The organism is Pseudomonas sp. ANT_H4 (genome assembly GCF_008369295.1).
In the GTDB taxonomy this organism is placed as follows: domain Bacteria; phylum Pseudomonadota; class Gammaproteobacteria; order Pseudomonadales; family Pseudomonadaceae; genus Aquipseudomonas.
The window spans coordinates 1-225,623 of sequence record NZ_VOBG01000002.1; the positions used below are offsets into that span (position 1 = coordinate 1).

The 225,623-nt window shown below is 59.1% G+C and carries 216 protein-coding genes, 5 tRNA genes, 1 pseudogene and 1 riboswitch; of the genes and pseudogenes, 130 read left to right on the plus strand and 92 right to left on the minus strand.

Annotated elements, in window-relative coordinates:
- A pseudogene (locus FQ182_RS02580) lies at positions 1-985 on the minus strand (hypothetical protein); the annotation flags it as partial.
- 237 nt (positions 986-1,222) lie between these two features.
- Here FQ182_RS02580 and FQ182_RS02585 point away from each other — a divergent pair.
- Positions 1,223-1,771, plus strand: coding sequence for an antitoxin Xre/MbcA/ParS toxin-binding domain-containing protein (locus tag FQ182_RS02585; protein WP_017849609.1), 549 nt, complete (start codon positions 1,223-1,225; stop codon positions 1,769-1,771).
- 652 nt (positions 1,772-2,423) lie between these two features.
- On the opposite strand, the gene FQ182_RS02590 is transcribed toward FQ182_RS02585, so the two are convergent.
- Both FQ182_RS02590 and FQ182_RS02595 read right to left on the minus strand, forming a co-directional pair.
- Entirely contained in the window at positions 2,424-3,512 is a 1,089-nt protein-coding gene (locus FQ182_RS02590) for an endonuclease/exonuclease/phosphatase family protein (protein ID WP_149410746.1), read from the minus strand.
- Between the two features lie 73 nt (positions 3,513-3,585).
- The gene (locus tag FQ182_RS02595; protein WP_149410747.1) at positions 3,586-4,248 is read right to left on the minus strand and encodes a YciC family protein; all 663 of its coding nucleotides are present in this window, start codon (positions 4,246-4,248) and stop codon (positions 3,586-3,588) included.
- Between the two features lie 168 nt (positions 4,249-4,416).
- Between FQ182_RS02595 and FQ182_RS02600 the strand changes: the two genes are divergently transcribed.
- From FQ182_RS02600 to FQ182_RS02610, 3 genes are all read left to right on the plus strand, one after another.
- Positions 4,417-5,163 (plus strand): DUF2076 domain-containing protein, encoded by a 747-nt coding sequence (locus FQ182_RS02600; RefSeq protein WP_149410748.1) that lies wholly within the window; start codon positions 4,417-4,419, stop codon positions 5,161-5,163.
- A 129-nt stretch (positions 5,164-5,292) separates the two neighbouring features.
- Positions 5,293-5,769: an NYN domain-containing protein gene (locus FQ182_RS02605; protein WP_017476223.1), complete on the plus strand. Its 477-nt coding sequence runs from the start codon at positions 5,293-5,295 to the stop codon at positions 5,767-5,769.
- Positions 5,770-5,803: 34 nt separating this feature from the next.
- Positions 5,804-6,415 carry a PolC-type DNA polymerase III gene (locus tag FQ182_RS02610; protein WP_149410749.1) on the plus strand — a complete coding sequence of 204 codons (612 nt, stop codon included), beginning with the start codon at positions 5,804-5,806 and terminating at the stop codon, positions 6,413-6,415.
- Positions 6,416-6,515: 100 nt separating this feature from the next.
- On the opposite strand, the gene FQ182_RS02615 is transcribed toward FQ182_RS02610, so the two are convergent.
- Entirely contained in the window at positions 6,516-6,977 is a 462-nt protein-coding gene (locus tag FQ182_RS02615; protein ID WP_133100033.1) for an Lrp/AsnC family transcriptional regulator, read from the minus strand.
- A gap of 160 nt (positions 6,978-7,137) precedes the next feature.
- Between FQ182_RS02615 and yedA the strand changes: the two genes are divergently transcribed.
- Together yedA and FQ182_RS02625 are read left to right on the plus strand one after the other, a co-directional pair.
- Positions 7,138-8,034 (plus strand): drug/metabolite exporter YedA, encoded by an 897-nt coding sequence (yedA, locus tag FQ182_RS02620; RefSeq protein WP_149410750.1) that lies wholly within the window; start codon positions 7,138-7,140, stop codon positions 8,032-8,034.
- Positions 8,035-8,082: 48 nt separating this feature from the next.
- Positions 8,083-9,414 (plus strand): DEAD/DEAH box helicase, encoded by a 1,332-nt coding sequence (locus FQ182_RS02625; protein ID WP_149410751.1) that lies wholly within the window; start codon positions 8,083-8,085, stop codon positions 9,412-9,414.
- 126 nt (positions 9,415-9,540) lie between these two features.
- Here the strand turns inward: FQ182_RS02625 and FQ182_RS02630 are convergent, their stop codons facing one another.
- Positions 9,541-10,776: a TIGR03862 family flavoprotein gene (locus tag FQ182_RS02630; protein WP_149410752.1), complete on the minus strand. Its 1,236-nt coding sequence runs from the start codon at positions 10,774-10,776 to the stop codon at positions 9,541-9,543.
- Positions 10,777-10,948: 172 nt separating this feature from the next.
- Positions 10,949-11,869: a histone deacetylase gene (locus FQ182_RS02635; RefSeq protein ID WP_149410753.1), complete on the minus strand. Its 921-nt coding sequence runs from the start codon at positions 11,867-11,869 to the stop codon at positions 10,949-10,951.
- 75 nt (positions 11,870-11,944) lie between these two features.
- Between FQ182_RS02635 and FQ182_RS02640 the strand changes: the two genes are divergently transcribed.
- The 3 genes from FQ182_RS02640 (at position 11,945) to FQ182_RS02650 (ending at position 14,052) form a co-directional block, all read left to right on the plus strand.
- Positions 11,945-12,514 carry a GNAT family N-acetyltransferase gene (locus FQ182_RS02640; protein ID WP_149410754.1) on the plus strand — a complete coding sequence of 190 codons (570 nt, stop codon included), beginning with the start codon at positions 11,945-11,947 and terminating at the stop codon, positions 12,512-12,514.
- 78 nt (positions 12,515-12,592) lie between these two features.
- Positions 12,593-13,462, plus strand: a complete 870-nt coding sequence (gene tesB, locus FQ182_RS02645) for an acyl-CoA thioesterase II (protein WP_133100027.1) — start codon at positions 12,593-12,595, stop codon at positions 13,460-13,462.
- A complete protein-coding gene (locus FQ182_RS02650) occupies positions 13,459-14,052 on the plus strand; it encodes an HAD family hydrolase (protein WP_149410755.1) in 594 nt (197 codons plus the stop codon). The genes tesB and FQ182_RS02650 overlap by 4 nt, the downstream gene beginning before the upstream one ends.
- A gap of 6 nt (positions 14,053-14,058) precedes the next feature.
- Here FQ182_RS02650 and FQ182_RS02655 read toward each other — a convergent pair whose 3' ends face one another.
- From FQ182_RS02655 to FQ182_RS02665, 3 genes are all read right to left on the minus strand, one after another.
- Positions 14,059-15,033, minus strand: coding sequence for an alpha/beta hydrolase (locus FQ182_RS02655; protein WP_149410756.1), 975 nt, complete (start codon positions 15,031-15,033; stop codon positions 14,059-14,061).
- Positions 15,034-15,918 (minus strand): neutral zinc metallopeptidase, encoded by an 885-nt coding sequence (locus tag FQ182_RS02660; RefSeq protein WP_149410757.1) that lies wholly within the window; start codon positions 15,916-15,918, stop codon positions 15,034-15,036.
- 94 nt (positions 15,919-16,012) lie between these two features.
- Entirely contained in the window at positions 16,013-16,438 is a 426-nt protein-coding gene (locus FQ182_RS02665; protein ID WP_149410758.1) for a hypothetical protein, read from the minus strand.
- Positions 16,439-16,632: 194 nt separating this feature from the next.
- On the opposite strand from FQ182_RS02665, the gene FQ182_RS02670 reads away from it, so the two are divergent.
- On the plus strand, positions 16,633-17,511 hold the full coding sequence (locus FQ182_RS02670) for a DMT family transporter (protein WP_149410759.1): 879 nt from the start codon (positions 16,633-16,635) through the stop codon (positions 17,509-17,511).
- A 6-nt stretch (positions 17,512-17,517) separates the two neighbouring features.
- Here FQ182_RS02670 and FQ182_RS02675 read toward each other — a convergent pair whose 3' ends face one another.
- Positions 17,518-18,858, minus strand: a complete 1,341-nt coding sequence (locus FQ182_RS02675; protein ID WP_149410760.1) for an MFS transporter — start codon at positions 18,856-18,858, stop codon at positions 17,518-17,520.
- Positions 18,859-19,112: 254 nt separating this feature from the next.
- Here FQ182_RS02675 and quiC point away from each other — a divergent pair, with 254 nt between their 5' ends.
- Both quiC and FQ182_RS02685 read left to right on the plus strand, forming a co-directional pair.
- Positions 19,113-21,017, plus strand: a complete 1,905-nt coding sequence (gene quiC, locus FQ182_RS02680; protein ID WP_149410761.1) for a 3-dehydroshikimate dehydratase QuiC — start codon at positions 19,113-19,115, stop codon at positions 21,015-21,017.
- A 71-nt stretch (positions 21,018-21,088) separates the two neighbouring features.
- Complete coding sequence (locus FQ182_RS02685) at positions 21,089-21,784, plus strand: TetR/AcrR family transcriptional regulator (RefSeq protein ID WP_149410762.1); 696 nt, start codon at positions 21,089-21,091, stop codon at positions 21,782-21,784.
- A 35-nt stretch (positions 21,785-21,819) separates the two neighbouring features.
- On the opposite strand, the gene FQ182_RS02690 is transcribed toward FQ182_RS02685, so the two are convergent.
- The 4 genes from FQ182_RS02690 to FQ182_RS02705 form a co-directional block, all read right to left on the minus strand.
- Positions 21,820-22,671, minus strand: a complete 852-nt coding sequence (locus FQ182_RS02690) for a shikimate dehydrogenase (RefSeq protein WP_149410763.1) — start codon at positions 22,669-22,671, stop codon at positions 21,820-21,822.
- A gap of 5 nt (positions 22,672-22,676) precedes the next feature.
- Positions 22,677-23,117 (minus strand): type II 3-dehydroquinate dehydratase, encoded by a 441-nt coding sequence (gene aroQ, locus FQ182_RS02695; protein ID WP_149410764.1) that lies wholly within the window; start codon positions 23,115-23,117, stop codon positions 22,677-22,679.
- Positions 23,118-23,411: 294 nt separating this feature from the next.
- Positions 23,412-24,491 (minus strand): tRNA (uridine(54)-C5)-methyltransferase TrmA, encoded by a 1,080-nt coding sequence (gene trmA / locus FQ182_RS02700; RefSeq protein ID WP_149410765.1) that lies wholly within the window; start codon positions 24,489-24,491, stop codon positions 23,412-23,414.
- Entirely contained in the window at positions 24,488-25,783 is a 1,296-nt protein-coding gene (locus FQ182_RS02705) for an NCS2 family permease (RefSeq protein WP_149410766.1), read from the minus strand. Before FQ182_RS02705 ends, trmA begins: the two co-directional genes overlap by 4 nt.
- 210 nt (positions 25,784-25,993) lie before the next feature.
- Between FQ182_RS02705 and FQ182_RS02710 the strand changes: the two genes are divergently transcribed.
- The 4 genes from FQ182_RS02710 to FQ182_RS02725 all read left to right on the plus strand — a co-directional run bounded on the left by FQ182_RS02710 (position 25,994) and on the right by FQ182_RS02725 (position 30,234).
- Positions 25,994-26,440, plus strand: coding sequence for a DUF4879 domain-containing protein (locus FQ182_RS02710; RefSeq protein WP_149410767.1), 447 nt, complete (start codon positions 25,994-25,996; stop codon positions 26,438-26,440).
- A 103-nt stretch (positions 26,441-26,543) separates the two neighbouring features.
- The gene (locus tag FQ182_RS02715) at positions 26,544-27,068 is read left to right on the plus strand and encodes a (2Fe-2S)-binding protein (RefSeq protein WP_149410768.1); all 525 of its coding nucleotides are present in this window, start codon (positions 26,544-26,546) and stop codon (positions 27,066-27,068) included.
- Positions 27,065-28,054 (plus strand): xanthine dehydrogenase family protein subunit M, encoded by a 990-nt coding sequence (locus tag FQ182_RS02720; RefSeq protein WP_149410769.1) that lies wholly within the window; start codon positions 27,065-27,067, stop codon positions 28,052-28,054. The genes FQ182_RS02715 and FQ182_RS02720 overlap by 4 nt, the downstream gene beginning before the upstream one ends.
- A complete protein-coding gene (locus FQ182_RS02725; protein WP_149410770.1) occupies positions 28,051-30,234 on the plus strand; it encodes a xanthine dehydrogenase family protein molybdopterin-binding subunit in 2,184 nt (727 codons plus the stop codon). Before FQ182_RS02720 ends, FQ182_RS02725 begins: the two co-directional genes overlap by 4 nt.
- On the opposite strand, the gene FQ182_RS02730 is transcribed toward FQ182_RS02725, so the two are convergent.
- A complete protein-coding gene (locus FQ182_RS02730) occupies positions 30,231-31,475 on the minus strand; it encodes an MFS transporter (protein WP_149410771.1) in 1,245 nt (414 codons plus the stop codon). The genes FQ182_RS02725 and FQ182_RS02730 overlap by 4 nt on opposite strands.
- Positions 31,476-31,818: 343 nt before the next feature.
- Between FQ182_RS02730 and FQ182_RS02735 the strand changes: the two genes are divergently transcribed.
- The 3 genes from FQ182_RS02735 to FQ182_RS02745 are packed head-to-tail and all read left to right on the plus strand — an operon-like array spanning position 31,819 to position 34,461.
- On the plus strand, positions 31,819-33,270 hold the full coding sequence (locus FQ182_RS02735) for a cytochrome ubiquinol oxidase subunit I (RefSeq protein WP_149410772.1): 1,452 nt from the start codon (positions 31,819-31,821) through the stop codon (positions 33,268-33,270).
- A gap of 3 nt (positions 33,271-33,273) precedes the next feature.
- Positions 33,274-34,281, plus strand: coding sequence for a cytochrome d ubiquinol oxidase subunit II (gene cydB / locus FQ182_RS02740; RefSeq protein ID WP_149410773.1), 1,008 nt, complete (start codon positions 33,274-33,276; stop codon positions 34,279-34,281).
- Positions 34,282-34,293: 12 nt separating this feature from the next.
- Positions 34,294-34,461, plus strand: coding sequence for a DUF2474 domain-containing protein (locus tag FQ182_RS02745; protein ID WP_003215809.1), 168 nt, complete (start codon positions 34,294-34,296; stop codon positions 34,459-34,461).
- Between the two features lie 60 nt (positions 34,462-34,521).
- On the opposite strand, the gene FQ182_RS02750 is transcribed toward FQ182_RS02745, so the two are convergent.
- Together FQ182_RS02750 and FQ182_RS02755 are read right to left on the minus strand one after the other, a co-directional pair.
- Entirely contained in the window at positions 34,522-35,646 is a 1,125-nt protein-coding gene (locus FQ182_RS02750; RefSeq protein WP_149410774.1) for a methyltransferase, read from the minus strand.
- Between the two features lie 208 nt (positions 35,647-35,854).
- On the minus strand, positions 35,855-36,565 hold the full coding sequence (locus FQ182_RS02755; RefSeq protein ID WP_149410775.1) for a LuxR family transcriptional regulator: 711 nt from the start codon (positions 36,563-36,565) through the stop codon (positions 35,855-35,857).
- Positions 36,566-37,000: 435 nt separating this feature from the next.
- On the opposite strand from FQ182_RS02755, the gene FQ182_RS02760 reads away from it, so the two are divergent.
- A complete protein-coding gene (locus tag FQ182_RS02760; RefSeq protein ID WP_149410776.1) occupies positions 37,001-37,777 on the plus strand; it encodes a ferredoxin--NADP reductase in 777 nt (258 codons plus the stop codon).
- A 42-nt stretch (positions 37,778-37,819) separates the two neighbouring features.
- Here the strand turns inward: FQ182_RS02760 and mscL are convergent, their stop codons facing one another.
- Positions 37,820-38,236 (minus strand): large-conductance mechanosensitive channel protein MscL, encoded by a 417-nt coding sequence (gene mscL / locus FQ182_RS02765; protein ID WP_149410777.1) that lies wholly within the window; start codon positions 38,234-38,236, stop codon positions 37,820-37,822.
- 286 nt (positions 38,237-38,522) lie between these two features.
- Here mscL and katB point away from each other — a divergent pair, with 286 nt between their 5' ends.
- The 3 genes from katB (at position 38,523) to radA (ending at position 42,084) form a co-directional block, all read left to right on the plus strand.
- A complete protein-coding gene (gene katB, locus FQ182_RS02770) occupies positions 38,523-40,064 on the plus strand; it encodes a catalase KatB (RefSeq protein WP_149410778.1) in 1,542 nt (513 codons plus the stop codon).
- A 77-nt stretch (positions 40,065-40,141) separates the two neighbouring features.
- Complete coding sequence (locus tag FQ182_RS02775) at positions 40,142-40,681, plus strand: ankyrin repeat domain-containing protein (protein WP_149410779.1); 540 nt, start codon at positions 40,142-40,144, stop codon at positions 40,679-40,681.
- Between the two features lie 35 nt (positions 40,682-40,716).
- On the plus strand, positions 40,717-42,084 hold the full coding sequence (gene radA / locus FQ182_RS02780; protein WP_149410780.1) for a DNA repair protein RadA: 1,368 nt from the start codon (positions 40,717-40,719) through the stop codon (positions 42,082-42,084).
- 26 nt (positions 42,085-42,110) lie between these two features.
- On the opposite strand, the gene FQ182_RS02785 is transcribed toward radA, so the two are convergent.
- The gene (locus FQ182_RS02785; protein ID WP_149410781.1) at positions 42,111-42,482 is read right to left on the minus strand and encodes a PilZ domain-containing protein; all 372 of its coding nucleotides are present in this window, start codon (positions 42,480-42,482) and stop codon (positions 42,111-42,113) included.
- A 174-nt stretch (positions 42,483-42,656) separates the two neighbouring features.
- On the opposite strand from FQ182_RS02785, the gene FQ182_RS02790 reads away from it, so the two are divergent.
- Genes FQ182_RS02790 through yjiA form a run of 3 tightly spaced genes read left to right on the plus strand, consistent with a single transcriptional unit; the run spans position 42,657 to position 45,974 of the window.
- Positions 42,657-44,723: a carbon starvation CstA family protein gene (locus FQ182_RS02790; RefSeq protein ID WP_149410782.1), complete on the plus strand. Its 2,067-nt coding sequence runs from the start codon at positions 42,657-42,659 to the stop codon at positions 44,721-44,723.
- Between the two features lie 15 nt (positions 44,724-44,738).
- Positions 44,739-44,936, plus strand: coding sequence for a YbdD/YjiX family protein (locus FQ182_RS02795; protein ID WP_003182142.1), 198 nt, complete (start codon positions 44,739-44,741; stop codon positions 44,934-44,936).
- Positions 44,937-44,969: 33 nt separating this feature from the next.
- Positions 44,970-45,974: a GTPase gene (gene yjiA / locus FQ182_RS02800; protein ID WP_178114378.1), complete on the plus strand. Its 1,005-nt coding sequence runs from the start codon at positions 44,970-44,972 to the stop codon at positions 45,972-45,974.
- A gap of 138 nt (positions 45,975-46,112) precedes the next feature.
- Here yjiA and glyA read toward each other — a convergent pair whose 3' ends face one another.
- Both glyA and FQ182_RS02810 read right to left on the minus strand, forming a co-directional pair.
- Positions 46,113-47,366, minus strand: a complete 1,254-nt coding sequence (glyA, locus tag FQ182_RS02805) for a serine hydroxymethyltransferase (protein WP_149410784.1) — start codon at positions 47,364-47,366, stop codon at positions 46,113-46,115.
- A gap of 148 nt (positions 47,367-47,514) precedes the next feature.
- A complete protein-coding gene (locus FQ182_RS02810; RefSeq protein ID WP_149410785.1) occupies positions 47,515-51,366 on the minus strand; it encodes a bifunctional diguanylate cyclase/phosphodiesterase in 3,852 nt (1,283 codons plus the stop codon).
- Positions 51,367-51,651: 285 nt separating this feature from the next.
- Here FQ182_RS02810 and ettA point away from each other — a divergent pair, with 285 nt between their 5' ends.
- Complete coding sequence (ettA, locus tag FQ182_RS02815; RefSeq protein ID WP_133099999.1) at positions 51,652-53,316, plus strand: energy-dependent translational throttle protein EttA; 1,665 nt, start codon at positions 51,652-51,654, stop codon at positions 53,314-53,316.
- A 256-nt stretch (positions 53,317-53,572) separates the two neighbouring features.
- Positions 53,573-54,910, plus strand: a complete 1,338-nt coding sequence (gene gdhA, locus FQ182_RS02820) for an NADP-specific glutamate dehydrogenase (RefSeq protein ID WP_149410786.1) — start codon at positions 53,573-53,575, stop codon at positions 54,908-54,910.
- Here the strand turns inward: gdhA and FQ182_RS02825 are convergent.
- The 6 genes from FQ182_RS02825 to FQ182_RS02850 all read right to left on the minus strand — a co-directional run bounded on the left by FQ182_RS02825 (position 54,907) and on the right by FQ182_RS02850 (position 60,172).
- The gene (locus tag FQ182_RS02825; RefSeq protein WP_149410787.1) at positions 54,907-55,404 is read right to left on the minus strand and encodes a GreA/GreB family elongation factor; all 498 of its coding nucleotides are present in this window, start codon (positions 55,402-55,404) and stop codon (positions 54,907-54,909) included. The two genes, gdhA and FQ182_RS02825, sit on opposite strands and share 4 nt — an antisense overlap.
- A gap of 70 nt (positions 55,405-55,474) precedes the next feature.
- Complete coding sequence (locus tag FQ182_RS02830) at positions 55,475-55,831, minus strand: hypothetical protein (protein ID WP_149410788.1); 357 nt, start codon at positions 55,829-55,831, stop codon at positions 55,475-55,477.
- A 240-nt stretch (positions 55,832-56,071) separates the two neighbouring features.
- On the minus strand, positions 56,072-57,157 hold the full coding sequence (locus FQ182_RS02835; protein ID WP_149410789.1) for a type I restriction endonuclease: 1,086 nt from the start codon (positions 57,155-57,157) through the stop codon (positions 56,072-56,074).
- A gap of 242 nt (positions 57,158-57,399) precedes the next feature.
- Positions 57,400-57,705 carry a chorismate mutase gene (locus FQ182_RS02840; protein ID WP_149410790.1) on the minus strand — a complete coding sequence of 102 codons (306 nt, stop codon included), beginning with the start codon at positions 57,703-57,705 and terminating at the stop codon, positions 57,400-57,402.
- A gap of 31 nt (positions 57,706-57,736) precedes the next feature.
- Positions 57,737-59,590: a DUF4105 domain-containing protein gene (locus FQ182_RS02845; protein ID WP_149410791.1), complete on the minus strand. Its 1,854-nt coding sequence runs from the start codon at positions 59,588-59,590 to the stop codon at positions 57,737-57,739.
- A 93-nt stretch (positions 59,591-59,683) separates the two neighbouring features.
- Positions 59,684-60,172, minus strand: coding sequence for a DUF3015 domain-containing protein (locus FQ182_RS02850; protein WP_133099993.1), 489 nt, complete (start codon positions 60,170-60,172; stop codon positions 59,684-59,686).
- Between the two features lie 267 nt (positions 60,173-60,439).
- On the opposite strand from FQ182_RS02850, the gene FQ182_RS02855 reads away from it, so the two are divergent.
- Both FQ182_RS02855 and FQ182_RS02860 read left to right on the plus strand, forming a co-directional pair.
- Positions 60,440-62,878: a Lon protease family protein gene (locus FQ182_RS02855; RefSeq protein ID WP_149410792.1), complete on the plus strand. Its 2,439-nt coding sequence runs from the start codon at positions 60,440-60,442 to the stop codon at positions 62,876-62,878.
- A gap of 201 nt (positions 62,879-63,079) precedes the next feature.
- A complete protein-coding gene (locus FQ182_RS02860; protein WP_133099991.1) occupies positions 63,080-63,421 on the plus strand; it encodes a hypothetical protein in 342 nt (113 codons plus the stop codon).
- A 9-nt stretch (positions 63,422-63,430) separates the two neighbouring features.
- Here the strand turns inward: FQ182_RS02860 and FQ182_RS02865 are convergent, their stop codons facing one another.
- Positions 63,431-65,266 carry a hypothetical protein gene (locus FQ182_RS02865; RefSeq protein ID WP_149410793.1) on the minus strand — a complete coding sequence of 612 codons (1,836 nt, stop codon included), beginning with the start codon at positions 65,264-65,266 and terminating at the stop codon, positions 63,431-63,433.
- Between the two features lie 166 nt (positions 65,267-65,432).
- Here FQ182_RS02865 and FQ182_RS02870 point away from each other — a divergent pair, with 166 nt between their 5' ends.
- On the plus strand, positions 65,433-65,921 hold the full coding sequence (locus tag FQ182_RS02870; protein WP_133099989.1) for a TIGR00645 family protein: 489 nt from the start codon (positions 65,433-65,435) through the stop codon (positions 65,919-65,921).
- A 156-nt stretch (positions 65,922-66,077) separates the two neighbouring features.
- A complete protein-coding gene (locus tag FQ182_RS02875) occupies positions 66,078-66,695 on the plus strand; it encodes an FKBP-type peptidyl-prolyl cis-trans isomerase (RefSeq protein ID WP_149410794.1) in 618 nt (205 codons plus the stop codon).
- A gap of 151 nt (positions 66,696-66,846) precedes the next feature.
- Here FQ182_RS02875 and FQ182_RS02880 read toward each other — a convergent pair whose 3' ends face one another.
- The 3 genes from FQ182_RS02880 to FQ182_RS02890 all read right to left on the minus strand — a co-directional run bounded on the left by FQ182_RS02880 (position 66,847) and on the right by FQ182_RS02890 (position 68,726).
- Positions 66,847-67,104 carry a hypothetical protein gene (locus FQ182_RS02880; protein ID WP_003194088.1) on the minus strand — a complete coding sequence of 86 codons (258 nt, stop codon included), beginning with the start codon at positions 67,102-67,104 and terminating at the stop codon, positions 66,847-66,849.
- Between the two features lie 197 nt (positions 67,105-67,301).
- Positions 67,302-67,643 (minus strand): zinc ribbon domain-containing protein YjdM, encoded by a 342-nt coding sequence (locus FQ182_RS02885; protein ID WP_149410795.1) that lies wholly within the window; start codon positions 67,641-67,643, stop codon positions 67,302-67,304.
- 114 nt (positions 67,644-67,757) lie between these two features.
- Positions 67,758-68,726: a polyprenyl synthetase family protein gene (locus FQ182_RS02890; protein WP_133099986.1), complete on the minus strand. Its 969-nt coding sequence runs from the start codon at positions 68,724-68,726 to the stop codon at positions 67,758-67,760.
- A 240-nt stretch (positions 68,727-68,966) separates the two neighbouring features.
- Between FQ182_RS02890 and rplU the strand changes: the two genes are divergently transcribed.
- From rplU to FQ182_RS02915, 5 genes are all read left to right on the plus strand, one after another.
- On the plus strand, positions 68,967-69,281 hold the full coding sequence (rplU, locus tag FQ182_RS02895; protein ID WP_133099985.1) for a 50S ribosomal protein L21: 315 nt from the start codon (positions 68,967-68,969) through the stop codon (positions 69,279-69,281).
- Between the two features lie 34 nt (positions 69,282-69,315).
- Positions 69,316-69,591 (plus strand): 50S ribosomal protein L27, encoded by a 276-nt coding sequence (rpmA, locus tag FQ182_RS02900; protein ID WP_133099984.1) that lies wholly within the window; start codon positions 69,316-69,318, stop codon positions 69,589-69,591.
- A gap of 192 nt (positions 69,592-69,783) precedes the next feature.
- Complete coding sequence (cgtA, locus tag FQ182_RS02905) at positions 69,784-71,007, plus strand: Obg family GTPase CgtA (RefSeq protein WP_149410796.1); 1,224 nt, start codon at positions 69,784-69,786, stop codon at positions 71,005-71,007.
- Positions 71,008-71,130: 123 nt separating this feature from the next.
- A complete protein-coding gene (gene proB, locus FQ182_RS02910) occupies positions 71,131-72,249 on the plus strand; it encodes a glutamate 5-kinase (RefSeq protein WP_149411056.1) in 1,119 nt (372 codons plus the stop codon).
- Positions 72,250-72,264: 15 nt separating this feature from the next.
- A complete protein-coding gene (locus tag FQ182_RS02915; RefSeq protein WP_149410797.1) occupies positions 72,265-72,729 on the plus strand; it encodes a CreA family protein in 465 nt (154 codons plus the stop codon).
- Between the two features lie 204 nt (positions 72,730-72,933).
- Here the strand turns inward: FQ182_RS02915 and rpsT are convergent, their stop codons facing one another.
- Positions 72,934-73,212: a 30S ribosomal protein S20 gene (gene rpsT, locus FQ182_RS02920; RefSeq protein ID WP_065836169.1), complete on the minus strand. Its 279-nt coding sequence runs from the start codon at positions 73,210-73,212 to the stop codon at positions 72,934-72,936.
- A gap of 254 nt (positions 73,213-73,466) precedes the next feature.
- Here rpsT and murJ point away from each other — a divergent pair, with 254 nt between their 5' ends.
- From murJ to ispH, 6 genes are all read left to right on the plus strand, one after another.
- Positions 73,467-75,005 carry a murein biosynthesis integral membrane protein MurJ gene (gene murJ / locus FQ182_RS02925; protein WP_149410798.1) on the plus strand — a complete coding sequence of 513 codons (1,539 nt, stop codon included), beginning with the start codon at positions 73,467-73,469 and terminating at the stop codon, positions 75,003-75,005.
- A gap of 118 nt (positions 75,006-75,123) precedes the next feature.
- On the plus strand, positions 75,124-76,062 hold the full coding sequence (ribF, locus tag FQ182_RS02930; protein ID WP_178114379.1) for a bifunctional riboflavin kinase/FAD synthetase: 939 nt from the start codon (positions 75,124-75,126) through the stop codon (positions 76,060-76,062).
- 13 nt (positions 76,063-76,075) lie between these two features.
- Entirely contained in the window at positions 76,076-78,907 is a 2,832-nt protein-coding gene (gene ileS, locus FQ182_RS02935) for an isoleucine--tRNA ligase (RefSeq protein ID WP_149410800.1), read from the plus strand.
- Positions 78,900-79,427 carry a signal peptidase II gene (lspA, locus tag FQ182_RS02940; RefSeq protein WP_149410801.1) on the plus strand — a complete coding sequence of 176 codons (528 nt, stop codon included), beginning with the start codon at positions 78,900-78,902 and terminating at the stop codon, positions 79,425-79,427. The genes ileS and lspA overlap by 8 nt, the downstream gene beginning before the upstream one ends.
- Positions 79,428-79,434: 7 nt before the next feature.
- Positions 79,435-79,872, plus strand: a complete 438-nt coding sequence (fkpB, locus tag FQ182_RS02945; RefSeq protein ID WP_178114384.1) for an FKBP-type peptidyl-prolyl cis-trans isomerase — start codon at positions 79,435-79,437, stop codon at positions 79,870-79,872.
- 69 nt (positions 79,873-79,941) lie between these two features.
- Positions 79,942-80,889 (plus strand): 4-hydroxy-3-methylbut-2-enyl diphosphate reductase, encoded by a 948-nt coding sequence (gene ispH / locus FQ182_RS02950; RefSeq protein WP_149410803.1) that lies wholly within the window; start codon positions 79,942-79,944, stop codon positions 80,887-80,889.
- On the opposite strand, the gene FQ182_RS02955 is transcribed toward ispH, so the two are convergent.
- On the minus strand, positions 80,843-81,427 hold the full coding sequence (locus tag FQ182_RS02955) for a GspH/FimT family pseudopilin (protein WP_149410804.1): 585 nt from the start codon (positions 81,425-81,427) through the stop codon (positions 80,843-80,845). The two genes, ispH and FQ182_RS02955, sit on opposite strands and share 47 nt — an antisense overlap.
- A gap of 250 nt (positions 81,428-81,677) precedes the next feature.
- Between FQ182_RS02955 and pilV the strand changes: the two genes are divergently transcribed.
- Genes pilV through thiO form a run of 5 tightly spaced genes read left to right on the plus strand, consistent with a single transcriptional unit; the run spans position 81,678 to position 84,962 of the window.
- Positions 81,678-82,163, plus strand: a complete 486-nt coding sequence (gene pilV / locus FQ182_RS02960) for a type IV pilus modification protein PilV (RefSeq protein ID WP_149410805.1) — start codon at positions 81,678-81,680, stop codon at positions 82,161-82,163.
- A complete protein-coding gene (locus FQ182_RS02965; protein WP_149410806.1) occupies positions 82,160-82,867 on the plus strand; it encodes a prepilin-type N-terminal cleavage/methylation domain-containing protein in 708 nt (235 codons plus the stop codon). The genes pilV and FQ182_RS02965 overlap by 4 nt, the downstream gene beginning before the upstream one ends.
- 25 nt (positions 82,868-82,892) lie before the next feature.
- Entirely contained in the window at positions 82,893-83,390 is a 498-nt protein-coding gene (locus FQ182_RS02970) for a PilX N-terminal domain-containing pilus assembly protein (RefSeq protein WP_256666100.1), read from the plus strand.
- Positions 83,391-83,402: 12 nt separating this feature from the next.
- Positions 83,403-83,804: a type IV pilin protein gene (locus FQ182_RS02975; RefSeq protein WP_149410808.1), complete on the plus strand. Its 402-nt coding sequence runs from the start codon at positions 83,403-83,405 to the stop codon at positions 83,802-83,804.
- 57 nt (positions 83,805-83,861) lie between these two features.
- A complete protein-coding gene (gene thiO, locus FQ182_RS02980; RefSeq protein ID WP_149410809.1) occupies positions 83,862-84,962 on the plus strand; it encodes a glycine oxidase ThiO in 1,101 nt (366 codons plus the stop codon).
- A gap of 48 nt (positions 84,963-85,010) precedes the next feature.
- Here the strand turns inward: thiO and FQ182_RS02985 are convergent, their stop codons facing one another.
- Positions 85,011-85,244 (minus strand): PP0621 family protein, encoded by a 234-nt coding sequence (locus tag FQ182_RS02985; protein WP_133099969.1) that lies wholly within the window; start codon positions 85,242-85,244, stop codon positions 85,011-85,013.
- Between the two features lie 123 nt (positions 85,245-85,367).
- Entirely contained in the window at positions 85,368-86,393 is a 1,026-nt protein-coding gene (locus FQ182_RS02990) for an outer membrane protein assembly factor BamD (RefSeq protein WP_149410810.1), read from the minus strand.
- Between the two features lie 149 nt (positions 86,394-86,542).
- Here FQ182_RS02990 and rluD point away from each other — a divergent pair, with 149 nt between their 5' ends.
- The 7 genes from rluD to FQ182_RS03025 all read left to right on the plus strand — a co-directional run bounded on the left by rluD (position 86,543) and on the right by FQ182_RS03025 (position 91,638).
- On the plus strand, positions 86,543-87,505 hold the full coding sequence (rluD, locus tag FQ182_RS02995) for a 23S rRNA pseudouridine(1911/1915/1917) synthase RluD (protein ID WP_149410811.1): 963 nt from the start codon (positions 86,543-86,545) through the stop codon (positions 87,503-87,505).
- Positions 87,502-88,227, plus strand: coding sequence for a peptidoglycan editing factor PgeF (gene pgeF, locus FQ182_RS03000; RefSeq protein ID WP_149410812.1), 726 nt, complete (start codon positions 87,502-87,504; stop codon positions 88,225-88,227). Before rluD ends, pgeF begins: the two co-directional genes overlap by 4 nt.
- Positions 88,228-88,358: 131 nt before the next feature.
- Positions 88,359-90,923 (plus strand): ATP-dependent chaperone ClpB, encoded by a 2,565-nt coding sequence (gene clpB / locus FQ182_RS03005; protein ID WP_149410813.1) that lies wholly within the window; start codon positions 88,359-88,361, stop codon positions 90,921-90,923.
- A 300-nt stretch (positions 90,924-91,223) separates the two neighbouring features.
- A tRNA-Asn gene (locus FQ182_RS03010) sits at positions 91,224-91,299 on the plus strand.
- A gap of 9 nt (positions 91,300-91,308) precedes the next feature.
- A tRNA-Pro gene (locus tag FQ182_RS03015) sits at positions 91,309-91,385 on the plus strand.
- A gap of 5 nt (positions 91,386-91,390) precedes the next feature.
- Positions 91,391-91,466, plus strand: a tRNA-Lys gene (locus FQ182_RS03020).
- A 95-nt stretch (positions 91,467-91,561) separates the two neighbouring features.
- A tRNA-Pro gene (locus tag FQ182_RS03025) sits at positions 91,562-91,638 on the plus strand.
- A gap of 195 nt (positions 91,639-91,833) precedes the next feature.
- Here FQ182_RS03025 and FQ182_RS03030 read toward each other — a convergent pair.
- The 3 genes from FQ182_RS03030 to FQ182_RS03040 all read right to left on the minus strand — a co-directional run bounded on the left by FQ182_RS03030 (position 91,834) and on the right by FQ182_RS03040 (position 94,085).
- On the minus strand, positions 91,834-93,132 hold the full coding sequence (locus FQ182_RS03030; RefSeq protein WP_149410814.1) for an NAD(P)/FAD-dependent oxidoreductase: 1,299 nt from the start codon (positions 93,130-93,132) through the stop codon (positions 91,834-91,836).
- 60 nt (positions 93,133-93,192) lie between these two features.
- Positions 93,193-93,366, minus strand: a complete 174-nt coding sequence (locus tag FQ182_RS03035; protein ID WP_149410815.1) for a DUF3094 family protein — start codon at positions 93,364-93,366, stop codon at positions 93,193-93,195.
- 89 nt (positions 93,367-93,455) lie between these two features.
- The gene (locus FQ182_RS03040) at positions 93,456-94,085 is read right to left on the minus strand and encodes a DUF1780 domain-containing protein (protein ID WP_149410816.1); all 630 of its coding nucleotides are present in this window, start codon (positions 94,083-94,085) and stop codon (positions 93,456-93,458) included.
- 102 nt (positions 94,086-94,187) lie between these two features.
- Here FQ182_RS03040 and FQ182_RS03045 point away from each other — a divergent pair, with 102 nt between their 5' ends.
- The 3 genes from FQ182_RS03045 (at position 94,188) to FQ182_RS03055 (ending at position 95,620) form a co-directional block, all read left to right on the plus strand.
- Positions 94,188-94,655, plus strand: a complete 468-nt coding sequence (locus FQ182_RS03045; protein WP_149410817.1) for an FAD/FMN-containing dehydrogenase — start codon at positions 94,188-94,190, stop codon at positions 94,653-94,655.
- Positions 94,652-95,341 carry an energy-coupling factor ABC transporter permease gene (locus FQ182_RS03050; protein ID WP_133099960.1) on the plus strand — a complete coding sequence of 230 codons (690 nt, stop codon included), beginning with the start codon at positions 94,652-94,654 and terminating at the stop codon, positions 95,339-95,341. Before FQ182_RS03045 ends, FQ182_RS03050 begins: the two co-directional genes overlap by 4 nt.
- 63 nt (positions 95,342-95,404) lie before the next feature.
- Positions 95,405-95,620, plus strand: a complete 216-nt coding sequence (locus FQ182_RS03055) for a hypothetical protein (RefSeq protein ID WP_149410818.1) — start codon at positions 95,405-95,407, stop codon at positions 95,618-95,620.
- Here the strand turns inward: FQ182_RS03055 and yacG are convergent.
- From yacG to FQ182_RS03075, 4 genes are read right to left on the minus strand one after another with little or no spacing between them, the layout of a single operon-like run.
- Positions 95,617-95,817: a DNA gyrase inhibitor YacG gene (gene yacG / locus FQ182_RS03060; RefSeq protein WP_149410819.1), complete on the minus strand. Its 201-nt coding sequence runs from the start codon at positions 95,815-95,817 to the stop codon at positions 95,617-95,619. The two genes, FQ182_RS03055 and yacG, sit on opposite strands and share 4 nt — an antisense overlap.
- Complete coding sequence (gene coaE / locus FQ182_RS03065; RefSeq protein ID WP_133099958.1) at positions 95,814-96,437, minus strand: dephospho-CoA kinase; 624 nt, start codon at positions 96,435-96,437, stop codon at positions 95,814-95,816. Before coaE ends, yacG begins: the two co-directional genes overlap by 4 nt.
- Positions 96,434-97,306, minus strand: a complete 873-nt coding sequence (locus tag FQ182_RS03070; RefSeq protein ID WP_149410820.1) for an A24 family peptidase — start codon at positions 97,304-97,306, stop codon at positions 96,434-96,436. The genes coaE and FQ182_RS03070 overlap by 4 nt, the downstream gene beginning before the upstream one ends.
- 2 nt (positions 97,307-97,308) lie before the next feature.
- Entirely contained in the window at positions 97,309-98,517 is a 1,209-nt protein-coding gene (locus FQ182_RS03075) for a type II secretion system F family protein (protein WP_149410821.1), read from the minus strand.
- Positions 98,518-98,732: 215 nt separating this feature from the next.
- Between FQ182_RS03075 and FQ182_RS03080 the strand changes: the two genes are divergently transcribed.
- The 4 genes from FQ182_RS03080 (at position 98,733) to FQ182_RS03095 (ending at position 101,208) form a co-directional block, all read left to right on the plus strand.
- Positions 98,733-99,146 carry a pilin gene (locus FQ182_RS03080; RefSeq protein ID WP_149411057.1) on the plus strand — a complete coding sequence of 138 codons (414 nt, stop codon included), beginning with the start codon at positions 98,733-98,735 and terminating at the stop codon, positions 99,144-99,146.
- Positions 99,147-99,235: 89 nt separating this feature from the next.
- Positions 99,236-100,654, plus strand: a complete 1,419-nt coding sequence (locus tag FQ182_RS03085) for an O-antigen ligase (RefSeq protein ID WP_149410822.1) — start codon at positions 99,236-99,238, stop codon at positions 100,652-100,654.
- Between the two features lie 39 nt (positions 100,655-100,693).
- Positions 100,694-100,766 (plus strand) — tRNA-Thr (locus FQ182_RS03090).
- Between the two features lie 136 nt (positions 100,767-100,902).
- On the plus strand, positions 100,903-101,208 hold the full coding sequence (locus FQ182_RS03095) for a DUF6388 family protein (protein ID WP_149410823.1): 306 nt from the start codon (positions 100,903-100,905) through the stop codon (positions 101,206-101,208).
- 120 nt (positions 101,209-101,328) lie between these two features.
- Here FQ182_RS03095 and nadC read toward each other — a convergent pair whose 3' ends face one another.
- Positions 101,329-102,177: a carboxylating nicotinate-nucleotide diphosphorylase gene (gene nadC, locus FQ182_RS03100; RefSeq protein ID WP_149410824.1), complete on the minus strand. Its 849-nt coding sequence runs from the start codon at positions 102,175-102,177 to the stop codon at positions 101,329-101,331.
- A gap of 283 nt (positions 102,178-102,460) precedes the next feature.
- On the opposite strand from nadC, the gene FQ182_RS03105 reads away from it, so the two are divergent.
- The 4 genes from FQ182_RS03105 (at position 102,461) to FQ182_RS03120 (ending at position 108,305) form a co-directional block, all read left to right on the plus strand.
- On the plus strand, positions 102,461-104,644 hold the full coding sequence (locus tag FQ182_RS03105) for a DUF1631 domain-containing protein (protein WP_149410825.1): 2,184 nt from the start codon (positions 102,461-102,463) through the stop codon (positions 104,642-104,644).
- A 61-nt stretch (positions 104,645-104,705) separates the two neighbouring features.
- On the plus strand, positions 104,706-105,269 hold the full coding sequence (gene ampD / locus FQ182_RS03110) for a 1,6-anhydro-N-acetylmuramyl-L-alanine amidase AmpD (RefSeq protein WP_133099951.1): 564 nt from the start codon (positions 104,706-104,708) through the stop codon (positions 105,267-105,269).
- Positions 105,266-106,102, plus strand: coding sequence for a regulatory signaling modulator protein AmpE (gene ampE / locus FQ182_RS03115; protein ID WP_149410826.1), 837 nt, complete (start codon positions 105,266-105,268; stop codon positions 106,100-106,102). Before ampD ends, ampE begins: the two co-directional genes overlap by 4 nt.
- 172 nt (positions 106,103-106,274) lie before the next feature.
- The gene (locus tag FQ182_RS03120) at positions 106,275-108,305 is read left to right on the plus strand and encodes a methyl-accepting chemotaxis protein (protein ID WP_149410827.1); all 2,031 of its coding nucleotides are present in this window, start codon (positions 106,275-106,277) and stop codon (positions 108,303-108,305) included.
- Positions 108,306-108,414: 109 nt separating this feature from the next.
- On the opposite strand, the gene FQ182_RS03125 is transcribed toward FQ182_RS03120, so the two are convergent.
- On the minus strand, positions 108,415-109,191 hold the full coding sequence (locus tag FQ182_RS03125) for a TatD family hydrolase (RefSeq protein ID WP_149410828.1): 777 nt from the start codon (positions 109,189-109,191) through the stop codon (positions 108,415-108,417).
- Positions 109,192-109,193: 2 nt separating this feature from the next.
- Positions 109,194-110,189: a catabolite repressor/activator gene (cra, locus tag FQ182_RS03130; protein ID WP_149410829.1), complete on the minus strand. Its 996-nt coding sequence runs from the start codon at positions 110,187-110,189 to the stop codon at positions 109,194-109,196.
- A 293-nt stretch (positions 110,190-110,482) separates the two neighbouring features.
- Here cra and ptsP point away from each other — a divergent pair, with 293 nt between their 5' ends.
- The 4 genes from ptsP (at position 110,483) to FQ182_RS03150 (ending at position 117,634) form a co-directional block, all read left to right on the plus strand.
- Positions 110,483-113,341: a phosphoenolpyruvate--protein phosphotransferase gene (gene ptsP, locus FQ182_RS03135; RefSeq protein WP_149410830.1), complete on the plus strand. Its 2,859-nt coding sequence runs from the start codon at positions 110,483-110,485 to the stop codon at positions 113,339-113,341.
- Entirely contained in the window at positions 113,342-114,283 is a 942-nt protein-coding gene (gene pfkB, locus FQ182_RS03140) for a 1-phosphofructokinase (RefSeq protein WP_149410831.1), read from the plus strand.
- 11 nt (positions 114,284-114,294) lie between these two features.
- Complete coding sequence (locus FQ182_RS03145) at positions 114,295-116,013, plus strand: PTS fructose-like transporter subunit IIB (protein WP_149410832.1); 1,719 nt, start codon at positions 114,295-114,297, stop codon at positions 116,011-116,013.
- A gap of 79 nt (positions 116,014-116,092) precedes the next feature.
- The gene (locus FQ182_RS03150) at positions 116,093-117,634 is read left to right on the plus strand and encodes an alkaline phosphatase (protein ID WP_149410833.1); all 1,542 of its coding nucleotides are present in this window, start codon (positions 116,093-116,095) and stop codon (positions 117,632-117,634) included.
- A 36-nt stretch (positions 117,635-117,670) separates the two neighbouring features.
- Here FQ182_RS03150 and FQ182_RS03155 read toward each other — a convergent pair whose 3' ends face one another.
- Together FQ182_RS03155 and FQ182_RS03160 are read right to left on the minus strand one after the other, a co-directional pair.
- Positions 117,671-120,196, minus strand: coding sequence for a sulfite reductase flavoprotein subunit alpha (locus FQ182_RS03155; protein ID WP_149410834.1), 2,526 nt, complete (start codon positions 120,194-120,196; stop codon positions 117,671-117,673).
- A 136-nt stretch (positions 120,197-120,332) separates the two neighbouring features.
- The gene (locus tag FQ182_RS03160; RefSeq protein ID WP_149410835.1) at positions 120,333-122,633 is read right to left on the minus strand and encodes a TonB-dependent siderophore receptor; all 2,301 of its coding nucleotides are present in this window, start codon (positions 122,631-122,633) and stop codon (positions 120,333-120,335) included.
- Positions 122,634-122,850: 217 nt separating this feature from the next.
- On the opposite strand from FQ182_RS03160, the gene FQ182_RS03165 reads away from it, so the two are divergent.
- Positions 122,851-123,531 carry a Fe2+-dependent dioxygenase gene (locus FQ182_RS03165; RefSeq protein WP_149410836.1) on the plus strand — a complete coding sequence of 227 codons (681 nt, stop codon included), beginning with the start codon at positions 122,851-122,853 and terminating at the stop codon, positions 123,529-123,531.
- 2 nt (positions 123,532-123,533) lie between these two features.
- Positions 123,534-124,283: a tetratricopeptide repeat protein gene (locus tag FQ182_RS03170; RefSeq protein WP_149411058.1), complete on the plus strand. Its 750-nt coding sequence runs from the start codon at positions 123,534-123,536 to the stop codon at positions 124,281-124,283.
- Between the two features lie 66 nt (positions 124,284-124,349).
- On the opposite strand, the gene FQ182_RS03175 is transcribed toward FQ182_RS03170, so the two are convergent.
- The 5 genes from FQ182_RS03175 to FQ182_RS03195 form a co-directional block, all read right to left on the minus strand.
- Positions 124,350-125,513 carry a type III PLP-dependent enzyme gene (locus tag FQ182_RS03175; protein ID WP_149410837.1) on the minus strand — a complete coding sequence of 388 codons (1,164 nt, stop codon included), beginning with the start codon at positions 125,511-125,513 and terminating at the stop codon, positions 124,350-124,352.
- Positions 125,514-125,941: 428 nt separating this feature from the next.
- The gene (locus FQ182_RS03180) at positions 125,942-127,099 is read right to left on the minus strand and encodes a betaine/proline/choline family ABC transporter ATP-binding protein (protein WP_133099937.1); all 1,158 of its coding nucleotides are present in this window, start codon (positions 127,097-127,099) and stop codon (positions 125,942-125,944) included.
- Entirely contained in the window at positions 127,096-127,749 is a 654-nt protein-coding gene (locus FQ182_RS03185; protein WP_133099936.1) for an ABC transporter permease, read from the minus strand. Before FQ182_RS03185 ends, FQ182_RS03180 begins: the two co-directional genes overlap by 4 nt.
- 9 nt (positions 127,750-127,758) lie before the next feature.
- A complete protein-coding gene (locus FQ182_RS03190; RefSeq protein WP_149410838.1) occupies positions 127,759-128,652 on the minus strand; it encodes a glycine betaine ABC transporter substrate-binding protein in 894 nt (297 codons plus the stop codon).
- 20 nt (positions 128,653-128,672) lie between these two features.
- Complete coding sequence (locus FQ182_RS03195) at positions 128,673-129,389, minus strand: ABC transporter permease (protein WP_149410839.1); 717 nt, start codon at positions 129,387-129,389, stop codon at positions 128,673-128,675.
- 339 nt (positions 129,390-129,728) lie between these two features.
- Between FQ182_RS03195 and FQ182_RS03200 the strand changes: the two genes are divergently transcribed.
- Together FQ182_RS03200 and FQ182_RS03205 are read left to right on the plus strand one after the other, a co-directional pair.
- Positions 129,729-131,312, plus strand: a complete 1,584-nt coding sequence (locus tag FQ182_RS03200; RefSeq protein WP_149410840.1) for a peptide chain release factor 3 — start codon at positions 129,729-129,731, stop codon at positions 131,310-131,312.
- A gap of 169 nt (positions 131,313-131,481) precedes the next feature.
- Positions 131,482-131,748: a hypothetical protein gene (locus FQ182_RS03205; RefSeq protein ID WP_149410841.1), complete on the plus strand. Its 267-nt coding sequence runs from the start codon at positions 131,482-131,484 to the stop codon at positions 131,746-131,748.
- A 144-nt stretch (positions 131,749-131,892) separates the two neighbouring features.
- Here the strand turns inward: FQ182_RS03205 and FQ182_RS03210 are convergent, their stop codons facing one another.
- From FQ182_RS03210 to FQ182_RS03255, 10 genes are all read right to left on the minus strand, one after another.
- Positions 131,893-132,864, minus strand: a complete 972-nt coding sequence (locus tag FQ182_RS03210) for a peptide ABC transporter ATP-binding protein (RefSeq protein WP_149410842.1) — start codon at positions 132,862-132,864, stop codon at positions 131,893-131,895.
- Positions 132,864-133,832, minus strand: a complete 969-nt coding sequence (locus tag FQ182_RS03215; RefSeq protein ID WP_149410843.1) for an ABC transporter ATP-binding protein — start codon at positions 133,830-133,832, stop codon at positions 132,864-132,866. The genes FQ182_RS03210 and FQ182_RS03215 overlap by 1 nt, the downstream gene beginning before the upstream one ends.
- A gap of 10 nt (positions 133,833-133,842) precedes the next feature.
- Positions 133,843-134,754, minus strand: coding sequence for an ABC transporter permease subunit (locus tag FQ182_RS03220; protein WP_133099929.1), 912 nt, complete (start codon positions 134,752-134,754; stop codon positions 133,843-133,845).
- Between the two features lie 10 nt (positions 134,755-134,764).
- On the minus strand, positions 134,765-135,775 hold the full coding sequence (locus FQ182_RS03225; protein ID WP_149410844.1) for an ABC transporter permease subunit: 1,011 nt from the start codon (positions 135,773-135,775) through the stop codon (positions 134,765-134,767).
- A 76-nt stretch (positions 135,776-135,851) separates the two neighbouring features.
- On the minus strand, positions 135,852-137,459 hold the full coding sequence (locus FQ182_RS03230; RefSeq protein WP_149410845.1) for an ABC transporter substrate-binding protein: 1,608 nt from the start codon (positions 137,457-137,459) through the stop codon (positions 135,852-135,854).
- An 81-nt stretch (positions 137,460-137,540) separates the two neighbouring features.
- Complete coding sequence (locus FQ182_RS03235) at positions 137,541-138,935, minus strand: OprD family outer membrane porin (RefSeq protein ID WP_149410846.1); 1,395 nt, start codon at positions 138,933-138,935, stop codon at positions 137,541-137,543.
- Between the two features lie 171 nt (positions 138,936-139,106).
- Positions 139,107-140,711 carry an ABC transporter substrate-binding protein gene (locus FQ182_RS03240; RefSeq protein WP_149410847.1) on the minus strand — a complete coding sequence of 535 codons (1,605 nt, stop codon included), beginning with the start codon at positions 140,709-140,711 and terminating at the stop codon, positions 139,107-139,109.
- Positions 140,712-141,016: 305 nt separating this feature from the next.
- Positions 141,017-142,642 carry an ABC transporter substrate-binding protein gene (locus FQ182_RS03245; protein WP_149410848.1) on the minus strand — a complete coding sequence of 542 codons (1,626 nt, stop codon included), beginning with the start codon at positions 142,640-142,642 and terminating at the stop codon, positions 141,017-141,019.
- Between the two features lie 258 nt (positions 142,643-142,900).
- Positions 142,901-144,502, minus strand: a complete 1,602-nt coding sequence (locus FQ182_RS03250; RefSeq protein ID WP_149410849.1) for an ABC transporter substrate-binding protein — start codon at positions 144,500-144,502, stop codon at positions 142,901-142,903.
- An 87-nt stretch (positions 144,503-144,589) separates the two neighbouring features.
- Positions 144,590-145,303, minus strand: coding sequence for an SIMPL domain-containing protein (locus FQ182_RS03255; protein WP_149410850.1), 714 nt, complete (start codon positions 145,301-145,303; stop codon positions 144,590-144,592).
- 225 nt (positions 145,304-145,528) lie between these two features.
- Here FQ182_RS03255 and FQ182_RS03260 point away from each other — a divergent pair, with 225 nt between their 5' ends.
- From FQ182_RS03260 to FQ182_RS03270, 3 genes are all read left to right on the plus strand, one after another.
- Entirely contained in the window at positions 145,529-146,791 is a 1,263-nt protein-coding gene (locus tag FQ182_RS03260) for an ATP-binding protein (RefSeq protein ID WP_149410851.1), read from the plus strand.
- The gene (locus FQ182_RS03265; RefSeq protein ID WP_133099920.1) at positions 146,784-147,344 is read left to right on the plus strand and encodes a response regulator transcription factor; all 561 of its coding nucleotides are present in this window, start codon (positions 146,784-146,786) and stop codon (positions 147,342-147,344) included. Before FQ182_RS03260 ends, FQ182_RS03265 begins: the two co-directional genes overlap by 8 nt.
- A 99-nt stretch (positions 147,345-147,443) precedes the next feature.
- Positions 147,444-149,165, plus strand: coding sequence for an ABC transporter ATP-binding protein/permease (locus tag FQ182_RS03270; protein WP_149410852.1), 1,722 nt, complete (start codon positions 147,444-147,446; stop codon positions 149,163-149,165).
- 65 nt (positions 149,166-149,230) lie between these two features.
- On the opposite strand, the gene FQ182_RS03275 is transcribed toward FQ182_RS03270, so the two are convergent.
- On the minus strand, positions 149,231-149,668 hold the full coding sequence (locus tag FQ182_RS03275) for a YhcB family protein (protein ID WP_133099918.1): 438 nt from the start codon (positions 149,666-149,668) through the stop codon (positions 149,231-149,233).
- 147 nt (positions 149,669-149,815) lie between these two features.
- Here FQ182_RS03275 and FQ182_RS03280 point away from each other — a divergent pair, with 147 nt between their 5' ends.
- The 3 genes from FQ182_RS03280 (at position 149,816) to zapE (ending at position 152,995) form a co-directional block, all read left to right on the plus strand.
- The gene (locus FQ182_RS03280) at positions 149,816-150,445 is read left to right on the plus strand and encodes an alpha/beta hydrolase (RefSeq protein WP_149411059.1); all 630 of its coding nucleotides are present in this window, start codon (positions 149,816-149,818) and stop codon (positions 150,443-150,445) included.
- Positions 150,446-150,469: 24 nt separating this feature from the next.
- Positions 150,470-151,822: a tryptophan--tRNA ligase gene (locus FQ182_RS03285; RefSeq protein ID WP_149410853.1), complete on the plus strand. Its 1,353-nt coding sequence runs from the start codon at positions 150,470-150,472 to the stop codon at positions 151,820-151,822.
- 78 nt (positions 151,823-151,900) lie between these two features.
- Complete coding sequence (gene zapE / locus FQ182_RS03290) at positions 151,901-152,995, plus strand: cell division protein ZapE (RefSeq protein WP_149410854.1); 1,095 nt, start codon at positions 151,901-151,903, stop codon at positions 152,993-152,995.
- A 99-nt stretch (positions 152,996-153,094) separates the two neighbouring features.
- Here the strand turns inward: zapE and FQ182_RS03295 are convergent, their stop codons facing one another.
- Positions 153,095-154,015, minus strand: coding sequence for a GlxA family transcriptional regulator (locus FQ182_RS03295; protein ID WP_178114385.1), 921 nt, complete (start codon positions 154,013-154,015; stop codon positions 153,095-153,097).
- 220 nt (positions 154,016-154,235) lie between these two features.
- Between FQ182_RS03295 and FQ182_RS03300 the strand changes: the two genes are divergently transcribed.
- Positions 154,236-155,372, plus strand: a complete 1,137-nt coding sequence (locus FQ182_RS03300; protein WP_149410856.1) for an acyl-CoA dehydrogenase family protein — start codon at positions 154,236-154,238, stop codon at positions 155,370-155,372.
- A gap of 61 nt (positions 155,373-155,433) precedes the next feature.
- Here the strand turns inward: FQ182_RS03300 and FQ182_RS03305 are convergent, their stop codons facing one another.
- Positions 155,434-156,474: an NADP(H)-dependent aldo-keto reductase gene (locus tag FQ182_RS03305; RefSeq protein WP_149410857.1), complete on the minus strand. Its 1,041-nt coding sequence runs from the start codon at positions 156,472-156,474 to the stop codon at positions 155,434-155,436.
- 248 nt (positions 156,475-156,722) lie between these two features.
- Here FQ182_RS03305 and rplM point away from each other — a divergent pair, with 248 nt between their 5' ends.
- The 8 genes from rplM (at position 156,723) to FQ182_RS03345 (ending at position 162,532) form a co-directional block, all read left to right on the plus strand.
- A complete protein-coding gene (gene rplM, locus FQ182_RS03310; RefSeq protein WP_133099911.1) occupies positions 156,723-157,151 on the plus strand; it encodes a 50S ribosomal protein L13 in 429 nt (142 codons plus the stop codon).
- 14 nt (positions 157,152-157,165) lie between these two features.
- A complete protein-coding gene (gene rpsI / locus FQ182_RS03315; RefSeq protein WP_133099910.1) occupies positions 157,166-157,558 on the plus strand; it encodes a 30S ribosomal protein S9 in 393 nt (130 codons plus the stop codon).
- Positions 157,559-157,824: 266 nt separating this feature from the next.
- A complete protein-coding gene (gene petA, locus FQ182_RS03320; protein ID WP_149410858.1) occupies positions 157,825-158,418 on the plus strand; it encodes a ubiquinol-cytochrome c reductase iron-sulfur subunit in 594 nt (197 codons plus the stop codon).
- On the plus strand, positions 158,418-159,629 hold the full coding sequence (locus FQ182_RS03325; protein WP_133099908.1) for a cytochrome bc complex cytochrome b subunit: 1,212 nt from the start codon (positions 158,418-158,420) through the stop codon (positions 159,627-159,629). Before petA ends, FQ182_RS03325 begins: the two co-directional genes overlap by 1 nt.
- On the plus strand, positions 159,629-160,408 hold the full coding sequence (locus FQ182_RS03330) for a cytochrome c1 (RefSeq protein WP_149410859.1): 780 nt from the start codon (positions 159,629-159,631) through the stop codon (positions 160,406-160,408). Before FQ182_RS03325 ends, FQ182_RS03330 begins: the two co-directional genes overlap by 1 nt.
- 148 nt (positions 160,409-160,556) lie before the next feature.
- Positions 160,557-161,174, plus strand: coding sequence for a glutathione S-transferase N-terminal domain-containing protein (locus FQ182_RS03335; protein WP_133099906.1), 618 nt, complete (start codon positions 160,557-160,559; stop codon positions 161,172-161,174).
- 17 nt (positions 161,175-161,191) lie between these two features.
- Complete coding sequence (locus tag FQ182_RS03340) at positions 161,192-161,611, plus strand: ClpXP protease specificity-enhancing factor (RefSeq protein ID WP_133099905.1); 420 nt, start codon at positions 161,192-161,194, stop codon at positions 161,609-161,611.
- A gap of 171 nt (positions 161,612-161,782) precedes the next feature.
- The gene (locus FQ182_RS03345) at positions 161,783-162,532 is read left to right on the plus strand and encodes a FadR/GntR family transcriptional regulator (RefSeq protein ID WP_149410860.1); all 750 of its coding nucleotides are present in this window, start codon (positions 161,783-161,785) and stop codon (positions 162,530-162,532) included.
- A 140-nt stretch (positions 162,533-162,672) separates the two neighbouring features.
- On the opposite strand, the gene FQ182_RS03350 is transcribed toward FQ182_RS03345, so the two are convergent.
- On the minus strand, positions 162,673-163,830 hold the full coding sequence (locus FQ182_RS03350; RefSeq protein ID WP_149410861.1) for a phospholipase: 1,158 nt from the start codon (positions 163,828-163,830) through the stop codon (positions 162,673-162,675).
- A 236-nt stretch (positions 163,831-164,066) separates the two neighbouring features.
- On the opposite strand from FQ182_RS03350, the gene kdgD reads away from it, so the two are divergent.
- From kdgD to FQ182_RS03375, 5 genes are all read left to right on the plus strand, one after another.
- A complete protein-coding gene (gene kdgD, locus FQ182_RS03355; RefSeq protein ID WP_149410862.1) occupies positions 164,067-164,978 on the plus strand; it encodes a 5-dehydro-4-deoxyglucarate dehydratase in 912 nt (303 codons plus the stop codon).
- 54 nt (positions 164,979-165,032) lie between these two features.
- Complete coding sequence (locus FQ182_RS03360) at positions 165,033-166,478, plus strand: aldehyde dehydrogenase family protein (RefSeq protein WP_149410863.1); 1,446 nt, start codon at positions 165,033-165,035, stop codon at positions 166,476-166,478.
- A gap of 98 nt (positions 166,479-166,576) precedes the next feature.
- Entirely contained in the window at positions 166,577-167,941 is a 1,365-nt protein-coding gene (locus FQ182_RS03365) for an MFS transporter (protein ID WP_149410864.1), read from the plus strand.
- Positions 167,942-167,954: 13 nt separating this feature from the next.
- Positions 167,955-169,508 carry a galactarate dehydratase gene (gene garD, locus FQ182_RS03370; RefSeq protein ID WP_149410865.1) on the plus strand — a complete coding sequence of 518 codons (1,554 nt, stop codon included), beginning with the start codon at positions 167,955-167,957 and terminating at the stop codon, positions 169,506-169,508.
- Between the two features lie 90 nt (positions 169,509-169,598).
- Positions 169,599-170,540 (plus strand): AEC family transporter, encoded by a 942-nt coding sequence (locus FQ182_RS03375; RefSeq protein ID WP_149410866.1) that lies wholly within the window; start codon positions 169,599-169,601, stop codon positions 170,538-170,540.
- Between the two features lie 18 nt (positions 170,541-170,558).
- Here the strand turns inward: FQ182_RS03375 and FQ182_RS03380 are convergent, their stop codons facing one another.
- From FQ182_RS03380 to gatC, 6 genes are all read right to left on the minus strand, one after another.
- Positions 170,559-170,942 (minus strand): carboxymuconolactone decarboxylase family protein, encoded by a 384-nt coding sequence (locus tag FQ182_RS03380; RefSeq protein WP_149410867.1) that lies wholly within the window; start codon positions 170,940-170,942, stop codon positions 170,559-170,561.
- A complete protein-coding gene (locus FQ182_RS03385) occupies positions 170,942-171,994 on the minus strand; it encodes a calcium/sodium antiporter (RefSeq protein ID WP_149410868.1) in 1,053 nt (350 codons plus the stop codon). The genes FQ182_RS03380 and FQ182_RS03385 overlap by 1 nt, the downstream gene beginning before the upstream one ends.
- 50 nt (positions 171,995-172,044) lie before the next feature.
- The gene (locus FQ182_RS03390; protein ID WP_149410869.1) at positions 172,045-172,416 is read right to left on the minus strand and encodes a septal ring lytic transglycosylase RlpA family protein; all 372 of its coding nucleotides are present in this window, start codon (positions 172,414-172,416) and stop codon (positions 172,045-172,047) included.
- Positions 172,417-172,571: 155 nt separating this feature from the next.
- A complete protein-coding gene (gatB, locus tag FQ182_RS03395) occupies positions 172,572-174,017 on the minus strand; it encodes an Asp-tRNA(Asn)/Glu-tRNA(Gln) amidotransferase subunit GatB (protein WP_149410870.1) in 1,446 nt (481 codons plus the stop codon).
- A 10-nt stretch (positions 174,018-174,027) separates the two neighbouring features.
- A complete protein-coding gene (gene gatA, locus FQ182_RS03400) occupies positions 174,028-175,479 on the minus strand; it encodes an Asp-tRNA(Asn)/Glu-tRNA(Gln) amidotransferase subunit GatA (RefSeq protein WP_149410871.1) in 1,452 nt (483 codons plus the stop codon).
- Between the two features lie 16 nt (positions 175,480-175,495).
- The gene (gene gatC / locus FQ182_RS03405) at positions 175,496-175,783 is read right to left on the minus strand and encodes an Asp-tRNA(Asn)/Glu-tRNA(Gln) amidotransferase subunit GatC (protein WP_133099893.1); all 288 of its coding nucleotides are present in this window, start codon (positions 175,781-175,783) and stop codon (positions 175,496-175,498) included.
- 210 nt (positions 175,784-175,993) lie between these two features.
- Here gatC and mreB point away from each other — a divergent pair, with 210 nt between their 5' ends.
- The 8 genes from mreB (at position 175,994) to tldD (ending at position 187,180) form a co-directional block, all read left to right on the plus strand.
- Positions 175,994-177,031 (plus strand): rod shape-determining protein MreB, encoded by a 1,038-nt coding sequence (gene mreB, locus FQ182_RS03410; RefSeq protein ID WP_002555108.1) that lies wholly within the window; start codon positions 175,994-175,996, stop codon positions 177,029-177,031.
- 139 nt (positions 177,032-177,170) lie between these two features.
- Positions 177,171-178,256: a rod shape-determining protein MreC gene (gene mreC / locus FQ182_RS03415; protein WP_149410872.1), complete on the plus strand. Its 1,086-nt coding sequence runs from the start codon at positions 177,171-177,173 to the stop codon at positions 178,254-178,256.
- Positions 178,256-178,744, plus strand: coding sequence for a rod shape-determining protein MreD (gene mreD, locus FQ182_RS03420; RefSeq protein ID WP_149410873.1), 489 nt, complete (start codon positions 178,256-178,258; stop codon positions 178,742-178,744). Before mreC ends, mreD begins: the two co-directional genes overlap by 1 nt.
- 51 nt (positions 178,745-178,795) lie before the next feature.
- Entirely contained in the window at positions 178,796-179,392 is a 597-nt protein-coding gene (locus FQ182_RS03425) for a nucleoside triphosphate pyrophosphatase (RefSeq protein ID WP_149410874.1), read from the plus strand.
- A 68-nt stretch (positions 179,393-179,460) separates the two neighbouring features.
- Positions 179,461-180,918, plus strand: a complete 1,458-nt coding sequence (gene rng / locus FQ182_RS03430) for a ribonuclease G (protein WP_133099889.1) — start codon at positions 179,461-179,463, stop codon at positions 180,916-180,918.
- 90 nt (positions 180,919-181,008) lie between these two features.
- Positions 181,009-184,824, plus strand: a complete 3,816-nt coding sequence (locus FQ182_RS03435; protein ID WP_149410875.1) for a YhdP family protein — start codon at positions 181,009-181,011, stop codon at positions 184,822-184,824.
- 48 nt (positions 184,825-184,872) lie between these two features.
- Positions 184,873-185,721, plus strand: coding sequence for a carbon-nitrogen hydrolase family protein (locus FQ182_RS03440; RefSeq protein WP_149410876.1), 849 nt, complete (start codon positions 184,873-184,875; stop codon positions 185,719-185,721).
- Positions 185,722-185,737: 16 nt separating this feature from the next.
- On the plus strand, positions 185,738-187,180 hold the full coding sequence (gene tldD, locus FQ182_RS03445; RefSeq protein ID WP_149410877.1) for a metalloprotease TldD: 1,443 nt from the start codon (positions 185,738-185,740) through the stop codon (positions 187,178-187,180).
- A 44-nt stretch (positions 187,181-187,224) separates the two neighbouring features.
- Here tldD and yjgA read toward each other — a convergent pair whose 3' ends face one another.
- Positions 187,225-187,746: a ribosome biogenesis factor YjgA gene (gene yjgA, locus FQ182_RS03450; RefSeq protein ID WP_149410878.1), complete on the minus strand. Its 522-nt coding sequence runs from the start codon at positions 187,744-187,746 to the stop codon at positions 187,225-187,227.
- 108 nt (positions 187,747-187,854) lie between these two features.
- Here yjgA and pmbA point away from each other — a divergent pair, with 108 nt between their 5' ends.
- The 6 genes from pmbA (at position 187,855) to FQ182_RS03480 (ending at position 193,124) form a co-directional block, all read left to right on the plus strand.
- Positions 187,855-189,201, plus strand: coding sequence for a metalloprotease PmbA (pmbA, locus tag FQ182_RS03455; RefSeq protein ID WP_149410879.1), 1,347 nt, complete (start codon positions 187,855-187,857; stop codon positions 189,199-189,201).
- A 142-nt stretch (positions 189,202-189,343) separates the two neighbouring features.
- Positions 189,344-189,739 (plus strand): FagA protein, encoded by a 396-nt coding sequence (locus FQ182_RS03460; RefSeq protein ID WP_149410880.1) that lies wholly within the window; start codon positions 189,344-189,346, stop codon positions 189,737-189,739.
- Entirely contained in the window at positions 189,732-191,108 is a 1,377-nt protein-coding gene (locus tag FQ182_RS03465) for an aspartate ammonia-lyase (RefSeq protein ID WP_149410881.1), read from the plus strand. The genes FQ182_RS03460 and FQ182_RS03465 overlap by 8 nt, the downstream gene beginning before the upstream one ends.
- 27 nt (positions 191,109-191,135) lie before the next feature.
- On the plus strand, positions 191,136-191,579 hold the full coding sequence (locus FQ182_RS03470) for a hypothetical protein (protein WP_149410882.1): 444 nt from the start codon (positions 191,136-191,138) through the stop codon (positions 191,577-191,579).
- A 1-nt stretch (position 191,580) separates the two neighbouring features.
- Positions 191,581-192,192 (plus strand): superoxide dismutase, encoded by a 612-nt coding sequence (locus FQ182_RS03475; protein ID WP_149410883.1) that lies wholly within the window; start codon positions 191,581-191,583, stop codon positions 192,190-192,192.
- Between the two features lie 38 nt (positions 192,193-192,230).
- Positions 192,231-193,124, plus strand: coding sequence for a ZIP family metal transporter (locus tag FQ182_RS03480; RefSeq protein WP_149410884.1), 894 nt, complete (start codon positions 192,231-192,233; stop codon positions 193,122-193,124).
- A 45-nt stretch (positions 193,125-193,169) separates the two neighbouring features.
- On the opposite strand, the gene FQ182_RS03485 is transcribed toward FQ182_RS03480, so the two are convergent.
- The 10 genes from FQ182_RS03485 to FQ182_RS03530 all read right to left on the minus strand — a co-directional run bounded on the left by FQ182_RS03485 (position 193,170) and on the right by FQ182_RS03530 (position 200,183).
- Positions 193,170-193,442: an HPr family phosphocarrier protein gene (locus tag FQ182_RS03485; RefSeq protein WP_133099878.1), complete on the minus strand. Its 273-nt coding sequence runs from the start codon at positions 193,440-193,442 to the stop codon at positions 193,170-193,172.
- A gap of 16 nt (positions 193,443-193,458) precedes the next feature.
- A complete protein-coding gene (rapZ, locus tag FQ182_RS03490) occupies positions 193,459-194,316 on the minus strand; it encodes an RNase adapter RapZ (RefSeq protein ID WP_149410885.1) in 858 nt (285 codons plus the stop codon).
- A 2-nt stretch (positions 194,317-194,318) separates the two neighbouring features.
- Positions 194,319-194,783, minus strand: coding sequence for a PTS IIA-like nitrogen regulatory protein PtsN (gene ptsN, locus FQ182_RS03495; protein ID WP_149410886.1), 465 nt, complete (start codon positions 194,781-194,783; stop codon positions 194,319-194,321).
- Positions 194,784-194,795: 12 nt separating this feature from the next.
- Positions 194,796-195,104, minus strand: coding sequence for a ribosome hibernation-promoting factor, HPF/YfiA family (gene hpf, locus FQ182_RS03500; RefSeq protein WP_133099875.1), 309 nt, complete (start codon positions 195,102-195,104; stop codon positions 194,796-194,798).
- Positions 195,105-195,179: 75 nt separating this feature from the next.
- The gene (locus tag FQ182_RS03505) at positions 195,180-196,673 is read right to left on the minus strand and encodes an RNA polymerase factor sigma-54 (RefSeq protein ID WP_149410887.1); all 1,494 of its coding nucleotides are present in this window, start codon (positions 196,671-196,673) and stop codon (positions 195,180-195,182) included.
- A 184-nt stretch (positions 196,674-196,857) separates the two neighbouring features.
- A complete protein-coding gene (gene lptB / locus FQ182_RS03510; RefSeq protein WP_149410888.1) occupies positions 196,858-197,583 on the minus strand; it encodes an LPS export ABC transporter ATP-binding protein in 726 nt (241 codons plus the stop codon).
- On the minus strand, positions 197,583-198,116 hold the full coding sequence (gene lptA, locus FQ182_RS03515; protein WP_133099872.1) for a lipopolysaccharide transport periplasmic protein LptA: 534 nt from the start codon (positions 198,114-198,116) through the stop codon (positions 197,583-197,585). Before lptA ends, lptB begins: the two co-directional genes overlap by 1 nt.
- On the minus strand, positions 198,103-198,675 hold the full coding sequence (gene lptC, locus FQ182_RS03520; protein WP_149410889.1) for an LPS export ABC transporter periplasmic protein LptC: 573 nt from the start codon (positions 198,673-198,675) through the stop codon (positions 198,103-198,105). Before lptC ends, lptA begins: the two co-directional genes overlap by 14 nt.
- A gap of 8 nt (positions 198,676-198,683) precedes the next feature.
- A complete protein-coding gene (locus FQ182_RS03525; protein ID WP_149410890.1) occupies positions 198,684-199,208 on the minus strand; it encodes an HAD family hydrolase in 525 nt (174 codons plus the stop codon).
- Positions 199,209-200,183 carry a KpsF/GutQ family sugar-phosphate isomerase gene (locus tag FQ182_RS03530; RefSeq protein ID WP_149410891.1) on the minus strand — a complete coding sequence of 325 codons (975 nt, stop codon included), beginning with the start codon at positions 200,181-200,183 and terminating at the stop codon, positions 199,209-199,211.
- 288 nt (positions 200,184-200,471) lie between these two features.
- Here FQ182_RS03530 and FQ182_RS03535 point away from each other — a divergent pair, with 288 nt between their 5' ends.
- The 10 genes from FQ182_RS03535 to hisC all read left to right on the plus strand — a co-directional run bounded on the left by FQ182_RS03535 (position 200,472) and on the right by hisC (position 208,430).
- Positions 200,472-201,281, plus strand: a complete 810-nt coding sequence (locus FQ182_RS03535) for an ATP-binding cassette domain-containing protein (RefSeq protein WP_149410892.1) — start codon at positions 200,472-200,474, stop codon at positions 201,279-201,281.
- Positions 201,281-202,078, plus strand: a complete 798-nt coding sequence (gene mlaE, locus FQ182_RS03540) for a lipid asymmetry maintenance ABC transporter permease subunit MlaE (protein WP_149410893.1) — start codon at positions 201,281-201,283, stop codon at positions 202,076-202,078. The genes FQ182_RS03535 and mlaE overlap by 1 nt, the downstream gene beginning before the upstream one ends.
- On the plus strand, positions 202,078-202,545 hold the full coding sequence (gene mlaD, locus FQ182_RS03545) for an outer membrane lipid asymmetry maintenance protein MlaD (RefSeq protein WP_133099866.1): 468 nt from the start codon (positions 202,078-202,080) through the stop codon (positions 202,543-202,545). Before mlaE ends, mlaD begins: the two co-directional genes overlap by 1 nt.
- Positions 202,546-202,556: 11 nt before the next feature.
- Entirely contained in the window at positions 202,557-203,213 is a 657-nt protein-coding gene (locus FQ182_RS03550; RefSeq protein ID WP_149410894.1) for a phospholipid-binding protein MlaC, read from the plus strand.
- Positions 203,210-203,515 (plus strand): lipid asymmetry maintenance protein MlaB, encoded by a 306-nt coding sequence (locus FQ182_RS03555; RefSeq protein ID WP_149410895.1) that lies wholly within the window; start codon positions 203,210-203,212, stop codon positions 203,513-203,515. The genes FQ182_RS03550 and FQ182_RS03555 overlap by 4 nt, the downstream gene beginning before the upstream one ends.
- A 115-nt stretch (positions 203,516-203,630) precedes the next feature.
- Positions 203,631-203,870 (plus strand): BolA family protein, encoded by a 240-nt coding sequence (locus FQ182_RS03560; RefSeq protein ID WP_133099863.1) that lies wholly within the window; start codon positions 203,631-203,633, stop codon positions 203,868-203,870.
- 22 nt (positions 203,871-203,892) lie between these two features.
- Positions 203,893-205,158: a UDP-N-acetylglucosamine 1-carboxyvinyltransferase gene (gene murA / locus FQ182_RS03565; protein ID WP_149410896.1), complete on the plus strand. Its 1,266-nt coding sequence runs from the start codon at positions 203,893-203,895 to the stop codon at positions 205,156-205,158.
- 126 nt (positions 205,159-205,284) lie between these two features.
- Positions 205,285-205,920 carry an ATP phosphoribosyltransferase gene (gene hisG / locus FQ182_RS03570; protein ID WP_149410897.1) on the plus strand — a complete coding sequence of 212 codons (636 nt, stop codon included), beginning with the start codon at positions 205,285-205,287 and terminating at the stop codon, positions 205,918-205,920.
- Between the two features lie 128 nt (positions 205,921-206,048).
- Entirely contained in the window at positions 206,049-207,374 is a 1,326-nt protein-coding gene (hisD, locus tag FQ182_RS03575; RefSeq protein WP_149410898.1) for a histidinol dehydrogenase, read from the plus strand.
- A 3-nt stretch (positions 207,375-207,377) separates the two neighbouring features.
- Positions 207,378-208,430, plus strand: a complete 1,053-nt coding sequence (gene hisC / locus FQ182_RS03580; RefSeq protein ID WP_149410899.1) for a histidinol-phosphate transaminase — start codon at positions 207,378-207,380, stop codon at positions 208,428-208,430.
- A gap of 71 nt (positions 208,431-208,501) precedes the next feature.
- Here the strand turns inward: hisC and FQ182_RS03585 are convergent, their stop codons facing one another.
- The gene (locus FQ182_RS03585) at positions 208,502-209,776 is read right to left on the minus strand and encodes a uracil-xanthine permease family protein (protein ID WP_149410900.1); all 1,275 of its coding nucleotides are present in this window, start codon (positions 209,774-209,776) and stop codon (positions 208,502-208,504) included.
- 2 nt (positions 209,777-209,778) lie between these two features.
- Positions 209,779-210,417, minus strand: coding sequence for a uracil phosphoribosyltransferase (gene upp, locus FQ182_RS03590; RefSeq protein ID WP_133099858.1), 639 nt, complete (start codon positions 210,415-210,417; stop codon positions 209,779-209,781).
- Between the two features lie 163 nt (positions 210,418-210,580).
- On the opposite strand from upp, the gene FQ182_RS03595 reads away from it, so the two are divergent.
- The 4 genes from FQ182_RS03595 to FQ182_RS03610 are packed head-to-tail and all read left to right on the plus strand — an operon-like array spanning position 210,581 to position 212,471.
- Positions 210,581-211,138, plus strand: a complete 558-nt coding sequence (locus FQ182_RS03595; protein WP_149410901.1) for a hypoxanthine-guanine phosphoribosyltransferase — start codon at positions 210,581-210,583, stop codon at positions 211,136-211,138.
- A 3-nt stretch (positions 211,139-211,141) separates the two neighbouring features.
- Positions 211,142-211,609 carry a WbuC family cupin fold metalloprotein gene (locus FQ182_RS03600; RefSeq protein ID WP_149410902.1) on the plus strand — a complete coding sequence of 156 codons (468 nt, stop codon included), beginning with the start codon at positions 211,142-211,144 and terminating at the stop codon, positions 211,607-211,609.
- A gap of 35 nt (positions 211,610-211,644) precedes the next feature.
- On the plus strand, positions 211,645-212,130 hold the full coding sequence (locus FQ182_RS03605) for a hypothetical protein (RefSeq protein ID WP_149410903.1): 486 nt from the start codon (positions 211,645-211,647) through the stop codon (positions 212,128-212,130).
- Between the two features lie 53 nt (positions 212,131-212,183).
- Positions 212,184-212,471, plus strand: coding sequence for a PA4642 family protein (locus tag FQ182_RS03610; RefSeq protein WP_149410904.1), 288 nt, complete (start codon positions 212,184-212,186; stop codon positions 212,469-212,471).
- Between the two features lie 68 nt (positions 212,472-212,539).
- Here the strand turns inward: FQ182_RS03610 and mqo are convergent, their stop codons facing one another.
- On the minus strand, positions 212,540-214,048 hold the full coding sequence (gene mqo / locus FQ182_RS03615) for a malate dehydrogenase (quinone) (protein ID WP_149410905.1): 1,509 nt from the start codon (positions 214,046-214,048) through the stop codon (positions 212,540-212,542).
- A 739-nt stretch (positions 214,049-214,787) separates the two neighbouring features.
- On the minus strand, positions 214,788-215,021 hold the full coding sequence (locus FQ182_RS03620) for a hypothetical protein (protein ID WP_149410906.1): 234 nt from the start codon (positions 215,019-215,021) through the stop codon (positions 214,788-214,790).
- A gap of 194 nt (positions 215,022-215,215) precedes the next feature.
- Between FQ182_RS03620 and FQ182_RS03625 the strand changes: the two genes are divergently transcribed.
- Positions 215,216-215,803: a YajG family lipoprotein gene (locus tag FQ182_RS03625; protein ID WP_133099851.1), complete on the plus strand. Its 588-nt coding sequence runs from the start codon at positions 215,216-215,218 to the stop codon at positions 215,801-215,803.
- Positions 215,804-215,860: 57 nt separating this feature from the next.
- Here the strand turns inward: FQ182_RS03625 and FQ182_RS03630 are convergent, their stop codons facing one another.
- Positions 215,861-216,070, minus strand: a complete 210-nt coding sequence (locus tag FQ182_RS03630) for a hypothetical protein (RefSeq protein WP_149410907.1) — start codon at positions 216,068-216,070, stop codon at positions 215,861-215,863.
- A gap of 182 nt (positions 216,071-216,252) precedes the next feature.
- On the opposite strand from FQ182_RS03630, the gene FQ182_RS03635 reads away from it, so the two are divergent.
- A complete protein-coding gene (locus tag FQ182_RS03635; protein ID WP_149410908.1) occupies positions 216,253-216,510 on the plus strand; it encodes a hypothetical protein in 258 nt (85 codons plus the stop codon).
- Between the two features lie 119 nt (positions 216,511-216,629).
- Here FQ182_RS03635 and FQ182_RS03640 read toward each other — a convergent pair whose 3' ends face one another.
- The gene (locus FQ182_RS03640) at positions 216,630-217,793 is read right to left on the minus strand and encodes a 1-acyl-sn-glycerol-3-phosphate acyltransferase (protein ID WP_178114380.1); all 1,164 of its coding nucleotides are present in this window, start codon (positions 217,791-217,793) and stop codon (positions 216,630-216,632) included.
- Positions 217,794-217,937: 144 nt separating this feature from the next.
- On the opposite strand from FQ182_RS03640, the gene FQ182_RS03645 reads away from it, so the two are divergent.
- The 4 genes from FQ182_RS03645 to FQ182_RS03660 all read left to right on the plus strand — a co-directional run bounded on the left by FQ182_RS03645 (position 217,938) and on the right by FQ182_RS03660 (position 220,114).
- The gene (locus FQ182_RS03645; RefSeq protein WP_149410910.1) at positions 217,938-218,120 is read left to right on the plus strand and encodes a CPXCG motif-containing cysteine-rich protein; all 183 of its coding nucleotides are present in this window, start codon (positions 217,938-217,940) and stop codon (positions 218,118-218,120) included.
- Positions 218,121-218,151: 31 nt separating this feature from the next.
- Positions 218,152-218,412, plus strand: a complete 261-nt coding sequence (locus FQ182_RS03650; RefSeq protein WP_149410911.1) for a putative signal transducing protein — start codon at positions 218,152-218,154, stop codon at positions 218,410-218,412.
- Between the two features lie 36 nt (positions 218,413-218,448).
- Positions 218,449-219,069, plus strand: coding sequence for an SOS response-associated peptidase (locus tag FQ182_RS03655; RefSeq protein WP_149410912.1), 621 nt, complete (start codon positions 218,449-218,451; stop codon positions 219,067-219,069).
- 235 nt (positions 219,070-219,304) lie between these two features.
- Positions 219,305-220,114 (plus strand): M48 family metallopeptidase, encoded by an 810-nt coding sequence (locus tag FQ182_RS03660; protein WP_149410913.1) that lies wholly within the window; start codon positions 219,305-219,307, stop codon positions 220,112-220,114.
- A 43-nt stretch (positions 220,115-220,157) separates the two neighbouring features.
- On the opposite strand, the gene FQ182_RS03665 is transcribed toward FQ182_RS03660, so the two are convergent.
- The 3 genes from FQ182_RS03665 to FQ182_RS03675 all read right to left on the minus strand — a co-directional run bounded on the left by FQ182_RS03665 (position 220,158) and on the right by FQ182_RS03675 (position 222,997).
- A complete protein-coding gene (locus tag FQ182_RS03665) occupies positions 220,158-220,742 on the minus strand; it encodes a TMEM165/GDT1 family protein (protein WP_149410914.1) in 585 nt (194 codons plus the stop codon).
- Positions 220,743-220,831: 89 nt separating this feature from the next.
- Positions 220,832-220,951: riboswitch (yybP-ykoY riboswitch) on the minus strand.
- Between the two features lie 51 nt (positions 220,952-221,002).
- Positions 221,003-222,001 carry a class I SAM-dependent methyltransferase gene (locus FQ182_RS03670; RefSeq protein ID WP_149410915.1) on the minus strand — a complete coding sequence of 333 codons (999 nt, stop codon included), beginning with the start codon at positions 221,999-222,001 and terminating at the stop codon, positions 221,003-221,005.
- Between the two features lie 27 nt (positions 222,002-222,028).
- Positions 222,029-222,997 carry a 2-hydroxyacid dehydrogenase gene (locus FQ182_RS03675; protein WP_149410916.1) on the minus strand — a complete coding sequence of 323 codons (969 nt, stop codon included), beginning with the start codon at positions 222,995-222,997 and terminating at the stop codon, positions 222,029-222,031.
- 84 nt (positions 222,998-223,081) lie between these two features.
- On the opposite strand from FQ182_RS03675, the gene FQ182_RS03680 reads away from it, so the two are divergent.
- Together FQ182_RS03680 and FQ182_RS03685 are read left to right on the plus strand one after the other, a co-directional pair.
- On the plus strand, positions 223,082-223,714 hold the full coding sequence (locus tag FQ182_RS03680; RefSeq protein WP_149410917.1) for a LysE family translocator: 633 nt from the start codon (positions 223,082-223,084) through the stop codon (positions 223,712-223,714).
- Between the two features lie 131 nt (positions 223,715-223,845).
- Complete coding sequence (locus FQ182_RS03685) at positions 223,846-225,528, plus strand: fatty acid--CoA ligase (protein WP_149410918.1); 1,683 nt, start codon at positions 223,846-223,848, stop codon at positions 225,526-225,528.
- The last annotated feature ends 95 nt before the right edge of the window (positions 225,529-225,623 follow it).

Here is a 225,623-nt window from a genome sequence, read left to right on the forward strand (position 1 = left end):
TGTTCGAAAAGAGAGACGCGATCAGCATTCCAATCAACGCGTAGAACACTGTGATGAGAGTGAGCTTGGCAACAATAACTAGGGTGATACTCAGAGCTCCCTGGTTTGTCCGGAAGGTCGCGAATACGGCATATGCAATGGCCAAGATAATCCCGGTACCCAACGCTATCCCTGAGACCAAGCCAGGCATTTCAAGCCAGCGAAGGATCAGAGCCGCAACCGCTCCGATCGCGGGCAGCGCATTCGTGATCGCAGCATCGGTGTAGTCGGTGTAGATCGTGGCAGCCTCTGTGTGGTGTCTCCAGATCGCCAGGCAGGTGATCAAAGATCCTATCAAGAGCGTGTATTTCCATGCCGGGCCTGCCCAGAAGGCCTGCCACATGCGTAGCACTGCTGGTTTCCCAGCTACAGGCTGAGCAGGGCGCACTTGCTGTGCCGAAAACACATTGGCTGGGCTCTGAGAGGAGGGCGCCGGTTGCACACTTTGTGATTGTGTTTGAGCCACCTGGTGCGGCTGAGCAGATTGCTGTTTTTGTTGACGGAATTGTTCCTGAGCGATCCGGTACTGCTGATCTCTTTGTGAGTTGGCAAGATCCTCTGCCTGGCGCTGAGCTTCATACTCATCCTTGCGCAGCTTCTCTTCTGCAGCGTATGCCTTACTTTTTTCAACGCGTGAGTAACTATCCAGAAAGGTGACACGAGCTCCCAAGGTTTGATCGAGACACTTCTGGGTGGTGCACTGGTCTCGCACCGATAGCCATTCGCGTTGTGATTGCCGTAGCTCATCCGGGTGTTCCGTTTCAGCGAGGGCTTTTTGATAGGAGCGCGCCAGAATGCTGTCGACGCCACTCAGATAGCCGTCATTACAGATGCTGGATTCCGCAAAATTTGCGGCCTTAGAACAATCAAAGCTTGCTGCTATTGAGTTACAGGCCACTAATGCCAGCGTAAATGCGAGAGCGTTGCGAAACATCATCCGGTTCATCCCTAATTCCGTTATCCAGTGCCCAGCAGGGCATAGTGGTTATCGGCCGGGCATGTGAATACGTGAGGAGAACCTGCATGCTCGTGTGGACGCGTCAGTTGAAGTCTTGAGCAGCAACATTTCCTTCCCGGGGAATTTTTGTTGTCAGATGCCGACGTTGACAGGGCTGTACTACCAGCCCATATTTCCTAGAAGAACGTCACCCGTCGTGGAACATGGCCGGTCAAGAGGCGACCTATGTTGGCTGAATTGCTGCCTAAACCGGTGTACCGTCACTACCGACGTCATCTTGGAGTTTCACTTCAAATTGGCGTAGGGGCATCAGAGCAAGAGAACCACGAGATTATCGCGGCAGGATTCGCAGCCGAGAGATTCAAATTGCTTAGCGAATCTGGCGTGTACGACGCAGTCGCCCTTGAAAAGATTATGCCGGTTGGGACCCTTAACGCCCGATTGGCTCGCCGACAACGCTTAAATCTGGACGAGAGTGATCGGTTGTTCCGACTTGCACATGTGACAGCAATGGCAGAGGCGCTGTTCGGAGACGTCAAAAAAGCCCAGCGCTGGCTGAGCAAGCCTAAGCAACGTTTTGCCAAGGAACAGCCCCTCGCACTGTTATCCACTACCCAGGGCACTCGGATGGTCGAGAAACTGCTGATTCAGGTTTGCCGAGGGGATGGTCTTATAACGGGTGCACTGATCTTTGGTGGCAAGTCGATGAGCCACGCTACATCGGTTTTACAGAAACCAACTCTACAAGGCGGTAATTCTTCCTGGCCGCTTTGATCGCTTTCTGTTCTGCGAGACGCGTACTGAGCGTATCCTCCTCATGGACCATTGTGTGCTTCCTACCCTCAAACTCATTACCGACCCGCAGCGTGACCCTTAACACGGGGGTGAACGCTTTCACCGATCTTCTTTTTCTCCGCAGCCTTCACTGGCTGGATGTTCGAGTTATCCGAAAGATTGTCATGTTCATGTAAGGCATGAGTCTGCGCAAGTGGCTGCACCGCCAAACAGCGCTCGGCGCATATCTGCTTCAGTGAGGTCGTGATTTTTGTATATAGCCTCGGCGTAGGTTTGAACTCGCCGCTAGTGCTTGGCTCGGCCGCAAATTGTCGTAATTCTCATCGGCTTCGGCACTGCCTTTTCAAAGGCACGTTTGCATTCACCCAAATAAAACTGTCAATGTTTGGAGGCGTTAAGAATCTGAGGCCGGATGCCTCTGTCAATCCTCCACTTTTGGCGTTCCTGATGCGTCAATATCAGGCGCAAACATTGACTGTCAATGAGCAGTTCACTGACTCAGTGGTAAAGCCCAATCTTGCAGGCCTACTGCTGTGTCAATGGTTAGAGACGTAGCTGATACGGGTGATTATTGGCCGGATGACCCGCTGGTGGCGCAGGCGACGGCGCGGATCAAACCGAGAAAGTAATGTTACTGCGCCGCCGGCAACAGAAATCGCCCGATCACCGGCAGATGATTGGAGATGCGTAACGTATCGTCCTGCCGCACATGGGCATTTACCCGTTTAATTCGCGAGCTGTAGAACAGATAGTCGAGCGTGCGATCCGGCCCATCCACGCTTGGGTCATTGGGAACGTGGGTCAGCCACTTGGCGCGATCAATGCCACTGGATTCGCTGTTGCTGGGGATCATTGGGTACTTTTCCCACAACAGATGCAGCTCACTGTCCGGTGAGTATTGCCCACGTTTACCCGCATCCAGACGCAGGAATTGCCCCAGGGGCAGTAAATTGAAGTCGCCGCCAATCAACCACGACGTGCCGCGGCTTTCGAGTTTATCCAGCAGTTTGACCGTTACCTGCACTTGATCCTGCACGACGCGGTGCCCAGGGGCGGTGCTGTCCAGCCGAGTATTGAGCACTGCCAACTGGCCACCGTCGTTCAACGGCAGATAGCTCAACAACAGTGCCGGCTTGGGCTGGAATTGACGGCTGATCAGGTTGGCTGATGCCACGGGTAATTGCAGGCGTTCGGCGTGTTCGATCTGGTAGCGACTGAGGGTCACCAGTTTGCGGCCAACGCTGCCGAAAATATGCAGGTCCGGGACAAAGTCGGCCTTCCAGTCGAAGGCCTGGACGCTGCAGGGATAGAGGTCGACGAGGCGTTCCTGGAGCAGGGTCAACTGGTCTTGATAGTGAGAGGGCTTGGCGCCTTCGTCCAGCTCCTGCAACAGCAAGATGTCCGGTTGTTCGTCACGGATCACCCGTGCCACTTCGTCGAGGCTGAACGCCATGTCTTCGACGGTGGGGCGGTCGTCCGGGCCGCTGCCGTCTGGAGTGTCATACCAGAATACATAGCGCTTGCCGGCCAGGTATTGCACGTTCCAGGTCATTACCTTGATTGCCTGGCCCGGTAGCAGCGTCGGCGCGCGGGGTGCGACGCAGCGAACGGGCAATGTTTCCTTGTCGCCGGGGCGCCAGGTTAGGCTGTAAATCAAGGCTGTCAGCAGGCCCGCCAGGATCAGCAGGCCCAGCAGGGTGATACGCAGTAAACGGGTCATCGGCTCGGCTTATGGCGTTCCAGGACAGGCACGGAGCATAACCGAGAGCTGCACGAGAGCCCAAGGGCTCATGTCATTGCGCGTCGGCGTCGCCACCGATCAACATAAACAAGCGAAACAGCACCACGCTGGTAAACAACTGCAGGAAGCTGTGGGCGCTGTCGATCAGCACCGCCAGCATCGGGTTTTGCGGGTCTGGGTAGACCGCCACGCTGGCGCCCTTGAGCAGCCACAGCGGGGTCATCACACACAGCAGGCAGACCAGAATGAGCAGGAAATGCCCACGGGTCAGGCGAAAGCTTTCCTTCATCGCCGCCAGCGCCGGCATCCCGCGCAGCACCAGCAAATATTCGGCGAAGGCCAGGGTGACCATCAGCCACAACCCCGGCAGGAAGTACATGGACAGGCCCAGCAGAATCAGCAGCGTACTCAAGGCCGTCAACAGCGCAAAGCGCGGCCATAGGGACAGGGCCATGGCCAGCACGTCCAGGGTTCGCGGCGATTCGCCACGGCTGCGGGCGTCGAGGAACAAAATCAGTGCCGCCGTGTACAGCGGGTACACCAGCAACCCGACCACCACGCTGTAGCCGGGGAATGCGTCAGGCCCCAGCGAGTGATCGAGCACCTGTTGCAGCAGGGCCTCCAGAATCACCAGCGGTAGGCACAACTGAACGATGGCGCCCAGGTTACGCTGGAAAAAAAAGAAAGAGTCACGCAGCACGTTTAACGGATTCATCAGGGTCATCACAGGCCGAAAAAGCAGGGGGACACTTTAACCGATCACCGGCAAACGTAAACCTTGAGTAAAGACCATTGAAACCTTCCCAGGCCGCTCCATTACTAGGTAGTGCCATGCCCCATCGGGTAGGGCGAAGATTTCTACCGGCAATCTAACGAGGACGTCATGAACAGCGAAGAGCAAACCCTGATTGATGGACTGTTTTCACGGTTGCAGCAAGCCGAAACGGACTCAGCCCCCCGCGACGCCCAGGCAGAAGCGCGGATCAAGGAGCACATCACTCGCCAACCCGCCGCCGGGTATTTCATGACCCAGGCGATTCTGGTGCAAGAGGCTGCCATCAAGAGCCTCCACGCGCAGAACAAGCAGCAGGCGCAACAGGTCCAGCAATTGCAGGAGGAACTGCAACGGGCCAAGGCCCAGACGGCGCCGACGGCACAGAGCAGCGGCGGCTTCCTGTCGAGCATCTTCGGTGGCGGTTCCCGTGACCCGCAACCGGCACAGAGTGCTCCGGCATCTTCGGGCGGCGGCTGGCGTGAACCGACGCGCCCGGGATTTAATAGCCAACCGGCGCCACAACAGAACTTCGCCACCGCGCAGCAGAACTATCAACAGCCCCAGCAAGCGGCGCCCATGGGCGGTGGCTTTCTCGGCGGCGCACTGAAAACCGCCGCCGGCGTGGCCGGTGGTGTGATGCTGGCCCAAGGCATCAGCAGCCTGTTCAGCCATAACCAGCAACCGCAGGTGGTGGAAGAAATTGTTCGTGAAGAGCCCGCGCCCGCGAGCGACAGCGGCAATGATGAACAGCGCTTCGCTGGCAACGACAGCGATGGCAACGATTCGGATGGTTTCGCCGACAGCGGTTATTCCGACGATTCCTCCTCCTTTGGCGACGACGATTCTTTCGTCTGACGCACACTAATGCGGGGCGCTTCGTCGCCTCGGACTGATTTTTCTCGGAAACTGCCTGCTGACTGGCATACTGACCGCCTTTCCGGGCCTTTGAGTCTGGGGTCCATGTTGGTGTCATGAGGATTTTCGGTGAAAAAAATTGCAGTGTTCGCCGATGTGCAAAACCTCTATTACACCGTGCGCCAAGCGTACGGCTGTCACTTCAACTACGCCGCCCTGTGGGCTGACATCAGCCAGCGCGGCCAGATCGTCGAGGCGTACGCCTATGCCATCGACCGTGGCGACAGCAAGCAGCAGCAATTTCAGCAGATCCTGCGCAACCTCGGTTTCACCGTGAAGCTCAAGCCCTACATCCAACGCAGCGATGGCTCGGCCAAAGGCGATTGGGATGTGGGCATCACCATCGATATTATGGACGCCGCCGCCCATGTCGACGAAGTGGTGCTGGCCTCCGGCGATGGCGATTTCGATATGCTGCTGGACCGCATCATCAACAAGCACGGCGTCGAAGCCGTGGCCTACGGCGTGCCGGGGCTGACGGCCAACTCATTGATACGCGCCGCCAGCCGCTACGTGCCGATTGAAGGCGCGTTGTTGCTCAAATAGCTGAAACTGATTTTTTGACGGAGTTGGAACAGGTTTGGAACGTATAGCGGTCATCGACTTTGAAACCACCGGCATTACCCCAAGCAGCTACTGCCGGGCCACGGAAATTGCCGTGGTCATCCTGGAACGGGGCCAGATCGTGGACCGCTACCAGAGCCTGATGAACGCCGGCGTGCGCGTGCCAGGCTTTATCGAGCAACTGACCGGCATCAGCAACGCCATGCTACGCACTGCGCCATCGGCCGAGCAGGTGATGAACGAGGTCAATGAGTTCGTCGGTATCACGCCGTTGCTGGCTCACAACGCCTCGTTCGACAAACGATTCTGGGACTACGAACTGGGCTTGATCAAACGCACTCGCCTGCAAAACTTCGCCTGCTCCCTGCTGTTGGCCCGCCGCCTGATGCCAGCGGCGCCGAACCATAAGCTCGGCACCTTGACCTCCTTCGCCCAATTGCCCCACACCGGCAAGGCTCACCGGGCCATGGCCGATGCGGAAATGGCGGCGAACCTCACCACTTACCTGGCCGAGGAACTGCGCGGCAAGCACGGGTTGCGGGAGCTGTCCCATGATCTGCTGTGCAGCCTGCAGAAAGTACCAGCGGCGAAGATGGGTGAGCATTTGAAGAAGCATCGCGGGTTTTAAACACTGCGGTGAGGTTACTGGCCACCTTCGAGGGCAGGAGTTGGTCGCAGTTGTCGAGCCTTGGCGAAGCTACGTAGGCCGCACTGGCGATCTTTACTGCTCAGCCCCCATTCTTCCCATTTCCTTCCAACTGCCCCAACGGTACCCGCCGCTCTATCGCGCTGGACAGGATGATCGACGTCTTGCTGAAGCCGAATTGGGCGATGCGGTTGATCAGGTTTTCCAGCTCTGGCATCGAGCCCACCGCCGCTTGCATGATCACGCACGGGTCGCCGGTGACGCGGTGGCATTCGGTCAGTTCGGGGATTTTGCCCAGGGCGTCGTAGACCTTTTGGCTGCCGTGGTTGGTCAAGCGCAGTTCGATCACACATTGGATCGGCAGGCCCACCTTGGACAGGTCGACCTTGGCCTGGTAGCCGGTGATCACGCCACTGGCTTCCAGCTTGGCCACGCGCTCGGCGACGGCGGGGGCGGAGAGGTTTACGGTGCGGGCCAGTTGCGCGTAGGTGGCGCGGCCATCCTCCAGCAGGGCGCTGAGGAGCATGCGGTCGTATCTGTCCATGATAAGGCTCTGGTAAGGCGTGGCTTTCGAAAGCATGGTTTATAGCGCTGATAACCATGCTTTGAAAAGTGTATGGGCGCTTTAAACAGGTTTTGTAACTTATGTTTAATGCCCGGCTTTTTTAGAATAAACCTCCCTTGCCCTGCCTTAGAGCTGCCCCATGCCTGGCCCACGTCGCTTTCCCTTACCGTTGATTGCCGCTTTTTTTGCGTTGTATGTGATCTGGGGTTCTACCTACCTGGTGATTCGTATCGGTGTTGAGTACTGGCCGCCGCTGTTGCTGGCCGGGATTCGTTTCGTCACGGCGGGCGCCTTGATGTATGGCTTTTTGCGCTGGCGTGGGGTGCCAGCACCGACCTGGGTACAGTGGAAGGCTGCCGGCAAGATCGGCATCTTGCTGCTGACCTTCGGCAACGGCGCGGTCAGTGTCGCCGAGCACTCGGGCGTGACCTCCGGGGTCGCGGCGCTGGCGGTGGCGACGGTGCCTTTGTTTACTCTGCTCTGCGGTTATTTCTGGGGCGCGCGTAATACCCGTCTGGAGTGGGCCGGGGTGGCGCTGGGGATTATTGGCATCGCCATGCTCAACATGGGCTCGAACCTGCAATCGAGTCCGAGCGGCGCCGCCTTGTTGATTTTCGCTGCGGCCGCTTGGGCTTTCGGTTCGGTGTGGAGCAAGCACTTGCCGCTGCCCCAAGGCGGCATGGCCAGCGCGGCCGAAATGCTGATCGCCGGGGTGGTGCTGTTGATCGGTAGCGCGCTCAAGGGCGAACACCTGGAAGCGATACCGCCGGTGGAAGGTTGGCTGGCCCTGGCTTACTTGACCGTGTTCGGCTCGATCATCGCCTTCAACGCCTATATGTACCTGTTGAAAAACGTGCGTCCGGCTGCCGCCACCAGCTATGCCTACGTCAACCCTGCGGTAGCGGTGTTGCTGGGGATTGTGTTTGTCGGCGAGACCATCGGTATGGAAGAGGCTTTGGCAATGTTAGTGATCATCAGCGCCGTGCTGCTGATCAGCCTGCCACAGTGGCGTAGGCCCAAACTGGATTTAGGGTAAACTGCGGCGCATTGCGACCTTGCTCTGACTTTTTCCTACGGTACTTCCATGACTTTCGCCACCCTTGGCCTGATCGAACCCTTGCTGCGCGCCCTTGAGACGCTTGGCTACCAGACCCCGACCCCGGTGCAGGCGCAAGCCATTCCGGCGGTGCTGGCCGGACGCGACCTGATGGCCGCAGCCCAGACCGGCACCGGTAAGACTGCCGGTTTCGCGGTGCCGCTGTTGCAGTTGCTGGCGATGGAAGGACCAAAAGTCAGCGCCAACTCGGTGCGCGCTCTGATCCTGGTGCCAACCCGCGAGCTGGCCGAGCAGGTTCATGCAAGCGTTGCACAGTACGCAGAAAACCTGCCGCTGAGCACTTACGCGGTGTACGGCGGCGTCAGCATCAACCCGCAAATGATGAAGCTGCGCAAAGGTGTCGACGTGCTGGTGGCCACGCCGGGCCGCTTGCTGGACTTGTTCCGCCAGAAAGCGCTGAAGTTCAGCCAGTTGCAAACCCTGGTGCTGGATGAAGCCGACCGCATGCTCGACCTGGGCTTCTCCGAAGAACTGTCGAACATCTACCGCGTGCTGCCGAAAAAGCGCCAGACCCTGCTGTTTTCCGCGACCTTCTCCGATGATATCCGCCTGCTGGCTGGGCAGATGCTCAACGACCCGCTGAGCATCGAAGTCAGCCCGCGCAACGTCGCCGCCAACACTGTCAAGCAATGGGTGGTGCCGGTGGACAAGAAGCGCAAGGCTGAGTTGTTCGTGCATTTGATGCGCAAGGGCAAGTGGAAGCAGGTGCTGGTGTTCGCCAAAACCCGCAAAGGCGTGGACGAGTTGGTGGAAAAACTCCAGGGCCTGGGCATCAACGCCGACGGTATCCATGGCGACAAGCCTCAGGCAACCCGCCAGCGTGCGCTGGACCGCTTCAAGGCCAGCGAAGTGCAGATCCTGGTGGCCACCGACGTGGCGGCCCGGGGCCTGGACATTGAAGACTTGCCGATGGTGGTCAACTTTGACCTGCCAATCGTTGCCGAGGATTACATCCACCGCATCGGCCGTACCGGTCGTGCGGGCAACACCGGTGAGGCGATTTCCCTGGTGTGTGCCGATGAAGTGAACATGCTGTCGGCCATCGAGATGTTGACTCGCCAGACCCTGACTCGCCACATGGAGCAAGACTTCGAGCCAGAGCACCGCGTGCCGGATACCGATGCCAGTGGCCAAGTGGTGAAGAAACCGAAAAAGCCGAAGAAACCCAAGACGTCCGGTGGCAGCAAACGCAACCTGGGCAAGTGGGTGGAGAGTGGGGAAGTGTCGGTGGCGCCGCCTTCGCTCAAGCCGGTGCGCAAGGTGCCTGCGTTTAATACCGGGCCGCGTAAGAAGAAGTAAGGTCCTGTGACGAGGGGGCTTGCCCCCGTTGGGCTGCGCAGCAGCCCTAAAAAATGCTCCGGGATTTATCTGACACGCGGCGGTGAGCTTAATGGGGCTGCTTCGCAGCCCAACGGGGGCAAGTAATCAGCTAGCCTTCAACCACTCCAAAATACCCCGCCCAGCCGCCCGCCCACTGGCAAAACACCCCGTCAGCAGATAGCCGCCCGTCGGCGCTTCCCAGTCCAGCATTTCCCCTGCGCAAAATACTCCTGGCAGTTGCTTGAGCATCAGCCGTTCATCCAGCACTTCAAACGGCACACCGCCAGCGGTGCTGATGGCTTCGTCTATGGGCCGGGTTTTCACCAGTGTCAGGGGCAGCGCCTTGATGGCGAGCGCCAGCTGCGCTGGATCGGCAAACTGCTCGGCGGCTGCCAGCTCGCGTAATAGCGCGGCTTTCACCCCGTCCAGCCCGAGTTGGCTGTGCAAGTGCTTGCTCATCGACCGTGACCCACGAGGCTTGGCCAGTGCCGCCTGGACCTTGTCCAACGGCTTGCTCGGCAGCAGATCGATATGCACCGAGGCTGAGCCATCGTGATTGATCGCCTCACGAATTGGTGCCGACAGCGCGTAGATCAGGCTGCCTTCGATACCTGTGGCGGTGATCACGCATTCCCCAAGGCGAGGCTTGTCATCCGCCAGCCCGATGGCGACGTTTTTCAACGGCGCACCAGCGAATTTGCTGACCATCAACTCGCTCCAGGCGGACACCTCGAAACCGCAGTTGCTCGGTTGCAAGGGTGTGTAGGGGATGCCTTTATCTTCCAGCAGCTTGAGCCACGCACCGTCAGAGCCCAGCCGCGACCAGCTGCCGCCGCCCAGAGCCAGCAGCACCGCGTCACTGCGCAGGTTTTGGTCGCCCTCGGGGCTGTGGATAAGCAGGCTGCCGTCGGGATTCCAGCCCAGCCAGCGATGGCGGGTGTGGATAACTACCCCGTTGTCGCGCAAACGCTTGAGCCAGGCCCGCAGCAGCGGGGCGGCTTTCATGTCGGTAGGAAATACCCGGCCAGAACTGCCGACAAAGGTTTGAATGCCCAACCCATGAATCCATTCACACAAGGCCTCGGCACCGAACTGACGCAGCAATGGCGCCATATGCGGTGCCCGTTCGGCATAGCGGGACAAAAATGCCGGGTAGGCCTCGGAATGGGTGATGTTCATGCCGCCCACGCCCGCCAGCAGGAACTTGCGGCCCACCGACGGCATACCGTCATATAGATCGACCTTGACCCCGGCCTGGCTCAGCACTTCGGCAGCCATCAGCCCGGCAGGGCCGCCGCCGATGATGATGACGTGTGGAGACTGGGTTTGGGTCTGAGGCATGGGAGTGACTGCGGTTCGGCGAAGTAAGCCGAGCATTCTACCCGAGGACAGCAATACTGCCTGATCAAAAAACGTACAGTTTCCTGCAGGCTATGGGTTTTCTCGCTTACAGACGCTTTCACTCAGGTTATCCACAGGCAGTTCCACAGGCATTGTGGGTAACGCGCACATCTCAATGACAGCCTGATGACGTCCACACCCGCTGGGCACTGTGGTGCAAAATGCCGTGGCGGCGGGCCAGGGCAGGGCGATCCTTGCTGTAGCCTCCGCCAATTACGCCGACCACCGGGATGTCGCGGCCAAGGCAATGGCGCATCACGCTTTCATCGCGGGCAGCTACGCCTTGGTCTGTCAGCTTGAGGTAACCGAGGGCGTCGTCCTTGTGCACATCGACGCCGGCGTCGTACAGAACAAGGTCGGGTTGGTAGAGGGGCAGCAGATAGTTGAGGGCATCGTCGACCACTTTGAGGTAGTCGCTATCGCCCATTCCCATGGGCAGCGGGATATCCCAATCGCTATGGGCCTTGCGCGCCGGGAAGTTTTTTTCACAGTGCAGGGACACGGTGATCGCGTCTGGAGTGTCGTGCAGGATACGGGCGGTGCCGTCGCCCTGGTGCACGTCGCAGTCGAAGATCAATACTCGGCTCACTCGGCCACTTTCCAGCAGGTAACGGCTGATCACCGCCAGGTCATTGAAGATGCAAAAGCCTGCCGGGTAATCGTAATGGGCGTGGTGAGTGCCACCCGCCAGATGACAGGCCAGCCCGTGTTCCAGGGCTTGTTCGGTGGCCAGCAGCGAGCCGCCCACCGCGCGCACGGTACGCCGGGCGAGGGCTTCGCTCCAGGGTAGGCCGAGGCGTCGTTGGTCTTCGCGGGACAACTCGCCGCTCATGTAACGTTCGATATACCCAGGTTCATGGGCCAGGGCGAGGATCTCGGGAGGGCACAGTTCGGGGCGCAGCAATTGGCTGTCCAGGGTCAGGCCGCTGTCCACCAAGTGATCGCGCAGCAGGCGGAATTTATCCATGGGAAAGCGGTGGTCCGCCGGGAACTCTGGGCTGTAGTCGTCGTGGTAGATCAGTGGCAAAGGCATGGCATTTTCTGACGGGAACCAGCGACGGATCTTACCAGCGCGTTACACTTACGCACATGGCAAGGGAGGGGAGCGATGGAGCCGATACTGGAGTTGGAAAGTGCACGTCTGGTGTTGCGCCAATGGAGCGACGCCGATTTGCCGGAGTTTGCGCGCATGTGCGCCGACCCGCAGGTGATGCGCTATTTTCCGGCTACCTTGAGCCGCCTGGAAAGCGCCGCGCTGATCGGGCGCATTCGTGGCCATTTTGCCGAGTACGGCTTTGGCCTGTGGGCGTTGCAGCGCAAGGACAGTGGCGAATTTATCGGCCTTACCGGGTTGTTGAATGTCGGCTTTGACGCCAACTTCACCCCAGCAGTGGAGATCGGCTGGCGCCTGGCCCGCGAACATTGGGGCCTGGGCTATGCCAGCGAAGCGGCCTGGACGGCGTTGCGCTGTGGTTTCGACCGGCTGAAGCTCGATGAGATTGTCGCTTTCACCACCCAGGCCAATTTGCCGTCACAGAAAGTCATGCAAGCCATCGGCATGCAGTACGATCGCTCGGCGGATTTTGAGCACCCCAAGGTCGCAGCCGATGATCTGCTGCGTCATCATGTGTTGTACCGCATCACCCGCACCCAATGGTTGGATACGCTGCATGGATAAGCAGGCCGCCCGATGCTGAATGTTATCGACCGCCGCAGCCAAGACTGCGCGGAATTGCTCTGTGTGAGGAGAGTTTGAATGAGCCAAGTGTTGGAAGATCTGGTCGACTTGCTGACCCTGGAACAGATCGAGGAGAACCTCTTTCGCGGCCGCAGCCAGGACCTGGGCTTTCGCCAGCTGTTCGGCGGCCAAGTGCTGGGCCAATCGCTGTCGGCCGCCAGCCAGACTGTTGAAGAAGCGCGGCATGTGCATTCCCTGCACGGCTATTTCCTGCGTCCTGGAGATGCGTCGTTACCGGTGGTCTACCAGGTCGACCGGGTGCGTGATGGTGGCAGCTTCAGTACGCGCCGGGTGACGGCGATCCAGAAGGGCAACCCGATCTTCACTGCCAGCGCCTCGTTCCAGTACGACGAAGAAGGCTTCGAGCACCAGACGTCGATGCCCGTGGTGGTTGGCCCGGAAAATTTGCCCTCGGAGCTGGAGTTGACCCAGCAGCGCGCGCACCTGATCCCCGAACACATGCGCGAGAAGTTGCTGTGCCCCAAGCCCATCGAAGTGCGGCCGGTGACCGAGAAAGATCCCTATAACCCGCAGCCCTGCGACCCGATCAAGTACGTGTGGTTTCGCGCCGACGGCGCCCTGGCCGATTCGCCGGCGCTGCACAAATACCTGCTGGCCTATGCCTCGGACTTTGGCCTGCTGACCACTTCGTTGCTGCCCCACGGTAAAACGGTGTGGCAGAAAGACATGCAAGTCGCCAGTCTCGACCATGCGCTGTGGTTCCACGCCGACCTGCGTGCTGATGACTGGTTGCTTTACGCCATGGATAGCCCGTGGGCCGGCAATTCTCGAGGCTTCTCCCGTGGCAGCGTGTACAACCGTGCCGGCCAGTTGGTGGCGTCGGTGACACAGGAAGGTCTGATTCGTCATCGCAAGGATTGGGCATGAGCCTGGCTGAGGTTAAGCATTGGGTGTTCGACATGGACGGCACCCTTACGGTCGCGGTGCATGACTTTGCGGCGATCCGTGTGGCGTTGGGTATTCCTGCGACCGAAGACATCCTTACTCACCTGGCGGCGTTGCCGGCTGATATCGCGGCCGCCAAGCACGCCTGGTTGCTGGAGCACGAGCGGGAGTTGGCGCTCGGTTCGGTGGCGGCCGAGGGTGCAGTGGAGCTGGTACGGGAATTGGCTGAACGGGGTTGTCGTCTGGGCATCCTGACTCGCAATGCCCGTGAGTTGGCCCATGTGACGTTGCAAGCCATCGGCTTGGCGGACTGCTTTGCCGTGGAAGATGTGCTGGGCCGTGATGATGCACCGCCCAAGCCCGATCCAGGCGGCTTGTTGAAACTGGCCGAGGCCTGGGACGTATCTCCCGGCGAGATGGTGATGGTGGGCGATTACCGCTTCGACCTGGATTGCGGTCGTGCGGCAGGGACCAGGACCGTGCTGGTCAACCTGCCGGATAACCCGTGGCCAGAATTGGCGGATTGGCATGCCGAGGATTGTGGAGTTTTGCGCCGGATGATTAAGGCCTGACTGCTCCTACCTGAACAACACCGCCTGCCCCTCAGGCGACGTAAACATCCCATCCCCGTTATGCCCCACCCCAGGCACTTCAATCAGCGTGTGACCCAACTGTGGGTGGCGCTGCTTGAGGTAGTCGAAATAATTGTGCCCGCGAATCAGGCGGTACGCGCCCTGGGTCTCGGCGGCGCAGCTCTTGTCCAGCGCCGGGTGGTTGGGGTCGGTATCGTTCTGGCCCAACAGATAGGTGATGTTGCGTTTCACGTAAGTCTGTTCCAACTGCTTGGCACGTTGCCTTTTGGCGTAGGCCGGCAGGTTGTGCATGCCGTATTTCCAGTCATTGAAACCGGGGCAACTGGCCGGGTCGAACTTCACTGGGCGTTGCGCCGTGAAGTAGGCGTAGGACGCTGGGTTGGCGATCACATAACGCAGGCTGATTCCGGCGCTTTGCAGGGCCGGATGATCGTGACCGGTCAAGGCAAAACGCTGCACTACCTGGCCGCCGCCGGAATGCCCGGCCACTACGATTTCCTTCAGGGCCGGGAACAGCTTGCGGTTGCCCAAGTGCTGGATGATCTGGTCCAGCGCCCCGTAGGAGCTGATGTGGCTGGGGCCAACCGACGGCTCTCCGGCCATCCAGTCATTGCCGTGCCAGCGCAGGACCTGGTTGTCCAGTGGGTTGCGCTTGACGTCGGACTCATTGAGAAACTGCGGTGCAATCACCAGGGTGTTGGCGCTTTGCCCTGCATGCTCGGCGGCCTTTTCAGCGCTTTGCAGGTACGTCTGGGCGTTGCGCAGCCGACCATGGACGATGATCAGTGCACGAGTCACCTGTGGCAGCGGCTGGCGCCAGTCCTGGCTAAGGCCAAGACTGAGGTCGCCAGCATCCAGGTGAAACCGATCGGGGCTGATCACCTTGACCCCATGTTCGGCGGCCCAGGTGGAGGTGCATGTCATCAACAAACCCAGCAGCAACCCCAATCGTTTATTCATTTAAAGACTCTTGGCCGTGAAGGTGTCGCATTGAGTGATCTGGCCCTGGGCAAAGCCGGTCTTGAACCAGCGGACCCGTTGTGCCGAAGTACCGTGGGTGAAGGAGTCAGGGACTACACGGCCCTGGCCCTGTTGTTGCAAACGGTCATCGCCGATGGCATTGGCCGCGTTCAGCGCTTCTTCGATGTCGCCGGGTTCCAGCCAGTTCAGGCGTTTCTGCGCCCGGTTGGCCCATACTCCGGCAAAGCAGTCGGCTTGCAGCTCCTGGCGCACCAGCAGGCCGCCGTCGCCTTCCATCTGCCGGCCTTGTTGCCGCGCGGCCTGGATCTTCGACGAGATGCCCAGCAAGGTCTGCACATGGTGTCCGACTTCGTGAGCGATCACGTAGGCTTGGGCGAAGTCGCCGGCAGCCTTGAAGCGCTGGGACATTTCCCGGAAGAAGTCCAGGTCCAGGTAGACCTGCTGGTCGGCCGGGCAATAGAACGGACCGCTGGCAGACGTGGCGCCACCGCAGGCGGAGTTCACCCGGCCACGGAACAGGATCAATTTGGGATTCTTGTAGGCCAGACCGTTTTCCTGGAACACCTGGGCCCAGGTGTCTTCGGTATCGCCCAATACGGCGCGGACGAAGTCGGCCTGTTCGTCATTGGCCGGCGGCGCCTGGCGCGTTTGCGGGCTGACTGAGGGCGCTTGCTCGGTGAGCTGGCCGCTGAGTTGGCCGAGGATCTGCATCGGGTCCTGGCCGGTCAGCCAGCCGATGCCGACGATCAGCACAATGGCCGTGAGGCTCAAGCCCTTGCCGCCACCAAAGCGCATGCCCCCACCGCCGCCGCCATCGCGGGCATCCACCACGTTGTCGCTGCGTCGGCCTTTTTTCCATAGCATGTGGCAATCCTCTTGATGAGCGTGCAGATCAGTGTTGTTGGTGAGTCAGGTTGGCGCCAGTCCGGCTGTCTGACGCTATCAAAGCCCAAGGGTGTTACTGGCGGCAATAGCCTTCGCCGGTATTGACCACCAGGCAGTCCTTTTTATCGGCCAGCCATTTCATGCCAGTGGCTGCACCGTCGCCGGCACGCAGGATCTGTGGGCCGTCCGGGCGAGTAAAGGTGATGCCATCATCGGCCGCCTCGCCCTTGAAGGTCCCGGAGGCATCGGCGTCTAGCCCGTATTGCATGGTCAGCACGTAATGCCCGCGCCCGATGCTATCGTCCTTGGTGATGGTCAGGTTCAGGCCTTCTACGCCAACCCATTTGCCAACCCATTTATCGGTGGGCAACGTTTCCGGCACCAGCGTGGCTTGCACAGACGCCAGAGGGGTTTTATTGGCGACTTTTGTGTCCGGGGCTTCTTTATCGCACGCGCTGAGCAAGACAAGTGTCGAGAGGATGAAGAGTGCTTTTTTCATTTTAGGGGGCCTTGGTTAAAAAGCGCGCAATGGTGGGTTGGCGTGGAGCGTTGGACTTGATTCCGGCAATTTAGTGCGCTGTTCGAACAGTGTTTGGTTATGCTCTTAGAACAGACGCACGCCAGGCTCTAGATTACCGGGTTGAGTGCCGCGGTGTGCGGCGGTCATCTCAGCCTGTCATTCAAGGGAACTCAATGACCCTCAGTACTCCACTTTCCGGCGTCAACCACCCCCTCAAAGGCATTTTGCTGATTGTGGTGGCGACTTTTCTGTTCTCCAGCCACGACGCCCTGTCCAAATACCTGGCCGATTTTTATCCGATTGTGATGGTGGTGTGGGCCCGCTACATGGTGCATACCTTGCTGATGGCCGGGATCTTCCTGCCACAATCGGGCTTGCGGGTACTGCGCAGCAAAAGGCCGTGGCTGCAGGTGGCGCGCGCGTTGTGCTTATTGGGCACCAGTTTGTTTTTCACCTCGGCCCTGCATTTCATTCCCTTGGCCGAGGCAACGGCGGTCAACTTCCTGGCACCGATCCTGGTGACTGCCTTGTCGGTGCCCCTGCTGGGTGAGCACGTGACTCGCGGCCAGTGGCTGGCGGTGATTTGCGGTTTTGTCGGGGTGCTGATCATCGTTCACCCGGGCGGTGATCTGTTCACCCCTGCGGTGTTGCTGCCGCTGTGTTCCGCGCTGTTTTTCTGCTTCTACCAACTGCTCACCCGCATCCTCAGCCAGTACGACAGCCCGACCACCAGCAACTTCTTTGCCGGTCTGTGCAACACCCTGGTGATGAGCGCATTGGTGCCGTTCTTCTGGCAGATCCCGACCTGGTGGCACGGTGTATTGATGCTGGCGCTGGGGACCTGCGGGATGACTGCGCACCTGATGCTGACCAAGGCCTTTCGCGTGGCGGCACCGGCCTTGCTGGCGCCGTTCGGCTATTGCCAGATCGTCTTTGCAGGATTGTTGGGCTGGCTGGTATTCGAACATACCCCGACCTTGACCACGGTGGTCGGCATCGGGGTGATTTGCTTGAGTGGCCTGGCCGCTGCCTGGCAGCAGCGGCGCAGGTAGGTCGAATCAGGCGTCGACGACAGGGATCTTGCGTGGCGCCATGAAGTACAACAAGATCAGCGCGATGAAGTACATCGCAGGAATCATGGTGAACAGCACCGTGTAGTTGTTGTTGGTGACCGTCAGGATATGCCCGACGATCTGTGTCATGAACATTCCGCCGATGGCCGCGCACATGCCGCCAAAGCCGAAGACCGTGCTCATCATGTGCTTGGGCGTGTAGTCCATCACCAGGCTCCAGATGTTGGCGGTCCAGGCCTGGTGGGCGCCGATGGCCAGGGAGATGGCAAATACCGCGACCCACAACTGGCTGGAACCGGCGGCCATGATTACCCCGATGATGCAGCAGGCGAACAGCAGCATCGACAGCAACCGCGCCTTGATCGGCTGCATCCCGCGACCGATCAGGAACGAAGACAGAATCCCGCCCCCGACACTGCCGAAGTCCGCCGTCAGGTAAATGATGATCAGCGGGATGCCCATCTGGGTAACATTGATCCCCAGGTTGTATTGCTGGTTGAGAAATGGCGGCAACCAGTACAGGTAGAACCAGAACACCGGCGCGGTCATCGAGTAGGCCAGGGCGAAGGCCCAGGTACCGCGCATGCGCAGGATACGGCTGAAGGGCACGCGGGGTTGGTCTGGTTCGACCTCTTGTTGCACGTAGTCCAGTTCTGATTGTTTGACCGTCGGATGATCTTCCGGGTTGTAGTACTTCAGGCCCCAGAACACCAGCCAGATCCCGCCCAGCGCCGCCATGCCCAGGAACGCCGCCTGCCAGCCCCACACGTGGAGAATCAACGGCAGCATCATCGGCGTCAGCATGGCGCCGACGTTGGTGCCGGCGTTGAAAATCCCGGTCGCCACCGCTCGCTCACCGGCAGGGAACCACAGCCGGGTGGTCTTGACGCAGGCCGGGTAGTTGGCGGCTTCCGTCAGCCCGAGGATAAAGCGACAGACCATAAAGCCCACCGCCGAGGTGGCCAGGCCGTGGGCACCCGTGGCGATGCTCCACAGCAGCACGGCGCAGAAGAACACGCGCTTGACGCCGACCCGGTCGATCAAGCGACCTTGCAATACAAAGCCGATGGCGTAGCCGACCTGGAACCAGAAGTTGATGTTGGCGTAGTCCATCGCCGTCCAATTCATTTCCTTGGCCAGGATCGGTTGCATCACGCCCAGTGCGGCGCGGTCGATGTAGTTGAGGGTGGTGGCGAAAAACACCAGGGCCAGCATGCCCCAGCGGGTCTTGCCGACGGCCATTGCGCCGCGAATCTTGTCGCCGATGCCGCCTTGGGACGTGCTTTGGCTCTGGTGCGCGGCCTGAGCGGAATTTTGTGAAGGCATGAGGAGGTACCCGTTTTTTGAAATTCTTATGGTGTGTTCTGGGTCTTGATCATTTGAGGCCGCTCAATGGAAACGGCCCTTATGCCCAATCGATGGTGCGTAGTGGCTGGAAAATCGTCAATTCGCCAAACCGTCATTTTGTTCGATAATCGCCCATAAAACTAACTGGTTCGTACATTTTAATTGCTAGGCCGATTTACCGAGCCAATAATTCGGCCCAAACAAGATCAGCCTTCACTGCCGGGAGTCGCCCCATGCAACGTTCCATCGCTACCGTTTCTTTGAGCGGAACCCTGCCGGAAAAACTCGAAGCCATTGCTGCTGCCGGGTTTGATGGTGTGGAAGTCTTCGAAAATGATCTGCTGTATTACGACGGCAGCCCTCGGGAAGTGCGGCAGATGTGCGCTGACCTAGGGATCGCCATCACCCTTTTCCAGCCGTTCCGCGACTTTGAAGGCTGCCGCCGCGAACGCTTGGCGCGCAACCTGGAGCGGGCCGAGCGCAAGTTCGATTTGATGCAGGAACTGGGCACTGATCTGGTGCTGGTGTGCAGTAATGCGTCGTTGGATTGCGTTGGTGATGAGAGCATTCTGCTGGATGACTTGAGCCTGCTGGCCGAACACGCCGGCCGTCGCGGTTTGCGCATTGGTTATGAAGCGCTGGCCTGGGGTCGCCACGTCAATACCTGGCAGCAGGTGTGGAACCTGGTGCGCCAGGTCGATCACCCAAGCCTCGGTGTTTTGCTCGACAGCTTCCACACCCTGTCCCTCAAGGGTGATCCCCGCGCCATCGCCGAGATTCCCGGCGACAAGATATTCTTCGTGCAAATGGCCGACGCACCGATCCTGGCCATGGACGTGCTGGAGTGGAGTCGACATTTTCGCTGCTTCCCCGGCCAAGGCGAATTCGATTTGGCGGGCTTTCTCGCGCCGATCATCAAGAGTGGTTACACCGGCCCGTTGTCCCTGGAGATCTTCAACGACGGCTTTCGCGCCGCGCCGACCCGGGCCAACGCCGCCGATGGCCTGCGCTCGCTGCTGTACCTGGAAGAGAAGACTCGCCAACGCCTGGAGCAGGAGGCAGCACCTGCGACAAACCTTGAAATCTTGTTCGAAACGCCGGCCGCCAGCGAGTACGACGGCATCGAGTTTCTGGAGTTCGCCGTGGATGAAAGCCTGGGCGCCAAGCTCACGCAATGGCTGGAACGCCTGGGTTTCGTCAAGGCTGGCCAGCACCGCTCAAAAAGTGTCAGCCTGCTGCGCCAAGGCAATATCAACCTGATCCTCAATTGCGAACCCTATTCTTTCGCCCACAATTTTTTTGAAGCCCATGGCCCTTCGTTGTGCGCCACGGCGATCCGCGTCAAGGACAGCGCCAAGGCCCTGGAGCGGGCGGTGGCCTACAAGGGCCAACCCTATCGCGGGTTGGTCGGCCCCAACGAACTGGAACTGGCGGCGGTGCGTGCACCCGATGGCAGCCTGATTTACCTGGTGGATCAGAACGAAGGCGGGATATACAGTACTGATTTCAACCTGCAAGCCTCGACCGCTTCCAGCGGCGGCCTGCTGCGCATCGACCATATGGCCATGGCCTTGCCGGCCGACAGCCTCGACAGTTGGGTGCTGTTCTACAAGAGCCTGCTGGATTTTGAGGCCGATGACGAAGTGGTGCTGCCCGACCCGTATGGCCTGGTGAAAAGCCGGGCACTGCGCAGCCGTTGCAGCTCGATTCGCCTGCCACTGAATATTTCCGAGAACCGCAACACCGCTATTTCCCACGCGCTATCAAGCTATCGCGGTTCCGGCGTGCATCACATTGCCTTTGATTGCGCGGATATTTTCGCCGAAGTCAGCCGGGCCAAGGACGCCGGTGTGCCGCTGTTGGACATCCCGCTCAACTATTACGATGACCTGGCGGCGCGCTTTGACTTCGATGCTGAGTTCCTCAGTGAGTTGGCGTACTACAACGTTCTGTACGACCGTGACGCCCAGGGCGGTGAGTTGTTTCACGTCTACACGGAGCCGTTCGAAGGGCGGTTTTTCTTCGAAATCATCCAGCGCAAGAACGGCTACGCCGGTTACGGTGCAGCCAACGTGGCGGTGCGTCTGGCGGCGATGGCCAAGTCCCGTAGCGGCGCCGTGCGCCAGGCCAAGTTGTAGGGTGTTGGCGCTTCCTTCGGGGTGGGCGGCGGCCCATAATCACGGCCTGCATAAATGGCCGTGAGCGCACCATGACCTCGACTTCCGAACGCTCTACCTCCGAGCTATCCACCTCCGAGCTCTGCGCCGCCTCACCCACGGCGCGCAAGAGTCGCAAGAACAACCCGGAAAAGACCCGCGAAAACATTCTTCAAGAAGCCATTGTCGAGTTCGTCCAGCAGGGGTTGTCCGGCGCCCGCGTGGACGCCATTGCCGAGCGCATCCATACCTCCAAGCGCATGATCTATTACTACTTCGGCAGCAAGGAGCAGTTGTACGTCGAAGTGCTGGAGAAACTCTACGGCGATATCCGCAACACCGAAGCTCGGATGAACCTCACCGAACTGGAGCCGCGTGAAGCGATCCGGCGCCTGGTGGAATTCACCTTTGATCACCATGACCAGAACGTGGATTTCGTGCGGATTGTCAGTATCGAGAACATTCACAACGCCGAATATGTGAAGCAATCCGAGTCGATCAAGGCGATGAACAGCAACATCCTTGAAGCCCTCGGTGCGACGTTGCGCAGGGGCGCGGAACTGGGGGTGTTTCGCGAAGGGTTGGAGCCGTTGGATGTGCACCTGCTGATCAATTCATTCAGTTTTTACCGGGTGTCCAATCGGCATACGTTTAGCGAGATCTTTCAGATCGAGTTGTCAGATGAAGTGGTCAAGCAGCGGCATCGGGCGATGATCTGCGAGTCGGTGTTGCGCTATTTGCAGGCTTGAATCTTTCCCACGTGGTGCGTGGGAAAGATCAGTGATCAGGTGTTCATGTTCTGGAAGTGCTCAAGCATCCGCCCCGCATCCGCCACTTTGCCACTGAACAATTCAAACGCCTTCACCGCCTGAAACACCGCCATATTCCCGCCATCCAGCGTGCGGCAGCCCAAGGCTCGAGCGTTGCGCAGCAGTTCGGTTTCCAGCGGGAAATAGACAATTTCCGCCACCCATAACTCCCGACGCAACAACGCCAGTGGCACCGGCATCCCCGGCAGTTTGGCCATGCCCATGGGCGTGGTGTTCACCAGACCGTCGGCTTCGGCCATGGTACCAGGCAGGTCGCTACCGGCCTGGGCTCGGGACGCGCCAAAATGCTGGTTGAGGTTGTCGGCCAGGCTTTGCGCGCGGTTGTTATCCACATCAAAAATGCTCAGTTGCTCCACGCCTTCACCCAGCAGCGCGTGGGCCACCGCTGCGCCTGCGCCACCCGCGCCCATCTGCACCACGCGCTTGCGCGCAGCACCGCTCAAGCCCCGGCGAAAACCTTCGGCAAATCCCAGGCAGTCGGTGTTGTGGCCGATGCGCTTGCCGTCGCGCAGCACGACAGTGTTCACCGCGCCAATCCCCCGCGCTTCGGCGGACAACTCATCCAGCAACGGCAGGATCACCTGCTTGCACGGATAGGTGATGTTCAAACCGGTGAAGTTCATCTGCTCGGCGGCCTTCAGCAGGTCGGGCAGGGCGTTGCTGTCCAGTTGCAACTGATCCAAATCGATCAAGCGATACAGGTAACGCAGGCCCTGTGCATCGCCTTCATGTTCATGCAGGGCTGGCGTGCGGGAAGCCTGGATGCCGAAGCCGATCAAGCCGGCCAGAATTCGGTGTTGAGACATGTGACTCATCCCTTCAACGTCTGGCTGAAATGTTCAAGGGCCAGGTGATAACCATGGCTGCCGAAACCGGCGAGCACCGCCTTGGCAATCGGCGACACGAAGGAGTGATGCCGAAACGGCTCGCGGGCATGCACGTTGGACAAATGCACTTCGATCACCGGTACTTCACTGGCCACCAGCGCATCGCGGATCGCCACTGAGGTGTGGGTCCAGGCCGCCGGGTTGATCACAATCCCTGCGCAACGGGCGCGGGCGCTGTGAATCCAGTCCAGTAATTCGCCTTCATGGTTGGTCTGGCGAAATTCGATGGTGAGCCCCAGTTTTTCCGCACTGCGACCGCACAGGGCAGCAACGTCGGCCAGGGTTTCGTGGCCGTAGGTGGCCGGTTCGCGGGTGCCTAGGAGGTTCAGGTTGGGGCCGTTGAGCACCAGCACGATAGGGGGCATATGGGAGTCTCCACTGTTGTTTTTATCTGTGGAAACAAAATGTACTGAATGGTTAATTTGGTCAATTGTCGAAGACGCGAAGCGCAGTTAACCGTTCGATTATCGAACGTTGGATGAAAAAGGCCTCGCATGGATTCAGCTCAAGTATTACGCAGGGTTGCTGAGTGAGCAGGATTCGCGGGTATTGGCAGGCGGGGAATGAGTGGTTACAGCCCCATGTTCGAAGAAGTGCCCATCGTTACTAGTCTGTGAAACTTTTGTGGCGAGGGTTCCGGCCCCTCGCCACAGGCGGGTTTACCGCCGGGTCAACAACACACCCGATTCCATATGGTGCGTCCACGGGAACTGGTCAAACAATGCACAGCGGGTAATGCGGTGCGTGCCGTGCAATTGCGCGATGTTTGCCGCCAGCGTTTCGGGGTTGCACGAGATATACAGGATGTTCTCGAAGCGCCGGGTCAGTTCGCAGGTGTCCGGGTCCATGCCGGCGCGCGGCGGGTCGACGAATACGCTGCCGAATTCGTAGCTCTTGAGGTCGATGCCGTGCAGACGGCGAAACGGGCGCACTTCGTTCAACGCTTCGGTCAGTTCTTCGGCGGACAAACGCACCAGGGTGACGTTACTCACTGCGTTCTCGTCGAGGTTGCTCAGCGCGGCATTGACAGAGGCCTTGCTGATCTCGGTGGCCAGTACTTTGCGCACGCGGGTTGCCAGCGGCAGGGTGAAGTTGCCGTTGCCGCAGTACAACTCCAGCAGGTCATCGCTGCGATCGCCCAGGGCTTCATACGCCCAGTTGAGCATCTTCTGGTTCACTGTGCCGTTGGGCTGGGTGAAGGCGCCTTCCGGTTGACGGTAGCTGAAGGTGCGACCGCCGACGTCCATTTTTTCCACTACATAATCACGACCGATCACATCGCGCTTGCCCTTGGAGCGGCCGATGATGCTGACATTCAGTTCAGCGGCCAGCTTGTTGGCAGCGGTGTGCCAATGCTCGTCCAGAGGGCGGTGATAGCACAGGGTGATCATCGCATCGCCCGCCAGGGTGGTGAGGAACTCCACTTGGAACAGCTTGTGACTCAAGGCGGCGCTGGCTTGCCAGGCGGCCTTGAGTTGCGGCATCAACTGGTTGATGCGCAGGCTGGCGATGGGGAATTGTTCGATAAGGATTGGCGTGCGCTTGTCGTCCTGGGAGAACATCGCGTAGTGGCGCTCACCTTCTTCGCGCCACAGGCGGAATTCGGCGCGCAGGCGGAAGTTTTGCAATGGCGAGTCGAAAACCTGCGGCTCTGGCGCATCAAAAGGCGCGAGCAGGTCACGCAGGCGCGCGCCCTTTTCGTCCAGTTGCAGGGAGTAGCTTGCGGCGTCAAAAGTCATGCGGGGAACCAGCCTAGCTTGATCACGAACAGAATCGACAGAATCACCAGCGCCGGGTTCAGCTCACGGTAGCGGCCCGAAAGCAGCTTGATGACGGTCCAGGCGATGAAACCGAAAGCGATGCCGTTGGCGATGGAATAAGTGAAAGGCATCGCCAGGGCAGTGATCACCACGGGTGCGGCGACGGTGATGTCGTCCCAGTCGATTTCCGCCAGGCCTGAGGTCATCAGTACCGCGACGAACAGCAATGCTGGCGCGGTGGCGAAGGCCGGTACGCTGGCCGCCAGTGGCGAGAAGAACAGTGCCAGCAGGAACAGAATCGCGACCACAACAGCGGTCAAACCGGTCCGGCCACCGGCGCTGACGCCCGCTGCCGATTCGATATAACTGGTGGTGGTCGAGGTGCCCAGTAGGGAGCCGGCCATGGCCGCGGTGCTGTCAGCGATCAACGCGCGGCCCATTTTTGGCATGTGGCCGTCCTTGCCCATGAGCCCTGCGCGCTTGGCGACGCCGATCAGGGTGCCGGAGTTGTCGAACAGGTCGACGAACAGGAAGGCAAAGATCACGCTTATCAGGGCGACATCCAGGGCACCGGCGATGTCCAGTTGCAGGAAGGTCGGAGCCAGGGACGGTGGCATCGAAGTTACGCCGCCGAACGGGGTGACGCCCAGCAGGATAGAGGCGACGGTCACCACCAGAATGCCGATCAGTACGGCGCCGCGCACTTTCAGGGCTTCCAGCGCGACGATCAGCGCGAAACCGAGGGCGGCGAGAATCGGTGCCGGTTTTGACAGATCACCCAGGCCCACCATGGTTGCCTGGTTGCTCACGACGATTTCGGCGTTGTGCAGGGCAATCAGCGCTAGGAACAGGCCGATGCCAGCGGCAATCGCCGAACGCAGGGGCAGAGGGATGGCGTTGATGATCCATTCGCGGATGCGGAAGATTGACAGCAGGAAAAACAGCACCGCCGAAATGAACACCGCCCCCAGCGCCACTTGCCAGGTGTGGCCCTGGTGGATGACCACGGTGTAGGTAAAGAAGGCGTTCAGGCCCATGCCCGGTGCCAAGGCAATCGGGTAGTTGGCGATCAGGCCCATTACGGTCGAACCGATGGCCGCCGCCAGGCAGGTGGCGACAAACACCGCGCCCTTGTCCATGCCGGTCTCGCCGAGAATGCTCGGGTTGACGAACAGAATGTAGGCCATGGCCAGAAAGGTCGTGATGCCCGCGAGAATCTCGGTGCGCACGTTGGTGTTGTGTGCCTTGAGTTGAAACAGCTTTTCCAGCATGCCTGCTCCCTGTGGCGCATTCGGCGCCGTAATTTGTTGACCTCAAAGTCAAAGCACAAACTGCGCCAGGCGCCGCGTGTTTTCTACAGAGGATCGGAAAAAGCGGCGCATCATACCAGCCGCGGAGGCTCAGCGGCGCTCGGGTATGGTTTTGCTTGTTATAGGCCTGAGGCATACTGCGCCGACGTTTAGTAGAGAGTCATCGACAGCATGAAAAAAACCAACGCCTGGAGTCTAGCTCTGTTCGCTTGTATCAGCTTGTGGCTGGGTTCGGCACCGGCATGGGGCGCGCCTGCACCGGCCTTGAGCGAGGTACGGGTATTCAAGGTCGAGTCGGAAAATTGCACGGAAGTCATCCCCGAACAGGCTGACAGCACGCGACAGTGTGTTCATCGCGGGCCTACCAAGGTGTATGTGATGGAAGTGGGGATTGGCAACAACGCCGTGGCGTCTTTCGATGGCGCACGGCTTTCGGGCCAAAGCACGGCAGTGTGCCAGGTCGGTTCCATCAGCCAGGCCTGCAGCGGGGCGGGTGTGCTGATGGGTTATGTGTATGTGTTTGTTCTGGACGTCCGGGCCCAGGGCTCGTTCCAGTACAGCAACACGTCGATTAACGTGCCGCGCAATACCTTGAGGACCGTGCTCTCTATTCGCTGATCCACCCATCACTTCCCTTGAACGCTCATAACCCCCCGAAGTCGTACCGCTAAGACGGCGACTTCCCAGAACGCCGCGAATGCACACCAACCGTGAGGTGTTTATGAGCGCGACCCCTATCTTTGCTGCGGCCAAGCCGTTCGTCAGTCATCCGATACACCTGACTCTCAACCGCCAGGCCCGGCAATTGGACGTCTTGCCCTGGACCACCCTGCTGGATCTTTTGCGCGAGCAACTGGACCTGACCGGCAGCAAAAAGGGTTGCGACCACGGCCAGTGCGGCGCCTGCACCGTGTTGCTCAACGGCAAGCGGGTCAACGCCTGCCTGACGCTGGCGGTGATGTGCGACGGTGCCGAGTTGACCACCATTGAAGGCCTGGCCGACGGCGAAGAGCTGCACCCGATGCAACGGGCCTTCATCAAGCACGATGCCTTCCAGTGTGGCTACTGCACGCCCGGCCAGATCTGTTCGGCAGTGGGCCTGGCCCGGGAAGGGCGGGCTCACGACACCGCGCAGATCCAGGAGTCGATGAGTGGCAACCTGTGCCGCTGCGGCGCCTACAACAATATCCGTGACGCCATCGAAGAGGCCTTGCCGGCCTGTCGCCAGCAGGGAGGTGAGCAATGAACCCCTTCCACTACAGCAAGCCGGCCGACGTGCAGGCCGCCGTAGCTCTGAGCAGCGCAACGTCGCGGTTCATTGCCGGTGGCACCAACCTGCTGGACTTGATGAAGGAGAACATCAGCCATCCCGAACACCTGATCGACATCACCGGCCTGCCATTGCGCCAGGTCGAAGAAACAGCCGAAGGCTCCGTGATGATCGGCGCCTTGGTGAGCAACGCCGACCTGGCCTGGCACCCCTTGATCGAACAGCGTTACCCGCTGCTGTCCCAAGCGATCCTCGCTGGCGCGTCACCGCAATTGCGCAACATGGCAAGCACCGGCGGCAACCTGCTGCAGCGCACCCGTTGCTACTACTTCTATGACGCCGCCGTGCCCTGCAACAAGCGCGAACCCGGCAGCGGCTGCCCGGCGCGGGGGGGCTTGAACCGCATTCACGCGATCCTCGGCGCCAGCGACCAGTGTGTGGCCACCCACCCTTCGGACATGTGCGTGGCCCTGGCCGCCCTTGAAGCCAGGGTGCATGTGCTAGGGCGCGGCGGGGCGCGAATCATCGAGTTCGCTGATTTTCACCGGTTGCCTGGCGATGCGCCTCAGCGCGACAACCAACTGGCCGACGACGAATTGATCACTGCCATTGAGTTACCCGCCGATAACCTGGCCGCCCACAGCCACTACCTGAAAATTCGCGACCGTGCTTCTTACGCCTTTGCCCTGGTGTCCGTGGCCGCCGCGCTGGAACTGGATGGCGAAGTGATCCGCGATGCGCGCCTGTCCCTGGGCGGTGTCGCCCACAAACCCTGGCGCGACCGGGCGGTGGAAGCCACGTTGATCGGCCAGTCGGTAAGCCGTGAAACCTTCAGCGCCGCCGCCGACGCCATGCTCCAGGACGCCGAGCCTTTGGAACACAACGGCTTCAAGATCAAACTGGCACGCCGCGCGATTATCCGCGCCTTGAGCGATGCCGCCGTCGCAGGAGCCCGCTCATGAGTGCTATCGGCAAACCGTTGGACCGGGTTGACGGTCTGCTCAAAGTCACCGGCCAGGCGCGTTATGCTGGTGAGTTCCCCGAAGATGGCTTGCTTCACGCCAGCGTAGTCTCCAGCACTGTGGCCAGGGGTCGGGTGCTGCGCATCGACGTCTCAAGGGCGTTGGCGCTGCCGGGAGTGGTGATGGTGCTCGATCACCTCAACCGCCCGAAGCTGGCCAGCTACGACGACAGCTACGCCGACGCCGATGCTGCCGACGGCTCGCCATTTCGCCCGCTGTACAACGACCGTGTGTTGTACAGCGGCCAACCGCTGGCCCTGGTAATCGCCGATAATCTGGAACTGGCGCGATATGCCAGCTCCCTCGTGACCATCGAGTATCAAACCGAAGCCGCCGAGACTGACCTGCTCGCCTTGCAAGAACAGGCACACCCATCCCCGCAAACACCGCCCAAGCCACGGGGTAACTTCCAGGCCGAATGGGCCGGTGCCGCCATCAGTCTGGACTTGCATTACAGCACCCCGATCGAACACCACAACCCGATGGAACCCCACGCCAGCACCGTGCTGTACCAGCCGGACGGCACGCTGCATATCCACGACAAGACCCAAGGCCCGCAGAACTGCCAGGCCTATGTGCAAAAAGTCTTCGGCCTGGACAAAAGCCAGGTGCGGATCTTTGCTGCGTTCGTCGGCGGTGCGTTCGGTTCCGGCTTGCGCCCGCAGTATCAACTGCCCCTGGCGGTAATGGCGGCGCTGGCCCTCAAGCGTTCGGTGCGGGTAACCCTGACCCGCCAACAGATGTTCACCTTCGGCTATCGCCCACGCACCTTGCAGCGCCTGCAAATGGGCGCAGCCGCCAATGGCCGGCTGCTCGCCCTCGGTCACACGGCCATCGGCCAGACCTCACGGTTCGAGGATTTCAGCGAGCACGTGGTGGAATGGAGCGGCATGCTCTATCACTGCGACAACGTGCAACTGACCTACAAGCTGGTGCCGCTGGACGTCTTCACCCCGCTGGACATGCGTGCTCCTGGCGCGGCTCTTGGTGTGATCGGTCTGGAATGCGCCATGGACGAAGTGGCCTGCGCCCTGGCCATCGACCCGGTGCAACTGCGCCTGATCAACTACGCCGAGCGCAACCAGAATGAAGACAAGCCCTGGTCCAGCAAAGCCTTGCGCGAGTGCTACCGCGAAGGCGCCGAGCGCTTCGGCTGGAGCCGGCGCAACCCCGAACCGCGCAGCATGCGTGATGGTCGCCAACTGATCGGCTGGGGCATGGCCGGCGGAGTCTGGGAGGCCCTGCAAATGAAAGCGAGCGCCAAGGCGCGGATCGATCATGACGGCAAGCTCACCGTCAGTAGCGCCACCACCGATATTGGCACCGGCACCTACACGGTCATGACGCAAATTGCCGCCCAGGCCAGCGGCGTTGCCATGGAGAATGTAAGTTTTATTCTTGGCGACTCGTCACTGCCGCCGGCGCCGTTGCAGGGCGGTTCGTTTACCGTGTCTTCGGTGGGCACTGCCGTGCAGCAAGCCTGCGAGGCGCTGAATGAAAAGCTGCTCAATATTGCCCGCAAGACCTATCCGGCGTTCAAGGATGCCGAGTCCGCCCGCTTTGAAAATGGTCAATTACATGCTGGCGAGCAACGTGTTTCCCTAGCGCAACTGGTGCGCGACAGTGGTGAGCAGGCGCTGGAAGTGCAAGTCGACAGCGAGCCGGATAAAAAGCGCGAGGGCTATGCCACGGCCACCCATTCGGCGGTTTTCGTCGAGGTGCGGGTGGACGAGGACCTGGGCACCATCAGGGTCAGCCGCGTGGTCAGCGCAATCGCTGCCGGGCGAGTGGTCAATCCGAAAATGGCCCGCAGCCAGATCCTCGGCGGTGTGGTCTGGGGCATCGGCATGGCCTTGCACGAAGAAACCCAGGTCGACCATCAACTGGGGCGCTACATGAACCACAGCTTGGCCGAGTACCTCATCCCGGTAAACGCTGATATCGGCGAGATTGACGTGCTGTTTGTTGAAGAGCATGACGAGATCGTCAACGCCCTGGGTTCCAAGGGCGTGGGTGAGATTGGCATTGTCGGCGTAGCGGCGGCGGTGGCCAATGCCATCTATCACGCCACCGGCAAGCGGGTGCGGGACTTCCCCATCACTCTCGACAAGGTGCTTTAAACCTTGGTGTCTTCTACCGGTGCCGGCGTGTGCATGCGGTCGCGGTTGGCCAGGGTCGGGAACAATTTGATCCAGACCCCTGTCACCACCAGCGTGCCGATCCCGCCCATGACCACGGCGGGCACGGTGCCCAGCCAGTGGGCGGTGACGCCGGACTCAAACTCACCCAACTGATTGGAGGCGCCGATAAACAGCCCGTTGACGGCGCTGACCCGGCCGCGCATTTCATCGGGGGTTTCCAGTTGTACGAAGGAGGCGCGGATCACCATGCTGATCATGTCCGCTGCGCCCAGTACCACCAGCACCGCCATGGAGAACCAGAACGAGGTGGACAGGCCGAAGGCAATGGTCGCCACGCCAAACACGCCGACGGCGGTAAACATGATACGACCGACGTGGCGGTCCACTGCAAACCGTGCCAGCCACAATGACATCAGCAGTGCTCCCACCGCTGGCGCAGAACGCAGTAGCCCAAGGCCCCAGGCTCCGGTCAGCAGGATGTCCTTGGCGAACACCGGCAGTAACGCGGTCGCGCCGCCCAGCAGCACGGCGAACAGGTCCAGGGATATTGCCCCGAGAATGTCCGGGCGACTGCGAATAAAGCGAATCCCGGCCAGCAACGAGTCCATGGTCGCCTTGGCTTTGTTGAGCGGCGTCTGCCGGGCCGGCAGGTTGAGGGTCAGCACGCAGGCAATCAGGTACAGCAACACCGTTGGGCCATACACCCAGGCGCTACCGAAGGCATACAGCAAGCCACCGAGGGCCGGGGCGACGATGGTGGCTGACTGCTGCGCCGACTGCGACGCCGCCACCGCACGGGGAAATAACGCGCTGGGCACGATGCTCGGTAGCAGCGCCTGGGTGGTGGGCATCTCAAAGGAGCGTGCCGCACCGAGCAGGAAGGCGAGGATAAAGATCATCTCGCGGGTGACACTGCCGTTCAGGCTGGCGATGGCCAGGGATAGGGCGATCAGCGCCTGCAGCGTCTGGCAGATGGCGGCGACCTTGCGCCGTTCATAGCGGTCGGCAACATGGCCGGTGTGCAGCATGAACAGCACGCGGGGGATGAACTCGACCAAGCCCACCAACCCCAGGTCCAGCACATTTCCGGTCAGTTGGTAGAGGTTCCAGCCGATGGCCACGGTGAGCATCTGGAAGCCGCTGGCGGTAAAGATCCGCGCCAGCCAGAACGCGATGAAAGGGCGGTGATGACGTAACAGTAATGCGGGCTCACTGGGCATCGGGAAGACAGGTCTGGGCTCGGGTGACAGACGAGATTAGCATCAACCTGTAACAAATGGTTGCGGGGATGGGGATATCCTTAGCAAGACATCTATTTCAGTGAGGCAACCTGTCACGCGGCAAAAGACCACACAGCCCAATGCCGAAAACGGGACTACTCTTTCATCGATGCTTGATCCAGATCAATGCCTTTTCAGGCGTTTATCTGGCGGCCTTCAGGCCAGAATCCCTACGTGGTCAGTTATAAAAAGAACGAATTGCAATTTGCCACACTCCATATCCGTGGGGGCAGTGGGTGCAGGCCCCAGCCAGCAGCCGGTATTACCTGACAGAGGAAGACTTATGTTTGGTTTGGAGGCGCTAGATCTCGCCCGAATCCAATTTGCGTTCACCATCTCGTTCCACATCCTGTTCCCGGCCATCACCATCGGCCTGGCCAGTTACCTCGCGGTGCTGGAAGGCTTATGGCTCAAGACCCACAACGACACCTACCGTGACCTCTACCATTTCTGGTCGAAGATCTTTGCCGTTAACTTCGGCATGGGCGTGGTCTCGGGTTTGGTCATGGCCTATCAGTTCGGTACCAACTGGAGCCGATTCTCGGACTTCGCTGGTGCAGTCACCGGGCCGCTGCTGACCTATGAGGTGCTCACCGCCTTCTTCCTCGAAGCCGGTTTCCTTGGGGTAATGCTGTTTGGCTGGAACAAGGTGGGGCGCAAACTGCACTTCTTCGCCACGGTGATGGTGGCGGTCGGCACGCTGATCTCGACGTTCTGGATTCTTGCCTCCAACAGCTGGATGCAGACGCCCCAGGGCTTTGAAATCATTGATGGCCGGGTGATCCCTACGGACTGGTTTGCGGTGATCTTCAACCCGTCATTCCCTTACCGCCTGATGCACATGGCTACCGCTGCCTTTGTTGCCACGGCGTTCTTTGTCGGTTCTTCAGCGGCCTGGCATCTGCTGCGGGGCAAAGACAGTCCGGCGATCCGCACCATGCTCTCGATGGCCATGTGGATGGCGCTGATCGTGGCACCGATCCAGGCGGTTATCGGTGACTTCCACGGCCTCAACACCTTGAAGCACCAGCCAGCGAAAATCGCTGCCATCGAAGGTCACTGGGAAAATATCGGTGACGAACCGACGCCGCTGATCCTGTTTGGCTGGCCCGACATGAAGGCCGAAAAAACCAAATACGCGGTAGAAATTCCTTACCTGGGCAGCCTTATCCTGACCCACTCCCTGGACAAGCAGGTGCCGGCCCTCAAGGACTTTCCGCCTGAGGACCGTCCCAACTCGACCATCGTGTTCTGGTCGTTCCGGGTCATGGTCGGGCTGGGTTTGCTGATGATTTTCACCGGTCTGTTCAGCCTTTGGCTGCGCAGGGGCGGCAAGATTTATACCTCCAGGCCGTTCCTTTACCTGGCGCTGTGGATGGGGCCGTCCGGCCTGATCGCGATTCTGGCTGGCTGGTTCACCACGGAAATTGGTCGCCAGCCGTGGGTGGTCTACGGGCTGATGCGCACGGCGGATGCTTCTTCCGGGCATAGCTTCGTGCAGATGAGCATCACCCTGGCGCTGTTTGTGGTGGTGTATTTCGCCCTGTTCGGTGCCGGTCTTGGCTACATGATGCGCCTGGTGCGCAAAGGCCCGGTCACCGACGACAGTACCGAGCCGGCCCACGGTGGGCCCGGGCAGCAACGCACACCGGCCCGGCCGTTATCGGCGGCCGATGACAGCTCCGACGCCGATCATGGCGACAGCCTGGCCGATAGTCAGAAGAAGGGGAATTGAGTCATGGGTATTGATCTTCCGCTGATCTGGGCCGTGATCATCATATTCGGCATCATGATGTACGTGGTCATGGACGGGTTTGACTTGGGCATCGGCATTCTCTTCCCCTTTATCAAGGGCAAGACTGACCGCGACGTGATGATGAACACCGTCGCCCCGGTTTGGGACGGCAACGAAACCTGGCTGGTGCTGGGGGGCGCGGCGCTGTTCGGCGCGTTTCCGCTGGCTTACTCGGTGGTGCTCTCGGCGCTGTACCTACCGTTGATCCTGATGCTGATCGGCTTGATCTTCCGCGGTGTGGCCTTTGAGTTCCGCTTCAAGGCCAAGGATGACAAGCGCCACCTGTGGGACAAGGCCTTTATCGGCGGTTCGCTGACGGCGACCTTCTTCCAGGGCGTGGCCTTGGGGGCGTTTATCGATGGCTTTCCCGTGGTCGATCGTCAGTTCGCCGGAGGTTCGCTGGACTGGTTCACTCCGTTTACGATGTTCTGTGGCGTGGCACTGATCATTGCTTATGCGCTGCTGGGCTGCACTTGGCTGATCATGAAGACCGAAGGCAAGTTGCAGGAACAGATGCATAACCTGGCGCGGCCCCTGGCATTCGTGGTGTTGGCGGTGATTGGTATTGTCAGCATCTGGACGCCGCTGGCACACCCGGACATTGCTTCGCGCTGGTTCACCCTGCCGAACCTGTTCTGGTTCCTGCCGGTACCAATACTGGTGCTGGTGACCATGTACGGCCTGGTGCGTGCCGTAGCTCGCAACGCCCACTACACGCCGTTCCTGCTGACCCTGGTACTGATCTTCCTTGGCTACAGCGGCCTGGGCATCAGCCTGTGGCCGAACATTGTGCCACCGTCGATCTCGATCTGGGACGCCGCCGCGCCGCCGCAAAGCCAGGGCTTCATGCTGGTGGGCACGCTGTTTATCATCCCGTTCATTCTGGGCTACACCTTCTGGAGCTATTACGTGTTCCGCGGCAAGGTCACCCACGAAGACGGTTATCACTAGGAGGATCGATCAATGTCCGGCAAACCTTCGTTGCACGACATCGAACAGGCTGAGAAAAAGCCGCTCTGGCAACGCCTGGGCTGGCTGGCGATGATTTGGACCGGCAGCGTCCTGGCCCTGTTTGTAGTGGCCAGCCTGATGCGCATGTTCATGAACGCTGCGGGCTTGACCACTCACTGACATCCCATCCCGTTGCCTTGCGGCACGGTTTATGACCCTCCTCACGGAGGGTTTTTTTAATTATTTTCGTGCTTTCAGAATCACGAACTTCGGCGTGACGGCGACTTGCTCGACACCCCGAAACAACCGCGCCAACTTACTGTGATAACCCAAATGGCGGTTGCCGACGATATAGAGGGCACCGCCCACCACCAGCGCCTCTCGAGCCTGCTGGAACATACGCCAGGCGAGGAAGTCCCCCACCACCTGCTGCTGGTGGAACGGCGGATTGCACAGCACCACGTCCAGAGATTGCGGTTCCTGATCGGCCAGGCCATCGCCAGGACGAATCACCACATCCCGCTCGCCCAGCGCAGCCCGCCAATTCTCGGCCGCCGATTGCACGGCCATGTACGACTCGTCCACCAAGGTGTACTGCGCCAGTGGGTTTTGCAGGGCGCTCGCAATCGCCAGTACGCCATTGCCGCAGCCCAGGTCTGCGACCCGGGCGTTGCCCAGTTTCTGTGGCAGGTGCGGTAGAAATGCCCGGGTGCCGATGTCCAGGCCTTCGCGGCAAAACACGTTGGCATGGTTGAGCAGTTCGATGGACGGTGTTTCCAGGCGATAGCGAGTGGGATAAGGCGAAACGGCCTGTGGCCGGTCGGCCAGGGTGGCGATCAGCAAGCGGGCTTTTTTCACTGCCAGGGAAGCATGCATCGGCCCGATGTAGCGCTCCAGTAACTCTCCAGCCGCCCGAGGCAGGTGCTTGACCATCGCCCCGGCAATCACCTCGGCGCCGGGCGCCAGCTGGCCCTGCAGGTGGATCAATTGCTCTTCGAGCAGCGCCAGGGTTTTCGGCACGCGGATCAGCACTCGGTCAAAGGGGCCGATCAGCGCCTGGCTGGCTGGCACGCTCGACACCGCATCGAATGGCTTGCCATTGCGCACCAGGTTTTTCTCCAGCGCCAGGGCACCGAGGAACGAATCGCCGCTGGACGTCACTTGTACATGCCCTTCAAGGCTGGCCGCCAGAGCGCCAAAGCTGTCATTGAGCACCAGAACGCGGGTCGCGTGTGTCGGTTGTTGTTCGGCCAGGTGGCTGAGCAAATAATCGTCGGCGGCATCGAAGGCTTGCAGCGGTTCGTTTTGCTGCTCTGGCTGGCGGATCAGGTCGAGTTGGGCGAAGGGGCTGTCGAGCAGGGGCATGGCGGGGAGACTCTGGGTAATCGACGGGTGTTCCCTAGTTTGGCTGTGGGGCCTGACGTGAGGAACCTTCTGAGTGGACTTCGACGCACGGTGTTGGAGGCTGCTTCATCACTCAGAACTGGCCGTAAATGTTACTTTTTTTTCCTGGGGATTACATTCGGTGTTTTGCGTCACGCTGCAGGCGCTCAGAGCGTCTTGGGCGTTCGGGTTAAAACAGACCGGTTTTCACTGCCGTCATCACGGCAGCCATCTTGTTACTGACCCCCAGTTTTTTCATCGAACTGCTGATATGAAAACCGACGGTACGTTTGGATAGGCACAAAATAGTAGCGATATCCGCTGCGGTCTTGCCCAGCGCTGACCATTGCAGGACTTCGGTTTCCCGTGATGTCAGCTTTGTGGGTGGATGAACGCGGGGGTTGGTCGAGTATTTTTGCGCCACCACCGTATGCAAGGCATGACAAAGCCAGAGGACTTGCCCGGCTTTGTCATAAAGCTCCTCCGGGCTTACAGGGCGTTCGCTGCGCCCCAGGCTTAGCATGCTGAAAACTCCCTGAAAATCATGGACGGGTTGGGTCCACCCGAAATTCAGACCGTAGGATTGCGCATGAACCCATAAGTCGGGAGCGCTGGAGAAGGTTTTTTCTTCCCAAACAACAGGTAGCACGCTGTGTTTGCAGTGGGAAATAATAGGGTCCATGTCGAAGTAGTTTTGTTGTTTGTAAAGTTGATTCCACTCATCTGGATAGTTATTGATAAAAATGGGTTTTGTTTGATTTTGTGGTAATTGAGAACTCATGCTAAAAGCACAGTATTGGAAGCCGAGTTCAAAGGTAATGTTAAGGGCTGCTTCAAACATGCTGGTTATTTCGTTCTCACCTTTCAGTTTGGGGAGACGGGTGTTGCGCCAATTGAGCATCGGTAACTCTCCTTGAGTATTGCTGTAGCTTGGGTACGTCCTAGACCCCAATGAGGCACGAAAATGAGTGTAGGGCATATCCTGCGAAGCGAAATAAAAGATTCGCTATCTTCAGTGGAGGCTTATGCGTTTTTTAAATGCGGTGCGTTAGTAGGCTTTACAAGTACTCGTCAGGAAATGGCGATTTTTTTTGATTTTTAATGAGTTACCGTTGCTCTCATTAGAATGGCAGGTGCCATGTAATAGCGCTCTTGTAACTTGCTCAATAGCTAAATGATTGGTGCAAAACTAAATTGCCACTACTGAGTGTTTTCTGCGCAAGGTGAAAATGACAGCATGGCTACTTTTGTCTCTGGGCGATGCCATTACAAACCACCGGTGTTTCCACGGGTCACTTTGAGGGACACTAGGGTCATCTGTGAAACGGAGTCCCTCATGACGGCCAGTGCTGAAAAATACACACGCCAGACCCTTCTCGATGTGCAGTCGCTGACCCCCAGCCTGTTTACCCTGCGTACCACCCGAGACCCAGGCTTTCGCTTTCGGGCTGGCCAGTTCGTCCGCCTGGGCGTGACCAAGGCCGATGGCAGTATCGTGTGGCGTGCCTACTCTGTGGCGTCTTCGCCCTTTGACGAACACCTCGATTTCTTCTCCATTGTGGTGCCTGGTGGCGAGTTCACCAGCGAACTGAGCCGACTGCGCGAGGGCGATATCTTGCTGGTGGAGCGTCAGGCCACCGGTTTCCTGACCCTGGACCGCTTTGTCGATGGCCGCGATCTGTGGTTGCTGGGTACCGGCACCGGAGTCGCGCCGTTCCTGTCGATCCTGCAGGACTTTGAAGTCTGGGAGAAGTTCGAGCGGATTATCTTGGTCTACAGCGCCCGGGAGGCCAGGGAGCTGGCCTATCAGTCACTGATCAAGGAGCTGGGCGAGCGCGAGTACCTAGTGGAGCATGCCCATAAGCTCACCTATATTCCCATCGTCACTCGTGAGCAGCATACGGGGGCGCTGAATGGGCGGATCACTGCGCTGATCGAGAATGGCGAGCTGGAGCGTGCGGCCGGCGTCGATCTGACACCGGAGCATTCGCGGGTAATGATTTGCGGCAACCCGCAGATGATCGATGACACACGCCAGTTGCTTAAACAGCGGGACATGCAGTTGAGCCTGACCCGGCGGCCGGGGCAGGTGGCGGTGGAAAACTACTGGTAAAAAAACGGCGCCTGATAAAGGCGCCGTTTTTTCGCCCGCCGATTACTCGGGCTTGCTGTTCTGTGCCTTGAGTAGATCGCGGATCTCCCCCAGCAGCTCTTCTTCCTTGGTCGGTACCGGCGGCAGGCTAGGTGCCACGGCCTCCTCGCGTTTGAGGCGGTTGATGGCCTTAACGCCCATGAAGATCGCAAACGCCACAATCACGAAGTCGATCATGCTCTGGATAAACTTGCCATAGGCAAGGACCACTGCCGGGATGTCGCCCTGCGCGGCCTTGAGTGTCACGGCCAGATCACCGAAGTCCACGCCACCGATCAACAGACCGATAGGGGGCATCACCACGTCGCCTACAAAGGAGGAAACAATTTTGCCGAAGGCGGCGCCGATGATAATACCGACGGCCATATCGACCACATTACCTTTGACCGCGAAGGCCTTGAACTCATTTATCACGCCCATAGGTTATTCCTTGTTACAGATGAGGAGGGTAGAACCCAGTGTAAGTCAGTCCTGCACGGCTTGCGCGACACAACTGTTAACAGTGTTCGTTGTAATCGACACATTAAATCGTAAATAGTTTGCAAAGTGCCATCAATCGCGTGCGGAATACCCGCAATTTCAGTGCCTTACCACGCTATTTTTTCAATCGACCTGGTATGGTTTTTCTATTTATCTTCTGACTCTATGGTCACTAGCCTCTGGCAAGCACAACTGAATGTGCATTAAAAAACCAGAGGAAACCTTGATGAAAAACCCTATTAATCGCGGGCCTATTACTGCACGTCACGTGCTGTTCATAGTGACCGCCAGCCTGCTTTCGCTATCCGTACAAGCGGCCAACTTGACCCGCGATAATGGCGCTGCAGTAGGCGACAACCAGAACTCGCAAACTGCCGGCGCCACTGGCCCGGTGCTGCTGCAAGACGTGCAACTGATCCAGAAGCTGCAGCGTTTTGACCGTGAGCGTATTCCTGAGCGTGTCGTCCATGCCCGTGGCACTGGCGCCCACGGTACTTTCACCGTTATCGATAACCTCAGCGACCTGACCAAGGCTAAAGTTTTTGCCGCTGGTGAAGCCACCCCGGTGTTCGTGCGCTTCTCGGCTGTAGTACACGGCAACCACTCCCCGGAAACCTTGCGCGACCCTCGCGGCTTCGCCACCAAGTTCTATACCGCCGAAGGTAACTGGGACTTGGTAGGCAACAACTTCCCGACGTTTTTTATCCGCGATGCCATCAAGTTTCCGGACATGGTTCACGCCTTCAAACCAGACCCACGCACTAACCTGGACGATGACTCCCGTCGTTTCGACTTTTTCTCCCATGTTCCAGAGTCCACCCGCACCCTGACCGAGTTGTACTCCAACTCCGGAACCCCGGCCAGTTACCGGGAAATGGACGGCAACGGTGTACACGCCTACAAGTTGATCAATGCCAAGGGCGAAGTGCACTACGTCAAGTTCCACTGGAAGAGCCAGCAGGGCATCAAGAACCTTGAGCCCAAGCAGGTTGGCGAAGTCCAGGGTCGTGACTACAGCCATATGACCAATGACTTGGTCACGCATATCAATAAAGGCGACTTCCCCAAGTGGGATTTGTACGTGCAAGTGCTCAAACCGCAAGACCTCGCCAAGTTTGACTTCGATCCATTGGACGCCACCAAGATCTGGCCGAATGTTCCTGAGCGCAAAGTTGGGCAAATGGTCTTGAATCGTAACCCGGCCAACGTCTTCCAGGAAACCGAACAAGTAGCCATGGCCCCGGCCAATCTGGTACCGGGCATCGAGCCGTCGGAAGATCGTCTGCTGCAAGGCCGAGTGTTCTCCTACGCCGATACGCAAATGTACCGCCTGGGCGCCAATGCCTTGCAACTGCCGATCAATGCTCCACGGGTCACCGTCAACAACGGTAACCAGGATGGCGCGATGAACTTCGGCAAAAGCACCAGCGGCGTGAACTACCAGCCAAGCCGCCTGCTGCCACGGGAAGAGCCGCAAAGTGCGCGCTATAGCCAGATGGCGCTGTCAGGAACGACCCAGCAGGCGAAGATCCAGCGTGAGCAGAACTTCAAGCAGGCTGGTGATTTGTACCGTTCCTTCAGCAAGAAAGAGCGTCAGGACTTGATCGACAATTTCGGCGGCTCCCTGGCCACCACTGATGACGTGAGCAAGCACATCATCTTGTCGTTCCTCTACAAGGCTGACCCCGAGTACGGCACCGGCGTGGCCAAGGTCGCCAAGGGTGATCTGGCTCGCGTTAAGACATTGGCTGAGAAGCTGACCGACTAACCCGTTGTTTTGCTCCCCCTAGCCTCGTTCTACTCGGCAACTGCTACGGGGGGCATTACGTTACGAGGAGAGACTCCATGCGTATCTACATCGGTTTGCTGATGATATTGCTGGCATTTGCCGCACATGCCGAGCCGCCAGGCCCGGCGGCGGTCAAGGCGCAACTGCAGGATTACTACTTCGATGCCGCCCGCCGGGGCGACGTGGAAATGCTCGATACCTTTATTGAAGCCGGCTACTCCCTGAATACGGTCGACGAAAAGGGCTACACCGCGCTGATTCTCGCCGCCTACCACGGGCAAGGCCCTGCGGTGGACCGACTATTGGCGGTCGGCGCCGATGCCTGCGCCCAGGACAAGCGTGGCAACACCGCGCTAATGGGGGCGATTTTCAAGGGTGAACTGAAAATTGCCCAGCGTTTGCTGGCCACCGACTGTAACCCCGACCAGCGCAACGGCGCCGGCCAGACGGCGGCCATGTATGCGGGACTGTTCAAGCGGGTTGAACTGCTGGATGAACTGAAAGCTAAGGGCGCCGACCTGAACGCCGAAGACCCGGTCGGTAACAGCGCTTCACGGTTGGCCAGTGGTGAAATCCGTACCGCCGAGCCGCGCTGAGCTATCATCGCGTTTTTTCGGTTGGAGGTTCTCGGATGGCAAAGGCCAAGCGCATGTACGGCTGCACAGAGTGCGGCGCGACCTTTCCCAAGTGGGCCGGCCAGTGCGGTGAATGCGGCGCGTGGAACACCCTCACCGAAACCATGGTGGAAAGCGGTGGTGCTGCGCCTCCCAGCGGCCGTTCCGGCTGGACCGGGCAGCAGACCCAGATCAAGACCCTGGCCGAAGTCAGCGTCGAAGAGATCCCACGCTTCTCCACCGCTTCCGGCGAGCTGGACCGGGTGCTCGGTGGTGGCTTGGTGGACGGCTCGGTGGTGCTGATCGGCGGTGATCCGGGGATCGGCAAATCCACCATTCTGCTGCAAACCCTGTGCAGCATCGCCAGCCGCATGTCGGCGCTGTACGTCACCGGCGAAGAATCTCAGCAACAAGTGGCCATGCGCGCCCGTCGCCTGGGCTTACCTCAGGACAAGCTGCGGGTGATGACCGAAACCTGCATCGAAAGCATCATCGCCACCGCCCGCCTGGAAAAGCCCAAGGTCATGGTGATCGACTCGATCCAGACGATTTTCACTGAGCAACTGCAATCGGCGCCGGGTGGCGTATCCCAGGTTCGGGAAAGTGCCGCGCTGCTGGTGCGTTACGCGAAACAGAGCGGCACGGCGATTTTCCTGGTGGGGCATGTGACCAAAGAGGGCGCACTGGCCGGCCCACGGGTGCTGGAACACATGGTGGATACCGTGCTGTATTTCGAGGGTGAATCCGACGGTCGTTTACGTCTGCTACGGGCAGTGAAAAACCGTTTCGGTGCGGTCAACGAACTGGGTGTCTTCGCCATGACCGACCGGGGGCTAAAAGAAGTCTCCAACCCTTCGGCGATCTTTCTCACACGGGCTCAGGAGGAAGTCCCCGGCAGTGTGGTGATGGCAACGTGGGAAGGCACTCGGCCGATGCTGGTGGAAGTCCAGGCCTTGGTGGATGACAGCCACTTGGCCAATCCGCGTCGTGTCACGTTGGGTCTGGATCAAAATCGTCTGGCCATGTTACTGGCGGTGCTGCACCGCCATGGCGGCATTCCGACCCATGACCAGGATGTGTTTCTCAACGTGGTGGGCGGGGTCAAGGTGTTGGAAACCGCGTCCGACCTGGCATTGATGGCGGCGGTGATGTCCAGCCTGCGCAATCGACCTTTGCCCCATGATTTGCTGGTATTTGGTGAGATCGGTTTGTCGGGTGAAGTGCGCCCGGTACCCAGTGGCCAGGAGCGCTTGAAAGAAGCCGCCAAGCACGGCTTCAAGCGGGCCATCGTGCCCAAAGGCAATGCGCCAAAGGAATCGCCGCCGGGGTTGCAGGTGATTGGGGTAACGCGCCTGGAACAAGCGCTGGATGCGTTATTTGAGTAACCCGCAACACCACAAAATACTCGCTCCTACAACGGATCCAGCAACGCGGCCAACTCCCGCTCAAGCTCTTCCTGGTCGCCGAGGTTCAGCTCGATCAGTCGCCTCAGGTGGCTGATCGAGTCGAGGTCGATGTGTTCGCAGACGAACCCCAACTGCCCATGATCGTCATGGCTCAGGCGCACCTGCATTTTCACGTCGGTATCCTTGTCCAGATGAATATCGACATCGAATGGTTCGTCGCCATGGCCAAGCCAGGGTTCAGGCCGCTGCACCAGCAGGCCCTTGAGCGATAAATCCACTAACTGCACCGACCAAACCCGTCCGTTCTGCCCAAGCTCGGTTCTGGCATCGAAGGCAATCCGCCGGAAACGGCGTCGATCTGACGGCTGGTCGCTCATGGTGAAACCCTCTGGATATACGGGGATTGTAGCCCTGCGCCATTATGGCGCGGTTATTTTTGCTTTTTTCGTCCCTGCAAGGCTCTAGAACAACGTAAGGGGGGTGGCCTTTAGAGCCGGGCGCGCTAAACTCGCGATGGCTGTCTTTCTGTCCAACCTGGCTGGAATATCTAAATGAAAAATAATAATAGCCTGCTACGCCATCTACCTTGGCTGGTGCTGGCAATTGTAGGAGCATGCGCCCTGGGCGTAGTGGCCTTACGCCGCGGCGAGGCGATCAACGCCTTGTGGATTGTGGTTGCGGCAGTGGCCATTTATCTGGTGGCTTACCGTTACTACAGTTTGTTCATCGCTAACCACGTAATGCAACTCGATCCACTGCGGGCCACCCCCGCCGTGGTCAACAACGACGGTCTGGACTATGTGCCGACCAACAAACACATTCTTTTCGGTCACCACTTCGCGGCGATTGCCGGCGCAGGGCCTTTGGTCGGCCCGGTATTGGCGGCGCAGATGGGCTATCTGCCCGGTACGCTATGGCTGATTGCTGGCGTAGTTCTGGCGGGTGCGGTACAGGATTTCATGATCCTGTTCCTTTCCACGCGTCGCAACGGCCGTTCCCTGGGGGACATGGTCCGCGAAGAAATGGGCCGCATTCCCGGGACCATCGCGCTGTTTGGCTGCTTCCTGATCATGATCATCATCCTCGCGGTGCTGGCGCTGATCGTGGTCAAGGCCCTGGCCGAAAGCCCGTGGGGCATCTTCACGGTAATGGCGACTATCCCGATCGCGATGTTCATGGGCATTTACATGCGCTACATCCGTCCGGGCCGCATTGGTGAAATCTCGGTCATCGGCGTGCTGTTGCTGCTGGGTTCGATTTGGCTGGGCGGGCAGATTGCTGCTGATCCAGTGTGGGCCAAGGCCTTCACCTTCAACGGGATTCAGATTACCGGGATGCTGATCGGCTACGGCTTCGTCGCAGCGGTACTGCCGGTGTGGCTGATCCTCGCGCCGCGTGACTACCTTTCTACCTTCCTGAAGATCGGTACCATCATCGCCCTGGCGATTGGCATCCTGGTCACCATGCCTGACCTGAAAATGCCGGCGTTGACCCAGTTCATCGATGGCACTGGCCCGGTGTGGAAGGGCGGTCTGTTCCCGTTCCTGTTCATCACCATTGCCTGTGGCGCAGTCTCGGGTTTCCACGCGCTGATCTCCTCGGGCACCACGCCCAAGTTGCTGGCAAATGAAGCTCATTCCCGCTATATCGGTTACGGCGGCATGTTGATGGAGTCGTTCGTGGCCATCATGGCCATGGTTGCCGCTTCGGTGATCGAGCCAGGCGTGTACTTCGCCATGAACAGCCCGGCTGCGATTGTCGGCTCTGACGTGGTGACCGTTGCGCAAACCGTCAGCAGCTGGGGTTTTGCAATTACTCCGGAAGCGCTGCAGGCGGTGGCCAAGGACATCGGTGAAACCACCATCCTGGCCCGTGCCGGCGGTGCGCCGACCCTGGCGGTCGGTATTGCGCAGATCCTGCACAGTGTCCTGCCGGGTGAAAACACCATGGCGTTCTGGTACCACTTTGCAATCCTGTTCGAAGCGCTGTTCATCCTTACCGCTGTAGACGCCGGCACCCGTGCCGGGCGCTTCATGCTCCAGGATTTGCTCGGCTCCTTCGTGCCGGCCCTCAAGCGTACCGAGTCGTGGACCGCTAACCTGATCGCCACCGCAGGCTGCGTGGCGATGTGGGGTTACTTGCTGTATCAGGGCGTAATCGATCCGCTGGGTGGCATCAACACCTTGTGGCCGCTGTTCGGCATCTCCAACCAGATGCTCGCCGGTATCGCGCTGATGCTCGCCACCGTTGTGCTGATCAAAATGAAGCGCCAGCGCTACATCTGGGTGACCATGTTGCCAGCGATCTGGTTGCTGATTTGCACCACCGCCGCGGGCTTCATCAAGCTGTTCGACGCCAACCCGGCGATTGGCTTCCTGGCGCTGGCCAAGAAGTACAGTGATGCGTTGGCAAACGGTCAAATCCTGGCTCCGGCCAAGAACATCGACCAGATGCAACACGTGATCTGGAACGCTTACACCAACGCAACGCTGACGGTACTGTTCCTGTTCGTGGTGTTCAGCATCCTGTTCTATGCGCTCAAGGTCGGTATTGCCGCCTGGGGCAACAAGGAACGCACGGATAAAGAATCGCCATTCCAGGCCGTACCGGACGCGTGATAGAGGATTGCAATCATGTTCAATGACCTGAGTCGCCTCGGTAAATACCTCGGTCAGGCCGCGCGCCTGATGGTCGGCATGCCCGACTACGACAACTATGTCGAGCATATGCAAACCAAACACCCGGACAAGCCGATGATGGACTACGAGGCGTTCTTCCGGGAACGCCAGGAAGCCCGTTACGGCGGCAAGGGTGGGCCAAAGTGCTGTTGACCTGCTAGCCAGGTCCGGTGGGAGCCCCTGTAAATGGGCTCCCATTTTTATTTCTGTGTATTGAAGGAGAATCGCGTTTTGTCCTCTCCCATCCCCGTCACCATCCTCAGTGGCTTTCTCGGCGCTGGCAAAACCACCTTGTTGCGCCACCTGCTCAAGGCCGAACACGGCTTGAAAATCGCCGTGATCGAAAACGAATTCAGTGACGCCGGTATCGACACCCAGCTATTGGGCAGCGAGCCGGTGCAAGTCATGACCCTGTCCAACGGCTGCGTGTGCTGCACCATCCACACCGACCTGACCAAGGCCCTCTACCTGTTGCTCGAACGCCTGGACAGCGGCGAGATCGCCTTCGATCGGCTGGTGATCGAATGCACCGGCCTGGCCGATCCGGCACCCGTGGCCCAGACCTTTTTCATCGATGAAGAACTGCGCGAGCGCTACATCCTCGACGGCATCATCACCCTGGTGGACGCGGCCCACGCCGAGCACCATCTCACCCAAACCATCGCCCAGGCGCAGATCGGTTTTGCCGACCGCCTGCTGGTGAGCAAGCGCGACCTGGTGGACGATGCCACCTTCGACGCCCTCAGCGAACGCCTGACCCGCATCAACCGCCGCGCGCCGATTCGCGTCGTGGAACACGGCAAGATCGACCTGGCTGAACTGCTGGATGTGCGCGGTTTCAATCTCAACGCCGGCATGAGTTTGCGCCCGGTGAGCAAGGCACCCTCCATCGATCGAATCTCCAGCCTGGTGCTACGCACCGATCAGCCGCTGGATATCGATAAGCTCAGCGAGTTCATGAACGAGCTGTTGGAAGATCATGGCAAGCAGTTGCTGCGTTACAAGGGCGTGCTGAACATCGCCGGGGAGGAACGGCGCATGGTCTTTCAGGGCGTGCTGAAGCTCTACGGGTTCGACTGGGACACCGAGTGGGCGGAAGGCGAAGCGCGAGAAAGTGTGATTGTGTTTATTGCTGACGAATTGCCGGAAGAGAAGATTCGCGCGGGTTTCCAGCGAATCTATCAGGCATAAGAAAGCCCACTTGTAGGAGCGAGCTTGCTCGCGAAGAACTCATAGGCACCGCGTGCATCCAGGATGCACGCGTTATCGTTGACGTTTTTCGCGAGCAAGCTCGCTCCTACAGTGGGCTTTTCAATCAAGCAACTGCAATCAAGCGCCGTATACCGGCAGCTTCTTGCAGATGGCCTTGACCTTCTCACGAACAGAATCAATCACGGCTGTGTTGGAAAGGTCCGCCAGGATGTCGCAGATCCAGCCAGCCAGTTCCTTGCACTCAGCCTCTTTGAAGCCACGAGTGGTCACCGCTGGGGTGCCGAAGCGCAGGCCCGAGGTGACGAACGGCGAACGTGGGTCGTTTGGCACCGAGTTCTTGTTCACGGTGATAAACGCCTTGCCCAGAGCTGCGTCAGCGTCTTTACCTGAGATGTCCTGCTTGATCAGCGACAGCAGGAACAGGTGGTTCTCAGTACCGCCGGAGACCACGTCAAAACCACGCTCGATGAACACGCCAGCCATGGCCTTGGCGTTTTTCACCACTTGTTGCTGGTAGGTCTTGAACTCAGGCTGCAGTGCTTCCTTGAAGCAGATCGCCTTGGCCGCAATCACGTGTTCCAGCGGGCCGCCCTGGGAACCCGGGAATACGGCGGAGTTCAGCTTCTTCTCGATGTCGGTGTTGGCGCGAGCCAGAATCAGGCCGCCACGTGGACCGCGCAGGGTCTTGTGGGTGGTGGTGGTCACCACGTCAGCGAAAGGTACCGGGTTCGGGTAGACGCCAGCGGCGACCAGACCGGCCACGTGGGCCATGTCGACGAACAGGTAAGCGCCAACCTTGTCGGCGATTTCACGGAAGCGTGGGAAATCGAGGATCTGCGAGTAGGCAGAGAAACCGGCCACGATCATTTTTGGCTTGTGCTCGACTGCCAGGCGCTCGACTTCGTCGTAGTCGATCAAGCCGTTGGTGTCGATGCCATATTGAACGGCGTTGTACAGCTTGCCAGAGGAGGAAACGCTGGCGCCGTGGGTCAGGTGACCGCCGTGGGCCAGGCTCATGCCCAGGATGGTGTCGCCGGCTTGCAGCAGGGCCAGGTAAACGGCGCTGTTGGCTTGGGAACCAGCGTGGGGCTGGACGTTGGCGTAATCGGCGCCGAACAGTTCCTTGGCGCGGTCGATGGCCAGTTGCTCAACCACGTCGACGAATTCGCAGCCGCCGTAGTAACGCTTGCCCGGATAACCTTCGGCGTACTTGTTGGTCAGAACCGAACCTTGAGCCTCCATGACCGCGGGGCTGGTGTAGTTTTCCGAAGCGATCAGCTCAATGTGCTCTTCCTGGCGCACAGCTTCTTGCTCCATGGCGGCAAAGAGATCGGCGTCGTACTTGGCAATAGTCAAATCACGGCTGAACATGGCGGTCCTCATGGATCGGGGGGCAGAAAAGGAGAGCATTCTAACCCAATGGGTTTTAGATGGCATATGAAAGGACATCATGTCGCGGACAAGTGGTGTTCATCTGGGGATGGACGACTCCCTCTTTCCGGCCACTCGGCCCGTCAGATCAATCGAACACAAACAGCGCATCATTGCTGAATTGCGCCTCGAACCGATTCGCCGGCATCGGCCGGCCGAACAGATAACCTTGTACCTCATCGCAACCATGCTCACGCAGGAAGTCCAGTTGCTCATGGGTTTCCACGCCCTCGGCGATCACCGCCAGGTTCAGGCTGTGGGCCATGGCAATAATGGCCCGGGCGATCTGCGCGTCCTGCTCGCCCGACGGTAGGCCGTCGACGAAGGTGCGGTCGATTTTCAGCACGTCGATAGGGAATTGCTTGAGGTAGTTCAACGAAGAATAACCAGTTCCGAAGTCATCCACCGCGATACTCAGGCCCAGGTTTTTCAGGCTGGCGAGGATCTGCATGGCTTCGTTGACTTCACGCATCAGGATACTTTCGGTCAACTCCAGCTCCAGGCACGCTGGCGGAAGGCCGGTGTCCTTGAGGATGGTGGCGATACGCGTGCCCAACTGACCGTCGGAGAACTGCCGGGCGGAAATATTCACTGAGACCTTGGGTACCCGCACCTTGTTCTGGTGCCAAGTCTTGAGTTGGCGACAGGCTTCGCTGATCACCCAGTCGCCCACATCCACCACCAACCCCAACTCCTCCAGCACCGGAATGAAATCCCCCGGTGGTACCAGCCCGCGTCGCGGATGGCGCCAGCGCAGCAGGGCTTCGGCGCCGGTCAAACGTTTGCCATCGCCACTGAACTGCGGTTGGTAATAGAGCACGAATTCATCCTGCTCCAGAGCGTGGCGCAAGTCGCTTTCCAGTTCCAGGCGTTCCAGGGCGCTGGCGTTCATATCGGCCTGGTAGAACTGGAAGTTGTTCTTGCCCCGTTCCTTGGCGTGATACATCGCCGTGTCGGCGTTTTTCATCAGTTGGCTCAGTTCATTGCCGTCCTGAGGGCTCAGCGCGATGCCGATACTGGCCGTGACGAAAAACTCGCGGCCCTCCAGCACGAACGGCTTCACCAGGCTGGCGAGGATCTGTTCGGCCACATGGATTGCCCGGTTCAGCGCCAGCTCGCGACTGACTCGCGGTTGTAGCAACAGGGTGAACTCGTCGCCGCCCATGCGCGCGACTGTGTCGTCTTCAGCCACGCAGCCCAGCAGGCGGGTGGCCATTTCCTTGAGCATGCGGTCGCCGGCGGCGTGGCCCAGGGAATCGTTGATCGGTTTGAAGCGGTCAAGGTCGAGGAACATCAGCACCACCCACGACTTCTGCCGTTCTGCCGACTGCAACGCGGTGTGCAGGCGATCCTGGAACAGCGTGCGGTTAGGCAGGTGGGTCAGGGCGTCGTAGTAGGCCAGGCGGTGGATGCGCTGTTCGCTGGCCTTGCGCTCACTGATGTCGCTGAAGAAACACACGTAGCTGGCCAGGTCACCCTCGTCATCGAGCACGGCGGTGATGCCGACCCAGGCTGGGTAGTGCTCGCCGCTGCGGCGCTTGAGCCACACTTCACCTTCCCAGGTGCTGTGCTGGTGCAACTGCTTGAGTATGTAACGCAGGTGCGCTTCCTGTTGTTCGTCGACGGTGAGCATGTTCGGCAACTGGTCGAGGACATCCGCCACGGCATAACCGCTGACCCGGCTGAACGCCTCGTTGGCCTGCACGATGTAACCGGCTGGGTCGGTAATCAGAATCGCCGAGGTGGAGTGTTCGAAGACCGTGGCCGCCATGCGCAGGTCTTTCTCGGCGCGGCGTTGCTGGCTGATGTCGCGACCGACACCGAGAATGCCTTCGAACGCGCCGTGCTCATCCCAGACCAGTACCAGCCGCAGTTCGATTGGTACCTTGCGCCCATCGGCCCGTAGGCAATCGAACAGGAACAGTTGGGTCTGCACTTCGTTGCGCAGCTGGGCCAGGGTCTCTGGATTGTCCAGGGCGCGGCTGACCCGTTCCACCAAGGTGTAGATGCCGGTCAGTTGCTGCGGGTTGGCAATGGTCGATTGCCAGCCGTTCTTGAAAATCCACTCGACCTCATAACCCAGCACCGCATGCACCGAGGGGCTGACGTAGTTGAGGGCCAGTTTGCTGTCGGTGGAAAAAATCACATCGCTGATGCTTTCCGCCAGCATGCGGTAGCGCTGCTCGCTGTCACGCAGGGACTCGCTGGCTTCGATCTGATCGGTAATGTCCTTGGCCACGCCGATGATCCGCGTGACTTGGTCGGACTTGTCCCGCGCCAGGGCTTGTTCGCGGATATCGAACCGACGCCATTGATTATTACGGTGGCGAAAGCGCAACTGGCATTGCAGTTGGGCCAGATAGCCGGCGGCACGCTGCTGTTGGCGCAGTTCGTGATAGTGCTCGGCGTCTTCGGGGTGCAACAGGATTTCCCAGAAGTACTCGCCCATTTGCTGCAACTCGGGCTTGTTGTAGCCCAGGGTGTGCCCCAGATGGTGGTTGCTGAAAATCATCCGCTGGCTGATCACGTCCTGTACATAGAGGTGATCGGGCACGGTACGCACCACGTCCGACCAGAAGCCTTCGCGTTCCACCAGGGACAACTCGATCAGCTTGCGGCTGGTGATGTCGCTGATACTGAGGATCACCGCCTTATAGTCGTGCTGCTCTTCCGGTAGGCGCATGACCAGCCACAGATATTGTTCGTTACCTTCGACGTCGTTGAGCTGAATCTCTAGCTCAAGCTGCTTTTGCTGGGTGAGCACAGCTTCGAGCACTTGATAGCCGATGGCAGTGGTGTTCAGCGGGCAACCGTCGATTAGGCGCTCCCAGGCTTGTTCGCAGGACGCCACATTGAGCAGGCGCACGGCAACCTGGTTGACCTCGGTGATGCGCAGTTCCTTGAGCAGTTGCTGGCGTTGCTCCGGGCTGTTTTGCAGCCAGTCCTGCAGACGTTCACGGGTCTGCAAGTGGGCCTTGTCGAAAAACGCGCGTAAGCCGGACAGATCAAGAACGCACAAGGCCACGCCAGTGCCTTCGAAAATATCCTGGTAGCGCCGGCGGCCTTCATGGACCTGGCGCTGGCGGCGGCGCATGTTCAGCAGGACAATCACCGGGACCAGCGAGAAGGCCAGGCCCAGCAGGCATTTGCCGATAAACGCCGGCAGCAGTTGCTCCAGCATGGCGACGCGATCAAACAGACCGCGCAGTTGCCAGTCACTTTTGCTCAAGGGTGTGACCAGCACGCTTTTGTTCAGCTCGTCCGGGGTCAGCGCTGCCGCCCATTGGGCCGTCATGCCGCTGTCGCGGCTGACCACTCGGTGGTTCAGGCGGTTTTCAATGACCCACATCGGCCGCTGGCCCTGGCCATCCTGGCGGGTCAGGTTGGCCAGGTAGTTGGGTGCCAGGCGCAACGCCCAGTACATTTTGGCGCCGCCGCTGGGCTGATGCAGCAGCAGGTAAATGACTGTGCCCTCGTTGTTATTGCTCAAGTAATAAGACTGGGAATGGCTGCGCTTGACCAGTTCTGCCAGCCAGGCGCTGTCCTGGCTGTCTTTGGCGCTGTCACTGATCATCGCTCCGCTGGGGGCGAGCAGGGCGACGCTGCGTAGTTCCGGCAACGAGCGTTGCAGAGTGCGCATCAAGGCTTGTTGCTGTTCATCGTTGCGCGGCGGCTCGACGATCGGCAGCAGATTCAGGGCGATCTGTGCGCTCAAGGCCATGTTCAGGCTGATCTGTTCGGCGAGGTCTGCGCTGTAGTCGATGGTGTACTGCTGTTGGTCCTTCTGGTTCTGCTGCAATTGATCCAGCAGTTGCCAGAACAATAATGCGAGCAGCACGAGGACCAGCGTCGCCAATGCGCCCTTGAGGGTTCCGTGCAGGGGCGCTCCCGGCGCTATATGAGCAGCGCGCAGGGGAGTTGGCGGCGTGACGTTGGACAAACTGTGATCCTGCGGTTTGGCGGGACTGGCGCGCGACGTGCACTATAAGCCGGACGCCCGGAGGGCGGCTAGCATGCCTTGTGTTGTGGCAAAGTGCCAGCCCTGCTTGGCTGGACTGCCCACCCGCATTCAGGTAGCTTTGCCGGTTACGCGAGGGCGTCCCAGCCCCAGACAATCAGGCTTTTCCCGTACGCAGGCATTGATCAACATCAACGGCCCGCGCCGCGCATGGCCTGGCACGGGCTTCGCCCGCTTAATTCATCAGTCACTGACGCTAGGTTCACCATGGCTCAATACGTCTTCACCATGCATCGGCTGAGCAAAGTTGTTCCGCCGAAGCGGGAAATCCTGAAAAACATTTCTCTGTCCTTCTTCCCGGGCGCCAAGATCGGCGTGCTCGGCCTCAACGGTTCGGGTAAATCCACGCTGTTGAAAATCATGGCTGGCGTCGACACCGAGTTCGACGGCGAAGCCCGCCCGATGCCCGAGCTGAACATCGGCTACCTGCCGCAGGAACCCATCCTGGACCCAACCAAGACCGTGCGTGAAGTGGTCGAGGAAGCGGTCAGCGTGATCAAGAACGCCCAGGCTCGCCTGGACGAGGTCTACGCCGCCTACGCCGAGCCGGATGCCGACTTCGACAAGCTGGCCGCCGAACAGGCCAAGCTCGAAGCCATCCTGCAAGCCAGTGACGGTCACAACCTGGAGCGCCAGCTGGAAGTCGCCGCCGATGCGCTGCGCCTGCCGGCGTGGGACGCCAAGGTCGAACATCTGTCCGGTGGTGAAAAGCGCCGTGTGGCCCTGTGCCGCCTGCTGCTGTCGGCCCCCGACATGTTGCTGCTCGACGAACCCACCAACCACCTGGACGCCGATTCCGTCGCCTGGCTGGAGCACTTCCTCCACGACTTCCCGGGCACCGTGGTTGCGATCACGCACGACCGGTACTTCCTGGACAACGTCGCTGGTTGGATTCTGGAACTCGACCGTGGTGCTGGTATCCCTTACGAGGGCAACTACTCCGGTTGGCTGGAAGCGAAGTCCGACCGTCTGGCCGCTGAATCCAAGCAGCAGTCGGCCCATGAAAAGGCCATGAAAGACGAGCTGGAATGGGTACGAAAAGGTGCCAAGGCGCGTCAGTCAAAATCCAAGGCCCGTCTGCAACGCTTCGAGGAAATGCAATCCCAGGAATTCCAGAAGCGCAGCGAAACCAACGAAATCTACATCCCGGCCGGCCCGCGCCTGGGTGACAAGGTTATCGAATTCAAGAACGTTTCCAAGGGTTACGGCGATCGCGTGCTGATCGACAACCTGTCGTTCTCCATGCCCAAGGGCGCCATCGTCGGCGTGATCGGCGGTAACGGTGCGGGTAAATCCACCCTGTTCCGCATGCTGATGGGCAAGGAACAACCGGATTCGGGCACCATCGAAGTCGGCGAAACCGTGCAGCTTGCCTGCGTGGATCAGAGCCGCGACGACCTCGACGGCAGCAAGACCGTGTTCCAGCAGATTTCCGACGGTTCCGACCAGATCCGCATCGGCAACTATGAAATTCCGTCGCGCACCTATGTTGGCCGTTTCAACTTCAAGGGCGGCGACCAGCAGAAGTTCGTCAAGGACCTGTCCGGTGGTGAGCGCGGTCGCTTACACCTGGCCCTGACCTTGAAAGAGGGCGGCAACGTCCTGCTGCTCGACGAACCGTCCAACGACCTCGACGTGGAAACCCTGCGTTCCCTGGAAGAAGCCCTGCTGGACTTCCCGGGCGCCGCCATTGTGATCTCTCACGATCGGTGGTTCCTTGACCGCGTGGCCACTCATATCCTGGCGTACGAAGACGACTCCCAGGCCGTGTTCTTCGAAGGCAACTACACCGAGTACGAAGCCGATCGCAAGAAACGCCTCGGCGATGCGGCTGCCCAGCCGCATCGTGTACGGCACAAAAAACTGGCCTGATTCGGGCTGGTGGTTTGAAAAAGCGGAGCCTTCGGGCTCCGTTTTTTTTGCGCGTTACGAGGCGGTATCTGTTGGTGCGCGGCTTGGAACTGCACTCCCCCTTAAGGTGCAAAAAAACCTGTAAAGCTGGGTTATTTATATTAATCGCACCATTTAAATTCAAAAAGGCGACATTTTGCGCTGTTGCGGTGCGACATGAATTGTTAAAGTCAGGCTCAAATCTCCTTTAACGACAATAAATTTGCCGAGACTTTTCATGATCGAATCCGTTGAATCCTTCCTTTCCCGCCTAAAGAAACGCGACCCGGACCAGCCGGAATTCCACCAGGCCGTGGAAGAGGTCCTGCGCAGCCTGTGGCCGTTTCTTGAAGCCAATCCCCACTACCTGACCTCGGGCATCCTGGAGCGCATTTGCGAGCCGGAGCGCGCCATTACGTTTCGGGTGTCTTGGGTCGACGATCACGGCAAGGTCCAGGTCAATCGCGGGTTCCGCATCCAGATGAACAGCGCCATCGGCCCCTACAAGGGCGGCCTGCGCTTCCATCCTTCGGTAAACCTTGGCGTGCTGAAATTCCTCGCCTTCGAACAGACCTTCAAGAACTCCCTGACCTCGCTGCCCATGGGCGGCGGCAAGGGTGGGTCGGACTTTGATCCCAAGGGCAAGAGCGACGCCGAAGTCATGCGTTTCTGCCAGGCCTTCATGAGCGAGCTGTACCGTCATATCGGCTCGGACGTGGACGTTCCGGCCGGCGACATCGGTGTCGGCGCCCGGGAAATCGGGTTTTTGTTCGGCCAATACAAACGCCTGAGCAACCAGTTCACCTCCGTGCTGACCGGCAAGGGCATGAGCTACGGCGGTAGCCTGATCCGCCCGGAAGCCACCGGCTTTGGCTGCGTGTACTTCGCTGAAGAAATGCTCAAGCGCAACGGCCAGCGCGTCGAAGGCAAGCGTGTGGCGGTCTCAGGCTCCGGCAACGTCGCCCAGTACGCGGCACGCAAGGTCATGGACCTGGGCGGCAAGGTGATTTCCCTGTCCGACTCTGAAGGCACCTTGTACTGCGAAAGCGGGTTGACCGAGGAGCAATGGTCGGCACTGCTGGAGCTGAAAAACGTCCAGCGTGGTCGTATCAGCGAGTTGGCCGAGCGCTTCGGCCTGGAATTTCGCGCGGGCAAGACCCCGTGGGAGCTTGCCTGCGACATCGCCCTGCCATGCGCGACCCAGAACGAACTGGACGCCGACGCCGCGCGCGCATTGTTGCGCAATGGCTGCCTGTGCGTGGCCGAAGGCGCCAACATGCCCACCACTCTTGAGGCTGTGGATATCTTTATCGACGCAGGCGTCCTGTTCGCCCCAGGCAAGGCTTCCAATGCTGGCGGCGTAGCGGTGAGCGGCCTGGAAATGTCGCAAAACGCCATGCGCCTGCTGTGGACCGCTGGCGAAGTGGACAGCAAGCTGCACAGCATCATGCAGTCGATCCACCACGCTTGCGTGCACTACGGCGAAGAAAATGGCCGGGTCAACTACGTCAAGGGCGCGAATATCGCCGGTTTTGTCAAAGTGGCCGATGCAATGCTGGCCCAGGGCATCGTCTAAACTTGGGGTTCGATGCGTAGGATCTCGATCAACTGATTGCCGGCGGGGCGCTTCCACAGCACCTCGTCGCCTACCTGGGCACCCAGCAACGCCCGGCCCAGAGGCGACCCCCAGTTGATCAGGCCCACGCTTGCATCGGCCTGATCCTCACCCACTAACTGAATGCGTTGCTCCGCATCCTGTTCATTGGCAAAGGTCACCCAACTGCCGATCTGCACTTTATCGGTAGAGGTCGCCGGTGCTACCACCTGGGCGCTTTGTAGACGCTGGTTGAAGTAACGCAAATCCCGCTCAAGGTCAGCCTGGCGCTGTTTGTCGGCCTGCTCGCCCTTGGCAGACTCTTCACTGTACTGGTGCTGCAAATAGGCAACCTTGGCCTGCAACTGCGCCAGCCCCTGTGCAGTGAGGTGATTGGGTTGCGCGCTGACCTGGCGTTCCACCGGTTGGCTGGCCTGGGCCGCGGCGCTGTCTTCGTTGACGAAAGCTCGACTCATGAGATTCTCCTGCTATGGAGTTTGGGCCATGGTCGCAGGGGTTAAGTTTCGATGGATGTCTGAAAGCGACCTATTGCGAGCGATAAGCCTTGGCCGCGTCACGGTCCTTCTCCTGCTGCCAGGCCCGTTCCCGCTCGTCCCAGTGGCGGTCCTTATAGTCATTGAGGTCTTCGCTCTCGCGCATGGCCTTGCACTGGCGGAAGCCGTCGTCCCAGCCTTCGGCGTATGGCCGGTCTTTCAGATAGCGTGGGACGTTCTTGCGAAACTCTCCGGTGATCACACCAGCGGCCTGGCGGGCACTGCTGCAACCGTCGTCGAAACCATCGGCAAAGGCTGGTGGATAACCCTTGGCCAGCAAATCCTCGTGGGTTGACTGGCAACCGCTCAGCAACACCAACAGGCCCAGCGCTACTGCGAACCGCCACATCTCATACTCCCTGGCCGTTGAACGGCTGTTGAGGGAAGTTTAGAAGGGGATTCGTTGGGTGGGTGTGAAAGGCGTGTGAGAAATGTGTGGGATTGAAGGGCCATCAACCCCTTGTCCTTAATCATCATCCTCGGCGGCTACGGCGAGCAATCCCCCCATCCTGTGGCGAGCGGGCTTGCCCCCTCGCCACAAGTTTTAAGTCAGGCTGCAAAGGTATGTAGATGCATGGGGCCTCTTTCCTCAGTCGTAATACCCCACCGTTTTCTTCAGGTGGTCTGAGTATTCGTAAATCTCGTCAATGGACGATATGGCATGCCGGGTTTCATTTTTTTCTTCGTCAAAAATCCCGATGTACTTCTGGCTCCGGTTGAAATGAAGCCGGCAAATCGGTTTGCGGTTATTGTCGTCCAACAATATCCCGAAGTAGCTTTGCGTATCGCGCTGCACGATTCGCTTCGCATCGACTACTGAGCGTACGACAGCCCTTACGATGTGGTACCCCTCCAGTTCTTCCAGCGTCGTTAGAACCTTATCCTCTGACTCATCGCATTCTGTAATGTCCGTGTTGGCACTGGTAGAAACAGGTAATGAGGCCATGGTCGGCTGGATAGCACCACTCATAGCTGACTTGAGTCGATCATTGATTTGGTCGTTGAGGAACTGGCTTAACGCCTTTCGGGTTAACTCGTAGAACTGCTCACGGACTTTTTGTGTGATCACTCCCTCGTACACACGAGACGCGAATACTTTGACGAAATCATCCTCAGGTTTACTGACTTGCAAGGCGATGATTTTTTTGATTTGGCTGACGTACTTCAGCTCCCCAGCTGCATTGATGATTGAATCTACGTCAAAGGCAGACTTCGTCAGCTTGGTCAGTTCTGGAACCGAGTACTCATCGATGTTCAGCAGGTCTAACTCCAAAAACGGCTTTTCGTCCATCTTGTTAGGCGCATCCAAGTCAGTAAAAAACTTGTAGACCTGACCGTTGGTGAGGATTGAGATCCTTGCGCTAGTAACGTGGAAGTATCGAAACAACTGCGATGCATGATTGATGTTTAGCGGCTCGCCGATCTTTTTGCATTCGATGAGTATTTGAACCTCACCATTCTTCATGATTGCGTAATCGATTTTTTCACCCTTTTTCGTCCCGACATCGCAGACAAATTCAGGTGTCACTTCCTGTGGGTCAAACACGTCGTAGCCCAGGACCGTGTTGATAAAAGGCATTACAAAAGCATTTTTTGTGGCTTCTTCTGTTTGAATTGCGGGGCCTTGCAAGCGGACTTTAGTCGCTAGGCTGGTGAGCTTTTCAAAAAATTCCATATGTGCCTCTTACCTATTCAGATCCGTGTATAGACGTGGTGGCAATTTGATTGCCATCCGATACTAGACACAAATCCTCACAAAGAGAATCGAGTAAGAGCAGGTTTGTATCGACTGAGAAAAGCTAAAACTTCGTCTGATATTTTCTGAATATTTATCAATGAGTTGGGCGCGAACGAAAATTTTGTTTGTGCTGATGTGTATTTAAAAACCCTCACACTGAATGTATATGTCGGCCGGATCTACTGCTCCGGGGTAACCGAGAGAGCGGCGTGCTCTTCCAACTCCTGCTGGATAAAGGCCGAAATCATTGCCCGATAGACCTGCTCGGTGACCTCGGGATTGGCGCCAACCGCGTGGGACAAGCTCCGCACCTTGGCGATCACCTGTTCGACACGCTGCGGTGCCTTGACCCCATCGGTGTTTTTTTTGAACCGTGCGGCCTGGGAGACAAAGCCGCCCCGTTCGGCCAGCAGTGCAACGATCTGTCGATCAAGGCGATCGATGTTTTCTCGGACTTGTTCAAGGCTGGTGCAAGTAACGGCCATGTCGGTTGAAACTCCTTGTCGGGCAGACGATTTAGTAGTGATACCACTTCACCTCAAGCATCACCTCATTGACTGGCGTCGCCAGATGACTGAACTCCCGCTGCGCGCTCAAGCGCAAACCCAGATTGCGGGACAATTCCCACTGCTGATTCAGGCTGACACTGCGCCGCACTTCGCCGTTGGTGAAAAAGTCGCCCTTGGCTTCCAGGCTGAGGTTACCCAGCGGATTTTTCCAGAGTACGCCGGTATTGAATCCGGCAGCCGGAGAGATGAATTCGTCGAAGTCGCTGTTGTGTTCCACGCGCACGGTGCCGAGGGCGAAGCCGAGCATGTCGTCGCGCAGTTGCCAGGTGCCGCCGGCGCCGCCGTTGACGTGGCTGACCAGGGTTTCGTCGTCATGTTTGCCCGGCACGCGCTCAAGGCCTCCGGTGACTTGCCAGGACCAGGGTTGTAGCAGCTCGTTGCGCGGGGTTAGAGAGCGAATGGTCGCCAGGTCCAGTTGCTGCAGCTGCCAGTGATTGCCTTCGTACTGACGCAGTTTCATTTGCAGGATTTCAATCTGTGCACCCAGGGGGAAGCCTTCGGCGTTGTCGTTGAGGTCGTGGTAGGCCATGCGCAGGCCGTATTCGCCGAAGGCCTTGTCGCCACGGGTGCCGATGCCAGCTTGCCAGGTGCGGGATTCGTGGCCGTTTTCGGGCAGGCCGGGGCGTTCGATTTTAAGGTCCGGCGCCGGGTTCTGGTTGATTGCCCGCAGCAATTCGAAGCTGCGCTGGGAGCGCTCGGTATCGCGCTCCAGGCCATTGGCGCGGTAGCGGCCCAGACGATAGGCTGCGTCGATGATCAGCGCCTGGCGATCCTTGGTGATGGCCTTGAAGGTTGGGTCCTGCAATTGTTTCTGGTCGTCGCTGATTTTCAGCACCCACTGCTGTTCATCGCCGTCCAGGGGCTTGGCGCGCTCCAGCAGTTCACGTTCGCGGGAGGGCCGGTAGTCGATTTTCTCCACCAGTCCGGCGTCCTTCACGGCTTTAACCGTGTCGGTGGGAATGGCTGTCAGCGGGAACTGTTCGGTCAGCCGCAGGCCCGGCCGTGCCACTTGCAGCAGTTCCAGCAGGCGGTAGGAGCAGTTTTCGTCGAAGAAAAAATAGTCGAACTGAATCTGCTTGAGTTCCCAGACGTGCTCGACCATGCGCTCGGTTTCGACCTGGGTCAGGTTCAGCCGGTATTCCCAAAGGTCGCGGTTCTCAAGGCTCCGGTATTCGGAGAGTTTTTCCTGATAGGGCACCAGGGCAAAGAGGCCCGGATAGCCGCCCATCAAGCCTTTCCAGGCATAGAGGATGCTGTTGTCCGAGCCTTCGATATAGGCGCCGAAGTTGATCGCGTAGCTGAGCAGGGCGGTGTTGTTGCTTTGTACGTCAGCCTGGTCGATGCGCAGCAGGGTGTGGCCGAACATTGACGACGGGCTGTTGAGGTAGGCTGCCGGGAAGATCATCACCGCGCTGTGGGGGGCGACGTCCTTGAACCATTGCTTAAATTCTGTGCAGTCCACGGTTGGCAAGTCAGTCAGTTGCAACTGGTCCTTGAGCCAGCGGGTACGTGCCGGGTAAACGCATTGGGCGTGTTTTTCGCCTGCCGTCGCCGGGGCGTAGAGCGCCTGTACGGTGGCCTTGAGTTCTGCATCCGGGTGATGGGCGCCGTCGGCGGCGAGGAAAAACTTCTGGTCGCTGACATAACTGCGCCAGCCTTTTAGTTTGCCAGCTTCGTAATGGCCCAGTGATAGCCAGAATGGATCGTTGGCCAGTTGCTGCAAACGTTGATCATCAAGGTGCGGTGCCGCATGCAGCGGGGCGCAGGCGAAGAGTGCCAGGCAAACAAGGCGTTTGAGCATAGGGGCAACTTAAGTCGAAATAAAAAAGACCCAAAGTAGGGGCAGGTCCAAAAATATAAAATCCGCGCCTCGAAAGGCGCGGGCGGGTCGAGATTAAGCCTGGGTCGCGTATTTCGCCAGACGGGTGTCGCTTTTCAGTACAGCGATGGTGTTGGAGTGCACGTCTTCTGCGGTCACGTCAGCCTTGCTGAAGATCTGCTGGAAGTGTTCGTGAGTCACTGCTGCAAAGTGTTCACGATCTTCTGGAGCAACACCCAGTACCACGGCGTAGGTGGTCAGCGCTTCGCCATTGCCTTTGGCCATGTCTTCGGACAGCTCGTTCATCATGCCATTCATGGCAATCCACGATTTGCCGCCGTAAGTCAGGGCGCTGTTGGTGGCGCAGCCGTTGGTGCCTGAGGTCATGCCGAAGGTGGCGTTACCGGAGGTACCGTTGGTGGTGGACGCCAGGAAGTGAGCGGGAGTACCACGTTGGCCTTCGAACAGCAGGTTGCCCCAACCGCAGTTCGGGCCACCTGGCGCTTCAGCCATTGCATTGAGGGAGACGACGGTGAAGAGAGTACCGAGAAGGATCCGTTTCATAGCTTTATTCTCTTAGTGTGCAAACCAATGGACAAGGGTTTCAGGTGCCTCACAGCACCCTAGGGGCCGGTTATTAGTCCAACCCGCGCAGTTTGGAGTTTAGGCACGATCCAAGGGTTCCGTGACTTTTTGTAAAACAATTGAGAACACAGAGGTTTTTTGGCAAGGCCGATCCAGTGTCTATGCTTTCCCTAAGTCGTGCCTTGCCAGTCAGCCACGCACGGCGCCAGAATGCCGCCATTGCCCCGCCTGATGTAAGGAAGCCCAATGCCTGATCCTGTTGCTGCCAGCTTGCGTCTAGCGCCCGAAGCGCTGACTCGCCCTTTCTCCGCTGAACAGTTCAGCTTCTCGACCACCAATGATTTGGAGCCCTTTCGCGGCGTGCTAGGCCAGGAACGTGCGGTCGAAGCCTTGCAGTTTGGCGTGGCCATGCCACGCCCCGGTTACAACGTATTTGTCATGGGCGAGCCTGGAACCGGCCGCTTTTCGTTCGTCAAACGCTACCTCAAGGCCGAAGGCAAACGCCTGCAGACCCCGGCGGACTGGGTCTACGTCAATAACTTCGACGAGCCCCGCGAACCCCGCGCGTTGGAGCTGCCTGCGGGTGGAGCGGCGGCGTTTATCATCGATATCAACGGCCTGATTGATAACCTGGTGGCGACCTTCCCGGCGGTCTTTGAACACCCGACTTATCAACAGCGCAAAAGCGCTATCGACCGGGCCTTCAACCAGCGCTATGACCGCGCACTGGACGTGATCGAACGCCTGGCCCTGGAAAAGGACGTGGCGCTGTACCGCGACAGTACCAACATTGCCTTTACGCCGATGGCCGAAGGCAAGGCCCTGGATGAGGCCGAGTTCTCGCAGTTGCCGGAAGCCGATCGCGAGCGCTTCCACACTGATATTTCCGAACTGGAAGAACGCCTCAACGAAGAACTCGCCAGCCTGCCCCAGTGGAAGCGCGAGTCCAATAACCAGATGCGCCACTTCAACGAAGAAACCATCACCCTAGCCTTGCAGCCATTGTTGGCGCCTTTGTCCGAGAAGTACGCGGAAAACGCCGGCGTCTGCGGTTACCTGCAAGCGATGCAGGTCTACCTGCTGAAAACCGTGGTCGAGCAATTGGTGGACGACGCGAAGACCGACGCACAGGCCCGCAAGCTGCTGGAAGAGCAATACTGCCCGAGCCTGGTGGTCGGCCATCCGGCCAACGGTGGTGCGCCGGTGGTGTTCGAGCCTCATCCGACCTACGACAACCTGTTTGGTCGCATTGAATACAGCACCGACCAGGGCGCGCTGTACACCACCTACCGGCAGTTAAGGCCGGGTGCACTGCATCGAGCCAATGGTGGTTTCCTGATCCTGGAAGCGGAGAAAATGCTCAGCGAACCGTTTGTCTGGGACGCCCTCAAGCGTGCCCTGCAATCGCGCAAGTTGAAAATGGAATCGCCACTGGGCGAGTTGGGCCGCTTGGCCACGGTGACCCTGAACCCGCAAGTGATCCCGTTGCAGGTCAAGGTCGTTATCATTGGCTCCCGGCAGTTGTACTACACGCTGCAAGACCTGGACCCGGACTTCCAGGAGATATTCCGGGTGCTGGTGGACTTCGATGAAGACATCCCGATGGTCGACGAAAGCCTGGAGCAGTTCGCCCAGTTGCTGAAAACCCGCACCTCGGAAGAAGGCATGGCGCCGTTGACGTCGGATGCGGTGGCGCGTCTGGCCACCCATAGTGCGCGGCTGGCGGAACATCAGGGGCGTTTGTCGGCGCGGATCGGCGATCTGTTCCAGTTGGTCAGCGAGGCGGATTTCATTCGTCACCTGGCGGGCGATGAAATGACCGACGCCGGCCATATCGAACGTGCGCTCAAGGCCAAGGCCACGCGCACCGGGCGGGTCTCGGCGCGGATTCTCGACGACATGCTGGCGGGAGTCATCCTGATCGATACTGCCGGCGCTTCTGTCGGCAAGTGCAACGGCTTGACCGTGCTGGAAGTCGGTGATTCGGCCTTTGGTGTACCGGCGCGGATCTCGGCGACGGTGTACCCGGGCGGCAGTGGCATTGTCGATATCGAGCGCGAGGTCAACCTCGGTCAGCCGATTCACTCCAAGGGCGTGATGATCCTCACCGGTTACCTGGGCAGCCGTTATGCCCAGGAATTCCCGTTGGCGATCTCCGCGAGCATCGCCCTGGAGCAGTCCTACGGTTATGTCGACGGCGACAGCGCCTCCCTGGGCGAGGCCTGCACCTTGATCTCGGCGCTGTCGAAGACGCCGCTCAAGCAGTGTTTTGCCATCACCGGCTCGATCAACCAGTTTGGTGAAGTACAGGCGGTGGGCGGGGTCAACGAGAAGATCGAAGGTTTCTTCCGTCTATGCGAAGCCCGTGGCTTGACTGGCGAGCAAGGGGCGATCATTCCCCAGGCCAACGTCGCGACGCTGATGCTGGACGAGAAGGTATTGCAGGCTGTGCGGGCGGGGCAGTTCCATGTCTATGCGGTGCGCCAGGCTGACGAGGCCTTGAGTCTGCTGGTGGGCGAGCCGGCCGGTGAGCCGGATGAGGAGGGGCAATTCCCTGAAGGCAGCGTCAATGCGCGAGTGGTCGAGCGTTTGCGGGCGATTGCCGAGATGATCAGCGAGGAAGATCTCAAGGAAGCAGAGAAGGAATTGGCGCAGCAGTCGTTGGTTGAAACCAAACCGAGCTGATTGTGTTTGTGGCGGGGGAGCCGGCTTCCCCGCCACAATTTTGACTCGTTGAATCATGGCCGATTGCCCGTTGGTCTCGGCAACCTTGGTTTGTACGGGTTTTCTTCTATTCTCAGCTCAAGGGATATCCACAGGAGTCGCTGGATAGAGACAGTCTCGTCTTCTGGAGGCTGAACACAGGATCTACCGAGGGTCGCCGCCATGCCGCGCAGCCTTTGCCTCACCCGCCAGTGCCTAGGCCTGGTCACACGAATCGAATGCAGCATTCGCCCTCTTGCGGGGGATACCGGGATGTGGACCTTACTATTTGCCGCTGGAATGACCGGTGAGCAGCCCACAACGATCAAGGCCCAGGGCCCGTTTCATGGGCCGTTCGTGGCCGAAACCATCCTTGAGTCGATTGTTGAAAGCCTGACGCTGCACGGCTATCAACTGGCCGATGACCCGCAGATCTGGTGTCTGCACCTGCAGGCCCACCTGCGACAGCTCAATGGCGGGCGGTCGCGGGCGCTCACAGACATACAACTTCATCCTGAGCACTGAGCACTGAGCTTACGGCTTGGCAGGCACAGTAGCCTCAGGTTTGTTCAGCTTGACCTCAAACCCATACTGCACGGTGTTCAGTTCGGTGCGCTGGTAGGTTTCAAACTGCGTAGGCTGGCCATAAAAATAGTGCACATCAAAGAGCGCCGTGCCGTACTCCTCAGCGCGGTGGCTGACGCCGAGAACTTCCTTCAAGTAGTGTCCGCTGGCGTCCTTGGCGAAGAAGCGCCAGCTGTCGGAGGGAAAGAGCTGCTGGTCGACAATCAAGGCGTTGCCCTGCATTACCAGACCCTTTGGAAGCTGGCTGGCGGCGACGGTGGCTTTTTCGACGTTTGCCAGGAACAGCGGAATCGAACCCACGACAAACGTTGGGTTCTCGGGGAACAGGTTCAGGTCGTAGGTAATGACGCCGCGCCCTGGGTCAACTTCAAATGCCTCGGTAGGCAGCTCGATGGGCTTACCGCGCTGGCCGTCCTCATTGGCGGTAAAGAATGTCACGGGTGCATCGGCGCCACTGCGGGCTTCGCCCAGCAGGTCGTCGTTGAAGGTGTAGGGGTGGTCAAACACGATGTGTGCGGCACTGGCATCGTCGACTGACTGGTTGATGCTGATGCTGTTTTTAAGCTGGTCTTCGGAAAGTGTGGCGCCCTTGAGCCAGTCGGTGGCCTGGTCGTCGTACACCGTCACTGGCATCGGCAGGGGTTGTACGGTTTTTTCCAGGCTGTTCTTGTCGAAGCGCCGAATCGGCAGGTCCAGGTCTTTGCGGGTCACCGTGGCGGCGGAAAAATCGAGGACACTGACTTGCAGGTTATCGATCAGGCCGTTGAAGTACACCTTGGTGTAATGGCTGGTCTGCTTGTGTTCGAAAGCTTTTTGCTCGTCTTCCAACTGCTTTTCAAAGGCGTCGGACCAGCCTTTCTGCTTCTGCATCTCGGCCAATTGTTTCTCGTAGAACGCCAGTTGAGCGGCGCTCTCGTTGATCGAGCCTGCGCGGGATAGAAATTGCCCCGTGGTATCCCTGGCCTGCACCAGCAGCGCGTTGGGAGACGCGTCAGCGACTTGTGGCGCCAGGGGGGCATTGTTGGTCAGTTCTATTTCGGCGTAGTTTTTTTCCAGGGTCAGCAGCGTGACGGTGACGTTTTCTTCACTGCGTTTGTGGCCGACGTCTTGTTTAGTCAAGTCAAAGGTGAAGACCTTGCGTGGTGCGATGACTTCAACCTGGCCTTTGAGGGTGACGGGTTGCGGCTGGATTTTGTTCTCGGTCTCGATGCCTTCGATGAAGGGGTACGTGACCGTCAAGTCGTCCGGGTTGGTCAGGTTGGAGCTGGAGGGGCTCAACTGGATACCAGGGTCGGTTTCCGACCATTCCGGCTGGAAGGGGACAGTCTTGTTGTTGCTCAGCGTCACCGACTGCCATTCCAGGCCATGGGGAAAGGGGAACTGGTCGGGGCCGTTGAAGTTGAACGGGAACACCGGCTGCAGGTCCGTCAGATAGTCCGAATGGGAGTTTTTGCGCAGGACAAACAGACCGTTGATGTAAGTGTCCACCACGGCTTGTGGCGTCGGGTAGTGCTTGAGCAGCGCCAGGGTGTCTTCGACGTACTCGGCTTCGATAGGCTTGGTGCTGAGCTTGATTCGGGCGCGCTCCAGTAGTAGCAAGGAGCCACCAAGGTCGGCCACGGTATCCTTGAGCCTGGGGTCTTGGATAGTGTCCAGGGATTGCTCGAACTTGGCGGTTTTCTCTTCGAGGCTGGTTTGCTTGTGTTCGTCGCTGGGGGAACAGCCGCTGCCAGCCAGCAACGCCACACATAGGCCAAGGCTGGCCAAAGGGGATCGCACATCCATTATCTTCAGTTTTCCTGTCCGACATCATCGAGCCGAGTTGATGAGCCCGACACTAGCAGAAAAACTCTTTGACAGATGCCGTGCCGGTCAGTTTTCTCGGTGGTTCTGGCCTTTGTATGTGGCTGATATACTCGCCGCCATTTTTAGCCAAGCTGTGTGAGATTCAATGGAACGTTTTATCGGAAATGCAATGTACGCCTCACGCTGGCTGTTGGCACCGATCTATTTCGGCTTGTCCCTTGGGTTGCTGGCGCTGGCGCTGAAATTTTTCCAGGAAGTGGTTCACGTTCTCCCCAGCGTCTTTGCCATGACCGAGTCCGATTTGATCCTGGTGCTGCTGTCGTTGATCGACATGGCACTGGTTGGCGGCTTGCTAGTGATGGTGATGATCTCCGGCTACGAGAACTTCGTCGCCCAGCTGGACATCGACGACGACAAGGGCAAGCTCAACTGGCTGGGCACCATGGACTCCTCCTCGCTGAAGATGAAAGTGGCCGCTTCCATCGTGGCGATTTCGTCGATTCACTTGCTGCGGGTGTTCATGGACGCCAAGAATATCGATCCCGAGCATCTGAAGTGGTACGTGATCATCCACATGACCTTTGTGGTCTCGGCGTGTGCCATGGGCTACCTGGATAAGGTGACCAAGCACTAATTGGCTGACGGATAGCGTGATGAGCAGCAGGCAGGGCCTGGGGCTCATCAAATCCCGGTTTTCTATGCTAGTCTGCTCGCCCTTTTAGTTCGGATGACACGGGAAACGCTGCAGTTCTGTAGTGTTTCCAGTGCCTTCCTACAGCGGAGCAGTTCCATGTCCGAAGTCAATCTGTCCACCGACGAAACCCGCGTGAGCTACGGCATTGGCCGTCAGTTGGGCGACCAACTGCGCGACAATCCGCCACCTGGCGTGAGCCTGGACGCGGTCCTGGCTGGCCTGACCGATGCGTTCGCAGGCAAACCAAGCCGTGTGGACCAAGAGCAAATGGCTGACAGCTTCAAGGTCATCCGCGACATCATGCAAGCCGAAGCGGCCGCCAAGGCTGAAGCTGCAGCAGGCGAAGGCCTGGCCTTCCTGGCTGAAAATGCCAAGCGTGATGGCATCACCACTCTGGCTTCCGGTCTGCAGTTTGAAGTATTGACTGCGGGTGATGGCGCCAAGCCAACTCGTGAAGATCAAGTACGTACCCACTACCACGGCACCCTGATCGACGGCACTGTGTTCGACAGCTCCTACGAGCGTGGCCAGCCTGCAGAATTTCCGGTCGGTGGCGTGATTGCCGGCTGGACCGAAGCCCTGCAACTGATGAACGCCGGTAGTAAATGGCGTCTGTATGTGCCGAGCGAACTGGCTTACGGCGCACAAGGCGTTGGCAGCATTGCGCCGCATAGCGTTCTGGTGTTCGACGTCGAGCTGCTCGACGTTTTGTAAGGCCTGCTGGCTAAGTTGTAGGAGCGAGGGACGCCTAGTTCTTGCTCGCGATGGACGTCAACGATAACGCGGGCATCCTGGATGAACGCAGTGTCTTTGGGTTCTTCGCGAGCAAGAACCAGGCTCGCTCCTACACGGTTTTGCAGGTGTCTCATGGATGAAACTTGCCATTAAGCTCCGTCGCTGGGCGCAATGCTCGGGCATAGCAGAACAGAAACAGGTTACGCACCACCTCCTTCAGCACGCCCGGTTCACTGGAACTCAAGCCATTGACGTCCAGGTCGCCCTGATCCTGCAATTCATTCAAGGCTTCTTCTTCCAGCACGGCGCAGACTTCCCCGGTTTCCCGATGGAGTATCCGCAGGTAGGGGTGTGGGCGGTCCAGCCAGGCATCAATCAAATAAGTCATGGGTTGCTTCTCCTTGATGGGTTTCAATGAGAATAATTCTTATTCATTGAATAGCAAGTCCCTATTGGCGATTCACTGGTTTTTCTGTGTGGGCATTGTGTTCGATCAAAAGGACTGGTCTTTTGCTACTGGCGGGGCGTTGAGGCGGGGAGGGTGAAGCGCCATCCCGTGCAGGGCACGAGATGGAGACAGCAAAATCAAACCTTGCGGACAAACTCGGACTTGAGCTTCATCGGGCCGATGCCGTCGATCTTGCAGTCGATATCGTGGTCGCCGTCGCACAGGCGGATGTTCTTGACCTTGGTGCCGACCTTGACCACCAGCGACGTGCCTTTGACCTTGAGGTCCTTGATCACGGTGATGGTGTCGCCGTCCTGCAGGACGTTGCCGACGGAGTCTTTTTTCACGGCGTCATCACTGGCGGCCTCGACTTCGCCACCGACGGCCCACTCATGGGCGCATTCCGGGCAGATCAGCTGGGCGCCGTCTTCGTAGGTGTATTCGGAGTTGCATTTCGGGCAGGGTGGCAACGTGCTCACTAAGGCTCCTTGAGTTTCAGGATGGCTAAAAAGCGCACATTATATAGGGTTTTAGGGCGAGGCGGGGGATGCGGCTATTTGCAGGAGCCGCGGCGGCTCCTGCACAGCAATTAATCAGTGTGTCCGCGCGACCGCGAACTCACTCAGCTCTACCAGGGCGTCCCGGTATTCGCTGGCTGGAAGGGCTTCCAGGCATTTGATGGCGCGAGCCACGTAGTCACGGGCCAGTTGCGCGGTGTAATCGAGTGAGCCCGAAGCTTCCACGGCAGCGCGGATGCTTTCCAGGTCTTCAATTCCGCCTTTCTGGATCGCCTTGCGCACTAGGGCGGCCTGTTCGGGGGTGCCTTCGCGCATGGTGTAGATCAGCGGCAAGGTCGGTTTACCCTCGGCCAGATCATCACCGACGTTCTTGCCCAGGGTCTCGGCGTCGCCGCGATAATCGAGCAAATCATCCACCAGTTGGAAAGCCACGCCCAGATGATCACCGAAGGTGCGCAGGGCTTCGCGTTGTTCCGGCGTCGCTTCGCACAGGGCGGCGGCGCTGTGTGTCGAGGCTTCGAAGAGCATGGCAGTCTTGCCGCGAATGACTTCCATATAGGTTTCTTCGGTGGTGCTGGCGTCGCGTACTTTCGACAGCTGCAACACTTCGCCTTCGGCGATGATGCGTGTGGCTTGTGAAAGAATCTTCATCACCGGCATCGAGCCCAGCTCGACCATCATTTCGAACGAGCGTGAGTACAGGAAGTCGCCCACCAGCACGCTTGGTGCATTGCCCCACATGGCATTGGCGGTCTCGCGACCACGGCGCATCCCGGACATGTCGACCACGTCGTCGTGCAGCAGGGTGGCGGTGTGCAGGAATTCGATGGTGGCAGCCAGCAGGCGCAGGTCATCGCCTTCGCGGCCCAGCGCCTTGCCACACAGCAACACTAATAAAGGACGCAGGCGTTTGCCGCCCGCCGACGTAATATAGTCGCCAATTTTGGAGACCAGCGGCACTTTAGAAGTCAGCTGCTTCTTGATGATGTCGTCGACGGCGCTAAAATCGTCCGCTACCGCACGGTAGAAAGCTTGGGGTTGCATCAGCGACAGTCGCTCCAGAAGGGTTGCGCGGCATGCTAGGACCCACGTCCCGTAGTGTCAAGGCGCGATAGACGGCTACTTGCAAGCCTTCTGTAGCTTGCGTACAATCGCGCACCCTGAACTTCCTGGGCAGCACCTGCCTTACGCAATTGCATTTGGGGCGTTCCATCCCATGCAGCCATGCCAGCCAATACCTTTACCTATAAAGCGCTGGGTGAGCAGGATTATCGGAGAAATACCATGTCGTACGCAGTAATTGTTACTGGTGGCAAGCAATACAAGGTCGCCCCAGGTGAATACCTGAAGATCGAAAAACTGGAAATCGCTACCGGCGAATCCATTACTTTTGATCGCGTTCTGTTGGTCGCCAATGGCGATGACGTGAACATCGGCGCTCCAGTTGTTGTTGGCGCTACCGTTGTGGCTGAAGTGATTTCCCAAGGTCGTCACGATAAAATCCGCATCATCAAGTTCCGTCGTCGTAAGCACCACATGAAGCGTATGGGCCACCGCCAGTGGTACACCGAGATCAAAATCACCGGTATTCAGGCTTAATTTCAGCCTAATTCCTCACTAGGAGAATTGACTCATGGCACATAAAAAAGCTGGTGGTAGTACCCGTAACGGTCGCGACTCAGAAGCCAAGCGCCTTGGCGTGAAGATGTATGGCGGCCAGGTTATCATTCCGGGCAACATCATCGTGCGTCAGCGCGGCACCCAATTCCACGCCGGTTACGGTGTTGGCATGGGTAAAGATCACACTCTGTTTGCTAAAATCAACGGCGTGATCAAGTTCGAAGTAAAAGGCGCTTTCAATCGCCGTTACGTGAGCATTGTCCCGAAGACTGAAGTCGTCGCGGCATAATTACGTAGTTGCTGGAAAAGCCCTGTCTTGCGACGGGGCTTTTTCGTTTGTGGGGTGAGTCTCTTGCAAAGCTGTTTGTAATGGGCTCCAGCGCGGATTTTCGGTTGTTGATTGAGGTCGCTGCGCTCATTTTTGCAAGAGTCTTATGTCTTGGTTTCTTAAGCTCGTCCGTGCGACGAGAGGCGTTTTGTTATGAAGTTTGTTGATGAAGTTTCGATCCGAGTAAAAGCTGGCGACGGCGGTAATGGTTGCATGAGTTTCCGTCGGGAAAAATTCATCGAAAACGGTGGTCCGAACGGTGGTGATGGTGGTGATGGCGGCTCGGTCTACATGATCGCCGACGAAAACCTCAATACCCTGGTGGACTACCGTTACACCCGGCACTTCGATGCCGAGCGTGGCTCCAACGGTGGCAGCACTGATTGCACCGGTAAAAAAGGCGAGGAGATGGTCCTGCGGGTTCCTGTCGGCACCACCGTGATCGACTCCGCGACGCAGGAAGTTATCGGCGACCTGACCAAGGCTGGTCAGCGTCTGCTGGTGGCTCATGGCGGCTGGCACGGTCTGGGTAACACCCGTTTTAAATCCAGTACCAACCGCGCACCACGCCAGACCACGCCGGGCAAGCTAGGCGAGCAGCGTGACCTCAAGCTGGAAATGAAGGTTTTGGCTGACGTCGGCCTGCTGGGTCTGCCAAACGCCGGTAAAAGTACTCTCATTCGCTCGGTGTCTGCCGCCAAGCCGAAAGTGGCTGATTACCCGTTCACTACCCTGGTGCCAAACCTGGGTGTGGTCAGTGTCGACCGTTGGAAAAGCTTCGTGGTTGCGGACATTCCGGGCCTGATCGAGGGTGCTTCCGATGGCGCCGGCCTGGGGATTCGTTTCCTCAAGCATTTGTCCCGTACTCGCCTGCTGCTGCACCTCGTCGACATGGCTCCGCTGGATGACACTAGTGCGCCGGATGCTGCCGAAGTTATCGTCAGTGAGCTGACCAAGTTCAGCCCGTCCCTGGCCGAACGTGATCGCTGGCTGGTGCTGAACAAGTGCGACCAAATCCTTGAGGAGGAGCACGAAGAGCGCGTCAAGGAGATCGTTGATCGCCTGGAGTGGACCGGTCCGGTCTACGTGATCTCGGCCATTGCCAAAGAAGGCACTGAGCGTCTGACCCGTGACATCATGCGTTACCTGGAAGATCGTGCTGATCGCTTGGCCAATGACCCTGTGTTCAAGGCAGAGTTGGTTGACCTCGATCAGCGCATCGAGGACGAGGCGCGTGCCCAGTTGCAGGCCCTGGATGATCAGCGTGCCCTGCGTCGCAGCGGCGTCAAGTCGGTCCATGACATCGGTGACGATGATTGGGACGAGGAAGATGTGGATGATGAGGATGGTCCGGAAATCATTTACGTGCGCGACTGATTCGTTGCAGTAAACTTAAGCGCCGCTCAATCGAGCGGCGTTTTGGTATCTGGAAATCGGTAGTCACGAATAACGTTATGGGCAGCACTGGCTCGTGCTGTCCTCAATCTAAGGTTGAAGATGATGCGGAGTAAAGTGGCGGGTGCGCAGCGCTGGGTCGTAAAGATCGGTAGTGCGCTGCTGACGGCGGATGGCAAGGGGCTGGATCGTGCAGCCATGAGCGTCTGGGTTGAGCAGATGGTGGCCTTGCATGAGGCGGGTGTTGAGTTGGTGCTGGTGTCGTCCGGGGCGGTTGCTGCCGGGATGAGCCGCCTCGGCTGGACCGTGCGACCGAGTGCGATGCACGAGCTGCAAGCCGCTGCCGCCATCGGTCAGATGGGTTTGGTGCAGGCCTGGGAATCCAGCTTCGCCGAGCACGGTCGCCACACGGCGCAGATTTTGCTGACTCACGATGACTTGTCCGACCGCAAGCGCTACCTCAATGCCCGCAGCACCCTGCGTGCCCTGGTCGAGCTCAAGGTGATCCCGGTGATCAACGAGAACGACACGGTGGTCACTGACGAAATTCGTTTTGGCGACAACGACACCTTGGCTGCGCTGGTGGCCAACCTGGTGGAGGCTGACTTGCTGGTGATTCTCACGGATCGCGACGGCATGTTCGATGCTGATCCACGCAACAATCCCGATGCTCAGCTGATTTATGAAGCCCGCGCCGATGATCCGGCACTGGATGCGGTGGCTGGCAGTGCCGGTGGCGCTCTGGGGCGTGGTGGCATGCAGACCAAGCTTCGTGCGGCCCGGCTGGCGGCGCGTTCTGGTGCTCATACGATTATCGTGGGTGGGCGCCTGGAGCGGGTGCTGGATCGCCTCAAGGCGGGCGAGCGCATTGGTACGTTGCTGTCGCCCGAGCGCGGCCTGCTGGCGGCGCGCAAGCAGTGGTTGGCGGGGCATCTGCAGACTCGTGGCACTCTGGTGCTGGACGCCGGTGCGGTATCGGCGCTGTCCCAGGGCAATAAAAGCCTGCTGCCGGTGGGCGTCAAATTGGTCCAGGGCAGCTTTCGTCGTGGCGAGATGGTGGTGTGTGTGGCTCCGGACGGTCGTGAGATCGCTCGCGGCCTGGCCAACTACAGCGCCCTTGAGGCGCAGAAAATCATTGGGCAGTCGTCTGAAGCGATTGTTGGGTTGTTGGGTTATATGGCTGAGCCGGAGCTGGTTCACCGGGATAACCTGATTCTGGTTTAAGTGAAGGAAGTCTCGATGCGCGTAATGAAGGGATTGCTTGGCCTGTTGTTGGCTATGCCGTTGCTGGCGTCGGCTGAAGAAATTGGTCGCGTGTCGACGGTGTTCAAGTTCGTCGGCCCCAATGATCGGATTGTAGTCGAGGCTTTTGATGATCCGAAGGTCGATGGTGTGACGTGCTATTTGTCTCGGGCCAAGACGGGCGGGGTGAAGGGTGGTCTTGGTCTGGCTGAAGATCGTGCTGAGGCGTCGATAGCGTGTCGTCAGGTGGGGCCGATTCGCTTCAAGGGTGAGTTGAAGGATGGTGATGAGGTGTTCAAGGAGCGCACGTCCCTAGTGTTCAAGACCATGCAGGTGGTGCGCTTCCTCGACAAGAGGCGCAATACCCTGGTGTATCTGGTCTATAGCGACCGTTTGATCGAGGGCAGTCCGCAGAATGCGGTGACGGCAATTCCGATCCTGCCGTGGCCGACGGCCCAATAAATTGGGTGGCGTTGTTTTGCTTGTGTGGGGGGTGGTTTGCCTGCGATGACTGGCTAGCATTCAATGATGATGTTGACTGTTGTGCCGCTATCGCAGGCAAGCCAGCTCCCACATTTGTTTGTGGTGTCTGGTAGCTCGCGGCATGCTCAAATCCGAGGCAATAAAAAACCGACCCTAGGGTCGGTTTTTTAACAAGCTTATCGCTTAGGCTGCAGCAGCAAGGTTCAGAGCCTTGATGTGGCCATTCAGACGACCTTTATGGCGAGCAGCTTTGTTCTTGTGGATGATGCCTTTATCGGCCATACGGTCGATAATTGGCACAGCCAGAACGTAAGCAGCTTGAGCTTTTTCAGCGTCTTTTGCGTCGATGGCCTTAACTACATTCTTGATGTAGGTACGAACCATGGAACGCAGGCTGGCGTTGTGGCTGCGACGCTTCTCAGCCTGTTTTGCACGTTTTTTGGCGGAAGGTGTGTTGGCCACCGTCGAGCTCCTCGAAAGACTTTTTAGGAAATAGCAAACAAAATAGGCCGCGAATCATGCCGATGAGTTGAAGTCTTGTCAAGGGCGGCTGATGCGAACTGCTGAGTGGTCGATCTGAAGAGGCGGGTGATTTATTTCCGGCGCTTGACCTGTAAACTCGCGAGCTTTGGCTCTGTGCTTGTTGCAGGCGCGGAGTATCGCATATGTGGGCGCATTGTTCGCCTGCTCTTTATCTATAGGCAAAAACTCTTTCAATGAATCTGCTCAAGTCGTTGGCCGCCGTCAGCTCTATCACAATGATCTCCCGGGTTTTGGGGTTTGTACGTGACACCCTTGTGGCGCGCTTTTTTGGCGCGAGCATGGCCACAGATGCGTTCTTTATTGCCTTCAAACTGCCCAATCTACTGCGGCGGATCTTCGCCGAGGGTGCGTTTTCCCAAGCGTTTGTGCCGATTCTGGCGGAATACAAGACCCAGCAAGGCGAAGAGGCGACCCGAACATTTATTGCCTATGTCTCGGGCTTGCTGACCCTGGTGCTGATGCTGGTAACGATTGCAGGCATGCTTGCTGCACCCTGGATTATCTGGGCTACAGCGCCCGGGTTTGCCAATACCCCGGAAAAATTCGCCCTCACTACCGATCTGCTGCGGGTGACATTTCCTTATATATTGCTGATTTCCCTGTCGTCCCTGGCGGGTGCAGTCCTTAACACGTGGAACCGTTTCTCGGTGCCAGCCTTCGTGCCGACCCTGCTTAACGTCAGCATGATTATTTTCGTTCTGTTTCTGACGCCGTATTTCGACCCGCCCGTCATGGCTCTGGGTTGGGCGGTGTTGGCCGGCGGCCTGGCGCAATTGTTGTATCAACTGCCGCACCTGAAAAAGATCGGCATGCTCGTGTTGCCACGCCTGAACCTCAAGGACACCGGGGTCTGGCGGGTGATGAAAAACATGCTGCCAGCAATCCTTGGCGTCTCGGTCAGTCAGATTTCCCTGATCATCAACACCGCCTTTGCTTCGTTGCTGGTCTCGGGCTCGGTGTCGTGGATGTACTACGCCGATCGTCTGATGGAGCTGCCGTCGGGCGTGCTGGGCGTGGCATTGGGCACCATTTTGCTGCCGACGCTCGCGCGTACCTATGCCAGCAAGGACCGCCACGAATACTCGCGAATACTCGACTGGGGTTTGCGCCTGTGCTTTGTGCTGGTGCTGCCGTGCTCGCTGGCCCTGGGGATTCTCGCTGAGCCGCTGACCGTTTCTTTGTTCCAGTACGGCCAGTTCAGCGCTTTTGATGCCTCAATGACCCAGCGCGCCCTGATTGCCTACTCCGTCGGCCTGCTGGGTATCATCGTGATCAAGGTTCTGGCCCCCGGCTTTTACGCCCAGCAAAACATTCGTACCCCGGTAAAGATTGCGATCTTCACCCTGGTGGTCACACAACTGCTCAACCTGGTATTCATCGGCCCGCTGGCTCACGCTGGCCTGGCCCTGGCTATCAGTGTTGGTGCCTGCATCAATGCCGGCCTGCTTTTTTATCAGCTGCGTAAGCAGCAAATGTTTCAGCCGCAGCCGGGATGGGGCATGTTTTCCCTCAAGCTGCTGGTGGCTGTGGCGGTGATGTCGGCCGTATTGCTGGTGCTGATGCAGTTGATGCCTGCCTGGGACCAGGGTCACATGCTGGAACGTTTCCTGCGTTTGGGCATGTTGGTGGTCGCCGGTGTGGTAGCGTATTTTGGCATGCTGCTGTTGATGGGATTCCGCTTGCGGGATTTCAATCGCAAGTCGCTGAGTTGATCGCAATCAACAATAAGGCGCCTGTTTTCTCGATTCGATCCATTTGGCCTGCGCTGTTGCCTGTCGTCCGGGGCCGGGTGTGGTTATAATCGACCACTTTATGAGCAAGAAGCGCGTTATGCAGCTGGTTCGAGGTCTCCACAACCTGCGCCCCCAGCATCGGGGCTGTGTCGCCACTATTGGCAACTTTGACGGTGTTCACCGTGGCCACCAGGCTATCCTGGCCCGTCTGCGTGAGCGTGCGGTTGAGTTGGGCGTGCCCAGCTGCGTGGTGATTTTTGAACCACAACCCCGCGAATTTTTCACCCCAGAGACGGCGCCGGCGCGTTTGGCCCGTCTGCGGGACAAATTGCAACTGCTGGCCGAAGAAGGTGTGGACCGCGTCCTCTGTCTGGCCTTCAACCAGCGCTTGCGCAAGCTCAGCGCCGCCGAGTTCGTCGACCGAATCCTGGTAGATGGCCTTGGCGTGCAGCACCTGGAAGTCGGTGACGACTTCCGCTTTGGTTGCGACCGGGTTGGGGATTTCGATTTCCTGCAACAAGCCGGCGTCACTCAGGGGTTTACCGTCGAAGCCGCGCAAACCGTCGAACTGGACGGCCTGCGTGTGAGCAGTACCCAGGTGCGTAATGCCCTGGCCGCTGCCGACTTCGCCTTGGCCGAGCGATTGCTCGGTCGCCCGTTCCGGATTGCCGGGCGGGTCCTGCACGGGCAGAAGCTGGCGCGCCAATTGGGCACGCCAACCGCCAACGTGCAACTCAAGCGCCGTCGCGTGCCACTGACCGGGGTTTACCTGGTCAGTGTCGACATCGACGGCCAGTCGTGGCCCGGAGTCGCCAACATAGGCGTCAGGCCCACGGTTGCAGGTGATGGCAAGGCCCACCTGGAGGTACACCTTTTGGATTTTTCCGGAGATTTATATGACCGGCGTTTGACGGTGGCTTTCCACCAAAAGCTGCGTGAAGAGCAGCGTTTCGCCTCTCTGGAGGCGCTGAAAACGGCGATCAATGCGGATGTCGCCGCCGCCCGTGCACTAGCCGCACCTAGCGCCAATCGCTAATGAAGAGCCTTAAATGACCGACTATAAAGCCACGCTAAACCTTCCGGACACCGCCTTCCCAATGAAGGCCGGCCTGCCACAGCGCGAACCGCAGATACTGCAGCGCTGGGACAGTATTGGCCTGTACGGAAAGTTGCGCGAGATTGGCAAGGACCGCCCGAAGTTCGTCCTGCACGACGGCCCTCCTTATGCCAACGGCACGATTCACATCGGTCATGCGCTGAATAAGATTCTCAAGGACATGATTATTCGTTCGAAAACCCTTTCGGGTTTCGACGCGCCTTATGTCCCAGGCTGGGATTGCCACGGCCTGCCAATCGAACACAAAGTCGAAGTGACCCACGGCAAGAACCTGGGCGCCGACAAGACCCGCGAACTGTGCCGTGCCTACGCCACCGAGCAGATCGAAGGGCAGAAGTCCGAGTTCATCCGCCTGGGTGTGTTGGGCGACTGGGCCAACCCGTACAAGACCATGGACTTCAAGAACGAGGCCGGTGAAATCCGTGCCTTGGCTGAAATCGTCAAGGGCGGTTTCGTGTTCAAGGGCCTCAAGCCGGTGAACTGGTGCTTCGACTGCGGCTCTGCCCTGGCTGAAGCGGAAGTCGAGTATGAAGACAAGAAGTCTTCAACCATCGACGTTGCCTTCCCGATTGCCGACGAAGCCAAGCTGGCTGAAGCCTTCGGGCTGGCGAGCCTGGCCAAGCCAGCCTCCATCGTGATCTGGACCACCACTCCGTGGACCATCCCGGCCAACCAGGCGCTCAACGTGCACTCGGAATTCACCTACGCCCTGGTGGACGTCGGTGACAAGCTGTTGGTGTTGGCCGAAGAACTGGTCGAGTCGTGCCTGACCCGCTACAACCTGCAAGGTTCGGTGATTGCCACCACTACCGGCTCCGCTCTGGAGCTGATCAACTTCCGTCACCCGTTCTATGACCGTCTGTCGCCAATCTACCTGGCTGACTACGTCGAGTTGGGTGCCGGCACCGGCGTGGTTCACTGCTCGCCCGCCTATGGCGTGGACGACTTCGTGATCTGCAAGCAATACGGCCTGGTCAACGACGACATCATCAGTCCAGTGCAAAGCAACGGTGTGTACTCGCCGTCCCTGGAGTTCTTCGGCGGCCAGTTCATCTTCAAGGCCAACCCGGCGATCATCGACAAGCTGGCGGAAGTTGGTGCGCTGTTGCACACCGAAACCATCAGCCACAGCTACATGCACTGCTGGCGCCACAAGACCCCGCTGATCTATCGCGCTACCGCGCAATGGTTCATCGGCATGGACAACGAGCCTACCAGCGGCGAAACCCTGCGCAAGCGTGCGCTCAAGGCCATCGAAGAGACTCAGTTCGTCCCGGCCTGGGGTCAGGCGCGCCTGCACTCGATGATCGCTAACCGTCCGGACTGGTGCATCTCTCGCCAGCGTAACTGGGGCGTGCCGATCCCGTTCTTCCTGAACAAGGAAAGCGGCGAGCTGCACCCGCGCACCGTCGAGCTGATGGAAGTCGTGGCCCAGCGTGTTGAAGAAGAGGGCATTGAAGCCTGGTTCAAGCTGGACGCCGCCGAGTTGCTGGGTGACGAGGCGCCGCTGTACGACAAGATCAGCGACACCCTCGACGTCTGGTTCGATTCGGGCACCACCCACTGGCACGTCCTTCGTGGTTCGCACTCGATGGGTCATGAGACCGGCCCGCGCGCCGACCTGTATCTGGAAGGCTCGGACCAGCATCGCGGCTGGTTCCACTCGTCGCTGCTGACCGGTTGCGCCATCGATAACCACGCGCCGTACCGCGAGCTGCTGACCCACGGCTTCACCGTCGACGAGAACGGCCGCAAGATGTCCAAGTCCCTGGGCAACGTGATCGCGCCGCAGAAGGTCAACGACACCCTGGGCGCCGACATCATGCGCCTTTGGGTCGCCTCGACCGATTACTCGGGCGAGATAGCCGTGTCCGAGCAGATTCTTGCACGCAGCGCCGACGCCTACCGCCGTATTCGCAATACCGCACGCTTCATGTTGTCGAACCTGACCGGTTTCAACCCGGCCACCGACATCCTGCCGGCCGAGGAAATGCTCGCCCTGGACCGTTGGGCTGTGGACCGTACCCTGTTGCTGCAGCGCGAGTTGCAGGAAAACTACGGCGAATACCGCTTCTGGAACGTCTACTCGAAAATTCACAACTTCTGCGTCCAGGAGTTGGGTGGCTTCTACCTCGATATCATCAAGGACCGCCAGTACACCACCGGCGCCAACAGCAAGGCGCGCCGCTCGGCGCAGACCGCGCTGTATCACATCTCTGAAGCGCTGGTGCGCTGGATCGCGCCGATCCTGGCGTTCACCGCCGACGAGCTGTGGGAGTACCTGCCGGGCGAGCGTAACGAATCGGTGATGCTCAACACTTGGTACGAAGGCCTGACCGAGCTGCCGGCCGATTTCGAGCTGGGCCGCGATTACTGGGAAGGGGTGATGGCGGTCAAGGTTGCCGTGAACAAGGAGCTGGAGGTTCAGCGCGCGGCCAAGGCCGTCGGTGGCAATCTGCAGGCCGAAGTAACGCTGTTTGCCGAGGAAGGCCTGACCGCCGACCTGGCCAAACTGAGCAATGAGCTGCGTTTCGTGCTGATCACCTCGACTGCCAGCCTGGCGCCATTCGTCCAGGCTCCGGCCGATGCAGTGGCCACTGAAGTGCCGGGCCTCAAACTCAAGGTGGTCAAGTCAGCCTTCACCAAGTGCGCTCGTTGCTGGCACTGCCGTGAAGACGTCGGCGTGAACCCGGAGCATCCGGAAATCTGTGGTCGTTGTGTCGACAACATCAGCGGCGCGGGCGAGGTTCGTCACTATGCCTAACCAAGCCGGGCCTAATACAGCCAGTCGTTTCGGACGTCTGGGCTGGCTCGTCCTGAGCTTGCTGGTCCTGGTCATTGACCAGGTCAGCAAGGCTCACTTCGAGGGCACCCTGGATATGTTCCAGCAGATCGTGGTTATTCCTGACTATTTCAGCTGGACCCTGGCCTACAACACCGGCGCAGCGTTCAGCTTCCTGGCCGACAGCTCCGGCTGGCAGCGCTGGCTGTTCGCGCTGATTGCCATCGTAGTCAGTGCGGTGCTGGTGGTTTGGCTCAAGCGCTTGGGGCGCGATGACACTTGGCTGGCCGTTGCGCTGGCCTTGGTGTTGGGCGGGGCGTTGGGTAACCTGTACGACCGCATTGCCCTGGGCCATGTAATCGACTTCATTCTGGTGCATTGGCAGAACCGCTGGTATTTCCCTGCGTTCAACTTTGCCGACAGCGCTATTACTGTCGGTGCCGTGATGCTGGCACTGGATATGTTCAAAAGTAAGAAAACCGGAGAAACCGTTCATGACTGAACAGGTATTGGCTGAGCAACGCATCAGCCAGAACACGGAAGTCACCTTGCATTTCGCACTGCGCCTGGAGAACGGCGACACGGTCGACAGCACTTTCGACAAGGCCCCGGCGACCTTCAAGGTCGGCGATGGCAACCTGCTTCCGGGTTTTGAAGCGGCGCTGTTCGGCTTCAAGGCCGGCGACAAGCGCAACTTGCAGATCCTGCCGGAAAACGCCTTTGGCCAGCCGAATCCGCAAAACGTGCAAATCATCCCGCGCTCGCAATTCAAGGACATGGAACTGTCTGAAGGCTTGTTGGTGATCTTCAACGATGCGGCGAATACCGAATTGCCGGGGGTGGTCAAAGCATTCGATGACGCCGAGGTGACTATCGACTTCAATCACCCGTTGGCCGGTAAAACCTTGACCTTTGATGTCGAAATCATCGACGTTAAGGCTCTGTAACTGACGAAGCCGGTTCCAGCGGGGACCGCAATGTTCCAATCTCTTGCGCTGCAAGACACGAGGCACAGCATGCAAATCAAACTCGCCAACCCCCGTGGCTTTTGCGCCGGCGTGGACCGGGCGATCGAAATCGTCAACCGTGCCCTGGAAGTCTTCGGGCCGCCGATTTATGTGCGCCATGAAGTGGTCCACAACAAATTCGTGGTCGAAGACCTGCGTGCTCGCGGCGCCATTTTTGTCGAAGAACTGGACCAGGTGCCGGATGACGTCATCGTGATCTTCAGTGCCCACGGTGTTTCCCAGGCGGTGCGTACCGAAGCTGCAGGCCGCGGCCTGAAAGTGTTCGATGCCACCTGCCCGCTGGTGACCAAGGTGCACATCGAAGTCGCGCGTTACAGTCGCGACGGTCGTGAATGCATCCTGATCGGCCATGCCGGCCACCCGGAAGTCGAAGGCACCATGGGTCAGTATGACGGCAGCAATGGTGGTGCCATCTACCTGGTGGAAGACGAAAAAGATGTCGCCGAGCTGCAAGTGCATAACCCTGACAAGCTGGCTTTCGTGACCCAGACCACCTTGTCCATGGATGACACCAGCCGCGTCATTGATGCTCTGCGCACGCGCTTCCCTGCCATTGGCGGGCCGCGCAAGGACGATATCTGCTACGCCACGCAAAACCGCCAGGATGCCGTCAAGCAGTTGGCCGATGAGTGCGACGTGGTGCTGGTCGTTGGCAGCCCCAACAGCTCCAACTCCAACCGCCTGCGGGAACTGGCCGAGCGCATGGCAACGCCGGCCTACCTGATCGATGGTGCCGAAGACATGCAGCGCAGCTGGTTTGATGGTGTCGAGCGTATTGGCATAACTGCCGGTGCCTCTGCCCCGGAAGTCCTGGTGCGCGGCGTGATTCAGCAATTGCAGGCCTGGGGCGCTACGGGCGCAGACGAGTTGGCCGGACGTGAAGAGAACATCACCTTCTCCATGCCCAAGGAGCTGCGGGTTCGTTCGCTGCTCTGAGTCCCGTGCTGCCCACGTAGCCACGGCACAGCGGCTGCTCGGTCTTGTTATTGCGCAGGCTGATGCGGCCGGTGGGCGCCAACACCACTTGATACAGGCTCAGTTGCTGGTCCGTGGCACATACATGCACGGTACCCGCACGAAAGCCTCCCGCCGCCGACAATAACGGTTCGCCCAAGCCGCTGAAGCGTATCTGGGTCCTGACCGGTGTATTGCCCACAATGGGTATGCGCCCGCTGTCCTGGCGCTCCAGCAGTACCGGGTTGCCTTCGTCCAGATGTCCACGGCCGTTCAGGTCGAGCACAACTCTCCAGCCCAGGCTCCAGTCATTGTCCAAGGCATGAATGACTACTGTCCGATTGCGTGTGATGGCCTCGGTGCGTGCGTAGCGCAGGCCTGCGGCCAGGGTTTCGGCGGCGCTCTGGCGCCGTTGTGACTCAAGCAGGCCCTTGAAGCTGGGCGCCGCCAGTTGAGCCAGGACGCTACTCAATATCAAACCGACCAGCAGCTCGATCAACGTGAAACCTCGTTGTTTCATGTCTCGTCCCTCCATGGACGTTCTCAGTTTGCCCATTCCTTGTCAGCGCCGGTCTGGGCCGGGGAGACGGGCTGCCAGATGGCAGACATAGTTATAGCGTCGACGTCGGTGTGCCGAATGGTGGCCTTCCTGTCCAAAGTATTTCGCTTTGTTCCCAGATGCAGCGCTGCTCGTGGAGCGACGCTAATCTTGGGCGCACAGGAGATTTACCCCTGCCTTTTGATGACCTTCGACATGGATGACGACGGTAATGAATGCTTGCCCAATAACGCCTTGCCCCCAGCCGATCAGTACCGGGCAAACCGGCATGACCCTGATCGAGGTGCTGGTTTCGGTGCTTATTCTCAGCGTCGGCCTGCTGGGTGCGGTGGTGATCCAGCTTAACGCGCTCAAGTACACCGACAGTTCGCGGATGACCAGCCAGGCCAGTTTTATCGCTTACGACATGCTGGACCGGATTCGCGCCAACTCAGGCGCAGATTACTCATGGTCACAAACGCAGAGCGGTTCCTCCAGGCCCTCAGGGGCCAGCGTTCGTGATTTGGACCTGCATGACTTTGAGGCCAATATCATCCGCTTTGCCGGGGAGAGCGCCAAAGGTTCGGTTGCCATCAATCAGCGGGAGGCGACCATCAGCATCAGTTGGGATGATTCTCGCGCTGCCAATGTCGGCAATACCCGTGAAACCTTCACTCTGGCCAGTCGAGTTGCCGTCGATCCGCGAGCCTTGCAATGAGGCGGCCCTGCCGTGGTTTTGGGCTGATTGAGCTGCTGCTGGCGCTGACCCTTGGATTGGTAGTGGTGATGACCGTTGTCCAGGTGTCCCTTGCCACGCGAAACACCTACGCCAGCCGACATGCGTCGACGTTATTGCAGGACGATGCCCGATTTGTCCTGAGCAAGATGATTCAGGAGATTCGTCTGGCAGGTATGTTCGGTTGCCTGTCCACTGCGTCGATCAGTGATGCCCCGGCTGAGTTTTCCAGGCCTGTTGGTTGGGCTGGTACTGGCAGCTCAAAGGTTCTGACGTTGGTCACGGGCGATGTGGGTAGTGAAGGCAGCAATCCAGATTGGACGGTGCTCTCCAATTGCGTCGAGAGTGCCCGGGCCTATGCTGGCGTGTCACCCAAGCCTGGCCCCGGACAGATCAGCTTTCCCATTCGCAAACTGACTTACACCTTTGAGTCCGGCCAGTTGAAACTCAGTACCCCTTCGACACCGGCCAAGGCAGTTCTGGTGGATAGCGTGCGAGCATTCGAGCTCAGCTTCGGGATGGCCGGCGCGGCAGGGTCTAGTGTTGTGACGCGGTATGACAGTAATCCGGACGATGAATCCCTGGTGCGTAGCATACGTATCCTTCTGACCCTCCAGGATCCTGGAGGTCGCGTACGGGACCAGACCTATAGCGTCGCCGCAGCCCTGCGTAATCGCCTTGAGTAGCCGTGGCATGTCGCGGCAGAGCGGTATGGTCCTGCTGATCAGTCTGGTGTTTCTGCTGTTGTTGACAGTCATCGGTCTGTCCTCGATGCAAGCGGCCACTTTGCAGGAAAAAATCGCCGGCAGCATCAGGCACCGCAACCAATCCTTTCAGGCCGCCGAAAGCGGGTTAAGGCTTGGGGAGTCCGCTGTGCAGGCTCCTGGATTTGCTTTGCAGCCATGTCCCTCGCTAGCCACCTGCGCACCGCCGAAAGAGTCGATTTCGGTGAGTGGGCCAGGAACAGATCCAGTCTCGGCCGTCACTTGGGTCGCTCTAAAGGGGGGCGTCTATGGCATTCAAAATCTGGGACGTGGCGTGGGCTTGGCTCATTTGCCGAACGGAACTTCGGCGACCGTATATCGGGTAACTGCCGCAGGTATCAGCGGCCATTCGCGCACCGTACTGGAGGCCGTGTATGCGCGGGTATCCGTGGGTGATTCTGCAGGGCCCAGGTTTCGACGAGTCATGTGGCGACAACTTCACTAGGTAAGAAGCACGATGAGCAGAGATATCAAAGGTTTTACACTGATCGAGTTACTGATCGCTGTTGCGATCATCGCCATCCTGGCCGGCATTGCCTATCCCGGTTATACCGCTCACCTGAAAAAGGTCTATCGCACGGAAATTGTCGGTCTGCTCACCGAGCAAGCCCAACATCTCGAGCGTTATTACGTGAGAAATGGCATTTTTATTGACGCCAGCGGCGTCAGCGCCGGTAATGATCGCTATAAAATCACGGTGACGTTGAACCCGCAGGATTTCAGCTTGATGGCCACGCCCCTCGCCGGTTCGGTGATGATGGGCGACTCCTGTGGTGACTTCAGCTTGATCAGTACCGGCGCGCGGAGCAATCCGGGTGCTGCGCCCGACATGACTCGTAAAGAGTGCTGGGGGCGATGAGGTAGATGGGCGTGGGGTGCCAGGTGCACTCTTTTCTTTTTATCGGCTGGATCGAAGATGGCTAAGCAACAGCAAGTAGTGGTGGTCGGTGGTGGCGTTATCGGCCTGTTGACGGCGTTCAACCTGGCAACCCAGGGACAGGCGGTGGTGCTGCTGGACCGTTCGGCGGTGGGGCAGGAGGCTTCCTGGGCGGGTGGTGGCATTGTTTCGCCGCTTTACCCGTGGCGCTACAGTCCTGCAGTGACCGCCCTGGCGCATTGGTCTCAGGATTTTTATCCTCAGTTGGCCGAGCGTCTTTTTGCAGCCACCGGAGTGGACCCTGAGGTTCATACCACTGGCTTGTATTGGTTGGATCTGGGCGATGAGGCTGAGGCCCTGGCTTGGGCGGCCCGTGAAGGACGACCACTGAGCAAGGTAGATATTTCGGCTGTCCGTGATGCTGTACCGGTGTTGGGTCCAGGGTTCTCACAAGCTATCTACATGGCGGGCGTGGCCAACGTGCGTAACCCACGATTGGTAAAGTCCCTCAAGGCTGCCCTGCTGGCGTTGCCTGGTGTCACCGTGCATGAGCACTGCGCGGTGGAGGGATTTATTTGTGAGGGTGGCAAAATTGTTGGTGTGAACACGGCGCTTAGTGAGTTTCGGGGTGACCACGTGGTACTCGCCGCCGGTGCCTGGAGTGGCGAGTTGCTGGGTAGCCTGGGGCTGGAGTTGCCCGTGGAGCCGATCAAGGGGCAGATGATTCTGTACAAGTGCGCGTCAGACTTCTTGCCGTGCATGGTACTAGCCAAGCGTCGCTATGCGATCCCGCGGCGAGATGGGCATATTCTGATTGGTAGCACCCTGGAGCATGACGGCTTCAATAAAACAACGACTGACAAGGCGCTGCAGAGCCTGAAAGCCTCAGCTGTGGAGCTGATACCGGCGCTGGCGGATGCTGAGGTCGTGGGGCATTGGGCCGGATTGCGGCCAGGGTCGCCGGAAGGCATTCCCTATATTGGCAAGGTGCCAGGGTTTGATGGGCTTTGGCTAAATTGCGGGCATTACCGTAATGGGCTGGTGCTGGCGCCGGCATCCTGTCAGTTGTTTGTCGATTTGTTGCTGGAGTGCGAGCCGATCATTGACCCCGCGCCGTATGCACCGACAGGGCGGATCTAGACGCAATCCAGGAGCGTGCAAGCCTGCTCCTGGATTATTGCGGCTGAATCAACGCCCGATAGACTTCGGCCCCTGCTCCAGATGCCCCTGAGTGCAATACCACTCCTGACGCGAGCTTAGGGCGTGATCTTGCGGCAAATGCACGCCACAGTGAGCGCAACGGACCATGGGCGCCGCACCTTGCTCGTGGGGCCGTTGTTGCGTCGGCACGGGGCGCTTGAACTTGCGCCATAACCATACCGCGGCAGCAATCAGAGCAATCCAGAACAGTAAACGAACCATGGTCAGTAGCTTCTCGACAAGGAATGCGGCAGTTTAGCCAAGGACGTGACCGGCGCACAGGGGAATAAAGTCGCGCCATAAAAAAGGAGCCCCTGGGGGCTCCTTTTGGCATCGCATCGACCGTTAGTCAAATACGCCAAGCGTCATGTAGCTGAACCACGAGCGGTCTTCGTTATTGCCCAGGGCTTCAGGGGTCTCTTCTTCGATCACGTCTCCGTTCTCGTCATGAGGCTTCAAGTCCGAAGGAATAGAATCCTTGGCATCCTGGTACTGCTTGATCACGTCCTGGTTGGCGCGGGTTTCGCCCGGCGGCAGCGGTGGGCGGGATTCGATCAGGCCCAAGGTGTACTTGCTCAACCACGAACGGTTGTCAGCTTCAGCCACTTGCGGCACGAACTGACCGTCTGTCAGGCTTGGGTGGTCCGGGTAGTTGAGCTTCAAGGTTTCCAAGCTAGTGGTCGCCAGGGCGTCCAGGTGCAGGCGCTGGTAAGCCTCGGTCATCACTGCCAGGCCATCACCCACGGATGGGGTTTCCTGGAAATTCTCCACTACATAGCGACCACGGTTAGCGGCAGCTACATAAGCCTGGCGGGTCAGGTAGTAGTGGGCCACGTGGATCTCGTAGGAAGCCAGCAGGTTGCGCAGGTAGATCATGCGCTGCTTGGCGTCCGGCGCGTAGCGGCTGTTGGGGTAGCGGCTGGTCAGCTGGGCGAACTCGTTGTAGGAGTCGCGCGCGGCACCTGGGTCACGCTTGGTCATGTCCAGCGGCAGGAAGCGCGCCAGCAGGCCAACGTCCTGGTCAAACGAGGTCAGGCCCTTGAGGTAGTAGGCGTAATCCACGTTTGGATGCTGCGGGTGCAGGCGGATAAAACGCTCGGCGGCGGACTTAGCAGCTTCCGGCTCGGCGTTCTTGTAGTTGGCGTAGATCAGTTCGAGCTGGGCCTGGTCGGCGTAGCGGCCGAACGGATACCGCGACTCCAGTGCCTTGAGCTTGGCCGTGGCGCTGGTGTAACTGTTGTTGTCCAGGTCGGCCTGAGCTTGCTGGTACAGCTCGACTTCGCTGAGGTTTTCGTCGACGACGTCCTTTGTTGACGAGCAAGCAGCAGTCATGGCGAGGATGGCGATCAGCAGCAGGTGTTTCACTTGCATGGCGGCTTGCGTCCCTATGACGGCCGCTGTCTTGGGCGGGGCCGTCCTGTTATGATGAGCGCCCCGTTGAAAGCCTCGGGGCAAAAGACGCCGTATTTAACCACAAGCGCGCAGCCGAAACCAAAGGCTGTGCCACGCCTAGTCTGAGCATGTCCGATAAAATTGAACTTAGCGCAGAGGTGCCGTCCGAATTGGGCGGCCAACGCCTCGATCAAGTCGCCGCACAATTATTCGCTGAGCACTCGCGCTCGCGCCTTTCCGCCTGGATCAAAGACGGCCGCCTGACTGTGGATGGAGCGGTTATCCGCCCGCGAGACATAGTCCATGGCGGTGCGATTCTTGAGCTGACTGCCGAGCAGGAAGCCCAGGGAGAATGGATCGCCCAGGACATTGAACTGGACATCGTCTATGAAGACGACGACATCCTGGTGATCAACAAACCCGCGGGCCTGGTGGTTCACCCGGCTGCCGGGCACGCTGATGGCACCCTGCTCAATGCTTTGTTGCACCATGTGCCGGACATCATCAATGTCCCGCGCTGCGGCATCGTGCATCGACTGGACAAGGACACCACCGGTCTTATGGTGGTGGCCAAGACCATTCAGGCGCAGACGCGGCTGGTTATACAATTGCAGAGCCGCAGCGTTAGCCGGATCTATGAATGCATTGTGATCGGTGTGGTAACGGCAGGTGGCAAGATCAACGCCCCTATCGGTCGCCACGGCCAGCAGCGCCAGCGCATGGCGGTGATGGAGGGCGGCAAGCAGGCCGTCAGCCATTATCGCGTGCTGGAGCGTTTCCGTTCCCACACTCATGTGCGGGTCAAGCTGGAAACCGGTCGTACTCACCAGATTCGGGTGCACATGGCCCACATCAACTTCCCGTTGGTCGGGGATCCGGCCTATGGCGGCCGCTTCCGTATTCCGCCGGCGGCCAGTGCGACCATGATTGAATCCCTGAAAACCTTCCCGCGTCAGGCGCTGCATGCACGCTTCCTGGAGCTGGATCATCCGACGAGCGGTAAGCGGATGAGCTGGGAATCGCCACTTCCGGACGACTTTGTCTGGTTGTTGTCGCTGCTCAAGCAGGATCGTGAGGCGTTTATCGGATGAGTGACTGGCTGATTCCTGACTGGCCCGCGCCGGCCGGGGTGAAAGCCTGTGTCACCACTCGTTCTGGCGGCGTCAGTCTGGCGCCGTTTGACAGCCTCAACCTTGGCGATCATGTCGAAGACAGCCCCGAGGCTGTCAGCGAAAATCGTCGACGCTTGACTGATGTCTTCTCTATTCAGCCGGCCTGGTTGCGCCAAGTCCACGGTGTGACTGTGGTCGAAGCCGATCCTGGCCGTATTGCCGAGGCCGATGGCAGTTGGACCAGCACCCCCGGCATCGCCTGCACGGCGATGACGGCTGATTGTTTGCCTGCCTTGTTTTGCAATCGCGCCGGTACTCGTGTCGCCGCAGCTCATGCCGGTTGGCGTGGCTTGGCGGCTGGTGTACTGGAAGCGGCCTTCGAAAGCCTGGAGGTTGCTCCTGCCGAAGTACTGGTCTGGTTGGGGCCGGCCATTGGTCCACAAGCTTTTGAGGTCGGCCCGCAAGTGCGCGAAGCCTTCATGCAGCAATTGCCTATAACGGCTGAAGCTTTCGTTCCCAGCCAAAATCCGGGCAAGTTCATGGCCGACATCTACCAGTTAGCTCGCCTGCGCTTGGCCGCACGCGGCATTACCGCGGTATACGGTGGTGGTTTTTGCACCGTGACTGACCCTCGCTTCTATTCTTACCGGCGCAGCCCTCGCACCGGTCGGTTTGCCTCCCTTGTCTGGCTCGAACGCTAGACTCTTCTGATCTACATCAATCCCGGGCAGCTTGAATCTTCCAGAATCGACCGCATCTATAGGGGTGTCTGGCAGGTTTCTTCATTCAGGATGTGTTTATAGCTCCGGCCTGCTCAAAAGGAAGGTGACTAATGCGTATTGATCGTTTAACCAGCAAATTGCAGTTGGCATTATCGGACTCTCAATCCCTGGCGGTTGGCCTTGATCATCCTGCCATCGAGCCTGCGCACTTGATGCAGGCGCTTCTGGAGCAGCAAGGCGGCTCCATCAAGCCGTTGCTGATGCAGGTAGGCTTTGACATCAACAGCCTACGCAAAGAGTTGAGCAAAGAGCTCGACCAACTGCCAAAAATCCAAAATCCTACCGGCGACGTGAATATGTCCCAGGATTTGGCGCGCCTGCTCAACCAGGCAGATCGCCTGGCCCAGCAGAAGGGCGACCAGTTCATCTCCAGCGAGCTGGTGTTGCTTGCCGCCATGGACGAGAACAGCAAACTCGGCAAATTGTTGCTGGGCCAGGGCGTGAGCAAGAAGGCCCTGGAAAATGCCATCAACAACCTGCGCGGTGGCGAGGCGGTGAATGACCCTAATCATGAGGAGTCCCGCCAAGCCCTGGATAAATACACCGTCGACCTGACCAAGCTCGCTGAAGAAGGCAAGCTCGATCCAGTGATTGGCCGTGACGACGAAATTCGCCGCACCATCCAGGTCCTGCAGCGTCGCACCAAGAACAATCCGGTGCTGATCGGTGAACCTGGCGTGGGTAAAACCGCCATTGCCGAAGGGCTGGCCCAGCGCATCATCAATGGTGAAGTGCCTGATGGCCTGAAGGGCAAGCGCCTGTTGTCCCTGGACATGGGCTCGCTGATTGCTGGCGCCAAGTTTCGTGGCGAGTTCGAAGAGCGTTTGAAATCTCTGCTTAACGAGCTGACGAAGCAGGAAGGGCAGATCATTCTATTTATCGACGAACTGCACACCATGGTCGGCGCCGGTAAAGGCGAAGGCGCCATGGATGCTGGCAACATGCTCAAGCCCGCCTTGGCACGGGGCGAGTTGCATTGCGTCGGCGCTACCACGCTCAACGAATACCGTCAGTACATTGAAAAGGATGCCGCGCTTGAGCGCCGCTTCCAGAAAGTTTTGGTGGAAGAGCCGAGCGAAGAGGACACCATCGCAATCCTGCGGGGCCTGAAAGAGCGTTATGAGGTTCACCACAGGGTGGCGATCACTGACGGCGCGATCATCGCGGCGGCCAAATTGAGCCATCGCTACATCACCGATCGTCAGTTGCCCGACAAGGCCATTGACCTGATCGACGAAGCGGCCAGCCGCATTCGCATGGAAATCGACTCCAAGCCGGAAGTGCTGGATCGCCTGGAGCGGCGCCTGATTCAACTTAAGGTTGAATCCCAGGCCCTGAAAAAAGAAAAGGATGAGGCGGCGATCAAGCGCCTGGAAAAACTCCAGGAAGAAATTGCCCGTCTGGAGCGTGAGTATTCGGATCTCGAAGAGATCTGGGCCGCGGAAAAAGCCGAAGTCCAGGGGTCTGCTCAGATTCAGCAAAAGATCGAGCAGTCCCGCCAGGAACTGGAATCCGCCCGCCGCAAGGGCGATCTGAATCGCATGGCCGAGTTGCAGTACGGGGTGATTCCTGACCTGGAACGCAGCCTGCAAATGGTCGACCAGCACGGCAAAAGCGAGAACCAGTTGCTGCGCAGCAAGGTGACCGAGGAAGAAATTGCCGAAGTCGTCTCCAAGTGGACGGGTATTCCTGTGTCGAAAATGCTCGAAGGCGAGCGCGACAAATTGATGAAAATGGAAAGCCTGTTGCACCAGCGTGTCATCGGCCAGGAAGAGGCGGTGGTCGCGGTGTCCAACGCGGTACGGCGTTCCCGAGCCGGGTTGTCCGACCCGGACCGTCCGAGCGGCTCGTTCATGTTCCTTGGCCCGACCGGTGTGGGTAAAACCGAACTGTGCAAGGCTTTGGCCGAGTTTCTCTTTGATACTGAAGAGGCCATGGTGCGGATCGATATGTCCGAGTTCATGGAGAAACATTCTGTGGCTCGCCTGATCGGGGCACCACCAGGCTACGTGGGATACGAAGAAGGCGGTTACCTGACCGAAGCGGTACGGCGTAAGCCTTACTCGGTGATCCTCCTGGACGAGGTCGAGAAGGCCCATCCGGATGTGTTCAACGTGTTGCTGCAAGTGCTGGAAGACGGCCGTCTGACGGACAGCCACGGACGTACCGTGGATTTTCGCAATACGGTGATCGTGATGACCTCCAACCTGGGCTCGGCGCAGATTCAGGAGCTGGTGGGCGATCGCGAAGCGCAGCGCGCAGCAGTGATGGATGCGGTATCGACGCACTTCCGGCCGGAGTTCATTAACCGGATCGATGAAGTGGTGATCTTCGAGCCATTGGCCCGAGATCAGATTGCCGGTATCGCCGAGATCCAGTTGGGTCGCCTGCGCAGTCGTCTGGCGGAGCGCGAGTTGGCGCTGGACCTGAGTGGCGAGGCGTTGGACAAACTGATCGCTGTGGGCTATGACCCGGTGTATGGCGCACGGCCGTTGAAGCGTGCGATCCAGCGCTGGATCGAGAACCCGTTGGCGCAGTTGATCTTGTCGGGCAGCTTTATGCCTGGTACCAGCGTCACGGCAACTGTGGAACACGACGAAATCGTCTTTCACTAAGCCCGGACTGCATGGCTATAAGAAGAGGCCCCGCACTGCGGGGCCTTTTTTTTCGATAGGGCGTTGAACTGTAAGGCAAAGGCTTGTAAAGTGCGCCCCGCAGTATGTCAGCCCAACGGTTTCTTCTCCCCAAGGAGAAATCTGAAACAAGTCGCAAATCATTGTCTTAAAAGCAATTTAAAGGGTTGACAGGGGTTTTTAAGATTGTAGAATAGCGCGCCTCGGAGGCACGAACGCAGCGATGCAATCGGGTCGAAGAGAAGGTAGTAAGCAGCAAAGTTTCACTTTGAAATATGTAGTTCCGTGATAGCTCAGTTGGTAGAGCAAATGACTGTTAATCATTGGGTCCCAGGTTCGAGTCCTGGTCACGGAGCCAATTTCAAGCCGGGGTATAGCGCAGTCCGGTAGCGCGCCTGCTTTGGGAGCAGGATGTCAGGAGTTCGAATCCCCTTACCCCGACCATATTTGGGTCGTTAGCTCAGTTGGTAGAGCAGTTGGCTTTTAACCAATTGGTCGTAGGTTCGAATCCCACACGACCCACCATTTTTGAACCCAGTTAACGCTGGAATCGAATCTTAAGATCAGAGGCCAAAAGCACTGATCGTAGAAGGCGACTTGTAAAGGTCGCCTTTTTTTACCGGGGTATAGCGCAGTCCGGTAGCGCGCCTGCTTTGGGAGCAGGATGTCAGGAGTTCGAATCCCCTTACCCCGACCATATTAAAAATCCTCGTATCGAAAGATACGGGGATTTTTTTTGCCTGCGATAGCGGTAGGGCAGCTGGCGAATACCCTTTGGCGGGCAAGCCCGCTCACCACGGAGTAATGTTAGGCGCTCCATTCCCTTAACTCACCGGCAATAAGGCAAGCCCGGCTCCCACAGAAGCCGGGCACTCCACATCAAACTGCGCTGTTAGTGCAACTTGAGCCTCGGCTCCGTACCGCGCCCAATCTTGCTGCCCAGCATCAACATCATTGTGCGGAAGAAGCCATACAGCGCCATCTGGTGCATGCGATACAGCGACACATAAAACATCCGCGCCAACCAGCCTTCCAGCATCACGCTGCCGGTCAGGTTGCCCATCAAGTTACCCACCGCTGAAAAACGCGACAACGAGATCAGCGATCCATAGTCGGTGTACTTGTAGGTGGGCAACGCCTTGCCTTCAATGCGCAATTTCAGCGATTTTGCCAGCAACGACGCCTGCTGGTGAGCCGCCTGCGCCCGTGGTGGCACGTTGTGGTCGGTGCCCGGTTGTGGGCAGGCCGCGCAATCACCGAAGGCGAAGATGTTTTCGTCACGGGTGGTTTGCAGGGTCGGCAAGACCTGCAGTTGGTTGATGCGGTTGGTTTCCAGCCCGGCAATGTCCTTGAGAAAACCTGGTGCGCGAATCCCAGCAGCCCAGACCTTCAGGCTGGCAGGAATTACCTGGCCGCTGCTGGTGATCAGGCTGTCGGCGGTCACTTCACTGACTGCTGCATTGGTCAGCACCGTAACCCCGAGTTTCTCCAGGGTATTATGCACCGGCCCGCCAATGCGCTCTGGCAGGGCAGGCAACACCCGTGGCCCGGCTTCGATCAGGGTGATGTGCATGTTTTCCGGTTTGATCCGGCCCAGGCCATAGGCTGCCAGTTCGTGGGCGGCGTTATGTAACTCGGCAGCCAGTTCAACACCGGTCGCGCCGGCGCCGACGATAGCCACGCTGATCTGTTCCACTGCATCGGTCTGCCCGGCGTGGGCGCGCAAATAGTGATTGAGCAGTTGCTGATGGAAACGCTCGGCCTGTTTGCGGGTGTCGAGGAACAGGCAGTGTTGCGCTGCGCCCGCGGTGCCGAAGTCATTGGTCGTGCTGCCGACGGCGATGACCAGGCTGTCATAGCTCAGCTCACGGGCGGGCACCAATTCCAGGCCTTGTTCGTCGAGGGTGGCGGCCAGTTGGATTTTTTTCTGCTCGCGATCAAGCCCACTCATGCGCCCCAGCTGGAACTCGAAGTGGTTCCATTTTGCCTGGGCGACATAGTTGAGTTCATCTTCCGAAGAATTCAGCGAGCCCGCTGCCACCTCGTGCAGTAATGGTTTCCAGATGTGGGTGAGGTTGGCGTCCACCAGCGTGATGCTGGCTGTGCCGCGCTTGCCCAAAGTCTTACCCAGGTGGGTAGCCAACTCCAGGCCGCCGGCGCCGCCGCCGACGATAATAATACGATGGGTCATGGGGATATCTCGCAAGGCTAAAAGAAATCGGTGCAGTTACCCGAGCGAGCGCCAGGCAGCTCATAGCGTCAGGTAACTCAAAAGGCGGCTCAGCAGACCCAGCCCGATCACTATCACCAGGACCACACCAAGGAGCAGCCACGGCCGGAAAGGCTTGCGCTCGACCTGGTTCTGGGACAGTTGCAGGTACTCTTCGACATGTTGTTGGTCGTCGGGGTTCAAGCGGCTGGTCATAAGGGCCTCGTCAGGTAGACGTTGCAAAAGGGAGCCACATTACAGCCGTGCGATTGGCGGCATTGCCAGCAGCATAGTCGTTGATCGATTCACAGGCTGATGCCGACATCAAACACTATGCTGCGCCCCAGGTTGTTGCGCAAGAAATCCGGGGCCTCGGGGTGGGCGAACAGCACCCTGGCAAACGTTGGCCCCACCAATGACAAGGAACGCCAACCCTGGCGCAGGTATTCGGTGGGTGGGGGGAAGTGGCTGTTGAGGTCCAGCACCTCACGCTTGAGGCTGGCGAAGGCGATGATATCCAGCTCCCCCAGGTCCATCCCGCGCTCCTTGTAGTTATGGGCTTTCTTGCGCAGGGTCGGTGCCAGGCGCAGCAGGAACTCATGGGCGGGAATACGTTTGGGCTTGGCCTCGCGCCGCACCAATTGGCTCAGGGAGAATGCGCTGCGCCGGCGCAACAGCTCGTCGCGCCATTCGTCATTGAGGCGCCGGCCCTCGTCGAGGACAAAAAACACTTCAAAACTGGCGTCGCGAAACAGCACGTCTGGGGGCTCTTGCCCGGCGGCATGAAACTCTTCGGCACGGTAGGGCACGTTCAAGCCTTGCAGCAGGCGCTGGCAGACCCAACGCTCACGCTCCCATTTGCGGGCATTGGACAGGAACGCGTTGGCTTGTTCGGCCGCTATGGTGAGCAGGCGCAAATAATCTGAGTCATCCATGGCTAAAGCTTAGCGTTCAAATGATGACCGCAGGAAGTCCCGCGTCAAAAGGTCGGTGTAGACTGGCCACTTGATGGCTATCCCTGGCATGAGGAGTATGTGGTGAAGTTTTTTGTCGTGGTGTTCTTGAGCCTTTTTCCCCTTTGGGCCCAGGCCGTCGAAGTGGGCGAACAAGTGGCGCCCTGGACCCTGCTCGATCAATTCGACGTGGCCTACACCCTCGATAACCAAGCGAAAATCTTGCTGGTGGCGCGCAGTATGGACGCCGCCAAACGGGTAGATACGGCGCTGCAAGGCCGGCCCCAAGGCTATCTGGAGGCGCGGCATGTGGTGTTTGTTGCCGACATTCAGCGTATGCCCAGGCTGGTCGCCAAGTTGTTCGCGGTTCCGGCGATGCAGGCTTACAACTACCGCGTCATGCTCGATCGCGACGCGCGGATCGTTCCCCGTTATCCGGCGCCTGTGGATAAAGTGCTGTGGCTGCAACTGGACAACGGCAAGCTGGTGGCGCGACACGAATACAGCTCTGCCTGCGAACTGCGCCAAGCCCTGGAGCAGGTGAAGCCGTGATCAGCGCAGCCGTGCTTGCGCCAGAAACCCTTATCATCGGCTGGCTGCTGTACGCCCCGGTGGTGATGTGGGCGGTCCTGCGTGCGCCCTGGGTCGAGCTGTTTGCTGACCGGCGACGTCAGCACCTGCTGTTTGGCACGATGTTCGCGCTATTCATGTTGTGGCTGGTACGGCGGGATTTCGACACTGGCGTGTCTTACCACTTTATCGGCATGACCGCCGTGACCCTGTTGCTCGACTGGCCCCTGGCAATCGTCGCGGGGCTGATCGCGCAAGTCGGCCTGGTGCTGCTCGGCCGCCAAGACTTGGCGGCGGTCGGGGTCAACGGCATGTTGCTGGTCCTGTTGCCGGTGTTGGTCACCGAAGCCTGCGCGTTGCTGGTGGAGCGAGCCCGGCCGCGCAATCCATTTGTGTACATCTTCTGTTCCGGCTTTTTTGCGGCGGCTCTGTCGGCATTGCTGTGTCTGTTGGTAGGGTTGGGGCTGTTGTGGTTTGACGGGCGCTTTGCGATGCCTGAATGGCTGGAGGATTTCGTCGGTTACCTGTGGCTGATCATTTTCCCCGAAGCCTTTATCAACGGCATGGTAATCAGTGCGCTGGTGGTGTTTCGCCCAGAATGGCTGGAAACCTTCAACCGCACACGGTACCTCTCGGCGCCCTGGAAGGACGACGATTCGCGGTCTTGATCCAGGTCAAATCCTGGGCAGGCAAGTGGTCTCATGCTCTGCGAAACTTCCAGGAGCACGATCATGAGTGTGTACGAGTGGGCACGGCAGGAGTTACGCAGAAGCCAGGATGCGGCACAGGAAATCGGTTTTGATCCGGGTTTGAGCCTGCGCGCCCTGCTCAGTGCGGTGGTGCAGCAGAGCAAGGGCGTGCGCAGCGTCGAGGACCTGGCCGACGAGTTGCAATTTCTCGCGGAGAACCTCGACGATCAGCAGGATTACGGCTTTATGCGGCCTTAGTGTTTTGGTTGAAGGTCTTCAGAGAACAGCTCGTCCTCGGCGTCCGGGCTGAGCGCAATCTTGTGTTCTTCCGACGCCCAGGCACCCAGGTCGATCAGTTTGCAGCGGTCCGAGCAGAACGGCCGGTTGGTGTTGGTCTCTTTCCATTCCACGGGCGCGCCGCAGGTTGGGCATTCGACTGTCAAGGGTTGGCTCATGATCGGCCTCCACGCAAAGTAAGGTAAAAGTGGTGCAGTCGCTCGACCTCGCTGTGCAGCCAGGCCAGGTCTTGGTCATTGACCAGCACATCGTCGGCATGGCGCAAGCGGTCTTCCCGAGTGGCCTGGGCCTTGAGAATCGCCTGCACCTGTTCTTCGCTGATGCCGTCGCGCTGAAGGGTACGCTGAATCTGTAGCGATTGCGGCACGTCGATCACCAGGACTCGCTGAGTCATGGTGTACTGACCGGATTCGATCAGCAGCGGCGACACTAGGATCGCATAAGGCGATTGGGCTCGCGCCAAATGGCTGCGAATCTCTTCGTCAATCAGCGGATGCAGCAAAGCTTCCAGCCAGCGGCGTTCTTCGGGGACTTCGAAGATCCGCTTGCGCAGGGCTGCGCGGTCCAATTGGCCATCGGGCAGCAGAACATCAGCGCCAAAATGCTCGGCAATACTCGCCAGTGCCGGCCTTCCGGGTTCGACCACCCAGCGGGCAGCGTGGTCGGCGTCAATCAGGTCCACGCCAAGGTCGACAAAGTGCTGGGCCGCCGCGCTTTTGCCACTGCCGATGCCGCCAGTGAGGCCAAGAATCCAGGGTGTTGCAACAGGAGTGGTCATCTGAAACCGACAGACTGCAAATAGAAGTCGGTTATTTGACCACCCCAGAGCAATGCAATCCAGCCGGCAATGGCCAGATAAGGACCAAAAGGCATAGGTGTCGACGTCTGGGCGTTACGTAGCCGTAGCAGGATCAGGCCCGTTATCGCCCCGACCAACGAGGCGAGCAACAGCGTCATCGGCAGGATTTGCCAGCCGCCCCAGGCGCCGAGCATGGCCAGCAGCTTGAAATCGCCATGGCCCATGCCGTCCTTGCCGGTGATCAGTTTGAACAGCCAGAACACCGACCACAGGCTCATGTAGCCAGCAACCGCGCCCCATAGCGCGTCAGGCGGCGACACAAGCAGGCCAAACTGATTGACGATCAACCCGAGCCAGAGCAGGGGCAATACCAGCACATCTGGCAACAATTGATGATCAGCATCGATCAAGGTCATCGCAATCAGGCCCCAGCTCAACAGCAATACCCCACCGGCCTGCCAACCGAAGCCGTAATGCCAGGCAATGAACGCCGAGATTAGCCCGCATGCCAACTCGACGAGGGGGTAGCGTGCACTAATGGGGTTATGGCACCCCGCGCAGCGGCCTCTGAGCAGCAGGTAACTGAGCAGTGGAATGTTTTCCCAGGGGCGAATTGGCCGCGAGCAGTGCGGGCAACAGGAGTTGGGGTGCAGCAGGTTGTAGGTTGGGCCGCTTGGCTCCGGGGGCAGGCCCAGTACTTCATGGGCCTGCCCCCGCCATTCCCGCTCCAGCATCTTTGGCAGGCGCCACACCAGCACGTTGAGGAAACTTCCGATGATCAGGCCAAGCACCAGCGCGATCCATACGAACACCCATGGCTGATCGGTCAGCACTTCGTTCAGTGGCATGCTCAAAACGCCGCGCCGAGTTGGAAGATTGGCAGGTACATGGCCACCACCAGCGCCCCGACAATGCCGCCGAGCACTACCATTATCAGCGGCTCCATGAGGCTGGTGAGGCTGTCCACCATATTGTCGACGTCCGCTTCGTAATGGTTGGCAACTTTTTCCAGCATGCTGTCCAGGGTGCCCGACTCCTCACCGATGGCGGTCATCTGAATAGCCATGCCCGCAAATAGGCCACTGCAAGCCATGGTCTGGTTCAACTGCATCCCTGTTGATACATCCTGGCGCATACGATTGATTGCCTGTCTGAATAGTCCGTTGCCGGCGGTCCCTGCCACCGAATCCAATGCCTGCGCCAGCGGTACCCCGGCCGCGAAAGTGGTGGAGAGCGTACGGGCATAGCGGGCGACGGCCGACTTTTTCAGCAGTGTGCCTGTCAGTGGGATTTTCAACAAACTGGCATCCAGCCAGTGGCGAAAGCCGGGTGATCGGCGATGGATGTGGCGCAGGCCGAAAACACTGGTACCCAAGGCCAGTACGAGCATCCACCAGGCTTGTTGCATGAATTCGGACAGCGCAATGACCATCAAGGTAAAAGCCGGCAACTGTGCATCAACCCCGGCAAAAAGCCCCTGGAACTGCGGCACGACATGGATCAACAGGATGGCGCTGACGACAGTGGCGACAACCAGCACTGCCAGCGGGTAGGTCATTGCCTTCTTGATCCTGGCCTTGAGTTGTTGGCTTTTTTCCAGATGGATTGCCACGCGCTCCAGAAGGGTTTCCAGGGCGCCAGCCTGTTCACCTGCTGCGATCAGGTTGCAGTACAGCTCGTCGAAATACTGCGGTTTTTTAAAAAGGGCGACGGCCAGGCTGCTGCCAGCGGCGATCTCTTGCTTCAGTCCATGCACCAGCGAGCGCATATGCCGATTGTCGAAGCCTTCGCAGATGATGTCGAAGGCCTGCAACATTGGAATGCCTGCTTTCAACAGAGTCGCCAGTTGGCGGGTGAACAGGGCGATGTCGGCGGGGCTGATGGGGTGTCGGATGTTCGCAAGAATGCGGGACCTTTTCCATACCCTACCGGGGCGGATTCCTTGCCGGCGCAGCTGCGCCTTGATCAGGGCGCGATTGTGGCCACTGGTTTCGCCGGACACCTTGCGGCCGTTCTGGTGGGTGCCTTCCCAAGCGTAGATCACGGATACATCATTCATTTCGCACTACCTCACTCGGACAGGTGAAGATCTACAGCTTAGTCACCAGTGTGTGTCCGGCAGGAAGGCGGTAACTGAAAAAATGTCAGATTGTGCGTCTTGTGCGCGATTGGCCGGACGCGGGTGAGTACACTGGCGCGGTTGCTGAGGACAGGGCACAGGATGTGCTTTGCTATGGGGGCGTGAGCCCCGTCTTATTCTGGAGAGTGAGTGTGATGCGTCAGAAAGGCTTTACCTTGATCGAGTTGTTGATCGTCGTGGCGATCATCGGCATCTTGGCCACTATCGGGCTGCCCATTTATACCAAGCACCAGGCCAAGGCCAAGTTCACGGCGGGCCTGGCGGAAATTTCCGCATTGAAAGCAGGCTTTGAGGACACCCTCAACCAGGGGGCTGCTCCGACCTTGGCATTGATCGGCGGCACCAGCCCGACGGCCAATTGCACGATCACCGTAACGGGTGACGTCGCCACGGGCGCCGGCTCGATGGCCTGTGAAATTATCAATGCCCCCGCGCCAGTCCTGGGCAAGACCATCACCTTGACCCGCGGTGCCACTACCGGCTGGAAATGTTCCACCACGTCCGATGATCAATACGCTGCAAAAGGTTGCACGGCTGGCGGTGCGTGACCATTAAGCCGGGCAGCATTTACACGGCAATATAGATCCAGTGCGGGAGCCCTGCTCCCACACAATCCACAAGGACGTAGAGGTTGCCCATGACGTTATCCGTGCAGCAACGAGGAAGCGTTTTCCTGGTGGTGGCGCTGTGTCTTCTGGCGCTGGGTATCTATCCCTCGTTCAGCACCCATGACTTGCAGCGTACGATACAAATTGTCGTGGGTTTTTGCGCGTTGATTTATGGGCTGTCGGTTTCCTCGCTGGCTTGCAGGCAACGACTGGTCGACAGGCCCGCCGCTATCGGTCTGGCGGTGATTGTTGGGCTTGGCCTGGTCTCGTCGTTGTTGGCCCATCAGCCGTCCTGGGCGCTGACTGAGCTGGCGCTGGTAATCACCTGTGGCGCCATTGCTGCTGCTCTCGCCACGCTTAGGCGCAATGGCGACGAGTCCCTTGATCGGGCATTGGTCCTCTTCGTGGTGCTGCTGTGCCTGATCAAAAGCAGTCAGTATCTATATGCTGGCGCTATCGCCTTTACCAGCGGCGAACCGGTGTTGAACACGGACCTGCTGCTGTCAGGATTTTCCAACAAGCGCTTTTATGGCCAGTTCCAGACGTTTACCTTGCCGTTGCTGGCACTTCCTCTGCTGGCCTCGGCTACCAGTCGTGCGGTACGAAGTTGTGTGTTCGCCTTGTTGTGTGTCTGGTGGCTGATCGCGATCAGTGGCGGCACCCGCGGAACCTGGCTCGGTTTGGGAACTGCCGGGATAGTCCTGGCGTTTTTGGGCCCTTGGGGGCGTCGCTGGCTGGCTTGGCAATTGGCTGCCCTGTGTTGCGCATTGCTGCTGTACTGGTTGTTGTTCGTCGCACTGACGGGGTATCTGGGGATTGAAATCGACAATATCGCCGGCGACCGCCTGACCACCTCTCTTTCCGGGCGTGGCCCCATCTGGTGGCAGGCTTGGGACATGATCCGCGAGCGCCCGTTGCTGGGCTTCGGGCCGATGCATTTTGCCGATATCGCCAACGACATTGCCGCTCACCCGCACCAGGCGATTCTGCAATGGGCCAGCGAGTGGGGCGTGCTGTCGACCTTGTGCGTGGCCGGGTTGGCTTTGCGGGGGATCTGGCCGACCTTGAATGTGCTGCGTCAGCAGCGCAGCGTTATTGCACCCGTAGACCTGCTGCGCCTGTGTCTATTTGCCGCGTTGATCGGCGCATTGACCCAAGCCATGGTTGACGGCGTGATAGTGATGCCAAACTCGCAACTGTGGCTGGCGCTGGTGGTTGGTTGGCTGATGGCCTTGCACCCGTGGCGAACGTGCCCAAGCGCCACGATGCCGCTGCTGTACTGGATGTGGACGGTGCTGATTGTCCTGTCTGTTGCATTGCTGGTGTTCGTCGCAATTAGAGACGTGCCTCACATCAATGAGCGTAACCAGCATTACGTGGGCGCCAGCAAAGTACATCTGCAGCCACGCTTCTGGGCCCAAGGGGTTATTGCACTCCCAAAGCAGTGAGTTGCCGGACGTCCAAGGCAGTGCTAGCTTTAGCCTACCGCCCGTGTAGCTCAGTTGGTAGAGCAGCGCACTCGTAACGCGAAGGTCGCAGGTTCGATTCCTGTCTCGGGCAAAAAGGCAACACAGTTTTCAGATGATCCCAGAATGGTTCTGAAGGCCAGACGAACCGGTATTCATGCCTGTTCTTTTGTATCTGCGCAACCTTGATGACCCAGATGCATCCCCATTCCTAGATCAAAGAGAACGACATGACCATAAAAGAAGTGACCCAGGAAGTGCGGCACGAACAAGCTCTCAAAAAGTACGTCGCAGAGTCTCCGGAACTCCTTGATGAGATCAAGGACCTGAGTGCCGATGATCAGAAGGACCAGATCCAATGGTCATTTGAGGATGAGGCCGAGGCCCAGGGGCTCCAACCGTGGGAGTTGACCCTCAAGTACACCTCCACTCCTGAAGAGTTCGAAGTGGCGCGCCTGGCCCTGCACAAAGAGGCTGCCGAAGTGCTGGGCGTCGACTGGAACGAGTACTGCGGGATGAATAACCTGGCGATTTGAGACGCAGTGGTAGGAGCGAGCTTGCTCGCGAGAAACCTGAGCGCTACGCGGGGTGCCAAGCTTCCCGCGTCATCGTTAACGCCCATCGCGAGCAAGCTCGCTCCTACATTTTAAAGCGACTCAGAGACTGAGGCGCATCGACAAATCCACGGCCTTCACATCCTTGGTCATTGCGCCAATGGAAATGTAGTCCACCCCGGTTTTGGCGATGGGCAGCAATGTGCTTTCGTTGATCCCGCCGCTGGCTTCCAGTTTCGCCTTTCCGTCATTCAGGCGCACCGCTTCGCGCATGTCGTCTAGGCTCAATTCATCAAGCATGATGATATCGGCGCCAGCCGCCAGTGCTTCGCGCAACTCCTCCAGACTTTCCACTTCGATTTCCACCCGTTTGCCCGGGGCGATCTTGTGGGCGGCGCTGATGGCCTGGGCAATGCCACCGCAGGCGGCGATATGGTTTTCCTTGATCAGGAAGGCGTCATACAAACCGATGCGGTGATTGTGACAACCGCCGCAGGTCACGGCATATTTTTGCGCCAGGCGCAGCCCCGGCAGGGTCTTGCGGGTATCCAGCAGCTTGACCTGGGTGGTGGCGACAAAGTCCGCCAAGTATTGCGCACGGGTGGCAACGCCTGACAGCAGTTGCAGGAAATTCAGTGCGCAACGTTCACCGCTGAGCAGTGAACGGGCCGGGCCTTCGAGGTGAAACAGTACCTGGTTGGGGCTCACGCGCTCACCGTCGCGCACCTGCCAATGCACGGCGACACGCGGGTCCAACTGGCGGAACACCGCATCGACCCAGGCTGTGCCGCTGATGACTGCGGCATCGCGGGTGATGATCGTAGCCTTGGCCAGCCGTTCGGCCGGGATCAGTTGCGCGGTGATGTCGCCGCTGCCGATATCTTCCAGCAATGCGCGGCGCACGTTGGCTTCGATTTCGGCGGTCAGGTCGGCAAGACGAAGATTGGGCATAACGGGCTCCACAAACAAAGTGGCTCGATTATAGGGGTATGGCAGCGCCTAACCCAAGGTGCCAAACCGCTGTGCCACCGTTGCTGCCCTGCCTTATTACAAGGCAAGTACAGAGTTCGCTGGCGCAATAGTCCCCATTTGCAAGATAATCTTGCGCCTTTCAATTGGCGTCATAGCTTTGACGTCTCGGTGATGTCCCGATAATTGTAGTGCCCATGGGTCTTGATGCCCTTGGCTGTATCGATTTTTCACAAAACCGAACCCACCGTTTCAGGAGGCCAGGATGCACAATGACGGAAAGGTGGTGCCGATCAACAAGATCGCTGCGCAGGCGAAGCCTTCGCCGCTTGCCCGCCTGCCAGTGATTTTGCTTCAGGTTCGTGACAAGGCGGTCCAGCAACTCAAGCAGGGTTTGCAGGAACTGTTCGATAACGCCGACGACACCCTGTTCGAAATGGCCGACAAGGCCCGCAACAATGTTGACCAGAACATTTTCTTTGAAGCCATGCGAGACCTGCGCCTCAAGCGCAAGAACTTCGAGCGTGGCTTTGTGGAGCAGCTCTTTGCAGCATTCATCAACCTGGGGCAAGCCGGGCGGGGCGAGTTGCAATTGCTGCCGACGGTTTCCTACGATGCGGTGCCCGGTGTGTCTGCGGACGATCTGGAAAAAGCCGTGGCCCTGGAGGCCATGCTCGGCAGGGTCCAGCACCGTGACGGTTTGGCCCTTGGCCAATTGACTGCACGCCTGGGTGCGCTGTTGGGCAAGCATCTGGATGATCGTGAAAACCCCCTCGGCCCGGCGATGCTCTGCGAGTACTTCCTGCAGGCCGGGCGTAGTATGGGGGTGGAAATTCGGGTCAAGCTGATCATTCTCAAGCTGTTTGAAAAATACGTACTCAGTGATGCCGATCAGTTGTATGGCGAAGCCAATCAACTGCTGCTGGCAACGGGTGTGCTGCCCGAACTCAAGGCGGTGCCATCCCGGCGTCTTGGTGAGCGCACTGCTCGGGTCCTCCCGCCAGCGGACGCCACCCCTGCTGGCGATTTCCAGGCCGACGAAGGCGAGCAGCAGGCCTTCGTTGCGCTGCAAAAATTGCTATTCGCCGTGCGTGGCAGCGTCGCCCCGACCCTTGAAGCCAGCGCCCAGGCCCAACCGATTTCAACCCGTGACTTGCTGCGCCTGCTCTCCCATTTGCAGCAATACGTTCCGGAGCCGGCGGTCGAGGACGATTTCGACCTGCGCAGCCAGTTGGAAGAGTTGCTGACCCGCGTCAGCGTCAAAAGTGGCAAATCGCGAGTGGTCGACGTCGCCGACGAGGACGTGATCAACCTGATCGCGATGCTCTTCGAGTTCATTCTCGACGACCGCACCTTACCCGACTCCCTCAAGGCATTGATTGCCCGCTTGCAGATTCCCATGCTGAAAGTGGCGGTGCTGGACAAGAGTTTTTTCAGTCGTGGCAGCCACCCGGCGCGACGGCTGCTCAATGAAATCGGCACGGCCGCCATGGGCTGGGGCAAGCGCGACGACTATCAGCGCGACAGCTTGTACTTGCGCATCGAACAAGTGGTGCAGCGGCTGTTGAATGATTTTGTCGATGACCCAGCGATTTTTTCCGAGTTGTTGCTGGAGTTCACCACCTTTACCAGCGATGAGCGACGTCGCAGCGAATTGCTCGAACAGCGTACCCGCGACGCCGAAGAAGGCCGGGCCCGCACCGAACAGGCCCGCCAGCGGGTGGCCTATGCCCTCAACCGCAGGCTGCTGGGCAAAGTCTTGCCGCAAGTAGTGGTGCAGTTCCTGCAACAGGCCTGGAGCCAGGTCCTGTTGCTGGCGTGCCTCAAGCACGGTGAACAGTCGCCGCAATGGCAGGCCGGGTTGCAGACCATGGACGAATTGATCTGGAGTGCTGGCCTTAGCGAAGACACCGAGGCCGGGCGCCATCTGCTGGAGCAATTGCCGGCGCTGCTCAAGGCCCTGCGCGATGGCTTGAGCGGGGCGGCGTTCGATCCCTTTATTACCCGTGAATTCTTCACTCAGTTGCAAGCGCTGCATGTGCAATCGTTCCAGGGCGTCGGGGCGGGGCAATCGCCGCAGCCGATTGGGACCCTGGTCGAGGTACGCGAAAAAGTTGTGCTGAGCCCTGTCTTGCCGATCGATACGGTGAGCCTGCCGGATGATGATCCCGATATGCTCAAGGTTCGCCAATTGCGCATCGGCAGTTGGGTCGAGTTCCAGGAAGATGAAGAAAACACCCTGAGTTGCAAGCTGACGGCGATTATTGCGCCTGCCAACAGCTACATTTTTGTCAATCGCGCGGGCCTCAAAGTGTTTGAGAAAACCTGCACGCAGTTGGCCCTGGAGTTCAAGCGTGGTGGGGTGCGGACCCTTGACGACGCGCTGTTGTTCGACCGGGCACTCGCCTCGGTGATTGGCAACCTGCGCCAACTCAATCGCGCCAAGTGATCGCAACCACAGGGTGGATCGCGGCATACTGGTCCATCCCAGCCTTGCTCAAGGAACCTGTATGCAGTTGGACCCCACCAGCGGTTGGTGCCAGGGTATTCGCCATTGCCCATCGCCCAACTTTAATGAGCGCCCCAGCGGCGAGATTTCCCTGTTGGTGGTGCATAACATCAGCTTGCCGCCGGCGCAGTTTGCCACCGGCAAAGTGCAGGAGTTTTTCCAGAATCGCCTAGATGTCACGGAACATCCCTACTTTGAAGGGATCGCCGATCTACGGGTTTCTGCGCACTTTCTGATTGAGCGCGATGGTGCGGTGACGCAGTTTGTCTCGTGTCTGGACCGTGCCTGGCATGCCGGGGTGTCGAGCTTCGAGGGGCGCGAGATTTGCAATGATTTTTCCCTGGGAATTGAACTGGAGGGGACGGACGATCTGCCCTTTAGCGATGCCCAGTACCAATCCTTGATCGAGCTGAGCCGTCAATTGCTGGTTGCCTACACGGGCATTACGCGCCAGCGCATTTGTGGTCACAGCGATATCGCCCCGGGACGCAAGACAGATCCAGGACCGGCTTTTGATTGGGCGCGTTTTCGCAGCGCCTTGCAGGATGGAGGACAAGCACAATGAGTTTTCTGGTGTTGGTGTTGGCTGTATGGATTGAGAAGTTCTCGGCCTTGCGCCAGCGGGTACAGCGTGACGGCGGTTGGTTGCGAGAGTTGGCCAAGCTGGAATCCAGTGCGCGATTGGGCAAACAGCCTTGGTTGATCCTGGCGTTGTTGGTGCTGTTACCCGTAGCGCTGCTGGGTTTGTTGCTGCTGATGCTGGAGCCGGTGGCCTATGGTTTGCTGGCGTTGCCGGTGCACCTGCTGGTGGTGATCTACAGCCTGGGGCGGGGCGACTTGCTCGCCGGGCTGGGGCCGTTTCGCGATGCCTGGCGCCGTGGCGACCTGCAAGCGGCTGAACATGTTGCCGAGCGTGACATGGGTGTTGGCGCGGACAGTGGTGAACAACTGCTGGAGCAGGTCCAGGGCCATTTGTTGTGGCAGGCCTATCAGAGTTTCTTCGCTGTTATTCTCTGGTACTTCCTTCTCGGCCCAGTGGCGGCGCTGGCCTATCGTTTGTTGGCGCTGACGACTGAGCACGGGAAAAATCCCCTGGTAGTGGAGCGTGCCGGGCAGTTGCGTCATGCCTTCGACTGGTTGCCGGTGCGCTTGCTGGCGGCGAGTTTCGCCCTGGTAGGCAATTTTGTCGCGGTCAGCAGGGTCATGCTCCATGAGCTGCTGAACTGGGACATCAGCGCCGCCCAACTGGTGGAGAAGGTCGGCCTGGTAGCCGGCGAAATCCCGCCGCCGGTGGTGGGCGCTGACGGCATCAACAGCCTGGACCGTATCTGGGAGCTGCTGCTACGCGCTGCCGTACTGTGGTATGCCGGGTTTGCCATCTGGATCGTGTTGCCCTGAGTTGATATTGAAGCGGGCACGGTCAGTGTGAGAGCTGGCTTGCCTGCGATGGTCGTTAACCTTAAGTTACAAAACTCCCCTTCAAATTGAGCTATACAGATTGAGCGCCAAATAGTGGCTATCTGCCGCCGCCCTGCGCCTCAATAAAAATAAAAGAAAAGGGAGTTCACCTGTGAATAGCTTGCTCTATCCCGCCATCGCGTTGATGAACCGTTTGAGCTTCGGCATGAAGTTCAGCTTGATCAGCGTGCTGTTTTTCCTGCCCATGCTGGTGACCAACTATTACCTGGTGCGCGATTCCTGGCGCGAGTTTCAGGGCACGCAGATTGAGCTGCAAAGCCTGGACCTGTTGGGCAGCAGTCTGACCCTGCGCCGCGACCTGGAGACGCTGAACAACCAAGTGCAGATCAACGCGACGCTGGGTCAATCAGGCAAGGCCGGTGATATCGAAGGCAAAATCAGCGCCCTGGAACAGAGCGTGCTGGAACGCCTGCAAGGCTTTAAGGCCATGGCGGCCGATCCCGAGCAAGTCGCGGTGTTTGAAGGCAAGCGCGACGAGATGATCGCCGCTTTCAAGGCCCAGCAAACGGAATCCTCTCTGCTGAGCAAAAGCGCGCTGATCGGCAAACTCCTCAACAAGGCGCAGATGCTCAGCCAGATCATTGCCAGCCAGTCAGGCTTGAGTCGTGATCCGCAAAGTGACCTGCGCCAACTCAGCGAATTGATCACCAGCGTTACCCCGCAAGTCACCCAGACCCTGGGCGAAGGCCGGGCGATGGGCGCTTATTCCCTGGGCCAGGGCTTTCTCAATTCATCTTCCAGCACCCGCTTTGACGAGTTGTTGCAGCAGTTGGAAAAGCTCCAGGCCGAATACGGTTTGAAGCTGCAAGATGCCCTCGGTTCGAGCAAGGCCGCCCACGGTGCGCTTGATGCCTTGGCTAATGCCAGCCAGGGCAGCCTCAAGCAAGGCAGCGAGCTGTTCGAAGAGCAGGTAGTGATGGCCGAAACCCTTGACGCGCCATGGCAGGGCTTTTATGACGAGGTTAGCAGCCTGATGGCCAAGACTTATCAGTTCGATGACGCAACCCTGACCTTCCTCGACCAGCAGTTGCAGGCGCGTCTTTCGCAGAACCGCACGCACATGGTGGTGCTGGTGTCAGCCCTGGCGGCGGTGTTTTTGCTGATTGTCTATTTGTATGGAGGTTTCTACGCTTCCACCCGCACTACATTGCGCCGCCTTGGGGCGATGATGGACAAGGTCGCGGCTGGCGACATGACGGTCACGTTTGTCGCCCAAAGCCGCGATGAGTTGGGGGATCTGGGCCAAGTGTTCAATGGCACGGTAGCGAAAATCCACGACCTGATCGAACGGGTAGGGCAGACCGTCAGTGAAGTTGAGCGCCAGGCCGGGCAAGTGGAATCGGTATCGGCCCGCAGCAACCAGGCCGTTTCTGGCCAACGCAGCCAGATCGAACAGGTGGCGACGGCCATGAACCAGATGTCCGCCACTGCTCAGGAAGTGGCCCGCAGCGCAGCGGCTGCGGTCAGCAGCGCCCACAGCGTTAACGATGAAACTCTCAGCGGCCGTGGCCTGGTGCAATCCCAGCAGGGCAGCATTGCACTGTTGGCGTCCGAGATCGATCAGTCAGTGTTGGTGATCAATCAACTGGCCATCGACAGCCAATCCATCAGCCGCGTGCTGGAAGTGATCAAAAGCATTGCCGAACAAACCAACCTGCTGGCACTGAACGCGGCCATCGAAGCGGCGCGGGCAGGTGAGCAAGGCCGCGGTTTCGCGGTGGTGGCCGATGAAGTGCGCACCCTGGCAAAGCGCACCCAGCACTCCACCGAAGAAATCGAACAGATGATTGCCAAGCTGCACAGCGGCGTCGGCGCGGCGGTGAAGGCTATGGGCAGCAGTCATCAGATGGCCAATGGCACGGTCGGGCAGTCGGAAAAGGTCCAGCAGGCCCTGGAAAATATCCTGGGTGCCGTGGGCATGATTGTCGATCAAAACCAACAGATCGCCGCCGCCGTGGAGCAGCAGACAGCCGTGGCCCATAATATCGACCAGAACATCGTCGAAATTAACCGTGCCGGTGAGCATGCGGCGCAGGGGGCGCATCAGACCGAAGAGGCTAGCCGACACTTGTCATTGCAGGTGATCGAGTTGAAGCAGTTGATCGGTGCGTTTCGGGTGTGAGATGAGGCAGTAGGAACTGTCCGTTGTAAGTGTGGTGTATGTCTTGCGCCACGCCCGCCACCGGCATCGCATGACCCTGAAGTTTCAGGCGGTCAATCCCGTCAGGGTGTTACCAATTGAAGAGTTCGCAGGCATTGCGGGTGCTCGCTTGCGCCAGTGTTGACGGGCTGATGGCCATTCGCTCGGCCAGGGCTGCGCAGATATCGGGCAGATGTTCGGGGCTGTTGCGCTGGCCGGGATACATGACGGGAGCCATGTCCGGTGAGTCGGTTTCCAGTACGACCGAATCCAGAGGCAGTTGGGCGATCACTTTGTGCATGCGCAACGCCTGGGGCCAGGTCGCCGCGCCGCCCAGGCCCAGCTTGAAACCGAGCTTGATGTACTCGCGGGCTTCTTCCAGGCTGCCGGCGAAGGCGTGGATGATGCCGCCCCGTGGCAAGCGAATACGTTTGAGGGTGGCAATCACCATGGCATGGCTGCGCCTTACATGCAGCAGCGCCGGGAGTTGGAAGTCTGCCGCCAGTTGCAATTGGGCTTCAAACAGCGATTGCTGGCGTTCACGGTCCAGTTGTTCAAGGAAATAATCCAGACCGATTTCGCCGACGGCACACAGCTGGCGGTGGCCCTTCAAGCGAGTCAACCAGTCGCCCATCTCGGTCAGGTCAGCGGGGCGATGCTCGTCCAGGTAAACCGGGTGCAGCCCGAAGGCTGCGTACAACTGCAAATCCTGTTGCACCAGATCCCACACCCGCTGCCAATTCTGCTGATAAACCCCCAACACCACCATTCGTCGCACGCCCAATTGGCGGCAGCGGTTCAGGACCTCAACGCGGTCTGCGTCGAAGTCCGCAAAGTCGAGGTGGGTATGGCTGTCGATCAGCTCCACGCTCAGGCCTCGTGAATGCGCTGCTTGAAGGTCCGGCCAATGGCGTGGACGCCCGGCTGATACTGCTGCTGCTCAATGGCCGCCAGTGCCAGGCGTAAGGCGGTGTCGGCAATCAGTTGGTGTTGTTGGGCCATGGCGTTTACCGGCAACGGCAGGAAGTCCAGCAACTGGGTGTCGCCAAAGGTGCCAAGGCGCAGCGGGCGGGACTTGAGCGGAAAGTCATGCAGTGCGTCGAACACCCCTTGCAGCAGGACGTAGGACGTTGTCACCAGCGCGTCAGGCAAATGCACCAGGCGCTGCAGCAATTCTTCCATCAGTTGTCGGCCACAGTCCCGACTGAAGGCTTCGCCGTGTTCGATGAGCACTTCACCGTCGAATCCTTTCAGCGCTTGCTTGAAACCGGCAGCTCGTTCCTGGCTGATGCTCAGCTCTGGCCGGGCGCCAATCAGCACGATTTGCCGAGGCACGGGTTGCAGCAGGCTGCTGGTTAATTGCTGGCAAGCCTGGCGGTCGTCGCTGACCACCGAGCAAAACTGCGTAGACTCCATTACCCGGTCGATGGCAATGACCGGCAAGCCTTTGGTTTGCAGTTCGCGGTAACTGTCGTCGCTGGCCGGTAGGCAACTGGCGACGAACAACGCATCACAGCGCCGGGCGCGGAACAGTTTCAGCAACTGGCGCTCGCTGTTGGCGTCGTCGTCGGAGCTGGCGATCAGCAGTTGGTAGCCGCGAGCTCGTGCGCCTTGTTCCAGCAGCTTGGCGATCCGCGCGTAACTGGGGTTTTCCAGGTCCGGCAGGATAAAGCCCAGGGTACGGGTGTGCCGGCTGCGCAGCCCGGCGGCCTGAGGGTTGGGTGTAAAGCCGTGTTCTTCAACCACAGCGCGCACTCGTTCGACGGTTGCGCTGCTGATCCGTTGCTGTGCGGCCTTGCCGTTGATGACGTAGCTGGCGGTGGTGACTGACACACCGGCCAGGCGAGCAATATCACTGAGTTTCAAACCGGGATTTCCTTGTTTTTTAGAGCTTGCCCCGACACTTTGTCCAATCGTAACCGATTCCAGCAGGTGACCATTGTCGCAGCTCATGCGCCGAGTGGCGCTTCAAGGATGCAGAATTAATGCGTAATCTGCCATAAATTCTAGATTAAACGTTTCAGCAGGCGTATTTTTACGATGTTCGCCGCTGAGTTGTCTCTGCCAACTGACCACTCAGTCAATTTTTTCGAACGCTTTTTCGCTGATTTATTCAAAACAATACCTAGTGCGCCTGATGCACTAACTAGGAGAAAGGCATGCTTGAGCTCACCGTAGAGCAGATATCCATGGGCCAGAGGGCTGTGGATAAGTCTGTTGCCTTGCAACTGCTCGCCGACAAACTGGTGGCCGACGGCCTGGTTGCCGAGGGTTACCTGAGCGGTTTGCAAGCCCGCGAAGCCCAGGGCTCGACCTTTCTCGGCCAAGGTATTGCGATCCCCCACGGTACTCCTGAAACCCGAGACCTGGTGTTCGCCACTGGCGTGCGTCTGCTGCAATTTCCCGATGGGGTGGATTGGGGTGATGGCCAGATCGTCTACCTGGCGATTGGCATTGCCGCCAAGTCCGATGAACATCTGCGCCTGTTGCAACTGCTGACCCGCGCCCTCGGCGAAACCGATCTGGGCCAGGCACTGTGCCGCGCCAGTTCCGCTGAGGCCTTGCTGAAGCTGCTGCAAGGCGCACCGCAAGAACTGGCCTTGGATGCGCAAATGATTGGCCTCGGCGTGTCCGCCGACGATTTTGAAGAGCTGGTCTGGAGAGGCGCCCGTCTGTTGCGCCAGGCTGATTGCGTGAGCAACGGCTTTGCCGCCGTGCTGCAGCAAGTCGATGCACTGCCCCTGGGCGATGGCCTGTGGTGGCTGCACAGCGAGCAGACGGTCAAGCGTCCGGGCCTGGCCTTTGTCACCCCGGACAAACCCATGCGTTACCTCGGCCAACCGTTGAGTGGGCTGTTTTGCCTGGCCAGCCTCGGCGAAGCTCATCAAGCCTTGCTCGAACGCCTGTGCGCCTTGCTGATCGAGGGTCGTGGCCAGGAACTGGGCCGCGCCACCAGCAGCCGTGCAGTGCTGGAAGTGCTCGGCGGCGAACTGCCGGCCGGTTGGCCGAGTGCGCACATCGCCCTGGCTAATGCCCACGGTCTGCACGCGCGGCCAGCAAAGATTCTTGCGCAACTGGCAAAAAGTTTTGACGGCGAAATCCGCGTACGTATTGTCGACGGGCAGGGCGGCGCGGTGTCGGTAAAAAGCCTGAGCAAACTACTCAGCCTCGGCGCCCGTCGTGGGCAAATGCTGGAATTTGTCGCCGAACCCGGTATCGCGTCCGATGCCTTGCCCGCCTTGTTGGCTGCGGTGGAAGAAGGTCTTGGCGAAGAAGTCGAACCGTTGCCCGCCGTGAGCGCTCTGCGTGAAGTCGTAGAGGTCGAACCGCTGATCAGCGCGCCCTTGTCCGGCAGCCTGATCCAGGCCATAGCCGCCGCACCTGGTATCGCCATCGGCCCGGCGCACATTCAAGTGCTGAAGCCCTTCGACTACCCGTTGCGAGGCGAGTCTGCCGCCATCGAGCGCGTACGCCTGCAAGCGGCGCTGACTGACGTGCGCCGGGATATCCAGGGCTTGATCGAGCGCAGCAAGTCCAAGGCCATTCGCGAGATTTTCATCACCCACCAGGAAATGCTCGACGACCCGGAACTGAGTGACGAAGTCGACACGCGCCTTAAGCAAGGCGAAAGCGCCGAAGCCGCGTGGATGAGCGTGATCGAAGCTGCGGCCAAACAGCAGGAATCCTTGCAGGACGCCTTGCTCGCCGAACGCGCCGCCGACCTGCGAGATATCGGTCGCCGGGTTCTGGCGCAACTGTGCGGCGTTGAAACTCCACAAGAGCCGGACGAACCCTACATCCTGGTGATGGACGAAGTTGGCCCCTCGGACGTGGCCCGCCTCGATCCTGCACGAGTTGCCGGAATTCTCACCGCCCGCGGCGGCGCCACCGCCCACAGCGCTATCGTCGCCCGCGCCTTGGGGATTCCGGCGTTGGTGGGCGCAGGCGCGGCGGTGTTGCTGCTGACCTCGGGTACCCCCTTGTTGCTCGACGGCCAGCGCGGCCGTTTGCATGTCGACGCCGATGCCGCCACCTTGCAGCGCGCCACCCAAGAGCGCGACACCCGCGAGCAACGCCTGCAAGCTGCAGCCGCCCAGCGCCACGAGCCGGCCCTGACCAAAGATGGCCATGGCGTCGAAGTGTTCGCCAACATCGGCGAAAGTGCCGGTGTCGCAGCAGCGGTGGAGCAAGGCGCCGAAGGCATTGGTCTTTTGCGTACCGAACTGATTTTCATGGCCCATCAGCAAGCACCTGACGAAGCCACCCAAGAGGCTGAATACCGTCGCGTACTCGACGGCCTGGCGGGGCGGCCGCTGGTGGTGCGCACCCTCGATGTCGGCGGCGACAAACCGCTGCCGTACTGGCCGATCGCCAAGGAAGAAAACCCGTTCCTCGGTGTACGTGGCATTCGTCTGACCCTGCAACGCCCGCAGATCATGGAAGCGCAATTGCGCGCGTTGCTGCGTTCGGCAGATAACCGGCCGCTGCGCATCATGTTCCCCATGGTCGGCAGCGTTGATGAGTGGCACCAGGCTCGGGACATGACCGAGCGTCTGCGCCTGGAAATCCCGGTGGCCGACTTGCAACTGGGCATCATGATCGAAGTGCCGTCGGCTGCCTTGCTGGCGCCAGTGCTGGCCAAGGAAGTGGACTTTTTCAGCGTCGGCACCAATGACCTGACCCAATACACCCTGGCCATCGACCGTGGGCATCCGACCCTTTCGGCCCAGGCCGATGGCCTGCATCCGGCGGTGTTGCAACTGATCGACATCACCGTGCGTGCAGCCCATGCCCACGGCAAATGGGTAGGTGTGTGCGGTGAACTGGCCGCCGACCCGTTGGCGGTGCCGGTGTTGATCGGCCTGGGTGTCGATGAGCTGAGCGTCTCAGCCCGCAGCATCCCCGAGGTCAAGGCGCGGGTACGAGAATTTAGCATGAGCGAGGCCCGAGTCCTCGCGCAAAAGGCGCTGGCGTTGGGTTCTCCCGAGCAAGTGCGAGCCCTAGTGGAGGCCATGTAAATGGCAAGGATTTTAAGCCTGACGCTGAACCCGGCGTTGGACCTGACGGTGCAATTGGCGCGCCTGGAACCGGGTGAGGTCAATCGCAGCGAAGCCATGATTACCCATGCGGCGGGCAAGGGCGTCAACGTCGCTCAGGTGCTGGCGGACCTGGGGCATCAGGTGACGGTGGGCGGTTTTCTCGGGGAGGACAATCCCCAGGCCTTCGAGGCGCTGATCGCCCGACGTGGTTTTGTCGACGCGTTTATCCGCGTACCGGGGGAGACCCGCAGCAATATCAAGATTGCCGAACAGGACGGGCGCGTCACCGACGTCAATGGGCCGGGGCCGCTAGTCAGCGAGCAGGCGCAACAGGCGTTGCTCGATCAACTGCAGCGAATTGCCCCCGGCCATGATGCCGTGGTGGTAGCCGGTAGCCTGCCCCGTGGCATCAGCCCGCAGTGGTTGCAGGGTCTGTTGGTGCAGCTGAAAACGCTCGGTTTGAAAGTCGCCCTCGACACCAGCGGCGACGCTTTGCGTGCTGGGCTCAACGCCGGGCCGTGGTTGATCAAGCCCAATACCGAAGAGCTGGCCGATGCCCTGGATTGCCCGACAGACTCTGTCGCTCAACAGGCGCAAGTGGCCACTCGGCTGCACGCGCAAGGTGTCGAGCATGTGGTGATTTCCCACGGTGCTGATGGCGTTAACTGGTTCAGCCCCGGCACGGCGCTGCACGCCACGCCGCCCAAGGTCAGCGTCGCCAGCACGGTCGGTGCCGGGGATTCGCTGCTGGCCGGGATGCTCCACGGCTTGCTCTGCTTCGATACACCCGAGAAAACCCTGCGCCGGGCCACTGCCATTGCGGCGATGGCGGTGACGCAGATTGGTTTCGGTATCAGCGATGACGCGCAGTTGGCGCGCCTGCAAAGCGGCGTCCATGTACGCACGCTGACAGAAGAATAAGAGGGTTTGTCATGAAGTTAGCCATTGTTACCGCCTGCCCGAACGGCATGGTCACCAGTGTGCTGTGCGCCCGTTTGTTGGACGCCGCCGCGCAGCGCCAAGGCTGGAGCACCAGCGTCGAGGTGGTGGATAAGCAACACCCGGAGCGCCAGTTGTCGCAGTCGACCATTGAAGCTGCCGAATGGGTATTGCTGGTCAGCAGCACGGCCGTGGACATGCAGCGCTTCGTCGGCAAGCGGGTGTTCCAGAGCACTCCGGCCCAGGCGTTGCAGGATGTCGAAGCGGTGTTGCGCCGGGGCGCTGAAGAGGCCGAAGTGTATGTCGCGACCGACGTGCCAGTGGCGGCCAACAAGGTGCCACGCATCGTCGCCATCACCGCGTGCCCGACCGGCGTGGCTCATACCTTTATGGCCGCCGAGGCTTTGCAACAGGCAGCCAAGCGCCTGGGTTATGACCTGCACGTTGAAACCCAGGGCTCGGTGGGCGCCCGTACGCCGCTGAACCCAGCGGCCATTGCCGATGCCGACGTGGTGCTGCTGGCGGCGGATATCGAAGTGGCCACCGAGCGTTTCGCGGGCAAGAAAATCTACCGCTGCGGCACCGGCATCGCCTTGAAGCAGGCCGAAGCGACCCTCAACAAGGCGCTGGCCGAAGGCAAGCAGGAAAGTGCGGCCAGCGGCGCAACGGCCAAGTCCGAGAAAACCGGGGTCTACAAGCATCTGCTGACCGGAGTGTCGTTCATGTTGCCGATGGTGGTGGCAGGTGGTTTGTTGATCGCCTTGTCGTTCGTCTTCGGCATCCATGCCTTCGAGGAAAAGGGCACCCTGGCGGCGGCGTTGAAAACCGTCGGCGACCAGGCATTCATGCTGATGGTGCCGCTGCTGGCGGGCTACATCGCCTACTCGATTGCCGACCGTCCTGGCCTTGCCCCCGGTATGATCGGCGGCCTGCTGGCCAGCACCTTGGGCGCGGGCTTTATCGGCGGGATACTCGCTGGTTTCCTGGCCGGTTACTGCGTGAAGCTGATCAGCAATGCAGTGCGTTTGCCGCAAAGCCTTGAAGCCCTCAAGCCGATCTTGATCATTCCCTTGCTGGCGAGCCTGTTTACCGGCCTTGCGATGATTTACCTGGTGGGTCCGCCAGTGGCGCAAATGCTCACGGGCCTGACTGATTTCCTCAGCAACATGGGCACCGCCAATGCCGTGATGCTGGGCATCCTGCTAGGCGCCATGATGTGTGTTGACCTCGGCGGGCCGATCAACAAGGCGGCCTACGCCTTTTCGGTCGGACTGCTGGCCGCGCAAAGCGGCGCACCAATGGCTGCGACCATGGCCGCCGGCATGGTGCCGCCGATTGGCATGGGCATCGCCACCCTCCTGGCGCGGCGCAAGTTTGCCCAGACCGAGCGCGAGGCGGGCAAGGCCGCGTTGATCCTGGGGATGTGCTTTATCTCCGAAGGTGCGATTCCGTTTGCCGCCAAGGACCCGCTACGGGTGATCCCGGCGAGCATCGCCGGTGGTGCGCTGACAGGTGCCTTGTCGATGTACTTCGGTTGCAAGCTGATGGCGCCCCATGGCGGGTTTTTTGTGATGTTGATCCCCAATGCGATCAATCATGCGTTGCTGTATTTACTGGCGATTGTTGCCGGGAGCTTGCTGACCGGTCTGGTGTATGCGCTGATCAAACGTCCTGAGACGGTGGAGCTGACAGTCGCAGCAGCTAAAGCCTAAGGCGGTTCACATTTGAACTGTCACATCCCTTTCATGGCACCGTGCTTAAGTTTCCCTTTTGATCTTCGAGGGAACCTGCATGAGCCACTTCAATCTCGGTCGCCGTCGTGTGATGCAGGCTGTCGGTGCCGGTCTGTTGCTGCCCGGCCTGGCACCTGCGGTAATTGCGTCGGTCAAGGACCGTCCGCAGTTGACCGACGGCGTGCAGTCCGGCGACTTGCTGGGCGACCGGGCGATGATCTGGAGTCGCAGCGACCGCCCGGCGAGGATGGTGGTGGAGTGGGACACGCGCAGCCTGTTCAGTAACCCGCGCCGCTTCGTCTCTCCCCTGGCCGACAGCCGCACTGACTTCACCGCCCGCGTCGAGCTGAGCGGTTTACCTGCCGACCAGGCGATTTTCTACCGCGTGTACTTCGAAGATGCCCAGACCGGTGTCGCCAGCGAACCCTGGTTTGGCCACCTGCGCAGCGTGCCGCAACAGCGTCGCGATATTCGCTTCGTCTGGAGCGGTGACACCGTCGGCCAGGGCTTTGGCATCAACCCGGACATTGGCGGCATGCGCATCTACGAAGCCATGCGTCTGCGTTTGCCGGACTTCTTTATCCACAGCGGCGACACCATCTACGCCGACGGCCCGGTACCGGCGCAATTACCCACCGAAGGCGGGCGCATCTGGCGCAACCTCACCACCGAAGCAAAAAGCAAAGTCGCTGAAACCCTGGATGAGTATCGCGGCAACTACCGCTACAACTTGATGGACGAAAACATCCGCCGCTTCAACGCCGAGGTGCCGCAGATCTGGCAGTGGGACGATCACGAAGTGGTCAACAACTGGTCGCCAGGCAAGCAACTGGACGAGCGCTATAAAACCCAAGACATCAACACTCTCGTCGGCCGTGCGCGTCAGGCCTGGCTGGAATATGCGCCGATGCGCCTGCAAGGCGCCGACCAGGGCGGGCGCATCTATCGCAAGCTCAGCTACGGGCCGCTGCTGGATGTATTTGTGCTCGACATGCGCAGCTACCGCGAGGCCAACGATGACAACCTGGGGGGCGAGAAACCCTTCTTGGGGCGTGAGCAACTGGACTGGCTCAAACGTGAACTCAAGGCCTCGAAAGCCCAATGGAAAGTCATCGCCGCCGACATGCCCATCGGCCTCGGCGTGCCAGATGGCGAAGTCAGCCCCGGCGTACCGCGCTGGGAAGCCATCGCCAACGGTGATCCGGGGCAGGCCCAGGGCCGCGAGTTGGAAATCGCCGAACTGTTGGCGTTTCTGCGCGCGCAACAGGTGCGCAACTATGTGTGGCTGACGGCGGATGTGCATTACTGCGCGGCGCACCATTACCACCCGGACCGGGCGGCGTTTCAGGATTTCGAGCCGTTCTGGGAGTTTGTCGCTGGCCCCCTGAATGCCGGCAGTTTTGGTCCCAACCCGCTGGATAAAACCTTCGGTCCTGAAGTGGTGTTCGAAAAGGCGCCGCCGGCGCAAAACACCTCACCGTTCGCCGGGTTTCAGTTCTTCGGTGAAGTGCAGATTGATGGGCAGACGGCGGAGCTGACGGTCATCTTGCGGGACCTGGATGGGGTGTCGGTATTTGAGCAGAAGTTGCAGCCGGTTTAGCGGATTGCTCCCACGCACCCACGTGGGAGCATTCAGCTAGTAGACATCCCGGCGATAGCGGCCCTGTTCAATGAGCCGCTCTACTGCCTCACTGCCCAACACTTGCACCAACACCTGATCCACCCCGGCCGCCATCCCCTGCAAACTCCCACACACATAAATCGCCGCGCCGTCCGCCAGCCACTGGCGTAATACATTCGCCGATTCCCGCAGACGATCCTGAACGTAGATCTTCTCTTCCTGGTCCCGGCTAAACGCCAGGTCCAGCAAGGCCAGGTCACCGCTGGTCAGCCAGCCTTGCAGCTCTTTCTGGCAGAGGTAGTCGTGGGCGATATTGCGTTCGCCGAACAGCAGCCAGTTGCGCTGTTGGCCGTCGGCGATCCGAGCCTTGAGCAGGCTGCGTAGCCCGGCCAGGCCGGTGCCGTTGCCCAACAGAATTAGCGGCACAGGTTCGCTCGGCAGGTGGAACCCACTGTTGCGCCGTAGACGCAGGCAGATGGCCGCCCCCAGCGGCGCGTGCTCCGTGAGCCAGCCGGAACCCAGGCTCAGGCGGCCATTGGGATGGTATTCCTGACGCACGATCAGCTCCAGCACGCCGTCGCTGGCAATCGAGGCAATGGAATACTCACGCATGCCCAGTGGCACCAGCGCATCCACCAGAGCCTGGGCATGCATGCCCACCAGATGGGCACGATTGTCCGGTAATTGACGGCTGGCCAGGGCGTGGTCGAGAGGTTGCGCCAGACCGTCCACCAACACGCTGCCGCTGCCGGCAAGTCCCAAGCCCTCAAGGAAATGTTCGATGGCCCATGGGCCGTTGCGCGGCAGCACCTCTACCAGATCGCCCGCCCGCCAGTCCCTTTGCTGCGGTGGGGTCAGTTCCAGCAAATAGACACCCGCGCCGCTGCTGTCAGGATTGAGCAGTGTGCGATCGCTCAAGCTCCAGTTTTCATAGCTGGCGGTGGGCCAGGCTGCGGTCGGTGCATGGCCGGTCAGTTCACCCAATTGGTGTTGCCAGCGCAGCAAGGCGTCCTGGTCGCCGCTGTCGACTTCAATCGGCGCGAACATCGGGGTGCCGCCCTGGTTGGTCAGCCAGAAGTGCAGGCGTCGGGCAAAGCCACAGAAGTGTTCATATTGGCGGTCCCCAAGGGCCAGGACCGAGTATTTCAAGCCGTTGAGGGGCAGGTCCCGGCCCAGCACGATACGTTCAAAGCCACGGGCGTTGTCGGGCGCTTCGCCGTCGCCGAAGGTGCTGACGACAAACAGCGCATGCTCTGACTGGCGCAAGTCGTCTTCGCTGACGTTGCCAAGGGCCTGGACCTTCACCGGCAATCCGGCGGCTTGCAGTTGGCTGGCGGTTTGCCAGGCCAGTTGCTCGGCAAAGCCACTCTGGCTGGCAAAACCAATCAGCCAGGTCGGCGCGTCACTGCGGTTTTCTCCCAGGCCTTGACGGGCATCGCGCACTTGGCGTTTTTTGCGGCGACGGTCCAGGTACAACAGCCAGCCGGTGATAAAGAACAGCGGCATGCACAGCGCGGTAATGGTCAGGATGATCCGCCCCACCAGGCCAAAGTAACTGCCGACGTGCAGCGCATAAATGCTGGTCAGCAATTGAGCCTTGAAGCTTTTGCTGGCGTAGCGTTCGTGGCGCTGGACCTCGCCGGTGGCCGGGTTCAGGGTGATTTGGTTCAACGCGCGGTCATGGGGCGATGTGTTTAACAGGTAGTAGACAGTGGCCGGTTGGCCCGCAACGGCTGGCATTCGGATGTTGTAGGCGCTCAAGGCGGGGCCAGCGTTGCTGTAGATGCTGCTCCACATGGCCTCGTAGTTGGCCGTTGGTGCGGGACCTGCCGGCGCTGGGCCACGATTGCGCACCCGCTCGTTTTGCGGGGCGTCGGACAGCAGTTTGTTCAGGCCCTGGCTGTACCACTCGTAGGACCAGGACAAGCCGGTCAGCGCCGCCAATAAATAGAACAGCAAGCACCAGGTGCCGAACACCGAGTGCAGGTCCCAGTTAAAACTGCGACCCTTTTTTCGCCAGTCCAGGGTCAACCAGGCGCGCCAACTGGCTACCTGGCGCGGCCAGCGCAAGTACAGGCCTGAAAGGCAGAAGAAAATCAGGATCAGGGTGCAGGCGCCGGTGATTTGCCGACCGGTGTCGCCGATGGCCAGGAAACGGTGCAGTTGCAGCACAAAGCCGAAGAAGCCCTGGCCGACGGCGTCACCCATGTAGGCGCCGGTGTACGGGTCGAAGTAGCGCATTTGGCCACGGCGTTCGCCCGGCGGTGGCGTGAAGAACACTCGCGCGGCATTGCCGCTTTCGCTCTCCACCCAGAGCATGGACACGGTCTTGTTTTCAGTGGCTTCCAGCGTGCGCACCAGTTCAGTTGGTGGTAGCACCCCGGCTGGGCGCATCTCCACGGTCAGTACGGTCGGGTTGAGCGCCCGCAGGATTTCATCCTGGAACGACACCGTAGCGCCGGTGATCCCCATCAACGCCAACACCAGCCCGGCGGTAATGCCGAAGAACCAATGCAACTGGAACAGGGTTTTCTTCAACACGTGGGACTGCCTCGTTCATCTGAATAGGTTCATCACGGCGCGCATTATGCCGTGGGTTGTCGAGAAACATTCTGTTTCACACGCAAAAGCCCCACGCATCCGATGCGTGGGGCTCTGTGCAGATAGCTCTACCGGTTTAGAAGTGGAAGCTGGTGGTCAACAGCGCCGTACGCCCGGCCGCCTGGTTGGCGAAGTGCGAGCCATAAGCCTTGTCGTAGTAGGTCTTGTCGGTCAGGTTCTGCACGTTCAACTGCAGGTCGACGTTCTTGGTCAGCTTGTAGCTGGCCATGGCGTCGTAGCGGGTGTAGGACGGCACGTACACGGTGTTGCCCGCGTCGCCGTAGACTTCGTCGACATAAAACGCGCCGCCGCCGATGGTCAGCTTTTGCGTCAGGTTATAAGTTGTCCACAGGCTGAAGGTGTTCTTCGGCGTGTTGGGCATCTGGTTGCCTTTGTTGGAACCGGTCGTTACCTCACCCAGACGGTTGCCGTTCTTGCCGGGGTCAACCAGCTCGCTTTTCAGATAGCTGTAGCCGGCGAACACTTGCCATTGATCGGTGAGCTTGCCGCTGGCCGACAATTCCAGGCCGTCGACCCGGGACTCACCTGCGGTTTCATAGGTATTGGAGTCCATCAGGATGCGGGTGTTTTGCTTCTCGGTACGGAACACGGCGGCCGTCAGGGACAGGCGGTTGTGGAACAGGTCCCACTTGGTGCCCAGCTCGTAGTTGACGGTTTCTTCGGGTTTCAGGTCGCTGGTGTTGATGCCGGTAGGGATCGCGTTGTTATCCACACCTTCGCCCACCAGGCCGCCCGCTGGCGATGCCGAGGTGGCGTAGGAGGCATAGATACTGCCGTTATCCAGGGGCTTCCAGACCAGGCCGGCCTGCCAGTTGAAGAACTGGCTGTTGTCCTTGACCTTGCTGCGGGCCTGTACGGTGGCGCTTGGCACGGCGTTGGTGTTGGCCACGGTGTCAAAGGTGTCGTAGCGCAGGCCGACGTTGAGCAGCCACTTCGGGTCCAGCTCGATGGTGTCGAACACATAGGCGGCGCGGCTAGTGGCCTTGGTGTTGGTGCCGTTGTAATTGCGCGCGATGCTGCCGGTCCAGGCGTCGTCCGGGTTCGGATTGCCCAGGGAGGTGCACTGGCCACCCTTGCTGCCACCGGCCACGGTGCAGGTCGGGTTGCTGTTGGGGCTGATGGTGTAGCCGCTGACGCGGGTTTCTTCACCGGTGAATTCCAGCCCGGTGGAGTAAGAGTGCTTAAAGCCCAGGGCCTGGAAGCTGCCAAACAGATCAGTCTGGTTGGTGGTGGTTTCGGTAGTGGACACTCGTGCGTTGGCGCGGCGCCACACGGTACCGAAGCGGTTGACGTTGCGCTGGCTGTCGTCAGGCTGCGTGAGGACGTAATCCTGCCCGGTGTTGCCATGACGCAGGGTGTTTTTCAGCGTCATGTTGTCGTTCAGGTCGTGCTCGATGGAGAACGTGCTGATGTCGGCGCGGGTCTTGCGGAAGTCGCGGTCCTTCAATCCGTAGAAATTGTTGCTGTCACCGCCGTCGGTGGGTTTGTCATGGCCATGGGTAGTTGCCGTGGGCGAGCTGTAGCCATACGGAATCCCCGAATCAGGCAGATCGTTGCTTTCCATGTGGTAGTAGCTGAAGTTGACACGGGTTGGCGTGCCCAGGCCGAAGGTCAGCGAGGGTGCCACGCCCCAACGGTCATAGTTGATGGTGTCGCGGCCGGCCACGTTCTGGTCGTGGGTCATCAGGTTCAGGCGGAACGCTGCGTTGTCGAGGAACTGACGGTTGACGTCGAGTACATAACGACGGGTCTGGTCGGAACCGTAGGTGAAGCCACCGTTGGTGAAGTCCCGCGCCTGTGGAGTCTTGCTCACCAGATTGAGGCTGCCACCGGCCGAACCGCGTCCCCCAAAGGACGAGTTGGGGCCTTTACTGACTTCGATGGACTCGATGTCGAAGATCTCGCGGCTCTGGCCGCCGGTATCGCGCACGCCATCGAGGTAGGTGTCGCCCTGGGCGTCAAAGCCGCGAATGAACGGACGGTCGCCCTGGGGATTACCGCCTTCACCAGCGCCGAAAGTAATTCCTGGCACGGTGCGCAAGGCATCCTGCAACGAGGTGGCGGCGGTGTCCTTGAGTACTTGCTGTGGCACCACGGTGACCGAGCGCGGGGTGTCCACCAGCGGCGCGGTGTACTTTTGCGAAGAGGCTTTTTCAACCTGGTAGGACGTCGCGTCCTGTTCCTGCCCGGTGATGCTGGTTGCACCCAGGGAGATGCTGTTGCGCTCGCCTTTCTGCTCGGTGTTTTCAGCCGCTTGCGCCAGATGGGCGACAGAGCTGGCACTGATGGCGACGCCGATGGCCGAGGCCAGTAAACGCGGTGAACTGGCAGGTATTTTTATAGACGTGCGGGACATGACGTGTCCTTTCCCCAAGGATGTGAGGTCGCGGAATATAATGCGAAAAAGACTTTCTATCAATTGCGATACATTACTATTCGCACTTAATTTACATTCTTTACACTTTATTTTTACGGTTTTTGCGATCTCGTTCGTCCCTGGGGTTGGAGTGGGGTTGTACATGGACAATAAGAATCACTACCATTGGTGACCCTCTGCTTTCAGGTATTGCCCCATGTTGCTGCACATTCCCGGCTTGTTCTCTCGCGAGGAAGTGCTGCGCATCCGCGAAGCCCTGGCACAAGCTGATTGGGCCGACGGGAAAGTCACTGCCGGGCATCAGTCGGCCAAGGCCAAACACAACCTGCAACTGCCGGAAGGCCACCCACTGGCGCAGGAAATCGGCGCGGCGATACTCGATCGTCTATGGAAAAATCCGCTGTTTATGTCAGCGGCGTTACCTCACAAAGTCTTCCCCCCGTTGCTCAACTGCTACACAGCTGGTGGCAGTTTCGACTTTCATATCGATAACGCCGTGCGCCAGCCCAAGGGCAGCCATGAGCGGGTGCGTACCGACCTGTCCTCCACAGTATTTTTCAGCGACCCCGACGAATACGACGGTGGGGAGTTGGAAATCCAGGACACCTTCGGTCTGCAGCGGGTCAAGCTGCCAGCCGGAGACATGGTGCTGTACCCCGGCTCCAGCCTGCACAAGGTCAACGCCGTGACCCGTGGCGCCCGCTACGCCTCGTTTTTCTGGACCCAAAGCCTGGTGCGCGAAGACAGCCAGCGCACCTTGCTGTTCGAAATGGACGGTGCGATCCAGCAACTGACCACGGATGTGCCCGATCACCCGGCGCTGATACAACTCACCGGTACCTATCACAATCTGTTGCGCCGCTGGGTTGAGGTATGACTATGGATTTTCAATTGCGCCGTGAAGAGGTCCTCGACGGTGAACAACTGCGGGCCATGCTCTACGAATCCCCGGTGCGCGCCGCCCAGGCGATTTTGATGGCGGCGAAGGAGGGCGTGGTGGATGCCCAGGCGTTGCTGGGGCAGATTCTCCTGGAAGGACGCGGCATTGAGCGCGATGAGGCACTGGCATTGCGCTGGTTTCAGATCGCGGCCCAAGGTGGGCATTTGATGGCGCACAATATGCTCGGTCGCTGTTTTGAGCATGGCTGGGGCTGCACGGCTGATGCCGTGGCGGCTGCGCGGGAATATCGCCAGGCCGCAGACGCCGGGCTTGATTGGGGTTTGTATAACTATGCCAACCTGCTGGCGACGGGTCGCGGTGAGGCCGAGGATCAGCAGCAAGCACTGGTGTGTTATCGACAGGCAGCGCAGTTGGGTCATGCCAAATCGATGAACCTGCTTGGGCGTTATCTGGAAGAAGGGCAGTTCTGCCCCCGAGATTTGGATGCGGCGGTTGAGTGGTATCGACGATCAGCGCAAGGTGGGGATTTTCGTGGGCAGTTCAGTTACGCAGCGGTGTTGGCTGACCGAGGCCAGATCGATGCAGCGCTGGAATGGTTGCGCAAGGCACTGGCGGGCGGGAATCTGAAGTTTTTGCGGGTGGCTTACAAAGCATTGTCGGCCGCCAATGATCCGCAGATTCGGGCAATGGCTGTGGATTACCAGCGACGTTCGACAGAGCTTTCCTAGGCCCACAAAAAAGCCCATGACACGCATGGGCTTCCTCTTGCAGCTTAAAACTTGCCGCTGCTTCTCTTACAGGTAGAACGATTTCAACGGCGGGAACCCATTGAATTCCACTGCGCTGTAGCTGGTGGTGTACGCACCGGTCGACAACCAGTACATCCGATCACCAATCGCCAGGTTCAGCGGCAAACCGTACTTGTAGTTTTCGTACATGATGTCGGCGCTGTCGCAGGTAGGCCCGGCGATGACCACTTCTTCCATCTCGCCGTTCTTCTCGGTCCAGATCGGGAACTTGATGGCTTCGTCCATGGTTTCGATCAGGCCGGAGAACTTGCCCACATCCGTGTACACCCAACGCTCGACGGCGGTACGGGATTTACGGGCGACCAGTACCACTTCACTGACCAGGATCCCGGCGTTGGCGATCAACGAACGGCCTGGTTCCAGGATGATTTCCGGCAGTTCATCACCGAAGTCTTCCTTGAGGAAGCGGATGATTTCTTCTGCGTAGGTTTCCAGGCTGTTGGTGCGGGTGATGTAGTTGGCTGGGAAGCCACCGCCCATGTTGATCAGCTTCAGGTGGATGCCGTCTTCTTCCTTCAGGCGTTCGAAGATCACTTTGACCTTGGCGATCGCCGCGTCCCACACGCTGATGTCGCGCTGCTGCGAGCCGACGTGGAAAGAGATGCCGTACGGCACCAGGCCCAGGTCGCGGGCCAGGATCAGCAGGTCCATGGCCATGTCGGTCTGGCAGCCGAACTTGCGCGACAACGGCCAGTCAGCGGTGGTCGAGCCTTCGGTAAGGATACGCACATAGACTTTCGAACCCGGCGCGGCTTTGGCGATGTTGCGCAGGTCGGCTTCGGAATCGGTGGAAAACAGGCGCACGCCCTTCTCGTAGAAGTAGCGGATGTCCTTGGATTTCTTGATGGTGTTGCCATAGCTGATACGGTCGGCGCTGACGCCACGGGCGAGCACTTTATCCAGCTCGTAGATCGAAGCGATGTCGAAGCTGGAGCCTTTCTCTTTCAGCAGGTCGATGATTTCGACAGCCGGGTTGGCCTTGACTGCATAGTAGATCTTGGCGAACTCGAAGCCGGCGCGCAGGTTATCGTAGGCCTGGCTGATCATCGCGGTGTCGATCACCACGAACGGGGTTTCTTGCGTATCGGCGAAGGCCTTCATTTTCTGGAAGGTTTCGCGCGCGTAATAGTCTTCGACCTTAATCGACATGCTGGGAACTCCTACTGGCAAACTAGATTGATCAATGGGTGCAAATGAACGTCCTCCGTATCCCCACTTTGGTTCGCCTACTTCCCAAGGCATGTCGCCGAAAGCAAAAAAGGCCATGAGATCAACCGCTTCCCTTGGCCTTGCTGTCTCGTCGTCAGTACTTGAGCCGGATGGATCGTTTCCAGCATGGACGTTCGGCGCGAACTTTAGGACTTGAGGGGCTTGAGATCAACTAAAAATGTCGCGTTTTTACACGCGCTCGTCGTGTGGGCATGTGCAGCTACTTATGTAACCGACAGGCATGACGGATTGATGTTCCCCGGGAAGGGAGATTTGAAGGGGGAACCGCTGGCGAAAGGGCTGCTCCCCTGTGGCGAGGGGGCAAGCCCCCTCGCCACAGGGGAGCAGCCCCACCAAACTGGTTTCGGTCAGGCCAACGCAGCCTCGGCTGGCGAAACAATGCTGGTCTTGCCGCCACGAGACTTGCCGGAACTCAGGTACTCGGCAATCGACTCCTGAGTCACCTCACCAAGGAACACCCGCTCGGCATCCATCACCGGCAACCACGAGCGGTTGAACTCGTACATGCGCGACAGCAGGATGCGCAAATGCTCGTCGTACGCTGCGGTGGCGTTGAATTCCTGCAGGAATTGCGCGCAGGTGCCGGTCTTGCGGTGCAGGTCGCGACGACGCACAAAGCCCAGGGCTTTATTCTCGCCATCGGTCACCACCACGTAGCGACGGTCGTGTTCGTCCATCAATTCCAGGGCGTCGGCCACTGGCGTTTCCGGGCTTACCGACGGTGCGTTATCCGCTGCATCCTCGGCCTTCACCAGCAACAGGCGCTTGAGGGTGCTGTCCTGGCCGACAAAGCTGCTGACGAATTCGTCGGCAGGGTGGGCCAGCAGGGTGTCCGGGTGATCGATCTGCAACAGCTTGCCAGCGCGGAAGATGGCGATTTTGTCGCCCAGCTTGATGGCTTCGTCGATGTCGTGGCTGACCATGATCACGGTTTTGTTCAGCGCGCGTTGCATCTCGAAGAATTCGTTCTGGATCATCTCGCGGTTGATCGGGTCGACCGCGCCGAACGGCTCATCCATCAGCAGCAACGGTGCATCGGCCGCCAGGGCGCGGATCACGCCGATTCGCTGCTGCTGGCCTCCGGACAATTCACGCGGGTAGCGGTGCAGATACTGCTTGGGTTCGAGCTTGATCATGCTCATCAACTCGCGGGCGCGGTCATGGCATTTCTGCTTGTCCCAACCCAGGAGCTTGGGCACCACCACGATGTTTTCTTCGATGGTCATGTTGGGGAACAAGCCGATCTGCTGGATCACATAGCCGATGTTGCGACGCAGGGTCACTTCGTCCAGGTCGGTGGTGTCTTCGCCGTTGATCAAAATCTTGCCGGATGTGGGCTTGATCAGGCGGTTGATCATCTTCAACGTGGTGCTCTTGCCGCAGCCCGACGGGCCGAGGAATACGCAAATTTCGCCTTCGTTGACGGTCAGGCTCACGGAATCAACGGCGGTGATGGTCTTGCCGTTGCTTTGAAAGGTCTTGGTCAGGTTTTGAAGTTCGATCATTTGAGCAGTCCTTTTGGAGTCAGCGTGCGTTGCAGCCATTGCAGAAGCAGGTCGGCGAAGATGGCCAGGAGACTGACCAGTACGGCGCCAACGATCAGCATCGACATGTCGCTGCGGCTGATGGAAGCCAGAATAAGTACACCCAGGCCACCGGCGCCGATGGTGGCGGCAATGGTCATGACGCCAATGTTCATCACCACGGCGGTGCGCACGCCGGCGAGGATCACTGGCACGGCGATGGGCAGTTCGACCATGCGCAGGCGCTGGCTGAAGGTCATGCCGATGCCTTTGGCCGCCTCGCGGATGCCTGGCTCGACGCCGGTCAGGGCCAGGTAGGTGTTACGCATGATCGGCAGCAGGGAATAGAGGAACACGGCGGTGATCGCCGGCATCGGCCCCAGGCCCTGGCCGAACTTGGAGTAGAACGGCAGCAGCAGGCCGAACAGGGCGATGGACGGCACGGTCAGCAGCACCGTGGCGCTGGCTTGCAGTGGGCCGGCCAGTGTCGGGAAGCGGGTCATCAGCACGCCCAGGGGCACGCCCACGACGATCGCGAGAATGACCGCGATGCCGACTAGGGTGATGTGCTGCCAGGTCAGGTGCAGGACCTGTGTCCAATCAAGGTGGGAAAAGGCGTTCAGAAATTCCATATCTTCTCCTCAGTTGATGGGATGTTGGCGCAGGAAATCTGCGGCGACAGCGGACGGGCTTTCATGATCGACGTCGACCCGCGCATTCAACTGGCGCATGGTCTGGTCGTCGAACAGCGCTGCCAGCGGCTTGAGGTCTGCGGCCAGTTGCGGGTGGGCATCGAGATAAACCTGACGCACCACGGGCGCTGCTGTGTAGTCTGGGAAGTAATGCAGGTCGTCTTCCAGCAGCTTCAATTTGAAGGCATTGAGGCGACCATCGGTGGTGTAGACCAAACCGGCAAACACCTGGCCGTTACGCAGGGCGGTGTAAACCAGGCCCGCGTCCATCTGCCGGGTGTTTTTGCGGGTCAGGTTCATGCCGTAGAGCTTGACCATGCCGGCCATGCCGTCGGAACGGTTGGTGAACTCGGTGTCCAGGGCCACCAGGCGGTTTTCCCTGGTTTTTTCGGCGAGGGCTTTGGTCAGGTCGCTGATGGTGTTGATCTGCGGGTATTGCTTGGCCACGTTTTCTGGCAGCGACAGCGCATAGGTGTTGCTGAATTTCGACGGCGATAGCCAGACCAGGCCTTTTTTCGCATCGAGTTCTTTCACTCTGGCGTAGGACTGTTCGCTGTCGAGTTTCTCGTCAACGTGGTTGTAGGCTACGAGCGACACGCCGGTGTATTCCCATATCAGGTCCAGTTGCCCGCTTTCCTGGGCACTGCGTGCCAGGTTGCTGCCCAGGCCTCCGGTCACTCGGGTGTCGTAACCCTTGGTGCGCAGGTACTGGGAAGTTATTTCCGCAAGCAGGGTCTGTTCGGTGAACACCCGGGCGCCGATGCGGATCACTGGTTTTTCAGCGGCTTGCGCAATCCCTGCAAACAGCAGGAGGCAGCCTAGTATCAAAGTCAGTTTTTTCATGTTGGTTCCTTTGCCAAGCCTTAAGACGCACGCACTCCGCGTTCCAGCCAGAGGCGGCTAGCCATGGTCACCAGACCGTCGAGCAGCAATGCCAGTAGCGCGGTGCAGGCGGCGCCGAGCAGCAGTTGCGGCTGATTGTTCAAGGCGATGCCGGGGAAAATCAGGCTACCCAGGCTGTTGGCACCAATCAGGAAGGCCAGGGGCGCGGTACCGACGTTGATCGCCAGCGCTACGCGCACGCCGCCGATGATGATCGGCACGGCGTTGGGCAACTCGACGCGAAACAGCACCTGGCGCGGGGTCATGCCGATGCCGACGGCAGCTTCTTTCAGGGAGCCCTGGACGTTTTTCAGGCCTTCATAGGTGTTGCGCACAATGGGCAGCAATGAGGCGAGGAACAGGGCGAAGATAGCAGGACCGCTGCCGATGCCCAGCACGCCCAGGGCAATGGCCAGTACGGCGAGGGGTGGGACGGTGTTGCCGATGTTGAAGATCTGCATGAAGCGTTCTGCGCGCCCGACCATGTTCGGTCGGCTGAGCAGGATACCGGCGGGAATCCCTACAATCAGGGCGGCCAGCATGGAAACAAGGACGAGAATCAGGTGAGCTTGCAGATAAAACAACAAATCGTCGCGGTACAGTTCGATCGTGTTGATGCCAATCCAGTGGACCAGCAGGGCCAGGAGAGCGACGACAACCGCTCCTCCTATCAGCCCTTTGCCATAGCGAATAGCCACAGGCGGACTCCTTTATTTCAGTCGGCGCGCACATTACCGTGCGGCAATGCCATTCCTGGCTGCCGGTAATGTGCTCGCGAAAAGCAGCTCGCCAACGCCGGCAAAACGGCGTGAGGTCGAGCCATGAGCGCAGCCTCGTCAGGCTAACTTGATGATTTTTCAGGCCCTGGTAACGAGTGCGGTACAGGGGAGTGGACGTCTCTACCTTTTAAAAGGTTCCATATTTAGCAGTAATTAGCCACCCTTGAAGTCACTGCAACCGGGTGAGCGGTGGTCCGTGGGCCTAGGTTTGCGCTATACTCGCCGCCCTTTTTTGACTCACCTGCCAGGCGATTTCCCATGACCCACCAGGCCGCCGAAGTCGCGAAACGCCGCACTTTCGCTATTATTTCCCACCCCGATGCCGGTAAAACCACCATCACCGAGAAGCTGTTGCTGATGGGCAAGGCAATCGCAGTGGCCGGCACGGTGAAATCCCGCAAATCCGACCGCCATGCCACCTCAGACTGGATGGAAATGGAGAAGCAGCGTGGTATTTCCATTACCACGTCGGTCATGCAGTTCCCGTATCGCGACCACATGATCAACCTGCTCGACACCCCGGGCCACGAAGACTTCTCCGAAGACACCTACCGTACCCTGACCGCGGTCGACTCGGCACTGATGGTCCTCGACGGTGGTAAAGGTGTCGAGCCACGGACCATCGCCCTGATGGATGTCTGCCGTCTGCGTGATACGCCGATTATCAGCTTCATCAACAAACTCGACCGCGACATCCGCGACCCCATCGAGCTGCTGGACGAGATCGAAGCCGTCCTGAAGATCAAGGCTGCGCCGATCACCTGGCCGATTGGTTGCTACCGCGACTTCAAGGGCGTGTACCACCTGGCTGACGACTACATCCTTGTCTACACCGCCGGCCACGGCCACGAGCGCACCGATGTGAAAATCATCGAGAAGCTCGACTCCGATGAGGCCCGCGCCCACCTGGGTGACGAGTACGACCGCTTTGTCGATCAGTTGGAACTGGTGCAGGGCGCCTGCCATGAGTTCAACCAGCAGGAATTCCTCGACGGTCAGATGACCCCGGTGTTCTTTGGCACCGCCCTGGGCAACTTCGGCGTCGACCACGTGCTCGACGCTGTGGTCAACTGGGCGCCGTTGCCGCTGGCCCGAGTGGCCAACGAGCGCACCGTGGAACCGGTGGAAGAGAAGTTCGCCGGCTTCGTGTTCAAGATCCAGGCGAACATGGACCCAAAACACCGCGACCGTATTGCCTTTATGCGCATCTGCTCCGGCAAATACGAAAAAGGCATGAAGATGCGCCACGTGCGCACCGGCAAGGACGTGCGCATCGGCGACGCCCTGACGTTCTTCTCCTCCGAGCGTGAGCAACTGGAAGAAGCGTTCGCTGGCGACATCATCGGCTTGCACAACCACGGCACCATCCAGATCGGCGACACCTTCACCGAAGGCGAAGCGCTGAGCTTTACCGGCATCCCGCACTTTGCGCCGGAACTGTTCCGCCGCGTGCGCCTGCGCGACCCGCTCAAGTCCAAGCAACTGCGTCAGGGCTTGCAGCAGTTGGCGGAAGAAGGCGCGACCCAGGTGTTCTTCCCCGAGCGCAGCAACGACATCATTCTTGGCGCCGTCGGTGTGCTGCAGTTCGATGTGGTCGCCAGCCGCTTGAAAGAGGAATACAAGGTCGAGTGCTCCTACGAGCCAATCACCGTGTACTCGGCGCGCTGGATCGATTGCAGCGATAAGAAGAAGCTCGAAGAGTTCAGGATCAAGGCTGTGGAAAACCTCGCCATCGATGGCGGCGGTCACCTGACCTACCTGGCTCCGACCCGGGTCAACCTGGCGCTGATGGAAGAGCGCTGGCCGGATGTGAAATTCCGTGCGACCCGCGAACACCATTAAGGTCTGAGCGGTAAATGAAAGGGCGAAGCTGTCATGGCTTCGCCCTTTTTTTGCGCGCCTGCCGGGGCTCAATTATCTGGCGAAAACCTCATATTGGGACTAGCGTCAAAGCTTGCGGCGGTAAACGACTGTCGTGCGGGATTTACCTACTGACTGGACGGAATCGACCATGAGTATTTTTCAACGATTCGTGTTGTTGATCAAAGTGCTGGTGTTGTTGTGCCTCGGGATGTCGACGGCTTGGGCGCACAACCCGGTGCATGGAGGCAATGGAGGCTTCTCGGCGGTGCAGAATGAGCAGGGCAGTGGCTTGCAACTGGCCAAATCGGAGTCTGAAGGCGGAGATCAGGGCCAAGGTGGCAGTGCCGACGATGATGACACCACCACCGAAGAGCCGGATACCGATGACAGTTATGAGGGCGATAGCCAGACGTAGACGGCAGGCAAAAGAAAGCCCCCTCTCGCCGGGCTGATGCGCAATCCGACGAGAAGGGCTGTAAAATTCAAGCAATGCTCTGGACTGAACCCCAGGGCATGATCGTTCCCACGCCGGAGCGTGGGAACGATCAACATCTACCGGCTAGGCCACAAACTGCTCCGCGTAGTGGCAAGCCACCTGGCGATTATCGAGTTCGCGCAAGGCGGGCTCGTCGGTGCTGCACAGTTCGGTGGCGTACGGGCAGCGCTTGTGAAACGCGCAGCCGGACGGCGGGTTGAGCGGGTTGGGCAACTCGCCGACGATCTTGATCTTCGGCTTGTTCGGGTCCGGGTGGATGGTCGGTGTGGCCGACAACAGCGCCTGGGTGTAGGGGTGCAGCGGGCGCTCATAGATGTCGTTCTTCGCGCCCATTTCCACCGGGCGGCCGAGGTACATCACCATCACGTCGTCGGCGACGTGCTGCACCACCGCCAGGTTGTGGGAGATGAACACGTAGGCGGTGTTGAATTCCTGCTGCAGGTCCATGAACAGGTTAAGCACCTGGGCCTGGATCGACACGTCCAGTGCCGAGGTCGGTTCATCCGCCACCAGCACCTTGGGTTGCAGCATCATCGCCCGGGCCAGGGCGATCCGCTGGCGCTGACCACCAGAAAACATGTGTGGGTAGCGCTGATAGTGCTCAGGGCGCAGGCCCACTTGCTTCATCATTGCCTGGACTTTTTCACGACGCTCGGCGGCCGACAGGTTGGTGTTGATCAGCAGTGGCTCGCCGAGCTGATCACCGACCTTCTGCCGTGGGTTCAACGAGGCGTAAGGGCTCTGGAACACCATCTGCACGTCTTTGCGCAGCTGCTTGCGCTGGGCCTTGTCGGCGCCAGTGACTTCCTGGCCGGCAATTTTCAAGGAGCCGGAGGATGGTTCTTCAATCAACGTTAGGGCGCGAGCGAGGGTGGATTTGCCGCAACCGGATTCGCCCACTACGGCGAGAGTCTTGCCGGCTTCCAGCTCAAACGACACACCATTAAGGGCGCGCACCAGGGCGTGGCCCTTGAACAGGCCACGGGACACTTCGTAGTGACGGGTCAGGTCGCGGGCGGTAAGAACGACGGCCATTATGCCACCTCCTGGTTCAAGGGGTAGAAGCAGCGCGCAAGGCTGTGGGCTTTAGGGTCCAGACCTGGACGCGTCTGACGGCAGCTGTCCTGAACGTAAGGGCAGCGCGGCGACAGCAGGCAACCTTGGGGACGGTCATAACGACCGGGCACGATGCCCGGCAAGGTCGACAGCCGGGCGGCGCCCATGCTGTGTTCCGGAATCGCCGCCAGCAATGCTTCGCTGTACGGGTGGCCGGGTACGTCGAACAGGCCAGGCACTTGCCCGACTTCCACGGCTTGGCCGGCATACATCACACACACGCGCTGGGCGGTTTCGGCCACGACTGCGAGGTCGTGGGTGATCAGCACCAGGCCCATGTTCCTTTCTTTTTGCAGGGCCAGCAGCAGCTCCATGATCTGCGCCTGGATGGTCACGTCCAGCGCGGTGGTCGGCTCATCGGCGATCAGCAGTTTCGGCTCGCCGGCAATGGCCATGGCAATCGCCACACGCTGGCTCATGCCGCCGGACAGTTGGTGCGGGTAGGCGTTCATACGGCTGGCGGCGCCAGGGATTTCCACCTTTTCCAGCAGTTCGATGGCGCGCTTGCGGGCTTGTTTGCGGGACATCTTGAGGTGCAGACGCAGCACTTCTTCGATCTGGAAACCCACGGTGTAGCTGGGGTTCAGGGCGGTCATCGGGTCCTGGAACACCATGGCCAGATCTTTACCGACGATTTGCCGACGCTGGCGGTTGCTCAGCTTGAGCATGTCCTTGCCGTCGAAGTTCAGGGCGTCAGCGGTGACGATGCCAGGGTGCTCGATCAGGCCCATCAGCGCCATCATGGTCACGGATTTACCCGAACCCGACTCGCCAACGATGGCCAATACCTCACCTTTGTCGACGCTAATATCGAGGCCGTCGACCACTGGGACTGCGCTCTTGTCGCCGAAGCGGACATTGAGATTCTTGATTTCTAGCAGTGACATAGGAATCTCCTCAGGCGGCATTCTTGAGTTTCGGGTCCAGCGCATCGCGCAGGCCGTCGCCCATCAGGTTGATTGCCAGCACGCTGAGCAAAATGGTCAAGCCAGGCAGGCTCACGACCCACCAGGCGCGTTCGATGTAGTCGCGAGCCGAAGCCAGCATGGTGCCCCACTCAGGGGTTGGCGGTTGTACACCAAGGCCGAGGAAGCCTAACGCTGCGGCATCGAGAATCGCCGAGGAAAAGCTCAAGGTCGCCTGGACGATCAACGGTGCCATGCAGTTAGGCAGCACGGTGATGAACATCAGGCGTGGCAGGCCGGCGCCAGCGAGGCGGGCGGCGGTCACGTAGTCGCGGTGCAGTTCGCCCATCACTGCGGCGCGAGTCAGGCGGACATAGGACGGCAGGGACACGATGGCAATGGCGATCACGGTGTTGATCAAGCCAGGGCCAAGGATGGCGACAATGGCTACGGCCAGCAGCAGCGACGGCAGGGCGAGCATGATGTCCATCAAACGCATGATGGTCGGGCCCAGCAGGCGCGGGAAGAACCCGGCGAACAGCCCCATCAGGATCCCTGGGATCAGCGACATCACGACCGACGACAAGCCGATCAGCAAGGACAGGCGCGAACCCTGGATCAAGCGGGACAGCAAGTCACGGCCCAGTTCGTCGGTGCCCAGCAGGAACTGGATCTGCCCACCTTCGAGCCACGATGGCGGGGTCAGCAGGAAGTCACGGTACTGCTCGCTCGGGTTGTGCGGTGCGACCCAAGGGGCGAACAGCGCGCAGAACACGATCACGATCATGAACATCAGGCCGGCGACGGCGCCCTTGTTCTGGGAGAAGGCTTGCCAGAATTCTTTGTACGGGGACGGATACAGCAGGCTTTGATCGACTGCTACCGATGGAGTTGGTGTGCTCATGGTCATGATCTCAGCGCTGGTGACGGATGCGTGGGTTGGCGAAGCCGTAGAGGATGTCCACTACGAAGTTCACCATAATCACCAGGCAGGCGATTAACAGGATGCCGTTTTGCACCACGGGATAGTCCCGTGCGCCAATGGCTTCGATCAGCCATTTGCCGATGCCGGGCCAGGAAAAGATGGTTTCGGTCAGGACCGCACCGGCCAGCAGGGTGCCGACTTGCAGGCCGACCACCGTCAGTACCGGGATCAGCGCGTTGCGCAGGCCGTGGACGAACACTACGCGCGCCGGCGACAGGCCTTTGGCCCTGGCGGTACGGATGTAGTCTTCGCGCAGCACTTCAAGCATCGAGGAGCGAGTCATCCGCGCGATCACCGCCAGCGGGATGGTGCCGAGCACGATGGCCGGCAGGATCAGGTGGTGCAGGGCGTCCCAGAACGCATCCGGTTCGTCCGCCAGCAGGGTGTCGATCAGCATGAAGCCGGTGCGCGGCTCGATGTCGTAGAGCAGGTCGATACGCCCGGAAACCGGGGTCCAGCCCAGGCTCACCGAGAAGAACATGATCAGGATCAGGCCCCACCAGAAGATTGGCATCGAATATCCCGCGAGGGAGATGCCCATCACCCCGTGGTCGAACAGGGACCCTCGCTTCAAGGCCGCGATCACCCCGGCTAAAAGCCCAAGGATGCCGGCGAACAACAGGGCGGCCAGGGACAGTTCCAGGGTCGCAGGGAATAGGGCGGAGAACTCGGTCCACACGCTGGTACGGGTGCGCAGGGATTCGCCAAGGTCGCCTTGGGCGAGTTTGCCGACGTAGTCCAGGTATTGCGCATACAGCGGTTTATTCAAACCAAGGCGTTCCATTGCCTGAGCGTGCATTTCGGGGTCGACTCGTCGCTCGCCCATCATGACTTCCACGGGATCGCCAGGAATCATGCGAATCAACGCGAAAGTCAGCAAGGTGATGCCGAAGAACGTGGGGATCAACAACCCCAATCGGCGGGCAATAAAACTAAACATCTTGTTGTGTACCTCAATCAGCCGGTTAGGCAGGTTCGGCACCGTTAATATCGACGGTGCCGAGCGTTTCTCTTATTTACTTCACCAGGGTGGTGGCGAAGTTATTTGTAGTCAGAGGGCTTTGAACAAAACCTTCGACGTTCTTGCGCATGGCGGTGAACATTTTCGGGTAAGCCATGGGAATCCATGGTTGGTCCTTGGCGAAAACGTCCAGTGCTTGTTCATAGAGTGCAGCCCGTGCCGCCGGCTCAGTGCCTGCGCGGGCCTTGTCGATCAAGTCTTGAAACTCCTGGTTACACCAGCGTGCGTAGTTTTCGCCGTTTTTCGCTGCTTCGCAACTCAGGTTTGGAGTGAGGAAGTTGTCCGGGTCGCCGTTATCACCTGCCCAGCCGGCCGACATCAGGTCATGTTCGCCGGCTTTGGAGCGTTTGAGCATCTCGCCCCACTCAAAAACGCGGATGTCGATCTTCAGGCCGATACGCGCCAGGTCCGACTGCATCATCTGCGCGCCGAGCAATGGGTTGGGATTGGTCGGGCCGCCGCCGTTGCGGGTGAACAGTGTCAGCACGGTGCCTTCAGGCACGCCAGCTTCCTTGAGTAAGGCGCGGGCCTTATCCAGCTCTGCGGGCGTGCGGGGAGGGTTTTTCAGTTTGTCGCTGAAGCCCAGCAGCGTGTTTGGGTAAGGCCCCGTGCCGACCACGGCGTTGCCTTTGCCATACAGCGCGTCGGTGTAGGCCTCTTTATCGAACGCAATGTTGATTGCGTGACGCACGCGCGCGTCGCTCAGGTATTTGTGGGTAGTGTTCATGGCGGTGTAGCTGGTGGTCATGGCCGCCAGTTCCGCGACTTTCAGGTTCGGGTCGGCCTTGGCATTCGGGACGTCATCGGGCTTGGGGTACAGCGCGATCTGGCACTCGTTGGCCTTGAGCTTTTGCAGGCGCACGTTGCTGTCGGTGGTGATGGCCAGGATCAGCGGGTCGGCCGGTGGCTTGCCACGGAAGTACTCCGGGTTGGCTTTGAAGCGCACCTGGGCGTCCTTGGCGTAGCGAGTAAAGATGAACGGCCCGGTGCCGATCGGCTTGCTGTTGAGGTCGGCGGTCTTGTCGGCCTTGAGCAGTTGGTCGGCGTATTCGGCGGAGTGAATCGAAGAGAAGGCCATGGCAATGTCAGCCAGGAACGGTGCTTCACGGCGGGTCAGGGTGAAGACCACGGTATGGTCGTCAGTCTTCTCTACGCTTTTGAGCAGATCCTTGAAACCCATGCTTTCGAAGTACGGATAACCCACGTTGGACTTGTTATGCCAAGGGTGTTTCGGGTCCAGCTGACGCTGGAAGCTCCAAAGCACGTCGTCGGCATTCATGTTGCGCGTGGGTTTGAAGTAGTCGGTGGTGTGGAACTTGATGTCGTCACGCAGGTGGAACGTGTAGGTCAGCCCATCAGCGCTGATTTCCGGCAGGTCTTTGGCGAGCGCCGGTATCACTTCGGTGGTGCCGGGCTTGAAGTCCACCAGGCGGTTGAACATGGTTTCAGCCGCGGCGTCAGCGGTGACGGCCGTGGTGTACAGGACCGGGTCGAAACCTTCCGGGCTGGCTTCGGTGCAGACCACCAGCGGTTTGGCCGAAACGCCGATCGCAACGCTCAACAGCGCAGCGGCAACGGCGGCTTGTAGCGGGAGCATTTTCATTCAGAGCCCTCCTGCAATCGATGGGACCAGACAAGCGTAAACGGCGGGCTCTTCGTGAGCCCGCCGTCGACCTGGTGCTAATTAGAGAATGTTGAACGGGATGGTGGTGACCAGACGGAACTCTTTGATGCTGCCGTCGGACTGGAACTCGCTGCCGCGGTGCTCAACGTAGGTCGCACGCACAGTAGTGGCCTTGAGCGCGCCGCTCTGAATGGCGTAAGAGGCGCCTACACCGTATTCCTGGTGTTTCTCGCCGTCTTGCTTCTGGATACCGTCGTAGGCGAATTTGGCCCGGCCACCGTTGCCGGTGTAGTGGGTGCCGTCGATGTCCCAGCCGCGTGCTGAGTAGGCGTTGAATTTCAGGCCTGGCACGCCGTATTCGGCCATGTTGATACCGTAGGCAATCTGGAAGGATTTCTCGTTCGGACCGTTGAAGTCGGACGTCAGGGAGTTGGCCAGGTAGATGCCGTTGGTTTCGTGCAGGTAGTCGAAGTACTCGTTACCGTTCACTTGCTGGTAGGAGAAGGTCAGGCTGTGAGCCTGGTGAGCCAGGCCCAGGGACAGGGAGAAGGTATCGTTGTCGATTTCCCCCATCTCTTTTTTGCCTTCATCGACGGTTTTGTAGTAATTGAAACCGGTGGTCAGCGCCAGTTGCTGAGCGTCCCCCAACTCGTGGGTTGCGCCGAAGTAGTACTGGTTCCAGAAGTCCTTCACGTTGGCGGCGAAGAAGCTGGTTTTCAGGCTTTTCAGCGGCTGGTAGTTGGCACCCAAGGTGTAGACCTTGTCGCTTTCTGCGCCATTGCCGTATTCGGTACGGAATTTCGACAGGCTCTGTTCGGTACGTGGCGATACGCGGTCAAACACGCCGCCCTGGAACGACAGGTTGCTGAACTCTTCGCTGTTGAAGCTCACACCTTCGAAGCTCGAAGGCAGCGCACGGTTGCCGATGGTGTCGACGATGCCGCTGCTGAAGTTCTGGCGACCGGCGGTCAGCGTGGTGTTGGACACACGGAACTGCACGTTGGCCAGGCCCAGTTTGCTCCACTGGTCTACGGCGTTGCCGTCGGAGTCAGCCAGGGTACGGTTGGAACCGCCCTTGATGTCACGCTTGCTGCGGTCCAAGACCAGCGCGTTGTAGACGGCCAATTCGGTTTTGACGCCTACAGTGCCCTGGGTGAAACCCGAGCTGGCGTTGATGATGGTGCCCTGTACCCAGTTAGTACGGTTACGGTCGGTCAGGGTTTGACCATGCTTCTGGTATTCGAAGGTGCCCCCACGGTATTTGTGCTCGTTGGAGTACCAGTTGCGCGTGCTGCCGCCCAGGCTGAAGTCTTCGACAAAGCCTTTGGCCTCGCTTTGGGCGCTGGTGCCGGCCAGTGTGGTTGGAACGAAGTCCTGGCTTACAGGTTCAGCGTAGGCCGTGGCCGTGATGCTGCTGATGGCCAGGGCCAGTAGCGCGGTGCTGCTCAGTTTCATGGGTGAAGCTCCTTTGGTTCTCTTTTTTTGATGCCGGTCTTTTTAGGTGAACCGGCTATTGGGTGTGGAACTCGTTCAAGCCTTGCAAACGTTTGCCGAAGGGAAAAACCCGAATTCAGGCTGCACGTTTGCTGGAGAGCCACTTTCGCTCTCCACAATCCGGTTAGTTTCTTATGGGGTAATGCTGACGCCCGAGAACACGTTGCGGCCGAAGGGGCTCACCTTGAAACCTTCAACTTTGGCGCTTAACGGCTGGTTGACCGTCGAGTGGGCGACTGGCGTGATCGGCACCTGTGCTTTAAGCAGTTGCTGCGCCTGTTTGTACAGAACAGTCCTTTGTTCGCGGTCGGTAACGACCTTGGCTTGCTTGATCAGCTTGTCGTACGCCGGGTCACACCACATGGAGTAGTTGTTCCCGCCGATGGCGTCACAGCTGTAGAGGGTGCCCAGCCAGTTGTCCGGGTCACCGTTGTCGCCGGTCCAGCCAATCAGGCTGACATCGTGTTCGCCATTCTTGGTGCGCTTGATGTACTCGCCCCATTCATAGCTGACGATCTTGACCTTGAGGCCGATCTTCGCCCAGTCACTCTGCAGCATTTCTGCCATCAGCTTGGCGTTGGGGTTGTACGGGCGTTGCACTGGCATCGCCCATAGGGTGATCTCGGTGCCTTCCTTGACGCCGGCGGCCTTGAGCAACTCCTTGGCTTTTTCCGGGTTGTAGGCGGCGTCCTTGATGGTGTCGTCGTAGGACCATTGGGTCGGCGGCATGGCATTGACGGCCAGTTGGCCTGCGCCCTGGTACACCGCATTGAGAATGCTCTGCTTGTTCACCGCCATGTCCATGGCCTGGCGTACTTCGAGTTGGTCGAAAGGCTTGTGCTGCACGTTATAGGCGATGTAGCCGAGGTTGAAGCCAGGTTTGGTCAGCAGTTGCAGTTTCGGGTCGGCCTTGAGGGCGTCTACATCGGCTGGCCGCGGATGCAGAGTGATCTGGCATTCGTTGGCCTTGAGTTTTTGCACCCGCACCGACGCATCGGTGTTGATGGCGAAAATCAGTTGGTCGAGCTTGACCCGGCTCGGGTCCCAGTACTGTTTGTTGCCGGTGTAGCGGATCTGCGAGTCTTTTTGATAGCGCTGGAACACGAACGGCCCGGTGCCGATCGGCTTCTGGTTGATCTCGCTGGGCTTGCCGATCTTGAGCAAATGGTCGGCGTATTCGGCCGAGAGGATCGAGGCGAAACTCATGGCGATGTTCTGGATAAACGCGGCGTCTACCGTATTCAGGGTCATGACCACGGTCAGCGGGTCGGTTTTCTCGACCTTGGCGATGTTCTTGTTCAGGCTCATCCCGTTGAAGTACGGAAACTCGGTGGGGTAGGCCTTGCGGAACGGGTATTCGGGGTCAAGCATGCGATTGAAGGTGAACAGCACGTCGTCGGCGTTGAAGTCACGCGTCGGCTTGAAGTCCTTGTTGCTGTGGAACTTGACGCCTTCACGCAGATGGAAGGTGTAGGTAAGGCCGTCCGGCGAAATATCCCACTTGGTTGCCAGCCCCGGTACTACGTTGGTGGCGCCTTTCTCGAACTCGGCCAAGCGGTTGTAAAGCGGTTCGGCGGCATCGTTGTCCGTGGCGGTGGTGTATTGCGCGGTATCAAACCCGGCCGGGCTGCCTTCGGAGCAAAACACTAGGCTCTTCTTGTCGGCGGCCTGGCCCATCGAGGCGATGGCCAACAGGCTGGTACCCAATATTGCGGATAGAACGGTTGTATGGCGCATGACGGTCCCTAATCCTTGTTTATTGTTGTCGTCAGTGAGCAATTGCCGTGCCCGTCAGGACATGGAAACAACACTGATCTTCGTTCAGCAGCTGCCCTACAGGTACTACGCCTCTGCCCTTGCGCGACGTTATGGGTCGGCAGTTGAGCAGTAAATGCGGCAAACCTGACAGACCTTGTAGGAATGGGACGGTACATTCGCAGTTCGATGCCGTAGGACGGCGGCGAGTGCGTTTGTAGTTCCATTTCAGCGGTCTTGGCGGATGCAATAACGGCGACGTTATGCAACGTCGCCGCCAGAGCTCCTTACTTGCTGATGCTCACCCCGTAGAAGGAATTCAAGCCAAATGGGCTGATCTTGAAATCCTGCACGGTGGTGCGCATGGGTTGATACACCGTCGAGTGCGCGATAGGTGTCATCGGGACTGCATCTTTGAGGATGTGCTGCGCCTGCTTGTACAGTTCGGTGCGCTTGGCGACGTCGGAAGTGGACTTGGCTTCCTTGACGATGCCGTCAAATTTCTTGTCGCACCATTTGGAGAAGTTGTTGCCGGCCAGGGAATCGCAGCCGAACAGCACGTTCAGCCAGTTGTCCGGGTCACCATTGTCGCCGCTCCAGCCAATGATCATGGCCTGGTTCTCGCCGCCTTTGGAACGCTTGATGTACTCGCCCCATTCGTAGCTGACGATGTTGACCTTCAGGCCGATCTTGGCCCAGTCGCTCTGTAGCATTTCAGCCATCAGCTTGGCGTTCGGGTTGTACGGACGCTGGACCGGCATGGCCCACAGGGTAATGGCGGTGCCTTCCTTGACGCCGGCTTCCTTGAGCAGCGCCTTGGCTTTCTCAGGGTCGTACTTGGCGTCCTTGATGGTGTCGTCATAGGACCATTGGGTTGGCGGCATGGCGTTGACCGCCAGTTGGCCTGCGCCCTGGTACACGGAGTCGATGATTTGCTGCTTGTTGACCGACATGTCCATGGCCTGACGGACTTTCAGGTTGGCCAGTGGGTTCTGGTCAGTCTGGCCCTTGAGCACCGGCATGACGTTGTAGGCGATGTAGCCCAGGTTGAAACCGGCCTGGTGCGGCAGTTTCAAGAACTTGTCTTCGCCCAGAGCCTTGAGGTCGGCCGGACGCGGGAAGAGGGTGACCTGGCATTCATTTTTCTTGAGCTTCTGGATGCGCACCGACGGGTCGGTGGTGATGGCGAAGATCAGGTTGTCGATCTTGACGTCTTCAGGCTTCCAGTAGTCCTTGTTGCCGGTGTAGCGGATGTTGGAGTCTTTCTGGTAACTCTTGAACACGAACGGACCAGTGCCGACTGGCTTCTGGTTGATGTCCTGGGCCTTGCCTTCCTTCAATAGTTGGGCGGCGTATTCTGCCGACTGTACGGAGGCGAAGCTCATGGCCAGGTTCTGGATGAAAGCCGCGTCCACGGTGCCAAGGGTGAACTTGACGGTGTGGTCATCGACTTTCTCGATGTTCTTGATGTTGGTGTCCATCCCCATGTCCGTGAAGTACGGGAACTCGGTGGGGTAGGCTTTACGGAACGGATCATCCTTGTTGATCATCCGGTTGAACGTGAACAGTACGTCGTCAGCCGTGAACTCACGAGTTGGCTTGAAGTACGAGGTGGTATGGAACTTGACGCCTTCGCGAAGGTGGAAGGTATAAGTCAGACCATCCGGGGAAACGTCCCAAGTGGTGGCCAGACCAGGAACAACGGCGGTGCCGCCGCGCTCAAACTGGGTCAGGCGGTTGAACATGGTTTCGGCCGAGGCATCGAAGTCTGTTCCGGTGGTGTACTGGCCTGGATCAAAACCGGCCGGGCTCCCTTCGGAGCAGAACACCAGGTTAGTCGCCGCTTGGGCGAAAGGTGCAGCGGCCATTAAACCGGCGCTGACTAAAAACGGAATGACTGCGTGTTTAAGCATGTTGGCCTCATGATTTGTTGTCATTTTTGGTAGTGAGGGCGACCTCGTGAGTCGACCTGCGGATACTTATGCAGGGCCCATACCCAATGCAAGATGCAGAGAGGCTACAAGGGCTAAAGAGTGGTACGAGCGTACAGGAATGTCGCATTGATGTAAGTCTTGACACGTTTCGGCATGTTGGAGGGGTTTTTTCGGTGCGTTAGGCGCACCAAATAGGCCCAATCGAGGCGTCTGACGCACCCGATTGGAGCATGGCTGTTACTTATTTAAACCCACACCGTAGAAAGGCGTCAGGCCAAACGGACTGATCTTGAAATCCAGGACTTCCTTTCGAAGGGGCTGGAAAACCGTCGAGTTTGCGATAGGTGTTATAGGTACTTGTTCTTTAAGTATTTTCTGCGCTTGTTGATACCACTTGATGCGCTCGTCACGGTCACTGCTGACCTTGGCCTTCTGCACCAGTTTGTCGTACTGCGGGTTACACCATTTTGCGTAGTTGCTGCCCTTGACCGCAGCACAACTGTAGAGCACGCCGAGCCAGTTATCCGGGTCACCATTGTCGCCGGTCCAGCCGTAGATCATCACGTCGTGCTCGCCGTTTTTTGCCCGTTTGATGTACTCGCCCCATTCATAGCTGACGATATTGGCGGTGATCCCGACCTTGGCCCAATCCTGTTGGATCATCTGTGCCGACATCCGCGCATTCGGGTTGGAGGCTCGCTGTACAGTCATCGCCCACAAATTGATGGTGGTACCAGGTGCAACCCCTGCTTCTTTTAGTAGCGCGCGAGCCTTGGCTGGATCGTAGGGCGCGTCCTTGATAGACGGGTCATAAGACCACTGGGCAGGCGGCAGGGCGTTCTGCGCCAATTGTCCGGCGCTTTGGTAGACGGCCTTGATAATCGCTGGTTTATCGATGGCCATGTCCAGTGCCTGGCGCACCTTGAGCTGGTCCAGGGGCGGATGGGTCACGTTGTAGGCAAGAAAACCCAGGTTGAAGCCCGCTTGTTGAAGTACCCGCAAGCTGGGGTCTTGTTTCATCACTTCGATATCGGAGGGGCGTGGATAACCGCTGACCTGGCATTCGCCGGCCTTGAGTTTCTGCAGGCGCACGGCGGCATCCGGGGTAATGGAGAACACCAGATTGTCGAGCTTCACATCCTCGGGCTTCCAATATTGCTTATTGGCGCTGTAGCGAATCTGCGAATCCTTCTGGTAGCGCTTGAACACAAACGGCCCAGTACCGATGGGCTTCTGGTTGATGTCGGCGGCCTTGCCTTGCTTGAGCAACTGCGCCGCGTATTCGGCGGACTGCACCGAGGCGAAGCTCATGGCCAGGTTCTGCACGAACGAGGCATCAACGTTGTTGAGGCTGAAGCGCACGGTGTGCTCATCGAGCTTTTCGACACTTTTGATGGTGGTGTTCAGGCCCATGTCGGTGAAGTAAGGCGACTCAGACGGATAGGCTTTGCGAAACGGGCTGCCGGCATCCAGCAACCGCTGGAAGGTAAACAGCACATCGTCAGCGTTGAAGTCGCGGGTTGGGGTGAAGTAGTCGGTGGTATGGAACTTGACTCCTTCGCGCAGGTGGAAGGTGTAGGTCAGCCCGTCCGGGGACACGTCCCAGCGTGTGGCCAGGCCTGGCTCGACTTGCGTACCCCCGCGCTTGAACTGGGTAAGCCGGTTGAACACGGTTTCGGCGGAGGCATCGAAATCGGTGCCGCTGGTGTATTGGCTGGGGTCGAAGCCGGCGGGGCTGGCTTCGGAGCAGTACACCAGGGTGGTTGCAGCTTGGGCCATTGGCATAAACGCCAGCAGGCCGGCAGCGAGGAGCAGCGGTTTAAAGGCGATTCTTTCCATGGAGACCCCTGAAATGGCAGGTACAAACTGCCCAAACGAAAACGGCGGTCACCGAGGTTACCGCCGTTCAGGTTCATCAGGTAGGGGTCAAGGCATCGAGACTTCGATCACGCCATCCGCGCTCATGCTGACCTGGCTGGTGCCGGCCTCGACTTCAGGTGTAGGCGCCGAATCCATGGCCGCTGCTTTCATCATCATGCCGCCACGCGCATACGGTTGTGGATAACCATTGGTGTTGAAGTTCAGGTTGACGATCTTGTAGCCCTTGCCACCCAGTGCGTCGGTGGCCAGTTGGGCACGGGCCTTGAACGCGGCAACGGCTTCTTTCAGAAGGGCGTCTTCGCTGGCCTTGCGGGTCGGGTTGGCGATGGCGAAGTCCATGCTGTCCATTTTCAGGTTGGTCAGCATCTCGCCGGTCAGCTTCGACAAGGCAGCAAAGTCCGAACTTTCCATGCGCAGTTCGGCGCGTTCACGCCAGCCGGTGATCTTCTGGTTCTTGTTGTCGTAGATTGGGTAGCTGTTGCGGCTGCCCTGACGCAGGGTGACGCCTTTGACTTCGCGCGCCTGGGCCAGCGCCTTGTTCATGGTGGTGGTGATTTCGGCGGCCAACTTGCCCGGGTCGGTGTTCTGCGACTCGGTGTAGAGCGTGACGATCATCTGGTCACGGGCCACTTCCTGGCTGACTTCGGCACGCAGGGAAATCTGGTTGTAATGCAGCTCATCGGCGGCCAGTACGGGCAGGCTGGCAAGGGTGCTGGCGCTGAGGGTAATAGCGGCGGCACTGCGAGTGAAACGTGACATGGAAGCTCCTTGGGGGGTGATCGTATTCGGTAAGACTGTAGACGGTCCGTTCGGGTTCAGCGGGTTACACATTCTCTACAACTTTCAGGGGCGCCGACGAACGGTCAACTCACCCGGCTCGTTCGTTAAAGATGATCTGCGTCAAAGGGCCACACGCTCGCTGACTGTACTGTTGCTTCGTTTATACTCGATCCGATCCGCCTGGAGCGCTCATCAGGAGAGCTCATGCTCGCCCCCGTACAACTAACTTCCGCCACTCGCCAGAACCTCTGGCGCCTGACGTTTATCCGCACTCTGGTGCTGGCCGCACAGGCCGGTTCGGTGGGGCTCGCCTATTGGTTCGACCTGCTGGTGCTGCCTTGGCTGCAACTGGCGGTGACCCTGGGTGTCTCCACGGTGCTGTGCGTCTTTACCGCTATTCGCCTGCGCACCACGTGGCCGGTGACCGAGCTGGAATACGCCCTGCAACTGGCGTGTGATCTGTTTATCCACAGTGTGCTGCTGTATTTCTCCGGCGGTTCCACCAACCCCTTTGTCTCTTATTACCTGGTGCCGCTGACCATCGCCGCCGTGACCTTGCCGTGGCGTTATTCGGTAGTTTTGTCTGGCATTGCGTTGACGCTTTACACCCTGCTGCTGGCGCGGTTCTACCCGTTGCAGACGTTCCCCATCGCCCGGGAAAACCTGCAGGTCTACGGCATGTGGCTGAGCTTTGCCTTGGCGGCGGCGGTGATTACGTTCTTCGCCGCGCGCATGGCCGAAGAGTTGCGCCGTCAGGAAGAGCTGCGGGCCATTCGCCGCGAAGAAGGCCTGCGTGACCAGCAGTTGCTGGCAGTTGCCACCCAGGCGGCCGGCGCGGCCCATGAGTTGGGCACGCCGTTGGCCACCATGAGCGTATTGATCAAGGAGATGCGCCAGGATCATCACGACCCGGCGTTGCAGGATGATCTGAGCGTGCTGCAGGACCAGGTCAAACTGTGCAAGCAAACCTTGCAGCAGTTGGTGCGCGCTGCCGAAGCCAACCGTCGCCTGGCGGTGGAGATGCAAGACGTCACCCAGTGGCTGGACGAAGCGCTGAACCGCTGGCACTTGATGCGTCCCGAAGCCAGTTATCGCTTCCACTTGCTGGGGCAGGGCACGGTGCCACGCATGGCGCCACCGCCAGACCTGACCCAAGCGTTATTGAACTTGCTGAACAATGCCGCCGACGCCTGCCCGGAAGGGCTGGAAGTGCAGTTGGACTGGGATTATGAAAACCTCACCATCAGCATTCGCGATCACGGCGCCGGTGTGCCGCTGGCCATTGCCGAGCAGATTGGCAAGCCATTCTTTACCACCAAGGGCAAAGGTTTCGGCCTGGGCCTATTTTTGAGCAAGGCCAGCGTGACCCGCGCTGGTGGCTCAGTGAAACTCTACAGTCATGAGGAAGGTGGCACGCTCACCGAGCTGCGCCTGCCCCGTGTCGCACGAGGAGACACCAATGAGTGACGAGATTCAAGTCGAAGGCGAAGAACTGCCGCATCTGTTGCTGGTAGATGATGACGCTACCTTTACCCGCGTGATGGCCCGCGCCATGAGCCGGCGCGGTTTTCGCGTCAGCACCGCGGGGTCGGCCGAAGAAGGCCTGGCCATCGCCGCGGCGGACCTGCCGGACTATGCCGCTCTGGACCTGAAAATGGACGGTGACTCCGGCTTGGTGCTGTTGCCCAAGCTGCTGGAACTGGACCCGGAAATGCGCGTGCTGATACTCACCGGGTATTCCAGCATCGCCACCGCCGTGGAGGCCATCAAGCGCGGGGCCTGCAATTATCTGTGCAAACCAGCGGATGCTGACGACGTGCTGGCCGCCTTGCTTTCCGAGCACGCCGACCTCGACACGTTGGTGCCGGAAAATCCGATGTCGGTGGACCGCTTGCAGTGGGAACACATCCAGCGGGTACTGACCGAGCACGAAGGCAATATCTCCGCCACGGCCCGCGCCTTGGGCATGCATCGGCGCACCCTGCAACGCAAACTGCAAAAGCGTCCGGTACGACGCTGAACGGCGGCTGAACAACTCGCTTCAGGCAGCACGGAGTCCTGGGCCGATCCTCTATGATCGGTTCAACGCCTGTCCTCTCTCTCCAGTCGAGCCTGAACGATGAATCAGAACGCTGAGTATTCTGCGGTCAACGATGCGGTGCGTGGGCAATTCTTGCGGCGGGTATGGCGACTGATCACCCCTTACTGGCGCAGTGAGGAGAAGGGCAAGGCCTGGCTCTTGTTGCTGGTGGTGTTGGGGTTATCGCTGTTCAGCGTGGCGGTCTCAGTGTGGTTCAACAGTTGGAACCGCGACTTCTACAATGCCCTGGAAAAGAAAGACTACGACGCCTTCACCCATCTGCTGATGTACTTCAGCGTGATCGCTGTAGTGGCAATTGTCACCGGCGTATTTACTTCCTATCTGCAGCAAATGCTCACCATCCGCTGGCGGCGCTGGCTTACCGAAACCTATTTCGCCAAATGGTTGAGCCAGAAGAATTACTATCACCTGGAATACGGCGGTTACACCGATAACCCCGACCAGCGTATCTCCGAAGACCTCAACGCCTTTACCAGCAGCACCCTGAGCCTGGGGCTGGGTTTTATCAGCAACCTGGTGAGCCTGGTGTCGTTTTCGGTGATTTTGTGGGGCGTGTCCGGCAGCATCGAGGTGTGGGGTATCACCATTCCCGGTTACATGTTTTGGGCGGCCTTGGTGTACGCGGTGGTAGGCAGTTGGTTGACCCACCTGATCGGTCGACGGCTGATTGGCTTGAGCAACCGGCAGCAGCGCTTCGAGGCTGACCTGCGTTTCAGTTTGGTACGTGTGCGCGAGAACGCCGAAAGCATTGCCTTGTTCAATGGCGAGCCCAATGAGCACCAGCAACTGAGCGCGCGTTTCGGGCGGGTCTGGAGCAACTTCTGGAGCATCATGCAGCTCAAGAAGCGCCTGAGTTTCTTCACCAGCGGTTATTCGCAGATCGCCATTATCTTTCCCTTCGTGGTGGCGGCGCCGCGTTACTTTGCCGGCAAAATCGAGTTGGGCGTGCTGATGCAGGTCGCCCAGGCGTTTGGCAGTGTGCAGGGCAGCCTGAGCTGGTTTGTCGACGCGTACACCGTGCTGGCCAGTTGGCGTGCCACATGTGATCGTCTGCTCAGTTTCGGCCATGCCATGGACGATAACGAAGAGCGCGTGATGGGTATCGAGTTACAGCGCCAGGGCGGCGATTTGCAGATGAGTAATCTGAGCCTGGATCTGGCGGACGGTCGTCATTTGCTTGATGGTGCCAACTTGACGGTCACGGCAGGCGATCGACTGATGCTCAGCGGTCGTTCTGGCAGCGGTAAAAGTACCTTGCTGCGGGCTATGGGCAACCTGTGGCCAAACGGCCATGGCAATATTCGCCTGCCGGCCGAGCGCTATCTGTTCCTGCCGCAAAAGCCGTATCTACCGATTGGCACTTTGCGCGAGGTGTTGAGTTATCCACAGCCTGACGGCGCCTATCCTGCTGAACGTTATGCACAGGTCCTGGAAACCTGCCGCCTGGGGCATTTGATTCCTCGCCTGGAGGAGGCCAATCATTGGCAGCGCATGCTTTCGCCGGGTGAGCAGCAGCGTTTGGCGTTTGCTCGGGCGTTGTTGTTTGAGCCGCAATGGCTGTACATGGATGAGGCCACTTCGGCGATGGACGAGGAAGATGAGGCGGCGCTGTATCAGGCGTTGATCGACCAGTTGCCGGGGTTGAGCATCGTCAGTGTCGGCCACCGCAGCAGCCTCAAGCGCTTCCATGGGCGGCATGTGCGGATCGAAGGCGGGCAGTTGCAAGAACAGGCGGTCTGAGACGCCCAACAAAAAGCCCGGCTGATCATCGATCAGCCGGGCTTTTTATATCGCTTGAAAATGACTTACTTCTTCAAGCCGTAATGCTCATCCAGCATGCCAGGGGCATTCGGCGTTTTTGGCGCGTAGTCCCGAGGTGGTTCCTGATTTTCCCGTGGAGGGGTCAGGCGTTCCCGTGGTGCTTGCACCGCATCGGGATGCAGTGCGGCCAGCAGACGCTGACGAGTGATGTCGTCCAGGGCCAGGCGGTTGGCGCCCTCGGCGAGGTGATCTTGCACTTCCTGATAGCTCTGAGTGAGCTTTTTTACCAGGGTCGCGGTGCTATTGAAGTGGGTAACCACCTCATTCTGATAACTGTCAAAACGTTCCTGAATGTCATCCAACTGACGCTGCGTGCGGTTAGGCGCCGCATTGGGCAGCAGGCGAGCAACCAGGAATCCAATGGCGACACCGGCAACCAGGGCAAGAGTCGGCAACAACCAAACTAAGAGCGAGTGTTCCACGAGTCCTTCCTCTATAAACGGCTTTGCTTTACGTTAACGGCTCGGACCTGCGCTGTATACCGCGATTAAGCTCGCAATGATGCCATGCACAGACTTTTAGCTAGACGAGTCGACCCTTTGAGAGGTCACGGAGTTCCTTCCTTGCTGATGCGTGAAACCCCCGTTTTGATCGATGGCCCGGTAGGCCAATTGGAAGCCTTGTATCTGGATCGCTCCGAGCCACGTGGCCTGGCGCTGATCTGCCACCCTAACCCGGAGCAGGGCGGCACCATGCTCAATAAAGTGGTTTCGACCCTGCAACGCACCGCCCGCGATGCCGGGTTGATCACCTTGCGCTTCAATTATCGCGGTGTCGGCGCCAGCGCCGGGACTCACGACATGGCCACCGGTGAAGTGGACGATGCCGAAGCGGCCGCCGCCTGGCTGCGTGAAAAGCATCCCGACCTGCCAATCACTCTGCTGGGGTTTTCCTTTGGCGGATTTGTTGCAGCAAGTCTCGGTGGCCGTCTGGAAGCCAAGGGCGAAAAACTTGCGCACTTGTTCATGGTGGCGGCAGCGGTCATGCGTCTACGCGATCAGGACGTGTTGCCACAGAACTGCCCATTGACCCTGATCCAGCCGGAAACCGACGAAGTGGTCGATCCACAGGCCGTCTACGACTGGTCAGCAGCCTTGAATCGCCCCCATGAGCTGCTGAAAGTGGCAGAATGCGGACACTTTTTCCATGGCAAGCTGACCGATCTCAAGGATCTGGTCCTGCCGCGCCTTTCGAATTGATAGCAGTCTGATAAGCGATTACCCATGACGACTCGTACCCGTATCCTCACCGGCATTACCACCACCGGCACGCCACACCTAGGCAACTACGCCGGCGCCATCCGCCCGGCGATCCTTGCCAGCCAGGACGCCAACGCCGACTCCTTCTACTTCCTGGCCGACTACCACGCCCTGATCAAATGCGATGACCCGCAGCGTATCCAACGCTCGCGTATGGAAATCGCCGCGACCTGGCTGGCGGGTGGCCTGGATGTAAACCGGGTGACTTTCTACCGTCAGTCCGACATCCCGGAAATTCCCGAGCTGACCTGGCTGCTGACCTGCGTCGCGGCCAAGGGCCTGCTCAACCGCGCCCACGCCTACAAGGCCTCGGCGGACAAGAACCTGGAAAACGGTGAAGACCCGGATGCCGGGATCACCATGGGTTTGTATAGCTACCCAGTGCTGATGGCTGCGGACATCCTGATGTTCAACGCCCACAAGGTGCCGGTGGGTCGTGACCAGATCCAGCACGTGGAAATGGCCCGTGATATTGGCCAGCGCTTCAATCACCTGTTTGGCAATGGCAAGGAGTTCTTCACCATGCCGGAGGCGCTGATCGAAGAAAGCGTCGCCACCTTGCCGGGCCTGGATGGCCGGAAAATGTCGAAAAGCTACGACAACACCATCCCGTTGTTCACCAGCGCCAAGGACATGAAGGACGCCATCTCGCGGATCATCACCGACTCCCGCGCGCCCGGCGAAGCCAAGGACCCGGATAATTCGCACCTGTTTACCTTGTATCAGGCGTTTGCCACCAAGGCCCAGGAAAGCGAGTTCCGTGACGAGTTGGTCAACGGCCTGGGCTGGGGCGAGGCGAAGAGCCGTCTGTTCCAGCTGTTGGACGGCCAGTTGGGCGAAGCCCGTGAGCGCTACCACCTGTTGATGTCCCGCCCTGCTGACATGGAAGACTTGCTGCTGATCGGCGCCAAGAAAGCCCGCTCCGTGGCCGCGCCGTTCCTCAGTGAGCTGCGTGAAGCTGTAGGCCTGCGTTCGTTTGTCGCCCAGGCCGCGGTTGCCGCCACCACCAAGAAGAAAGCCGTGAAAGCTGCACGCTTCGTCAGTTTTCGCGAAGACGGTAGCTTTCGCTTCCGTCTGCTGGCAGCCGATGGCGAGCAACTGTTGCTGTCGCGCAACTTTGCCGATGGCAAGGCGGCGGGTGCGGTGACCAAGCAACTGCAGTCGGGTGAAGCGTTGGACGTGCGCAGCGAGGCCACCAGCTTCAGCGTGTGGCTCGAAGACGCCTGCGTGGCTGACAGCCCGGCCTTCCCCGATGCCGCGTCGCGGGATGCCGCCATCGAAGCCTTGCGCATCGCGTTGACCCCTATCGAGGATTGACCCGACCAAGGGTTGATTGCCATTCTCCGGGGCCGTCGTTACAGTGACGGCCCGTTTTTGTTGCCTTGCTAACGAATTATGACGCCCCTAGAACGATATCAAGCTGATCTGAAACGCCCCGAATTCTTCCATGACGCCTCCCAGGAAACGGCGGTGCGTCATTTGCAGCGCTTGTACGACGATCTGGTCCAGGCCTCGGAGAACAAGCCAGGGATGTTCAGCAAGCTGTTTGGCAAGAAAGACCACGCGCCGGTCAAGGGCCTGTACTTCTGGGGCGGCGTAGGCCGTGGCAAGACCTACCTGGTGGATACTTTCTTCGAAGCGCTGCCCTTCAAGGAAAAGGTTCGGACTCACTTCCACCGCTTCATGAAGCGCGTGCACGAAGAGATGAGGACCCTGCCGGGCGAGAAAAACCCGCTGACTATCATCGCCAAACGCTTCTCCGACGAGGCGCGGGTGATCTGTTTTGATGAGTTTTTCGTTTCTGATATCACCGACGCCATGATCCTCGGCACGCTGATGGAAGAGCTGTTCAAGAACGGCGTGACCCTGGTCGCCACTTCGAACATCGTGCCTGACGGCCTGTACAAGGACGGTCTGCAGCGTGCGCGCTTCTTGCCGGCCATTGCGCTGATCAAGCAGAACACCGACATTGTCAACGTCGACAGTGGCGTTGACTATCGTTTGCGCCACCTCGAACAAGCGGAGCTGTTCCATTCTCCGCTTGACGATGCAGCCCAGGAAAGCCTGCGCAAAAGCTTCCGTGCCCTGACGCCGGAATGCACCCTGGCGGTCGAGAACGACGTACTGATGATTGAAAATCGCGAAATTCGTGCCCTGCGCACATGCGACGATGTGGCCTGGTTCGACTTCCGCGAGCTGTGCGACGGCCCCCGTAGCCAAAACGACTACATCGAGTTGGGCAAGATCTTCCACGCCGTGATCTTGAGCGGCGTCGAGCAAATGAGCGTCACCACCGACGACATTGCCCGACGCTTTATCAACATGGTCGACGAGTTCTACGACCGTAACGTCAAGCTGATCATCTCGGCCGAAGTCGAACTCAAGGACCTCTACACCGGCGGTCGCTTGAACTTCGAATTCCAACGGACGTTGAGCCGCTTGCTGGAAATGCAATCCCACGAGTTCCTGTCGCGGGCGCATAAGCCTTAAGGCGTGTGAGCGAAACATCAAAAGGCCTGCAGCGATGCGGGCCTTTTTAATGCGCTTGAAAACATTGCTGAGCAATGTGGGAGCCGGGCTCGGGTTTAGTTATGCAGCCTGCTGAAACTGCTGCCGATACTGGTTCGGCGACAGCTCCGTGTGCTGCCTGAACAACCGCGCAAAGAAGCTCGCATCGTCATAACCCACCTCGTAGCTGATGGTCTTGATGCTTTTGCGGCTGCCTGAAAGCAAACCCTTGGCGGTTTCGATGCGCAGGCGTTGCAGATAGTGCAGTGGCTTGTCGCCGGTGGCGGTCTGGAAGCGGCGCATGAAGTTGCGGATGCTCATGCCGTGTTCGCGGGAGACGTCTTCGAAGCGGAACTTGTCGCAGAAGTGTTCTTCGAGCCAGTGCTGGATCTGCAGGATGATCACGTCCTGGTGCAGTTTCTGGCCGCCGAAGCCGATGCGCCCCGGTGCGTAGCTGCGTTGTACTTCGTAGAGAATATCGCGGGCCACGGCCTGGGCGATGTTAGCGCCGCAGAAGCGTTCGATCAGGTAGATGTAGAGGTCGCATGCTGAGGTGGTGCCGCCGGCGCAGTAAAGGTTGTCGGCGTCGGTCAGGTGTTTGTCCTGATTGAGCTGGACCTTGGGAAAGCGTTCGCTGAAGGTGTTGAAAAAGCGCCAGTAGGTGGTCGCTTCCTTGCCGTCCAACAGCCCGGCTTCAGCGAGCCAGAACACCCCGGTGGCTTCGCCGCAGAGCACGGCGCCGCGGGCGTGTTGTTCACGCAGCCATGGCAGCACTTGCGGGTAGCGCTTGCACAGCGAGTCGAAGTCGTCCCAGAAGGCCGGCAGGACGATGATGTCAGCGTTTTCCAGGCCGCCGTCCACCGGCATGATCACATCGCTGAAGCTGCACACGGGCAGCCCGTCGGGGCTGACCAGGCGGGTTTCAAAGACCGACGTGAGGCCCTGGCCCAGCTGTTTGCCGTAGCGCAGGCTGGCGAGGTGGAAGAAATCCTTGGCTTGCATGAGGGTTGAAGCGAATACCCGATCAATGGCCAAAATACTGACGCGCCGTAAGGGCGTGGAGATTTGGTTAGACATAATTTCATTTATTCTTATAGGGGAAAGTGGTCACCAGACGGCTGGATCGTCTTATTTTTTGTCGCATGTGTCCAGTGTCCTGTGACGTCCGCGCAGCTTAGGCTCTGTGATCTTGTTCTTGTCTGACAATCCACGCAGGTGACCCATGATCCCCAGAACCTTGTTCAGTTCGGAACACGAACTCTTTCGCCAGAGCGTGCGAACCTTCCTCGAAAAAGACGCTGCGCCTTTCCATGGGCAATGGGAGAAGCAGGGGCACATTGATCGCAGCCTGTGGAACAAGGCGGGGGAGGCGGGGATGCTCTGCTCGCATCTGCCGGAAGAGTACGGTGGGCTGGGGGCGGACTTTCTCTACAGCACGGTGGTGATCGAAGAGATCGGTCGCCTGGGGTTGACCGGGATTGGTTTCTCGCTGCATTCGGACATCGTCGCGCCGTATATTCTGCATTACGGCAGTGAGGCGCTGAAACACAAGTACCTGCCCAAGCTGATCTCTGGGGAGATGGTTACGGCCATCGCCATGACCGAGCCAGGAGCCGGGTCCGACCTGCAAGGGGTGAAGACCACGGCGGTGCTGGATGGCGATGAGTACGTGATCAACGGCTCCAAGACCTTTATTACCAATGGTTTCCTGGCAGACCTGGTGATTGTCGTTGCCAAGACCGATCCCAAGGCCGGCGCTAAGGGCACCAGTCTGTTTCTGGTGGAGGCCAATACGCCGGGCTTCGACAAGGGTAAACGCCTGGAGAAGGTCGGTATGAAGGCCCAGGACACTTCCGAGTTATTTTTCCAGGATGTGCGCGTGCCCAAGGAAAATCTGCTGGGCCAGGCAGGGGCGGGCTTCGCTTACCTGATGCAGGAGTTGCCCCAGGAACGGTTGACGGTCGCCATTGGCGCCTTGTCATCGGCCGAAGCGGCATTGCAGTGGACTCTGGAATACACCCGCGAGCGCAAGGCGTTTGGCAAGGCAATTGCCGATTTCCAGAACACTCGCTTCAAGCTGGCAGAGATTGCCACTGAGGTGCAGATCGGCCGGGTGTTTGTCGACAAGTGCCTGGAGCTGCACCTGCAAGGCAAGCTCGACGTGCCTACAGCGGCGATGGCCAAATACTGGACCACTGACCTGCAATGCAAGGTGCTCGACGAGTGCGTGCAGCTCCACGGCGGCTACGGCTACATGTGGGAGTACCCGATTGCCCGAGCCTGGGCAGATGCGCGGGTGCAGCGGATTTATGCGGGGACCAATGAAATCATGAAGGAGATTATTGCGCGGGCGCTTTGATCTTGCGGCGTCTCTGAGGGCCTCATCGCGGGCAAGCCCGCGATGGCGATCTACCTATGTATCAAGGTGCAGGATTCGGATGATCCTTCTGAATCGCCTCGATCCCTGCCAGCACGTCATCCGACAGCTTCAGATCGAAGCTGGCAATGTTGCTGTCCAGTTGCTCCAGCGTCGTGGCGCCAATGATGTTGCTGGTCACGAACGGTTGCTGTGTCACAAAGGCCAACGCCATTTGCGCCGGGTCCAGGTCGTGTTCCCGGGCCAGTGCGACATAACGACTGCACGCCGCTTCTGACTGGGCATTGAAGTAGCGGCTGAAGCGGCTGTACAGGCTCAGGCGACTGTTTGCCGGGCGCGCGCCACCTTCGTATTTGCCGCTGAGCATGCCGAATGCCAGGGGCGAGTAGGCCAACAGGCCGCATTGTTCGCGGATGGCGATTTCTGCCATGCCCACTTCAAAGCTGCGGTTGAGCAGGTTGTAGGGGTTCTGGATTGACACGGCGCGGGTCCAGCCACGGGCCTCGGCCAGGGCCAGGAACTTCATGGTGCCCCACGGCGTTTCGTTGGACAGGCCGATGTGACGGATCTTGCCGGCCTTGACCTGCTCGTCCAGGGCCTCGAGGGTTTCTTCCAGCGGCGTCAGGTCGTCTTCTTCCTTGTGCTTGTAGCTCAGTTGCCCGAAGAAGTTGGTGCTTCGCTCTGGCCAATGCAACTGATAAAGGTCGATCCAGTCGGTCTGCAAGCGCTTGAGGCTGGTGTCCAGGGCGTCGACGATGTGCTTGCGGTTATGCTTGAGCTTGCCGTCGCGGATGTAGTCGATAGTGTTGCCAGGGCCGGCGATCTTGCTGGCCAGGACCCAGTCGGCACGGTCGCCGCGGCTTTTGAAGTAATTACCGATATAGCGCTCGGTGCTGGCGTAGGTCTCAGGCTTGGGCGGTACCGGGTACATTTCCGCTGTATCGAGAAAATTTATTCCCGCGCTCTTGGCCCGTTCAATCTGTGCAAAGGCTTCTGCCTCGCTGTTTTGCTCGCCCCAGGTCATGGTCCCGAGGCAGATCGCGCTCACGTTCAGATCGGTTCGGCCCAGCTGTCGATAATCCATCGGGTGCTCCTTCGGGGAAAACAATCATAAAAGCAGGTTGAAATTTTTTTCGCAATCTGCATAATTGCCCACCTCTTTCTGCAGTGGAAGTGATGCGCCGCCTGCCGAAGAATCTTGCCGTTGAACGGACGCGCTGACCCGAGCCCCCGATAGCGTCTGTATCCGGCTGCCTTTGACTTGTCAAAGTACGCACTATTCAGTAAGATCTGCCGTCTAATTTACAGGGCGGCCCCTGAGGCTATTAAAGAATGACAACTTTTACTGCAAAACCGGAAACAGTTCAGCGCGACTGGTTTGTCGTCGACGCTGCTGGTCAGACCCTGGGTCGTCTGGCCACTGAAGTCGCCAGCCGTCTGCGTGGCAAGCACAAGCCTGAGTACACCCCTCACGTTGATACCGGTGACTACATTGTCATCATCAACGCTGAGCAGGTTCGTGTGACCGGCAAGAAAGCCCAAGACAAAATGTACTACCGTCACTCCGGTTTCCCGGGCGGTATCAAGTCTGCCAATTTCGAAGGCCTGATCGCTCGTAAGCCTGAAGCCCCGATTGAACTCGCGGTCAAAGGTATGCTGCCTAAGGGCCCACTGGGTCGCGACATGTATCGCAAGCTGAAAGTCTATGCGGGCGCTGCTCACCCTCATGCTGCTCAGCAGCCCCAAGAACTGAAGTTTTAACGGAATAGTTCATTATGTCGGCGACTCAAAATTACGGCACTGGCCGTCGCAAAACCGCAACCGCACGCGTTTTCCTGCGTCCGGGCACTGGTACCATCTCGATCAACAACCGCACTCTGGAAAATTTCTTCGGTCGCGAAACTGCCCGTATGGTAGTTCGTCAGCCGCTGGAATTGACCGAGACTGCTGAGAAGTTCGACATCTACGTCACCGTTATCGGTGGCGGTGTAAGTGGTCAAGCTGGCGCAATCCGCCACGGTATCACTCGCGCTCTGATGCAGTACGACGAAACCTTGCGTGGCGCTCTGCGCAAAGCTGGCTTCGTTACTCGCGATGCTCGTGAAGTTGAACGTAAGAAAGTCGGTCTGCGTAAAGCGCGTAAGCGTCCGCAGTACTCGAAGCGTTAATTCGCTTTACGTTCCAGAAAACGCCCAGCCTCCTCGCGGAGCTGGGCGTTTTTTATTGCTTACGTTTTATGTACGTTTTTTCACTGTGACAACTTGCCACACCCGTAGACGCCCTATACTACAAGGCTTGGAGTTTGGGCTTGGGGTAATTACCTTGTCAGAGGTGGGGCTTTTCATTACCATTCGGCAAAATTTTTATAAGTTCAGATTTAATACTTAGTAGACGCCTGATTTAACAGGCCAAAAAGCTGATGGGAGAGGACTGAATGAGCAATGACGGCGTGAATGCAGGCCGGCGTCGCTTCTTGGTAGCAGCCACGTCCGTGGTGGGTGCTGCAGGAGCGGTGGGGGCTGCGGTCCCGTTCGTGGGGTCATGGTTTCCCAGTGCCAAGGCGAAAGCCGCAGGTGCACCGGTGAAGGTGAATGTTGGCAAGATCGAGCCAGGCCAGCAGATGATTGCTGAGTGGCGCGGTCAGCCAGTGTTCATCGTTCGTCGTACCGAGGAAATCCTGGGGAACCTGAAGAAGATCGAAGGCCAGTTGTCTGACCCCACATCCGAAAGTTCCGACCAACCCGCCTACGCCAAGAACGAAGCGCGCTCGATCAAGCCAGAGATTCTGCTGCTGGTCGGTCTGTGCACCCATCTGGGTTGCTCGCCTACCTTCCGCCCGGAAGTTGCGCCCGTGGATCTGGGCAAGGACTGGGTCGGGGGTTATTTCTGCCCGTGCCACGGCTCTCATTACGACTTGGCCGGTCGTGTCTACAAGTCGCAACCTGCGCCATTGAACCTGCCGGTTCCACCGCATAACTACGAGTCTGACGACGTCATTGTCATTGGTATCGATAAGGAGAGCGCGTGATGAGCAAGTTCATGGATTGGGTTGATGCGCGCTTCCCCGCGACCAAAATGTGGGAAGACCATCTCAGCAAGTACTACGCCCCGAAGAACTTCAACTTCTTCTACTTCTTTGGCTCCCTGGCACTGCTGGTGCTGGTCAACCAGATCGTTACCGGTGTCTGGCTGACCATGAGCTACACCCCGTCGGCGGAAGAAGCCTTTGCTTCCGTTGAAGGTATTATGAGGGACGTCAACCACGGCGCCATCTTGCGCTTGCTTCACGCCGTTGGCGCTTCGATGTTCTTCATCGTGGTCTACCTGCACATGTTCCGTGGCTTGCTCTACGGCTCGTACCAGAAGCCTCGTGAGCTGGTGTGGGTGTTTGGCATGCTGATCTACCTGGCGCTGATGGCAGAGGCCTTCATGGGCTACCTGCTGCCGTGGGGCCAGATGTCCTACTGGGGCGCCCAGGTGATCATCTCGCTGTTTGGTGCGATCCCGGTCATTGGCAACGACCTGACCCAGTGGATTCGTGGTGACTACCTGATTTCCGGGATCACCCTGAACCGCTTCTTTGCCCTGCACGTGGTGGCCTTGCCGATCGTTATTCTCGGCCTGGTGGTGCTGCACATCCTGGCGCTGCACGAAGTCGGCTCCAACAACCCCGACGGCGTGGACATCAAGAAGCACAAGGACGAGAACGGCATTCCGCTGGACGGCATTCCTTTCCACCCGTACTACACCGTGAAAGATATCGTCGGCGTAGTCGTGTTCCTGTTCGTCTTCTGCTCGATCGTGTTCTTCTTCCCCGAGATGGGCGGCTACTTCCTTGAGAAGCCGAACTTCGAACAGGCGAACGCCTTCAAGACCCCGGAACACATTGCCCCGGTCTGGTACTTCACCCCGTTCTACGCGATTTTGCGGGCGATCCCCGACAAGCTCATGGGTGTTATCGCCATGGGTGCGGCCATAGCTGTGCTGTTCGTGCTGCCGTGGCTCGATCGTAGTCCGGTCAAGTCCATGCGCTACAAGGGCTGGCTGAGCAAAATCTGGCTGTGGGTGTTCTGCATTTCGTTCGTGATCCTCGGCGTGCTGGGCGTATTGGCCCCGACTCCAGGCCGTACGTTGCTGTCGCAGATTTGCACCTTCCTGTATTTCGCCTACTTCATTCTGATGCCGTTCTACACCCGGCTAGAGAAGACCAAACCGGTTCCGGAAAGGGTGACTGGCTGATGAAAAAATTATTCGCTGCATTGATTCTTGTTGCCCTGCCAGTACTGTCCTTCGCGGCTGAGCACGGCGCGGAACTGGAAAAAGTCGACATCGACGTTTCTGACAAGGCTGCAATGCAAGATGGCGCACGTACCTTCGCCAACTACTGCATGGGCTGCCACAGCGCCAAGTTCCAGCGTTACGAGCGCGTGGCCGACGACTTGGGTATCCCCCATGACCTGATGCTCAGCAACCTGGTGTTCACCGGCGCCAAGATCGGCGACCACATGAACATCGGCATGCAGCCTGCCGACGCCAAGGCCTGGTTCGGTGCGGCACCGCCCGATTTGACCCTGGTGGCCCGTGTTCGTGGTACCGACTGGCTCTATGGCTACCTGAAATCCTTCTATGAAGACCCGACGCGTCCTTGGGGTGTGAACAACAAGGTGTTCCCGAATGTCGGTATGCCTAACGTTCTGGTCGGCCTGCAGGGTCGCCAAGTGGTAGGATGTAAGCAAGTTCAAATCGTCGAGAACGGCAAGAAGCAGTATGATCCGCTTACCGGTACGCCTTTGACTCATGAAGCGTGCGATCAGCTGACCATAGTGCCGAAGTCCGGTACGCTGAACGAAGAGCAGTTCGACGAGAAGGTCAAGAATCTGGTGACCTTCCTGGCCTACTCGGCCAACCCAGTGAAGCTGCAGCATCAGCGCATTGGTACCTATGTATTGCTGTACCTGGCCTTCTTCTTCGTATTCGCTTATCTGCTTAAGCGCGAATACTGGAAGGATGTGCATTGATAAAACTGTAAGCAATTGCTGTTAATCGTGCGCGCCCAAGGGCGTCTCTGGTAGCGGGTCCAGGTTTCATCCGGACGTTACGTGAGACACCCTTTGGGCGCGCTCGTTTTTGAGCTTCCGATAATTTCAACAAGCGAGGAGGACCGCCATGGGCGTGACCAATCGGTTGGCCTGTTACTCCGACCCCGCTGACCAATATTCCCACCGAGTACGCATCGTGCTCGCAGAGAAGGGTGTCAGCGCCGAGATCATTACTGTGGAGGCAGGTCGTCACCCGCCGAAACTGATCGAAGTGAACCCTTACGGCAGCTTGCCCACCCTGGTCGATCGTGACCTGGCGTTGTGGGAGTCAACCGTGGTGATGGAATATCTGGATGAGCGTTATCCCCATCCGCCGTTGCTGCCGGTATATCCGGTGGCGCGTGCCAACAGCCGCCTGCTGATCCATCGGATCCAGCGTGACTGGTGTGGCCTGGTGGACCTGATTCTGGATTCGCGCAGTAAAGAAGCCGCCCGTGTTCAGGCGCGCAAGGAATTGCGCGAGAGCCTGACCGGTGTTTCGCCGTTATTCGCGGACAAACCTTTTTTCCTCAGTGAGGAACAAAGTCTGGTGGATTGCTGCCTATTACCCATACTCTGGCGTTTGCCGATTCTGGGCATTGAGCTGCCGCGGCCTGCCAAGCCGCTGCTTGATTACATGGAGCGCCAGTTTGCGCGTGAGGCTTTCCAGGCGAGTCTGTCTGGTGTCGAACGCGATATGCGCTAAGGCTTAAGGAGCCGCTGATGAACTCCAGTCGACCGTACCTGGTCCGCGCGCTCTACGAGTGGATAGTGGACAACGATTGCACCCCGCACATGCTGGTCAATTCCGAGTTTCCTGCGGTTCAGGTACCGCAAGGTTTTGCCAGTGACGGACAGATCGTCCTGAACGTTTCACCCAGTGCCGTGCGACAGCTGCACATGGACAATGAAGCGGTCAGCTTCGAAGGGCGTTTCGGCGGTGTGCCGCATACGCTGTACGTGCCCATCGGCGCGATCCTGGGGATTTATGCCCGGGAGAATGGCCAGGGCATGGTGTTTGATCTGGAGTCGTCTCTTGATGATGACGAAGCGATCGAACTTGATGGCGATGATAATCTGCCGCCGCCGGATTCCGAGCCGCCACGCCCTACTGGCCGGCCGAGTCTGAAAGTGGTGAAGTAACAGAGCGCGAGCCTTCGGGCGAGTGTTTAAAAATGCCTCGGCTTTGCCGGGGCATTTTTTTGTCCGACACAACAGGCCGTGGGATGCACATGAAAGTCGTGGCTGGACGGTGATCGTACAACTGGCATGGGCTATGATGCCCCTTTAGTTCGCCGAGATAGATGATTGATCATGGAAAACTCCAACACAGCCCCTCGTCTTCCCCGCAAGCGCCGCAGCCTTGCCCAGGAACTGGTCACGGTGCTGTCCGAGCAAATCCGTGACGGTCAGCTCAAGCGTGGCGACAAGTTGCCCACCGAGTCGGCAATCATGAATGCCCATGGCGTCAGCCGTACCGTGGTGCGCGAAGCCATCTCCCGGTTGCAGGCTGCAGGGCAGGTGGAAACCCGCCACGGTATCGGCACCTTCGTGCTGGATACGCCAAGCCCCAGCGGTTTTCGTATCGACCCAGCCACCGTGGTGACCTTGCGCGATGTGCTGGCTATTCTGGAACTGCGTATTAGCCTGGAAGTGGAATCTGCCGGCCTCGCCGCCCAGCGTCGTAACGACGAGCAACTGGCAGGTATGCGCGCGGCCCTCGACGCCCTGAACGAAAGCGCGGCCCACGCGGGTGATGCAGTGGTGTCGGACTTCCAGTTTCACCTGCAGATTGCCCTGTCTACTGGCAACCGCTACTTCACCGATATCATGACCCACCTGGGTACCAGTATTATCCCGCGTACCCGTTTGAATTCGGCTCGCCTGGCTCATGACGACCAGCAGCACTATATGAGTCGCCTGAGCCGCGAACACGAAGAAATTTATGAGGCGATCGCTCGCCAGGATTCGGACGCGGCGCGGGCCGCGATGCGCCTGCACCTGACCAACAGCCGTGAGCGGCTGCGCCATGCCCATGAAGAGGCAGAGGCGCAGCGCGGTTAAAGGTATTCAATGTAGGAGCTGCCGAGCTTTAGCGAGGCTGCGAATGTATCGCCGGGGTGTACTTGAAACTGCGCGGTGTCTGCATCGCAGCCTCGCTGGTGCTCGACAGCTCCTACGGGTTTAACTTTGCGGCTGATCGCTTAACTGGCAGGCTGATTCGGCTTGTAGTCCTTGAGCAACAGATACGTACTCCAGCCCCACCAATCATTGGTCCACTGCTTGTCGTTCAGGTTGTTGACGTCCTTGCGTCGCAGCACCTTGTCGCCTTCAGCCTTGAACAGCGCAGAGAAGTTATTGGCCGGGTTTTGCGCGGCATTCAGGTCCGGCACATAAAGCGGCGCCTTGAAGTTGGCCGGGGAGGGTGCGATGCCGCTGATAAACGTTTCGAATACTTCGTCCGCCGAGGCCTGTACGGCGCGTTTGACCTGCGCACGGTTGGCCGCGTCGTTTGCATCGAAATAGCGTTTGTCACCGTAGGCGTGCCATTGATCGCCCAAGGCATTGCGCACATTGAGCCCGAACTTGCTGTCCTCGTCGTGCATGAAGCGGCTGATCAATGAGCCCAGTTCACCCGGCGTAACCACGGCTGCCAGTTGCTTGCGTGGTACCCGCAGGTGGCCGGCTGAAAACAGATCGGTCAAAAAGTGATCAGCAAAGCTGTTCATGGCGTAAGCCAGTTCCAATGCCTGGTCGGTGCCACTTTGATGCGCCACGACGGCTTGTTGCAGTGCCGCCGTATGGCCCGCCTGATAGGCCGACAATGCCCACTCGCCGAAGTGATCGGCATTGTCCGCAGCCAGTAGCAAATAGCGTCCCAGCGGAATCAGCGCCGACACGGCACTGCCGCCGCCGGTAATGCGGTTCCATTCCTCGGACAACGTATCACCCAGGGCATCGTAGGCTTCATGGGGTTGCTTGCCATCCCTGATCGCCTGGTTGACCGCGTTGATCTCCTTTTGCATCACCGCGAGGATCTTGCCCGCCTCATCTCGTGACGCCGGCAATACCGCCAGCGAGTTGAAGGCAGCAGTAAAGCGGCGCACCCGATCACCGGGCGACGCGCCATCGTTGATGGGCTGACCGGGGATGCCATAGAAATCACCGCCCAAGGAAATGATCTGGCCGTAAGTCAGCGCCAGGCCGTTGGGCAGGTGCAACTCGACCTGTCGGGCAGGAATCGCCGGGGCATCCTTGACGAAACGCAACAGTGTGTCATCGCCGATGGCCGTGTGTTCGCCCCCTTCGAAACGCAGGGTTGGCGGTTTTTTTTCAGTAGTAGCGAGTTCAAGGTCTGACATGTTAGCTCCTTGCTATGTCGTGGGAATCTTCCTTGGTAGCTGTATGTATATACAGCTATTGCGATAATAGCGGAATGATTTCCTACGTCAAGAAGGGCGTTCTCAACCCTCAACCCTTTCACAGGGCCGATGAATTGCAGTTGACGAATCTTTTTATAGTTGTACGATGACGTATGACATCAAGCTAGCTCCCAGCAATCTCTCAACAGAAAGTCTTTACCCAGGGTGTTCGAATAATGAATCCACAAGAACTGAAGTCCATCCTTTCCTCCGGTCTGCTGTCTTTTCCCGTGACCGACTTCAACGCCCAAGGTGATTTCCACCAGGCCGGCTACGTCAAACGCCTGGAATGGCTGGCCCCTTATGGCGCCACTGCCTTGTTCGCCGCTGGTGGCACCGGTGAGTTTTTCTCCCTGGCGGCCAGCGAATATTCGCAAGTAGTAAAAACCGCCGTCGATACCTGCGTTAACAGCGTGCCGATCCTTGCTGGTGTCGGCGGTTCGACCCGCCAGGCCATCGAATACGCCCAGGAAGCCGAGCGTCTTGGTGCCAAAGGTTTGTTGCTGCTGCCGCACTACCTGACCGAAGCCAGCCAGGACGGCGTCGCCGCGCATGTTGAAGCCGTGTGCAAGTCGGTAAAAATCGGCGTGGTGATTTACAACCGCAACGTCTGCCGCCTGACCGCGCCACTGTTGGAGCGCTTGGCCGAACGCTGCCCGAACCTGATCGGCTACAAGGACGGCCTGGGTGACATTGAACTGATGGTGTCGATCCGACGTCGCCTCGGTGATCGTTTCAGCTACCTCGGCGGCCTGCCGACTGCAGAAGTCTACGCAGCAGCCTACAAGGCCCTGGGTGTGCCGGTGTATTCCTCGGCGGTGTTCAACTTCATTCCGAAAACCGCGATGGATTTTTATCACGCCGTTGCGCGCGAAGATCACGCCACCGTCGACAGGATCATCGACGACTTCTTCCTGCCGTATCTGGATATCCGTAACCGCAAGGCCGGTTACGCCGTGAGCATCGTCAAGGCCGGGGCAAAAATTGTCGGTTTCGACGCAGGTCCTGTGCGTACGCCGCTGACCGATCTGCTGCCGGAAGAATACGAAGCCCTGGCCGCGCTGATCGACAAGCAAGGCGCGCAATAACCCATCACCAAGGCCGCTGAGTAATCAGCGGCCTTTTGCGTCAGGAGAAGATTTGTGTCCCAAGCCAAGCGTTTTGAAAATTACATCGACGGCCAATGGGTGGCCGGCGCCGACTACTCGGCCAATATCAATCCGTCAGAGTTGTCTGATGTCATTGGTGAGTTTGCCAAGGCCGACCTGGCTCAGGTTAATGCCGCCATCGACGCCGCCCGCGCTGCTTTCCCGGCCTGGTCGACCTCCGGCATCCAGGCTCGTCATGATTCCCTGGATAAAGTCGGCAGCGAAATCCTCGCCCGTCGTGAAGAACTCGGCACATTATTGGCCCGGGAAGAGGGCAAGACTTTGCCCGAAGCCATCGGTGAAGTGACTCGCGCCGGTAACATCTTCAAGTTCTTCGCCGGCGAATGCCTGCGCCTGTCCGGCGATTACCTGCCGTCGGTGCGCCCGGGTGTCAACGTCGAAGTGACCCGCGAAGCCTTGGGTGTGGTCGGCTTGATCACCCCGTGGAACTTCCCGATTGCCATCCCTGCCTGGAAAATCGCTCCGGCCCTGGCCTACGGCAACTGCGTCGTGCTCAAACCGGCCGAACTGGTGCCGGGTTGTGCCTGGGCCCTGGCAGAAATCATCTCCCGCGCCGGTTTCCCTGCTGGCGTGTTCAATCTGGTGATGGGCCGCGGACGTGTTGTAGGCGATGTATTGGTCAACAGCCCGAAAGTCGATGGCATCAGCTTCACCGGTTCCGTGGGTGTCGGTCGGCAGATCGCTGTCAGTTGTGTGTCGCGCCAGGCCAAAGTACAGCTGGAGATGGGCGGCAAGAACCCGCAGGTCATCCTCGACGATGCCGATCTCAAGCAGGCCGTCGAGCTATCGGTGCAGAGCGCGTTCTACTCCACTGGCCAGCGTTGCACCGCGTCCAGCCGCTTTATTGTTACCGCCGGGATCCACGACCAGTTTGTCGCGGCCATGGTCGATCGCATGAAGTCGATCACGGTCGGCCATGCCCTGAAAAGCGGTACCGATATAGGCCCTGTGGTTTCCCAGGCCCAGTTGGACCAGGACTTGAAATACATCGACATCGGCCAAAGCGAAGGCGCGCGACTGGTGAGCGGTGGCGGCCTGGTGACCTGTGACACCGAAGGCTACTACCTGGCGCCGACATTGTTTGCCGACAGCGAGGCTGCCATGCGCATTAGTCGTGAAGAGATTTTTGGTCCGGTGGCCAACGTGGTTCGTGTCGCAGATTACGAGGCAGCGCTGGCCATGGCCAACGACACTGAGTTCGGCCTGTCGGCCGGTATCGCCACCACGTCGCTGAAGTACGCCAACCACTTCAAACGCCACTCCCAGGCCGGGATGGTAATGGTCAATCTGCCGACGGCAGGTGTGGATTATCACGTTCCTTTCGGTGGCCGTAAGGGCTCATCCTACGGTTCGCGTGAGCAGGGTCGCTATGCGCAAGAGTTCTATACGGTGGTGAAAACCAGCTACATCGGTTCGTAAACGCAATACCTCTGTAGGCGCGAGCAAGCTCGCTCCTACAAAAAACAAAGCCAAGACAATCACCCGCAAAAAAAAATAATTAGTGGGAGTACTTCTACATGCAAGCGACCAAGCCGACCCATGTCCGCTATTTGATCCTGCTCATGCTGTTTCTGGTGACCACGATCAACTACGCCGACCGCGCCACTATCGCCATCGCGGGCTCCAGCCTGCAAAAAGACCTCGGCATCGACGCGGTCACCCTCGGTTATATCTTCTCCGCATTCGGTTGGGCCTACGTGGCTGGGCAAATTCCCGGCGGCTGGCTGCTAGACCGTTTTGGCTCGAAAAAAGTTTACGCCTTGAGCATCTTCACCTGGTCGCTGTTCACCGTGCTGCAAGGCTATGTCGGTGAGTTTGGTATCTCGACTGCCGTGGTTGCGCTGTTCATGCTGCGCTTTCTGGTGGGCTTGGCTGAGGCGCCATCCTTTCCCGGTAACGCGCGCATTGTCGCTGCCTGGTTTCCCACCGCAGAGCGCGGTACCGCCTCGGCGATCTTCAATTCGGCGCAATACTTCGCCACTGTATTGTTTGCACCGTTGATGGGCTGGATCGTCTACAGCTTCGGCTGGCAGCACGTGTTTATCGTGATGGGCGTGATCGGCATCGTGTTCTCGCTGATCTGGCTGAAAGTTATCCACAGCCCGCGCCAGCACCCACTGATCAACGAAGCTGAGTTCAAGTACATCGCCGAAAACGGTGCCATGGTCGACATGGACCAGGACAAGGGCAAAGACAAGAAAACCGGCGGTCCGAAGTGGGATTACATCCGCCAACTGTTGACCAACCGCATGATGATCGGCGTGTACCTAGGCCAATACTGCATTAACGGCATCACTTACTTCTTCCTCACCTGGTTCCCCGTGTACCTGGTCCAGGACCGTGGAATGACCATCCTCAAGGCCGGCTTCATCGCCTCGCTGCCGGCGATCTGCGGTTTTATCGGCGGCGTGTTGGGCGGGGTGATTTCCGATTACCTGCTGCGCAAGGGCCATTCGCTGACCTTCGCCCGCAAGGCGCCGATCATCGCTGGCCTGCTGATCTCCAGCAGCATCATTGCTTGTAACTACGTGGACGTTGAATGGATGGTGGTGGGCTTCATGGCCCTGGCTTTCTTCGGTAAAGGCGTTGGCGCACTGGGTTGGGCGGTGGTGTCTGACACCTCGCCGAAACAGATCGCGGGCTTGAGCGGTGGATTGTTCAATACCTTCGGCAACCTGGCTTCGATCACCACGCCGATTGTGATTGGCTACATCATCAGCACCACTGGCTCGTTCAAATGGGCGCTGGTGTTTGTTGGCGCCAATGCGCTGGTGGCGGTGTTCAGCTACCTGGTAATCGTCGGCCCGATCAAGCGTGTGGTGCTTAAAGAGCCGCCGAGCAAAGGCCCTGAGCTGACTAAACTTTCCCAAGCGCATTCCTGAAGGGGCCCGCGTCATGCAGTTGATTGAACATGCCGACTCGCCGCGCTCCATTCGTTTGCACGAGCGCGATAATGTGGTGATTGTGGTCAACGACCAGGGCGTGCCGGCCGGGACCGAGTTCCCGGACGGCCTGGTGACCATCGATTTCATCCCCCAAAGCCACAAGGTGACCCTGGAAGACATCCCCGTGGGCGGTCAGATCATTCGCTACGGACAGACCATCGGTTACGCCTTGCAGCCGATTCCACGGGGCAGTTGGGTCCAGGAAGATCAGTTGCGCATGCCGACAGCACCGCCCCTGGACAGCTTGCCGCTGTCCACCGAAGTGCCCGAGGCCCAGGCGCCGCTGGAAGGTTTTAGCTTCGAGGGCTACCGCAATGCCGACGGCACCGTCGGCACGCGCAATATCCTCGGTATCACCACCACGGTGCAGTGTGTGACGGGCGTGCTGGACCATGCGGTCAAGCGCATCAAGGACGAGTTGCTGCCCAAGTACCCGAATGTCGATGATGTAGTGGCGCTGACCCACAGCTACGGCTGTGGCGTGGCAATCACCGCGACGGATGCTTACATCCCGATCCGCACCGTGCGCAATCTGGCGCGCAACCCGAACCTGGGGGGCGAAGCCCTGGTCATCAGCCTGGGCTGCGAGAAACTGCAGGCCGGGCAGGTGATGCACGACAACGACAGCTCGGTCGACCTCAGTGAGCCATGGTTGTACCGGCTGCAGGATTCCAGCCACGGCTTTACCGAGATGATCGAACAGATCATGCAACTGGCCGAAACCCGCTTGAAGAAGCTCGACCTGCGCCGCCGGGAAACCGTGCCGGCGTCGGAGTTGATCCTCGGCATGCAGTGCGGCGGCAGCGATGCGTTTTCCGGCATCACCGCCAACCCGGCCCTGGGTTACGCCTCGGACCTGCTGTTGCGGGCGGGGGCGACGGTGATGTTTTCCGAAGTCACCGAAGTGCGCGACGCCATCTACTTGTTGACCTCCCGCGCCGAAAGCCAGGACGTAGCCCTGGAGTTGGTGCGGGAAATGGACTGGTACGACCGTTACCTGGCCAAAGGCGAGGCCGACCGCAGTGCCAACACCACGCCGGGCAACAAGAAGGGCGGGTTGTCGAATATTGTCGAGAAGTCTTTGGGCTCCATCGTCAAGTCCGGCAGCAGCGCCATCAACGGCGTGCTCGGCCCGGGGGAGCGCTTTAAGCGCCGTGGGCTGATCTTTTGCGCGACGCCGGCCAGTGACTTTGTCTGTGGCACCTTGCAACTGGCGGCGGGGATGAACCTGCATGTGTTTACCACTGGTCGCGGCACGCCCTATGGGCTGGCGATGGCGCCGGTGGTGAAGGTTTCGACCCGTACCGAACTGGCTCAGCGCTGGCCGGACTTGATCGATATCGATGCGGGGCGGATTGCTACTGGTCGCGCGACGATTGAGGAATTGGGCTGGGAGTTGTTCCACTTCTATCTGGACGTGGCCAGCGGCAAGAAGCAGACCTGGGCCGAGCGGCACAAACTGTATAACGACATTACCTTGTTCAATCCAGCGCCTATTACCTGACGATTGTTCCCACGCAGGGCGTGGGAACATCAGGGTGAAAGTGGCTTATCATTAGCCACCTACTGACGCTCGCTTAAGGTTCTCCCCGGCATGCTGGCTATCTTCTTCGCAACCCTCGCCATCACCGCGCCGGTGTTTGCCATGCTGTTCCTCGGTGTGCTGCTCAAGCGCATTAACTGGATCAATGACAACTTTATCCATACGGCCTCGTCCCTGGTGTTCAACGTCACCATGCCTGCGTTGCTGTTCCTCGGTATTCTCCATGCCGACCTGCACTCGGCGCTTAAACCCGGATTGTTGATTTACTTCGCCATCGCCACCGTGTTGAGTTTTGCCTTGGCCTGGAGCTGGGCGATCTTTCGTTGCCCACGGGAAGACCGTGGCATCTATGCCCAGGGCGCGTTTCGTGGCAACAACGGAGTAATTGGCCTGGCACTGGCAGCCAGCATGTACGGTGACTACGGGATTTCCCTAGGGGCGATCCTCGCGGCACTGGTGATCTTGTTCTACAACACCTTGTCCACCATCGTCCTGGCGGTCTACAGCCCGGTGATCAAATCCGACCCGTGGAGCATCTGCAAGAGCGTGGTGGCCAATCCCTTGATCATCAGCGTGATCGTCGCGGCTCCCTTTGCCTACTTCCAGATCGGCTTGCCCGGCTGGCTGGAAACCTCCGGCCAATACCTGGCAGACATGACCTTGCCTCTGGCATTGATCTGCATTGGCGGTACCTTGTCGTTGGCGGCTCTGCGCAAAAGCGGTGACATGGCGTTGAGCGCCAGCCTGCTGAAGATGATCGTCCTGCCAGTGCTGGCAACCCTCGGTGCCTGGCTGTGCGGGTTCCGTGGGCCGGAGCTGGGGATTCTGTTCCTGTACTTCGGTGCCCCGACGGCGGCGGCCAGCTTTGTTATGGCCCGCGCAGCGCAGGGCAATCATGAACTGGCAGCGGCGATTATTGTGATCACCACGCTGATGGCGGCGGTGACCACCAATATCGGAATCTTCGTGTTGCAGGCGGGTGGCTGGGTGTAGGCGCGAGCTTGCGCGCACCTACACTGGATTTTGCTGGTAACTGTCGATCACTTCCTGCGCCGCCCGAAACGCATCAACCGCCGCCGGTACGCCGGCATACACCGCGCAATGCAGCAGCGCCTCGCGAATCTCTTCTACCGTGCAGCCATTGTTCAGCGCGCCACGTACGTGGCCTTTAAGTTCTTGCGGGCACTTGAGGGCAGTCAGGGCGGCGAGAGTGATCAGGCTGCGGGTTTTCAGCGGCAAGCCTTCGCGATTCCAGACGCTGCCCCAGGCGTGTTCGTTGACGAAGTCCTGCAGCGGCTGAGTGAAGTCGGTGGCATTGCCCAGGGCGCGGTCGACGAAGGCATCGCCCATCACCTGACGGCGCATTTCCACGCCTGGTTTTTTTTGATCGGTCATTACGATTCCCTCTTGTGTTGGCGGCGCCAGGCTCGCAGCGAGGTGAAAAATACAAAGGCCACCAGCGCCGGCAGGACGTAATACAGCATCAGTTGTTCCAGCTTATTGGCCAGGGGCATGCCGGTAGTGAACGACACCATATGCAGCCCATACGCCAGGTACAGCGCGAGTAGCAGCAAACCTTCGGCCCGGGTGATCCGGTAGCCGGAATAGAATACTGGAAGGCACAATACGACGACGCCGAGCATCACTGGCAGGTCGAAGTCCAGGGCATTGGGTGAGACCGATAGGGCAGAGGGTGCGACGAGGGCGGTAAAGCCCAGCACGCCCAGCAGGTTGAACAGGTTGCTGCCGATCACGTTGCCCACCGCAATTTCACGTTCACCGCGCAGGGCGGCAATCAGCGAAGTTGCCAGGCAGGGCAACGAGGTGCTGACGCCGACGATGGTCAGGCCGATGACCCGCTCGGAGAGGCCAAGGTCGCTGGCCACATCTACTGCCGCGCGCAGCAGAAGGTGCCCGGCGAACACCAGCAACACGAGCCCGCCGATCATCCACAGCAAGCTGCTCAGCCACGGTGCCTGTACCACCGTGTCACGGGTGCGAGGGCGGCGTGAATGGCGGGTCTGGTACAGCAACAGGCCAAGGTAGGCCACCAGCGCCGTCAGCAGCATCAGGCCATCAACAGGTGTCAGCTCTTCATTGGCGGCGAGGACGAACACCAGCAGTCCAGCAAAGATCATCACCGGGATGTCCAGGCGCACCAGTTGCCGGGACACTCGCAGGGGAATGATTAGCGCCGAGAGGCCGAGGGTGACGAGGATGTTGAAGATGCTGCTGCCGATCACGCTGCCCACGGCGATGTCGGTGTTGCCAGCCAGGGTGGCTTGCAGGCTGACGGCCATTTGCGGCGCGCTGCTGCCGAAAGCGACGATGCTCAAGCCGATGATCAGCGGTCGCACCTTGAGGCCGGCAGCCAGCCGCACGGAAGTGCGCACCAGGATTTCGGCACCGGCAATCAGCAGCACCAGGCCGCTGATGAGTTCGATCATGCTTAAGGACGAGAGAGCGGTTAATCCGGAAATGGTCAGGGCTCCCTCGGTCAGTCGTTCAGGGCTTGCACGCGAACGCGCGCGGTCCCGCTGCGCAGCATACCCAACTGCTCGGCGGCTTTGCGTGAAAGATCAATCAGGCGGCCACGGGTGTGTGGGCCACGGTCGTTGATGCGGACCACGACGCTTTTATCGTTACTGAGGTTGGTGACCTGCACCCGCGTGCCAAAGGGCAGGCGAGGATGGGCAGCAGTCAGGGCATTCTGGTTGAAGGGTTCACCGCTGGCGGTGCGTTTGCCGTGGTGTTTGGCGCCGTAATAGGAGGCGGTGCCGGTTTCGTCGTAGCCGTTGGGGTCGATGAGGCCGCTGGCGCAACCGGTGAGCAGAGAGAACAGGGCCCAGAGGCCGAGTAGACGCTTCATTCAAGATGTCCCCGAAATTAATGCGGGAACCGACTTGTGTGGGATCTGGCTTGCCTGCGATAGCATCACCTCAGTGTCTTTGACAGACCGAGGCGTTTGCATCGCGGGCAAGCCAGATCCCACACAAGCCGGTTCCTACAGAGAGGCCGCCGCTATCAGCCTTCGAGTTTGCTTTTCAGCAGTTCGTTGACCTGTTGCGGGTTGGCCTTGCCTTTGGAGGCTTTCATCGCCTGGCCGACAAAGAAGCCGAACATTTTGCCGCGCTTGGCTTCATCCGCCGCACGGTATTGTTCGACCTGTTCGGTGTTGGCTGCCAGCATCTCGTCGAGCACCGCCGAGATCGCGCCGCTGTCAGTCACTTGCTTGAGGCCGCGCTTATCGATGATCTCGTCAGCGCTGCCTTCGCCTGCGGCCATGGCTTCAAACACGGTCTTGGCGATTTTGCCGGAGATGGTGTTGTCCTTTATCCGCAGCAACATGCCGCCCAATTGCTCGGCTGAGACTGGAGCTTCGTCGATTTCCAGGCCCTGTTTGTTCAACAGGCTGCCCAGCTCAACCATCACCCAGTTAGCCGCCAGCTTGGCGTCGCTGGCGATGCTTACCACTTTCTCGAAGTAGTTCGCTTGCTCGCGGCTTGAAGCCAGCACGCTGGCGTCGTAGACCGACAGGCCGAACTGTTCCTGGAAGCGCTCGCGTTTTTGCGGTGGCAACTCCGGCAGGGTCGCGCGGATGTCCGTGAGGAATGAATCCTCGATGATCACCGGCAACAGGTCTGGATCGGGGAAGTAACGGTAGTCGTTGGCTTCCTCCTTGCTGCGCATGGAGCGGGTTTCGTCTTTGCTCGGGTCGTACAGGCGGGTCTGCTGGATCACCTTGCCGCCGTCTTCGATCAGTTCGATCTGACGACGTACTTCGGTGTTGATCGCCTTCTCGATGAAACGGAACGAGTTGACGTTCTTGATCTCGCAGCGGGTGCCGTACTCGGCCTGACCTTTTGGACGGATCGACACGTTGCAGTCACAACGCAACGAGCCTTCGGCCATGTTGCCGTCGCAGATGCCCAGGTAGCGCACCAGTGCGTGGACCGCCTTGACGTATGCCACGGCTTCCTTGGCGCTGCGCATGTCTGGCTCGGAGACGATTTCCAGCAGTGGCGTGCCAGCACGGTTCAGGTCGATGCCGGTAGCGCCATTGAACTCTTCATGCAGGCTTTTGCCGGCATCTTCTTCCAGGTGCGCGCGCGTGATGCCGACGCGTTTGACTGTGCCGTCTTCCATCGGGATGTCCAGGTGGCCCTTGCCGACAATCGGCAATTCCATCTGGCTGATCTGGTAGCCCTTGGGCAGGTCCGGGTAGAAGTAGTTCTTGCGGGCGAATACGTTGTGCTGACCGATCTCGGCATCAATTGCCAGGCCGAACATCACCGCCATGCGCACCGCTTCCTGGTTCAGCACCGGCAACACGCCGGGCATGCCCAGGTCTACCAGGCTGGCCTGGGTATTGGGCCCTGCGCCGAACGTGGTGGCGCTGCCGGAGAAAATCTTTGATTGGGTGGCGAGCTGGGTATGAATCTCCAGCCCGATCACGACTTCCCATTGCATAGTGTTCTCCTCAGAAGCCAGTAGGGGTGCGAGTGTGCCAGTCAGTGTTCAACTGGTACTGGTGCGCCACATTGAGCAGGCGGCCTTCCTGGAAATACGGGGCGAGCAATTGCACGCCGACCGGCAGACCGTCGACGAAACCTGCTGGCATGGACAAGCCCGGCAGACCCGCGAGGTTGGCAGTGATGGTGTAGAAGTCTTCCAGATACGCGGCAATTGGGTCGTCGTTCTTGGCGCCGATCTTCCATGCCGGGTTGGGCGTGGTTGGGCCGAGAATCACATCGACTTCTTCAAACGCAGCCATGAAATCGTTCTTGACCAGGCGGCGGATTTTTTGCGCCTTGAGGTAGTACGCGTCGTAGTAGCCGGCTGACAGAGCGTAGGCGCCGACCATGATCCGGCGCTGTACTTCGGCGCCGAAACCTTCGCCACGGGAGCGCTTATAAAGGTCGGTGAGGTCTTTCGGGTCTTCGCAGCGATAACCGAAGCGTACGCCGTCGAACCGCGACAGGTTGGAGGAAGCTTCTGCCGGGGCAATCACGTAATAAGCAGCAATCGCATGCTGGTTGTTAGGCAGGCTGATTTCCTTGATCACTGCGCCGAGCTTTTCCAGCTCCTTGACGCTGTTGTGCACCAGTTCAGCGATGCGCGGGTCGAGGCCGGCGCTGAAATACTCTTTCGGCACGCCAATGCGCAGGCCTTTGATCGAGGTATTGAGGCTGGCACTGTAGTCCGGCACCGGTTCATCGATGCTGGTGGAGTCCTGCGCATCGAAGCCTGCCATGCCTTGTAACAATATTGCGCAGTCTTCGGCAGTGCGCGCCAAAGGACCGCCCTGATCGAGACTGGAGGCGTAGGCAATCATGCCCCAGCGGGAAACACGACCGTAGGTCGGTTTCAGTCCGGTGAGGTTGGTGAACGCTGCCGGCTGGCGGATCGATCCGCCGGTATCGGTGGCCGTGGCGGCAGGTATCAGACGAGCTGCAACTGCCGCAGCCGAACCACCGGATGAACCACCGGGCACGTGTTCCAGGTTCCACGGGTTTTTCACCGCGCCGTAGTAGCTCGACTCGTTGGCCGAACCCATGGCGAATTCGTCCATGTTGGTCTTGCCCAGGGTTACAGACCCGGCAGCGGCCAGCTTGGCGACCACGGTGGCGTCGTAGGGCGCCTTGAAGTTGTCGAGCATCTTGGAGCCGCAGCTGGTGCGAATACCCAAGGTGCAGAACAAGTCCTTGTGGGCAATCGGTGCGCCCAGCAGGGCGCCATTTTCACCGTTGGCGCGACGGGCGTCGGCGGCTTTGGCCTGGCTCAGGGCCAGTTCTTCGGTGAGGCTGATGAAGCTGTTGACCTTTGGATCGAGCTCGGCGATACGGGCCAGTAGGGTCTTGGTCAGCTCTTCGGATGAAAACTTTTTATCGGCGAGACCGCGGGCGATCTCGGCCAGAGTCAATTGATGCATTGCAGGCTCTTTCCCTTTAGTCGATGACTTTCGGAACCAGATACAGGCCGTTTTCGACCGCTGGTGCGATGGACTGGTAGGCCTCGCGATGATTGCATTCGGTCACGACGTCAGCGCGCAGGCGCTGGCTGGCTTCCAGTGGGTGAGCCAGGGGCTCGATGCCGTCGGTATTGACGGCCTGCATTTGGTCAACCAGCCCGAGAATGCTGTTCAGGGCTGCGGTGGTCTGTGGAAGATCGGCTTCATTAAGGCCCAGGCAGGCCAAATGAGCGATTTTTTCCACGTCGGAGCGTTCAAGCGCCATGGGATTCTCCAGTGGAAAACAGAACGGAAGCTATCCGTGTGTTAGATTGTCGGAACACTACCGCATTTCTACGGTCATATGGCCGCGATTGTGGGGGTTGGTGCACAGAAAGTCGGCTAATTTAACATATTGGCGCCTTGCCCAAAATCCCTGTCGTTGTTAGAGTTTGCCGCACTTTTTTACCCACGCGTTGCCTAGGGTCCCTTTCCCATGTTCAAGAAACTGCGTGGCATGTTTTCCAGCGATCTTTCCATCGACCTGGGCACTGCCAACACCCTTATTTACGTGCGCGAGCGCGGTATCGTCCTGAATGAGCCATCGGTTGTGGCCATTCGGACCCATGGTAATCAGAAAAGTGTCGTTGCCGTCGGCACCGAGGCCAAGCGCATGCTCGGCCGTACACCAGGCAATATTGCTGCCATTCGTCCTATGAAGGATGGTGTGATTGCCGACTTCAGCGTCTGCGAGAAGATGCTGCAGTACTTCATTAACAAGGTTCACGAAAACAGCTTTCTGCAGCCCAGCCCTCGTGTGCTGATCTGCGTTCCGTGCAAATCCACCCAGGTGGAGCGTCGTGCCATCCGTGAATCGGCCCTTGGTGCCGGTGCTCGTGAAGTGTTCTTGATCGAAGAGCCTATGGCTGCTGCGATCGGTGCCGGCCTGCCGGTTGAAGAAGCTCGCGGTTCGATGGTGGTGGATATCGGTGGCGGCACCACTGAAATCGCCCTGATTTCCCTCAATGGTGTGGTGTATGCCGAATCCGTGCGGGTTGGCGGCGATCGCTTCGACGAAGCGATCATCACCTACGTGCGTCGCAACTACGGCAGCCTGATCGGCGAATCGACCGCCGAGCGCATCAAACAGGAAATCGGCACCGCTTATCCGGGCGGCGAAGTTCGCGAAGTTGATGTTCGCGGTCGCAACCTGGCCGAAGGCGTTCCACGTGCCTTCACCCTGAACTCCAATGAAGTGCTGGAGGCTCTGCAAGAGTCCCTGGCCACCATCGTTCAGGCTGTGAAGAGCGCCCTGGAGCAATCGCCGCCGGAACTGGCTTCCGATATCGCCGAGCGTGGCCTGGTACTGACCGGTGGTGGCGCCTTGTTGCGCGACCTCGACAAGTTGCTGGCCCAGGAAACCGGTTTGCCGGTGATCGTCGCCGAAGACCCGTTGACCTGCGTCGCTCGTGGCGGTGGCCGTGCACTGGAAATGATGGATAAACACACCATGGACCTGCTCTCCAGCGAATAAGATTCCCTGGATCGTTCATGCTTCGCCCGCAGGCAGCACTTTGCAGTGCTGCCTGTTGGCGTTTATCTTCTTCAATCTGCATCCAGGCCGGTTTGATGCCGTATGAATAAAGTAAACATTTGCCTGGGAGGAGCGGCCTATTAAACCGCTTTTCGCCAAGGGTCCCTCGTTGGGCGTGCGCCTGTTGGTGCTGGTCGTGCTATCGGTCGCGCTGATGGTGGTCGATGCCCGCTTCACACTGCTCAAGCCAGTGCGTAGTCAGATGTCGCTGGTTTTGATGCAGTCCTACTGGATCACTGACCTGCCGCAACGGCTATGGCAAGGTGTGGCCAGCCAGTTTGGCAGCCGGACCGAACTGGTCGCCGAGAACGAAAAACTCAAAACTGAAAACCTGCTGCTGCAAGGGCGCATGCAAAAGCTCGCGGCTCTGACGGAGCAGAACGTTCGGCTGCGCGAGTTGCTCAACTCTTCCGCGCTGGTCAACGAGAAGGTCGAAGTGGCCGAGTTGATCGGCATGGACCCCAACCCCTTCACCCATCGCATCATCATCAACAAGGGTGAGCGCGACGGCGTGGTTCTTGGCCAGCCGGTGCTCGATGCCCGTGGTTTGATGGGCCAGGTGGTGGAGTTGATGCCGTACACCTCCCGGGTACTTTTGCTCACAGATACGACCCACAGCATTCCGGTACAAGTTAACCGCAATGGCCTGCGGGCGATTGCCAGCGGTACCGGTAACCCGGAGCGCCTGGAATTGCGTCATGTAGCGGATACCGCCGATATCAAGGAAGGCGACCTGTTGGTCAGTTCCGGCCTGGGTCAGCGTTTCCCTGCGGGCTATCCCGTGGCGACGGTCAAGGAAGTGATCCACGACTCCGGCCAGCCGTTCGCCATTGTCCGCGCCGTGCCCACAGCCGCGTTGAACCGCAGCCGCTACCTGCTGCTGGTGTTCAGCGACAACCGCACCGCGGAAGAGCGCGCTAACGAGGCCGCCCAGGCTCAGGAAGCGCAAGACAAGCAAAACGCTGTCACGCCGATCATTCCTGCGACGGTGCCTAAACCGGCTGTGCCTGGCACGCCTGCGGCGATACCGGCTGCTGCCGCGCCAGTGGCAACCCCGGCCAACCCCGTGGTTCCCGGTTCGCGTCCCGCCAAGCCACCTGTGACACCCCCCGCAGCCAAACCACCGGCTGCGGCTCCTGCAACCACTCGGCAGAGGGCACAATAATGGCCGGCACTCACTCTAGTAATGGCTGGATCGTCTGGCTGACCTTCGCCGTTGGCCTGTTGCTCAGCGTTTCACCGCTGCCGCAATTCATGGAAATCCTGCGCCCGCTATGGTTGGCATTGCTGCTGGCATTCTGGTCGCTGGCGATGCCTCACAAGGTTGGCATGGTCACGGCAATGTGCCTGGGGCTGGCGGAAGACGTACTGTATGGCACGCTGCTCGGCCAGAACGCCCTGATCCTGACCCTGATTACCTTCCTGGTGTTGTCGTTGCAGCAGCGCTTGCGAATGTTCCCGATGTGGCAGCAGTGCCTGGTGATCCTGGTGATCTTCGGCCTGGCCCAACTGGTGCAATTGTGGCTCAGCGCCCTGACCGGCAACCGCCAACCAACGCTGGCGCTGGTGCTGCCGGCCTTGGTCAGTGCCTTGCTCTGGCCCTGGATCAGCTTTGGCCTGCGTGGCTTGAGTCGCCGCTATAAAATCAATTGAACGGATCGCGAGGCTCTGCCTGGTTATCGAACCCTACAGGGAGAGTCTGGAATGAACTCGCTTTATCTGGCATCCGGCTCACCTCGGCGGCGTGAACTGCTGGCACAAATCGGTGTGCCTTTCACTGTAGTCAGTGCCGCTATTGATGAAACTCCCCTGACAGATGAATTGCCTGCGTCCTACGTCGAACGCTTGGCTCGTGGCAAGGCTGCGGCGGGCTTGGCTGCGTTGGCGGATGCTTCGGGCGCCTGTGTACTGGGTGCCGATACGGCAGTGGTCCTCGACGGCCGGATACTCGGCAAACCGCTGGATCAGGCCGACGCCCTGGCCATGTTGCTGGCTCTTTCTGATCGTGAACATGAAGTCCTCACCGCCATCGCCCTGCTGGATGATCAGTGTTGCGAAACGCGGCTGGTCAGCAGTCGCGTGCGCTTTCGCCAGATCTCAGCGCAGGAAGCCACCACTTACTGGCACAGCGGCGAACCTCAGGACAAGGCCGGCGGCTATGCTATCCAAGGGTTGGCGGCTGTGTTTGTGGCTGGACTCAATGGCAGTTATTCCGCCGTCGTCGGTTTGCCCGTATGCGAAACCTTCGAGGTGCTGGGCCATTTCGGCATACCCTGTTGGCAAAATCTTAGCGCGTGCTAAACGCCTACCCCAGCGCCAAACCCAAGCGATCGGCCACTATTGTGAAAACGCCTGAACGAGACCCAGCCATGAGTGAAGAGATTCTGATCAATATCACGCCGATGGAATCGCGCGTGGCGGTGGTAGAAAACGGTGTTCTGCAAGAAGTGCATGTCGAGCGCACCCAGAAGCGCGGGATCGTTGGCAATATCTATAAAGGCAAGGTCGTGCGGGTGTTGCCGGGCATGCAGGCGGCGTTCGTCGACATCGGCCTGGACCGTGCGGCGTTTATCCATGCCTCGGAAATCTCTCTGCGCGAAGGCCCGGCTGTCGAAAGCATCAGCGCCTTGGTGCATGAAGGGCAAAGCCTGGTGGTACAAGTCACCAAGGACCCGATCGGCTCCAAGGGCGCGCGCCTGACCACCCAGTTGTCGATTCCCTCACGTTATCTGGTGTACATGCCACGCACTGCCCACGTGGGAATCTCCCTGAAAATCGAAGATGAAGGCGAGCGTGAGCGTCTGAAAAGGGTCGTCAGCGACTGCGTTGCCCTGGAAGGTATCAAGGAGGCTGGTGGCTTTATCCTGCGTACCGCTGCGGAGGGTGCCGGTGCTGATGAAATTCTCATGGATATCCGCTACCTGCGCCGTCTTTGGGATCAGATCGCTGCCCAGATCAAGACGATTGGCGCGCCGAGTGTCATCTATGAAGACCTCGGCCTGGCGCTGCGTACTCTGCGAGATTTGGTCAGCCCAAAGATCGAGAAAATTCGGATCGATTCGCGGGAAACCTTCCAGCGCACCACGCAATTTGTCGCTGAGTTGATGCCGGAAATTGCCGACCGCCTGGAGCACTACCCAGGCGAGCGGCCGATTTTCGACCTGTATGGCGTCGAGGACGAAATCCAGAAAGCCCTGGAACGCAAGGTGCCGCTCAAGTCTGGGGGCTACCTGGTGGTAGACCCGGCGGAAGCCATGAGCACCATCGACGTCAACACTGGGGCTTTTGTCGGCCATCGCAACCTTGAAGAAACCATCTTTAAGACCAACCTCGAAGCGGCCACCGCCATCGCCCGCCAACTGCGTCTGCGCAATCTTGGCGGGATCATCATCATCGACTTCATCGACATGGAAGATGAAGAGCATCAGCGCCAAGTATTGCGCACTCTGGAAAAACAGCTGGAGCGCGACCACGCCAAGACCAACATCATCGGTATCACCGAGTTGGGCCTGGTGCAGATGACCCGCAAGCGCACCCGCGAAAGCCTTGAACAAGTGCTGTGTGAGCCGTGCAGCAGTTGCCAGGGGCGCGGCAAGTTGAAAACCCCGGAAACGGTTTGCTACGAGATTTTTCGGGAAATCTTACGAGAGGCGCGGGCCTATCAGGCCGAAGGCTATAGAGTTCTGGCTAACCAGAAGGTGGTTGATCGGCTGCTGGACGAAGAGTCAGGCAACGTTGCGGAGCTGGAAGGCTTTATTGGCCGCACGATTCGCTTTCAGGTTGAAACCATGTACTCCCAGGAACAATACGACGTGGTGTTGCTCTGATCCGCTGTGCTGCTTTTCCATTTGATCGTTTTTTACGAGACCGACAGACCTTGATCTGTCGTCCGACTATTGTCTTGAGGGTCGCCTGACATGGAGCGTCTGATACGCTTTTTTGCCGCATTGACCCGCTGGGGCCTCGGCCTGTGTGCCTTGCTGCTGGTACTGGCGGCGGTCTACGTCAGCCTGGGCCGTGAATTGACGCCCCTGGTGGCCGAATACCGTGGCGAAATCGAAGCCAAGGCCCGTGCCGCCGTTGATATGCCCTTGAGCATCGGCAGCCTGGAAGGGCGCTGGAGCGGCTTTGCGCCGGTATTGTTCGCCCATGACGTGATGGTTGGCGAAGGCAGCAGTGCCTTGCGCCTGGATCAGGTGCAAGTGGTACCCGACCTCTGGGCCAGCCTGTTGGCGCGGGAAGTGCGCATCGCCAACCTGGAAGTCAGCGGCCTGCAGGTCAGCGTGAAAGAGGACAAGGACGGCCACTGGGCACTGCAAGGCTTGCCGATGCAGGACGGTCAGCCTCTGGAACCAGAGCAACTGCTCAAACGTATGCAGGTGGTAGCGCAAGTGTCACTGCTCGACAGCCAGGTGACCTTGCAGCCCTTCGATCAGGCGCCGTTGACCCTGACTTACGTTGGTGTGAGCCTGAAAACTGGCGCTACGCGACAACGCTTGGAAGCCCGTTTGACGTTACCGGACGGTCAGCCTCTGGCGCTAAGTTTGCGTACCCGAATCCGGGCCAGCCAATGGAAGGACGGTGAAGTCCAGGCTTACTTGAGTTTGCCGCAAAGTGATTGGGCTCGCTGGATTCCGGCCAAACTGACCCAGCAATGGAAACTCAGTGAGTTGAAGGCAGGTGGCGAGTTCTGGCTGACCTGGAACAAGGGCACCATACAAAGCGCAGTCGCGCGCCTCAATGCTCCGCAACTAAAGGGTCGTTACGCCGAGCGCAAGCCCGCCCATATTGAGAACCTTGCGCTCACAGCTTACCTGCAGCGTAGTGACAGTGGCCTCAAGGTGGTCTTCGATTCGCTGGCGATGAACCTGGGGGACACCCGCTGGGAAACCCGCCTGAAATTGCAGCAGACATTGGCCTCTGGCAGCGCCCAGGAAGTCTGGAACCTGCAGGCAGATCGCCTGGACCTTACGCCTATTACCCCTTTGCTCAATGCCCTGGTACCGTTACCGGAGGGTGTGGCCGCAGCGGTCGAACACCTGAAGGCTACCGGGATGCTGCGCAATGTCCTGGCAGATTATCGACCCCAGGACACCACTGATCAGCAGGTCAGTTTTGCCGCCAACCTTGATCGAGTCGGTTTCGATGCCTATTTCGGCGCGCCGGCTGCCCGCAACGTCACCGGTAGCATCAGCGGCGATTTGGGGAAGGGCGAGTTACGCATGGACAGCAAGGACTTTTCCCTGCACCTGTTTCCGATTTTTGCCAAGCCCTGGCAGTACATTCAGGCCAACGCTCGCCTGACCTGGACGCTGGATAAAGACGGCTTCACCCTGATTGCGCCGTACATCAAGGTGCTGGGGGAAGAAGGCAAGGTTGCCGCCGACTTCCTGATTCGCCTGCGTTTCGACCACAGCCAGGAAGACTATATGGACCTGCGGGTCGGCATGGTCGATGGCGACGGGCGTTTCACACCCAAGTACTTGCCAGCTGTGTTGAGTCCGGCCCTGGATGAATGGCTGCGTACGGCGATTCTCAAGGGCGCGGTGGACGAAGGTTTCTTCCAGTATCAAGGCTCGCTGGACCACGATGCCTTGGCCGCCTCGCGCAATATCAGTTTGTTCTTCAAGGTGCACGACGCCGAACTGGCGTTCCAGCCGGGCTGGCCCCATGTCGGCAAGGTTGCTGGTGAAGTGTTTGTCGAGGAGACCGGTGTTCGCATCCTGGCCAGCAAGGGCCAGTTGCTCGACACCAAGGTCAAGGATATCTACGTCAATATTCCCCATGCCCCCAGCGGCCAGGACAGTCATCTGCTGCTCACCGGCGGGTTTGCCGGTGGCTTGGGCGATGGCCTGAAAATCCTCCAGGAAGCGCCAATCGGCACGGCTTCGACTTTTGCTGGCTGGAAAGGCGACGGTGACCTGCAGGGCAAGCTGGACCTGGATATTCCCCTGGCCAAGGGTGCAGAGCCGAAAATCGTAGTGGACTTCAAAACTGACAAGGCGCGCCTGCAGCTGGCCGAGCCAGTCCTGGATCTGAGCCAGCTCAAGGGGGATTTCCGCTTTGACAGCGCCAAGGGTTTGAGCGGCCAGAACATCACTGCTCAAGCCTTCGACCGGCCGATCACTGCGCAAATTTTTGCCGATGGCAAGCCGGGGAACATCAGCACCCGGGTAACAGCCAAGGGACAGGTGACGGTGAAGAGGCTCGCCGACTGGCTGAAGGTCAGTCAGCCGCTGCCGGTTTCCGGTGATATCCCTTATCAACTGCAACTCAACCTGGACGGTGCTGACAGTCAACTGATGGTCAGCTCCAATCTCAAGGGGGTGGCGGTGGAATTGCCGGCCCCGTTCGGCATGCCCGCCAGCCAGGGCCGTGACAGTGCGTTCCGCATGACTTTGCAGGGGGCGGAGCGTCGTTACTGGTTTGATTATGGCGAGCTGGCGAACTTTACCTTTGCCGCGCCGGCCGACAAGTTTGTCGAAGGTCGTGGCGAATTGTTCCTTGGCGATGGTGATGCGCTGTTGCCCGGCGGCAAAGGGTTGCGCATTCGGGGAGTGTTGTCGGAGCTGGATATCGACCCCTGGAAAAAACTGGTGGACCGCTACGCCGGCAATGATCCAGGCGGCAGCGCCAAGCAGTTGTTGAACGGGGCAGACTTCAAGATCGGCAAGTTGACCGGTTTTGGCACCCAGTTCGATCAGGTCAATTTGCAGTTGGACCGCAACCCAGCCACCTGGGCCATGCGGTTCGACAGCCAGCAAGCCAAAGGCACCGTGGGTCTGCCGGATGCCAAGGGTGCGCCGATTGCGATTAATCTGCAGTACGTGCGCTTGCCTGCGGTCGATCCCTCAGTGCAGGCCGATGAAAACGCACCAGATCCGCTGGCGGACGTTGATCCCAAGAACATCCCGGCGCTGGATATCGCCATCGATCAGTTGTTCCAGGGCCCGGATTTGATTGGTGCCTGGTCGTTGAAGATTCGCCCGACCGCCAAAGGCATGGCGTTCAACAGCCTGGACCTTGGCCTCAAGGGCATGCAGCTCAAAGGTGCCGGTGGTTGGGAAGGCGCGGCTGGCGCCAGCAGCAGTTGGTACAAGGGCCGGCTGGACGGCAAGAACATTGCCGATGTACTCAAGGGTTGGGGCTTTGCGCCGACCGTGACCAGCGAGGATTTCCATCTGGACGTCGATGGCCGCTGGCCAGGCTCACCCGCCTGGGTCGGCCCCAAGCGTTTCTCCGGCAGCCTGGACGCGAGCTTTCGCAAAGGCCAGTTCGTTGAAGTGGAGGGCGGCGCGCAGGCGCTGCGGGTGTTTGGTCTGTTGAACTTCAACTCGATTGGCCGGCGTTTGCGCCTGGACTTCTCGGACTTGCTCGGCAAGGGCCTGAGCTACGACCGGGTCAAAGGTTTGTTGGCCGCCAGTGACGGTGTTTTTGTCACCCGTGAGCCGATCATCCTGACCGGCCCTTCAAGCAACCTGGAGCTCAACGGCACCCTGGACCTGGTGTCGGATCGCGTCGCTGCCAAGCTGCTGGTGACCTTGCCGGTGACCAACAACCTGCCGATTGCCGCATTGATCGTCGGCGCGCCGGCCATTGGCGGCGCGCTGTTCCTGATCGACAAGCTGATTGGTGATCGGGTCTCACGTTTTGCCAGTGTGCAATACAAGGTCGAAGGCCCTTGGAAGGACCCGAAAATCAGCTTCGACAAGCCATTTGAAAAACCAAACTGAGTACCCGTGGAGTAGCATGGCCCCATGCTTTTTATGGAGTGTCGGTCCATGTCCCTTGCGGTAATTCAAATGGTCAGCCAGAGCGACATACTGGTCAACCTGGCCCAGGCCCGGCGTCTGCTGGAGCAGGCGGCGGCTGGCGGTGCACGGCTCGCGGTGTTGCCGGAGAACTTTGCCGCCATGGGCCGTCGCGATGTCGCCGATATCGGCCGCGCCGAAGCCTTGGGCGAAGGTCCTATCCTGCCATGGTTGAAACAGGCCGCCCGTGACCTCACCTTATGGATAGTGGCTGGCACTTTACCGTTGCCGCCGCTGGATCAGCCGGGCGCCAAGTCCAATGCCTGCTCGTTGCTGATCGATGATCACGGCGAGATCATAGCCCGCTATGACAAGCTGCACCTGTTCGATGTTGACGTGGCGGATGCCCGTGGACGTTATCGCGAATCCGATGACTATGCTTACGGTGGCCAGGTGGTGGTGGCGGATACGCCAGTGGGGCGCCTGGGATTGACGGTTTGCTATGACTTGCGTTTCCCGGAGCTGTACAGCGAATTGCGTGCAGCGGGCGCTGAGTTGATTACTGCACCGTCGGCATTTACTGCGGTGACCGGTGCGGCACACTGGGATGTGCTGATTCGCGCCCGAGCCATTGAAACCCAGTGCTACCTGCTGGCGGCGGCGCAGGGCGGCGTGCATCCAGGACCACGGGAAACCTTTGGCCACGCAGCAATTATCGACCCATGGGGGCGAGTGCTGACGCAACAAAATCAAGGCGAAGCGGTGTTGTTGGCCGAACGCGATAGCAGTGAACAGGCGTCGATACGGGCGCGCATGCCGGTGGCGGGCCACCGACGCTTTTTCTCGCAGGGCGCGCAGCGACCTGCTTCAGAACGATGAATTTAAGGCCAAACCTATGAGCGAGTTGTTGTCCTCAGTCAGTGAACACCTCCTGGCGCCCGGTGGCGTGACCATCGAAAGCTTGCAAACCGTGCTGGGCGACCTGGCAGGTCCTGGTATCGATGCCGCCGACCTGTATTTCCAGGGCCAGATCTCCGAGTCCTGGGCCCTGGAAGATGGCATCGTCAAGGACGGCAGCTTCAGCCTCGACCAAGGTGTGGGCGTGCGTGCGCAATCGGGCGAGAAAACCGGGTTTGCCTACAGCAACGCTATCACCCTTGAAGCCCTCGGCCTTGCCGCCCGCGCCGCGCGTTCGATCTCCCGCGCCGGCCAGAACGGGACCGTTCAGGCATTCAGCACCCAGGACGTGACGCAACTGTATGGCCCGGATAACCCGCTGGAAGTGATCAGCCGCGCAGAAAAGGTTGAGTTGCTCAAGCGTGTAGATGCCGCGACCCGTGCCCTGGACCCGCGTATCCAGCAAGTGACCGTGAGCATGGCCGGTGTCTGGGAACGGATTCTGGTGGCTTCCACCGACGGCAGCTTGGCGGCGGATGTGCGGCCGCTGGTGCGTTTCAACGTCAGTGTGATCGTCGAGCAGAGCGGTCGTCGCGAGCGCGGCGGACATGGCGGCGGCGGGCGTACGGATTATCGTTATTTTCTCACTGAAGACCGCGCCATGGGCTATGCCCGTGAAGCGCTGCGTCAGGCGCTGGTCAATCTGGAAGCTATTCCGGCACCCGCCGGCACCTTGCCGGTGGTACTGGGTTCCGGCTGGTCGGGAGTGTTGCTTCACGAAGCGGTGGGCCACGGCCTGGAAGGTGACTTCAACCGCAAGGGCAGTTCGGCCTACAGCGGGCGTATGGGCGAGATGGTTGCGTCCAAGCTTTGCACTATCGTCGATGACGGCACACTAGCCGGGCGTCGCGGTTCGCTGAGCATCGACGACGAAGGCACGCCTACCCAATGCACCACGTTGATCGAAAACGGTGTGCTCAAGGGCTATATGCAAGACAAGCTCAATGCCCGCCTGATGGGCGTGGCCCGCACCGGCAACGGCCGTCGCGAGTCCTACGCGCACTTGCCAATGCCGCGCATGACCAATACCTACATGCTCGCTGGCGAAAGCGACCCGGCGGAAATCATCGCTTCGGTGAAGCGCGGTATTTACTGCGCTAACCTCGGCGGCGGTCAGGTGGACATCACCAGCGGCAAGTTTGTGTTCTCCACCAGCGAGGCGTACTTGATCGAAAACGGCAAGATCACCGTGCCGGTCAAGGGTGCAACGTTGATTGGTAACGGTCCGGAAGCCATGAGCAAGGTGTCGATGGTCGGTAATGACTTGGCGCTGGACAGCGGGGTAGGGACGTGCGGCAAGGATGGGCAGTCGGTGCCGGTGGGTGTTGGCCAGCCAACCCTGAAGATTGATGCGATCACCGTGGGTGGCACGGGGTCGTAAGAAGGGAGCTTCGGGTGGCGAAGGCCGCCACCCGGGGAAGAGGATCAGCGCAGGCCGCGTTGAGTCTCGTCCAGCTCACGGATGTACTTGAAGATTTTACGGCCGGAAGCCGGTGGCTTGCTTTGCGCCAATTCGTGCTGGGCCTGACGGATCAGGGAGCGCAGTTGCTGACGGTCCGCATCGGGATACTCGATGACGAACTTCTCCAGGACACCGTCATCGCCTGCGATCAGGCGATCACGCCAGCGTTCCAGGTTGTGGAAGCGTTCGTTGTACTGGCGAGTGGAGTTATCCAGTTGATCGAGCAAGCTCAGAATGGCGTCAGTGTCCTGGTCGCGCATCAGTTTGCCGATGAACATAAGGTGCCGTTTACGCGCGATATTCGCGGTGTGCTTGGGCGCATCGGTCAAAGCCCGGCGCAGAGCGTCGGTCAATGGCAGTTTTGCCAGCAAGTCAGGCTTGAGTGTTGTAAGGCGCTCGCCGAGGCCAACCAGAGCATGCAGCTCACGTTTGACCTGGGTTTTGCTTTTCTCCCCATCGAGGGAGTCGTCGTAAGAATCAACCATGGTGGCAGTCCGCAAAGAAACGCCGCCATGATAACCAGTCGGGGGCCGCTTGTCCGGCCCGGTCGCTCGAAGGCCTTAACCGAAAGCAGAATTTGAGTGGAGAAAACCATGAGTGCAGCCCAAAGCGTCGGTCCACAAGCATTACCGGCACTGCAGGAACAAGTCGAGCAGATCATTGCCGAGGCCAAGCGCCAGGGCGCCAGTGCCTGTGAAGTGGCGGTGTCCCTGGAGCAGGGGCTGTCGACGTCGGTGCGTCAGCGGGAAGTGGAAACCGTTGAATTCAATCGCGACCAAGGGTTTGGCATCACCTTGTATGTGGGCCAGCGCAAAGGCTCGGCCAGTACATCCGCCAGCGGCCCGGAGGCGATTCGCGAAACCGTTGCGGCTGCCCTGGCCATCGCCAAACACACTTCGGAAGACGAAGCCTCGGGCCTGGCCGATGCTGCCTTGATGGCTCGGGACCTGAAAGATTTCGATCTGTTTCACGCCTGGGACATCACCCCGGAGCAGGCCATTGAGCAGGCGTTGACCTGCGAAGCGGCGGCGTTTGATACCGACAGCCGGATCAAGAACGCCGACGGTACTACCTTGAGTACCCACCAAGGCTGCCGTGTGTATGGCAATAGTCATGGTTTTATCGGTGGTTATGCGTCCACGCGCCACAGTCTTAGCTGCGTGATGATCGCAGAAGCCGATGGTCAGATGCAGCGCGACTACTGGTACGACGTGAACCGTCGGGGCGAGTTGCTGGCTGATCCGGCAAGCATCGGCCAGCGTGCAGCACAGCGGGCCGCGAGTCGTCTGGGCGCACGTCCGGTGCCGACTTGCGAAGTGCCGGTGCTGTTTTCCGCAGAATTGGCTGGCGGTTTGTTCGGCAGCTTTCTGGGGGCGATTTCCGGTGGCAACTTGTATCGCAAGTCGTCGTTTCTTGAAGGCGCGATTGGCCAGAAGCTGTTCCCGGAATGGTTGACCCTGGATGAGCGTCCTCATTTGATGGGCGCCATGGGCAGTTCAGCGTTCGATGGCGATGGCCTGGCCACCTATGCCAAGCCATTCGTCGAGAAAGGTGAGTTGGTCTCCTACGTGTTGGGTACTTACGGCGGGCGCAAGCTTGGCCTGCCAAGCACGGCCAACTCCGGAGGAGTTCACAATCTGTTTGTGACCCATGGCGACGAAGACCAGGCTGCGCTGTTGCGGCGCATGGGACGTGGACTGTTGGTCACTGAATTGATGGGCCATGGTTTGAATATGGTCACCGGCGATTACTCCCGTGGCGCGGCGGGTTTCTGGGTAGAAAACGGCGAAATTCAATTCGCCGTCCAGGAAGTGACCATTGCCGGCAATATGCGCGACATGTTCAAGCAGATTGTCGCGGTGGGAAATGATCTGGAACTGCGCAGCAACATTCGCACGGGCTCGGTGTTGATCGAGCGGATGACGGTCGCCGGCAGCTAAGCCTGCGACGCTTGAAAAAAGCGCGCCCCCATTGGGAGGCGCGCTTTTTTTGTGCCTGCAATACGGAAGGATTAGACGCTGCGCTTGTTTTGATTCTCAATATCATTTAATAATAAATATCATTACCGAATGAGCGTGGATCATGATTTCTGTCCTGCATGAGGATCCCTACCTGGAAAGCTGGCGCTGGATGAGTCGTCAGATTCGTTGCGGTCTCGATCCTGATGAGCCGCGCCTGATCGAACACTATCTGAACGAAGGCCGATACCTGGTCTGTTGTACGGCGACTCATCCCTGGACCATTGCTGAAACCTCATTGCGCCTGCTGCTGGACACCGCCGCCGACATCGCCTTGCCCTGGCACTGGCGATCCATGTGCCTGGATCAGGCCTGGCGCCCGCTGCGTGACCTGGAAAACCTTTCTCACTGTGCCTGCCGCCTCAAGCGCTGGCAGACCTTTGCCTGGCAATTGGCGACCTGCGAGTTGCTGCCGTCTATTTCTCACTCCGACTTGGTGCAAGGATCTTCCGATGAGTAACACCCGTATCGAACGTGACAGCATGGGCGAACTGCAAGTCCCGGCCGAGGCGTTGTATGGCGCGCAAACCCAGCGTGCGGTAAACAACTTCCCTATCAGCCACCAACGCATGCCTGCGCAGTTTATTCGCGCGCTCATCCTGGCCAAGGCCGCTGCCGCCAGGGCCAACGTTGATCTCAAGCAGATAAGCGAAGCCCAAGGCAAGGCCATCGTCGATGCTGCCCTTGGCTTGCTCGAGGGTGACTTCATGCAGCACTTCCCGGTGGATATTTTTCAGACCGGCTCCGGCACCAGCTCCAATATGAATGCCAACGAAGTGATCGCGACCCTTGCCAGCCGCCTGCTCGGCGAGCCGGTCAATCCCAATGATCACGTCAACTGTGGGCAAAGCAGCAACGACATCATCCCCACTACCATTCACGTCAGCGCAGCCCTGGTGTTGCATGAACAAACGCTGCCGGCGCTGCTGCACCTGGTGCAAGTGATCGAGCACAAGGCCCAGGAGGTCCATCCCTTCGTCAAGACCGGCCGTACCCACCTGATGGACGCCATGCCGGTGCGCATGAGCCAGGTGCTCAATGGTTGGGCGCAGCAGCTCAAGGCGAATGTCGGCCACTTACAGGATTTGCTGCCGAGTTTGCAGGCACTGGCCCAAGGCGGCACCGCAGTGGGCACCGGAATCAACGCGCACCCTGAGTTTGCTGCACGCTTCAGCCAGCAACTTAGCCGTTTGACCGAAGTTCAGTTCACTCCCGGCAAGAACTTGTTTGCCTTGATTGGCTCCCAAGACACCGCCGTCGCCGTCTCCGGACAACTGAAAACCACCGCCGTGTCGCTGATGAAGATCGCCAACGACCTGCGCTGGATGAACTCCGGCCCCTTGGCCGGCCTCGGCGAAATCGAGCTGGAAGGCCTGCAGCCAGGCTCCTCGATTATGCCGGGCAAGGTCAACCCGGTGATCCCTGAGGCCACGGCAATGGTTGCCGCCCAAGTGATCGGTAACGACATGGTTATTACGGTCGCCGGCCAGTCCGGCAATTTCGAACTGAACGTGATGTTGCCGATCATCGCCCAGAACCTGCTCAGCAGCCTTGAGCTGTTGGCCAACGCCAGCCGTCTGCTAGCGGACAAGGCCATCGCCAGCTTCAAGGTCAACGAGGCCAAGCTCAAGGAAGCGCTGTCGCGCAACCCGATTCTGGTCACGGCACTCAACCCGATCATTGGTTACCAAAAAGCCGCTGAAATTGCCAAGAAGGCCTATCAACAAGGCCGGCCGGTGATTGACGTGGCGCTCGAACACACCGATTTGCCTCGCAGCCAACTGGAAATCCTCTTGGATCCGGAAAAGCTCACGGCCGGCGGCGTGTAATTACCGACTCTGCTTTGGAGGCTCTCCATGGAGCACTGGAAACGCACGATCGAAAGGGCTAATCACTGCTTTATGCAAGGCGAACTGGTGGATGCTCGCGAGCATTACCTGCAAGCCCTGGCCTTGGCCCAAGTGTTGTTCGAGCGCTGGGGCGATGCCGACGAAGCGGTGGCGGCTTGTGTCATTTCCCATCACAACCTGGCGGATCTGCACCTGCGCCTGAACCAGCCGGAGGAGAGCGCGGAGTACCTCTGCGCGATCCATCAGCGCCTGTTGCAGGCCATGCAGGACACTCGCCTGACCCCGCAGTTGCGGGAAGCGGCGCTACGTCAGAGCAGCAAAACCTACGTCGAACTGTTGAATTTCATCAGCGATCACGGCGAGTACCCACGTACCCATCGTTTGCTGGGCAGCAATACGGCGCAACCGGATGCGTCGACCCGCAACAGCCCTTTTTATGGAGCACATTGATATGTCCTACACCTTGCCTGCCTTGCCTTACGCCTACGATGCCCTGGAACCGCATATCGATGCGCAAACCATGGAGATTCACTACACCAAACACCACCAGACCTACATCAATAATCTCAATGCCGCAGTTGAGGGCACTGAGTGGGCGGGCTGGCCAGTGGAAAAACTGGTCTCCAGCGTCCAGCAATTGCCGGAAAAGTTGCGTGCTGCCGTGATCAATCAGGGCGGGGGACATGCTAACCACTCGCTGTTCTGGGCGGTGATGTCGCCCAAGGGCGGCGGTAAGCCAGGCGGCGCGCTGGGCAAGGCCATCGATGAGCAGTTGGGTGGTTTTGACAGTTTCAAGGAGGCGTTTACCAAGGCTGCGTTGACCCGTTTCGGCAGTGGCTGGGCCTGGTTGAGCGTGACTCCGCAAAAGACCCTGGTAGTGGAAAGCAGCGGCAACCAGGACAGCCCGCTGATGAATGGCAATACGCCGATCCTCGGCCTGGACGTTTGGGAGCACGCTTACTACTTGCTGTACCAAAACCGCCGTCCCGAATATATCAACGCCTTCTATAGTGTTATCAACTGGCCGGAAGTTTCTGAGCGTTACCAGGCTGCGCTTGCTTAACGCTCTTTTCATAACAGGATCTAGATCTAAGGCCGACTATGGGCACTGAAACACTGGCGATCAGCAGCGTGCGAATGTTCCGTTATGCGTTTGGCTCGCTGTTGCTGTTGGCGGGAATTGCATTGCTGGTGGCTCAAGGGCTGGCCTGGCTGGATCTGGAACCGCGTATCCTGCGCGCCCTGCAAGGCGGGGCCATCTGTGCCCTGGGCACGGCGCTGGGCGCGGTGCCGGTATTGGTGATCCGTCGGATGCCGCTGGCGGTGAGTGATACGTTGCTGGGTTTCGGCGCCGGCGTGATGTTGGCCGCGACGGCGTTCTCGCTGATCGTGCCCGGCATCGCTGCTGCCGAAAACCTCGGGCTGACACCTTGGGCCGCCAGTGGTCTGATCAGCTTTGGCATCATGCTGGGCGCTTTCGGGCTGTTTCTGGTGGATCGCAAGGTTTCCGGTACCAGCGCGGAAACGCTGGTGGGCACGCCGGAAAAACCGGTAATCGCGCCGCGTATCTGGCTGTTCGTATTCGCCATCATCGCCCATAACATTCCCGAAGGCATGGCGGTGGGGGTTTCGGCAGGTGGCGGCATGCCAGACGCCGACAGCCTGGCCATGGGCATCGCCCTGCAGGACGTACCGGAAGGGCTGGTGATTGCACTGGTGCTGGCCGGGGCAGGGATGTCGCGGGTCAAGGCGTTCCTGATTGGTGCGGCATCCGGGTTGGTAGAGCCGGTATTCGCGGTGCTCTGCGCTTGGCTGGTGAGCCTGGCTGAGGTGCTATTGCCGTTGGGCTTGGCGCTGGCCGCGGGGGCGATGCTATTGGTGGTGACTCACGAAGTGATTCCCGAATCGCGGCGCAATGGCCATGACAAGCTCGCCAGTTTGGGGCTGTGTATTGGGTTTTGTTTGATGATGGTGATGGATACAGCGTTGGGGTGAAGTGAGGATCTGTGGCGAGGGAGCTTGCCCCCTCGTCAGTGGGGCTTACTCGCCCTCGTCAAAGTAGTTATTGATCAACTTCACCAGCGCATCCAGAGCTTCTTGCTCCTGCTCGCCTTGCGTCTTCAGATGAATCATGGTGCCTTTGCCCGCAGCCAGCATCATCATCGCCATGATGCTTTTGCCGTCGACCGTGGATTCCGGGGTACGCCCGACCCTGATCTGGCAGGGAAACTGCCCCGCGACGCCGACGAACTTGGCCGAGGCCCGGGCGTGTAAGCCCAGTTTGTTGATGATTTCAATTTCCAGAGCGGGCATCGCGGGGGTGTTCCTTTCAGCTAAGGTCGCGGTGGCGAACCTGGACGTTCTTGAGGGTTTGCTGCAAAACCTGGCCGAGGCGCTCGGTCAGATACACAGAGCGGTGGTGCCCGCCGGTGCAGCCAATGGCGATGGTGACATAGGCTCGGTTGCTGGCGGCAAAGCGCGGCAGCCATTTGAGCAGGTAGCTGGAAATGTCCTGGAACATATCCTCGACATCCGGTTGCGCCGCCAGATACTCGGCTACGGGTTGGTCGAGTCCCGACTGATCACGTAGTTCCGGCTTCCAGTACGGGTTGGGCAGGCAGCGCACGTCGAACACCAGGTCGGCGTCCACTGGCATGCCCCGCTTGAAGCCAAAAGACTCCACTAGGAACGCCGTGCCAGGTTCTGGCTGGTTCAACAGGCGCAACTTGATGGTATCGCGCAGTTGATACAGGTTCAGGCTGGTGGTGTTGATCTTCAGGTCGGCCAGGTCAATGATCGGCCCCAGCAGCTTGGTTTCGTCTTCGATGGCTTCTGCCAGCGAGCGGTTGGCGCTGCTCAGAGGGTGACGACGACGAGTTTCTGAAAAACGCTTGAGCAGGGTTTCTTCGTCTGCATCCAGGTACAACACGTCGCAATGAATGTGTTTGCCGCGCACCTCCTCAAGCAATTCCGGGAATCGCGTTAGGTGGCTGGGCAGGTTGCGGGCGTCGATGGATACAGCGACCAGCGGCTGTGCCAGTTCGGTGTGGATCAACGCGCGCTCAGCCAGTTCAGGCAGCAAACCGGCCGGCAGGTTGTCGATGCAATAGAAGCCATTGTCCTCAAGCACATTGAGGGCAGTACTTTTACCTGAGCCGGAGCGGCCGCTGACGATGATCAAACGCATGATTACTGCCCGTTCTGCTCTTCCAGGACGACCTGATACAACGCTTCATTACTGGAGGCGCTACGCAGTTTTTCGCGTACTTCTTTGCGGTCGAGCATGCTGGCGATCTGCCGGAGCAGTTCCAGGTGCGCATCGGTGGCCGCTTCCGGGACCAGCAGAACGAACAGCAGGTCTACCGGGGCGCCGTCGATGGCGTCGAAATCGATAGGAGCGTCCAGGTGCAGCAAGGCGCTGACTGGAGACTCGCAACCTTTAAGGCGGCAATGGGGGATGGCGATGCCGTTACCAAAACCGGTCGAACCCAGTTTTTCACGGGCAATCAGAGCCTCAAAGACATCTTGCGTCTTCAGATTAGGCACTTCGCGGCCGATCAGATTGGCAATTTGTTCGAGGGCGCGCTTTTTACTGCCGCCCGGCACGTTCATGAGGGAACGGCCGGGGGTCAGGATATTTTCGAGTCGGATCATGGGTTGGGAGTGTTAACGACCGGTTGCGCCCTGGAGGAGGCTCTGGGTCTTTTCCTTATGCTTTTTGAGTTGGCGATCCAGCTTGTCAGTCAGCAGGTCAATGGCGGCATACATGTCTGAATGCTCGGCATTGGCGACGACTTCCCCGCCGGGGATATGCAGGGTGGCTTCGATTTTCTGCAGCAGCTTCTCGACGGTCATCGTGACTTGCACGTTGGTTATCTTGTCGAAATGCCGTTCCAATCGGTCGAGTTTTTCGCCGATGTAGGTGCGCAGGGGGTCGGTAACTTCCAGTTGGTGTCCACTGATGTTGACTTGCATACAGCTTCTCCTTCGTTGCCAGTGCATAAAGCGGCAGGCAGAAATGCCTGCCACTGGAACGCTGTGGCTAGCCCGTCACATCAAACGCTTACGCTCGCTGGAAGGCGCGATCCCAAGGGACTCGCGGTACTTGGCGACGGTTCGACGGGCTACCTGAATGCCTTGTGCCTCCAGTAAACCAGCGATCTTGCTGTCACTCAACGGCTTTTTCTGATTTTCCGCGGCAACCAGTTTTTTGATGATCGCGCGGATCGCCGTGGACGAGCATTCGCCGCCTTCGGAAGTACTTACATGACTGGAGAAAAAGTATTTCAGCTCATAAATACCCCGTGGGGTATGCATAAACTTCTGCGTGGTCACCCGGGAAATCGTCGATTCATGCATGCCTACTGCCTCGGCAATGTCATGCAGGACCAGCGGTTTCATCGCTTCATCGCCATATTCCAGGAAGCCGCGCTGGTGCTCGACGATCTGGGTGGCGACTTTCATCAGGGTTTCATTACGGCTTTGCAGGCTCTTGATGAACCAGCGGGCTTCCTGTAATTGGTTGCGCATGAAGGTGTTATCGGCGCTGGTGTCGGCCCGACGGACAAAACCTGCGTATTGCGGGTTGACCCGCAGGCGTGGCACCGATTCCTGGTTCAGCTCCACCAGCCAGCGCTCGTTGTCCTTGCGCACGATCACATCGGGAACGACGTATTCGGCTTCGCCGGACTCGATTTGCGAGCCAGGGCGAGGGTTGAGGCTTTGCACCAGCTCGATGATCTGGCGCAGGTCATCTTCCTTGAGCTTCATGCGCCGCATCAGCTGGCTGTAGTCGCGGCTGCCCAGCAGGTCTATGTAGTCGGTGACCAGGCGTTGTGCCTCGGTCAGCCACGGCGTCTTGGTGGGCAACTGACGCAGTTGCAGCAGCAGGCATTCGCTGAGGGTGCGGGCACCGATACCGGCCGGTTCGAACTGCTGGATGCGGTGCAGGACGGCTTCGATTTCGTCCAGTTCGATATCCAGTTCCGGGTCGAAGGCCTCAAGGATTTCCTCAAGTGTCTCGTCCAGGTAGCCCTGATTGTTGATGCAGTCGATCAGGGTCACGGCGATCAGTCGATCGGTGTCGGACATCGGCGCCAAGTTCAGTTGCCACAGCAAGTGGCTCTGCAGGCTCTCGCCGACGGAGGTGCGGGTGGTGAAGTCCCACTCGTCATCGTCATTGCTGGGCAGGCTGCTGGTGCTGGTCTGGTAGACGTCTTCCCAGGCGGTGTCCACCGGCAGTTCATTGGGAATGCGCTCATTCCACTCGCCTTCCTCAAGGTTATCCACCGTAGGGGCGGTTTCCTGGTAGGACGGTTCCTGGACATCGGCGTTGGGTTTTTGCTCGGTGTTGTCGGTCGGCAGGTCGGCATTATCGAAGTCGTCGCCTTCTTCCTGGCGTTCGAGCATCGGATTGGACTCCAGGGCCTCCTGGATTTCCTGTTGCAGGTCCAGGGTCGACAATTGGAGCAGGCGGATGGCCTGTTGCAGCTGCGGTGTCATCGTCAGCTGCTGGCCCATTCTCAGAACTAGCGATGGTTTCATGGCAGGGGCTTAACACCTTATTCGCCGGCGCAATGCGCCATCCACGACAGGGCGCGTGAGCGCCAAACATAAGCAAATTATATGCCTGATATCGGGGGGTTTGCCTAGAGCGCGGTAACAATAAAAATATTGAGGTTTTTATTGACGCTCGCGCTCCTTGGCGAATGGCCAGGTATCACAGTACTTACAGGCGGAATTCGTGGCCCAGGTAAACTTCCTTGACCAGTTCGTTGGCCAGGATAGTTGCCGAGTCACCTTCGGCAATCAGTTGCCCGTCGTTGACGATATAGGCGGTTTCGCAGATATCGAGGGTTTCGCGCACGTTGTGGTCGGTGATCAATACACCGATCCCTTTGGCCTTGAGGTGGTGGATGATCTGCTTGATGTCGCCGACCGAGATCGGGTCGACACCGGCGAAGGGTTCGTCCAGCAGGATGAACTTCGGCGCAGTGGCCAGGGCGCGGGCGATTTCCACACGACGACGTTCGCCACCGGACAGGCTCATGCCAAGGTTGTCGCGAATGTGGTTGATGTGGAATTCCTGCAGCAGGCTTTCCAGCTCTTTCTTGCGTGCGGCGCGGTCGAGTTCCTTGCGGGTTTCGAGGATCGCCATGATGTTATCGGCTACCGACAGTTTGCGGAAGATCGACGCCTCCTGGGGGAGATAGCCGATACCAGCCTGGGCACGGCCGTGCATGGGCTGGTGGCTGACGTCTAGGTCGTCGATCAGTACGCGACCCTGATCCGCCTGGACCAGCCCGACAATCATGTAGAAACAGGTGGTCTTGCCGGCACCGTTGGGGCCAAGCAGGCCGACGATCTGGCCGCTGTCGATCGATAGGCTGACATCACGCACGACCTGACGGCCTTTATAGGCCTTGGCCAGATGCTGGGCTTTCAGGGTTGCCATTACTCGGCCTTCTTCTTCGGCTGGATAACCATGTCGATGCGTGGACGTGGCGTAGTGACCTTGCTGCCATTGGCGCGACCAGCTTGAGCGATCTGGGTCTTGGTGTCGTAGATGATTTTCTCGCCTTCGGTAGAGTTGCCGTCGCTGCTCAGAACCTTGGCGCGGTCGATCAATACGATGCGATTTTGTTGGGCGTGATATTGGATTGTCACGCCGTAGCCCTTGATGGGGGCGGGGTCCGTAGCTTTCTGTTGTTGCTCGAAATAGGCCAGGTTGCCCACCGAAGTCACTACGTCTATCTCACCAGCAGGGTTGCGGGTCAGCGTCACGGTGTTGCCGGTGATTTTCATCGAGCCTTGAGTGATGATCACATCACCCTTGTAGGTTGCGACACCTTGCTTGTCATCCAACTGAGCGTCGTCAGCCTGAATGTGGATTGGCTGTTCGCTATCGTTCGGCAGAGCCCAGGCGCTCACGCTTCCCAGTGCTGCGCCCAGACCGAGCAAAATAGGGAGGGTTTTAACGAGCCTCATACTGTCCTCTTACGTTCGATAGCAGGTGTATCCTGCTTTCTTTCAAATACGCTTTCATTCCCTTGCCAGTCGATACACCGCCAGCGCCGTCGATTCTAACGTCTTGCTCGGTCTGCGCATATTGCTTCTGAGGGAATACGGTCATGCGACTGCTGGTAATAATGGTCTCGCGGTCCTTGGCGTCGGTGCGAGCTACGCGCACCGAGTCGATCAGTTCGACTTCGGTACCGTCAGGATTGACTTCGCCGCGCTTGCTGGTGACGTGCCAGGGGAATTCGGTGCCGCGATACAGGTTCAGGTCCGGGTTGGTCAACAATGTGACCTCGGTGGCCTTCAGGTGTTCGACCTTGTCCGAGGTCATCTCGTACTGCACCTTGCCATCGGGCAGGAACTGCACGCTGTGGGCGTTGATGGCGTAATAGTCGATAGCGCCCTCGTCGACCTGCGCTGCAGGCTGGTCGAGGAAGCGCTCCGGGCTGATATTCCAGTAGCCGACCGCCAGGAACAGCGCGGTGATGGCTGCGAATACCAGGAGATTTCGAATCTTTTTGCTCAGCATAGATAGCTCTATAGGTAGGCGGCGTGGGCCGCTTCAAGGCTGCCCTGGGCGCGCAGGATCAACTCGCAGAACTCGCGTGCGGCGCCTTCGCCACCGCGGGCCTGGGTGACGCCATGGGCATGCTCGCGAACAAATGCTGCGGCATTGGCCACCGCCATGCCCAGGCCGACCCGACGAATCACCGGCAGGTCAGGCAAGTCGTCGCCCAAGTAGGCAACCTGCTCATAGCTTAGGTTGAGTTGGCCAAGAAGTTCGTCCAAGACCACCAGTTTATCCTCACGGCCTTGATAGAGGTGAGGAATACCCAGGTTTTGTGCGCGGCGTTCCACAACGGGCGTCTTGCGACCACTAATAATGGCTGTTTGCACGCCTGCTGCCATCAGCATCTTGATGCCCTGGCCGTCGAGGGTGTTGAACGTCTTGAATTCGCTGCCGTCTTCGAGGAAATAAAGGCGGCCATCGGTCAGCACGCCGTCGACGTCGAAAATTGCCAGCTTGATGGCTTTGCCCCGTTGCAAAAGGTCGGTGCTCATTTACATCACTCCTGCGCGCAGCAAATCATGCATGTTCAAGGCGCCAACCGGGTGATCGTCGCCATCGACCACCACCAGGGCGCCAATCTTGTGGTCTTCCATGATCTTCAGGGCTTCGGCTGCGAGCATTTCGGCGCGGGCGGTCTTGCCATGAGGAGTCATTACCTCGTCGATGGTCGCGGTGTGGATATCAATGGTGCGGTCCAGGGTGCGGCGCAGGTCGCCGTCGGTGAAAATCCCGGCCAGGCGTCCATCGACTTCCAGGATGACGGTCATGCCCAGGCCCTTGCGGGTCATTTCCATCAGCGCGTCCTTGAGCAAGGTACCGCGCGGCACATTTGGCAACTCGTCGCCGGCGTGCATGACGTTTTCCACTTTCAGCAGCAGGCGACGGCCCAGCGCACCACCTGGATGGGAAAATGCGAAGTCTTCGGCGGTAAAGCCGCGCGCTTCCAACAGTGCCACGGCCAGTGCATCACCCATGACCAGGGCGGCGGTGGTGGACGACGTCGGCGCCAGGTTCAGCGGGCAGGCTTCGTGGGTGACGTGTACGTTCAGGTTTACCTCGGCAGCCTTGGCTAGCGTCGAATCCGGGTTGCCGGTAACGCTGATCAGCTTGATACCCAGGCGCTTGATCAGCGGCAGCAAGGTGACGATTTCGTTGGTGGTGCCGGAATTGGACAGGGCCAGGATGATGTCGTCCCGGGTGATCATGCCCATGTCGCCATGGCTGGCTTCGGCCGGGTGCACGAAAAATGAGGTGGTCCCGGTACTCGCCAGGGTCGCGGCGATCTTGTTGCCGACGTGGCCTGACTTGCCCATGCCAACCACGACAACGCGGCCTTTGCTGGCCAGAATCATCTCGCAGGCGCGTACGAAATCTGCGTCGATATGGGTCAGCAAGCCTTCTACGGCTTCCAGTTCGAGACGGATGGTGCGTTGTGCGGATTGAATAAGGTCGCTGGATTGGCTCATGTCTGAAATCGTATAGCCTGACGAAAAGTCGGCGATTATAGCGGGAATGCGCAATTCCCTCACGCAAGTTCGTTAGGCTTTGTTCCGGCCGGGATGTGTGGCCGCTCTCAAATACGTTTTTTTAGCTGTCCTGTTTCTGAACAAGCTCTGTTCCGGCCTTGGGCGCTCTGTGTCAGCAGTGATATAGTTCGCCGCCAGTTCGGTCCGCACAGCCCATGTGTCTATCTGTCGCAAGCAGTTGTCCCAAACATGGCGTCTGAGTGAGAGGCTGCATTCCAAGGAGTTTAGATGAGTGCCGATAACGCTTACGCGGTCGAGCTGAAGGGCCTTTCCTTCAAGCGCGGTACGCGCAGCATCTTCAATAACGTAGATATTCGCATTCCCCGCGGCAAAGTCACGGGCATCATGGGGCCTTCCGGTTGCGGCAAGACCACCTTGCTGCGCCTGATGGGTATGCAATTACGACCCAGCGCAGGCGAGGTCTGGGTCAATGGCCAGAACCTGCCGACGTTGTCGCGCAGCGATCTGTTCGATGCCCGCAAGCACATGGGCGTGTTGTTTCAGAGCGGCGCGTTATTCACCGACCTGGATGTATTCGAAAACGTCGCGTTCCCGCTGCGGGTGCATACCCAGCTGTCCGATGAAATGATTCGTGACATTGTGTTGCTGAAACTGCAGGCCGTTGGGCTGCGCGGTGCTATCGACCTAATGCCCGACGAGCTCTCCGGCGGTATGAAGCGTCGGGTCGCCCTGGCTCGCGCCATTGCGCTGGACCCGCAGATTCTCATGTACGACGAACCATTCGTCGGCCAGGACCCGATTGCCATGGGTGTGCTGGTACGCCTGATCCGCTTGCTTAACGATGCCCTGGGTATCACCAGCATCGTTGTGTCCCACGATCTGGCCGAAACCGCGAGTATTGCCGACTATCTTTATGTAGTAGGCGATGGCCAGGTGCTGGGGCAGGGCACGCCTGAAGAGCTGATGAACGCTGACAACCCGCGTATTCGCCAATTCATGACCGGCGATCCCGATGGCCCGGTGGCTTTTCATTTTCCGGCAGCGGACTACCGCTCAGATCTTCTGGGGAAGCGCTGATGCGCAAGACATCTTTAACCGAAAAGGTTCGCCTTTTCGGCCGTTCCGGCATCGACATTGTCGAAGTACTCGGCCGTTCGACGATTTTTCTGTTTCACTCCTTGCTCGGTCGCGGCGGTATCGGCGGCAGCTTTGGCCTGTTGATCAAGCAACTGCACTCCGTGGGCGTGATGTCCCTGGTGATCATTGTGGTCTCCGGCATGTTCATCGGCATGGTGCTGGCATTGCAAGGCTTCAGCATTCTTTCCAGCTACGGTTCCGAACAGGCGGTGGGGCAGATGGTTGCCCTGACATTGTTGCGTGAGCTGGGGCCGGTGGTCACTGCGCTGCTGTTTGCCGGTCGCGCCGGTTCTGCGCTGACCGCAGAAATCGGCAACATGAAAGCCACCGAGCAACTGTCCAGCCTGGAAATGATCGGCGTGGACCCCCTCAAATACATTGTTGCCCCGCGCCTGTGGGCTGGCTTCATTTCCCTACCTCTGCTGGCAATGATTTTCAGCGTGGTCGGCATCTGGGGCGGTTCGTGGGTGGCGGTGGACTGGCTGGGAGTCTATGAGGGCTCCTACTGGGCCAACATGCAAAACAGCGTGACCTTCAGCGGTGACGTGCTCAATGGGCTAATCAAGAGCATCGTCTTCGCCTTTGTTGTGACCTGGATCGCCGTATTCCAAGGCTACGACTGTGAGCCCACTTCAGAAGGGATCAGTCGCGCCACCACCAAGACTGTTGTGTACGCCTCGCTGGCGGTACTGGGCCTTGACTTCATTTTGACTGCTTTGATGTTTGGAGATTTCTGATGCAAAACCGCACTGTGGAGATCGGTGTCGGCCTTTTCTTGCTGGCTGGCATCCTGGCTTTACTGCTGCTCGCCCTGCGAGTCAGCGGCCTTTCGGCTAGCCCTGCTGCCGATACCTATAAACTTTACGCCTACTTCGACAATATCGCCGGTTTGACTGTCAGATCTAAAGTGACCATGGCCGGGGTGACCATCGGCAAGGTCACGGCTATCGATCTGGACCGCGACAGCTTCACCGGCCGCGTGACGATGCAACTGGAAAAGCGCGTAGATAATCTACCGACTGACTCCACTGCCTCTATTCTCACGGCGGGTCTGCTGGGCGAAAAGTACATCGGTATCAGCGTGGGCGGGGAAGAAGCCTTGCTCAAGAATGGTTCGACCATTCACGACACACAGTCGTCGCTGGTGCTGGAGGACTTGATCGGTAAATTCCTGCTTAATACGGTTAGTAAAGACGCCAAATGAGGAGTTTGTTCATGATCTCTACCTTGCGACGTGGCCTGTTAGTGCTGCTGGCAGCCTTGCCGTTGATGGCTGGTGCCGCTGTGGCTGCGCCTTCCGCGCACGACATCGTCCTGGACACCACCACCCGTTTGCTGGCAGACCTTGCCACCAACAAAGAAAAGTACAAGCAAAGCCCAAGCGAGTTCTACGACGCCCTCAACGGCATCGTCGGCCCGGTGGTGGACGCCGACGGCATCTCCCGCAGCATCATGACGGTCAAGTACTCGCGCAAGGCCACGCCCGCGCAAATGCAGACCTTCCAGGACAACTTCAAGCGCAGCCTGATGCAGTTCTACGGCAACGCATTGCTGGAATATAACAACCAGGGCATCGTTGTTTCCCCGGCCAAGGATGAGTCCGGTAACCGTACCAGCGTGGACATGCAGGTCAAGGGCAACAACGGTTCGGTCTACCCGGTTTCCTACACTCTTGAGAAGATCAACGGTGAATGGAAAGTGCGCAACGTGATCATCAACGGCATCAACATCGGCAAACTGTTCCGTGACCAGTTCGCGGACGCGATGCAGCGCAATGGCAACGACCTGGACAAAACCATCAATGGTTGGGCCGGTGAAGTGGCCAAGGCCAAGGAAGTGACCGAAAAAGCCTCTGAAGAGAAGGCCCAATGAGCGAGTCGGCTGTCCGTCTCGGCGAGGCCGGCGAGCTGCTCTTGAGCGGCGTACTGGATTACCTCACTGGGCCTGGCCTGCGCAAGCAGGGCCAGGCGCTGATCAATGCCAGCACCGCGTCTGCATTGGTGCTGGATTGCTCGTCAGTGGTGAAGTCCAGCAGCGTTGGTCTGTCGTTGCTGCTGTGCTTCATACGTGATGCCGCCGCGGTCAACAAAGCTGTCAGTATTCGTGCATTGCCCGAAGATATGCGTGAAATTGCTCAGGTTTCGGGTTTGACTGAGCTGTTGGCGCATCCTTAAATACACATTATTAAAGAAGCCCCCCGTCAGAGTCCTGCTATGCGGGGTTCGCAGGCGCGGGGCTTTTTTGTATGATGTCCGACCCGCGCGCACTGGGCGCCGATAGAGGTTGAGCATGCAGGCCGTAGAAGTGAAGAGCTTCCTTGAAGGAAAGCTGCCAGATACGAAGGTGGAAGTTGAAGGCGAAGGCTGCAACTTCCAGCTGAACGTAATTAGCGATGAACTGGCGGCATTGAGCCCGGTCAAGCGTCAGCAGCAGATCTATGCCCATTTGAACCCATGGATCACCGATGGCAGCATCCATGCGGTCACTATGAAATTTTTCAGCCGCGCGGCCTGGGCCGAGCGCACCTGAGCCCCTAGGCGTCGAGATTCTTATGGATAAATTGATTATTACCGGTGGTATTCGTCTTGATGGCGAAATCCGTATCTCCGGGGCAAAAAACTCTGCCTTGCCAATCCTCGCAGCTACGTTGTTGTGCGATGGCCCGGTCACCGTGGCCAACCTGCCGCACCTGCACGACATCACCACCATGATCGAGCTGTTCGGTCGCATGGGCATCGAGCCGGTGATCGACGAAAAGCTGTCGGTCGAAATCGACCCGCGCACCATCAAGACCCTGATCGCCCCGTACGAGCTGGTGAAAACCATGCGCGCCTCGATTCTGGTACTTGGTCCTATGGTTGCCCGTTTCGGCGAAGCCGAAGTGGCCCTGCCTGGCGGTTGCGCCATTGGCTCGCGTCCGGTGGACCTGCACATCCGTGGCCTTGAAGCCATGGGCGCAACCATCGACGTCGAAGGCGGCTACATCAAGGCCAAGGCGCCGGAAGGCGGCCTGCGTGGTGCCAACTTCTTCTTCGATACCGTCAGCGTGACCGGTACCGAGAACATCATGATGGCCGCCGCACTGGCCACTGGCCGCAGCGTGCTGCAAAACGCCGCGCGCGAGCCGGAAGTGGTCGACTTGGCCAACTTCCTGATTGCCATGGGCGCCAACATCACCGGCGCCGGCACCGACACCATCACCATCGAAGGCGTGAAGCGCCTGCACCCGGCCACCTACAAGGTCATGCCGGACCGAATCGAGACCGGTACCTACCTGGTCGCTGCCGCCGTTACCGGTGGTCGCGTCAAGGTCAAGGACACTGATCCGACCATCCTTGAAGCTGTCCTGGAAAAACTCAAGGAAGCGGGCGCTGAAATCACCACCGGCGACGACTGGATTGAGCTGAACATGCACGGCAAGCGGCCCAAGGCCGTCAACGTGCGGACCGCTCCGTACCCGGCGTTCCCGACCGACATGCAGGCGCAGTTCGTTTCCCTGAACGCAATTGCCGAAGGCACCGGTGCGGTTATCGAGACCATCTTCGAAAACCGTTTCATGCACGTGTATGAACTGCACCGCATGGGCGCCAAGATTCAGGTCGAAGGCAACACTGCCATCGTCACCGGTATCGAGAAGCTCAAGGGCGCGCCAGTAATGGCCACCGATCTGCGCGCTTCCGCCAGCCTGGTGATCTCGGCTCTGTGCGCTGAAGGCGACACCCTGATCGATCGCATCTACCACATCGACCGTGGTTACGAGTGCATCGAAGAGAAGCTGCAGATGCTCGGCGCGAAGATCCGCCGCGTACCGGGCTAGTTGCTGCAAGGGCACAGGGAGGTGCCCACGGTTTTGTTTTAAGTCGAGGTCTGTAAAGGCCTCGATCAGTGTCTGGCGCCGCTTGCGACCGGATAGCAATTGCCTGATGAAGGACTGACGTTTCCCATGTTGACCATCGCACTGTCCAAGGGCCGCATCCTTGACGACACTTTGCCGCTTCTGGCTGAAGCGGGCATCGTGCCGACCGAGAATCTGGACAAAAGTCGCAAGTTGATCATTCCCACGACCCAGGCTGACGTACGCCTGCTGATCGTGCGTGCCACTGACGTACCGACCTACGTTGAGCATGGCGCCGCTGATCTCGGCGTGGCCGGTAAAGACGTGCTTATGGAGTACGGTGGCCAGGGCCTGTACGAGCCACTAGACCTGCGCATTGCCTTGTGCAAACTGATGACTGCTGGCCGTGTTGGCGACGTCGAGCCCAAGGGCCGCCTGCGGGTGGCGACCAAGTTCGTCAACGTTGCCAAGCGCTACTACGCCGAACAAGGCCGCCAGGTCGACATCATCAAGCTCTACGGCTCGATGGAACTGGCGCCGCTGATTGGTCTGGCGGACAAGATCATCGATGTGGTCGACACCGGTAATACCCTTCGTGCCAATGGCCTGGAGCCCCAGGACTTCATCGCCGATATCAGCTCCCGGCTGATCGTCAACAAAGCCTCGATGAAAATGCAGCACGCCCGTATCCAGGCGTTGATCGACACCCTGCGCAAGGCAGTGGAGTCTCGACACCGCGGTTGACTCACCCGCGTAGCTGAAAAGCTACGCCCGTCTATCCGCCTCATAGCCAGAATTCTCAGGTGCCCAAGCGGATCGACTGCTAACTTTCGGCGCCTGAGCACTTTTGTCAATCCTATGAGGCCCTCGCTATGACCACGTCCACTGCAATTGCCCGACTCAACGCTGCCGATCCGGATTTCGCCCATCATCTGGATCATCTGCTGAGCTGGGAAAGTGTGTCCGACGAATCGGTCAACCAGCGGGTGCTCGACATCATCAAGGCCGTGCGCGAACGCGGTGATGCGGCGCTGGTGGATTTCACTCGTCAGTTCGATGGTTTGGACGTCGCCTCCATGGCCGACCTGATCCTGCCCCGCGAACGCTTGGAACTGGCCTTGACCCGCATCACCGAACCCCAGCGCGAAGCCCTGGAAGTGGCAGCGGCGCGGGTGCGCAGCTACCACGAAAAACAGAAGCAGGACTCCTGGAGCTACACCGAGGCCGATGGCACGGTGCTGGGCCAGAAGGTCACCCCCCTGGACCGTGCCGGCCTGTACGTACCGGGCGGTAAAGCATCCTATCCATCATCGGTGCTGATGAACGCCATTCCGGCCAAGGTTGCTGGCGTTATCGAAGTGGTCATGGTGGTGCCAACCCCTCGTGGTGAAATCAACGAACTGGTGCTGGCCGCTGCCTGCATCGCCGGCGTTGACCGGGTGTTCACCATCGGCGGCGCCCAAGCGGTCGCAGCGCTGGCGTACGGCACCGAAAGCGTGCCGAAGGTCGACAAGGTGGTCGGCCCCGGCAACATCTATGTCGCCACTGCCAAGCGCCACGTGTTTGGCCAGGTCGGTATCGACATGATCGCCGGCCCTTCGGAAATCCTCGTGGTGTGCGACGGCCAGACTGATCCGGACTGGATCGCCATGGACTTGTTCTCCCAGGCCGAGCACGACGAAGACGCCCAGGCGATCCTGGTCAGCCCCGATGCCGAATTCCTCGACAAGGTCGCCGCCAGCATTGCCAAGTTGCTGCCGACCATGGAACGTGCCGAGATCATCGAAAAATCGATCAATGGCCGTGGTGCTCTGATCCTGGTTCGTGACATGGAGCAGGCCATCGAAGTGGCCAATCGCATCGCCCCGGAACACCTGGAGCTATCCGTAGCCGACCCACAAGCCTGGCTGCCGTTGATTCGTCACGCCGGCGCGATCTTCATGGGTCGCCACACGAGCGAAGCCCTGGGCGACTACTGCGCCGGTCCCAACCACGTGTTGCCGACGTCCGGTACCGCGCGGTTCTCGTCGCCGCTGGGTGTGTATGACTTCCAGAAGCGTTCGTCGATCATCTTCTGTTCGCCCCAAGGCGCCTCTGAACTGGGCAAGACTGCCTCGGTGCTGGCGCGCGGCGAGTCGCTGACGGCCCACGCCCGCAGTGCTGAATACCGCATCGTTGACGACAAGAAAGGGAACTGAGAAATGAGCAAGTTTTGGAGCCCGTTCGTCAAGAACCTGGTGCCCTATGTGCCTGGTGAACAACCGAAGCTGGCCAAGTTGGTTAAGCTCAACACCAATGAAAACCCTTATGGCCCATCGCCCAAGGCGCTGGCGGCCATGCAAGGCGAGTTGAACGACAACCTGCGTTTGTACCCGGACCCCAATGGCGACCTGCTCAAGCAGGCTGTTGCGCAGTATTACGGTGTGCAAACGGCACAGGTGTTCCTGGGTAATGGTTCCGATGAAGTTCTGGCCCATATCTTTCACGGTTTGTTCCTGCACGATCAGCCGCTGCTGTTTCCGGACATCAGCTACAGCTTCTACCCGGTGTACTGCGGCCTCTACGGCATTACCTTCGACGCGGTGCCACTGGATGAACAGTTCCAGATCCGTGCTGCGGACTACGCCAAGCCTAACGGCGGAATCATCTTCCCCAACCCGAACGCGCCCACCGGTTGCGTGATGGCGCTGGACGCTGTGGAGCAGATCCTCAAGGCTAGCCCGGACTCAGTGGTAGTGGTCGATGAAGCCTATATCGACTTTGGCGGCGAAACTGCCATCAGCCTGGTGGACCGTTACCCAAATCTGCTGGTGACCCAGACCCTGTCCAAGTCGCGCTCCCTGGCAGGATTGCGCGTGGGCCTGGCAGTGGGCCATCCGGACCTGATAGAGGCGCTGGAGCGAGTCAAGAACAGCTTCAACTCCTACCCGCTGGATCGCTTGGCGATTGTCGGGGCGGCGGCGGCATTCGAGGATCGAGAGTACTTCGAGAAGACGTGCCGTCTGGTAATCGACAGTCGTGACAAGGTGGTCGGGCAGTTGCAGGCGAAAGGTTTTGAGGTGTTGCCGTCGGCAGCGAACTTCATCTTTGCCCGACACCCACAACACGACGCGGCCGGTTTGGCTGCGAAGTTGCGCGAGCAAGGGGTGATTGTGCGGCACTTCAAGCAGGAGCGGATTGCCCAGTTCCTGCGCATCAGCATCGGTACGCCCGAGCAGAACCAGGCGTTGATCGACGGGCTGGGCGAGCTCTAAGGGATTTAAGAGCGTTATGTGGCGAGGGAGCAAGCTCTCTCGCCACGGGGAGCACAGCCGAAAGTTGTGCCTTACAGCAACGGCTCATCCGGCTTTTTGTTCTTCCAGCCATCATTTCCCGGCAGCAGCAGATTCAACCCCATTGCCACTACCGCACACAGGGCGATGCCCTTGAGGCCGAAGTCGTCCGGGCCAGTCCCAGTGCCGATCAACACGCCACCAATCCCGAACACCAGGGTCACCGAAACAATCACCAGATTGCGCGCTTCCCCCAAGTCGATCTTGTGACGAATCAGGGTGTTCATCCCCACTGCGGCAATCGAGCCGAACAGCAGGCATAGAATCCCGCCCATCACCGGTACCGGGATGCTTTGCAGCAGCGCGCCGAACTTGCCGACAAAAGCCAGGGTGATGGCAAACACCGCCGCCCAGGTCATGATTTTCGGGTTGTAGTTCTTGGTCAGCATCACTGCGCCCGTTACTTCGGCGTAGGTGGTGTTGGGCGGGCCGCCGAGCATGCCGGCAGCGGTGGTGGCGATACCGTCGCCCAGCAGCGTGCGATGCAGGCCGGGTTTTTTCAGGTAGTCGCGACCGGTAACGCTGCCCACGGCAATCACGCCGCCGATGTGCTCAATGGCAGGCGCCAACGCCACGGGGACGATAAATAGAATCGCCTGCCAATTGAACTCTGGCGCCGTGAAGTGGGGCAGGGCGAACCAGGGTGCGGCGGCAATCTTGGCCGTGTCGACCACGCCAAAGTAGAACGCCATGGCAAAACCCACCAGCACGCCGGAGATGATCGGCACCAGGCGGAAAATGCCTTTGCCAAAGACCGCCACGATCAACGTGGTCAGCAGCGCCGGCATCGAGATCAGCATCGCCGTCTGGTAATGAATCAGCTCGGCACCATCACTGCCTTTACCCATCGCCATGTTCGCGGCAATCGGCGCCATGGCCAGTCCGATGGAAATGATCACCGGGCCGATCACCACCGGCGGCAGCAGACGGTCGATGAAACCGGTGCCCTTGATCTTCACCGCAGCGCCCAGGAAGGTATAAACGAAGCCGGCGGCCATCACCCCGCCCATGGTTGCCGCTAGGCCGAACTGCTCCTTGGCGAGAATGATCGGGGTGATAAAGGCAAAGCTCGACGCCAGGAACACCGGCACTTGCCGTCCTGTGACTACCTGGAACAGCAACGTGCCCAGGCCTGCGGTAAACAGCGCAACGTTTGGATCAAGACCTGTGATCAGAGGCATCAACACCAGCGCACCAAATGCCACGAAGAGCATCTGTGCGCCAGACAGGATCTGGCGCCAAAGCGGGTCGTTGAATTCATCCTGCATGATCACGCGTCCTTCTGCTTGGTACCGAAGATCTTGTCGCCGGCATCGCCCAGGCCCGGAATGATGTAGCCGTGCTCGTTCAAGCGCTCATCGATGGAGGCGGTGTAGATCACCACGTCCGGGTGCGCTTTCTCGACGGCGGCGATGCCTTCGGGAGCAGCAACCAGCACCATGGCGCGGATGTCTTTGCAGCCGGCTTTCTTCAGCAGGTTGATGGTGGCAACCATGGAACTGCCGGTGGCGAGCATCGGGTCGATGATCATCGCCAGGCGTTCGTCGATTTCCGGTACCAGTTTTTCCAGGTAGGTGTGGGCCTGCAGGGTTTCTTCATTGCGGGCCACGCCTACGGCGCTGACCTTGGCGCCCGGGATCAGGCTCAGCACGCCTTCAAGCATGCCGATGCCGGCGCGCAGGATCGGGACCACGGTAATTTTCTTGCCGGCGATCTTCTCGACCTGGACGGGACCGCACCAACCGTCAACCTCGTAGGTTTCCAGGGGCAAATCTTTAGTCGCTTCGTAGGTGAGCAACGCTCCGACTTCCTGAGCAAGCTCACGGAAGTTCTTCGTGCTAATGTCGGCGCGGCGCATAAGGCCAAGTTTGTGTCGGATCAGCGGATGGCGGATCTCACGGATGGGCATGGGGAAGGGCTCCGGCGGCGGGCAAAAAAACCGGATTAGATTAATCTATCTGAGGGTGTTGTCCTATAGACATCTGGCACATTAGTCCATAAAGGCTTGAACGTTGCGTCCCAGAAGCGTACCTTCGCCCGCTTTTCTTGCCACAGTACCCTTGGAGAGCGCCATGTCCGCTGATCTCGAGCATATCCGTCAAATCATGCGAGAGGCTGACTGCCTGTACACCGAGTCGCAAGTCGAAGAGGCGATCGCCAAGGTCGGCGAAAAGATCACTCGGGAAATGGCCGACACCAACCCGGTGGTGTTCTGTGTAATGAACGGCGGTCTGATTTTCGCCGGAAAATTGCTCACTCATCTGAAGTTTCCCCTGGAAGCGTCCTACCTGCACGCCACCCGCTATCGCAATGAAACCACTGGTGGCGACCTGTTCTGGAAGGCCAAGCCGGAAGTCTCGCTGGTCGACCGCGATGTGCTGATCGTTGACGATATCCTTGATGAAGGCCACACCCTGGGCGCGATCATCGACTTCTGCAAGCACGCTGGCGCCCGCGCTGTACACACCGCCGTACTGATCGACAAGGACCACGACCGCAAGGCTCGTCCAGACCTGAAAGCCGATTACATGGGCCTGCCGTGCATCGACCGTTACCTCTTCGGTTACGGCATGGACTACAAGGGTTACTGGCGCAATGCTGCGGGCATCTACGCCGTCAAGGGGATGTAATCGATGGTCAGCTTTCTCGATCAATCACTGTTTGCCGAGTTGGCCGAGAAAGCATCCGCCAGCCCCCGTGGCCGTCACCATCACAACTTCCACCAGATGGACGAGCCGTGCCACCGCATGGCGGTGGGCATGCAGCCAAGCACCTACGTGCCACCGCATCGTCACTTGAGTGCCGACAAGGCGGAAACCCTGTTGGTGCTCAAGGGCTGCCTGGGTTTGTTGATTTTCAGCGAGACCGGCGAGGTGCTGGCCAAGCGTGTCATGCAGGCCGGTGGCGAGTGCCAGGGCGTCGATTTGCCGCCGGGGGTGTTCCATGGGCTAGTGGTGCTGGAGCCTGACTCGCTGATGTTCGAATGCAAGGCCGGGCCTTATCGGCCGGTGGGCGAAGGCGAGCTGGCGACCTGGGCACCCCGTGAAGGCGATCCCGAGGTGCCTGCCTATCAGCGCTGGATGCTTGCCCAGTTCGATTGAGCTACAGTGCTGGGCCATCTTCCACGGAGCGGCCCATGAGCCTTTTGATCCGCAGTTGCGCCATCCTGGCGCTGATCGTCAGCCTGCCTCTGGCCGCGGCTCCAGCGCCGATGCACAGCCAATTTCTGCCACCTGATGACCTGACGCTGCGCGGCGAGAGTCCCGAGCAGCAGCAACTGCTGCAAGTTACCGAGTATTCGGTGGTGGTGGGCAACCAGCGTCAATCCAATCAGCAGCCGATTCCGGTGACATCACCGTTGTTGGTACGCCTCAAGGGCAAATCCCTGAACAAGGGTGCGAGCATCAGCCAGGTGATCCTTAACTTTGACGGCGAAAGCAAGAGCCTGAAAAAACCGGCCTTCGACGGTAAAAGCAAAACTCTGACCCTGTATTACCCATTGGCTCAGTACCGGGTGATCATCGACTTGCTGCGTAATGAAACCCTGTATGTGCAGTTTTTAAGCTATGCCAACGGCCATATCTGGGCGGATTTGCACACCGGGGCGGTGCGCTCAAGGTAAGAGCGCAGGTAAACTGCTCACCCCGTGTAAATGTCTGCAAGCTGGAGTCAGCAATGCGTAAAGATAAGAAGCAATTGATTGGTGATGAAATCGGCGATGAGCAGATCAAGCTGTTCCTGGATTTTGAACCGGTCGATGCCACTTCGCCTTCCCACCACAAACTGATCAAAGCCTACCGTGGCCTGCGCATCGACGACTTCGAGCGGTTCCTGGTTTTTTTCAAAGAGGCGAGCCTGGACCTGGACGGTAAGGATGAGCACGGCTTGACCTTCGTTGAAGTGATCAAGGACCAGCGCAACGCTGCCGAGTACATGGAACTGATCGACAAAGCTCGCGGCTGATTTTGCCTGGCGAAAAAAAAACGCCCCGTTCTCACTATGGAGAACGGGGCGTTTTTTATGAGCGGGCTTTAAGCGTAGCTTTCGGTCTCGCTGCTTTGCTCAACCAGTTCCAGGCTGATGTTGTTCTGCGCGTTGATCTTGCGATACAGCGCAGCATCGGTTTCCAGGATTTTCTCCCGGGCCGGGAAGATTTCCGAAAGCTTGGTGGCCCACTCACCGGACGCCTTGTCCGGGAAGCAGCGTTCGATCAGGTCGAGCATGATCGAAACGGTGACCGACGCGCCTGGAGAAGCGCCCAGCAGTGCCGCCAGTGAGCCATCCTTGGCCGCTACCAACTCGGTGCCAAATTGCAGCACGCCGCCTTTTTTCGGGTCTTTCTTGATGATCTGTACCCGTTGGCCGGCCACTTCCAGGCGCCAGTCTTCGGCTTTCGCCTCAGGGTAGAAGCGGCGCAGGGATTCCAGGCGCTGTTCCATGGATTGCATGACTTCGCTGACCAGGTACTTGGTCAGGTCCATGTTGTCCCGGGCCACGGCCAGCATCGGACCGATGTTGCCGGCGCGAACCGACATTGGCAGGTCGAGGAAGGAGCCGTGCTTGAGGAACTTGGTGGTGAAACCGGCGTATGGCCCGAACAGCAGGGATTTCTTGCCGTCGACCACGCGGGTGTCCAGGTGCGGCACCGACATCGGTGGCGAACCCACTGCCGCCTGGCTGTAGACTTTGGCCTGGTGGTGCTTGACCACTTCCGGGTTGTCGCAACGCAGCCACTGACCACTGACCGGAAAGCCACCGAAGCCTTTGCTTTCTTCGATGCCCGAGGCTTGCAACAGCGGCAGTGCCGCGCCACCGGCACCAAGGAATACGAACTTGGCGTCGACGTCACGGGAGTTGCCGCTGTTGACGTCCTTGATGCTCACGGTCCAGCCGGCGCTGTTGCGCTTGAGGCCGGTAACACGCTTGCTGTACTTGACCTGGGCATCGGCCGAGCTGGTCAGGTGCGCCAGCAACTGATTGGTCAGGGCGCCAAAGTTGACGTCGGTGCCGTTCAGTACGCGGGTAGCAGCGATTTTTTCGTCAAGCGGGCGGCCGGGCATCATCAGCGGCATCCATTCGGCCATCTGCGCACGGTCTTCGGTGTAATGCATGTCCGCGAAGGCGTGGTGCTGGCTGAGGGTTTCAAAGCGCTTCTTGAGGAACGACACGCCTTTTTCGCCCTGCACGAAACTCAGGTGCGGAACTGCACTGATAAAGGACTTGGACGAGCCAAAGGTGCCTTTTTTGGTCAGGTACGCCCAGAACTGCTTCGACACCTCGAACTGGGTGTTGATATGCACGGCCTTCTTGATGTCGATCGAACCGTCTTGAGCCTGGGGTGTGTAGTTCAACTCACACAGCCCGGCGTGACCGGTCCCGGCGTTGTTCCACGGGTTGGAACTTTCCGCGGCACCCGAATCCATCAGCTCAACGACTTCCAGCTTGAGGCCGGGGTCGAGCTCTTTGAGTAGTACGGCGAGGGTGGCACTCATGATGCCTGCCCCTACCAGTACTACGTCGACTGCTTCGTTATGCGCCATTTAACGCGTCTCCAAAATCTGCAGCACAAAATTGACGGCATGGCTGCCAGGAGTGACGGGGCGGTTCATATGATGCCCCAGGTTACCCATGGTCAGGATCGCCATGTCCGCTTCGCAATTTTTCGCATCTCTTTACAACATCGGCGCACACTGCCTATCGGGCCTTATCTGCATATGAACGCATTTAAGGGCGCCTGTGGCAATTCGACTTATGGTCAAGTACGTCCGATCGTGCAACCAAATCCGTAGCGGACAGGCTTCAAGCTCCAGTTCTTGAGGAGTACTCGGTCCTGTGTGGTTGGGCAGTGCCAGACGCTGATGGTGCTTGTACAAACGCAAAACTATTCATTTGCTCGCCACACTCTTGTGAAGTTGTGAAAACCCGTTTTTTTCACGCTCTTTTGAAGACGTGAACCTCAAAAAAGGGCTGCCCCAGTCTGGCACCTGGCCCGAAATCACTGCCGACAAGCGGCATAACGGGCAAACAACTCAAGTGGCCGAGCGCAATGGCAGCTCTGGCAGATTGGGTAAAGGAGGTGGTTTTGCAGAAAAACAGCAAGCACGCCAGCTTCACTTAATCTGTGTGGGCGGCTCTCTGTGGGCGGTGCGGGGGAGCTAATACAGGAGCATTAGCGATGCTGCGAGGCCCGATCAGGAGACGTCCTTATAATCGGGGGGAGATTGTAGCGAAGAAGTGCGGGTAAATGGTCGTGTTTTATGACTTTTATTAGCCGTTCGGTCAGGCGGTCAACGGCTGGCGCTGCAATGACCTTGAAATACGTGGGCTCAAACGTGCTCGTGCGGGCAAGGGGTGATGCATCCAGCTCAAGCGAATTTCTTCGACTTCGACCCAGCCATTGCCCACGGGGGGCAGGCTGCACTGCTTGAAAGCCTGGCAGCGGCCTTGTTGATCGAGCAGGGCAAAGTGCCGGTGAGCGGGTTTGCGCATGAACAACGACCAGAAAAAGTGCATGGCGATCAACCTCCTGTGAGTTGAGGCCAAGGTTGCCTGCAAGGCATGACGCCAGCGTGTAACCGCTGTGACATATCAGTGACACCGAACCGCTACAAGCCCGTCGGGTCTGAGTTGTAACTGGTGCTAGTTCAAGGACATGGCGCACCGCTATACTGCCGGCCTGTCGGTACCTGATTTCTGGAGAGAAACGCATGTTGCAACGCCTGTTGTTCGGTTTGATCACTGTGACCAGTTTGACCCTGGTTGGCTGCGCCCACAGCCCGCAACAACTGAGCCCGCAGCCGAAAATCACCAGCCAGCTGGCAGCTGTCGGCCATGGCCAGCCGGTGTCGGTGCGTGTGGTCGATGGTCGTCCGTCGCCTACCCTGGGCACTCGTGGTGGCCTGTACCCGGAAACCAGCGCCATTACGGTGACCGGTGCTGATGTGCTGCCCAAGCTGCAAGCCCAGGCTGAAGCGGCGGTACGCCTGCTGGGTTTCACCCCTACCAGCAATTCCCCGGGCGCGCCGCAATTGACCGTGACTTTGGCTGAGCTGAAATACCAGTCGCCTAAAGAGGGGCTGTATGTGACCGAAGCCACCATCGCCGCGACCTTCCGCTCCGACGTGTCCGCCGGCAGCCGTCGTTATAGCGGCCGTTATGGCGCTTCCCTGGATCAGCGCTTCGGCATGGCGCCGAATCAGGACACCAACACCAAGCTGGTCAGCGACGTGTTGAGCGATGCCCTGACGCGCCTGTTCAAGGACCCGAGCATCGGGCAGATCCTCAGCTCGCAGTAATTGCTTCAAAAAAAACCGGGCTCAGTGATGAGCCCGGTTTTTTATTGCCTGTAACTGTCACGCAGCTGTTTCGACGTAAAAGTCGAGCACACTCACCCCGGTCAGCAAATCCAGCTCCGGCAGGTCGGCATGCTGATGCCCGCCGAGGGCGCAATACACCAGCCAGTGGCGGTCCTGCACATTGAACGCCAGGCCGTCGACCAGCGCCTCTTGCTCGTCGTTTTGAGGCATCAGATACAGCCGATCCTGGTTTTGCGCGTGCAACATGACAAGCTCCCGGGCGTTCGAAGGGCAACAGCGTGGCTTGTTAAGGTGACGTTCAGGTGACGGTGTAAATTACTCGATACATTAGCCGTCAATGGAGGAGGGAGTTGGCAGGCGCAGGCTGCGCATATCGTTCAGGTTTGTATCTGAATGGATACCAATACACTGTTACACCGAGGTTTGTGATGGTGCTGCCTGCAATACTGATCAATGCGTTTGCCCTGTTGCTGGCTTGCCCCGGTGCATGTCTGCTGTTCATCACCCGTCTGCGAGAGCAACGAGCGATGGCCAATCTCGCCGCGCAGAGCGAGGAGCGGGCTATCGACCAGCCGATGCTGTTTTTGGACGTGAGGACCGAGCGTGTCCACCGTCTTTCCTACCGGCTCGGTTTTGCCGGCCTTGGGCTTGCGCTGCTGGTTTCTTGGTTCAGCACCCGCCTGTAGAAGCCGGCGTACTCGCGAAGAACCTGAGGGCACCGCGCTAAACCAGGAAACCCTCGTTATCGTTAACGACTTTCGCGAGTAAGAACTAGGCGTCCCCTCGCTCCTACAGTGGGTCGGGTTTACAGGGGGATGCCGGCTTTGACTCGGTATTGATTACGTACCGGTGTCGCGTACTGCAGCACCAGATACGGCCGATGCTCGCTTGGGCACGCATTCAATCGACGCTCCCACTCCGCTTTCGCCTTGGCCAGTTCATCTGTCGGGAACATCTCGGCAGCTGCCGGTACCTGTAATAGCGGGTCGGTATCGCACCACTGGGCATACGCCAGGTAATGCACCGGAAACAACCGATAACCGCCCAGAATCTGCCGATCCATCTCGATAGCCAGCAGTTTGGTGTCTTCGAAGCGTTCGGTGATCGGCGAGGCGAAGTTGACGTGGACCCGGCCCTTGTAGCCGGTAATGCCCAAGGCGATGCTCCCATCGTCCTCGCCCATCGCCTTGCTGTAGGTGCCGGTGGTGGCGCGGATGTACAGTTCGCGGGCCTTGGCCGAATCGCACGGGTCGTATTCGTAGCTGATGGACACCGGCGTCAGGTTCAGCGACTGAATGACCTCGGCGAACGGCTCGTCCTTGCGGCTCATGTGGAACATCTTGAGGATCGCTGACTCGGTGCGATCATCCCCGTCCTTGGCGCGACCTTCGGCCTGGGCGATCCAAATCGACTCGCAGTCGTTGCGGATCGAGTGGTTGATATAGGCCGACAGCAACTGATACGCCGCCATCTTCTCGCGCCGCCCAGCGATTGAACGGTGCACGATAAAGCTCTTGTTCAGGCGCATCAGGTCGCTGACAAACGGCTTTTGCAGCAGGTTGTCGCCAATGGCAATGCGCGGCGTCGGCAGGCCGGCGTGGTATATCGCGTAGTTGACGAAGGCCGGGTCCATCACGATATCGCGATGGTTGGCCAAAAACAGGTAGGCGCTGCCAGACTTGAACTGCTCGACACCGGTATAGGTCACGCCGTCGGTCGCGCGATCTATAGTGTGGTCGACGTAGAGTTCGACTTTGTCCTGCAGTGTGGCGACGGTGGTCACGCTGGCGAACTCACGGCGCAGTTTGTAAGCGATTATCGGCTTGAGCAGCCAGCCAAAGGCGCCGGCAAAGCGCGGGAAGCGAAAGTGGGTCAGGATGTCCAGAAAGGCCTTGTCACTGAACAGCCGTGCCAGCACTGCCGGGACTTCGCTGTCGTTGTAAGGTCGGATGGTATCGAATTCGCCCATCATGCTCTCTTGTTAGAAACGGCTAGGGTAAGTAAAAGGTTTGGATCGATAAGTGACAGGGCGCGGTCTGAACAATGGGATCAAACGACAATAGCCCTGCAAATAGACCGGCGATTATACGCACAAGTCACTTGGGAGACCGCGATGCTGGAAACTGAAGTCTACGATTGTCCTTATTGTGGTGAAGCGGTCGAGGCGATACTGGATTTGTCCGGTGGCGATCAGACCTATATTGAAGACTGTCCGGTGTGCTGCCGGCCCATTACTTTCGTACTGCAGATCCACGATGGTGAATGGATGCTCGAAGTGCGCAGCGAAAACGAATAATGCGTCGCGAGAAGGAATAAAAAGGTACGCCATGCAGCGAATCTACGAACCGGAAAACCTGATGGAAGGCGAATTGCTCCAGGGCATGCTCGCCAGTGAAGGCATCAAGGCCCACCTGGTGGGGCGTGACTTGCTGGGCGGCACCGGCGAGTTGCCGATCTATGGCCTGCTGGCCCTGGCAGTGGAGGACGAACAGGCCGCTTACGCCCGGGAGTTGATCACCGCCTACAACGGCGCGCTGCCGATGCCCGGCGATGAACCCGACAGCTTCCCCGACGTGCTGGTCTGTTAGGCTGTTGGCCGGTTTACCCAAGAGTCGTGTTGCCCCATGTGTGGACGTTATGCCCTGTTTCGCTGGAACCCTGCCTTTGCTGCCTTGCCGGGCTTCCCGGCCGATCAAAAGGCCCAGTGGAACATTTCCCCCAATGATTCGGTGCTGATCCAGCGCGCGACCAACGGTCAACACGAGCTGGCGCGGGCGCGCTGGGGCCTGACTCCGCCGTGGCTGACCGACTTGTCCCGCACGCCGGCCCATGCCCGCGCGGAAACCCTGGCGGAGCAGCCAATGTTTCGCGAGGCCTTTCGCCAGCGTCGCTGCCTGTTGCCGGCCAATGGTTTCTACGAATGGCGTGGTACCCAGCGTAAACGACCGTACTGGCTGACGCCGGGAGAGGGTTCGACGCTGTTTTTCGCCGCTATCTGGGAAGCTTATCCGGTGCAGGAGCAGGTGTGGCTGAGCGCGGCGGTGGTGACGCAGGCGGCGTCGAATCAGCGTCGGCCGTTGATTCTCGATGCGGCGGGGCAAGAAGCGTGGCTAAACCCCGAGACCCCGCTGCACGTTTTGCAGGCTTTACTGGCCAGCGAACCCGCTGCGCTGCGCGAGCGGGTACTGGCCAATATGGTGAATGATCCCAAGCTTAATGGGCCGGAGTGTCTGACGCCGGGTTGATCCTGGATTTTTGTGGTGCAAGCACCCGCTTCATCGCAGGCGCTCGACGGCTGCTATGGGAAATAGCAGGGCTACACGATGTGTAGATACCTGTGCTGTCATGGGGCTGGCCGGTTATGAGTTTTTTGCGACGTTGTGGGAAGTATCCGAAATTTAACGGTTAAACGTCTGGTGTATCTGGCGCCGATACAATTCCCCGCCTACGATACGCGCCATGTTTTCAGGGAGCGTGTTCATGAAGAAATCATTGGTGGTATGTACATTGGGTGCAGCGTTGCTGCTCGCCGGTTGTCAGTCGGTTAACACCACCAGCGGCGGCGCCGTGGGTGTGGAGCGCAAGCAGTACATGTTCAGCATGTTGTCGAGCCAGGAAGTCGACCAGATGTATGCCCAGTCTTACCAGCAGACGCTGGGTGAGGCGAGCGGCAAAGGCATGGTGGACAAGACCAGTGCCAACGCCAAGCGCGTACAGGCTATTGCCACTCGCCTGATTGCCCAGGCGCCCACCTTCCGGCCCGATGCGGCCCAGTGGAAGTGGGAGGTGAACCTGATCAAGAGCGACGAGATTAACGCCAACTGCGGACCTGGCGGGAAGATCTTTGTCTACAGTGGTTTGATCGACAGCCTCAAGCTGACCGACGACGAACTGGCGGCGGTGATGGGCCATGAAATTGCCCATGCCTTGCGCGAGCACGGCCGCGAAGCCATGTCCAAGGCCTACGGCATTGAAATGGCCAAGCAGGGCGCTGGCGCGTTGTTTGGTTTGGGTCAGGACAGCCTGGCGCTGGCCGATACCGTGGCCAACTACGGCATGACCTTGCCTAACAGTCGCGGCAATGAAAACGAAGCTGACCTGATCGGCCTGGAACTGGCCGCCCGTGCCGGTTACAACCCGAACGCCGCCATCACGCTGTGGAACAAAATGGCCAAGGCTTCGCAAGGCTCGTCACCTGAGTTCATGAGCACTCACCCCGCCTCCGAAAGCCGGATCGCCTCGCTGCAGGCGGCGATCCCCAAGGTGATGCCGCTTTACAAGCCGCAGTAAGTTTCAAGCTGCAAGCTGCAAGTCAGAAGCAAACAGCTTGCAGCTAGACCCACCCACTACTCTGCATGGCCTTGTAAACCGCCACAATTGCCAGAATGAAAAACGCCGAAGCTGCCAGGCGCCGAATCAAGGTCAACGGCAGTTTCTCTGCCGCAAAATTTCCTGCCAGAACCACCGGTACGTTGGCAATCAACATGCCCAGGGTGGTGCCGATAATCACCAGCCACAGCTCAGGGTATTGCGCCGCCAGCATCACCGTGGCGATTTGTGTCTTGTCGCCCATTTCCGCTAGGAAGAACGCAATCAGCGTGGTCAGGAACGGTCCGAACTTGCGGGAGGTACTGGCTTCGTCATCGTCGAGCTTGTCCGGCACCAAGGTCCATAGGGCTGTGGCGCAAAAGCTCGCGGCGAGGATCCAGTGCAACATTGCATCCGAGAAGAAAGTGCTGAACCAGGCGCCCACGGCACCGGCGGCGGCATGGTTGGCCAGGGTCGCGGCGACGATGCCGGCGATGATCGGCCAGGGCTTGCGAAAGCGTGCGGCAAGAATGAGGGCGAGCAGTTGCGTCTTGTCGCCAATTTCGGCCAAGGCAACGATTGCGGTAGGAACGAGAAGTGAATCCAGCATCAGGTAGGCTTCCAGGGGCGGGTCGACACGGCTATGACACGTACAGCCTTCCCGCCCCGGGTAAGGTGTTCGTGTCATAGGTCTTGTCAAACCCCGGTCCGTCTGTGCGGACTCCTGGGTCGCATACGCCATGGCCTGTTGACCAAGTATGTTGACGTATGCCGGACGAGCATGGCGCTCGTGGGAGACTACTCCCCTAGGACGGAGCGGATTCTGCCTCGGCAAAATCCATTCGGCAAGCCTTCTTTTTCAAACGCCCGTTAGCCGCGCTTGGCGCGGTAGATACGAAAACCCTGGCCTTCGGCCTTGATCGCACACACGCCAAGATGCTCTTCGATCAGCGGTTGGTACTTCAGGAAGCTGTTGGCGACTAACCGGAGTTCGCCGCCTTTTGCCAGATGTTTGGCTGCTTTTTGTAGCAAGTTCTCGGTGGCATGATAGTCGGTGTGCACGCCGACATGGAACGGCGGGTTGCTCAAGATTGCGTTCAAACCCATCGGTGCTGCGTCGATGCCATCGCCGGTCAACACCTCGGCTTCCAGGCCATTGGCGGCCAGGGTCAGGCGACTGCTGGCGGCGGCGAAGGCGTCGACGTCCAGCAGCGTGACGGTGTTGTGAGGATAGCGGCGCTTGACCGCAGCCCCAAGCACCCCAGCACCACAGCCGAAGTCCAGCAAATGTCCGCTCGGCAATTTATCCAGGTGCTCCAGCAGCAGCGCGGTGCCGCGATCCAGGCGCCCATGGCTGAACACGCCCGGCAAGCTGACCACCTTGAGTGGCCCTTCGGCCAGCGGTACCTCAAACACCTGGGCCAGGCTCTCCAGCTCAACCGCTTGCGGGGCGTTGGCCACCGTGACTTGCCACAGCTGGCAGTGCCGCGCGTTGTCGAGCTTGCGGGGTTTGCCGAACGGGTTCAATTGCTTGGCGGCGCTTTCAATACCGCCGCGTTTTTCCCCCACCAGATACACCTCGGCGCCGGGCAGGCGCGCAGCCACGGCGTTAAGGATGTAATCGGTCAGCTCCTTGGACTTGGGCAGGAACACCACCGCCGAGTCGAATGAACGCTGGGGCACATTCACGCCGAAATGGCTGCGCTCGGCGAAACGCGCATCCAGTGCGGCCTGATCACCGGCATGCCAGCACCAGCCATGGGCATTGGGCAGGTGACCGAGCAAGTCGTCGGCGGGCAAGCCGGCCAGCAGCAAGTCACCCTGAAAAAGTTTGGCCTGACGAAGCAGTACTTCACTGCGCGGATCCATGGTCTGCTCCTTGAAAAGGGGCGCAGTTTAGCAACTGACGACGCGCTGCGGTGCGCCACTGAAAAACCCCTGGGCGTTTTCCGTCAATTGGCCAACGATTCGTTGCCGTGCTTCACGGCTGCCCCACGCGCAGTGTGGCGTGACGATTAGCCGTGGAATGTCGCCAGCCAGTAATGGATTGCCCACCGTCGGCGGTTCCACGCTCAGCACATCGGTAGCCGCACCGCTTAGATGACCGTTGCGCAGGGCGTCGGCCAGGGCTTGCTCGTCGATCAAGCCACCGCGCGCGGTATTGACCACGAACGCGCCGGGCTTGAGCAGCGCCAACTCCCGAGCGCCGATGAAGTGGCGGGTATGTTCGTTGAGGGGGCAGTGCAGCGTCAGGGCGTCGACTTGGGACAGCAGCTCATCCAGAGGCACCCGGTCGGCGCGGGCCGGACGCCCCGGTATTGCTCCCAGCACCACGCGCATGCCGAAGGCTTCGGCCAGGCGCGCCACGGCACTGCCCAACTCACCGTGACCGAGCAAACCGAGGGTTTTACCTTCCAGCTCGACGATCGGGTGGTCCAGCAGGCAGAACTGTTTTGCCTGCTGCCAGCGACCGGCGCTGACGTCCTTTTGATAGTCCTGCAAGCGCGTGGCGAGGTTGAGCAAAAGCATGATCGTGTGTTGCGCCACCGAAGGTGTGCCGTAACCCTGGCAATTGCTCACGGTAATGCCCTGGGCGCGGGCGGCGGCGAGGTCGACGTTATTGGTGCCGGTGGCGGCGATCAGGATCAGCTTCAGGTCGGGGCACGCTGCCAGGGTCTCGGCGTTGAGCAGGATCTTGTTACTGATTGCCACCTGAGCGCCGTGCAGGCGCTCGACAACTTGCGCAGGCGAGGTCTGTTCACAGAGTTGCAAGTCGCTGAAGGTTTTTCGCAACCCGCTCAGGTCAAGGTCTCCAAGGTCCAGGGAGCTGTAATCGAGAAAGACGGCGCGGCGATTGTTCGTCATCAACTGTACCTTTTGCGGCAGGGTTCAAAGGCGTAATCTGCCGAGCCTATCAGATGAAATAATCAGTTACTTCCTGGAGTGTGCATGTACCTCACCGAGTTCTTGACCGTCGCCCTTATTCACCTGCTGGCGGTGGCCAGCCCTGGGCCGGACTTTGCCGTGGTGGTGCGCGAGAGCGTGACCCATGGCCGGCGTGCCGGGACATGGACGGCGTTGGGTGTTGGTTCAGCGATTTTCCTGCATGTAGGCTACTCGTTGCTCGGTATTGGCTTGATCGTGTCCCAGTCCATCGTGCTGTTCAATGCGCTGAAATGGGCAGCAGCAGCTTACTTGCTGTACATCGGTTTCAAAGCCTTGCGTGCCCAACCGGCCAAGCCTGCGAGCGAAGACGATCTGCACCGTGAAGCGGGCGAGCGCACTGCGCGCGGGGCGTTTACCTCGGGATTTGTCACCAATGGCCTGAACCCCAAGGCCACGCTGTTTTTCCTGTCGCTGTTCACCGTGGTTATCAATCCCCACACGCCGTTGGCGATCCAGGCCGGTTATGGGGTTTATCTGGCAGTGGCGACGGCGATCTGGTTTTGCCTGGTGGCAATGCTGTTCAGCCAGCAGCGGGTGCGCGCCGGGTTTGCCCGCATGGGCCATTGGTTCGACCGGACCATGGGCGTAGTGCTGATTACCATTGGTGTGAAGCTGGCGTTTACCGAGATGAAATGAGGCGGTTGATGGCGCAAGGCTAGTATCCACAGGGTTCTGCAAATCATTCCTTTGGCTGATTTGAGCGGCGCGCAAGGTCTCTAAAGTGCAAATCCTTTAGCCCAGACCGTGCAGTCAGAAAAGGGATTCGTATGTTGCAGACTCGTATTATCCCGCCCGCCGAAGGCGCCTACCAATACCCGCTGTTGATCAAACGCCTGTTGATGTCCGGCGCCCGCTACGAGAAAACCCGGGAAATCGTCTACCGCGACAAGCTTCGCTACACCTACCCAACCCTTATTGAGCGGGTTGCCCGCCTGGCCAACGTGCTGACCGAAGCCGGGGTCAAGGCCGGTGACACCGTGGCGGTGATGGACTGGGACAGCCATCGTTACCTGGAATGCATGTTCGCCATCCCGATGATTGGCGCGGTGATCCACACCATCAACGTGCGCCTGTCGCCGGAACAGATTCTCTACACCATGAACCACGCCGAGGACCGCTTTGTGCTGGTCAACAGCGAGTTCGTCGGCCTTTACCAGGCCATTGCCGGGCAGTTGACCACCGTCGATAAAACCCTGTTGCTGACCGATGGTGCGGAAAAAACCGCCGACCTGCCCAACTTTGTGGGCGAATACGAGCAATTGCTGGCCGCCGCCAGCCCGCAATACACCTTCGAAGACTTCGACGAGCACTCGGTCGCTACCACCTTCTACACCACCGGTACCACCGGCAACCCGAAAGGGGTGTATTTCACCCATCGCCAACTGGTCCTGCACACCATAGGTGTGGCGACCATCATGGGCAGCGTCGACAGCGTGCGCCTGCTGGGCACCAACGACGTCTACATGCCCATCACGCCGATGTTCCATGTGCATGCCTGGGGCCTGCCGTACGTTGCCACCATGCTCGGCCTGAAACAGGTCTATCCCGGACGTTACGACCCGGAATACCTGGTGGAGCTGTGGCGTAAGGAGAAGGTCACGTTCTCCCATTGCGTGCCGACCATCCTGCAAATGGTGCTCAACGCCAAGGCCGCTCAGGGCGTGGATTTTGGCGGCTGGAAAATCGTCATCGGCGGCAGCTCTCTCAACCACTCGCTGTATGAAGCGGCCAAGGCTCGCGGCATTCAGTTGACCGCCGCCTACGGCATGTCCGAGACCGGCCCGCTGGTGTCGTGCGCGCACCTCAACGATGAGTTGATCGCCGGCACCGAAAACGAACGCACCACCTACCGCATCAAGGCCGGTGTGCCTGGCCCGTTGGTGGAAGCGGCGATCATCGACGGCGACGGTAACTTCCTGCCGGCTGACGGCGAATCCCAGGGCGAACTGGTGCTGCGGGCGCCGTGGCTCAGCGAAGGCTATTTCAAAGAACCGGAGAAGGGCGCCGAGCTGTGGGCCGGCGGCTGGATGCACACCGGTGACGTGGCAACCCTTGACGCCTTTGGCGTAATCGACATTCGTGACCGCATCAAGGACGTGATCAAGACCGGCGGCGAATGGATCTCTTCGCTGGCTCTTGAAGACCTGGTCAGTCGCCACCCGGCGGTACGCGAAGTAGCGGTGGTGGGGATTGCCGATCCGCAGTGGGGCGAGCGCCCGTTTGCCTTGCTGGTGGTGCGTGAGGGGCATGGAATTGGCGCACGTGAACTCAAGGAACACCTCAAGCCGTTTGTCGAGCAGGGCCATCTGAGCAAGTGGGCGATCCCGAGTCAGATTGCCATTGTTACGGAAATTCCCAAGACCAGTGTTGGCAAGCTCGACAAGAAACGTATCCGCATTGACATCATTGAATGGCAAGCTAATAACAGCACCTTCCTCTCCACCCTTTGATGCCCTTTGCCGTGCTCTTCGGAGCACGGCAAAGCTCTATCACAAGCCTTCGCCTTGTCATTTGCCGATTTTCAGCCATCCTCTCTCGCGTCAGC

Bases quoted from the DNA above. Each gene is read 5' to 3' on its own strand.
- ptsN (WP_149410886.1), bottom strand. From the start codon at position 194,783: ATGATCCGACTCGAAAATATCCTGACCCCCGGCCGTTCCCTCATGAAC.
- mlaD (WP_133099866.1), top strand. From the start codon at position 202,078: ATGCAAAACCGCACTGTGGAGATCGGTGTCGGCCTTTTCTTGCTGGCT.
- FQ182_RS03220 (WP_133099929.1), bottom strand. From the start codon at position 134,754: ATGAGCACACCAACTCCATCGGTAGCAGTCGATCAAAGCCTGCTGTAT.
- FQ182_RS03375 (WP_149410866.1), top strand. From the start codon at position 169,599: ATGCTGGCTATCTTCTTCGCAACCCTCGCCATCACCGCGCCGGTGTTT.
- FQ182_RS02725 (WP_149410770.1), top strand. From the start codon at position 28,051: ATGAGTGCTATCGGCAAACCGTTGGACCGGGTTGACGGTCTGCTCAAA.
- FQ182_RS02875 (WP_149410794.1), top strand. From the start codon at position 66,078: ATGTCCGAAGTCAATCTGTCCACCGACGAAACCCGCGTGAGCTACGGC.
- mreB (WP_002555108.1), top strand. From the start codon at position 175,994: ATGTTCAAGAAACTGCGTGGCATGTTTTCCAGCGATCTTTCCATCGAC.
- FQ182_RS03435 (WP_149410875.1), top strand. From the start codon at position 181,009: ATGGAGCGTCTGATACGCTTTTTTGCCGCATTGACCCGCTGGGGCCTC.
- FQ182_RS03550 (WP_149410894.1), top strand. From the start codon at position 202,557: ATGATCTCTACCTTGCGACGTGGCCTGTTAGTGCTGCTGGCAGCCTTG.
- FQ182_RS03040 (WP_149410816.1), bottom strand. From the start codon at position 94,085: ATGGATGACTCAGATTATTTGCGCCTGCTCACCATAGCGGCCGAACAA.
- FQ182_RS03675 (WP_149410916.1), bottom strand. From the start codon at position 222,997: ATGACGAACAATCGCCGCGCCGTCTTTCTCGATTACAGCTCCCTGGAC.
- FQ182_RS03655 (WP_149410912.1), top strand. From the start codon at position 218,449: ATGTGTGGACGTTATGCCCTGTTTCGCTGGAACCCTGCCTTTGCTGCC.
- FQ182_RS03160 (WP_149410835.1), bottom strand. From the start codon at position 122,633: ATGTCCCGCACGTCTATAAAAATACCTGCCAGTTCACCGCGTTTACTG.
- FQ182_RS03175 (WP_149410837.1), bottom strand. From the start codon at position 125,513: ATGTCGATTAAGGTCGAAGACTATTACGCGCGCGAAACCTTCCAGAAA.
- coaE (WP_133099958.1), bottom strand. From the start codon at position 96,437: ATGACCACTCCTGTTGCAACACCCTGGATTCTTGGCCTCACTGGCGGC.
- rapZ (WP_149410885.1), bottom strand. From the start codon at position 194,316: ATGCGTTTGATCATCGTCAGCGGCCGCTCCGGCTCAGGTAAAAGTACT.
- FQ182_RS03480 (WP_149410884.1), top strand. From the start codon at position 192,231: ATGGGCACTGAAACACTGGCGATCAGCAGCGTGCGAATGTTCCGTTAT.
- lptB (WP_149410888.1), bottom strand. From the start codon at position 197,583: ATGGCAACCCTGAAAGCCCAGCATCTGGCCAAGGCCTATAAAGGCCGT.
- FQ182_RS03525 (WP_149410890.1), bottom strand. From the start codon at position 199,208: ATGAGCACCGACCTTTTGCAACGGGGCAAAGCCATCAAGCTGGCAATT.
- FQ182_RS02600 (WP_149410748.1), top strand. From the start codon at position 4,417: ATGAACAGCGAAGAGCAAACCCTGATTGATGGACTGTTTTCACGGTTG.
- FQ182_RS03035 (WP_149410815.1), bottom strand. From the start codon at position 93,366: ATGACCAGCCGCTTGAACCCCGACGACCAACAACATGTCGAAGAGTAC.
- FQ182_RS03485 (WP_133099878.1), bottom strand. From the start codon at position 193,442: ATGCCCGCTCTGGAAATTGAAATCATCAACAAACTGGGCTTACACGCC.
- FQ182_RS03470 (WP_149410882.1), top strand. From the start codon at position 191,136: ATGGAGCACTGGAAACGCACGATCGAAAGGGCTAATCACTGCTTTATG.
- FQ182_RS02835 (WP_149410789.1), bottom strand. From the start codon at position 57,157: ATGGAATTTTTTGAAAAGCTCACCAGCCTAGCGACTAAAGTCCGCTTG.
- FQ182_RS02730 (WP_149410771.1), bottom strand. From the start codon at position 31,475: ATGCCCAGTGAGCCCGCATTACTGTTACGTCATCACCGCCCTTTCATC.
- FQ182_RS03595 (WP_149410901.1), top strand. From the start codon at position 210,581: ATGTCCGCTGATCTCGAGCATATCCGTCAAATCATGCGAGAGGCTGAC.
- FQ182_RS02855 (WP_149410792.1), top strand. From the start codon at position 60,440: ATGCCTGATCCTGTTGCTGCCAGCTTGCGTCTAGCGCCCGAAGCGCTG.
- aroQ (WP_149410764.1), bottom strand. From the start codon at position 23,117: ATGCCCCCTATCGTGCTGGTGCTCAACGGCCCCAACCTGAACCTCCTA.
- FQ182_RS02750 (WP_149410774.1), bottom strand. From the start codon at position 35,646: ATGCCCCTGCTCGACAGCCCCTTCGCCCAACTCGACCTGATCCGCCAG.
- FQ182_RS02755 (WP_149410775.1), bottom strand. From the start codon at position 36,565: ATGCTCAATTGGCGCAACACCCGTCTCCCCAAACTGAAAGGTGAGAAC.
- mscL (WP_149410777.1), bottom strand. From the start codon at position 38,236: ATGGGCGTGATAAATGAGTTCAAGGCCTTCGCGGTCAAAGGTAATGTG.
- FQ182_RS02660 (WP_149410757.1), bottom strand. From the start codon at position 15,918: ATGCTATGGAAAAAAGGCCGACGCAGCGACAACGTGGTGGATGCCCGC.
- FQ182_RS03295 (WP_178114385.1), bottom strand. From the start codon at position 154,015: ATGCAAGCCAAGGATTTCTTCCACCTCGCCAGCCTGCGCTACGGCAAA.
- FQ182_RS02970 (WP_256666100.1), top strand. From the start codon at position 82,893: ATGGTCCTGCTGATCAGTCTGGTGTTTCTGCTGTTGTTGACAGTCATC.
- ampE (WP_149410826.1), top strand. From the start codon at position 105,266: ATGAGTTTTCTGGTGTTGGTGTTGGCTGTATGGATTGAGAAGTTCTCG.
- FQ182_RS02830 (WP_149410788.1), bottom strand. From the start codon at position 55,831: ATGTGGCGGTTCGCAGTAGCGCTGGGCCTGTTGGTGTTGCTGAGCGGT.
- FQ182_RS02650 (WP_149410755.1), top strand. From the start codon at position 13,459: ATGAGCCTGGCTGAGGTTAAGCATTGGGTGTTCGACATGGACGGCACC.
- FQ182_RS02585 (WP_017849609.1), top strand. From the start codon at position 1,223: ATGTTGGCTGAATTGCTGCCTAAACCGGTGTACCGTCACTACCGACGT.
- thiO (WP_149410809.1), top strand. From the start codon at position 83,862: ATGGCTAAGCAACAGCAAGTAGTGGTGGTCGGTGGTGGCGTTATCGGC.
- rpmA (WP_133099984.1), top strand. From the start codon at position 69,316: ATGGCACATAAAAAAGCTGGTGGTAGTACCCGTAACGGTCGCGACTCA.
- murA (WP_149410896.1), top strand. From the start codon at position 203,893: ATGGATAAATTGATTATTACCGGTGGTATTCGTCTTGATGGCGAAATC.
- FQ182_RS03230 (WP_149410845.1), bottom strand. From the start codon at position 137,459: ATGAAAATGCTCCCGCTACAAGCCGCCGTTGCCGCTGCGCTGTTGAGC.
- FQ182_RS03380 (WP_149410867.1), bottom strand. From the start codon at position 170,942: ATGACCGATCAAAAAAAACCAGGCGTGGAAATGCGCCGTCAGGTGATG.
- FQ182_RS02880 (WP_003194088.1), bottom strand. From the start codon at position 67,104: ATGACTTATTTGATTGATGCCTGGCTGGACCGCCCACACCCCTACCTG.
- FQ182_RS02985 (WP_133099969.1), bottom strand. From the start codon at position 85,244: ATGGTTCGTTTACTGTTCTGGATTGCTCTGATTGCTGCCGCGGTATGG.
- murJ (WP_149410798.1), top strand. From the start codon at position 73,467: ATGAATCTGCTCAAGTCGTTGGCCGCCGTCAGCTCTATCACAATGATC.
- pgeF (WP_149410812.1), top strand. From the start codon at position 87,502: ATGAGTGACTGGCTGATTCCTGACTGGCCCGCGCCGGCCGGGGTGAAA.
- petA (WP_149410858.1), top strand. From the start codon at position 157,825: ATGAGCAATGACGGCGTGAATGCAGGCCGGCGTCGCTTCTTGGTAGCA.
- nadC (WP_149410824.1), bottom strand. From the start codon at position 102,177: ATGCCCAATCTTCGTCTTGCCGACCTGACCGCCGAAATCGAAGCCAAC.
- yjgA (WP_149410878.1), bottom strand. From the start codon at position 187,746: ATGGTTGATTCTTACGACGACTCCCTCGATGGGGAGAAAAGCAAAACC.
- mlaE (WP_149410893.1), top strand. From the start codon at position 201,281: ATGCGCAAGACATCTTTAACCGAAAAGGTTCGCCTTTTCGGCCGTTCC.
- FQ182_RS03200 (WP_149410840.1), top strand. From the start codon at position 129,729: ATGACCCACCAGGCCGCCGAAGTCGCGAAACGCCGCACTTTCGCTATT.
- gatB (WP_149410870.1), bottom strand. From the start codon at position 174,017: ATGCAATGGGAAGTCGTGATCGGGCTGGAGATTCATACCCAGCTCGCC.
- zapE (WP_149410854.1), top strand. From the start codon at position 151,901: ATGACGCCCCTAGAACGATATCAAGCTGATCTGAAACGCCCCGAATTC.
- ispH (WP_149410803.1), top strand. From the start codon at position 79,942: ATGCAAATCAAACTCGCCAACCCCCGTGGCTTTTGCGCCGGCGTGGAC.
- gdhA (WP_149410786.1), top strand. From the start codon at position 53,573: ATGATCGAATCCGTTGAATCCTTCCTTTCCCGCCTAAAGAAACGCGAC.
- FQ182_RS03080 (WP_149411057.1), top strand. From the start codon at position 98,733: ATGCGTCAGAAAGGCTTTACCTTGATCGAGTTGTTGATCGTCGTGGCG.
- FQ182_RS02965 (WP_149410806.1), top strand. From the start codon at position 82,160: ATGAGGCGGCCCTGCCGTGGTTTTGGGCTGATTGAGCTGCTGCTGGCG.
- hisD (WP_149410898.1), top strand. From the start codon at position 206,049: ATGACCACGTCCACTGCAATTGCCCGACTCAACGCTGCCGATCCGGAT.
- FQ182_RS03680 (WP_149410917.1), top strand. From the start codon at position 223,082: ATGTACCTCACCGAGTTCTTGACCGTCGCCCTTATTCACCTGCTGGCG.
- FQ182_RS03660 (WP_149410913.1), top strand. From the start codon at position 219,305: ATGAAGAAATCATTGGTGGTATGTACATTGGGTGCAGCGTTGCTGCTC.
- FQ182_RS03305 (WP_149410857.1), bottom strand. From the start codon at position 156,474: ATGGATTATCGACAGCTGGGCCGAACCGATCTGAACGTGAGCGCGATC.
- FQ182_RS03075 (WP_149410821.1), bottom strand. From the start codon at position 98,517: ATGAATGATGTATCCGTGATCTACGCTTGGGAAGGCACCCACCAGAAC.
- hisC (WP_149410899.1), top strand. From the start codon at position 207,378: ATGAGCAAGTTTTGGAGCCCGTTCGTCAAGAACCTGGTGCCCTATGTG.
- FQ182_RS03210 (WP_149410842.1), bottom strand. From the start codon at position 132,864: ATGGCCGTCGTTCTTACCGCCCGCGACCTGACCCGTCACTACGAAGTG.
- garD (WP_149410865.1), top strand. From the start codon at position 167,955: ATGCAGTTGATTGAACATGCCGACTCGCCGCGCTCCATTCGTTTGCAC.
- rplM (WP_133099911.1), top strand. From the start codon at position 156,723: ATGACAACTTTTACTGCAAAACCGGAAACAGTTCAGCGCGACTGGTTT.
- FQ182_RS03260 (WP_149410851.1), top strand. From the start codon at position 145,529: ATGCTCGCCCCCGTACAACTAACTTCCGCCACTCGCCAGAACCTCTGG.
- FQ182_RS03555 (WP_149410895.1), top strand. From the start codon at position 203,210: ATGAGCGAGTCGGCTGTCCGTCTCGGCGAGGCCGGCGAGCTGCTCTTG.
- ptsP (WP_149410830.1), top strand. From the start codon at position 110,483: ATGCTTGAGCTCACCGTAGAGCAGATATCCATGGGCCAGAGGGCTGTG.
- tesB (WP_133100027.1), top strand. From the start codon at position 12,593: ATGAGCCAAGTGTTGGAAGATCTGGTCGACTTGCTGACCCTGGAACAG.
- pfkB (WP_149410831.1), top strand. From the start codon at position 113,342: ATGGCAAGGATTTTAAGCCTGACGCTGAACCCGGCGTTGGACCTGACG.
- FQ182_RS03635 (WP_149410908.1), top strand. From the start codon at position 216,253: ATGGTGCTGCCTGCAATACTGATCAATGCGTTTGCCCTGTTGCTGGCT.
- FQ182_RS02590 (WP_149410746.1), bottom strand. From the start codon at position 3,512: ATGACCCGTTTACTGCGTATCACCCTGCTGGGCCTGCTGATCCTGGCG.
- ribF (WP_178114379.1), top strand. From the start codon at position 75,124: ATGCAGCTGGTTCGAGGTCTCCACAACCTGCGCCCCCAGCATCGGGGC.
- FQ182_RS03150 (WP_149410833.1), top strand. From the start codon at position 116,093: ATGAGCCACTTCAATCTCGGTCGCCGTCGTGTGATGCAGGCTGTCGGT.
- FQ182_RS03330 (WP_149410859.1), top strand. From the start codon at position 159,629: ATGAAAAAATTATTCGCTGCATTGATTCTTGTTGCCCTGCCAGTACTG.
- FQ182_RS03440 (WP_149410876.1), top strand. From the start codon at position 184,873: ATGTCCCTTGCGGTAATTCAAATGGTCAGCCAGAGCGACATACTGGTC.
- glyA (WP_149410784.1), bottom strand. From the start codon at position 47,366: ATGTTCAGCCGTGATTTGACTATTGCCAAGTACGACGCCGATCTCTTT.
- FQ182_RS03325 (WP_133099908.1), top strand. From the start codon at position 158,418: ATGAGCAAGTTCATGGATTGGGTTGATGCGCGCTTCCCCGCGACCAAA.
- hpf (WP_133099875.1), bottom strand. From the start codon at position 195,104: ATGCAAGTCAACATCAGTGGACACCAACTGGAAGTTACCGACCCCCTG.
- FQ182_RS03685 (WP_149410918.1), top strand. From the start codon at position 223,846: ATGTTGCAGACTCGTATTATCCCGCCCGCCGAAGGCGCCTACCAATAC.
- FQ182_RS02795 (WP_003182142.1), top strand. From the start codon at position 44,739: ATGTTCAATGACCTGAGTCGCCTCGGTAAATACCTCGGTCAGGCCGCG.
- ettA (WP_133099999.1), top strand. From the start codon at position 51,652: ATGGCTCAATACGTCTTCACCATGCATCGGCTGAGCAAAGTTGTTCCG.
- FQ182_RS03235 (WP_149410846.1), bottom strand. From the start codon at position 138,935: ATGAAACTGAGCAGCACCGCGCTACTGGCCCTGGCCATCAGCAGCATC.
- tldD (WP_149410877.1), top strand. From the start codon at position 185,738: ATGAGCGAGTTGTTGTCCTCAGTCAGTGAACACCTCCTGGCGCCCGGT.
- FQ182_RS03650 (WP_149410911.1), top strand. From the start codon at position 218,152: ATGCAGCGAATCTACGAACCGGAAAACCTGATGGAAGGCGAATTGCTC.
- FQ182_RS03605 (WP_149410903.1), top strand. From the start codon at position 211,645: ATGAGCCTTTTGATCCGCAGTTGCGCCATCCTGGCGCTGATCGTCAGC.
- FQ182_RS03385 (WP_149410868.1), bottom strand. From the start codon at position 171,994: ATGATCGAACTCATCAGCGGCCTGGTGCTGCTGATTGCCGGTGCCGAA.
- FQ182_RS03270 (WP_149410852.1), top strand. From the start codon at position 147,444: ATGAATCAGAACGCTGAGTATTCTGCGGTCAACGATGCGGTGCGTGGG.
- FQ182_RS02845 (WP_149410791.1), bottom strand. From the start codon at position 59,590: ATGCTCAAACGCCTTGTTTGCCTGGCACTCTTCGCCTGCGCCCCGCTG.
- rng (WP_133099889.1), top strand. From the start codon at position 179,461: ATGAGTGAAGAGATTCTGATCAATATCACGCCGATGGAATCGCGCGTG.
- FQ182_RS03645 (WP_149410910.1), top strand. From the start codon at position 217,938: ATGCTGGAAACTGAAGTCTACGATTGTCCTTATTGTGGTGAAGCGGTC.
- gatC (WP_133099893.1), bottom strand. From the start codon at position 175,783: ATGGCGCTTGAACGCTCCGACGTGGAAAAAATCGCTCATTTGGCCTGC.
- lptC (WP_149410889.1), bottom strand. From the start codon at position 198,675: ATGCTGAGCAAAAAGATTCGAAATCTCCTGGTATTCGCAGCCATCACC.
- FQ182_RS03340 (WP_133099905.1), top strand. From the start codon at position 161,192: ATGAACTCCAGTCGACCGTACCTGGTCCGCGCGCTCTACGAGTGGATA.
- ileS (WP_149410800.1), top strand. From the start codon at position 76,076: ATGACCGACTATAAAGCCACGCTAAACCTTCCGGACACCGCCTTCCCA.
- FQ182_RS02825 (WP_149410787.1), bottom strand. From the start codon at position 55,404: ATGAGTCGAGCTTTCGTCAACGAAGACAGCGCCGCGGCCCAGGCCAGC.
- FQ182_RS03280 (WP_149411059.1), top strand. From the start codon at position 149,816: ATGCGTGAAACCCCCGTTTTGATCGATGGCCCGGTAGGCCAATTGGAA.
- FQ182_RS03055 (WP_149410818.1), top strand. From the start codon at position 95,405: ATGAGTGTGTACGAGTGGGCACGGCAGGAGTTACGCAGAAGCCAGGAT.
- pmbA (WP_149410879.1), top strand. From the start codon at position 187,855: ATGAGTGCAGCCCAAAGCGTCGGTCCACAAGCATTACCGGCACTGCAG.
- upp (WP_133099858.1), bottom strand. From the start codon at position 210,417: ATGCCCATCCGTGAGATCCGCCATCCGCTGATCCGACACAAACTTGGC.
- FQ182_RS03165 (WP_149410836.1), top strand. From the start codon at position 122,851: ATGTTGCTGCACATTCCCGGCTTGTTCTCTCGCGAGGAAGTGCTGCGC.
- FQ182_RS03610 (WP_149410904.1), top strand. From the start codon at position 212,184: ATGCGTAAAGATAAGAAGCAATTGATTGGTGATGAAATCGGCGATGAG.
- FQ182_RS02790 (WP_149410782.1), top strand. From the start codon at position 42,657: ATGAAAAATAATAATAGCCTGCTACGCCATCTACCTTGGCTGGTGCTG.
- radA (WP_149410780.1), top strand. From the start codon at position 40,717: ATGGCAAAGGCCAAGCGCATGTACGGCTGCACAGAGTGCGGCGCGACC.
- FQ182_RS02955 (WP_149410804.1), bottom strand. From the start codon at position 81,427: ATGAAACAACGAGGTTTCACGTTGATCGAGCTGCTGGTCGGTTTGATA.
- FQ182_RS02720 (WP_149410769.1), top strand. From the start codon at position 27,065: ATGAACCCCTTCCACTACAGCAAGCCGGCCGACGTGCAGGCCGCCGTA.
- hisG (WP_149410897.1), top strand. From the start codon at position 205,285: ATGTTGACCATCGCACTGTCCAAGGGCCGCATCCTTGACGACACTTTG.
- FQ182_RS02670 (WP_149410759.1), top strand. From the start codon at position 16,633: ATGACCCTCAGTACTCCACTTTCCGGCGTCAACCACCCCCTCAAAGGC.
- FQ182_RS03350 (WP_149410861.1), bottom strand. From the start codon at position 163,830: ATGTCAGACCTTGAACTCGCTACTACTGAAAAAAAACCGCCAACCCTG.
- FQ182_RS02840 (WP_149410790.1), bottom strand. From the start codon at position 57,705: ATGGCCGTTACTTGCACCAGCCTTGAACAAGTCCGAGAAAACATCGAT.
- FQ182_RS03630 (WP_149410907.1), bottom strand. From the start codon at position 216,070: ATGTTGCACGCGCAAAACCAGGATCGGCTGTATCTGATGCCTCAAAAC.
- FQ182_RS02715 (WP_149410768.1), top strand. From the start codon at position 26,544: ATGAGCGCGACCCCTATCTTTGCTGCGGCCAAGCCGTTCGTCAGTCAT.
- FQ182_RS03085 (WP_149410822.1), top strand. From the start codon at position 99,236: ATGACGTTATCCGTGCAGCAACGAGGAAGCGTTTTCCTGGTGGTGGCG.
- FQ182_RS03560 (WP_133099863.1), top strand. From the start codon at position 203,631: ATGCAGGCCGTAGAAGTGAAGAGCTTCCTTGAAGGAAAGCTGCCAGAT.
- mreD (WP_149410873.1), top strand. From the start codon at position 178,256: ATGGCCGGCACTCACTCTAGTAATGGCTGGATCGTCTGGCTGACCTTC.
- FQ182_RS03625 (WP_133099851.1), top strand. From the start codon at position 215,216: ATGTTGCAACGCCTGTTGTTCGGTTTGATCACTGTGACCAGTTTGACC.
- FQ182_RS02865 (WP_149410793.1), bottom strand. From the start codon at position 65,266: ATGGATGTGCGATCCCCTTTGGCCAGCCTTGGCCTATGTGTGGCGTTG.
- rplU (WP_133099985.1), top strand. From the start codon at position 68,967: ATGTCGTACGCAGTAATTGTTACTGGTGGCAAGCAATACAAGGTCGCC.
- FQ182_RS02785 (WP_149410781.1), bottom strand. From the start codon at position 42,482: ATGAGCGACCAGCCGTCAGATCGACGCCGTTTCCGGCGGATTGCCTTC.
- FQ182_RS02850 (WP_133099993.1), bottom strand. From the start codon at position 60,172: ATGAAACGGATCCTTCTCGGTACTCTCTTCACCGTCGTCTCCCTCAAT.
- FQ182_RS02630 (WP_149410752.1), bottom strand. From the start codon at position 10,776: ATGCCTCAGACCCAAACCCAGTCTCCACACGTCATCATCATCGGCGGC.
- FQ182_RS02595 (WP_149410747.1), bottom strand. From the start codon at position 4,248: ATGAATCCGTTAAACGTGCTGCGTGACTCTTTCTTTTTTTTCCAGCGT.
- FQ182_RS03185 (WP_133099936.1), bottom strand. From the start codon at position 127,749: ATGGAATTTCTGAACGCCTTTTCCCACCTTGATTGGACACAGGTCCTG.
- FQ182_RS03670 (WP_149410915.1), bottom strand. From the start codon at position 222,001: ATGGATCCGCGCAGTGAAGTACTGCTTCGTCAGGCCAAACTTTTTCAG.
- FQ182_RS03365 (WP_149410864.1), top strand. From the start codon at position 166,577: ATGCAAGCGACCAAGCCGACCCATGTCCGCTATTTGATCCTGCTCATG.
- FQ182_RS02745 (WP_003215809.1), top strand. From the start codon at position 34,294: ATGTCCGGCAAACCTTCGTTGCACGACATCGAACAGGCTGAGAAAAAG.
- ampD (WP_133099951.1), top strand. From the start codon at position 104,706: ATGCAGTTGGACCCCACCAGCGGTTGGTGCCAGGGTATTCGCCATTGC.
- FQ182_RS03170 (WP_149411058.1), top strand. From the start codon at position 123,534: ATGGATTTTCAATTGCGCCGTGAAGAGGTCCTCGACGGTGAACAACTG.
- FQ182_RS03245 (WP_149410848.1), bottom strand. From the start codon at position 142,642: ATGCTTAAACACGCAGTCATTCCGTTTTTAGTCAGCGCCGGTTTAATG.
- FQ182_RS03285 (WP_149410853.1), top strand. From the start codon at position 150,470: ATGACGACTCGTACCCGTATCCTCACCGGCATTACCACCACCGGCACG.
- trmA (WP_149410765.1), bottom strand. From the start codon at position 24,491: ATGACTTTTGACGCCGCAAGCTACTCCCTGCAACTGGACGAAAAGGGC.
- FQ182_RS02655 (WP_149410756.1), bottom strand. From the start codon at position 15,033: ATGAATAAACGATTGGGGTTGCTGCTGGGTTTGTTGATGACATGCACC.
- FQ182_RS02735 (WP_149410772.1), top strand. From the start codon at position 31,819: ATGTTTGGTTTGGAGGCGCTAGATCTCGCCCGAATCCAATTTGCGTTC.
- katB (WP_149410778.1), top strand. From the start codon at position 38,523: ATGAAAAACCCTATTAATCGCGGGCCTATTACTGCACGTCACGTGCTG.
- FQ182_RS02870 (WP_133099989.1), top strand. From the start codon at position 65,433: ATGGAACGTTTTATCGGAAATGCAATGTACGCCTCACGCTGGCTGTTG.
- FQ182_RS03475 (WP_149410883.1), top strand. From the start codon at position 191,581: ATGTCCTACACCTTGCCTGCCTTGCCTTACGCCTACGATGCCCTGGAA.
- FQ182_RS02615 (WP_133100033.1), bottom strand. From the start codon at position 6,977: ATGGACAGATACGACCGCATGCTCCTCAGCGCCCTGCTGGAGGATGGC.
- FQ182_RS03250 (WP_149410849.1), bottom strand. From the start codon at position 144,502: ATGGAAAGAATCGCCTTTAAACCGCTGCTCCTCGCTGCCGGCCTGCTG.
- FQ182_RS02685 (WP_149410762.1), top strand. From the start codon at position 21,089: ATGACCTCGACTTCCGAACGCTCTACCTCCGAGCTATCCACCTCCGAG.
- FQ182_RS02710 (WP_149410767.1), top strand. From the start codon at position 25,994: ATGAAAAAAACCAACGCCTGGAGTCTAGCTCTGTTCGCTTGTATCAGC.
- rluD (WP_149410811.1), top strand. From the start codon at position 86,543: ATGTCCGATAAAATTGAACTTAGCGCAGAGGTGCCGTCCGAATTGGGC.
- yjiA (WP_178114378.1), top strand. From the start codon at position 44,970: ATGGGCTCCCATTTTTATTTCTGTGTATTGAAGGAGAATCGCGTTTTG.
- FQ182_RS03240 (WP_149410847.1), bottom strand. From the start codon at position 140,711: ATGCGCCATACAACCGTTCTATCCGCAATATTGGGTACCAGCCTGTTG.
- FQ182_RS03105 (WP_149410825.1), top strand. From the start codon at position 102,461: ATGCACAATGACGGAAAGGTGGTGCCGATCAACAAGATCGCTGCGCAG.
- FQ182_RS02635 (WP_149410753.1), bottom strand. From the start codon at position 11,869: ATGCCTTTGCCACTGATCTACCACGACGACTACAGCCCAGAGTTCCCG.
- FQ182_RS03665 (WP_149410914.1), bottom strand. From the start codon at position 220,742: ATGCTGGATTCACTTCTCGTTCCTACCGCAATCGTTGCCTTGGCCGAA.
- FQ182_RS03030 (WP_149410814.1), bottom strand. From the start codon at position 93,132: ATGACCCATCGTATTATTATCGTCGGCGGCGGCGCCGGCGGCCTGGAG.
- FQ182_RS03300 (WP_149410856.1), top strand. From the start codon at position 154,236: ATGATCCCCAGAACCTTGTTCAGTTCGGAACACGAACTCTTTCGCCAG.
- cydB (WP_149410773.1), top strand. From the start codon at position 33,274: ATGGGTATTGATCTTCCGCTGATCTGGGCCGTGATCATCATATTCGGC.
- FQ182_RS02915 (WP_149410797.1), top strand. From the start codon at position 72,265: ATGCGCGTAATGAAGGGATTGCTTGGCCTGTTGTTGGCTATGCCGTTG.
- FQ182_RS02860 (WP_133099991.1), top strand. From the start codon at position 63,080: ATGCCGCGCAGCCTTTGCCTCACCCGCCAGTGCCTAGGCCTGGTCACA.
- pilV (WP_149410805.1), top strand. From the start codon at position 81,678: ATGAATGCTTGCCCAATAACGCCTTGCCCCCAGCCGATCAGTACCGGG.
- FQ182_RS03535 (WP_149410892.1), top strand. From the start codon at position 200,472: ATGAGTGCCGATAACGCTTACGCGGTCGAGCTGAAGGGCCTTTCCTTC.
- FQ182_RS02690 (WP_149410763.1), bottom strand. From the start codon at position 22,671: ATGTCTCAACACCGAATTCTGGCCGGCTTGATCGGCTTCGGCATCCAG.
- FQ182_RS03390 (WP_149410869.1), bottom strand. From the start codon at position 172,416: ATGAAGCGTCTACTCGGCCTCTGGGCCCTGTTCTCTCTGCTCACCGGT.
- FQ182_RS02890 (WP_133099986.1), bottom strand. From the start codon at position 68,726: ATGCAACCCCAAGCTTTCTACCGTGCGGTAGCGGACGATTTTAGCGCC.
- FQ182_RS02705 (WP_149410766.1), bottom strand. From the start codon at position 25,783: ATGCTGGAAAAGCTGTTTCAACTCAAGGCACACAACACCAACGTGCGC.
- FQ182_RS03530 (WP_149410891.1), bottom strand. From the start codon at position 200,183: ATGAGCCAATCCAGCGACCTTATTCAATCCGCACAACGCACCATCCGT.
- FQ182_RS02665 (WP_149410758.1), bottom strand. From the start codon at position 16,438: ATGAAAAAAGCACTCTTCATCCTCTCGACACTTGTCTTGCTCAGCGCG.
- FQ182_RS02675 (WP_149410760.1), bottom strand. From the start codon at position 18,858: ATGCCTTCACAAAATTCCGCTCAGGCCGCGCACCAGAGCCAAAGCACG.
- FQ182_RS03095 (WP_149410823.1), top strand. From the start codon at position 100,903: ATGACCATAAAAGAAGTGACCCAGGAAGTGCGGCACGAACAAGCTCTC.
- quiC (WP_149410761.1), top strand. From the start codon at position 19,113: ATGCAACGTTCCATCGCTACCGTTTCTTTGAGCGGAACCCTGCCGGAA.
- clpB (WP_149410813.1), top strand. From the start codon at position 88,359: ATGCGTATTGATCGTTTAACCAGCAAATTGCAGTTGGCATTATCGGAC.
- FQ182_RS02760 (WP_149410776.1), top strand. From the start codon at position 37,001: ATGACGGCCAGTGCTGAAAAATACACACGCCAGACCCTTCTCGATGTG.
- FQ182_RS03600 (WP_149410902.1), top strand. From the start codon at position 211,142: ATGGTCAGCTTTCTCGATCAATCACTGTTTGCCGAGTTGGCCGAGAAA.
- cgtA (WP_149410796.1), top strand. From the start codon at position 69,784: ATGAAGTTTGTTGATGAAGTTTCGATCCGAGTAAAAGCTGGCGACGGC.
- gatA (WP_149410871.1), bottom strand. From the start codon at position 175,479: ATGCATCAATTGACTCTGGCCGAGATCGCCCGCGGTCTCGCCGATAAA.
- rpsI (WP_133099910.1), top strand. From the start codon at position 157,166: ATGTCGGCGACTCAAAATTACGGCACTGGCCGTCGCAAAACCGCAACC.
- FQ182_RS03345 (WP_149410860.1), top strand. From the start codon at position 161,783: ATGGAAAACTCCAACACAGCCCCTCGTCTTCCCCGCAAGCGCCGCAGC.
- FQ182_RS03620 (WP_149410906.1), bottom strand. From the start codon at position 215,021: ATGCACTTTTTCTGGTCGTTGTTCATGCGCAAACCCGCTCACCGGCAC.
- FQ182_RS03460 (WP_149410880.1), top strand. From the start codon at position 189,344: ATGATTTCTGTCCTGCATGAGGATCCCTACCTGGAAAGCTGGCGCTGG.
- kdgD (WP_149410862.1), top strand. From the start codon at position 164,067: ATGAATCCACAAGAACTGAAGTCCATCCTTTCCTCCGGTCTGCTGTCT.
- FQ182_RS03070 (WP_149410820.1), bottom strand. From the start codon at position 97,306: ATGCCACTGAACGAAGTGCTGACCGATCAGCCATGGGTGTTCGTATGG.
- FQ182_RS02640 (WP_149410754.1), top strand. From the start codon at position 11,945: ATGGAGCCGATACTGGAGTTGGAAAGTGCACGTCTGGTGTTGCGCCAA.
- yacG (WP_149410819.1), bottom strand. From the start codon at position 95,817: ATGAGCCAACCCTTGACAGTCGAATGCCCAACCTGCGGCGCGCCCGTG.
- FQ182_RS03215 (WP_149410843.1), bottom strand. From the start codon at position 133,832: ATGTCACTGCTAGAAATCAAGAATCTCAATGTCCGCTTCGGCGACAAG.
- proB (WP_149411056.1), top strand. From the start codon at position 71,131: ATGCGGAGTAAAGTGGCGGGTGCGCAGCGCTGGGTCGTAAAGATCGGT.
- FQ182_RS02775 (WP_149410779.1), top strand. From the start codon at position 40,142: ATGCGTATCTACATCGGTTTGCTGATGATATTGCTGGCATTTGCCGCA.
- FQ182_RS02975 (WP_149410808.1), top strand. From the start codon at position 83,403: ATGAGCAGAGATATCAAAGGTTTTACACTGATCGAGTTACTGATCGCT.
- FQ182_RS03640 (WP_178114380.1), bottom strand. From the start codon at position 217,793: ATGGGCGAATTCGATACCATCCGACCTTACAACGACAGCGAAGTCCCG.
- FQ182_RS03145 (WP_149410832.1), top strand. From the start codon at position 114,295: ATGAAGTTAGCCATTGTTACCGCCTGCCCGAACGGCATGGTCACCAGT.
- FQ182_RS03255 (WP_149410850.1), bottom strand. From the start codon at position 145,303: ATGTCACGTTTCACTCGCAGTGCCGCCGCTATTACCCTCAGCGCCAGC.
- FQ182_RS03585 (WP_149410900.1), bottom strand. From the start codon at position 209,776: ATGCAGGATGAATTCAACGACCCGCTTTGGCGCCAGATCCTGTCTGGC.
- FQ182_RS03335 (WP_133099906.1), top strand. From the start codon at position 160,557: ATGGGCGTGACCAATCGGTTGGCCTGTTACTCCGACCCCGCTGACCAA.
- FQ182_RS02625 (WP_149410751.1), top strand. From the start codon at position 8,083: ATGACTTTCGCCACCCTTGGCCTGATCGAACCCTTGCTGCGCGCCCTT.
- FQ182_RS03190 (WP_149410838.1), bottom strand. From the start codon at position 128,652: ATGAAAAAACTGACTTTGATACTAGGCTGCCTCCTGCTGTTTGCAGGG.
- FQ182_RS03205 (WP_149410841.1), top strand. From the start codon at position 131,482: ATGAGTATTTTTCAACGATTCGTGTTGTTGATCAAAGTGCTGGTGTTG.
- lspA (WP_149410801.1), top strand. From the start codon at position 78,900: ATGCCTAACCAAGCCGGGCCTAATACAGCCAGTCGTTTCGGACGTCTG.
- mqo (WP_149410905.1), bottom strand. From the start codon at position 214,048: ATGGCGCATAACGAAGCAGTCGACGTAGTACTGGTAGGGGCAGGCATC.
- FQ182_RS03465 (WP_149410881.1), top strand. From the start codon at position 189,732: ATGAGTAACACCCGTATCGAACGTGACAGCATGGGCGAACTGCAAGTC.
- FQ182_RS03265 (WP_133099920.1), top strand. From the start codon at position 146,784: ATGAGTGACGAGATTCAAGTCGAAGGCGAAGAACTGCCGCATCTGTTG.
- FQ182_RS03180 (WP_133099937.1), bottom strand. From the start codon at position 127,099: ATGATCGAACTTCAAAACCTGACCAAGACCTTTCAAAGCAACGGCAAG.
- yedA (WP_149410750.1), top strand. From the start codon at position 7,138: ATGCCTGGCCCACGTCGCTTTCCCTTACCGTTGATTGCCGCTTTTTTT.
- FQ182_RS03225 (WP_149410844.1), bottom strand. From the start codon at position 135,775: ATGTTTAGTTTTATTGCCCGCCGATTGGGGTTGTTGATCCCCACGTTC.
- lptA (WP_133099872.1), bottom strand. From the start codon at position 198,116: ATGAGGCTCGTTAAAACCCTCCCTATTTTGCTCGGTCTGGGCGCAGCA.
- FQ182_RS03505 (WP_149410887.1), bottom strand. From the start codon at position 196,673: ATGAAACCATCGCTAGTTCTGAGAATGGGCCAGCAGCTGACGATGACA.
- FQ182_RS02990 (WP_149410810.1), bottom strand. From the start codon at position 86,393: ATGCAAGTGAAACACCTGCTGCTGATCGCCATCCTCGCCATGACTGCT.
- FQ182_RS03425 (WP_149410874.1), top strand. From the start codon at position 178,796: ATGAACTCGCTTTATCTGGCATCCGGCTCACCTCGGCGGCGTGAACTG.